This window comes from Streptomyces sp. NPDC046860 (assembly GCF_040645115.1).
Lineage (GTDB): Bacteria > Actinomycetota > Actinomycetes > Streptomycetales > Streptomycetaceae > Streptomyces.
This window is the reverse complement of the sequence record NZ_JBEYXQ010000001.1, coordinates 569678-773786: the sequence shown is the minus strand read 5'-3', so window position 1 is coordinate 773786 and position 204109 is coordinate 569678. Positions and strand designations below refer to the sequence as shown.

Annotated in this window: 177 protein-coding genes, 5 tRNA genes, 2 pseudogenes and 1 riboswitch; of the genes and pseudogenes, 52 read left to right on the top strand and 132 right to left on the bottom strand. The window is 72.1% G+C overall.

The annotated features are described in order from the left end of the window. Positions 1–136 precede the first annotated feature (136 nt). The 9 genes from ABZ898_RS03435 to rimP all read right to left on the bottom strand — a co-directional run bounded on the left by ABZ898_RS03435 (position 137) and on the right by rimP (position 11936). Positions 137–1084, bottom strand: a complete 948-nt coding sequence (locus tag ABZ898_RS03435) for a bifunctional riboflavin kinase/FAD synthetase (RefSeq protein WP_361652235.1) — start codon at positions 1082–1084, stop codon at positions 137–139. 124 nt (positions 1085–1208) lie between these two features. Continuing rightward, complete coding sequence (locus ABZ898_RS03430; RefSeq protein WP_361652233.1) at positions 1209–4616, bottom strand: serine protease; 3408 nt, start codon at positions 4614–4616, stop codon at positions 1209–1211. A 246-nt stretch (positions 4617–4862) separates the two neighbouring features. Continuing rightward, entirely contained in the window at positions 4863–5768 is a 906-nt protein-coding gene (gene truB / locus ABZ898_RS03425; RefSeq protein ID WP_361652231.1) for a tRNA pseudouridine(55) synthase TruB, read from the bottom strand. Next, complete coding sequence (gene rbfA, locus ABZ898_RS03420) at positions 5765–6217, bottom strand: 30S ribosome-binding factor RbfA (protein ID WP_361652229.1); 453 nt, start codon at positions 6215–6217, stop codon at positions 5765–5767. The genes truB and rbfA overlap by 4 nt, the downstream gene beginning before the upstream one ends. A 52-nt stretch (positions 6218–6269) precedes the next feature. Then, positions 6270–6563, bottom strand: a complete 294-nt coding sequence (locus ABZ898_RS03415; RefSeq protein WP_030817206.1) for a DUF503 domain-containing protein — start codon at positions 6561–6563, stop codon at positions 6270–6272. A 263-nt stretch (positions 6564–6826) separates the two neighbouring features. Next, positions 6827–9889 carry a translation initiation factor IF-2 gene (infB, locus tag ABZ898_RS03410; protein ID WP_361652227.1) on the bottom strand — a complete coding sequence of 1021 codons (3063 nt, stop codon included), beginning with the start codon at positions 9887–9889 and terminating at the stop codon, positions 6827–6829. 145 nt (positions 9890–10034) lie between these two features. Beyond that, on the bottom strand, positions 10035–10313 hold the full coding sequence (locus tag ABZ898_RS03405; protein WP_361652225.1) for a YlxR family protein: 279 nt from the start codon (positions 10311–10313) through the stop codon (positions 10035–10037). Positions 10314–10437: 124 nt separating this feature from the next. Further along, complete coding sequence (gene nusA, locus ABZ898_RS03400) at positions 10438–11424, bottom strand: transcription termination factor NusA (RefSeq protein ID WP_361652223.1); 987 nt, start codon at positions 11422–11424, stop codon at positions 10438–10440. Between the two features lie 2 nt (positions 11425–11426). After that, positions 11427–11936: a ribosome maturation factor RimP gene (gene rimP / locus ABZ898_RS03395; RefSeq protein ID WP_361652221.1), complete on the bottom strand. Its 510-nt coding sequence runs from the start codon at positions 11934–11936 to the stop codon at positions 11427–11429. A gap of 275 nt (positions 11937–12211) precedes the next feature. On the opposite strand from rimP, the gene ABZ898_RS03390 reads away from it, so the two are divergent. From ABZ898_RS03390 to ABZ898_RS03380, 3 genes are all read left to right on the top strand, one after another. Further along, positions 12212–12718, top strand: coding sequence for a hypothetical protein (locus ABZ898_RS03390; RefSeq protein ID WP_361652219.1), 507 nt, complete (start codon positions 12212–12214; stop codon positions 12716–12718). Then, positions 12715–13209: a ferritin-like domain-containing protein gene (locus ABZ898_RS03385; RefSeq protein WP_361652217.1), complete on the top strand. Its 495-nt coding sequence runs from the start codon at positions 12715–12717 to the stop codon at positions 13207–13209. The genes ABZ898_RS03390 and ABZ898_RS03385 overlap by 4 nt, the downstream gene beginning before the upstream one ends. Positions 13210–13308: 99 nt before the next feature. Beyond that, the gene (locus tag ABZ898_RS03380; protein WP_361652215.1) at positions 13309–14226 is read left to right on the top strand and encodes an aminoglycoside phosphotransferase family protein; all 918 of its coding nucleotides are present in this window, start codon (positions 13309–13311) and stop codon (positions 14224–14226) included. Between the two features lie 53 nt (positions 14227–14279). Here the strand turns inward: ABZ898_RS03380 and ABZ898_RS03375 are convergent, their stop codons facing one another. From ABZ898_RS03375 to dxr, 6 genes are all read right to left on the bottom strand, one after another. Further along, on the bottom strand, positions 14280–15983 hold the full coding sequence (locus ABZ898_RS03375) for a proline--tRNA ligase (RefSeq protein ID WP_361652213.1): 1704 nt from the start codon (positions 15981–15983) through the stop codon (positions 14280–14282). A 75-nt stretch (positions 15984–16058) separates the two neighbouring features. After that, a complete protein-coding gene (locus tag ABZ898_RS03370) occupies positions 16059–16589 on the bottom strand; it encodes a GNAT family N-acetyltransferase (protein ID WP_361652211.1) in 531 nt (176 codons plus the stop codon). 35 nt (positions 16590–16624) lie between these two features. Next, complete coding sequence (locus ABZ898_RS03365) at positions 16625–17473, bottom strand: GNAT family N-acetyltransferase (protein WP_361652209.1); 849 nt, start codon at positions 17471–17473, stop codon at positions 16625–16627. A gap of 223 nt (positions 17474–17696) precedes the next feature. Beyond that, positions 17697–18854, bottom strand: coding sequence for a flavodoxin-dependent (E)-4-hydroxy-3-methylbut-2-enyl-diphosphate synthase (gene ispG, locus ABZ898_RS03360; protein ID WP_361652207.1), 1158 nt, complete (start codon positions 18852–18854; stop codon positions 17697–17699). 169 nt (positions 18855–19023) lie between these two features. Continuing rightward, positions 19024–20328 (bottom strand): site-2 protease family protein, encoded by a 1305-nt coding sequence (locus ABZ898_RS03355; RefSeq protein ID WP_361652205.1) that lies wholly within the window; start codon positions 20326–20328, stop codon positions 19024–19026. Next, a complete protein-coding gene (gene dxr, locus ABZ898_RS03350) occupies positions 20325–21593 on the bottom strand; it encodes a 1-deoxy-D-xylulose-5-phosphate reductoisomerase (protein ID WP_361652203.1) in 1269 nt (422 codons plus the stop codon). Before dxr ends, ABZ898_RS03355 begins: the two co-directional genes overlap by 4 nt. A gap of 200 nt (positions 21594–21793) precedes the next feature. Here dxr and ABZ898_RS03345 point away from each other — a divergent pair, with 200 nt between their 5' ends. Further along, the gene (locus ABZ898_RS03345) at positions 21794–22252 is read left to right on the top strand and encodes a lamin tail domain-containing protein (RefSeq protein WP_361652201.1); all 459 of its coding nucleotides are present in this window, start codon (positions 21794–21796) and stop codon (positions 22250–22252) included. On the opposite strand, the gene ABZ898_RS03340 is transcribed toward ABZ898_RS03345, so the two are convergent. The 5 genes from ABZ898_RS03340 to ABZ898_RS03320 all read right to left on the bottom strand — a co-directional run bounded on the left by ABZ898_RS03340 (position 22249) and on the right by ABZ898_RS03320 (position 30842). Further along, positions 22249–24186 (bottom strand): acyl-CoA dehydrogenase family protein, encoded by a 1938-nt coding sequence (locus ABZ898_RS03340; RefSeq protein WP_361652199.1) that lies wholly within the window; start codon positions 24184–24186, stop codon positions 22249–22251. The two genes, ABZ898_RS03345 and ABZ898_RS03340, sit on opposite strands and share 4 nt — an antisense overlap. A gap of 149 nt (positions 24187–24335) precedes the next feature. Next, positions 24336–25199: a formate/nitrite transporter family protein gene (locus ABZ898_RS03335; protein ID WP_361652197.1), complete on the bottom strand. Its 864-nt coding sequence runs from the start codon at positions 25197–25199 to the stop codon at positions 24336–24338. Between the two features lie 241 nt (positions 25200–25440). Next, the gene (locus tag ABZ898_RS03330) at positions 25441–26886 is read right to left on the bottom strand and encodes an aldehyde dehydrogenase family protein (RefSeq protein ID WP_361652195.1); all 1446 of its coding nucleotides are present in this window, start codon (positions 26884–26886) and stop codon (positions 25441–25443) included. A 128-nt stretch (positions 26887–27014) separates the two neighbouring features. Beyond that, a complete protein-coding gene (locus tag ABZ898_RS03325; RefSeq protein ID WP_361652193.1) occupies positions 27015–28589 on the bottom strand; it encodes a PucR family transcriptional regulator in 1575 nt (524 codons plus the stop codon). A 120-nt stretch (positions 28590–28709) separates the two neighbouring features. After that, a complete protein-coding gene (locus tag ABZ898_RS03320; RefSeq protein ID WP_361652191.1) occupies positions 28710–30842 on the bottom strand; it encodes an ATP-binding protein in 2133 nt (710 codons plus the stop codon). Between the two features lie 237 nt (positions 30843–31079). Between ABZ898_RS03320 and gabT the strand changes: the two genes are divergently transcribed. Beyond that, positions 31080–32414, top strand: a complete 1335-nt coding sequence (gene gabT, locus ABZ898_RS03315; protein WP_361652189.1) for a 4-aminobutyrate--2-oxoglutarate transaminase — start codon at positions 31080–31082, stop codon at positions 32412–32414. Between the two features lie 84 nt (positions 32415–32498). After that, a pseudogene (locus ABZ898_RS03310) lies at positions 32499–33368 on the top strand (phosphatase PAP2 family protein); the annotation flags it as partial. Positions 33369–33423: 55 nt separating this feature from the next. On the opposite strand, the gene ABZ898_RS03305 reads toward ABZ898_RS03310, so the two are convergent. The 8 genes from ABZ898_RS03305 to ABZ898_RS03270 form a co-directional block, all read right to left on the bottom strand. Next, entirely contained in the window at positions 33424–35184 is a 1761-nt protein-coding gene (locus ABZ898_RS03305) for a glycoside hydrolase family 18 protein (protein WP_361652187.1), read from the bottom strand. A gap of 116 nt (positions 35185–35300) precedes the next feature. Further along, positions 35301–35762 (bottom strand): hypothetical protein, encoded by a 462-nt coding sequence (locus ABZ898_RS03300; RefSeq protein WP_361652185.1) that lies wholly within the window; start codon positions 35760–35762, stop codon positions 35301–35303. Between the two features lie 134 nt (positions 35763–35896). Continuing rightward, positions 35897–37327, bottom strand: a complete 1431-nt coding sequence (locus ABZ898_RS03295; protein ID WP_361652183.1) for an FAD-dependent oxidoreductase — start codon at positions 37325–37327, stop codon at positions 35897–35899. Positions 37328–37349: 22 nt separating this feature from the next. Continuing rightward, positions 37350–38150 carry an ABC transporter permease gene (locus ABZ898_RS03290; protein WP_361652181.1) on the bottom strand — a complete coding sequence of 267 codons (801 nt, stop codon included), beginning with the start codon at positions 38148–38150 and terminating at the stop codon, positions 37350–37352. Position 38151: 1 nt separating this feature from the next. After that, positions 38152–39078, bottom strand: coding sequence for an ABC transporter permease (locus tag ABZ898_RS03285; RefSeq protein ID WP_361652179.1), 927 nt, complete (start codon positions 39076–39078; stop codon positions 38152–38154). Beyond that, the gene (locus tag ABZ898_RS03280) at positions 39078–40238 is read right to left on the bottom strand and encodes an ABC transporter ATP-binding protein (protein ID WP_361652177.1); all 1161 of its coding nucleotides are present in this window, start codon (positions 40236–40238) and stop codon (positions 39078–39080) included. The genes ABZ898_RS03285 and ABZ898_RS03280 overlap by 1 nt, the downstream gene beginning before the upstream one ends. After that, positions 40235–41482 (bottom strand): spermidine/putrescine ABC transporter substrate-binding protein, encoded by a 1248-nt coding sequence (locus tag ABZ898_RS03275; RefSeq protein ID WP_361652175.1) that lies wholly within the window; start codon positions 41480–41482, stop codon positions 40235–40237. Before ABZ898_RS03275 ends, ABZ898_RS03280 begins: the two co-directional genes overlap by 4 nt. 74 nt (positions 41483–41556) lie before the next feature. Next, a complete protein-coding gene (locus tag ABZ898_RS03270) occupies positions 41557–43095 on the bottom strand; it encodes a gamma-aminobutyraldehyde dehydrogenase (protein WP_361652173.1) in 1539 nt (512 codons plus the stop codon). Positions 43096–43302: 207 nt separating this feature from the next. Between ABZ898_RS03270 and ABZ898_RS03265 the strand changes: the two genes are divergently transcribed. Then, positions 43303–43866: an NADAR family protein gene (locus ABZ898_RS03265; RefSeq protein ID WP_361652171.1), complete on the top strand. Its 564-nt coding sequence runs from the start codon at positions 43303–43305 to the stop codon at positions 43864–43866. On the opposite strand, the gene ABZ898_RS03260 is transcribed toward ABZ898_RS03265, so the two are convergent. Beyond that, positions 43852–44586, bottom strand: a complete 735-nt coding sequence (locus tag ABZ898_RS03260; RefSeq protein ID WP_361652169.1) for a DUF4190 domain-containing protein — start codon at positions 44584–44586, stop codon at positions 43852–43854. The genes ABZ898_RS03265 and ABZ898_RS03260 overlap by 15 nt on opposite strands. A gap of 296 nt (positions 44587–44882) precedes the next feature. On the opposite strand from ABZ898_RS03260, the pseudogene ABZ898_RS03255 reads away from it, so the two are divergent. Continuing rightward, positions 44883–45991 (top strand): annotated as a pseudogene (locus ABZ898_RS03255) (adenosine deaminase). A 36-nt stretch (positions 45992–46027) separates the two neighbouring features. Further along, entirely contained in the window at positions 46028–46717 is a 690-nt protein-coding gene (locus tag ABZ898_RS03250; RefSeq protein ID WP_361652167.1) for a glycerophosphodiester phosphodiesterase, read from the top strand. A 134-nt stretch (positions 46718–46851) separates the two neighbouring features. Here the strand turns inward: ABZ898_RS03250 and ABZ898_RS03245 are convergent, their stop codons facing one another. Then, positions 46852–48354 (bottom strand): hypothetical protein, encoded by a 1503-nt coding sequence (locus ABZ898_RS03245; RefSeq protein WP_361652165.1) that lies wholly within the window; start codon positions 48352–48354, stop codon positions 46852–46854. Between the two features lie 228 nt (positions 48355–48582). On the opposite strand from ABZ898_RS03245, the gene ABZ898_RS03240 reads away from it, so the two are divergent. Beyond that, positions 48583–49167, top strand: a complete 585-nt coding sequence (locus tag ABZ898_RS03240) for a DUF305 domain-containing protein (RefSeq protein ID WP_361652290.1) — start codon at positions 48583–48585, stop codon at positions 49165–49167. A gap of 37 nt (positions 49168–49204) precedes the next feature. Here ABZ898_RS03240 and ABZ898_RS03235 read toward each other — a convergent pair whose 3' ends face one another. The 5 genes from ABZ898_RS03235 to ABZ898_RS03215 all read right to left on the bottom strand — a co-directional run bounded on the left by ABZ898_RS03235 (position 49205) and on the right by ABZ898_RS03215 (position 55253). Then, positions 49205–51583, bottom strand: coding sequence for an excinuclease ABC subunit UvrA (locus ABZ898_RS03235; RefSeq protein WP_361652163.1), 2379 nt, complete (start codon positions 51581–51583; stop codon positions 49205–49207). A 48-nt stretch (positions 51584–51631) separates the two neighbouring features. Continuing rightward, on the bottom strand, positions 51632–52042 hold the full coding sequence (locus tag ABZ898_RS03230) for a VOC family protein (protein WP_361652161.1): 411 nt from the start codon (positions 52040–52042) through the stop codon (positions 51632–51634). Positions 52043–52052: 10 nt separating this feature from the next. After that, the gene (locus tag ABZ898_RS03225; protein WP_361652159.1) at positions 52053–52496 is read right to left on the bottom strand and encodes a helix-turn-helix transcriptional regulator; all 444 of its coding nucleotides are present in this window, start codon (positions 52494–52496) and stop codon (positions 52053–52055) included. Between the two features lie 68 nt (positions 52497–52564). After that, positions 52565–53758 carry an extracellular solute-binding protein gene (locus ABZ898_RS03220; protein WP_361652157.1) on the bottom strand — a complete coding sequence of 398 codons (1194 nt, stop codon included), beginning with the start codon at positions 53756–53758 and terminating at the stop codon, positions 52565–52567. 46 nt (positions 53759–53804) lie between these two features. After that, positions 53805–55253 carry a gamma-aminobutyraldehyde dehydrogenase gene (locus ABZ898_RS03215; RefSeq protein WP_361652155.1) on the bottom strand — a complete coding sequence of 483 codons (1449 nt, stop codon included), beginning with the start codon at positions 55251–55253 and terminating at the stop codon, positions 53805–53807. A 208-nt stretch (positions 55254–55461) separates the two neighbouring features. Between ABZ898_RS03215 and ABZ898_RS03210 the strand changes: the two genes are divergently transcribed. From ABZ898_RS03210 to ABZ898_RS03175, 8 genes are all read left to right on the top strand, one after another. After that, complete coding sequence (locus ABZ898_RS03210) at positions 55462–55980, top strand: Lrp/AsnC family transcriptional regulator (RefSeq protein WP_361652153.1); 519 nt, start codon at positions 55462–55464, stop codon at positions 55978–55980. A 2-nt stretch (positions 55981–55982) separates the two neighbouring features. Then, entirely contained in the window at positions 55983–57347 is a 1365-nt protein-coding gene (locus ABZ898_RS03205) for an aspartate aminotransferase family protein (RefSeq protein WP_361652151.1), read from the top strand. A 194-nt stretch (positions 57348–57541) separates the two neighbouring features. Beyond that, the gene (locus tag ABZ898_RS03200) at positions 57542–58282 is read left to right on the top strand and encodes an ATP-binding cassette domain-containing protein (RefSeq protein WP_361652149.1); all 741 of its coding nucleotides are present in this window, start codon (positions 57542–57544) and stop codon (positions 58280–58282) included. Then, entirely contained in the window at positions 58264–59526 is a 1263-nt protein-coding gene (locus tag ABZ898_RS03195) for a hypothetical protein (RefSeq protein ID WP_361652147.1), read from the top strand. The genes ABZ898_RS03200 and ABZ898_RS03195 overlap by 19 nt, the downstream gene beginning before the upstream one ends. A 113-nt stretch (positions 59527–59639) precedes the next feature. Further along, positions 59640–60047, top strand: coding sequence for a VOC family protein (locus ABZ898_RS03190; RefSeq protein WP_361652145.1), 408 nt, complete (start codon positions 59640–59642; stop codon positions 60045–60047). 10 nt (positions 60048–60057) lie between these two features. After that, positions 60058–60618 carry an AAA family ATPase gene (locus ABZ898_RS03185; RefSeq protein ID WP_361652143.1) on the top strand — a complete coding sequence of 187 codons (561 nt, stop codon included), beginning with the start codon at positions 60058–60060 and terminating at the stop codon, positions 60616–60618. A 22-nt stretch (positions 60619–60640) separates the two neighbouring features. Continuing rightward, complete coding sequence (locus ABZ898_RS03180) at positions 60641–61762, top strand: Rossmann fold nucleotide-binding protein (RefSeq protein ID WP_361652141.1); 1122 nt, start codon at positions 60641–60643, stop codon at positions 61760–61762. A 161-nt stretch (positions 61763–61923) separates the two neighbouring features. Beyond that, complete coding sequence (locus ABZ898_RS03175; protein WP_361652139.1) at positions 61924–62631, top strand: LAETG motif-containing sortase-dependent surface protein; 708 nt, start codon at positions 61924–61926, stop codon at positions 62629–62631. 76 nt (positions 62632–62707) lie between these two features. On the opposite strand, the gene ABZ898_RS03170 is transcribed toward ABZ898_RS03175, so the two are convergent. The 10 genes from ABZ898_RS03170 to rpsB all read right to left on the bottom strand — a co-directional run bounded on the left by ABZ898_RS03170 (position 62708) and on the right by rpsB (position 72764). After that, positions 62708–63730 (bottom strand): ABC transporter ATP-binding protein, encoded by a 1023-nt coding sequence (locus tag ABZ898_RS03170; RefSeq protein ID WP_361652137.1) that lies wholly within the window; start codon positions 63728–63730, stop codon positions 62708–62710. After that, positions 63730–65331: an iron ABC transporter permease gene (locus ABZ898_RS03165; protein ID WP_361652135.1), complete on the bottom strand. Its 1602-nt coding sequence runs from the start codon at positions 65329–65331 to the stop codon at positions 63730–63732. The genes ABZ898_RS03170 and ABZ898_RS03165 overlap by 1 nt, the downstream gene beginning before the upstream one ends. 50 nt (positions 65332–65381) lie before the next feature. Beyond that, positions 65382–66455 (bottom strand): thiamine ABC transporter substrate-binding protein, encoded by a 1074-nt coding sequence (locus ABZ898_RS03160; RefSeq protein WP_361652133.1) that lies wholly within the window; start codon positions 66453–66455, stop codon positions 65382–65384. Positions 66456–66535: 80 nt separating this feature from the next. Next, positions 66536–66643, bottom strand: a riboswitch (TPP riboswitch). 41 nt (positions 66644–66684) lie between these two features. Beyond that, entirely contained in the window at positions 66685–67791 is a 1107-nt protein-coding gene (gene rlmN, locus ABZ898_RS03155) for a 23S rRNA (adenine(2503)-C(2))-methyltransferase RlmN (protein ID WP_361652131.1), read from the bottom strand. Between the two features lie 102 nt (positions 67792–67893). Beyond that, complete coding sequence (locus ABZ898_RS03150; protein WP_361652129.1) at positions 67894–68046, bottom strand: hypothetical protein; 153 nt, start codon at positions 68044–68046, stop codon at positions 67894–67896. Between the two features lie 101 nt (positions 68047–68147). Then, positions 68148–69188 carry a phosphatidate cytidylyltransferase gene (locus ABZ898_RS03145; protein WP_361652127.1) on the bottom strand — a complete coding sequence of 347 codons (1041 nt, stop codon included), beginning with the start codon at positions 69186–69188 and terminating at the stop codon, positions 68148–68150. Then, a complete protein-coding gene (gene frr, locus ABZ898_RS03140; RefSeq protein ID WP_026248385.1) occupies positions 69188–69745 on the bottom strand; it encodes a ribosome recycling factor in 558 nt (185 codons plus the stop codon). Before frr ends, ABZ898_RS03145 begins: the two co-directional genes overlap by 1 nt. Positions 69746–69924: 179 nt before the next feature. Further along, complete coding sequence (gene pyrH, locus ABZ898_RS03135; protein ID WP_361652124.1) at positions 69925–70683, bottom strand: UMP kinase; 759 nt, start codon at positions 70681–70683, stop codon at positions 69925–69927. 191 nt (positions 70684–70874) lie between these two features. Beyond that, on the bottom strand, positions 70875–71711 hold the full coding sequence (gene tsf / locus ABZ898_RS03130) for a translation elongation factor Ts (protein WP_361652122.1): 837 nt from the start codon (positions 71709–71711) through the stop codon (positions 70875–70877). A 147-nt stretch (positions 71712–71858) separates the two neighbouring features. Next, positions 71859–72764, bottom strand: a complete 906-nt coding sequence (gene rpsB, locus ABZ898_RS03125) for a 30S ribosomal protein S2 (protein WP_361652120.1) — start codon at positions 72762–72764, stop codon at positions 71859–71861. A gap of 334 nt (positions 72765–73098) precedes the next feature. On the opposite strand from rpsB, the gene ABZ898_RS03120 reads away from it, so the two are divergent. After that, positions 73099–73614 carry a M23 family metallopeptidase gene (locus ABZ898_RS03120; RefSeq protein WP_361652288.1) on the top strand — a complete coding sequence of 172 codons (516 nt, stop codon included), beginning with the start codon at positions 73099–73101 and terminating at the stop codon, positions 73612–73614. A gap of 6 nt (positions 73615–73620) precedes the next feature. Here the strand turns inward: ABZ898_RS03120 and ABZ898_RS03115 are convergent, their stop codons facing one another. The 17 genes from ABZ898_RS03115 to ABZ898_RS03035 all read right to left on the bottom strand — a co-directional run bounded on the left by ABZ898_RS03115 (position 73621) and on the right by ABZ898_RS03035 (position 86739). Then, positions 73621–74178 carry a helix-turn-helix domain-containing protein gene (locus ABZ898_RS03115; RefSeq protein WP_361652286.1) on the bottom strand — a complete coding sequence of 186 codons (558 nt, stop codon included), beginning with the start codon at positions 74176–74178 and terminating at the stop codon, positions 73621–73623. Between the two features lie 64 nt (positions 74179–74242). Then, on the bottom strand, positions 74243–75085 hold the full coding sequence (whiG, locus tag ABZ898_RS03110; protein WP_361652118.1) for an RNA polymerase sigma factor WhiG: 843 nt from the start codon (positions 75083–75085) through the stop codon (positions 74243–74245). 334 nt (positions 75086–75419) lie between these two features. Further along, complete coding sequence (gene dprA / locus ABZ898_RS03105; protein WP_361652116.1) at positions 75420–76589, bottom strand: DNA-processing protein DprA; 1170 nt, start codon at positions 76587–76589, stop codon at positions 75420–75422. Continuing rightward, entirely contained in the window at positions 76586–78211 is a 1626-nt protein-coding gene (locus tag ABZ898_RS03100) for a YifB family Mg chelatase-like AAA ATPase (RefSeq protein ID WP_361652114.1), read from the bottom strand. The genes dprA and ABZ898_RS03100 overlap by 4 nt, the downstream gene beginning before the upstream one ends. Next, on the bottom strand, positions 78212–78577 hold the full coding sequence (locus ABZ898_RS03095; protein ID WP_361652112.1) for a YraN family protein: 366 nt from the start codon (positions 78575–78577) through the stop codon (positions 78212–78214). Positions 78578–78701: 124 nt separating this feature from the next. Then, positions 78702–79010: a DUF2469 domain-containing protein gene (locus tag ABZ898_RS03090; RefSeq protein ID WP_014675276.1), complete on the bottom strand. Its 309-nt coding sequence runs from the start codon at positions 79008–79010 to the stop codon at positions 78702–78704. A gap of 56 nt (positions 79011–79066) precedes the next feature. Next, the gene (locus ABZ898_RS03085; RefSeq protein WP_361652110.1) at positions 79067–79579 is read right to left on the bottom strand and encodes an NUDIX hydrolase; all 513 of its coding nucleotides are present in this window, start codon (positions 79577–79579) and stop codon (positions 79067–79069) included. Next, positions 79569–80312 carry a signal peptidase I gene (gene lepB, locus ABZ898_RS03080; RefSeq protein WP_361652108.1) on the bottom strand — a complete coding sequence of 248 codons (744 nt, stop codon included), beginning with the start codon at positions 80310–80312 and terminating at the stop codon, positions 79569–79571. The genes ABZ898_RS03085 and lepB (ABZ898_RS03080) overlap by 11 nt, the downstream gene beginning before the upstream one ends. A gap of 153 nt (positions 80313–80465) precedes the next feature. Continuing rightward, positions 80466–81371 carry a signal peptidase I gene (gene lepB, locus ABZ898_RS03075; protein ID WP_361652106.1) on the bottom strand — a complete coding sequence of 302 codons (906 nt, stop codon included), beginning with the start codon at positions 81369–81371 and terminating at the stop codon, positions 80466–80468. Beyond that, complete coding sequence (gene lepB, locus ABZ898_RS03070) at positions 81337–82446, bottom strand: signal peptidase I (RefSeq protein ID WP_361652104.1); 1110 nt, start codon at positions 82444–82446, stop codon at positions 81337–81339. The genes lepB (ABZ898_RS03075) and lepB (ABZ898_RS03070) overlap by 35 nt, the downstream gene beginning before the upstream one ends. Next, positions 82439–83134, bottom strand: a complete 696-nt coding sequence (gene lepB, locus ABZ898_RS03065; RefSeq protein ID WP_361652102.1) for a signal peptidase I — start codon at positions 83132–83134, stop codon at positions 82439–82441. Before lepB (ABZ898_RS03065) ends, lepB (ABZ898_RS03070) begins: the two co-directional genes overlap by 8 nt. Before the next feature lie 45 nt (positions 83135–83179). Beyond that, a complete protein-coding gene (gene rplS / locus ABZ898_RS03060; RefSeq protein ID WP_007493339.1) occupies positions 83180–83530 on the bottom strand; it encodes a 50S ribosomal protein L19 in 351 nt (116 codons plus the stop codon). A 135-nt stretch (positions 83531–83665) separates the two neighbouring features. Beyond that, positions 83666–84499, bottom strand: a complete 834-nt coding sequence (trmD, locus tag ABZ898_RS03055; protein ID WP_244336935.1) for a tRNA (guanosine(37)-N1)-methyltransferase TrmD — start codon at positions 84497–84499, stop codon at positions 83666–83668. Continuing rightward, a complete protein-coding gene (gene rimM / locus ABZ898_RS03050) occupies positions 84496–85092 on the bottom strand; it encodes a ribosome maturation factor RimM (protein ID WP_361652099.1) in 597 nt (198 codons plus the stop codon). The genes trmD and rimM overlap by 4 nt, the downstream gene beginning before the upstream one ends. An 82-nt stretch (positions 85093–85174) precedes the next feature. Beyond that, positions 85175–85414 carry an RNA-binding protein gene (locus ABZ898_RS03045; protein WP_005479813.1) on the bottom strand — a complete coding sequence of 80 codons (240 nt, stop codon included), beginning with the start codon at positions 85412–85414 and terminating at the stop codon, positions 85175–85177. A gap of 5 nt (positions 85415–85419) precedes the next feature. After that, positions 85420–85842: a 30S ribosomal protein S16 gene (gene rpsP, locus ABZ898_RS03040; protein WP_361652097.1), complete on the bottom strand. Its 423-nt coding sequence runs from the start codon at positions 85840–85842 to the stop codon at positions 85420–85422. A 297-nt stretch (positions 85843–86139) separates the two neighbouring features. Next, entirely contained in the window at positions 86140–86739 is a 600-nt protein-coding gene (locus ABZ898_RS03035; RefSeq protein ID WP_361652095.1) for a hypothetical protein, read from the bottom strand. 435 nt (positions 86740–87174) lie between these two features. Here ABZ898_RS03035 and ABZ898_RS03030 point away from each other — a divergent pair, with 435 nt between their 5' ends. Beyond that, positions 87175–88017, top strand: a complete 843-nt coding sequence (locus tag ABZ898_RS03030) for a class I SAM-dependent methyltransferase (protein ID WP_361652093.1) — start codon at positions 87175–87177, stop codon at positions 88015–88017. Positions 88018–88085: 68 nt separating this feature from the next. Here the strand turns inward: ABZ898_RS03030 and ffh are convergent, their stop codons facing one another. The 5 genes from ffh to ABZ898_RS03005 form a co-directional block, all read right to left on the bottom strand. After that, the gene (gene ffh, locus ABZ898_RS03025; protein WP_361652091.1) at positions 88086–89636 is read right to left on the bottom strand and encodes a signal recognition particle protein; all 1551 of its coding nucleotides are present in this window, start codon (positions 89634–89636) and stop codon (positions 88086–88088) included. A 111-nt stretch (positions 89637–89747) separates the two neighbouring features. Beyond that, entirely contained in the window at positions 89748–92222 is a 2475-nt protein-coding gene (locus ABZ898_RS03020) for a [protein-PII] uridylyltransferase (protein ID WP_361652089.1), read from the bottom strand. Positions 92223–92248: 26 nt separating this feature from the next. Continuing rightward, entirely contained in the window at positions 92249–92587 is a 339-nt protein-coding gene (locus ABZ898_RS03015; RefSeq protein ID WP_130332690.1) for a P-II family nitrogen regulator, read from the bottom strand. Next, the gene (locus tag ABZ898_RS03010; protein ID WP_361652086.1) at positions 92584–93921 is read right to left on the bottom strand and encodes an ammonium transporter; all 1338 of its coding nucleotides are present in this window, start codon (positions 93919–93921) and stop codon (positions 92584–92586) included. Before ABZ898_RS03010 ends, ABZ898_RS03015 begins: the two co-directional genes overlap by 4 nt. A gap of 356 nt (positions 93922–94277) precedes the next feature. Continuing rightward, a complete protein-coding gene (locus ABZ898_RS03005) occupies positions 94278–95756 on the bottom strand; it encodes a hypothetical protein (RefSeq protein ID WP_361652084.1) in 1479 nt (492 codons plus the stop codon). 455 nt (positions 95757–96211) lie between these two features. Between ABZ898_RS03005 and ABZ898_RS03000 the strand changes: the two genes are divergently transcribed. Beyond that, the gene (locus ABZ898_RS03000; protein ID WP_361652082.1) at positions 96212–96874 is read left to right on the top strand and encodes a bifunctional DNA primase/polymerase; all 663 of its coding nucleotides are present in this window, start codon (positions 96212–96214) and stop codon (positions 96872–96874) included. A 95-nt stretch (positions 96875–96969) separates the two neighbouring features. Here ABZ898_RS03000 and ftsY read toward each other — a convergent pair whose 3' ends face one another. Continuing rightward, positions 96970–98175: a signal recognition particle-docking protein FtsY gene (gene ftsY / locus ABZ898_RS02995; protein WP_361652080.1), complete on the bottom strand. Its 1206-nt coding sequence runs from the start codon at positions 98173–98175 to the stop codon at positions 96970–96972. 179 nt (positions 98176–98354) lie between these two features. On the opposite strand from ftsY, the gene ABZ898_RS02990 reads away from it, so the two are divergent. Both ABZ898_RS02990 and ABZ898_RS02985 read left to right on the top strand, forming a co-directional pair. Beyond that, positions 98355–99812 (top strand): cytosine permease, encoded by a 1458-nt coding sequence (locus ABZ898_RS02990; protein ID WP_361652078.1) that lies wholly within the window; start codon positions 98355–98357, stop codon positions 99810–99812. 177 nt (positions 99813–99989) lie between these two features. After that, on the top strand, positions 99990–100142 hold the full coding sequence (locus ABZ898_RS02985; protein ID WP_361652076.1) for a DUF6183 family protein: 153 nt from the start codon (positions 99990–99992) through the stop codon (positions 100140–100142). A 125-nt stretch (positions 100143–100267) separates the two neighbouring features. Here the strand turns inward: ABZ898_RS02985 and ABZ898_RS02980 are convergent, their stop codons facing one another. The 4 genes from ABZ898_RS02980 to ABZ898_RS02965 form a co-directional block, all read right to left on the bottom strand. Continuing rightward, on the bottom strand, positions 100268–101686 hold the full coding sequence (locus ABZ898_RS02980; RefSeq protein ID WP_361652074.1) for a sugar porter family MFS transporter: 1419 nt from the start codon (positions 101684–101686) through the stop codon (positions 100268–100270). Between the two features lie 226 nt (positions 101687–101912). Then, positions 101913–105467 carry a chromosome segregation protein SMC gene (gene smc, locus ABZ898_RS02975; RefSeq protein WP_361652072.1) on the bottom strand — a complete coding sequence of 1185 codons (3555 nt, stop codon included), beginning with the start codon at positions 105465–105467 and terminating at the stop codon, positions 101913–101915. A 260-nt stretch (positions 105468–105727) separates the two neighbouring features. Next, a complete protein-coding gene (locus ABZ898_RS02970) occupies positions 105728–105931 on the bottom strand; it encodes a hypothetical protein (RefSeq protein ID WP_030808525.1) in 204 nt (67 codons plus the stop codon). Between the two features lie 392 nt (positions 105932–106323). Continuing rightward, positions 106324–106605, bottom strand: a complete 282-nt coding sequence (locus ABZ898_RS02965; protein ID WP_361652069.1) for an acylphosphatase — start codon at positions 106603–106605, stop codon at positions 106324–106326. A gap of 179 nt (positions 106606–106784) precedes the next feature. Between ABZ898_RS02965 and ABZ898_RS02960 the strand changes: the two genes are divergently transcribed. Beyond that, complete coding sequence (locus ABZ898_RS02960; RefSeq protein WP_361652067.1) at positions 106785–107816, top strand: CAP domain-containing protein; 1032 nt, start codon at positions 106785–106787, stop codon at positions 107814–107816. Between the two features lie 82 nt (positions 107817–107898). Next, positions 107899–108300, top strand: a complete 402-nt coding sequence (locus ABZ898_RS02955) for a helix-turn-helix domain-containing protein (protein WP_361652065.1) — start codon at positions 107899–107901, stop codon at positions 108298–108300. On the opposite strand, the gene mutM is transcribed toward ABZ898_RS02955, so the two are convergent. From mutM to recG, 8 genes are all read right to left on the bottom strand, one after another. Further along, positions 108273–109133, bottom strand: coding sequence for a bifunctional DNA-formamidopyrimidine glycosylase/DNA-(apurinic or apyrimidinic site) lyase (gene mutM, locus ABZ898_RS02950; RefSeq protein WP_361652063.1), 861 nt, complete (start codon positions 109131–109133; stop codon positions 108273–108275). The genes ABZ898_RS02955 and mutM overlap by 28 nt on opposite strands. An 88-nt stretch (positions 109134–109221) precedes the next feature. Next, positions 109222–110073: a ribonuclease III gene (gene rnc / locus ABZ898_RS02945; RefSeq protein WP_361652061.1), complete on the bottom strand. Its 852-nt coding sequence runs from the start codon at positions 110071–110073 to the stop codon at positions 109222–109224. A gap of 8 nt (positions 110074–110081) precedes the next feature. Continuing rightward, positions 110082–110255: a 50S ribosomal protein L32 gene (gene rpmF / locus ABZ898_RS02940; protein ID WP_003951102.1), complete on the bottom strand. Its 174-nt coding sequence runs from the start codon at positions 110253–110255 to the stop codon at positions 110082–110084. A gap of 2 nt (positions 110256–110257) precedes the next feature. Beyond that, complete coding sequence (locus ABZ898_RS02935) at positions 110258–110911, bottom strand: DUF177 domain-containing protein (RefSeq protein WP_361652059.1); 654 nt, start codon at positions 110909–110911, stop codon at positions 110258–110260. Positions 110912–111047: 136 nt separating this feature from the next. Continuing rightward, complete coding sequence (locus tag ABZ898_RS02930) at positions 111048–112154, bottom strand: ATP synthase F0 subunit B (protein ID WP_361652057.1); 1107 nt, start codon at positions 112152–112154, stop codon at positions 111048–111050. Between the two features lie 128 nt (positions 112155–112282). Next, positions 112283–112762, bottom strand: a complete 480-nt coding sequence (gene coaD / locus ABZ898_RS02925) for a pantetheine-phosphate adenylyltransferase (RefSeq protein ID WP_361652055.1) — start codon at positions 112760–112762, stop codon at positions 112283–112285. A 26-nt stretch (positions 112763–112788) separates the two neighbouring features. Further along, the gene (gene rsmD, locus ABZ898_RS02920) at positions 112789–113514 is read right to left on the bottom strand and encodes a 16S rRNA (guanine(966)-N(2))-methyltransferase RsmD (RefSeq protein ID WP_361652284.1); all 726 of its coding nucleotides are present in this window, start codon (positions 113512–113514) and stop codon (positions 112789–112791) included. Then, the gene (recG, locus tag ABZ898_RS02915; RefSeq protein ID WP_361652053.1) at positions 113511–115712 is read right to left on the bottom strand and encodes an ATP-dependent DNA helicase RecG; all 2202 of its coding nucleotides are present in this window, start codon (positions 115710–115712) and stop codon (positions 113511–113513) included. The genes rsmD and recG overlap by 4 nt, the downstream gene beginning before the upstream one ends. 193 nt (positions 115713–115905) lie before the next feature. On the opposite strand from recG, the gene ABZ898_RS02910 reads away from it, so the two are divergent. Continuing rightward, the gene (locus ABZ898_RS02910) at positions 115906–117747 is read left to right on the top strand and encodes an HSP90 family protein (RefSeq protein ID WP_361652051.1); all 1842 of its coding nucleotides are present in this window, start codon (positions 115906–115908) and stop codon (positions 117745–117747) included. After that, a complete protein-coding gene (locus ABZ898_RS02905; protein ID WP_361652049.1) occupies positions 117744–120596 on the top strand; it encodes a tetratricopeptide repeat protein in 2853 nt (950 codons plus the stop codon). The genes ABZ898_RS02910 and ABZ898_RS02905 overlap by 4 nt, the downstream gene beginning before the upstream one ends. Before the next feature lie 37 nt (positions 120597–120633). Here the strand turns inward: ABZ898_RS02905 and ABZ898_RS02900 are convergent, their stop codons facing one another. Beyond that, positions 120634–122325 (bottom strand): DAK2 domain-containing protein, encoded by a 1692-nt coding sequence (locus ABZ898_RS02900; RefSeq protein WP_361652047.1) that lies wholly within the window; start codon positions 122323–122325, stop codon positions 120634–120636. A gap of 258 nt (positions 122326–122583) precedes the next feature. Between ABZ898_RS02900 and rpmB the strand changes: the two genes are divergently transcribed. Next, positions 122584–122769 carry a 50S ribosomal protein L28 gene (rpmB, locus tag ABZ898_RS02895; protein WP_003993230.1) on the top strand — a complete coding sequence of 62 codons (186 nt, stop codon included), beginning with the start codon at positions 122584–122586 and terminating at the stop codon, positions 122767–122769. A 79-nt stretch (positions 122770–122848) separates the two neighbouring features. Here the strand turns inward: rpmB and thiD are convergent, their stop codons facing one another. Both thiD and ABZ898_RS02885 read right to left on the bottom strand, forming a co-directional pair. Then, positions 122849–123646, bottom strand: a complete 798-nt coding sequence (thiD, locus tag ABZ898_RS02890; protein ID WP_361652045.1) for a bifunctional hydroxymethylpyrimidine kinase/phosphomethylpyrimidine kinase — start codon at positions 123644–123646, stop codon at positions 122849–122851. Beyond that, a complete protein-coding gene (locus tag ABZ898_RS02885; protein WP_361652043.1) occupies positions 123643–124605 on the bottom strand; it encodes a thiamine-phosphate kinase in 963 nt (320 codons plus the stop codon). The genes thiD and ABZ898_RS02885 overlap by 4 nt, the downstream gene beginning before the upstream one ends. Positions 124606–124811: 206 nt before the next feature. On the opposite strand from ABZ898_RS02885, the gene ABZ898_RS02880 reads away from it, so the two are divergent. Beyond that, positions 124812–125045 carry an Lrp/AsnC ligand binding domain-containing protein gene (locus ABZ898_RS02880; RefSeq protein ID WP_361652041.1) on the top strand — a complete coding sequence of 78 codons (234 nt, stop codon included), beginning with the start codon at positions 124812–124814 and terminating at the stop codon, positions 125043–125045. Positions 125046–125065: 20 nt separating this feature from the next. Next, the gene (locus ABZ898_RS02875) at positions 125066–125584 is read left to right on the top strand and encodes a DUF3515 domain-containing protein (protein ID WP_361652039.1); all 519 of its coding nucleotides are present in this window, start codon (positions 125066–125068) and stop codon (positions 125582–125584) included. Positions 125585–125599: 15 nt separating this feature from the next. On the opposite strand, the gene ABZ898_RS02870 is transcribed toward ABZ898_RS02875, so the two are convergent. The 3 genes from ABZ898_RS02870 to ABZ898_RS02860 are packed head-to-tail and all read right to left on the bottom strand — an operon-like array spanning position 125600 to position 128639. Then, on the bottom strand, positions 125600–126757 hold the full coding sequence (locus ABZ898_RS02870) for a D-alanine--D-alanine ligase family protein (protein ID WP_361652037.1): 1158 nt from the start codon (positions 126755–126757) through the stop codon (positions 125600–125602). Positions 126758–126816: 59 nt separating this feature from the next. Continuing rightward, the gene (locus tag ABZ898_RS02865) at positions 126817–127827 is read right to left on the bottom strand and encodes an NAD(P)H-dependent glycerol-3-phosphate dehydrogenase (RefSeq protein ID WP_361652035.1); all 1011 of its coding nucleotides are present in this window, start codon (positions 127825–127827) and stop codon (positions 126817–126819) included. Continuing rightward, positions 127824–128639, bottom strand: coding sequence for a lysophospholipid acyltransferase family protein (locus ABZ898_RS02860; RefSeq protein ID WP_361652033.1), 816 nt, complete (start codon positions 128637–128639; stop codon positions 127824–127826). Before ABZ898_RS02860 ends, ABZ898_RS02865 begins: the two co-directional genes overlap by 4 nt. A 222-nt stretch (positions 128640–128861) precedes the next feature. Between ABZ898_RS02860 and cofC the strand changes: the two genes are divergently transcribed. Beyond that, a complete protein-coding gene (cofC, locus tag ABZ898_RS02855; RefSeq protein WP_361652031.1) occupies positions 128862–129512 on the top strand; it encodes a 2-phospho-L-lactate guanylyltransferase in 651 nt (216 codons plus the stop codon). Positions 129513–129521: 9 nt separating this feature from the next. Then, positions 129522–129725: a hypothetical protein gene (locus ABZ898_RS02850; protein WP_361652029.1), complete on the top strand. Its 204-nt coding sequence runs from the start codon at positions 129522–129524 to the stop codon at positions 129723–129725. Positions 129726–129833: 108 nt separating this feature from the next. On the opposite strand, the gene ABZ898_RS02845 is transcribed toward ABZ898_RS02850, so the two are convergent. The 4 genes from ABZ898_RS02845 to leuC form a co-directional block, all read right to left on the bottom strand. Beyond that, positions 129834–130457 (bottom strand): HU family DNA-binding protein, encoded by a 624-nt coding sequence (locus ABZ898_RS02845; protein WP_361652027.1) that lies wholly within the window; start codon positions 130455–130457, stop codon positions 129834–129836. Between the two features lie 135 nt (positions 130458–130592). Beyond that, positions 130593–130823 (bottom strand): hypothetical protein, encoded by a 231-nt coding sequence (locus ABZ898_RS02840; RefSeq protein ID WP_361652025.1) that lies wholly within the window; start codon positions 130821–130823, stop codon positions 130593–130595. Positions 130824–131086: 263 nt separating this feature from the next. Further along, on the bottom strand, positions 131087–131680 hold the full coding sequence (gene leuD, locus ABZ898_RS02835) for a 3-isopropylmalate dehydratase small subunit (protein WP_361652023.1): 594 nt from the start codon (positions 131678–131680) through the stop codon (positions 131087–131089). A 2-nt stretch (positions 131681–131682) separates the two neighbouring features. Continuing rightward, positions 131683–133110 (bottom strand): 3-isopropylmalate dehydratase large subunit, encoded by a 1428-nt coding sequence (gene leuC, locus ABZ898_RS02830; RefSeq protein ID WP_361652021.1) that lies wholly within the window; start codon positions 133108–133110, stop codon positions 131683–131685. Positions 133111–133307: 197 nt separating this feature from the next. On the opposite strand from leuC, the gene ndgR reads away from it, so the two are divergent. Then, positions 133308–134024, top strand: coding sequence for an IclR family transcriptional regulator NdgR (gene ndgR / locus ABZ898_RS02825; RefSeq protein WP_018544714.1), 717 nt, complete (start codon positions 133308–133310; stop codon positions 134022–134024). A gap of 193 nt (positions 134025–134217) precedes the next feature. Here ndgR and ABZ898_RS02820 read toward each other — a convergent pair. The 9 genes from ABZ898_RS02820 to ABZ898_RS02780 all read right to left on the bottom strand — a co-directional run bounded on the left by ABZ898_RS02820 (position 134218) and on the right by ABZ898_RS02780 (position 138473). Further along, positions 134218–134290, bottom strand: a tRNA-Glu gene (locus ABZ898_RS02820). A gap of 28 nt (positions 134291–134318) precedes the next feature. Next, positions 134319–134390, bottom strand: a tRNA-Gln gene (locus tag ABZ898_RS02815). 21 nt (positions 134391–134411) lie between these two features. Beyond that, positions 134412–134484 (bottom strand) — tRNA-Glu (locus ABZ898_RS02810). Positions 134485–134512: 28 nt separating this feature from the next. After that, a tRNA-Glu gene (locus ABZ898_RS02805) sits at positions 134513–134585 on the bottom strand. Between the two features lie 39 nt (positions 134586–134624). Beyond that, a tRNA-Gln gene (locus ABZ898_RS02800) sits at positions 134625–134696 on the bottom strand. A gap of 90 nt (positions 134697–134786) precedes the next feature. Beyond that, positions 134787–135515, bottom strand: a complete 729-nt coding sequence (locus ABZ898_RS02795) for an HAD family hydrolase (RefSeq protein WP_361652018.1) — start codon at positions 135513–135515, stop codon at positions 134787–134789. A gap of 99 nt (positions 135516–135614) precedes the next feature. Continuing rightward, positions 135615–137099 carry a glutamate--tRNA ligase gene (gltX, locus tag ABZ898_RS02790; RefSeq protein WP_361652016.1) on the bottom strand — a complete coding sequence of 495 codons (1485 nt, stop codon included), beginning with the start codon at positions 137097–137099 and terminating at the stop codon, positions 135615–135617. Beyond that, the gene (locus ABZ898_RS02785; RefSeq protein ID WP_361652014.1) at positions 137092–137877 is read right to left on the bottom strand and encodes a fumarylacetoacetate hydrolase family protein; all 786 of its coding nucleotides are present in this window, start codon (positions 137875–137877) and stop codon (positions 137092–137094) included. Before ABZ898_RS02785 ends, gltX begins: the two co-directional genes overlap by 8 nt. Positions 137878–138278: 401 nt before the next feature. Continuing rightward, on the bottom strand, positions 138279–138473 hold the full coding sequence (locus tag ABZ898_RS02780; protein ID WP_361652012.1) for a hypothetical protein: 195 nt from the start codon (positions 138471–138473) through the stop codon (positions 138279–138281). Between the two features lie 585 nt (positions 138474–139058). Between ABZ898_RS02780 and ABZ898_RS02775 the strand changes: the two genes are divergently transcribed. The 9 genes from ABZ898_RS02775 to ABZ898_RS02735 all read left to right on the top strand — a co-directional run bounded on the left by ABZ898_RS02775 (position 139059) and on the right by ABZ898_RS02735 (position 152847). Further along, complete coding sequence (locus ABZ898_RS02775; protein ID WP_361652010.1) at positions 139059–142832, top strand: nitrate- and nitrite sensing domain-containing protein; 3774 nt, start codon at positions 139059–139061, stop codon at positions 142830–142832. A 9-nt stretch (positions 142833–142841) separates the two neighbouring features. Then, a complete protein-coding gene (locus ABZ898_RS02770; protein ID WP_020128762.1) occupies positions 142842–143255 on the top strand; it encodes a roadblock/LC7 domain-containing protein in 414 nt (137 codons plus the stop codon). A 111-nt stretch (positions 143256–143366) separates the two neighbouring features. Beyond that, the gene (locus ABZ898_RS02765) at positions 143367–143765 is read left to right on the top strand and encodes a DUF742 domain-containing protein (protein WP_161148836.1); all 399 of its coding nucleotides are present in this window, start codon (positions 143367–143369) and stop codon (positions 143763–143765) included. Then, the gene (locus ABZ898_RS02760; RefSeq protein WP_361652007.1) at positions 143746–144321 is read left to right on the top strand and encodes an ATP/GTP-binding protein; all 576 of its coding nucleotides are present in this window, start codon (positions 143746–143748) and stop codon (positions 144319–144321) included. The genes ABZ898_RS02765 and ABZ898_RS02760 overlap by 20 nt, the downstream gene beginning before the upstream one ends. Positions 144322–144688: 367 nt before the next feature. Next, complete coding sequence (locus ABZ898_RS02755) at positions 144689–148063, top strand: nitrate- and nitrite sensing domain-containing protein (RefSeq protein ID WP_361652005.1); 3375 nt, start codon at positions 144689–144691, stop codon at positions 148061–148063. 10 nt (positions 148064–148073) lie between these two features. Then, positions 148074–148487 (top strand): roadblock/LC7 domain-containing protein, encoded by a 414-nt coding sequence (locus tag ABZ898_RS02750; RefSeq protein ID WP_005479603.1) that lies wholly within the window; start codon positions 148074–148076, stop codon positions 148485–148487. 94 nt (positions 148488–148581) lie between these two features. Further along, positions 148582–149154, top strand: coding sequence for a DUF742 domain-containing protein (locus tag ABZ898_RS02745; RefSeq protein WP_361652002.1), 573 nt, complete (start codon positions 148582–148584; stop codon positions 149152–149154). Next, positions 149135–149716, top strand: coding sequence for an ATP/GTP-binding protein (locus ABZ898_RS02740; RefSeq protein ID WP_030793786.1), 582 nt, complete (start codon positions 149135–149137; stop codon positions 149714–149716). The genes ABZ898_RS02745 and ABZ898_RS02740 overlap by 20 nt, the downstream gene beginning before the upstream one ends. Before the next feature lie 104 nt (positions 149717–149820). Beyond that, on the top strand, positions 149821–152847 hold the full coding sequence (locus tag ABZ898_RS02735; protein WP_361652000.1) for an NACHT domain-containing protein: 3027 nt from the start codon (positions 149821–149823) through the stop codon (positions 152845–152847). A gap of 57 nt (positions 152848–152904) precedes the next feature. Here the strand turns inward: ABZ898_RS02735 and ABZ898_RS02730 are convergent, their stop codons facing one another. From ABZ898_RS02730 to ABZ898_RS02720, 3 genes are all read right to left on the bottom strand, one after another. Continuing rightward, a complete protein-coding gene (locus ABZ898_RS02730; protein ID WP_361652282.1) occupies positions 152905–153096 on the bottom strand; it encodes an acyl-CoA carboxylase subunit epsilon in 192 nt (63 codons plus the stop codon). Positions 153097–153119: 23 nt separating this feature from the next. Next, entirely contained in the window at positions 153120–154703 is a 1584-nt protein-coding gene (locus ABZ898_RS02725) for an acyl-CoA carboxylase subunit beta (protein WP_361651998.1), read from the bottom strand. A gap of 278 nt (positions 154704–154981) precedes the next feature. Beyond that, a complete protein-coding gene (locus ABZ898_RS02720; RefSeq protein WP_361651996.1) occupies positions 154982–155479 on the bottom strand; it encodes a hypothetical protein in 498 nt (165 codons plus the stop codon). 224 nt (positions 155480–155703) lie between these two features. Between ABZ898_RS02720 and ABZ898_RS02715 the strand changes: the two genes are divergently transcribed. Beyond that, positions 155704–156318 (top strand): YceI family protein, encoded by a 615-nt coding sequence (locus tag ABZ898_RS02715; RefSeq protein WP_361651994.1) that lies wholly within the window; start codon positions 155704–155706, stop codon positions 156316–156318. A gap of 95 nt (positions 156319–156413) precedes the next feature. Here ABZ898_RS02715 and ABZ898_RS02710 read toward each other — a convergent pair whose 3' ends face one another. Both ABZ898_RS02710 and ABZ898_RS02705 read right to left on the bottom strand, forming a co-directional pair. After that, a complete protein-coding gene (locus tag ABZ898_RS02710; RefSeq protein ID WP_361651992.1) occupies positions 156414–157790 on the bottom strand; it encodes a hypothetical protein in 1377 nt (458 codons plus the stop codon). A gap of 59 nt (positions 157791–157849) precedes the next feature. Then, a complete protein-coding gene (locus tag ABZ898_RS02705) occupies positions 157850–160864 on the bottom strand; it encodes a glycoside hydrolase family 3 N-terminal domain-containing protein (protein WP_361651990.1) in 3015 nt (1004 codons plus the stop codon). Positions 160865–161129: 265 nt separating this feature from the next. Between ABZ898_RS02705 and ABZ898_RS02700 the strand changes: the two genes are divergently transcribed. Both ABZ898_RS02700 and ABZ898_RS02695 read left to right on the top strand, forming a co-directional pair. Continuing rightward, complete coding sequence (locus ABZ898_RS02700; protein ID WP_361651988.1) at positions 161130–162998, top strand: ricin-type beta-trefoil lectin domain protein; 1869 nt, start codon at positions 161130–161132, stop codon at positions 162996–162998. Between the two features lie 70 nt (positions 162999–163068). Beyond that, complete coding sequence (locus tag ABZ898_RS02695; protein WP_361651986.1) at positions 163069–163692, top strand: GPP34 family phosphoprotein; 624 nt, start codon at positions 163069–163071, stop codon at positions 163690–163692. Positions 163693–163710: 18 nt separating this feature from the next. Here the strand turns inward: ABZ898_RS02695 and cimA are convergent, their stop codons facing one another. From cimA to ABZ898_RS02660, 7 genes are all read right to left on the bottom strand, one after another. Further along, positions 163711–165315 carry a citramalate synthase gene (gene cimA, locus ABZ898_RS02690; RefSeq protein WP_361651984.1) on the bottom strand — a complete coding sequence of 535 codons (1605 nt, stop codon included), beginning with the start codon at positions 165313–165315 and terminating at the stop codon, positions 163711–163713. 364 nt (positions 165316–165679) lie between these two features. Further along, positions 165680–166768, bottom strand: coding sequence for a branched-chain amino acid aminotransferase (locus tag ABZ898_RS02685; RefSeq protein WP_361651982.1), 1089 nt, complete (start codon positions 166766–166768; stop codon positions 165680–165682). A 286-nt stretch (positions 166769–167054) separates the two neighbouring features. Continuing rightward, positions 167055–168098 carry a 3-isopropylmalate dehydrogenase gene (locus ABZ898_RS02680; RefSeq protein ID WP_361651980.1) on the bottom strand — a complete coding sequence of 348 codons (1044 nt, stop codon included), beginning with the start codon at positions 168096–168098 and terminating at the stop codon, positions 167055–167057. 85 nt (positions 168099–168183) lie between these two features. Then, on the bottom strand, positions 168184–168315 hold the full coding sequence (locus ABZ898_RS02675; protein WP_279614272.1) for a hypothetical protein: 132 nt from the start codon (positions 168313–168315) through the stop codon (positions 168184–168186). A 261-nt stretch (positions 168316–168576) separates the two neighbouring features. Further along, a complete protein-coding gene (locus ABZ898_RS02670; RefSeq protein ID WP_361651978.1) occupies positions 168577–169260 on the bottom strand; it encodes a maleylpyruvate isomerase N-terminal domain-containing protein in 684 nt (227 codons plus the stop codon). A gap of 103 nt (positions 169261–169363) precedes the next feature. Then, positions 169364–170995 (bottom strand): L-glutamate gamma-semialdehyde dehydrogenase, encoded by a 1632-nt coding sequence (gene pruA / locus ABZ898_RS02665; protein WP_361651976.1) that lies wholly within the window; start codon positions 170993–170995, stop codon positions 169364–169366. Between the two features lie 39 nt (positions 170996–171034). Continuing rightward, entirely contained in the window at positions 171035–171961 is a 927-nt protein-coding gene (locus tag ABZ898_RS02660; protein WP_361651974.1) for a proline dehydrogenase family protein, read from the bottom strand. A gap of 165 nt (positions 171962–172126) precedes the next feature. On the opposite strand from ABZ898_RS02660, the gene ABZ898_RS02655 reads away from it, so the two are divergent. Then, positions 172127–173320, top strand: coding sequence for a helix-turn-helix domain-containing protein (locus ABZ898_RS02655; RefSeq protein WP_361651972.1), 1194 nt, complete (start codon positions 172127–172129; stop codon positions 173318–173320). Positions 173321–173323: 3 nt separating this feature from the next. Here the strand turns inward: ABZ898_RS02655 and ABZ898_RS02650 are convergent, their stop codons facing one another. After that, the gene (locus tag ABZ898_RS02650) at positions 173324–173908 is read right to left on the bottom strand and encodes a TetR/AcrR family transcriptional regulator (protein ID WP_361651970.1); all 585 of its coding nucleotides are present in this window, start codon (positions 173906–173908) and stop codon (positions 173324–173326) included. A gap of 96 nt (positions 173909–174004) precedes the next feature. Between ABZ898_RS02650 and ABZ898_RS02645 the strand changes: the two genes are divergently transcribed. Continuing rightward, the gene (locus tag ABZ898_RS02645; RefSeq protein WP_361651968.1) at positions 174005–175534 is read left to right on the top strand and encodes an MFS transporter; all 1530 of its coding nucleotides are present in this window, start codon (positions 174005–174007) and stop codon (positions 175532–175534) included. A 74-nt stretch (positions 175535–175608) separates the two neighbouring features. Here ABZ898_RS02645 and serA read toward each other — a convergent pair whose 3' ends face one another. The 6 genes from serA to ABZ898_RS02615 all read right to left on the bottom strand — a co-directional run bounded on the left by serA (position 175609) and on the right by ABZ898_RS02615 (position 185575). After that, positions 175609–177210, bottom strand: a complete 1602-nt coding sequence (gene serA, locus ABZ898_RS02640; protein WP_361651966.1) for a phosphoglycerate dehydrogenase — start codon at positions 177208–177210, stop codon at positions 175609–175611. A 266-nt stretch (positions 177211–177476) separates the two neighbouring features. Beyond that, on the bottom strand, positions 177477–178475 hold the full coding sequence (gene ilvC, locus ABZ898_RS02635) for a ketol-acid reductoisomerase (protein ID WP_361651964.1): 999 nt from the start codon (positions 178473–178475) through the stop codon (positions 177477–177479). A 110-nt stretch (positions 178476–178585) separates the two neighbouring features. Beyond that, a complete protein-coding gene (gene ilvN, locus ABZ898_RS02630; RefSeq protein WP_361651962.1) occupies positions 178586–179110 on the bottom strand; it encodes an acetolactate synthase small subunit in 525 nt (174 codons plus the stop codon). A gap of 41 nt (positions 179111–179151) precedes the next feature. Then, positions 179152–181002 (bottom strand): acetolactate synthase large subunit, encoded by a 1851-nt coding sequence (locus tag ABZ898_RS02625; RefSeq protein ID WP_361651960.1) that lies wholly within the window; start codon positions 181000–181002, stop codon positions 179152–179154. A gap of 252 nt (positions 181003–181254) precedes the next feature. Next, positions 181255–184257: an EAL domain-containing protein gene (locus ABZ898_RS02620; RefSeq protein WP_361651958.1), complete on the bottom strand. Its 3003-nt coding sequence runs from the start codon at positions 184255–184257 to the stop codon at positions 181255–181257. Positions 184258–184630: 373 nt separating this feature from the next. Further along, positions 184631–185575, bottom strand: a complete 945-nt coding sequence (locus tag ABZ898_RS02615; RefSeq protein WP_361651956.1) for a 2-hydroxyacid dehydrogenase — start codon at positions 185573–185575, stop codon at positions 184631–184633. 75 nt (positions 185576–185650) lie between these two features. On the opposite strand from ABZ898_RS02615, the gene ABZ898_RS02610 reads away from it, so the two are divergent. Next, on the top strand, positions 185651–186664 hold the full coding sequence (locus tag ABZ898_RS02610; protein WP_361651954.1) for an aldo/keto reductase: 1014 nt from the start codon (positions 185651–185653) through the stop codon (positions 186662–186664). Between the two features lie 66 nt (positions 186665–186730). Then, positions 186731–187882, top strand: coding sequence for a PQQ-dependent sugar dehydrogenase (locus tag ABZ898_RS02605; RefSeq protein ID WP_361651952.1), 1152 nt, complete (start codon positions 186731–186733; stop codon positions 187880–187882). Between the two features lie 48 nt (positions 187883–187930). Here the strand turns inward: ABZ898_RS02605 and ABZ898_RS02600 are convergent, their stop codons facing one another. The 9 genes from ABZ898_RS02600 to ABZ898_RS02560 form a co-directional block, all read right to left on the bottom strand. Next, positions 187931–188473 (bottom strand): hypothetical protein, encoded by a 543-nt coding sequence (locus ABZ898_RS02600; RefSeq protein ID WP_361651950.1) that lies wholly within the window; start codon positions 188471–188473, stop codon positions 187931–187933. Between the two features lie 35 nt (positions 188474–188508). Continuing rightward, positions 188509–189108 carry a GNAT family protein gene (locus ABZ898_RS02595; protein WP_361651948.1) on the bottom strand — a complete coding sequence of 200 codons (600 nt, stop codon included), beginning with the start codon at positions 189106–189108 and terminating at the stop codon, positions 188509–188511. Positions 189109–189154: 46 nt separating this feature from the next. Beyond that, complete coding sequence (locus tag ABZ898_RS02590; RefSeq protein WP_361651946.1) at positions 189155–189535, bottom strand: hypothetical protein; 381 nt, start codon at positions 189533–189535, stop codon at positions 189155–189157. A gap of 104 nt (positions 189536–189639) precedes the next feature. Further along, complete coding sequence (gene gatB, locus ABZ898_RS02585) at positions 189640–191154, bottom strand: Asp-tRNA(Asn)/Glu-tRNA(Gln) amidotransferase subunit GatB (RefSeq protein WP_361651944.1); 1515 nt, start codon at positions 191152–191154, stop codon at positions 189640–189642. A 16-nt stretch (positions 191155–191170) separates the two neighbouring features. After that, positions 191171–191410: a hypothetical protein gene (locus tag ABZ898_RS02580; RefSeq protein ID WP_031181741.1), complete on the bottom strand. Its 240-nt coding sequence runs from the start codon at positions 191408–191410 to the stop codon at positions 191171–191173. Continuing rightward, a complete protein-coding gene (gatA, locus tag ABZ898_RS02575; protein ID WP_361651942.1) occupies positions 191407–192900 on the bottom strand; it encodes an Asp-tRNA(Asn)/Glu-tRNA(Gln) amidotransferase subunit GatA in 1494 nt (497 codons plus the stop codon). The genes ABZ898_RS02580 and gatA overlap by 4 nt, the downstream gene beginning before the upstream one ends. Before the next feature lie 6 nt (positions 192901–192906). Continuing rightward, on the bottom strand, positions 192907–193203 hold the full coding sequence (gatC, locus tag ABZ898_RS02570; protein WP_018544665.1) for an Asp-tRNA(Asn)/Glu-tRNA(Gln) amidotransferase subunit GatC: 297 nt from the start codon (positions 193201–193203) through the stop codon (positions 192907–192909). 276 nt (positions 193204–193479) lie between these two features. After that, positions 193480–193932 (bottom strand): hypothetical protein, encoded by a 453-nt coding sequence (locus ABZ898_RS02565; protein WP_361651940.1) that lies wholly within the window; start codon positions 193930–193932, stop codon positions 193480–193482. A 1-nt stretch (position 193933) separates the two neighbouring features. Then, on the bottom strand, positions 193934–194623 hold the full coding sequence (locus ABZ898_RS02560) for a DJ-1/PfpI family protein (protein ID WP_361651938.1): 690 nt from the start codon (positions 194621–194623) through the stop codon (positions 193934–193936). A 209-nt stretch (positions 194624–194832) separates the two neighbouring features. Here ABZ898_RS02560 and ABZ898_RS02555 point away from each other — a divergent pair, with 209 nt between their 5' ends. Then, entirely contained in the window at positions 194833–195771 is a 939-nt protein-coding gene (locus ABZ898_RS02555; protein ID WP_361651936.1) for a helix-turn-helix domain-containing protein, read from the top strand. 64 nt (positions 195772–195835) lie between these two features. Here ABZ898_RS02555 and ABZ898_RS02550 read toward each other — a convergent pair whose 3' ends face one another. The 5 genes from ABZ898_RS02550 to ABZ898_RS02530 all read right to left on the bottom strand — a co-directional run bounded on the left by ABZ898_RS02550 (position 195836) and on the right by ABZ898_RS02530 (position 202826). Then, positions 195836–198055: a bifunctional diguanylate cyclase/phosphodiesterase gene (locus ABZ898_RS02550; protein ID WP_361651934.1), complete on the bottom strand. Its 2220-nt coding sequence runs from the start codon at positions 198053–198055 to the stop codon at positions 195836–195838. A gap of 260 nt (positions 198056–198315) precedes the next feature. After that, a complete protein-coding gene (gene ligA / locus ABZ898_RS02545) occupies positions 198316–200511 on the bottom strand; it encodes an NAD-dependent DNA ligase LigA (RefSeq protein ID WP_361651932.1) in 2196 nt (731 codons plus the stop codon). A 16-nt stretch (positions 200512–200527) separates the two neighbouring features. Continuing rightward, the gene (locus ABZ898_RS02540) at positions 200528–201535 is read right to left on the bottom strand and encodes a methionine synthase (protein ID WP_361651930.1); all 1008 of its coding nucleotides are present in this window, start codon (positions 201533–201535) and stop codon (positions 200528–200530) included. A 45-nt stretch (positions 201536–201580) separates the two neighbouring features. After that, positions 201581–202270 (bottom strand): SDR family oxidoreductase, encoded by a 690-nt coding sequence (locus ABZ898_RS02535; RefSeq protein WP_361651929.1) that lies wholly within the window; start codon positions 202268–202270, stop codon positions 201581–201583. A 16-nt stretch (positions 202271–202286) separates the two neighbouring features. Continuing rightward, positions 202287–202826 (bottom strand): TIGR00730 family Rossman fold protein, encoded by a 540-nt coding sequence (locus ABZ898_RS02530; protein WP_361651928.1) that lies wholly within the window; start codon positions 202824–202826, stop codon positions 202287–202289. Positions 202827–202885: 59 nt separating this feature from the next. On the opposite strand from ABZ898_RS02530, the gene ABZ898_RS02525 reads away from it, so the two are divergent. After that, positions 202886–203209 carry a DUF427 domain-containing protein gene (locus tag ABZ898_RS02525; RefSeq protein WP_361651927.1) on the top strand — a complete coding sequence of 108 codons (324 nt, stop codon included), beginning with the start codon at positions 202886–202888 and terminating at the stop codon, positions 203207–203209. 61 nt (positions 203210–203270) lie between these two features. Continuing rightward, the gene (locus tag ABZ898_RS02520) at positions 203271–204053 is read left to right on the top strand and encodes an alpha/beta hydrolase (protein WP_361652280.1); all 783 of its coding nucleotides are present in this window, start codon (positions 203271–203273) and stop codon (positions 204051–204053) included. Positions 204054–204109 lie beyond the last annotated feature (56 nt).

The following is a 204109-nucleotide window of genomic DNA, read 5'->3' as shown; positions in this document are numbered from 1 at the left end:
GTCCCGCGTCTGCACCCGCCCACCGGGGGGCCCCCGCTGGCGCCCCCCCCGAAGCACCCCCCGCAGCCCTCCCGGTAGTGGCCGTCGGGCGCCCGGTGCTCCACGCACCGGCCGCCCTTCGCATGTCCGGAGGGGACTACGCGTCCGCGGCCACGATCTCCCGGCACCGCTCCACGTCCGCGGCCATCTGCTCCAGCAGGCCCTCCAGCGAGTCGAACTTCGCCTGGCCGCGCACGTAGGCGAGGAACTCGACGGCGACGTGCAGCCCGTACAGGTCGAGGCCGACGCGGTCGATGGCGTACGCCTCCACCGTGCGCTCGGTGCCGTCGAACTGCGGGTTGGTGCCGACCGAGATCGCGGCGGGCATCGTCTCACCCTGCGCGTACAGGTACCCGGCGTAGACGCCGTCGGCGGGGATCGCGGTGTGCGGCAGGGTCTCCACGTTGGCCGTGGGGAAGCCGAGTTCGCGGCCGCGCTGGGCGCCCCGGACGACCACGCCCTCCACCCGGTGCGGGCGCCCGAGGATCTCGCGGGCGCCGGCGACGTCGCCCTCGGCGATCAGGGTGCGGGTCAGCGTGGAGGAGAACGGCTTGCCGCCGCCCGCCTCGCCGGTGACGTACAGGTCGACGATCTCCACCTCGAAGTCGTAGACCCGGCCCTGCTCGGCGAGGAAGTCCACGGTGCCGGCCGCGCGGTGCCCGAAGCGGAAGTTCGGGCCCTCCACGACCGCCTTGGCGTGCAGCTTGTCGACCAGGACCTTGACGACGAACTCGGCCGGGGAGAGCTGCGAGAACTCGGGGGTGAACGGCAGGACGAGCACCGCGTCGACGCCGAGGTCCGCCATCAGTTCGCAGCGGCGCGGGTGCGCGGCGAGCAGCGGGGGATGGCTGCCGGGCCGTACCACCTCGCTGGGGTGCGGGTCGAAGGTGACCACGACGGCCGGGACGCCCAGCTTCCGGGCGCGGTCGACGGCGTGCTCGATGATCAACTGGTGGCCGCGGTGGACACCGTCGTAGGACCCGATGGTGACGACACTGCGCCCCCAGTCCTGAGGGATGTCCTCCAAGCCACGCCAGCGCTGCACTGTGACCGCTCCTCGAACCCGTGTCCGTGTCTGACTCCTGTGCAGGTCTAAGGGTGCCATGCCCGGTCACAGGGGCTCGCATCGGTACGGCTCCTGTGACCGGGCGCACGCCCGAAACCCCTGCTCACGCGGGTACGGGCGTCCCGGCGAGGTTCTCGATGGCGCTCCGGGTGCCGGGGCCCGCGACCTCCGCCCAGTCCTCCTGGGCCTCGGTGAGCCAGCGGGTGAGCCGCGCGGCGAAGCCGGGCAGCTCCCGGACGAGACCGGCCAGGACGCGGTCGCCGCCCTGGGGGGTGCGGCCGAGGAGGCGGGCGGTGCGGTGGACGAGCCCGCGGGCCTCCCCCGCCGCCGGGCCCGCGCCGTCGCCGGGCAGGGCGGCCGCCGCGCGCAGCACCGCGGTCAGGACGGCCGGGTCCCGTTCATGGGCGAGCAGCAGGTCGAGCAGTTCGCGGCGCAGCGGGGTCGTGGCCTCGGTGCCGGGGGCGACGAGGACGGCTGCCAGGGCGGCGCGCACCGCTTCGAAGCCCTTGCCGAGCAGCCCGGTGAGCAGGGGCAGCAGGTCGGTGCGGGCGGTGGGGCCGTGGGCGAGGCGGCGGTCGACGTACGCGGCGACGCCGGGCGCGTTCTCCGGGCGGGGCGCGGCCGTCTCCCGGACGAGGACGGCGATACGGCGGGCGTGTGCCGGGTCGCTGACGTGGGCGAGCGCGCGCAGGGCGGCGGCGGTGTCGGGTCCGCCGCGCAGCCGGGCACGGAAGGCGTCCAGGACGGTGTCGGGGTGGGTGGCCAGGGCCGGCAGCAGGGCGGCGGGCGGCAGCCCCCGGTCACCGGCCCTGAAGTGGCGCAGGGCCCGCGCGAGGTGCTGGTCGCGGCTGACCGGGTCGACGGCGAGCAGGGCCAGGGCGCCGCCGTGCAGGGCGCGGTCGGCGGGGCGGGCCAGCAGGGCCTGGGCGGCGCGGCGCAGCAGGGCGCGGTCGGCGGGGGTGCCCGTGTGCGGGGCGGTGCGCCGGGCGAGGACCAGGGCGGTGGCCCGGTGGTCGGGGTCGTCGTCGCGGGCCCAGCGGTCGACGGCGCGGCAGGCGGCGGAGGGTTCGTCCTCGGCGAGCACGGCGAGCAGTTCGACGGCTTTGCGGCCGCCGCTGTCGATCAGGGCCTCGGTGAGGTCGTCGAGGGCGCCGTGCCGGTGGGTGTGCAGCAGGGCCTGGGCGGCGGTGGCCACGGTGGCGTGCGGGGTGGCGGGCAGCGGGCGCTCGTCGTCGAACCAGCGGGTGAGGTGCGGCTGGCCCGCGGCCGGGTCGGCGGCCAGGAGCCGGGCGGCGGCGTCGAGGTACCGCTCCCCCGCGCCCGCGGGTGCGGCCGGGTCGGCGAGCACCAGCTGTCGCAGCAGGCCGAACCGCTCGGCGTCGGGCAGGGCGAGCGCGGTCCAGAAGCCGGGACCGAGATCGTCGGGCACGGCCCGGCCCGCGCGCCGCCAGGCCACGACGCGGTCGGCCAGCAGGCGCAGCTCCTCGCGGTACGGCTGGGCGTCGGGCACGCTCAGCAGGGTCCGGCGCAGCAGCCGGGCGGCCCACCAGGACGCCGGGTCGAGATCGAGGGCGTCGGCCAGTTCCCGCAGCCGGAAGGCGAGCCGGCGGGGTGCACGGCGGCCGAGGAGCAGCAGCGCCTGTACGACGGGGCCGATCCGGTGGTGCGGCACGGGCGGTGTGCCGGGCGGCGGCTCGGCGCGGGGGTGGTGGACCAGGACCCGCAGTGCCTCGTCCAGGTCGAGATGGGTGCCCTGGAGCCAGTCGGCGAACTCCTCGTGGGCGAAGCGGTAGCCGCTCCCGGAGCGGACCAGCAGCCCTTCGGCGAGCACGGCGGAGGCCCATCCGGTGCCGTGGGCGAGCCTCGCCGGGGCGGGTCCCTGCGGGAAGAGGGCCTCGAAGGTCTCCCGGTCCAGCACGCCGTGTCCGTGCCCCAGGGCGCGCCGGGCGGCCTCGTGGACCTGCCCGGCGACCCTGGTGGCGAGGCGGCGTACGGCCCTGTCGCCGAGGCCGTCGGCGGCGGCGAGGCGCTCGGCGACGCGCAGGCACGTCAGGTCGAGGCGGGCGGCGAGGACGTCGTGCCGGTCCAGCGGGCGCAGGGGGGCGTCGGCGGGGAGCGCTGCCCTGACCTCGGCCAGCAGGCGCAGGGCGAGCGGGTGCCGGGCGTCGGCGCCGGTGAGGGCTCCGTCGGGGATGCCGTGCCGGGCGCGGGCGGCGCGGGCCTCCTGGCGGGTGAGGCCGGTCAGGCGGAGGCGTGCGGGGAACGACTCGGCGGCGCTCTCCCAGAACTCGTCCCGGCAGGCCAGCACCAGCCGGGCGCCGGTGGCGCGCAGCCAGTCGGTGCTCGCCCCGGCCCACTCGGGCAGGAGGGCGGGCGGCATCTCCTCGGGGGCGTCGAGGCAGAGCAGCAGCGGACGGCCCAGGCGCGCGGCGAGGGCGGCGAGCCGGTCGGGGTCGAGGTCGGCGAGGTCGGCGGGGCGCCCCGGTCCGGAGGCGGCGGCGACGGGCGCGGCGCGCTCCAGTGCGCGGCGGACGGCGTCGGCCACGGAGTCGTCGGTGCCCTTCAGGTCGGCGCCGCGCAGCCACAGCGTGGGGGCCGGGGTGTCGCCGCGGCGGCGCCGGGCGGCGAGCGCCGCCAGCTCGGTCGTACGGCCGCTGCCGGGGTCACCGGTGAGCGCGAGCACGGGGTGCGGCCCCTCGGCGAAGTCGGCCAACTCACCTGCGATCGCTTCCCGTTCGATGACGGAGTCGAGCCCGGTGAGGGTTCCGGGCGGGCCGTCCCGGCTGACGGAGGCGGCGCAGAGCTGGAGGACTCCGGCGAGGTTGAGGTCGGTGCCGTAGGCCGGGACGGTGGACTCGTTGCGGGCGAGCAGGGCGGCGAGCGCGGCGTCCGGCGCACAGGGGCGGACGGGGACGGCGAAGCCGGAGTCCCGGTCGGGGGAGCGCAGGGTGGCGCCGAGGACGCCGAGGACGGCGCCGGTGCGGGCGTCGAGCACCGGGCCGCCGGTCGTGCCGCCGCCGGGCCGCAGGGCGTCGCGGGCGGCGGTGCCGAGCGCGAGTTCCAGCGCGTCGTCAAGGACGCGGCCGCTGCCGTCGGCGGGGTAGGCCGCGCGGGCGGCGGTGAGCACCCTCGCCTCGCGCCAGCCTCCTGCGGCAAGGCGTACGTAGGTGCCCGCCTCGATGCGGTCGCGGACGGTCAGCGGCAGCGGGGCGACGCCCAGGCTCCCGGCGTGCACGAGCGCGAGTCCGTGCCGGGGCAGGGGGACGACGGCGTCGGCGTCGACCACGCGCGTGCGGTCGCCGGCGGCGCACAGCACCAGCCGGGACAGGCCCTCGACGGCGTCGTGGCTGGTGAGCAGGGTGCCCTGGTGGTCGGTGAGGAAGCCGATGCCGCGCAGGCGCCCGAAGAGGTCGCGGATGCGCACCAGGGCGTCCGGGCGGTCCCCGGGGCGGCCGGGTGCCGGGGCGGCCGTCCCGTCACCGCTGCCCGCTCGCGGCACTGCTCCCGCCATCGTCCCGCCCTCCCCAGCCGTGCACCCGCTTCCACCTCGACGGTAGGCACGTGATGATCACCGGAACAGGGCGCGGGGAGAAAGCGCCCCCTTCCGCTCCCCCGGTTCACTCCGAGCGCCCGTCCGGACGGGTGAATAGGCCGTGCGGAGTGGATAGACGTCTTGGGTGGGGGAACCGAGGGGGGACCGTGGAGCGGCGGGTGTGACACGTACCCCGTGACCGCCGCTCCACGGGCAGGGTCCCGCTCAGCCGAAGACGGCGAGGCTCTTGGCCTTGCCCTTCTGCTCCTCGACGAGCGCGAGGAACCGGCCCTCGGGGTCGAACACCGCGATGGGACCGGCGCCCGCGTACACCTCGGGCATCTCCAGCCGGACGCCGTTGAGCAGCAGCTTCCCGCGCCGCGTATCCACGTCCCAGCGGGGGAACGCGGCGGAGGCGGCCTCGGCGACCGGCATCACGGTCAGCTCCTCCTGGAGCTGGTCCAGGGTGCGGGCCGAGTCCAGCTTGTACGGGCCGACCCGCGTCCGGCGCAGCGCCGTGAGGTGGCCGCCGACGCCCAGGTCGGCGCCCAGGTCGCGGGCGAGGGCGCGGATGTAGGTGCCGGAGGAGCACACCACCGAGACGACCAGGTCGAGCACGGGGGTGCCGTCCTCGGCGACGGCGTCGCGGACGTCGTACACCGCGAAGGAGGAGACGGTCACGGGGCGGGCCGGGATCTCGAAGTCCTCGCCCTCACGGGCGCGCTTGTAGGAGCGCACGCCGTCGATCTTGATGGCGCTGACCTTGGACGGCACCTGCATGATGTCGCCGCTGAGCTTCGCCACACCGGCGTCGATGGCCTCGCGGGGCACCCGGGAGGCGTCGGTGGAGGAGCTGATCTCCCCCTCGGCGTCGTCGGTGAGGGTGTTCTGGCCGAGCCGGATGGTGCCCAGGTACTCCTTCTCGGTCAGGGCGAGGTGCCCGAGGAGCTTGGTGGCGCGCTCCAGACCGAGGACGAGGACACCGGTGGCCATGGGGTCGAGGGTGCCGGCGTGGCCGACGCGGCGGGTCCGGGCGATCCCGCGCATCTTGGCGACCACGTCGTGCGACGTGAAGCCCGACGGCTTGTCGACGATGACAAGGCCGTCGGGCGGGGTGGGCTTGGCTGTCATTCGGTGCTGTCGTCCGTCTCGTCGTCGGACTCCGGCTTGCGGTACGGGTCCGCGCCACCGGCGTACGCGGCGCCCGAGGACGCCTCGCGCACCTGGGCGTCGGACTGCCGGGCCCGGTCGAGGAGGTCCTCGATGTTGCGGGCCGTGTCCGGCAGGGCGTCCGCGACGAAGGTCAGCGTCGGCGTGAACTTCACCCCGGCCGCGCGGCCGACCTCGGAGCGCAGGATGCCCTTGGCGCTCTCCAGGCCCGCGGCGACGGCCGCCCGCTCCTCGTCGTCGCCGTAGACCGTGTAGAAGACGGTCGCCTCCCGCAGGTCACCCGTGACACGCGTGTCCGTGATGGTGACGTGCGAGCCGAGCCGCGGGTCCTTGATCCCCCGCTGCAGCTTCTGGGCCACCACCTCGCGGATGAGGTCCGCCAGCCTTTTCGCCCGAGCGTTGTCGGCCACTGGTCCGTCTCCCGTTCTTTCTTCTGCTTCGCGTTTCTTCGCGCTTCTTCGGTCAGTCGTCGTCGCCGTGGAAGCGCCGTCGTACGGACAGCAGCTCCACTTCGGGGCGGGCGGCGACCAGCCGTTCGCACTGGTCGAGTACGTCGGTGAGGTGCGCCGCGTCGCCGGACACCGTGGCGAGGCCGATGAGCGCTCGCCGGTGCAGGTCCATGTGATCCACCTCGGCCGCGCTCACGGAGTACTTCCGCTGGAGTTCGGCGACGATCGGGCGGACGACGGAGCGCTTCTCCTTCAGCGAGTGGACGTCGCCGAGGAGGAGGTCGAAGGACAGAGTCCCCACGTACATGTGAAACCGGTTAACCCGCCGGCCCGGGATCGGTGGTCTAAGCACCGTACCCCGTACGAGCTGCGTGCTCGACAGGGTTTCCGCCGCAACCTGGGGGCTCCGCCCCCCAGACCCCCGTTTGCCACCCACCCGTCTCGGTCGGCTCAATAGCCAACAGTTTCGGGTGGTGGGTGGGCATAGGCCGGGGGTCTGGGGGCGGAGCCCCCAGGGACGGCACGTCGGCCGACAGGTACAGGACCCATCGGCCGACGCACAGCGCAGCGTTACGCGCGCGGCTTCTCGCGCATCTCGTACGTCGCGATGACGTCGTCGACCTTGATGTCGTTGAAGTTTCCGAGGTTGATACCACCCTCGAAGCCTTCGCGGATCTCGGTGACGTCGTCCTTGAAGCGACGCAGTCCGGAGATGTTGAGGTTCTCGGCGATGACCTTGCCGTCGCGGAGGAGGCGCGCCTTGGTGTTGCGCTTGACCTCGCCCGAGCGGACCAGGACACCGGCGATGTTGCCCAGCTTGGACGACTTGAAGACCTCGCGGATCTCCGCCGTGCCGAGCTCGACCTCCTCGTACTCCGGCTTGAGCATGCCCTTGAGGGCCGCCTCGATCTCCTCGATGGCCTGGTAGATCACCGAGTAGTACCGGACGTCGACGCCCTCGCGCTCCGCCATCTGCGCCGCGCGGCCCGCTGCGCGGACGTTGAAGCCGATGACGATGGCGTCGGAGCCGGTCGCCAGGTTGATGTCGGACTCGGTGACCGCACCCACACCGCGGTGCAGGACGCGGATGTCGACCTCTTCGCCGACGTCGAGCTGGAGCAGCGAGGACTCGAGAGCCTCCACCGAACCGGACGCGTCGCCCTTGATGATGAGGTTGAGTTCCTGCACCAGACCGGCCTTGAGGGCCTCGTCCAGGTTCTCCAGCGAGAACCGGACGCCGCGACGGGCGAAGTTGGCGTTGCGCTCGCGCGCCGCCCGCTTCTCCGCGATCTGACGGGCCGTACGGTCCTCGTCGACGACCAGGAAGTTGTCGCCGGCGCCCGGGACGTTGGTGAGACCGAGGACGAGGACCGGGGTCGAGGGACCCGCCTCTTCCACGTTCTCGCCCTTGTCGTCGAGCATCGCGCGGACACGGCCGTACGCGTCGCCGACCACCATGGTGTCGCCGACCCGCAGGGTGCCTCGCTGGACCAGGACGGTCGCGACGGCACCGCGGCCGCGGTCGAGGTGGGACTCGATCGCGATGCCCTGCGCGTCCTGCTCCGGGTTGGCCCGCAGGTCGAGCGAGGCGTCCGCGGTCAGGACCACGGCCTCCAGCAGGCTCTCGATGTTGAGGCCCTGCTTGGCGGAGATGTCGACGAACATGGTGTCGCCGCCGTACTCCTCGGCCACCAGACCGTACTCGGTGAGCTGACCGCGCACCTTGGTCGGGTCGGCACCCTCGACGTCGATCTTGTTGACCGCGACCACGATCGGGACCTCGGCGGCCTTGGCGTGGTTGAGCGCCTCGACCGTCTGCGGCATGACACCGTCGTTGGCCGCGACGACCAGGATCGCGATGTCGGTCGACTTCGCACCACGGGCACGCATGGCGGTGAACGCCTCGTGACCCGGGGTGTCGATGAAGGTGATCTTGCGCTCTTCGTCGTTGACCTCGGTCGTGACCTGGTACGCACCGATGTGCTGCGTGATACCGCCGGCCTCGCCCGCGACGACGTTCGTCTTGCGGATGGTGTCGAGCAGTCGGGTCTTACCGTGGTCGACGTGACCCATGACGGTCACGACCGGCGGACGCGGCATGAGGTATTCCTCGCCGCCCTCGTCCTCGCCGAACTCGATGTCGAAGGACTCGAGCAGCTCGCGGTCCTCCTCCTCCGGGCTGACGATCTCGATGATGTAGTTCATCTCGCCGGCCAGGAGCTGCAGCGTCTCGTCGGAGACGGACTGCGTGGCGGTGACCATCTCGCCGAGGTTCATCATCACGGCGACGAGCGACGCCGGGTTGGCGTTGATCTTCTCCGCGAAGTCGGTGAGGGACGCACCGCGCGACAGGCGGACGGTCTGTCCGTTGCCGCGAGGCAGCATCACGCCGCCGACCGACGGGGCCTGCATGGCCTCGTACTCCTGGCGCCTCTGCCGCTTCGACTTGCGACCGCGACGCGCGGGACCGCCGGGACGGCCGAAGGCGCCCTGCGTGCCACCACGGCCACCCGGACCACCGGGACGACCACCGAAGCCGGGACGGCCACCGCCGCCACCGCCGGGACGGCCGGCGAAGCCGCCGCCACCGCCACCGGGACCACCGGGACGGCCGGCGAAGCCACCGCCGCCACCGCCACCCGGACGACCGGCGAAGCCGCCGCCGCCCGGACGACCGCCGCCGCCACCGGGACGACCGCCGGCACCGGGACCGCGGCCACCGGGGCCACCGCCGCCGGGACGCGGGCCCGCGGCGGGACGCTGCGGCATCATGCCGGGGTTGGGACGCGGACCGGCCGGGCCGGGACGCGGGCCGCCCTGCGGGCGGGGCATGCCGGCGGGCGACGGACCGGGACGGCCCGGAGCCTGCGGACGCGGACCGCCGCCCTGAGCGCCCGGACCCTGCGGACGGGGACCGGCGCCGGGGGCACCGGGACCGCCGGCCGGACGGGGGCCGCCCTGCGGACGGGGCGCCTGCGGGCGCGCCATGCCGGTGGAGCCACCGGACGTGAAGGGGTTGTTGCCCGGACGGGGACCGGCCGGACGGGCGCCGGGACGCTGGCCCTGGCCACCGGGGCGCGGGGCGCCCTGGCCGGGACGGCCCGACTGGCCCTGGCCACCCTGGCCGGGAGCGGCCGGACGGGCGCCACCGGGCTTGGGGGCACCGGGACGGGCACCACCGGGACGCGGGGCCTGCGTGGCGGGACCCTGCTGCGCGGCGGGGGCCTGCGGAGCCTGGGCGGCCGGCGGAGCGGTGAACTCCGGGGCGGCCGGGGCCGGGCGCGGCGCGGGCTTGGGACCCGGCACCGGACGCGGGCCGGAGGCGGCCGGCGCGGGAGCCGAGGGAGCCGCCGGGGCAGCGGGCTGCTGCGCGGCGGGCTTGGGGGCGCCCGGCTTCGGGGCAGCCGGACGGGCCGACTGCGCCGGGGAGGGCGCGCCGGGCTTGGGGGTCGCCTTGCGCGGGGCGGGCTTGCCGCCGCCCTGGAAGGCATCGGTCAGCTTGCGTACGACAGGCGCTTCGATCGTCGAAGACGCCGAACGGACGAATTCACCGAGTTCCTGGAGCTTGGCCATGACGACCTTGCTCTCTACACCGAACTCCTTGGCGAGTTCGTATACCCGGACCTTAGCCACTTCGCTCCTTTGAGGTCCGGGTGAAGCCGGACCGTCGCTAGTTCATGGGCGTACTCATCGCGTACTCATCGAGTGCTCATCGCAATCTCGACCTGCTTTCGACTCGCGAGGTACCAGGCCGCCACGGTGTTCCGGGCGGCACTTCTTACGGTGTTGCCTGCTCGACGTATCGGCGCAACGCGTTTGTGTCGAGCGCTTGCGGGGCGCGCAGTGCCCGCGCGAACGCCCGGCGGCGAACCGCCTGGTCCAGACAGACCGGTGCCGGGTGTACATAAGCACCCCGGCCGGGCAGCGTACCGCGAGGATCGGGGACGCAGGCGTCCTCGATCATCACGATCCGCAGTAGATCGTTCTTGGCCGCTCGCTTCCGACACCCCACACAGGTGCGTTCAGGGCATGCGCGGGTTGGCGTCCGGCCAGACACGATTAAGTCTACCTCCCCGTACCGACCTCACCCCTTTGGGGCAGAGGTCGAACAGTTGCAGTGTGGTGAACGGTCACGATCCGGTCGGGATCTGTCTCGATCCCGACCGTGATCACGACGGGATCTAGTCGGTGACCTGCTCGGTGTCCGGCCGGATGTCGATGCGCCAGCCGGTGAGGCGGGCGGCCAGGCGGGCGTTCTGCCCCTCCTTGCCGATCGCCAGCGACAGCTGGTAGTCCGGCACGGTGACCCGGGCGGAGCGGGCGGCGAGGTCGACGACCTCGACCTTGCTCACCCGGGCGGGTGACAGGGCGTTCGCCACCATCTCGGCCGGGTCGTCCGACCAGTCGACGATGTCGATCTTCTCGCCGTTGAGTTCGCCCATCACGTTGCGCACCCGGCCGCCCATCGGGCCGATGCAGGCACCCTTGGCGTTCAGGCCCGAACGGGTGGACCGCACGGCGATCTTGGTGCGGTGACCGGCCTCGCGGGCGATGGCGGCGATCTCCACCGAGCCGTCCGCGATCTCCGGCACCTCCAGGGCGAAGAGCTTCTTCACCAGGCTGGGGTGGGTGCGGGAGAGCGTGACCGAGGGACCGCGCACACCCTTGGCGACGCGGACCACGTAGGAACGCAGCCGCATGCCGTGCTGGTAGGTCTCGCCGGGCACCTGCTCCTGCACCGGCAGGATGGCCTCCAGCTTGCCGATGTCGACCAGCACGTTCTTCGGGTCGCGGCCCTGCTGGACCACGCCGGTGACGATGTCGCCCTCGCGCCCGGCGTACTCGCCGAGCGTGGCGTCGTCCTCCGCGTCCCGCAGCCGCTGCAGGATGACCTGCTTGGCGGTGGTGGCGGCGATCCGGCCGAACCCGGAGGGGGTGTCGTCGAACTCGCGGCGCTCCTGCCCCTCCTCCAGGTCCTCGGGGTCCTCCTTCGCCCACACGGTCACGTGACCGGTCTGCCGGTTCAGCTCCACGCGGGCGTGGCGACGGCTTCCCTCGGTGCGGTGGTACGCGATGAGGAGGGCCGACTCGATCGCCTCGACCAGCAGGTCGAAGGAGATCTCCTTCTCCCTGACCAAGCCCCGCAGGGCGCTCATGTCGATGTCCACGGCTACGCCTCCTCCTCTTCCTTCATGTCCTTCTTGTCCTTGCGGTTGAACTCGACCTGCACCCGCGCCTTGGCGATCTCCGGGAAGGCGAGCCGGCGGCTGGTGGCCTTGCGGCCCTTCACGCCGGGAACCTCCAGGTCCACACCCTCGTCGTCCACGCCCACGATGCGCGCGGTCACGTCCCCGCCGTCGGCGAGCTGGAACCTGGCCAGCCGGTCCAGGGCACGCCGGTAGTGGCGGGGTTCGGTGAGCAGGCGCTCGGCGCCGGGGGTGCCGACCTCCAGGTCGTAGGCCTGGTCTCCCATCGCGTCGGTCTCGTCGAGCTTCGCCGAGAGCGCGCGGCTCACATCGGCGATCCGGTCCAGGTCCGCTCCGGTGTCGGAGTCGACGACCACGCGCAGCACCCGCTTGCGTCCTACGGAGTCGAGGGCGATCTCCTCGAGATCCAGCCCCTGGGAGGTGACGAGCGGTTCGAGCAGCTCTCGCAGCCTCTCGCTCTGGGTGGTGCTCATCCGGGTGACTCCTCGGCCGCGTGTGCTGTTGTGGGATGGGTCGCGTGTCTGATCAAAGGGTATCCGGTCGCGATGGGTGTTGCCGTCCACCCGGCGCCGGGCGCCACCGCCCGGGGCGTCCGTCCGGTGGCCGTCGGGGCGTGGGGCGGTGCCGGTGAGTGGTGCGGGCACGGGGCGCGGGTACGGTGATCACGGGCGTGCCGCCCGTTCGCCGGGCCCCGCCTTCCGGTGCCCTCCCCGCGTCTTGCCGTACGAGCCCCCCGAGGACGTCTGCCGTGCCGTACTCCCCACCGCCGCGCGCCCGTTCGGGGCCGCGCAGAAGAACCCTGCTCGCCGCCCTCACCGGTGCCGGCGCCCTGCTGACGGGCTGCGCGTCCGGCCCGAGCCCCGCCGAACGCGCGGTGTCGGCGGCCACCCGCGCACGCGCGCGTGCGGCGCGCGACAGCGCCGATCTGCTGACGCGCTACGACGCGGTGCTCGACGCGCACCCGGCGCTCGCGGACCGGCTGGCCCCGCTGCGGGCGGCGGTGGCCGCGCACCGGGACGCCTTCGGCGGCAAGGACGAGTCCGGCACGCGCACGAAGAAACCGACCGCCCCGGCCCCCACGGCGCCCGCCGACCGGAAGGACGCGCTGGCCTCGCTGGCGTCCGCCGAGCGGACCGTGGCGGACCGGCGGGCGGGTGCGCTCCTGGAGGTGCCGGGCGATCTGGCACGGCTGCTGGCGTCGGTGTCGGCGGCCGGGGCCGCGCACGCGTATCTGCTGACGGAGGCGGCCAAGTGAGCGAGCAGGACAAGAAGGCCGAACTGGCGGCTCTGCAGACGGCGTTGGCGGCGGAGCACGCGGCGGTGTACGGCTACGGCGTGGTCGGCGGCCGGATCGGCGCGCCCCGGCAGGGCGAGGCGCGGTCCGCGTACGACGCCCACCGGGCGGCCCGCGACACCCTGGCCCGCTCGGTCCGCGACCTGGGCGGCGAGCCGGTGGCGGCGAGTCCCGCGTACGCGCTGCCCTTCTCGGTGGCCGACTCCCCCGCCGCGCTGCGCCTCGCCGCCGAGCTGGAGGAACGTCTCTCCGGGGTCTACGCCGACCTGGTCCGCGCCTCCACCGGCTCCCGGCGTACGGCGGCCACCGCCGCACTGCGCGAGGCGGCGGTGCGCGCGACCCGCTGGAGCGGGAAGGCCCCGGCGTTCCCGGGCCTGGCGGAGCGCGCCGACGACACGACGGGCCGCGCGGGAGCAGCGGACTCCGCCCCCTCGGCGACGCCCACCGCCTGAGCGGGACGCGGCGGGCGGTGAGCGGGAGGGCGTAGCCTTCCTGGGGCCTCTCGTCGTGGAGGGGCCCCGTGGACGCAGGAGAAGGGGAACGACTCGCGCATGGCTTTCGAACCGCCTCGGCGACTGGTCCGGGCGAGCCGGGAGACCGCTCCGCCCGGTGACGACTGGCTCACGAAGCTGCCCGAGGCGGCTGAACGGGCAGTCGCGCAGCGCGAGTTGACCGTGGACCGGGTGCAGGTGCCGGGCGGCCGCAGCAGCCTGGTGCTGCTGGTGCGGCGCGCGGACGGCAGCCCCGCCGTGCTGAAGCTGGCGCCCGCGCGGGCCCGGCCGGAGAGCGAGCGGGCGGCCCTGGCGCACTGGGCCGGGCTGGGTGCCGTACAGGTGCTGGACGGCGGGTCCGGGGACGTCGCGGAGGGCGCGCTGCTGCTGGAGCGGCTGCACCCGGACGTCTCGGTGCGCTCGCTGCCGGAGGCGAAGGCGCTGCTGGAGGCGGCCGGGACGCTGCGCCGCCTGTGGGTGGAGCCGCCGGCCGGGGAGGGCGCGCACCGGTTCGAGACGGTGGCGGAGCGCACCGGCAGGCAGGCCGAGGCGATGGCCGCGAGCGCCCTGACGGACCCCGAGGCCGCACCCCTGGTGGACGCGGCGCTCGCGGTGCGCGAGGAGCTGCTGGCCGGGGCGCCGGACCACCGGCTGCTGCACGGCACGTTCCGGCAGAGCAAGGTGCTCGGCGGGGAGCGGCTGCCATGGCTCGCGGTGGGCCCGGACCCGGTGGTCGGTGAGTGCGCGTTCGACCTGGCGCGGCTGGTGCGCGACCGGGTCGAGGACCTGATCGCGGTGCCGTCGGGCGCCTCGGTGACCCGGCGCCGGATCAAGCGGCTCGCGGAGTCGCTGGAGGTGGACCAGGAGCGGCTGCGCGGCTGGACGCTGTTCAGGGCCGTGGAGTCCGGGGTGCGCGCCCGCCGGGTGGGCCGGGAGCAGGACGCCGACCTGCTGCTGGAGTTCGCCACCTGGCTGTGAGGACGCGGGAAGGCCCGGCCGCGTGACGCGGCCGGGCCTTCTCATGTGTCCGCTCAGGCGGTGAGGCGGGCGATGGCCTCCTCGACCGTCAGCTCCTCGCGCTCACCGGTCTTGCGGTCCTTCAGCTCCAGCACGCCGTCGGCGCTGCGGCGTCCGGCGACCAGGATCTGCGGCACGCCGATCAGCTCGGCGTCGGTGAACTTCACGCCCGGCGAGACCCCGGCCCGGTCGTCGACCAGGACGCGGACGCCCGCGGCGGCGAGCTTGTCGGCGACGTCGAGGGCCAGCTCGGTCTGGAGCGCCTTGCCCGCGGCGACCACGTGCACGTCGGCCGGGGCGACCTCCTTGGGCCAGCACAGGCCGTGCTCGTCGGCGGTCTGCTCGGCGAGGGCGGCGACGGCGCGGGAGACGCCGATGCCGTAGGAGCCCATGGTGACGCGGACGGGCTTGCCGTTCTGGCCGAGCACGTCGAGCTTGAGGGCGTCGGCGTACTTGCGGCCGAGCTGGAAGATGTGGCCGATCTCGATGGCCCGGTCCAGCTTCAGCCCGGCGCCGCACTCGGGGCAGGGGTCGCCCTCCTGGACCACCACGACGTCGACGTACGCGTCGACCTCGAAGTCACGGCCCGCGACGACGTTCTTGGCGTGCGTGTGCTCCTTGTTGGCGCCGGTGATCCAGCCGGTGCCGGGGGCGACGCGGGGGTCGGCGATGTACTTCACCTTCTCGCCCAGGCCCTGCGGGCCGACGTAGCCGCGCACCAGGTCGGGGCGGCCGACGAAGTCCTCGGCGGTGACCAGCTCGACGGCGGCCGGGGCGAAGTGCTCCTCGACCTTGCCCATGTCGACCTCGCGGTCCCCGGGCACGCCCACGGCGACGATCTCGCCGTCCACCTTGACCAGCAGGTTCTTCAGGGTGGCGGAGGCGGGGACGCCGAGGGAGGCGGCGAGGGTCTCGATGGTCGGGGTGTCCGGGGTGGGGATCTCCTCCAGCGCGGGCACGGCCGAGCCGTCGACCGGGGCCGGCTCGTAGCGCACGGCCTCGGTGTTGGCGGCGAAGTCGCAGCTGGGGCAGTCGGCGAAGGTGTCCTCGCCGGCCTCGGCGGGGGCGAGGAACTCCTCGGACTGCGAGCCGCCCATGGCGCCGGCGGTGGCGGCGACGATGCGGTAGTCGAGGCCGAGGCGCTCGTAGATCCGCTGGTAGGCGGCGCGGTGCAGGGCGTAGGAGGAGGCCAGGCCCTCGTCCTCGGTGTCGAAGGAGTACGAGTCCTTCATCAGGAACTCGCGGCCGCGCAGGATGCCCGCGCGGGGGCGCGCCTCGTCCCGGAACTTGGACTGGATCTGGTACAGGATGACCGGCAGGTCCTTGTAGGAGGACGTCTGGTCCTTCACCAGCAGGGTGAAGATCTCCTCGTGGGTGGGGCCGAGGAGGTAGTCGCCGCCCTTGCGGTCCTGGAGGCGGAACAGCTCGGCGCCGTACTCGTCCCAGCGGCCGGTGGCCTCGTAGGGTTCGCGCGGCAGCAGGACGGGGAGGACGACCTCCTGGGCGCCGATGGCGTCCATCTCCTCGCGCACGATCCGCTCGACGTTGGCGAGGACCTTGGTGCCCAGCGGCAGCCAGGACCAGATGCCGGCAGCGGTGCGGCGGACGTAACCGGCGCGGACGAGGAGCTTGTGGCTGAGGACCTCGGCGTCCGCCGGGTCGTCGCGCAGCGTCTTCGCCAACAACTTGGACATGCGCTGGACCGGTACGTTCGCCATTTTTCTCGTACTCCTGCCGGAAATGTAGGTGATGGCTAGGAGGTTAGCCGGGCCGCCCGCGCGGGTGGAAATCGGTTACGGGCGGCGCAGCGGGAGGGGGGCGCCCATCACGGCGTACGGCTTGGGGGCGCTCGGGAAGTGGACCTGGCGGGCCAGGTCGGTGTAGCCGAGGGCGTGGTAGAGGCCGCGGGCGGGGCTGTCGGTGTCGATCGCGGAGAGGATGGAGCGGGGCTGGGCGGCGCTGTCGGTGATGCGGGTGATCAGGCGGCGGCCGATGCCCCGGTTCTGGTGGCCGGGGTGGACGTGCAGCTCGGTGATGACGAAGGAGTCGTCGAGCCAGCCGTCGTTGCCCAGGGCGCGCAGGTAGGGCTCCACGACGGTGGACCACCAGTGGGCGCGGGAGTTGGGCATGCCGTAGACGAACCCGATCAGCGCGCCCCGGCTGGTGGCGCCGAGGGCGCGGGCGCCGGGCATGAGCATGTGGCGCTGGACGATCTGCCGGCGTACGGCGATCTCGTCGGGGCCGAGACCGAAGGCGAGGGCCTGGACGGCGAGGGCCTCGTCGACGTGGGCTGCGAGGTCCAGGGTGCCGATCACGAGGTCCATGCCGGGAGCGTACAGGGGCGCCCGGCGGGGCCGGATCAGAAGAGGATGCTCATGAGGGCGCCGACCTCCTGGAAACCGGCCCTCTGGTAGGTCCGGCGGGCGGCGGTGTTGAAGTCGTTGACGTAGAGGCTGGCCACGGGGGCGACGTCGGCGAGGGCGTAGCGCAGCACGGCGGCCATGCCGGGGGCGGCGAGGCCCTTGCCGCGGTACTCGGGGGCGACCCACACGCCCTGGATCTGGCAGGCGTGCGAGGTGGCGGCGCCGATCTCGGCCTTGAAGACGACGTTGCCGTCCTGGTCGAGGCGGGCGAAGGAGCGGCCGGCGCCGACGAGTTCGGCGACCCGGGCCTGGTAGAGGAGTCCGCCGTCGCCGGCCATCGGGGAGACGCCGACCTCCTCGGTGAACATGGCCACGCACGCGGGCATGATCGTGTCCATCTCGTCCTTGCGGATGCGCCGGACGTAGGGGTCGGGGGTGATGTCGGCGGGCACGCGGTCGGTGACCATGAGGGGCTGGCGGGCGCGGACCTCGCGGGCGGGGCCCCAGTGGGGTTCCAGCAGGCGCCACAGCTCGGCGGTGGCCTCGACGGGGCCGACGATCGAGGAGCAGCGGCGGCCGGCCCGGCGGGCGCGGTCGGCGAAGGCGCGGACGGCACGGGGGGTGGCGCAGACGGGGACGAGGTTGGCGCCCGCGTAGCACAGGGACGTGAGCATGCCGTCCTCGTACCAGCCCCACATCTCGCCGCCCAGGCGCCAGGGGTCGAGGCCGGCGACCTGGACACGGGCGGACACGAAGGCGTTGGCGACGGGCTCGCGGTCGAGGATGGCGAGCGCTGCGTCGAGGTCGCTCGGTTCGAGCACCCGTGAGGTGGTCTGGGTCAACACGTGCGGGGCCTCACCCTGGGGGTTCTGCTTCGGTCCCCGCACTATAGCCGCGCTGCTTCGGGGGTGCGCCTTTGAGCTGGGGTGCCTGGTGTTCGTTCGGCGGGTGCGGGTGCGGGGTGGCTTGTCGCGCAGTTCCCCGCGCCTGGGGGCGGCCTGCGGCCTGCCCCCAGCCCCGCGCTGGAGGGGCGGGCCTGCGGCCTGCCCCTCCACTTCTCGGACCGCGTCAGCCGGCTACGGCCACCGTGGGCTCGCCGGAGGCGATGCCTTCGGCCTCCATCTTCTCTGCGAGCTTCATGGCTTCCTCGATGAGGGTCTCCACGATCTTCGACTCGGGGACGGTCTTGATGACCTCGCCCTTCACGAAGATCTGGCCCTTGCCGTTGCCGGAGGCGACACCCAGGTCGGCCTCACGGGCCTCACCGGGACCGTTCACCACACAGCCCATGACCGCGACGCGGAGGGGGACCTCCATGCCGGTCAGGCCCGCGGTGACCTCCTCGGCCAGCTTGTACACATCCACCTGCGCGCGCCCGCACGACGGGCAGGACACGATCTCCAGACCCCGCTGCTTCAGGTTCAGCGACTCCAGGATCTGGTTGCCGACCTTGACCTCTTCCACCGGCGGAGCCGACAGCGAGACCCGGATGGTGTCACCGATGCCCTCGGAGAGCAGCGCACCGAACGCCACCGCGGACTTGATCGTGCCCTGGAACGCCGGACCCGCCTCCGTCACACCCAGGTGCAGCGGGTAGTCGCACTGCGCGGCGAGCTGCCGGTACGCCTCGATCATCACGACCGGGTCGTTGTGCTTCACCGAGATCTTGATGTCCCGGAAATCATGCTCCTCGAACAGCGACGCCTCCCACAGCGCCGACTCCACCAGCGCCTCCGGCGTCGCCTTGCCGTACTTCTGCAGCAGACGACGGTCCAGCGAACCCGCGTTCACGCCGATCCGGATCGGGGTGCCGTGCTCCTTGGCCGCCTTCGCGATCTCGCGGACCTTGTCGTCGAACTGCTTGATGTTGCCCGGGTTCACCCGCACCGCCGCACAGCCCGCCTCGATCGCCGCGAACACGTACTTCGGCTGGAAGTGGATGTCCGCGATCACCGGGATCTGCGACTTCCGCGCGATCGTGGCCAGCGCGTCCGCGTCGTCCTGCGTCGGACACGCCACCCGCACGATCTGACACCCCGACGCCGTCAGCTCCGCGATCTGCTGCAACGTCGACCCGATGTCCGAGGTGCGCGTGGTCGTCATCGACTGCACCGAGACGGGGGCGTCGCCGCCGACCGCGACGGTGCCGACCTGGATCTGCCGGCTCCTGCGCCGCTCGGCGATCTTGGTCGGTACGGACGGCATGCCGAGAGAAATCGCAGTCATCTGCTGTGCAACCCCAAGTCGTGGATCAAGATCCGGTCCCGTGAACGGCGGGCTCCAGGCTTCGAGATTACGACACGGCACGGACCGCCAGCACATCCCACCCGGCAAACCCACCCAATGGATGGCGGCCCGGAACAGGGTGTTCCGGGCCGCCGTGCTGGTCGTGCGGTCAGGAGATCCGCACCGGGTTGACCACGTCCGCGATCAGCACGAGCACCGTGAAGCAGACGAAGATCCCGGCCACCACGTAGGCCACCGGCATGAGCTTGGCCACGTCGAACGGGCCGGGGTCGGGACGCCGCAGCAGACGGGCCACCTGGCGCCGCAGCGACTCCCACAGCGCGCCCGCGATGTGCCCGCCGTCGAGCGGGAGCAGCGGGAGCATGTTGAACAGGAACAGCGAGAGGTTGAACCCGGCGACCACGAAGACGGCCATGGCGACCTGCTGAGAGGCCGGGATGTCCAGCGTGGCGATCTCGCCGGTGACGCGGGCGGCGCCGACGATGCCCATCGGGGAGTCCGGCTCACGCGGCCCGTCGCCGAAGGCGGCGTTCCACAGGGCCGGGACCTTGCCTGGCAGGTCGACGAGGGACGCCACCGCGTTGCCGACCTGGTCGCCCATCCAGACCACGGAGTCGCCGAAGTCGAGCTTGACGACGCCGCGTGCCGGGCTGAAGCCGAGGAATCCGGCGGTGACGTACTCGCCCTGGACGTAGTTGCCGCTGGAGTCCTTCTTCGCCACCTGGTTGGTGGCGATGGTGGCATGGAGGGTCAGCTCCTTGCCGTCCCGCTCGACCACGATCGGGACGTCGCGGCCGGCGCTGTTCCGGATGAGGTCGGACAGCGTGTTCCACTTCTCGGTCGGCCGGCCGTCGAAGGAGACGATCTTGTCGCCGCCCCTGATCCCGGCGGCGGCCGCCGGGGAGGCCGGGTCGGACTTGCGGCAGTCGTCGCGGTGCTGGTTCTGCGCGATGACGCACGCCGAGACCGAGGAGACGGTGTTGGTCTCCTGCTGGATGCCGAAGCCCATCAGCACCGAGAGGAAGAGCCCGACCGCCAGGATCAGGTTCATGAAGGGGCCGGCGAACATGACGATGACGCGCTTCCACGGCTTGCGCGTGTAGAACATGCGCGTCTCGTCTCCGGGCTTCAGCTCCTCGTACGCCGCCGAACGGGCGTCCTCGATCATGCCGCGCCACGGTGAGGTGGAGCGGGCGGAGATCCGGCCGGCGTCGTCCGGCGGGAACATGCCGATCATGCGGATGTAGCCGCCGAGGGGAACGGCCTTGATGCCGTACTCGGTCTCGCCCTTGTGCCGCGACCAGATGGTCGGGCCGAATCCGACCATGTACTGCGGGACGCGGATGCCGAAGAGCTTGGCCGTCGACAGGTGCCCCAGCTCGTGCCAGGCGATCGAGACGAGCAGGCCGACCGCGAAGACCACTATGCCGAGGATGAACATCAAGGTCGTCATGCACGCGCCTCCGCGGTAGCCGTCCGGTTGGTCAGTTCGCGGGCCCGGGCCCTGGCCCAGGTCTCCGCTTCGAGGACGTCCGACACCGTGAGTGAAGTTCCCGTGACCGGGGTGCCGTGCTCCTCGACCACCCGGATGACGGTCTCCATGATCCCGTTGAAGGGCAGAGCGCCGCCCAGGAAGGCTTCGACGCACTCCTCGTTTGCCGCATTGAACACCGCCGGGGCGGTGCCCGCGAGCCGGCCCACGTGCCGGGCGAGGTTCACCGAGGGGAAAGCCTCGTCGTCCAGCGGGAAGAACTCCCACGTGGACGCCTTGCTCCAGTCGAAGGCCGGGGCGGCGTCCGGGACGCGCTCGGGCCAGCCCAGTCCGATGGCGATCGGCCCCCGCATGTCGGGGGGCGTCGCCTGGGCGATCGTGGAACCGTCGTTGAACTCGACCATCGAGTGGACATACGACTGGGGATGCACGACCACCTCAATGCGGTCGAAGGGAATGTCGTAGAGCAGGTGCGCCTCGATGACCTCCAGCCCCTTGTTGACCAGGGTGGCGGAGTTGATCGTGATCACCGGGCCCATCGCCCAGGTGGGGTGCGCGAGGGCGTCGGAGACGGTGACGTGCGCCAGCTCGGCCTTGGTGCGGCCGCGGAAGGGGCCGCCCGAGGCGGTGACGACCAGCTTGCGGACGTCGGCGCGGGTCCCGGCGGCCAGGGACTGGAAGAGGGCCGCGTGCTCGGAGTCCACCGGGATGATCTGGCCGGGCTTGGCCAGCTCCTTCACCAGGGGGCCGCCCACGATCAGCGACTCCTTGTTGGCGAGCGCGAGGGTGCGGCCCGCCTCCAGGGCGGCCAGGGTCGGCGCGAGGCCGATGGAGCCGGTGATGCCGTTCAGGACGGTGTGGCAGTCGGAGGCGGCGACCTGGGCGGCGGCGTCGGGTCCGGCGAGGATCTCCGGGAGCGGCTCGCCGCCGTACCGCCCGGCCAGGGCCTCGCGCAGCGCCGGTACGGCGTCCTCGCGGGCGACCGCGACGGTGGCCACCCGCAGCTCGCGCGCCTGCTCGGCCAGGAGGTCCACCCGGCCGCCGTTCGCGGAGAGGGCGGTGACCCGGAAACGGTCGGGGTTGCGCAGCACCAGGTCGATGGCCTGGGTGCCGATGGACCCGGTGGAGCCGAGGATCACCACGTCCTTCGGCCCGTCGCCCGCGACGGGGTCGTACACGAGGTGCGGGTCGGCGAGCGGGGCGGGGCTGGCGAGGCTGTCGGTCATCCCTCCATTGTGGCCGCACCCGCGGGCCCTCCGGACCGCGTGTCCCCCGCCCGGGTGGCGGGGCCGGGAGCCCGGCGCCCGGCACATCTCCCGCCTTTGTGAATCATGGGTGAAGATCCTGTGATAACAATTCGGTTGAACGGGTGAACTTATCGCCCGCGCACCGCCTTTGTGAACGACATCCTTGGGGGGATCTCTTCGTGCGTACCGTGCGCCTTCGCGCCGCCCTGCCCGCCCTCGCCGGCGCGGCCCTGCTGACCGGCACCCTGCTGAGCACCCCGGCCCAGGCGGCCGGGGGTGTCCAGATCCACCGGGTGTACTTCGACAGCCCCGGCACGGACACCCGGTCCAACTCCAGCCTCAACGGCGAGTGGGTCCAGCTCAAGAACACCGGCCGCTCGGCGGTCTCGCTGAAGGGGTGGGTCCTCAAGGACGCCTCGAACCACAAGTACTCCTTCCCGAACGTCACGCTCGGCGCCGGGAAGTACGTGAAGGTGCACACCGGCAGCGGCCGCGACACCACCTCGGACAAGTACCAGGGCCGCCGCGCCTACGTCTGGAACAACACCAGCGACACGGCGACCCTGACCAAGTCGAACGGCTCCAAGGTCGACACCTGCTCGTGGACGACCCGGAACGGCAGCGACACGTACTGCTAGGCGCCGTACGGGCGGCGGGCGTTGGCGCGCTCGCTCGCTCCCGGGGTGGCGTCCGCGATCCACGCGCCCTCCCCCGAGGGGTCGAGGACGCCCTCCTCCAGCCACTCGTAGGCCCCGCCGAGGACGCCCTTGACCACCTTGCGGTCGACGCCGTCGGTGTTGTGCCACAGACGGGCGAACAGCTCGTCCACGCGGACGCGGGCCTGGCGGCAGAAGGCGTCGGCGAGCTGGTACGCCTCGCGGCCGTGCTCGCCCTCGCGGCGCAGCCGCTCGGCCCGCACACAGGCCGCGCTCATGGCGAACAGCTCCGCGCCGATGTCCACGATCCGGCCGAGGAAGCCCTGCTTGGTCTCCATCCGGCCCTGCCAGCGGGACATGCCGTAGAAGGTGGCACGGGCCAGCTTGCGGGCGTGCCGCTCGACGAACCGCAGATGCCCGGACAGGTCGATGCCGTGCTTGAACTCGGCGTACGAGGAAGGCAGTTGTCCGGGACCGGCGACCAGCTTCGGCAGCCACTTGGCGTAGAAGACGCCCGCGCCCGCACCCGCCTTCGCCTTGTCCTGGAGGGACTTGTCGGGGTCGATGAGGTCACCGGCGACCGAGAGGTGGGCGTCGACGGCCTCGCGCGCGATCAGCAGGTGCATGATCTCGGTGGAGCCCTCGAAGATGCGGTTGATGCGCAGGTCGCGCAGCATCTGCTCGGCCGGTACGGCACGCTCGCCGCGGGCCGCGAGGGACTCGGCGGTCTCGTAGCCGCGGCCGCCGCGGATCTGGACCAGCTCGTCGGCCATCAGCCAGGACATCTCCGAGCCGTACAGCTTGGCGAGGGCGGCCTCGATGCGGATGTCGTTGCGGTCCTCGTCGGCCATCTGGGAGGCGAGGTCGACGACCGCCTCCAGGGCGAACGTGGTCGCCGCGATGAAGCTGATCTTGGAGCCCACGGCCTCGTGCAGCGCGACCGGCTTGCCCCACTGCTCGCGCTCGGCGGCCCACTGGCGGGCGATCTTCAGGCACCACTTGCCCGCGCCGGCGCACATCGCGGGCAGCGACAGCCGACCGGTGTTGAGCGTGGTGAGCGCGATCTTCAGGCCCGCGCCCTCGGGGCCGATCCGGTTGGCGGCGGGCACCCGCACCCGGTGGAAGCGGGTGACGCCGTTCTCGATGCCGCGCAGGCCCATGAAGGCGTTGCGGTTCTCCACCGTGATGCCCTCGGCGTCGGCCTCCACCACGAACGCGGTGATGCCGCCGGGGTGCCCCTCGGACTTCGGTACCCGGGCCATGACCACGAGGAGGTCGGCGACGACCCCGTTGGTGGTCCACAGCTTCACGCCGTCCAGGACGTAGTCGTCGCCTTCCGGGACCGCCGAGGTGGCCAGGCGCGCCGGGTCCGAGCCGACGTCCGGCTCGGTGAGCAGGAAGGCGGAGATGGCGGTGGTGGCGCAGCGGGGCAGGAAGGCGTCCTTCTGCTCCTGGGTGCCGAAGATCTTCAGCGGCTGCGGCACGCCGATCGACTGGTGGGCGGAGAGCAGCGCGCCGACGGCGGGGCTGACCGAGCCGACCAGGGCGAGGGCCTTGTTGTAGTAGAGCTGGGAGAGGCCGAGGCCGCCGTACTTGGTGTCGATCTTCATCCCGAGGGCGCCGAGCCGCTTCAGGCCGGCCACGACCTCGTCGGGGATGCGGGCCTCGCGCTCGATGCGGGCCGCGTCGATCTCCGTCTCGCAGAAGGCGCGCAGCTCGGCGAGGAATGCCTCGCCGCGCCGGACGCTCTCGGCGTCGGGGAGCGGATGGGGGTGGATGAGGTCCAGCCGGAAGCGCCCGAGGAAGAGCTCCTTGGCGAAACTGGGCTTGCGCCAGTTCTGCTCCCGGGCGGCCTCCGCCACCTGCCGGGCCTCGCGCTCGGAGACGTTGGTGCGTTGAGTGGTGGGGGCGGACATGAGGCTCACCTCGCCGCGAAGAGGGATGGTGGCGGACCGTGGGTAACCGACCCGTTGCTACTGGATCGTTGGTACCTGAATCGGGCGCGCCCCACCACCCCTTGCGCGTCCGTTCGGGTGAACGGACGCGGCGGGGGGCGGGCTCTCGCTCAGGCGGTCTGGAGCGCCTGAGCCAGCGGCTCGTGCTCCTCGGCGGGGCCGTCCTCGGTGGCGGCCGGGGTGCCGCGGCGGCCGGTGAAGGCGTAGGCGGCGCCGACCAGCAGTCCGCCGCCGACGAGGTTGCCGAGGCCGACCAGGAGGAGGTTGTGGCCGAAGGCGGCGAGCGTGTCGCCGGGGACGTGCTCGAAGAGGCCGAGCGAGAAGGTCGTCATGTTGGCGACGACGTGCTCGAAGCCGGAGGCGACGAAGGCGAGGATGCCCGCGAAGATCAGCATGATCTTGGCCGCGTCGGAGCGGGTGCGCATGCCCATCCACACGGTCAGGCAGACCAGGAAGTTGCAGAGCACGCCGCGGAAGAACATCGCCTCGCCGCTCTCGGCCATCTTGGCGGTGAGCATGCCCGTCAGACCGGCCAGGCCGGGGGCGGACGCTCCGGGAGCGGGGACGACGTCCAGCACCCCGGCGGCGTGGACCAGCCAGGCGAGGGCGACCGAGCCGGCCAGGTTGCCGACGAAGGAGCCGACGATCACGGCGAGCGCGTTGACGGGCGAGATGGCCCGGCGTACCGCGCCCTGGACCATCGTCATCATGTTGCTGGTGGCCAGCTCGCCGCCGGCGAAGATCACCAGGGTCAGCGCGACCCCGAAGACCAGTCCCTGGACCAGCTTGACCCAGGGCGAGTGCGCGGCGCTGAGCGGGCCGGACACGCTGACCATCAGGACGACGCCCATGCCGATGAAGGCTCCGGCGAGCGCCGAGAGGACCAGGTAGCGACCGGGGGAACGGAGCAGCTTCGCCTTGCTCCGGGCGGTGGCGACCTGCGCGTCCAGGGCGTCTTCCATGGGTATCGGCACGATGCCCTCTCACTTTCCGCGAATGACCGCTCCGATTGCGGCTCGATGCGGAGGGAAGTGTGCGCCCGCGCGTACGAAAAAGTCAAAAGTGCAATCAATGGCTCGATAGGCGCCGTTTATCGGACTTAAGAGGCGAAACCGATCAAACGATCGGCACTACTTATCACCGTAGGCAAAAGGGAACGGCCGGAGCCCCCGCACAGCGGGCTCCGGCCGTTCCGTGTGACCTGTCCGTGGCAGGTCAGAGTGCGAGGCCCGTGAGGACCAGGACGCGCTCGTAGGTGTAGTCGTCCATCGCGGAGCGGACACCCTCGCGGCCCACACCGGACTGCTTGGCGCCGCCGTACGGCATCTGGTCCGCGCGGTAGGAGGGGACGTCGCCGATGACGACACCGCCGACCTCCAGGGCGCGGTGGGCCCGGAAGGCGGCCTGGATGTCGTGGGTGAACACCCCTGCCTGCAGGCCGTACTTGGAGTCGTTGACCGCGGCGAACGCCTCGGCCTCGCCGTCGACCTTCGTGACGGTGAGGACCGGTCCGAAGACCTCCTCGGTGGCGAGGGTGGCGCCGGCGGGCAGGTCGGTGAGGACGGTCGGCGCGTAGGTGGCGCCGTCGCGCCCGCCGCCGGTGAGGAGGGTCGCGCCCAGCTCGACGGCCTCGTTCACCCAGGACTCGACGCGCACGGCCGCGGCCTCGCTGACCAGCGGGCCGACCTCGGTCTTGTCGTCCGACGGGTCACCGGTGACCTGGGCCTCGACGGCGGCCACGATGCGCGGCAGCAGCCGGTCGTACACCGCGGCGTCGGCGATGACGCGCTGCACCGAGATGCAGGACTGGCCGCCCTGGTAGTTGGAGAAGGTGGCGATACGGCCCGCCGCCCAGTCCAGGTCGGCGTCGCTCGCCCAGTCGCCGAGGACGACGGCCGCGCCGTTGCCGCCCAGCTCCAGCGTGCAGTGCTTGCGCGGCACCGAGTCCATGATCGCGTAACCGACCTGCTCGGAGCCGGTGAAGGAGATCACCGGGAGCCGCTCGTCCTGGACCAGCGCGGGCATCTTGTCGTTGGCGACCGGCAGGACGCTCCACGAACCGGCGGGCAGGTCGGTCTCGGCCAGCAGCTCGCCGATGACCAGGCCGGACAGCGGGGTGGCCGGGGCGGGCTTCAGGATGATCGGCACACCGGCGGCGATGGCCGGGGCGACCTTGTGCGCGCACAGGTTCAGCGGGAAGTTGAACGGCGCGATGCCGAGGACGACGCCCTTGGGGAAGCGGCGGATCAGCGCCATGCGGCCCTGGCCGCCCGCGTCGGTGTCCAGCCGCTGGGCCTCGCCGCCGTTGAACCGGCGGGCCTCCTCGGCCGCGAGCCGGAACACGGAGACGGCACGGGCGACCTCGCCGCGCGCCCACTTGATGGGCTTGCCGTTCTCACCGGAGATGAGCTGGGCTATCTCCTCGGTGCGCTCGGCCAGCCGCCCCGCGACGTGGTCCAGGGCGGCGGCGCGGACGTGCGCGGGGACGGCGGCGAACTCGTCGCGCACCGCGTACGCGGCGGCCACGGCCTCTTCGACCTGGGCGTCGGTGGGCACGCTCGCCCGGCCGACGACACGGCCGTCCCACGGGGAGGAGACGTCGAAGCTGTCCTCGCCGGTGGCCTGGCGGCCGGCCAGCCAGAAGGCGTGGGTGGAGGTCATGTGCGGGTCCGGCCCTTCCGCGTCGGGGGGTGTGCTTGCGTGATCCACGGTAGGGCGGGCACGACCGGCGGTCGCTTGTCCGAGTCGTACGGAAAGGGGCGGGGGATGCTCCGGTTCGGCGTGGTCGGCTACTCGGCCGAGGTGGCCTTCAGCGCGAGCCACAGCTCCATGCGCACGTCCGGGTCGTCCAGGGAGCGGCCGAGGATCTCCTCGACCCGGCGCATCCGGTAGCGCAGGGTGTGCCGGTGCACGCCCAGGTCGGCGGCGGCCGCGTCCCACTGGCCGTGCCGGGACAGCCAGGCCCGCAGCGAGGCGACCAGGTCGCCGCGTCCGGTCGCGTCGTGGTCGCGCAGCGCCCGCAGCAGGCCGTCGGCGAAGGCCCGTACCGCGTCGTCGGCCAGCAGCGGGAGCACCGAGCCGGACGCGACGTGCTCGTGCTCGACCAGGACCCGGCCCCGCCGCCGGGCGACGGAGAGCGCCTGCTCGGCCTGGCGGTAGGCGGAGGCGGCCGCGATGGGACCCGCGGGGGCGGAGAGGCCGACGACGAGTCCGCCGTCGTCGCCGTTCGAGGAATCCGGTACGAGCCGTGCCGCCTCCAGCGAGTCGGCGTACGCCGTGCAGGCGGCGACCGCCGTGCCGCCGTCGGTGGCCAGCACCACCAGGCGCTCGCGTTCGGGCACCACCAGGACGGCTTCGCCGGAGCGGGCGGCGGCGGACTCGGCCGTCTCCGCGAGCGCGTCGAGCGGGTCGCCCTCCGTTCCCTGCCGCTCGGCGACCAGCATCCGGAACGGCGCGTCCAGCAGCCCGCCGTACAGGTCGCCGGCGACCGCGCGGGCGTGGTCGGGCTCCCCGGCCAGCAGCATACGCAGCACGGCCGCGCCGACCCGCTGTTCGGCGGCGTGCAGGGAGCGGGAGCGCTCGGTGGTGAGGGTGAGCAGGGCGATCGCGGAGTGCACCGCGTAGCGCTCGGCGGTGCCGGGGGCGGCGGCGGTGCCGACGGCGAGCGCGGCGCGGGGGCGGCGGCCGGTGCCCAGCGAGTGCAGTTCGATCCGGTCCTCGGTGTCGGGGGCGGCGACCACCGAGGAGGCCGGGGCGGGCCGTTCGCGCAGCCGCTCGACCTCGGCGGTGAGCCGGGCGGCCCTGCGGCCCGCCCATTCGGGCGCCGCGGCGACGACGGCGCCGGACGCGTCGTACAGCGCGGCCCAGCCGTCGACCTGGGCGGCGAGCGCGGCGAGCAGGCCCTCGGGGCCGGTGGTGAGCGCCTGCCGGGTCAGTTCGCGCTGGGCGGCGAAGCCGGCGGTGACGGCCCGGTACTGGTCGGCGGCGATGGCGGCGGACACGGCCTTGCTGATGGCGAGGAACGGGGTGCGCCGGGGCACCTCCAGCAGGGGCAGCCCCTCCTGCCGGGCGGCCCCGACCAGCGCCTCGGGGATGTCGTCGTAGTTGACCCCGACCGCGAAGCCGAGCCCGACGACGCCCGCGCCGGCCAGCCGCTTCACGTACCGCCGCATCGCCTCGGGGTCCTCCGCGTCCAGCTTGAGCGCGGTGATGAGCAGCAGCTCCCCGCCCTCCATGTACGGCACGGGGTCGGCCAGCTCGCTGACATGCGCCCAGCGCACGGGTACGTCGAGCCGGTCCTCCCCCGCGCGGACCGTCAGCTTCAGCGCGGAGTGGTGGACGAGCGAGGCGAGCGTCGGCGGCATGGGACCTTCAGGTCGGGACGGCCGGCGCGTCGTCGCGCCGCCCGGGACGGTGATCTCTTGGCCGCCACGTATGAACGGCCCGCCCCGATTCTGCCTCACCGTACGGTGGCGGGCTCCCGCTCAGTTCCGGAGGTCCACCAGCAGGGGCGGGGCGTGTTCTCCCCGGACGGTGGTCAGGGAGAGGACCGCGTGGCCCGGCGGGACCGCGTGGGCCAGTTCGGAGGCGGACCAGCGTTCCCGTTCGACCTGGCGGACGGTGACCGCGCGGGCGGTGGGCGCCTGGCCGGTGATGACCCGGCGGAGCATGTGCACGGCCTTGCCGGCCGGGGTCTCGGCGATGATCTGCCGGTCGGTGACGTCGCGGGCCTCGATCCACTCCTTGCCCCACACCTCGGCGAAGTCCTGCCCGTCCCAGGGGGTGAGCCCGGAGAACGCCATCCGGCAGCCGGTGGCGCCGAGCAGCGGGCCGCGCAGCGGGCGGGGCACGTCGTCCAGGGTGCGCAGGGTGAGGACGACTCCGGCGCCCGCGGAGCGCAGCCGCTGGATGCCGCGCACGGACTCGGGGGTGACGACCCCGGCCGCCTCGTCGAGCAGCAGGCAGGCGAAGAGGGACCGGTCCTCGCGGGCGGTGACGGCGGCGGTGAACTGGGCCAGCACCAGCCGGGCCAGGATGCGGGAGGCGTCGGCGTGGCCGCGCTGGGGCAGGTCGATGCGGACGCGGACCGGATGGTCGAGGGCCTTGAGGGTGAAGGGCCGGGAGGCGCCGGAGGTGTCGAAGAAGGCGGCGAAGGCGGGCCGGTCGAGCAGCGCGACCCGGTCGGCGAGCACGGGGGCCACGTCGCCGGGGTGGGCCTGCTGCCGTTCCCGCGCGTCCAGCTCGCGCAGCAGGGACGCGTGCCCGGTCTCGGTCAGCGCCTTGCGCAGCGCGGCGAGCGGGCCGGGGGAACCGTCGAGGAGCTGGCGCAGCTCGGGGACGGAGGGGAAGCGGTCGTGGACGGCGCGGAAGGGGCCGAGGAGCTGGGCGAGGACGGTGGTGGACCGGCGGCTGTCGGAGCCGGGGTGCGCGTCGGCGAGGTCGCCGACGAGGGCCTCGGCGAGTATGGCGGCGGCCTCGTCGGGGTCGGTGGTGCCGCCGTAGAGGTCGAGGTCGTAGGCGGAGTCGGGGTGGCCGACCCGGACGACCACGTCGTACGCCTCGGCGGGGCCGAGTCCGGCGCCGGCCGCGCCGACGCTGACCACGGCGGCGCGTCCGGCGAGGGCGTGCAGGCACAGCGACTCCGCGAGCGGCCGGACCAGGCTGCCGGTCTTGCCCGAGCCGGCCGGGCCGACGGCCACCAGGGAGGTGCCGAGCAGGTCGGTGCCGAGGGCGAGTCCGGCGCCCCGGTACTGGTAGGGGTTGCGCGGGTCGTCGGCGGCGGCGCCCAGGCGCACCTGGCCGGTGAGCAGGTCGTGCCGGGCCTGGCGGGCGGGCAGGTCGCGTTCGCCGGACGGGTGCGGGCAGGCGGCGGAGCCGTCGCGCAGGACGGCCCCGGTGAACGCGGACAGCGGGTAGGCGCCGGAGCGCACGCCCTGCCAGGCGCGGCCGATCCTGGCGTGGTCGACGTCCCGCATGAGTCCGGTGCGGGCCTCGGCGGCGAGCCGCTCGGCGGCCTCGTGCGCGCCGTGGGCGCGCAGCTCGGGCCAGTCGGCGGGGTCCTCGCCGGGCGCGGGCGGCGGGGGTTCGGCGGGGGCGCCGGAGCGCAGCCAGGCCGGGGGTCCGAAGCGGCGCCAGACCTCGCCCCAGCGGCCGATGCGGGCGACGACGAGCAGGATCACGAGGGCGATGAGGGTGTAGTACGTGTACCAGAGGACCGCGTTGCCGACGCGATCGTTGCCCTCGCGCCAGGAGTCCGGGGTGAACAGCTCCAGCGGGAGCACCCACCAGCCGCCCAGGTAGCCGTTCCACAGCAGGGACCACACCAGCCAGCCGACCAGGAAGGCGATCACGGCGCCGCTGAGCATCTGGCGGGCCGGGGTCCGCTCGGGCTCGGTCTCGGGGCGGGGCCGGTGCCCGAGGCGCCAGACGCCGGGCGCGGCGGCGGGCCGGGAGGCGCGCAGCCAGGCGAGGAAGGCGGAGCCGTCCGGGCGGGGCGGCGCTCCGGGTGGCATCGTGGGCATGGGCGGCGGCGCGGCGGCCCCTTCCGGCGGCCGTGTCGGGCGCGGTACCGCACCGGTGTGGCCGGTGCGCGTGTCCCGCGTACCTTCGCTGTCCATCGCCCTGCCCCCTTGACCAGCCGCTCCGTCGTCGTCAGCGAGTCAATCTAACGCCCCCGCAAGGGGAGTTCACCGTTTACGCGGCCGACGGCCGTCACCACGTCACGGACCGCTATGTCCACCACGGACAACGGGCCGCGCCGACAACGCCCACATGGAGCATGCCCACCCCACGGCACCCGTCTTAGCCTGCGGGAAAACAAGGCAAGCGTCCGTAATACCCCCCAGGAGCCCCGCATGACCGCACTTCCGCAGGAGCGCCGCGTCGTCACCGCCATTCCCGGCCCGAAGTCGCAGGAGCTTCAGGCCCGCCGCACCGCGGTGGTCGCCCAGGGCGTGGGCTCCACGCTGCCCGTCTTCGTCACGCGCGCGGGCGGCGGTGTCATCGAGGACGTGGACGGCAACAGCCTGATCGACTTCGGCTCCGGCATCGCCGTGACCTCGGTGGGCGCCTCGGCCGAGGCCGTGGTGCGCCGCGCGAGCGCCCAGCTCGCCGACTTCACCCACACCTGTTTCATGGTCACCCCCTACGAGGGCTACGTGGAGGTCGCCGAGGCCCTCGCGGAGCTGACCCCGGGTGACCACGCGAAGAAGTCGGCGCTGTTCAACTCGGGCGCCGAGGCGGTCGAGAACGCGGTGAAGATCGCCCGCGCCCACACCAAGCGCCAGGCCGTCGTCGTCTTCGACCACGGCTACCACGGCCGCACCAACCTCACGATGGCGCTGACGGCGAAGAACATGCCGTACAAGAACGGCTTCGGCCCGTTCGCCCCCGAGGTGTACCGCGTGCCGGTGGCCTACGGCTACCGCTGGCCGACCGGTCCGGAGAACGCCGGTCCGGAGGCCGCCAAGCAGGCCATCGACCAGATCACCAAGCAGGTCGGCGCGGACAACGTGGCCGCGATCATCATCGAGCCGGTGCTCGGTGAGGGCGGCTTCATCGAGCCGGCCAAGGGCTTCCTCCCGGAGATCGTGAAGTTCGCCAACGACAACGGCATCGTCTTCGTGGCGGACGAGATCCAGTCCGGCTTCTGCCGCACCGGCCAGTGGTTCGCGTGCGAGGACGAGGGCATCGTCCCGGACCTGATCACCACCGCCAAGGGCATCGCGGGCGGTCTGCCGCTCGCCGCCGTGACGGGCCGCGCCGAGATCATGGACGCCGCGCACGCGGGCGGTCTGGGCGGCACCTACGGCGGCAACCCGGTGGCCTGCGCCGCCGCGCTCGGCGCGATCGAGACGATGAAGGAGCAGGACCTCAACGGCAAGGCCAAGCGCATCGAGGAGGTCATGAAGGGCCGCCTCGCCACGATGGCCGAGAAGTTCGACATCATCGGTGACATCCGGGGCCGCGGCGCGATGATCGCCATCGAGCTGGTCAAGGACCGTGACACCAAGGAGCCGAACGCCGAGGCGGCCGCCGCGCTGGCCAAGGCGTGCCACCAGGAGGGCCTGCTGGTCCTGACCTGTGGCACCTACGGCAACGTGCTGCGTTTCCTGCCCCCGCTGGTCATCGGCGAGGACCTGCTGAACGAGGGCCTGGACATCATCGAGCAGGCGTTCTCGCGCATCTGAGCGAGCGGACCGCTCGTCCGTCGAGTGGTCCGTACCTCTGGCGGACGACTGCGGCAGGCCGTGTGAAGAACGTGTGCGAGGTGGATGACAGGACGCGATTGCGTCTGTCCGACCGCCTCGGCCTGCCGTAGGTTCTGTCCCGATGAGAGATACACCCCGCTCGCAGGGGACTGCGGGCGGCTTCAGGCCGGGGCCTCCCCAGCTTCGACCTGGTCGTGCCCTCGCGCACACAGCCGGGGCCTGAGGGCTCCGGGATCTCCACACCGATCGGACGGTCGCCGCCCCAAACCCCCCGGGGCGTGCGACATCCCGGTCCGGTCGGCCGCCTCGGAACCACCCCCCCTGTTCCGGGGCGGCCGACCTCCTTCACGCCGCCCGCGCCCGTGCGAAGCTGGCCCGGTGCCGAACACCGCCCGCCGCCTCGCCCTCGCCGCCCTCCTGACCGGCTTCCCGGCGCTGCTGTTCGCGCTGATCACCTGGCAGGTCCTGGTCCGGGGACCGCTGCTCACGCTGGACGCCCGGCTCAGCCGCGGCCTGGTCCACCCGGACCGCTTCTCCGAACTCCTCTCCGACCTCGGCAACATCGAGGTGGCCGTACCGGTGCTCGTCGTCGCCCTGGCACACGCGGCCTGGCGGGGCAGGTCCGCCGGGACGCCCCGCTGGTGGCTGCCGCCCGCCGCGGCCGCGCTGCTGATGGCGCTGCTCCCGGCGCTCGTCGTCCCGCTGAAGCTGTGGACCGCGCGGCCGGGGACCCCCGTGGTGCCCCCGGCCACCGGCTACTTCCCCTCCGGTCACACCGCGACGGCGGTCGTGGCGTACGGCGCCTCGGCGCTGCTGCTCCTGCCCTGGTGCCGCACCCTCGCCGCACGCCTCGCGGCGGTCGGTGTCCCGGCCGCGCTGGTGCTCGCGGTGTCGTACGGGCTGGTGCGGCGGGGCTGGCACTGGCCGCTGGACGTGCTGGCGTCCTGGTGCCTGGGCGCGGTGCTGCTGGCCTTCCTGGCGCTGCTGCTCAGCCGAAGTAGGAGTCGAAGGTCCGCTGGAACTCCCAGCCCGCGAACCGGTCCCAGTTCACCGACCAGGTCATCAGCCCCCGCAGCGCGGGCCACGTCCCGTGGGTCGGGTACGAGCCGCAGTTCGTCTTCTTAGTGAGGCAGTCCAGGGTCTTGGTGACCTCGGCCGGGGCGACGTAGCCGTTGCCGGCGTTGACCGAGGCGGGCATGCCGATGGCGACCTGGTCGGGGCGCAGCGGCGGGAAGACGTTGCCGGCGTCGCCCGCGACCGGGAAGCCGGTGAGCAGCATGTCGGTCATGGCGATGTGGAAGTCGGCGCCGCCCATCGAGTGGTACTGGTTGTCCAGGCCCATGATGGGGCCGGAGTTGTAGTCCTGGACGTGCAGCAGGGTGAGGTCGTCGCGCAGGGCGTGGATGACCGGGAGGTAGGCACCGCAGCGCGGGTCCTGCCCGCCCCACTTGCCGCTGCCGTAGAACTGGTAGCCGTTCTGCACGAAGAAGGTCTCCGGGGCCATGGTGAGCACGAACTCGGTGCCGTACTTGGCCTTGAGGGTCTTCAGCGCGGAGATCAGGTTGACGATCACCGGGGTGGTCGGGTTCTTGAAGTCGGTGTCGCCGGTGTTCAGCGAGAGCGAGTGGCCCTCGAAGTCGATGTCGAGGCCGTCGAGTCCGTAGGTGTCGATGATCTTCGAGACGGACGAGACGAAGGCGTCACGGGCGGCGGTGGTGGTGAGCTGGACCTGGCCGTTCTGGCCGCCGATGGAGATCAGCACCTTCTTGCCCGCGGCTTGTTTGGCCTTGATGGCGGCCTTGAAGTCGGCGTCGCTCTCGACGTTCGGGCATTCGGACACCGGGCAGCGGTTGAACCGGATGTCCCCGGAGGTGACCGAGGTGGGCTCGCCGAAGGCCAGGTCGATGACGTCCCAGCTGTCGGGCACGTCGGCCATGCGGGTGTAGCCGGAGCCGTTGGCGAAGCTGGCGTGGAGGTAGCCGACCAGGGCGTGGGCGGGCAGTTCGGCGGAGCCTCCGCCGTCGCTGCGGGCCGGGGTGATGGCGGTGACCGTGGCGGAGCGGGCGGACTCCCCCGCGTCGTTGGTGGCGGTGACCTGGAAGGCGTAGGCGGTCGAGGGGTTCAGGCCGCTCACCGTGGCCGAGGTGCCGCTCACGCTCTGGACCTTGGTGCCGTCGCGGTAGACCGCGTAGCCGGTCGCGCCGCTCACCAGCGTCCAGGAGAGGGCCACGGACGTGGCGGTGACGGTCCCGGTGCGCAGTCCCGTCGGCACGGAGGGCGGCTGGGTGGTGCCGCCGCCGGGGCCGGTGAGGGAGATGTCGTCGGCGTAGTAGGCGCCGGTGCCGTACCAGCCGTGGGTGTAGATCGTGACCTTGGTGGTGTTGGCACCGGTGGTGAAGGTGGTGGCGAGCTTCTGCCAGTCGGTGGCGGACTGGGTCCAGGTGGAGACGTCGGTGGTGCCGGTGCCGCTCGCGCCGAGGTAGACGTAGGAGCCGCGCACCCAGCCGGCCAGCGTGTACTGGGAGTTGGGCCTGACGGACACCGTCTGGGAGCACTGGGCGTTGTCGCTGCCCTCCGGGGTCGCTCTCAGCGCGGAGGAACCGCTGTGCACCGGTGAGGTGACGGTCGTGCCCGCGGTGCAGGTCCAGGGCGACAGGCCGGACTCGAAGCCGCCGTTGACGGCGGCGTCCGCGTCGGCCGCACGGGCGGCCGACGAGAGCGCGGCACTGCCGGGCACGGCGAGAGCCATGACCGTGAGGAGTGCGACCAGAGGTCGGGGTCTTTCCACAAATGCCTCCAGGCATGGGGGAGTTGGAGGTCGAGGGTGCACCCAACTTGGTCCAGACCAATTCCGTTGTCAAGGAGTCAGGGGCGGCGCCCGCCCTCCTCGACGGCCAGCGCGGCCGCCGCCTCGTGCATCGCCAGCTCCAGCAGCGCCGGGTCGGTCAGCGTGCCCGACCCGTCCGGCGGCACCAGCCAGCGCAGCCCCCGGGCCGCCCGCCCGGGGTGCGGCACCACGATCCAGGTGCCGGAGCCGGCCGTGCGGATGCCGGTGCCCAGCCAGCGGGCGGCGGTGCCGGGCGGCACGAAGAAGCCCACCCTGCTGTCCCCGAAGTCGACCAGCACCGGGCCCGGCTGGTCGAGGACCCGGGTGAGCACGTCCAGCGTCGGATACCCCAGCTCCCCCGGCAGGATGAGCACGTCCCACGCCTTGCCCGCGGGCAGCAGGGCGACCCCCAGGGGGCTGCGCTCCCATTCCCAGCGGCAGGCTTCCGGGTCCGGCGCCACCGACGCCAGCCACTCCACCGCGGTCTTCGCCCCTGTCATGAAATGACCTCCCTCTCGTTCGCGGACACACACACGCGCCGTCTGCGAAGGAGAGGGAGGCGGACCCGCCGGCATTACGCGGGTTCGGCGGGCTCTTTCGGGTGACCTGGCTCACACCCGCCGGGAGGCGCCGGTCAGCTGTCGAAGCCGAGGCCCAGCCGGTCCATGGCCCGCAGCCACAGATTGCGTCTGCCGCCGTGCGCGTCGGCCCGCGCCAGCGACCACCGGGTCAGCGCGATCCCCGTCCAGGCGAACGGCTCGGGCGGGAACGGCAGCGGCTTCCTGCGGACCATCTCCAGCCGGGTGCGCTCGGTGTCCGCGCCGTCCAGCAGGTCCAGCATCACGTCGGCCCCGAAGCGGGTCGCGCCCACACCGAGTCCGGTGTACCCCGCCGCGTAGGCGACCCGGCCCCGGTGGGCGGTGCCGAAGAACGCCGAGAAGCGGGAGCAGGTGTCGATGGCGCCGCCCCAGGCGTGGGTGAAGCGGACGCCCTCCAACTGCGGGAAGCAGGCGAAGAAGTGCCCGGCCAGCTTGGCGTAGGTCTCCGGCCGGTCGTCGTACTCCGCGCGGACCCGGCCGCCGTAGGGGTAGATCGCGTCGTAGCCGCCCCAGAGAATCCGGTTGTCCGGGGTCAGCCGGAAGTAGTGGAACTGGTTGGCCGCGTCGCCCAGGCCCTGGCGGTTCTTCCAGCCGAGCGAGTCGAGCTGCCCGGCGTCCAGCGGCTCGGTCGTCAGCGCGTAGTCGTAGACCGGCACCGTGTAGGAGCGGACCCGGCGCAGCAGGCTCGGGAAGACGTTGGTGCCGAGGGCGACCTTGCGGGCCCGGACCGTGCCGTAGGGGGTGCCCGCCTCCATGCCCGCGCCGTACTGCTTGAGGGTCAGGGCCGGGGTGTGCTCGTACACCCGGACCCCCAGGGCGACGCAGGCCCGCTTCAGGCCCCAGGCCAGCTTGGCCGGGTGCACCAGGGCGACACCGCGGCGGTCCCACAGCCCGGCCTCGAAGGTGGGCGAGTCGATCTGGGAGCGCAGGGCGTCGCGGTCCAGGAACTCCATGCCGTCCGCGAGGCCCTTCTCGCGCAGCTCCCGGTGCCAGTCGCGCAGTTCCCACGCCTGGTACGCCTCGGTGGCGACGTCGATCTCGCCGGTGCGCTCGAAGTCGCAGTCGACGCCGTGCCGGGCGAGCGCCGCCTCGATCTCGTCGAGGTTGCGCGTGCCCAGTTCCTGGAGGGTGCCGATCTCGTCCGGCCAGCGGGCCAGGCCGTTGGCGAGACCGTGGGTGAGGGAGGCGGCGCAGAATCCTCCGTTGCGGCCCGAGGCGGCCCAGCCCACCTCGCGCCCTTCCAGCAGCACCACGTCCCGGCCGGGATCGCGTTCCTTGGCGTTCAGCGCGCTCCACAGTCCGCTGTACCCGCCGCCGACCACGAGCAGGTCGCAGGTGTCGGTGCCGGTGAGGGCGGGCTCGGGACGGGGCTTGCCCGGGTCCTCCAGCCAGTAGGGGACCGGCTGGGCTTCGGAGAGGGAAGCGATCCAGTTGTCTTTTCCACGGCTCATGGCGCTAGGGGCCATGATTCCAACTCCCTACGGGGTGTTATGCCTGCCGCCGGCCGCGCCGTCGGGTGACGAGCATCGGGACCAGCACGAACAGTACGGCGACCAGGAACATCGCCGTACCGATGACATTGATCTGAACGGGCGTTCCGCGCTGCGCCGAGCCCCAGACGAACATGGGGAAGGTGACGGTCGAGCCCGCGTTGAAATTGGTGATGATGAAATCGTCGAAGGAGAGCGCGAAGGACAGCAGCGCGCCCGCGGCGATTCCGGGTGCCGCGATGGGCAGGGTGACCCGCCAGAAGGTCTGCACCGGTCCCGCGTACAGATCGCGGGCGGCCTCCTCCAGGCGCGGGTCCATCGACATCACGCGCGCCTTGACGGCGGTGACGACGAAGCTCAGGCAGAACATGATGTGGGCGATCAGGATGGTCCAGAAGCCGAGCTGGGCGCCCATGTTGAGGAACAGGGTGAGCAGCGAGGCGGCCATGACGACCTCGGGCATCGCCATCGGCAGGAAGATCAGCGAGTTGACCGCGCCGCGCGCCCGGAACCGGTAGCGGACCAGCGCGAAGGCGATCATCGTGCCGAGCGCGGTGGCGCCCACGGTGGCCCACAGGGCGATCTGGAGGCTGAGCGAGAGCGAGCCGCACAGGTCGGCGACCCCGCACGGGTCCTTCCAGGCGTCGGCGGAGAAACGCTGCCACTCGTAGTTGAAGCGGCCCTTGGGATTGTTGAAGGAGAACACCGTCACGACGATGTTCGGCAGCAGCAGGTAGGCGAGCGTCAGCAGTCCCGCGACGACGACGAGACGGCGCTTGAGCCAGGTGAGGGCGGCCATGTCAGACGAGGTCCTCCGTCCCGGCCCGGCGGATGTAGAACGTGACCATGGCCAGGATCGCGGCCATGAGGATGAAGGAGAGCGCGGCGGCCGTCGGGTAGTCGAGCACGCGCAGGAACTGGGTCTGGATGACGTTGCCGATCATGCGGGTGTCGGTGGAGCCGAGCAGTTCGGCGTTGACGTAGTCGCCGGCCGCCGGGATGAAGGTGAGCAGCGTGCCGGAGACCACGCCGGGCATGGACAGCGGGAAGGTCACCTTGCGGAAGGTGGTCCAGGGCCGGGCGTAGAGGTCGCCCGCCGCCTCGTGCAGCCGTACGTCGATCCGCTCCAGCGAGGTGTACAGCGGCAGGATCATGAACGGCAGGAAGTTGTACGTCAGTCCGCACACCACCGCCAGCGGGGTGGCCAGCACCCGGTCACCGGCGGTCCAGCCGAGCCAGCCGGTCACGTCCAGCACGTGCAGGGTGTTGAGCGCGTGCACCACGGGCCCGTTGTCGGCGAGGATCGTCTTCCAGGCCAGGGTGCGGATCAGGAAGCTGGTGAAGAACGGCGCGATCACGAGGATCATGATCAGGTTCCGCCAGCGCCCGGCGCGGAACGCGATCAGGTACGCCAGCGGATAGCCCAGCAGCAGGCACAGCACGGTCGCGGCGGCGGCGTAGAGCACCGAACGGACGAACTGCGGCCAGTACTCGGCGAGCGCGTGCCAGTAGGTGGCGAAGTGCCAGGTGACCTTGTAGCCCTGCTCCAGCGACCCGGTCTGCACCGAGGTCGACGCCTGGTAGACCATCGGCAGCGCGAAGAACACGATCAGCCACAGGATGCCGGGCAGCAGCAGCCAGTACGGGGTGAACCGGCCGCGCTTACGGGGCGGCTTCGCGGGTTCCGGCGGGGCGAGCGGCGGGGGCGCCTCGGTGAGCGTCGGCATCAGGCGGCCGCCTCTTCCTCGGTGCCCGCGTCGATGTCCTGGGCGGCGTCGAGCGCGAAGGTGTGCGCCGGGTTCCAGTGCAGGACGACCTCGGCGCCGGGGACGAGACGGGCGTCCCGCTCGACGTTCTGCGCGTACACCGCGAGCGCGCCCGCGACCGGGCTGTCGATCACGTACTGGGTGGAGACGCCGATGAAGCTGGCGTCCGCGACGGTGCCGGTGAGGCGGTTGCGGCCCTCGGGGACCGAGCCCGCGTCGTCGGCGTGGGTGAGCGCGATCTTCTCGGGGCGGACGCCGACGAGCACCTTGCCGCCCGCGGGCGCCGGGGCGGAACACCGCGCCTCGGGCAGCAGCAGCTTGCCGTCCCCGGCGCGCAGCACGATGTCGCCGCCGCTGCGGGAGTCGACCTCGGCCTCGATCAGGTTGGAGGTGCCGAGGAAGTTGGCGACGAAGGTGGTGCCCGGGTTCTCGTACAGCTCGGCGGGCGAGCCGAGCTGCTCGACGCGGCCCGCGTTCATCACGGCGACCGTGTCGGCCATGGTCATGGCCTCCTCCTGGTCGTGCGTGACGTGGACGAAGGTGATGCCGACCTCGGTCTGGATGCGCTTGAGCTCCAGCTGCATCTGGCGGCGCAGCTTGAGGTCGAGGGCGCCGAGGGGTTCGTCCAGCAGGAGCACCTTGGGGTGGTTGATCAGGGCGCGGGCGACCGCGACGCGCTGCTGCTGGCCGCCGGAGAGCTGGTGCGGCTTCTTGCGGGCCTGCTCGCCGAGCTGGACGAGGTCCAGCATCTCCTCGACCTGCTTCTTCACGCTCTTGACGCCGCGCCGGCGCAGGCCGAACGCGATGTTCTCGAAGATGTCGAGGTGCGGGAAGAGGGCGTAGGACTGGAAGACCGTGTTGACCGGCCGCTTGTACGGGGGCAGCCCGGTGACGTCCAGGTCGCCGAGGTGCACGGTCCCGGAGGTCGGCTCCTCCAGCCCGGCGATCATGCGCAGGGTGGTGGTCTTGCCGCAGCCGGAGGCGCCGAGCAGCGCGAAGAAGGAGCCCTGGGGCACGGTCAGGTCCAGCGGGTGCACGGCGGTGAACGAGCCGTACGTCTTGCCGATCCCGGTGAGGCGGACGTCGCCGCTGCCGTCTGTCGTCGTCTTCATCCTCGTCACGCCCCTGTGAGCTTTGCGAACTTCTCTTCGTAGGCCGTCTCTTCCTTCTGGCTCAGGGAGCGGAAGGCGTGGGACTTCGCCTGCATGGCCTTGTCGGGGACGATCAGCGGATTGTCCGCCGCGTCCCGGTCGATCTTCGCAAGCCAGGGCTTCACGCCGTCGACCGGAGTGACGTAGTTGATGTAGGCGGCGAGCGCGGCGGCCTGCTCGGGTTCGTAGAAGAAGTCGATCAGCCGCTCGGCGTTCGTCTTGTGACGAGCCTTGTTGGGGATCAGCATATTGTCCGTCGAGGTGACATAGCCGCTGTCCGGAATGATGAAGTCCACATCGGGGCTGTCCGCCTTGAGCTGGACCACGTCCCCGGCCCAGGCGACACAGGCCGCGAAATCGCCCTTGGCGAGGTCGGCGGTGTAGTCGTTGCCGGTGAAGCGGCGTATCTGGCCCTTGTCGACACCCTTCTGCAGCCGGGCTATCGCCGCGTCGTAGTCGTCGTCGGTGAAGTCGGCCGGGTCCTTGCCCATGTCGAGCAGGGTCATCCCGACGCTGTCCCGCATCTCCGAGAGGAAGCCGACCCGGCCCTTCAGCTTCGGGTTGTCCAGCAGGTCGGAGACGGATCTCACCTCGACGCCGTCCAGCGCCTTCTTGTTGTAGGCGATGACCGTGGAGATGCCCTGCCAGGGGTAGGAGTAGGCCCGGCCGGGGTCCCAGTCGGGCTCGCGGAACTGGGGCGAGAGGTGGGCGAAGCCGTTCGGCAGGTGCGCGGGGTCCAGCTTCTGCACCCAGCCGAGCCGGATCAGCCGGGCGGCCAGCCAGTCGGTCAGGACGATCAGGTCACGGCCGGTGTCCTGGCCGGCGGCGAGCTGCGGCTTGATCTTGCCGAAGAACTCGTTGTTGTCGTTGATGTCCTCGGTGTAGCGGACCGTGATCCCGGTCTTCCGCCGGAACGCGGCGAGCGTCGGGTGCCGCTTGCCGCTGTCGTCGACGTCGATGTACTCGGTCCAGTTGGAGAAGTTGACCGTCTTCTCGCGGGCCGAGCGGTCGTCGGCCGACGTGCCGCCGGGCGTCCGTCCGGCCGCCGGGATGCCGCAGGCGCTCAGCGTCCCCAGCCCGCCGGCCGCGAGCGCCCCCATGGTGGACGCCCGCAGCAGCGAACGGCGGGTCAGCGCCGCCCGCCCGCCGCGCATGCTGCGCCGCACGGCGGCCCACTGGGCCGGGGTGAGGCGGTCGGGCTCGTACTGATCCATACGCGTGGTGCCCTTTCGGAAAGCGGGAGGGGGTCCGGCAGAGGCGACGGGGGGCCTGGCAGGAGCGGCACCCCCTAGGGGCGGTCCCCGAAGACCGTGCGGTGCCAGTCCTTGCGGACGGCCGCGGTGTTGTCGTACATGACGTGCTTGATCTGCGTGTACTCCTCGAACGAGTACGCCGACATGTCCTTGCCGTAGCCGGACGCCCGGTGTCCGCCGTGCGGCATCTCGCTGATGATCGGGATGTGGTCGTTGATCCACACACAGCCCGCCCGCAGCTCGCGGGTGGCACGGCCGGCCCGGTAGACGTTGCCGGTCCACGCGGAGGCGGCCAGCCCGTACGGGGTGTCGTTGGCGAGGCGCAGGCCCTCGTCGTCGGTGTCGAAGGGGAGCACCACCAGCACGGGGCCGAAGATCTCCGACTGGACGATCTCGCTGTCCTGGGCGGCGCCGGTGACGAGGGTGGGCCGGTAGTAGGCGCCGCGTGCCAGGTCGCCGCCCGGCGCCTCGCCGCCGGTGACCACCCGGGCGTAGGCGCGCGCCCGGTCCACGAAGCCGGCGACGCGGTCGCGGTGGGCGTGCGAGACCAGCGGGCCGAGGTCGGTGCCGGGCGCGAAGGGGTCGCCGAGCCGCACGGTCTCCATCAGCGCCGCGGTCCGCTCGACGAACGCCTCGTACAGCGGGCGCTGCACGTAGGCCCGGGTGGCCGCCGTGCAGTCCTGGCCGGTGTTGATGAGCGCGCCCGCGACCGCGCCGTTGGCAGCGGCCTCCAGGTCGGCGTCGTCGAAGACGACGAAGGGCGCCTTGCCGCCCAGCTCCAGGTGGAGCCGCTTGACGGTGGCCGTGGCGATCTCGGCGACCCTGCGGCCCACCGCGGTGGACCCGGTGAACGAGGTCATCGCCACGTCCGGATGTCCGACCAGCCGCTCCCCCGCCTCGGGCCCGGTCCCGCAGACGACGTTGATCACGCCGTCCGGGATGCCCGCGTCGACGGCCGCCCGCGCGAAGAGCAGCGAAGTGAGCGGGGTCAGCTCGGCGGGCTTGAGCACGATGGTGTTGCCCGCGGCGACGGCCGGGAGGATCTTCCAGGCGGCCATCTGCAGCGGGTAGTTCCAGGGCGCGATCGACCCGACCACACCGATGGGCTCACGCCGGACGTACGAGGTGTGGTCGCCGGAGTACTCCCCCGCCGACTGCCCCTGGAGATGCCGGGCGGCGCCCGCGAAGAAGGCGGTGTTGTCGATGGTGCCCGGCACGTCGAACTCGCGGGTGAGCTTCAGCGGCTTGCCGCACTGGAGCGACTCGGCACAGGCGAACTCCTCGGCCCGGTCGGCGAGGACGGCGGCGAAGCGGTGCAGGGCGTCGGAGCGCTCGCCGGGCGTCGTGGCGGCCCAGCCGGGGAAGGCGGCACGGGCGGCGGCCACGGCCGCGTCCACGTCCCGCTCCCCGGCGAGTTCGTAGCGGTGGACCTCCTCCCCGGTCGCGGGGTCGGTCACCGCGTGGAAGCGGCCCGAGGTGCCCGGCACGGGGCGGCCGGCGATGAACTGCGCTCCCTCGGCGAACCGGTCGCGCGGGGTGAATCGTTCCGGGGTGGCGGTGCCCGGCTTGTGCATGTCGCTCTCCTCCGCCGGACACCCCTTCGGGGGCCGGGTGGCGTGGCTCCAGCTCGATTTGAGTGCCGATCCTGGCAGAGGGGCCGTACTGCAACAAGGGATTCCGTTGTTGCCTTTTGGTTACGCGACGGAATCTGTCGACCGGCTGTCGAGTCGGCACCTAAAAGAACTGACGGGTTGTCGGTGGCGGCTGCCACACTCGCCCGTATGGGGAAGATCGACTCGGTGGAAGCGCTGACCGGCGCGGTCCGGGCGGGCACGCCCGTCACGTACCTGCACTTCTGGGGGCACCGCCCGCAGCGGGACGGCCGGGTGGGCCCGGGGTGCCTGAGCCAGTGGTGGCCGGCGCCGTTCACGGTGGACGGGGTCGTCTACGCGACGGCCGAGCACTGGATGATGGCGGCCAAAGCGCGGCTCTTCGCCGACCCGGAGGCCGAGCGGCTGGTCCTGGCCGCGGGACATCCGGCCGAGGCGAAGAAGGCGGGGCTGCTGGTGAAGGGCTTCGACGAGGAGACCTGGCGCCGGGAGCGGTTCCGGATCGTCGTCGAGGGCAGCGTGCACAAGTTCGCCGCCCACCCCGACCTCCGGGAGTTCCTGCTCGGCACGGGCGAGCGGGTGCTGGTGGAGGCGAGCCCGGTGGACCGGGTGTGGGGCATCGGGCTCGCTGCGCGGGACGAGGCCGCGTCCGACCCGGCCCGCTGGAAGGGGCCGAACCTCCTGGGCTTCGCGCTGATGGAGGCCCGGGAGCGGCTGCGGTCAGACGCGGGGTGAGGCGAGGGCGGGGGCGACGGGGGCGTAGGGCGCGGAGTTGTAGGAGGAGTCGCCGGGGTCGCTGTCCCAGTCGTCGTCCGGCCTGTCCGCGCCGGCCACGAGGAAGTACATCACGATCATGAAGGCCAGCGTGGCCAGGCCCACGACGGTGCCGATGGCGCCGAGCACGATGCCCGCCTGGGCCTGCGACCGGTTGGTGGCCTCACCCCGGTCGGCACGGTTACGGCCCTTGAAGCCGAGGACCACGGCGATGACGCCGAGGGCGATGGAGAAGACGCCGTAGAGGCAGAACAGCACGACCGAGAGGATGCCGAGCACCATGGCGGCGGTGCCGGCGCTGTTCTGCGGAACGGGTCCCATGGGGCCGCCGGGCCAGCCGTAGGCGGAGGGCTGGGGGTAGCCGTGGGGGGCCGGGTAGCCCTGGGGGGTCGGGAAACCTTGGGGGTTCGGGAAGCCCTGGTTCGGGAAGCCCTGCGGGTTCGGGTGACCGGGGTGGCCCGGGTAGCCGTAGCCGACGGGGGGTACGGGGGTGCCGGTGGGGGCGTAGGGCGGGAGACCGGGACCGTTCGGGGCGATCGGCGGGGGCGGGAGGGCTGGGCCACCCGAGGACATCGGCGGGGGCGGGACACCGGGGCCCGTGGGCTGCGGCGGGACCCCATGCTGCGGCGGGACAGCGGGGCCCTGGTGCGGGCCGAAGCCGACGGCGGGCATCGCGGCCATGGTGGCCTGGTCGTGGACCGAGGGCTGCTCAGGGACGCCCGGCGTGGGGTCCTTCCGGAGCGACGGCCCCTTCGGCGGCGGCCACGAGGGATCGGGAGCCGGTCCCTGACCGTTCGCCCCCCGTCCACCGTCGGGCTGCGTCTGCTCCGTCATGTCCTCATCCCCCCGCTCGGATCGTCAGATCATCTCAGATCCGCCCCAGGAGCCGTGCGCCCCGCACGTCCTGCACCGACCGTAGCGCCTCGGCCACCCCACGGGCCCCGCTCTAGGATGTCTGCGCACCACCCGATCAGCCGATCACCCGCGCCCGGACCCCACCCACAGGTCCGCGAGCGCCTTTCCCGGGGAGGACCCCTTGACCGAGCGCAGCGCCGCCCGCGACCCGCACAGCTTCATCGCCGGACTGCCGAAGGCCGAACTGCACGTCCACCACGTCGGCTCCGCCTCCCCCCGCATCGTCTCGGAACTGGCCGCCCGGCACCGCGACTCCAAGGTCCCGACCGACCCGGAAGCGCTGGCGGAGTACTTCACGTTCACCGACTTCGCCCACTTCATCCAGGTGTACCTGTCGGTCGTGGACCTGGTCCGCACCCCGGAGGACGTCCGGCTGCTGACGTACGAGATCGCGCGGGACATGTCCCGGCAGCAGGTGCGGTACGCCGAGCTGACCGTGACCCCGTTCTCCTCGACCCGGCGCGGGATAGAGGACCGGGCGTTCATGGACGCGATCGAGGACGCCCGCAAGTCCGCCGAGGCCGACTTCGGCACGGTGCTGCGCTGGTGCTTCGACATCCCGGGCGAAGCCGGTCTGGTGTCGGCGGAGGAGACGGCGCGGATGGCGACCGACGACCGCGTCCGCCCGGAGGGCCTGGTGTCCTTCGGCCTCGGCGGCCCGGAGATCGGCGTACCGCGCCCGCAGTTCAAGCCGTACTTCGACCGCGCGATCGCCGCCGGACTGCACTCGGTGCCGCACGCCGGTGAGACGACCGGACCCGAGACGGTGTGGGACGCGCTCACCACGCTCGGCGCGGAGCGGATCGGCCACGGCACCAGCTCCGCCCAGGACCCCGCGCTCCTCGCCCACCTGGCCGAGCACCGCATCGCCCTGGAGGTCTGCCCGACCTCCAACATCGCCACGCGCGCGGTGCGCACGCTGGAGGAGCACCCGCTGAAGCAGTTCGTGGACGCGGGCGTGCTGGTCACGATCAACTCGGACGACCCTCCGATGTTCGGCACCGACCTGAACAAGGAGTACGCGATCGCGGCCCGTCTGCTGGACCTGGACGAGCGGGGTATCGCGGGCCTGGCGAAGAACGCGGTGGAGGCGTCCTTCCTGGACACGGCGGGCAAGGAGCGGATCGCGTCGGAGATCGACGCGTACACGGAGGCGTGGCTCGCGGGCTGACCTCCTGGCACCCACACGGCTGCCAGAATGACGCCCATGCAGACCTGGACCGCCGTCGCACACCGGGGCGACCCCTACCGCTTCCGCGAGAACACCCTCGCCTCGCTGCGCTCCGCGCTCGAACAGGGCGCGGACGCGGTCGAGATCGACGTACGCCTCACCCGGGACGGCGTCCCCGTCCTGCTGCACGACGCCTCCCTGAAGCGGCTGTGGGAGATCGAACGCCCACTCTCCGCGCTCACGGCGGCGCAGGTGACCGAGCTGACGGCGGGCGGCATCCCGACCCTGGCGGAGGCCCTGTCCGCCACGGAGGGCACCCGGGTCATGGCGGACCTGTGCGGCGGCGTGACCCCGCGGATGGCGGACCGCGTCCTGGACGTGGTCCGCGAGTCAGGGGCGGAGGACCGCGTCTACTACTCGGCGGGCGCGGAGTCCCTCCTGACCCTCCGCGCGGCCGCGCCCTCCGCCGAACTCGCCCTCACCTGGACCACCACGGCCCGCCCCCGCCCCGCCCTCCTCACCGCCCTGCGCCCCCGCTACCTCAACTACCGCTTCCCCCTCGTCGACCACGACCTGGCCCAGCGGGTCCACAAGGAGGGCTACCTCCTGTCGGCCTGGACCCCGGACACGGGCCGCTCGATGCGGAGACTGCTGGCACTGGGGGTGGACTCGATCACGACCAACCGGATCGAGACGCTGGTGGGGTTGCGGACGAGGGTGCGATAGAAGCACCGCTCTCCTAAAGCGGTTCTCCATCACGCCCGTTCGTACGCAGGTGCGTTCGCTCGCACGCTCCGGGACACAGAGACCGGCGGCCTCCCCCTGGAAGGGGAAGGCCGCCGATGCCCGACAGGCTTCGCTCAGTCGAAGTAGTCCGGCTGGGTCTGCACGTTCAGCTCGGGCAGGTGCACCCGGCGGGCCGAGTCCGTACGACGATCACTCAGCTTCAGGACGTCGAAGCCCTTGATGATGTCGTTGGAGTAGATGTGGCCGTTGTAGTAGTACGCCGACCACGAGCCGCCGACCTGGAGGGTGTCCGTGGAGAGCGGGCCCCGCTCGAAGTAGGCGATCTCCTTCGGGCTGCGGGAGTCGGTGAAGTCCCAGACGGAGACGCCGCCCTGGTACCACGCCTGGACCATGAGGTCGCGGCCCTTGACCGGGATCAGGGAGCCGTTGTGGGCGACGCAGTTCTCGGTGTCGGCCTGGTGGCGGGGGATCTTGTAGTAGCTGCGGAAGACCAGCTTGCGGTGATCGCCGCGGCCCGTGATGTCGTAGATGCCGTCGGCGCCGCGGTTCGGGCCGATGGCCGCGTTGCAGGTGGCCGCGCCGCCGCCGCCCAGCTCGTCGGTGAAGACGACCTTGTCCGCGCGCTGGTTGAACGTCGCGGAGTGCCAGAACGCGAAGTTGACGTTGTCCTGGACCCGGTCGATGACCTTCGGGTGCTCGGGGTCCTTGATGGAGAACAGGATGCCGTCGCCCATGCAGGCGCCCGCGGCGAGGTCCTTGGAGGGCAGCACGGTCAGGTCGTGGCAGCCGGTGGTCTTGGAGACGCCGGGGTTGGTCGGCGCGCCGGGGTTGCCGCCGCCGTCGGGGCCTTCACCGGGGAAGAGGACGGGGAAGCCGACCACGGCCGCCTTCTCGGGCGCCTTGCGCGGCACCTTGATGACCGAGATGCCGTCGTGCGGCGGCTGGCAGTCGGGGAAGGTGGCGCTCGGGGAGTAGGAGGAGACGTAGACGTAGACGTCTCTGCGCTCGGGCACCAGCGTGTGGGTGTGGGAGCCGCAGGCGGTCTCCACGGCGGCGACGTACTTCGGGTTCGCCTTGTCGCTGATGTCGAAGATCTTCATGCCCTCCCACGACGACTTCTCCGTCGCGGGCTGTGTGGTGCTGGCGCAGGAGTTGTCGCTGCGCGAGGAGTCGGTGGAGAGGAAGAGCAGGTCGCCGCTGACGGAGACGTCGTTCTGCGAGCCGGGGCACAGCACCTGCGAGACCGTCTTCGGCGCCTTCGGGTTGCTGATGTCGAAGATGCGGAAGCCGTCGTAGTTGCCGGCGAAGGCGTACCGGCCCTGGAAGGCGAGGTCGGTGTTGAAGCCGGGGAGGGCGTCCTTCGGGATGTTGGTGAGGTGCTCGATGTTGGCGGAGTGGACGGTCTCGTCCTGGCCCGGTATCTCACCGTCCGCCACGGCGCCCCGTACCTCGGCCGCGTCGCTCTTGGAGAGACGCTGCCCGGCGGCGGGGCTGTCGCCGGGATCGGGGGTCGCGGAGGCCGGTGCGGTGGTGAGCAGCGCGGCCAGGAGTCCCGCCGCGGCGGCGACGACTCCCAGCCCTCTGCGACGGGTTCGGGAATGCTGGAACGGGGTCACTGCTTCCTCCCTGGTGCCGGACGTGGGGGCGCGGCTCACATTCCCCCGCAGTATCGTCCGTGCCATGGACAGGTCAACAGTGCGCAATGAGTCGGGTCCGAAGGTTCTCGGTCATTCGCGGGCGGAAGAGTGCTAGGACGGTCAGTGCTCGCACCGCCACGAAGACTGGAGATCCCCGTGCCTCACCGTCGCGCCTCCCTCACGACGGCCCTCCTGGCGGGCACGGCCCTGCTCGCGGCCGGCGGCTGCTCCGCTTCCGGCACCGAGTCCGCGCACACCGAGCCCTCCGTCATAGCCCCCGGCAAGCCCGGCGAGGCGAACCGGACACTGTCCGCCGAGGACGCCGCCGATCAGCGCGCGGACGACAACTCGCCCAACACGGCGGACCGTTCCTACGTCGTCATGATGATCAGCCACCACTCCCAGGCCCTGGAGATGACCGGACTCGTGCCCGAGCGGGCCCAGTCGGCCCAGGTGAAGGGCATCGCGGAGCGGATCTCCGCCGCGCAGGGACCCGAGATCGCGGCGATGAAGGGCTGGTTGGCCACCAACGGCAAGGGCGGCGAGGCTCACCACCACCATGGCGCGATGCCCGGCATGGCCACCGACGCCCAGCTCACCGAACTGCGCGCCGCCGAGGGCAAGGCGTTCGACCGGCTCTTCCTGAAGCTGATGATCGCCCACCACCAAGGCGCCGTCTCCATGGCCACCGACGTGAAGGCGCAGGGCAACAACATCCAGATCGAGGAGATGGCCGACGACGTCATCGCCCAGCAGACCAGCGAGATCGTCCGGATGCGCGGCATGCTCTGACCGGGGCGACGAGCCGGAAGCCCCGGTCAGCGATGCCTCACTCCCGCGCCTGCTTCCCCACGTACTCCGCCAAGTGCCGCCCCGTCAGCGTCGACCCGTCCGCCACCAGCTCGGCCGGCGTCCCCTCGAAGACGATCTGTCCGCCGTCGTGACCCGCGCCCGGCCCCAGGTCGATGATCCAGTCCGCGTGGGCCATCACCGCCTGGTGGTGCTCCACGACGATGACCGACTTCCCGGAGTCCACCAACCGGTCCAGCAGGCCGAGGAGTTGCTCCACATCGGCGAGGTGCAGGCCGGCAGTCGGCTCGTCGAGTACGTACACACCGCCCTTCTCCGCCATGTGCGTGGCGAGCTTGAGCCGCTGGCGTTCGCCGCCGGAGAGGGTGGTCAGCGGCTGGCCGAGGGTGAGGTAGCCGAGGCCCACGTCGGACAGCCGGGTCAGGATGCGGTGCGCGGCCGGGATGCGGGCCTCGCCCTCCGCGAAGAAGGCTTCCGCCTCACTGACCGGCATGGCCAGCACCTCGCTGATGTCGCGGCCGCCGAGCCGGTACCCCAGCACCGCCGACTGGAAGCGCCGCCCCTCGCACTCCTCGCAGGTCGTGGCGACGCCCGCCATCATGGCGAGGTCGGTGTAGACGACGCCGACGCCGTTGCACGTCGGGCAGGCGCCCTCGGAGTTGGCGCTGAACAGCGCGGGCTTGACCCCGTTGGCCTTGGCGAACGCCTTGCGGATCGGGTCCAACAGCCCGGTGTAGGTGGCCGGGTTGCTCCGCCGCGACCCCCGGATCGCGCCCTGGTCGACGGAGATGACCCCCTCCCCCGCGGGCACCGATCCGTGCACCAGCGAGCTCTTGCCGGACCCGGCGACCCCGGTGACGGCGACCAGCACCCCGAGCGGGATGTCCACGTCGACCCCGCGCAGGTTGTTGGCGTCCGCGCCCCGGATCTCCAGCGCGCCGGTGGCCTCGCGGACACTCTCCTTCAGCGCGGCCCGGTCGTCGAGATGGCGCCCGGTGACGGTGTCCGAGGCCCGCAGCCCTTCCACCGTGCCCTCGAAGCAGACGGCGCCGCCGCCCGTACCGGCGCCGGGACCGAGGTCGACCACGTGGTCGGCGATGGCGATGGTCTCCGGCTTGTGCTCCACGACCAGCACGGTGTTGCCCTTGTCGCGCAGCCGCAGCAGCAGGCCGTTCATCCGCTGGATGTCGTGCGGGTGCAGGCCGGTGGTGGGCTCGTCGAAGACGTACGTGACGTCGGTGAGCGAGGAACCGAGGTGCCGGATCATCTTCACCCGCTGCGCCTCGCCGCCGGACAGCGTGCCCGAGGGGCGGTCGAGGGAGAGGTAGCCGAGGCCGATCTCCACGAACGAGTCGAGGCTGTGGCCCAGCGCGGTCAGCAGCGGGGCCACGGAGGGGTCGTCGAGACCGCGTACCCACGCGGCGAGGTCGGTGATCTGCATCGCGCAGGCGTCCGCGATGCTCACGCCGCCGATGGTCGACGTACGGGCGCCCTCGTTCAGCCGGGTGCCCTCACAGTCGGGGCAGACGGTGAAGGTGACGGCCCGCTCCACGAAGGCGCGCACATGCGACTGGAGCGCGTCGACGTCCTTGGCGAGGAACGACTTCTGGATCTTCGGGATCAGGCCCTCGTAGGTGAGGTTGATGCCCTCGACCTTGATCTTGGTGGGCTCCTTGTGGAGCAGGTCGTGCAGCTCGCGCTTGGTGAACCTGGCGATCGGCTTGTCCGGGTCGAAGAAGCCGCAGCCGGTGTAGATACGGCCGTACCAGCCGTCCACGCTGTAACCGGGGATGGTCAGCGCGCCCTCGCGCAGCGACTTGGTGTCGTCGTAGAGCTGGGTGAGGTCGATGTCGGTGACCGCGCCCCGGCCCTCGCAGCGCGGACACATGCCGCCGGTGCGGCTGAAGGTCACCTTCTCCGCCTTGCGCGCCCCCTTGTCCACCTTGATCGCGCCGCTGGCCTGCACGGAGGCGACGTTGAAGGCGTACGCGCTGGGCGGGCCGATGTGCGGGGCGGCGAGGCGGCTGAACAGGATGCGCAGCATGGCGTTGGTGTCGGTGACGGTGCCGACGGTGGAGCGGGGGTCGGCGCCCAGCCGCTGCTGATCCACGATGATCGCGGTGGTCAGCCCGTCGAGGATGTCCACCTCGGGCCGGGCGAGCGTCGGCATGAAGCCCTGCACGAACGCGCTGTACGTCTCGTTGATCAGCCGCTGCGACTCGGCGGCGATGGTGCCGAACACCAGCGAACTCTTGCCGGAGCCGGAGACACCCGTGAACACCGTCAGCCGGCGCTTGGGGATCTCGACGCTGACGTCCTTGAGGTTGTTCACCCGCGCGCCGTGGACGCGGATCATCTCGTGGCTGTCGGCGGCGTGCGCGTCCGTGCCCTTGGTCATACCGTCTCCATCTTCACGTACTGGCTTCTTGTCGTACGCCGGGTCGGCTCAGCGGTGTTCCTGGATGCGGAGCATGTTGCCCGCGGGGTCCCGCACGGCACAGTCCCGGATGCCGTACGGCTGGTCGGCCGGCTCCTGCACGATGTCGGCGTCGGCGGCCACCAGCCGGTCGAAGGTGCCGTCCAGGTCGGGGGTGGCGAGCACGATGCTGGCGTACGTGCCCTTGGCCATCATCTCGGCGACGACGCGGCGCTCGTCGTCGGTGATGCCGGGGTCCAGGGCGGGCGGGCTCAGCACGATGTTCGTGTCCGGCTGGCCCTTCGGGCCGACGGTGAGCCAGCGCATCTTGTCGTGGCCCACGTCGTTGCGCAGCTCGAAGCCGAGGGTGTCGCGGTAGAAGGCGAGGGCGGCCTCGGGGTCGTCCTGCGGGAGGAAGCTGGCGTGAATGCTGATGTCCATGGCCGTCACGCTAGCCGTGGCCCGGAAACCGCGCTTCTCGATTCCTGACCGGTCTGGTGACCACCTTGACCACGCAGGTCGGCAGCCCTTCCGTCGCCCGCGCGGCCTCGGTCCGGTACACGCTCGGCGGCATCCCGACCAGCTCGCTGAACCGCGTGCTGAACGTCCCCAGCGACGAGCACCCCACCTCGAAGCACACCTCGGTCACGCTCAGGTCCCCGCGCCGCAGCAACGCCATCGCCCGCTCGATGCGCCGCGTCATGAGATAGCTGTACGGCGACTCCCCGTACGCCGCCCGGAACTGCCGGCTCAGATGCCCCGCCGACATGCTCACCCCCCGGGCCAGCGCCTCCACGTCCAGCGGCAGCGCGTACTCCCGGTCGATCCGGTCCCGCACCCGCCGCAACAACCTCAGCTCCCGCAGACGCGGCGCCTCACCGGACAAGTCCCTCATCCTGAGATCGTGCCACGGGACCCGCAGCGGAAAGGGGGCTTTGCCCCTGCCCCTCCGGTGCCACGCCCCTACAACCCCACGATCGCGTTCCACCGCCGCGAGAACTCCGCCCGTTCCGTCGGCCTCATGTCGCGGGCTATCGCCAGGCGGCGGCGCATCGTGGGGGTGGGGAAGATCAGGGGGTTGGCGGCCAGGGCGGCGGTGTCCTCGTCGGTGCTGTCGGCCAGGATGTGCTGGGCGGCCGGGACCGGGCAGACGTAGTTGACCCAGGTGGCGAGTTCCGCGGCGACCGACGGGGTGTAGTAGTAGTCGATCAGGCGCTCGGCGTTGGCCTTGTGGGTGGCCAGGTCGGGGATCATCAGGGAGTCCGACCAGAGTTCGGCGCCCTCCTCGGGGACGACGAAGCGGATGTGCGGGTTGTCGGCCTGGAGCTGGATGACGTCGCCGGAGTACGCCTGGCAGGCGAGGACGTCGCCGCTGACCAGGTCCTTGGTGTAGTCGTTGCCGGTGAAGCGGCGGATCTGGCCGCGGCGGACCTGGCGTTCCACCTCGTCGCACATGGTGTGGAAGTCGTCCGGCGTCCAGCGGGTGATGTCCACGCCGTTGCCCTGCATGAGCAGCGCGTACGCCTCGTCCATCCCGGACAGCAGCGTCACCCGGCCCTTGAGGTCGCCTGCCCAGAGGTCCCGCACGTTCCGGATCTCACGGCCGAGGCGGCGGCGGTCGTAGGCGATGCCGGTGATGCCGGACTGCCAGGGGACGGTGAACATGCGGCCCGGGTCGAAGGCGGGGCGGCGCAGCAGCGGGTCCAGGTACTTCGCGACGTTCGGCTGCCCGGCGCGGTCCATCCGCTGGACCCAGCCGAGGCGGACGTACCGCGCGCACATCCAGTCGCTGATGACGATGAGGTCCCGGCCCGTGGGCCGGTGGTTCATCAGGGCCGGGCTGATCTTGCCGAAGAACTCGTCGTTGTCGTTGATCTCCTCGGCATAGGAGACGGAGATCCCGGTGCGCTTCTCGAAGGCGTCCAGTGTCGGCCGCCGGTTCGGGTCGTCGTCATCGGTGTCGATGTACAGCGGCCAGTTCGACCAGGCCAGGCGGTGGTCGGTGGCGGACCGGTCGGGGGTGGACCGGTCGCCGGGGCGTACGTACGCCGAGGGCACCCCGCACCCGGCGAGCGCGCCGAGCGCGGCGGTGCCCCCGAGGGCCCGCAGGACGGTCCGGCGGGAGGGGGCGGAGCCACGAACAGAGGTGTGAAGCACTCCGAAAGTGTGCCGCCCCGCCCGCCGGACGGACAATCGGGGCTGGTCAGGAGTCCAGCGAGGTCATCACGTGCTTGATCCGCGTGTAGTCGTCGAACCCGTACGCCGACAGGTCCTTGCCGTAGCCGGACTTCTTGAAGCCGCCGTGCGGCATCTCCGCGACCAGCGGGATGTGGGTGTTGATCCACACGCAGCCGAAGTCCAGCTTCTTGGACATCCGCATCGCGCGACCGTGGTCCTTGGTCCACACCGAGGAGGCGAGCGCGTAGTCGACGCCGTTGGCCCACTCGACGGCCTGGTCCTCGTCGGTGAAGGACTGGACGGTGATGACCGGTCCGAACACCTCGTTCTGGACGATCTCGTCGTCCTGCTTGAGGCCGGAGACGACGGTCGGGGCGTAGAAGTAGCCCTTGTCGCCGACCTGGTGGCCGCCCGACTCGACCTTGGCGTGCGCGGGGAGCCGCTCGATGAAGCCGGCGACCTGCTTGAGCTGGCTGGGGTTGTTCAGCGGGCCGTAGAGCACGTCCTCGTCGTCCGGCTGCCCGGTCTTCGTCTCGGAGGCGGCCTTGGCGAGCGCGGCGACGAACTCGTCGTGGATGGACTCCTGGACGAGGACGCGCGTGGCGGCGGTGCAGTCCTGGCCGGCGTTGAAGAAGCCCGCGACCGAGATGTCCTCGACGGCCTTGGGGATGTCGGTGTCCTCGAAGACGACGACCGGCGCCTTGCCGCCCAGCTCCAGGTGGACCCGCTTGAGGTCCTTGGACGCCGACTCGGCGACCGACATGCCCGCGCGCACCGAGCCGGTGATGGAGGCCATGGCGGGGGTGGGGTGCTCGACCATCATGCGGCCGGTGTCGCGGTCGCCGCAGATGACGTTGAAGACGCCCTCGGGCAGGACCGAGCCGATGATGTCGGCGATGAGGACCGTGGAGGCGGGCGTGGTGTCCGAGGGCTTGAGGACGACCGTGTTGCCCGCGGCCAGCGCCGGGGCGAACTTCCACACGGCCATCATCATCGGGTAGTTCCACGGCGCGACCTGCGCGCAGACGCCGATCGGCTCGCGGCGGATGATCGAGGTCAGGCCGTCCATGTACTCGCCGGCCGAGCGGCCTTCGAGCATCCGGGCCGCGCCCGCGAAGAAGCGGATCTGGTCGACCATCGGCGGGATCTCCTCGGAGCGGGTGAGCCCGACGGGCTTGCCCGTGTTCTCCACCTCGGCCGCGATGAGTTCCTCGGCCCGCTCCTCGAACGCGTCGGCGATCTTCAGCAGGGCCTTCTGCCGCTCGGCGGGGGTGGTGTCGCGCCAGGCGGGGAACGCCTTGGCGGCCGCGTCCATGGCGGCGTCCACGTCCGCCTGCCCGGACAGCGGCGCGGTCGCGTACACCTCACCGGTGGCGGGGTTGACCACCTCGGTGGTGCGTCCGTCGGCGGCGTCCCGGAACTCACCGGCGACATAGTTCCGGAGTTTGCGCAGCCCACGCGGCTCGGTGCTCACTGCCGGCCTCCTGATCTGGTTCGAGGGTTCGAGCTGTCCCGGCCTCCGGGAGACAGCGCGGCTGTCCGGAGGCTGAGACAAGCCAACCCTAGTCGGGACACCCGCGTTTTCAACACCCCCACCACCATCGGTCCTGCGAAATCCGCACACTGCGGGCTCGTAAACAACGAATTTCATCGATCGAGCCTTGCGAAACTGTCGAGGTGTCGTGCACAGTGAGGACGTGGCCAGCCGAAGCACAGAACACAGGGACTCCGCCCGCGAGTCCAGGAGCGGAACCCCCCAGTTGGACGCCGTCTCCCTCGCCATCATCGAGCAGCTCCAGGAGGACGGCCGCAGGCCCTACGCCGCGATCGGCAAGGCCGTCGGCCTCTCCGAGGCGGCCGTGCGCCAGCGCGTGCAGAAGCTGCTCGACCAGGGCGTGATGCAGATCGTCGCCGTCACGGACCCGCTCACCGTGGGCTTCCGCCGGCAGGCGATGGTCGGAGTCCATGTCGAGGGCGACGTGGAGACGGTCGCGGACGCGCTGAGCGCCATGTCGGAAGTGGAGTACGTGGTCATGACCGCGGGCTCCTTCGACGTCCTCGCCGAGATCGTCTGCGAGGACGACGACCACCTGCTGGACGTGATCAACCGGCGCATCCGGGCCCTGCCCGGCGTCCGCTCCACCGAGAGCTTCGTCTATCTCAAGCTCAAGAAGCAGACCTACATGTGGGGAACCCGATAACCGTGACGCAGAAGGACCTCAGCCGCACCGCGTACGACCACCTGTGGATGCACTTCACCCGCATGGCCTCGTACGAGAACTCGCCCGTGCCGACCATCGTCCGGGGCGAGGGCACCCACGTCTTCGACGACAAGGGCAAGCGCTACCTCGACGGCCTCGCGGGCCTGTTCGTCGTCCAGGCCGGGCACGGCCGGGTGGAACTGGCGGAGACCGCCCTGAAGCAGGCCCAGGAGCTGGCCTTCTTCCCGGTGTGGTCCTACGCCCACCCCAAGGCGATCGAGCTGGCCGAGCGGCTGGCCGGCTACGCTCCCGGCGACCTCAACAAGGTCTTCTTCACCACCGGCGGCGGCGAGGCCGTGGAGACCGCGTGGAAGCTGGCCAAGCAGTACTTCAAGCTGGTCGGCAAGCCCACCAAGCACAAGGTCATATCCCGCTCGCTGGCCTACCACGGCACCCCGCAGGGCGCGCTGTCCATCACCGGCCTGCCCGCGCTGAAGGCCCCCTTCGAGCCGCTCGTGCCGGGCGCGCACAAGGTGGCGAACACCAACATCTACCGCGCCCCGGTCCACGGCGACGACCCGGAGGCGTTCGGCCGCTGGGCCGCCGACCAGATCGAGCAGCAGATCCTCTTCGAGGGCCCGGACACGGTCGCCGCGGTCTTCGTCGAGCCGGTGCAGAACGCCGGCGGCTGCTTCCCGCCCCCGCCCGGCTACTTCCAGCGGGTGCGCGAGATCTGCGACCAGTACGACGTGCTGCTCGTCTCCGACGAGGTCATCTGCGCCTTCGGCCGCCTCGGCACGATGTTCGCCTGCGACAAGTTCGGCTACGTCCCGGACATCATCACCTGCGCCAAGGGCATGACCTCGGGCTACTCCCCGATCGGCGCGACCATCGTCTCCGACCGGATCGCCGAGCCCTTCTACCGCGGCGACAACGTCTTCCTGCACGGCTACACCTTCGGCGGCCACCCGGTCTCCGCCGCGGTCGGCCTCGCCAACCTCGACCTGTTCGAGCGCGAGGGCCTGAACCAGCACGTCCTGGACAACGAGGGCGCCTTCCTGCGCACCCTCCAGAAGCTGCACGACCTGCCGATCGTCGGCGACGTCCGCGGCAACGGCTTCTTCTACGGCATCGAGCTGGTCAAGGACAAGAACACCAAGGAGTCCTTCGACGCCGACGAGATCGAGCGCGTCCTGTACGGCTTCCTCTCCAAGGCCCTGTTCGACAACGGCCTGTACTGCCGCGCGGACGACCGGGGCGACCCGGTGGTCCAGCTCGCCCCGCCGCTGATCGCCAACCAGGAGACGTTCGACGAGATCGAGCAGATCCTGCGCGCGACCCTGACGGAGGCGTGGCAGAAGCTCTGAGCACACCCCGGGGCGAGCCCCGGACCGGCCCCGGCGCCGCCCGTTCGAGTGAGAACGGCGGCCCGGGGCCGCGTGCTGTCCCGCCCTCCCGCCGACCGCTGCCTAGCGTGCCAGTGACCGATCGGCCCGGTCTTCGTTCCCCCGAACAGGGGACACGGACACGGGAAAAACGGATCAGAACCGAGGTGTACGCCATGGAGGCTCCGCCGGACAACGACGTGCTCTGGGCACGCTCCCTGCACTACAGGTATCCCGACGGCTCCCCCGGCGTCGCCGGCGTCTCGCTCGGCGTGCGGGAGAGCGAGATCCTCGCGGTCGGCGGCCCGCGCGGCAGCGGCAAGACCACCCTGCTGCGCTGCCTGTCCGGGCAGGTCAGGGTGGACGAGGGCGAGGTGTGGTTCAACAGCTCCCCGGTGCACACCCTGGGCCCGATGGCCCGCGAGAGGCTGCGCCGCGACCGGTTCGGCTGGATCGACCCGGCCCCGGCGCTCGTCCCGGAGCTGAACGTCTGGGAGAACGCCGCGCTCCCGCTGATGCTGCGCGGCACCGGCCGCCGCCGCGCCAAGGTGGCCGCGATGGAGTGGCTGGAGCGGCTGGACGTCGGCGACAAGTCCAGGAAGCGCCCGCACGAACTGCTCCAGGCCGAGCGCCAGCGCGTCGCCATCGCCCGCGCGCTGGCCCCGGGGCCCACGGTGCTGTTCGCCGACGAGCCGACCGCGCCGCTGCACCGCGCCGACCGCGGGCACGTGCTGCGCACGCTCACCACAGCGGCCCGCTCGCACGGCATCACGGTCGTCCTCGCCACCCACGACCCGGAGACCACGGCCCTGGCCGACCGCACGGTCTCGCTGCTGGACGGGCGGCGCGTGAAGACCGTGCACCTGCCCGACAGCCCGGACACGGAAGGCCGGGCGGCGTGCTCGCTCTCCGTCTGACCCGCGCGGCCCGGCCCGCCGTCCAGTTGCGCCGCCTGCTGGTCGCGGCCGCCTCGGCGGGCACCGGGTTCCTGCTGCTCGGCTCCCTCGGCTACGCGCTGGACCACCCCGGCACCCCGGGCGCGGCGGCGCTGCGCCTGGCCTGGTGCGTGGTGCCGCTCGCCGCGACGGTGTACCTGGCGCGGGCGGTGGCCCGTACCGACCCGGGCACCCGGCCCCGGCCGGGGCTGTCGGCGGTGGGGCTCGGGCCCGGCCGTCTGATGGCGGTCTCCGCGCTGACCACCCTGCTCTCCTGCACACTTGGCTCGCTGGTCGCGCTGCTGTTCTTCCTGCATCTGCGGGGCGACCTGACGGGCATGCCGTTCGACGGGAAGGGCGCGCAGTTCCTCGCCGCGGACCGGCGTCTCCCGGTCGCGGCCGCGCTGACCCTGCTGGCGCTGCTGCCGGCCGTCGCGTCCGCGGCGGTCGCGCTGGGCCTGCGTCCCAGGGACCCGCGCCGGCCGGCCGCGAAGCGCCGTTCCCCGATGTCCTTCGGCGCCCGCCGGCACACCGTCACCCGCGCGGCCGAGACCCCGGAGGAGGCGCCCGCGGAGGTCGCCGCCGAGGAGGCGGGCTGGTCGGACGTGCTGACCGTCGCGCCGCCGCCCCGCGAGGCCCCGGCGGGCTTCCCGTGGGGGGTCGCCGCCCTGGCGGCCGGTCTCGCCGTGCAGGCGTACGCGAACCGGGCGGCCCCGGCGTCCGTGCTCGCGCTGCCCGTGGAGGGCGCCGCGGTGCTGGGCGGCTGGCTGCTCACCGCGCTCGGGCTGGTGCTGGCAGCGCCCGGCCTGACCCACCTGTGCGGGCGGGTGCTGCAGTCGGCGCAGCCGGGCGCGCTGCGGCTGCTGGCGGGGCGGGTGCTGATGTCCGAGGCCACCCGCATCGGACGCCCGCTCGGCGTGGTCTGCGCGGTGACGTCGGCCGCGCTCGCGACGACCGCGATGTACGACCGGCCGGCCGCCGCCTTCGGGCCGCTGTCCACGGTGGCCACGGCGGTGGTGGGCGGTTGCACGCTGGCGACGCTGCTGACGGCCGCCGTGGAGGCCCGCCAGTCCCGCGCCGGCACCACGGCCGCGCTGCTCCGGCTCGGCGCCCCGGCCACGATGCTGCGCGGGTCGGCGGCGCTGCGGGCCGGTGCCCTGATCGCCCTGTTCGTGCCGCTCACCCTGCTGATCGCCTACCTGTCGGTGCTGCCGCCGGCGAAGTGAGCGGAAGGTTTTCGCGGGCCGCCGATGAGTTTTCCGGCGGCCCGCCGTCTGTACCGGTGAACGCGGCTCGCACACTTCGGCGCGGCTCGCGCACTTATCGCAGGGGAGAACCCATGTACCAGCAGATGATCTTCGTGAACCTGGTCACCGCCGACGTGCCCGCCACCCGGAAGTTCTACAGCGACCTGGGGTACGGCATCAACGAGCAGTTCAGCGCGGACGAATGCGTCAGCGTGGTGATCAGCGACACGATCGTGGCGATGTTCCTCACGCCCGAGCACTACGGCCGCTTCACGGGGAAGAAGATCGTGGACTCCCGCACCTCCAGCGAGACCCTGCTCTGCCTGAGCGCCGAGAGCCGCGAGAAGGTGGACGAGCTGGTGGAGAAGGCCGTCGCGGCGGGTGGCACCTCGCACGGCGAGACGCAGGACCACGGCTCCATGTACGGCCGCGCCTTCGACGACCTCGACGGCCACACCTGGGAGGTCATGTGGATGGACCCCGCCGCTATCCAGGGGTGATCCTTCCGGTATGACACCGGGCCGGATCATCTTCCTCAACGGCACGTCGAGTTCCGGGAAGTCGAGCATCGCGCGCGAGCTGCTCGACATCCTGGACGACGGCGTCTTCTTCCACCTGTCCGTGGACGACTTCAACTCGATGCGCACGCGGCGGGAGCTGGCCCCGCGGGAGTTCGACGCCGCGCTGCGCCGGACCCGTCTCGGCTTCCACCGCTCGGTCGCGGCGATGGCCGAGGTGGGCAACGACCTGGTGGTGGACCACGTGCTCAGCGAGCCGTGGCGGCTCGCGGACTGCCTGACCGTGCTGCGGCCCGAGGACGTCCTCTTCGTCGGCGTCCACTGCCCGCGGGCCGAGCTGGAGCGGCGCGAGCGGGCGCGCGGCGACCGCGAACCGGGCCTCGCCGCCCAGCAGTACGACCTGGTGCACCGCCACGGCGACTACGACCTGGAGTGCGACACCGGTACGGCGAGCCCGCACGAGTGCGCCGAGCGGATCAAGGCGTTCCTCCCCCACCGGCCGTCCCCGACCGCCTTCAGCCGCCTGCGGGTCCGGTACTCCGCCGAAGGGTGAAGACACCCCCTAGCATGTGCGGATGTCTCCGATACCCAGGCCGCACGAGGTCGCCCCGGACCACGAGATCGAGTCGCTGGCGGAGTTCGACGCCGTCGTCACCGCGCACGGGACGCTCGCCCGGTTCCGGGTGCAGGCCGTCGACCTGACCGGCCGTACGGACGACCTGCTCACGCTGGACACCGCGGGCGCCGTCTTCCTGGGGTGCCCGATGGACCCCGGCGCGGCCGCGCACGTCACCGCCGCCGGCGCCCTGGTGTTCCCGCCGGTGCCGGGTCTGCCCTTCGATCCGTACCGCGGACTCACCTACACCCCGGACGAGTTGTTCGCCTCGCTGGCGGACGGGTACGAGGCGACGCCGGACGCGCGGGCGTACGAGTGGTTCCGGCGGACCAGGTCCGACGGCGACATCCTCGCCTCCATGCTGCGCGCGGTGCACGACGACTCCGTCTCCGACGCCCTGGACGAACTCCTGGACGGCGCCCGGGTGGTGGGCGTGATGGGCGGCCACGCGATGGAGCGCGGCACCGAGGCGTACGCGGGCGCGGCCCGGCTCGGGCGCGAACTGGCCCGCTCCGGGCACATGGTGGCGACCGGGGGCGGTCCCGGCGCGATGGAGGCGGCGAACCTCGGCGCGTACGCGGCGCCGTTCGAGGACGGGATGCTGGGCGAGGCGCTCGGCATCCTGGCCAAGGCGCCCTCGTTCACCCCGTCCGTGACGGACTGGGCGAGTGCCGCCTTCGAGGTGCGCGAACGCTGGCCGGACGGCGGGGAGTCGGTGGGCATCCCGACCTGGTTCTACGGCCACGAGCCGCCCAACGCGTTCGCCTCGCACGTGGGCAAGTACTTCGCCAACGCGACGCGGGAGGACGGCCTGCTGGCCCGCTCCAACGCCGGGGTGGTCTTCCTGCCGGGCGCGGCCGGGACCGTGCAGGAGATCTTCGACAACGCCACCCCCAACTACTACGGCTCGCGCGGGAATCCGACGCCCATGGTGCTGGTGGACGAGGAGCACTGGACGGAGAAGCTCCCCACCTGGCCGCTGCTGCGGGCGTTGGCACGGGAACGGCCGATGGAGTCCCGTATCGCCCTGGTTGGCCGGATCGAGATGGCTTCTGACGCGCTGAAACGTCTCAGCAAGTAATAAGAAGGCAAAGTCAATACCTGTTGACGGCCTACGCATTGACATGCTTATGACGCGCTTATAAACCTGTGTGTCTCGTGGGAGTGCTGGGGCCGGCTTCCCTCCGCCGCTCCAACTCCTCATCAGCCCCCCGCAGTTCTGCACTCAGCAAAGGACATGACTTGTCCATATCCCGCCGTAACGCGCGCCGCTCCGTGCGCATCCTGGGTCTCGCCTCCGCGTCGGCCGCTCTGGTCCTGGGTGTCTCCGGCCAGGCTCTCGCGTGCAACATCAGCGAGTTCTCGGCCGAGGCCACGTGCACGGGCGACAAGGGCCAGATCGTCGTCAAGGACGTCGACCCCTCCGGCCAGAAGGCCACCGTCACGGTCTTCCTGGAGAACAACGGCGCCGACGAGAAGAAGATCGGCGAGCAGGTGGTCACCGGCTCCCGTGAGGGCGCCACGATCACCTTCGACGAGGACTGGAAGCCCGGCGCGGTCTACCGCGTCAGCGTCAACGTCCCCCGCTTCATCAACAACAAGGACATCACGCCCAACCTGACCACCCCGGCCACCGCGTGCAAGAAGGAGGCGCCCACCACCCCGAGCACGCCCGCCTCCGAGTCCGCCAAGCCGTCCCCGTCGGTGACCGAGCCGGCCGGGGAGAGCGCCGCCCCGTCCGCCTCGGCGTCCGAGAGCAGCGCCGCCGCGCCCGCCTCCGAGGCCCCGAGCAACGCGCCCTCCGCGGCGATCGGTGACTCCAACCTCGCCGAGACCGGTGCCAACTCCAACACCGGCCTGATCGCCGGTGTCGCCGGTGCCCTCGTCGTCGTCGGCGGCGGCGCGGTGTACTTCGGCATGCGCCGCCGTGGCGCGAAGAGCGGCAGCTGACGCCCCCGCCCACCGGCACGACAGCGGCCCGTCCCCGTCTCGCACGGGGGCGGGCCGCCGTCGTACGCGCGCGGTGTCAGCCGAGGACGACGATCTCCGCGGCGTCGAACTCCACCCCCACCTCGGCGCCGGCCTCCGGCGCCTCGCGCAGCGGGCAGGCCGCCTCCAGATGCGGGCCGCCGTCGCGGGGCCGGAGCCGGAGCGCCACATGGGTGCCCCGGAAGGTGCGCGCGCCCACCGTGCACGGCAGGCCCTCACCGGCGGCCACGAGCCGCACCCCGGTGGGCCGGACCAGCAGTTCCCCGGTGCCCTGCGGCGAGCCCTCGGGCACCGGCAGCTTGCCCCAGGGGGTGTCCGCCGCCGTCCCGGTCACGCCCGCCGGGACCACGTTCTCGAAGCCCAGGAAGCGCGCCACGAACGCGTCGGCCGGCCTGCTCCACACCTGAACCGGGGTGCCCGACTGGGCGATCCGGCCGTCCCGCATCACCACGACCCGGTCGGCCAGCGCGAACGCCTCGCCCTGGTCGTGGGTGACGGCGAGCACCGTGGTGCCCAACCGGCCGAACAGCTCCCGGAGTTCGACCACCAGCCGCTCCCGCAGCGAGCGGTCGAGCTGTCCCAGCGGCTCGTCCAGCATCAGCAGCCTCGGCCTGGGCGCGAGCGCCCGCGCGAGGGCCACCCGCTGCTGCTCGCCGCCCGAAAGGCCGGCCACCGCCCGCCGGGCCGAGCCGGGCAGGCCGACCAGCTCCAGCAACTCCGCTACCTCCGCGTCCCGTTGCCGCTTGGGCATGCCGTGCATGCGGGGTCCGAAGGCGACGTTCTCGCCGACGTCCCGCTGCGGGAAGAGCTGATGGTCCTGGAACATCAGCCCGACCCCGCGCCGGTGCGCGGCCACGCCCCGCTGGTCGCGGCCGTCGAGCGACACCCGGCCCGAGTCCAGCGGCTGCAGCCCGGCCACGCCGCGCAGCAGGGTCGACTTGCCGCTCCCGCTCGGCCCGAGCACGCACACCACCTCGTGCTCGGCGACATCGAGGTCGACCGCGTCCAGCACGGGCCGCCCGCCGAGACGGACCGTCGCCTCCGTAAGGCGCAGCAGCATCAGAACTCCCCCGTCCGGTCGGTGCGCAGCCGCTCCAGCAGGAGCAGCGCGGCCGCGCAGACCACCATCAGAATCGTGGAAAGGGCCATCGCCTGGCCGTAGTTCAGCTCTCCCGGCCGGCTCAGCAGCCGGGCCACCGCCACCGGGAGCGTCGGGTCGTCGGGGCGGGCGATGAACACGGTGGCCCCGAACTCGCCGAGCGACACGGCGAACGCGAACCCGGCGGCGACCAGCAACGCCCGCCGCACCAACGGAAGATCGACCTCCCGCCACACCCGCCAGGGCGAGGCCCCGAGCACGGCGGCCGCCTCCCTGAGCCGGGTGTCCACCGCCCGCAGCACCGGCAGCATGGTCCGGACGACGAAGGGTGCGCCGACCAGCGCCTGGGCGAGCGGGACCAGCAGCCAGGACTGGCGCAGGTCCAGCGGCGGTTCGTCCAGCGCGATCAGGAACCCGAAGCCGACGGTCACGGCGGAGACGCCGAGCGGCAGCATCAGGAGCGCGTCGAACCCGCGCACCAGCCGTCCCGCGTCCCGGCGGGCCAGCGCGGCGGCGGCGAGCCCGCCGACGGCCAGCGCGATGCCGGTGGCGGCGGCCGCGTACTCCAGCGAGGTCCACACCGCGTGCAGCGGCGCCACCAGGAACGTACCGCCGTCGGCGTCGGTGAGCGCCCGGTAGTAGCCGAGGTCCGGGGCGTCCAGCGAGCGGCGCACCAGCACGGCGAGCGGCAGCACCAGCAGCACCGCGACGGTGGCGAGCACCCCGCCGAGCAGCGCCCGCTGTCCGGCGCCGCGCGGACGGCGCGCGGTGACCGAGGCGTCGACCAGGCGCAGCGCGGTCTCGCGCCGGCGCACGGTCCAGGCGTGCACGGCGAGGATCGCGCCGACCGCGGCGAACTGCACCAGGGTGAGGACGGCGGCCGTGGTGAGGTCGAAGACCTCGGAGGTCTGGCGGTAGATCTCCACCTCCAGGGTGGAGAAGGTGGGTCCGCCGAGGATCTGGACCACGCCGAAGGAGGTGAAGGTGAACAGGAACACCATCAGCGCGGCGGCGGCCACGGCGGGCGCCAGCGCGGGCAGGGTGACCTGCCGCCAGGCGCGCAGCGGGGACGCGCCGAGCATCCGGGCGGCCTCCTCCTGCCGGGGGTCGAGCTGCCCCCAGAGCCCGCCGACGGTACGGACGACGACGGCGTAGTTGAAGAAGACGTGCGCCAGCAGGATCGCCCACACCGTGGTGTCCAGGCGCAGGCCCCACAGCTCGTCCAGCAGTCCGCCGTGGCCGACCAGGGCGAGGAACGCGGTGCCGACGACCACCGTGGGCAGGACGAACGGCACGGTGACCACGGCCCGCAGCACCTGTTTGCCGGGGAACTCCAGCCGGGCGAAGACGTAGGCGGCGGGCAGCGCGATCAGCAGGGTGAGCGCGGTGGAGGCGACCGCCTGCCAGGTGGTGAACCACAGCACGTGCCGGATGTCGGAGCGGCCCAGCACCTCGGCGAACCGCCCGAGGTGCCAGGTGCCGTCCGTCTTGAGCCCGCGCGCCGTGATCGCGGCGACGGGCCAGGCGAAGAACAGGGCGAAGAACGCGGCGGGCAGGGCCATGAGCCCCAGCCGCGCCGCGCTCCGGCGGCCACGCCGTCCGGCCGCCCCGGCTACTTCAGTACGAGCGACGTCCACGAGCTGACCCACTGGTCGCGGTTGGCGGCGATCCTGCCGGGCGCCATGACGGCCGGGTCCTCGGCGGCGGGCCCGTACTCGGTGAACTCGGCGGGGACCTCGGCGTCCTTGATCACCGGGTACACGAACATGTTCATCGGCATGTCCTGCTGGAACTCCCTGGTGAGCAGGAAGTCGATGAACGCCTTGCCGCCCTCGGCGTTCTTCGCGTTCTTCAGCAGCCCGGCGAACTCGACCTGCCGGAAGCAGGTGCCCTGGGCGACGCCGGTGGGGGCGGTCGCCGGCTTCTTCTTGGCGTAGATCACCTCGGCGGGCGGCGAGGAGGCGTACGAGACGACCAGCGGCCGGTCACCGCCCGCCTTCCTGCCCTCGGAGGAGCCGGAGAACTCCTGGTAGTACGCCTGCTCCCAGCCGTCGACGACCTTGACGCCGTTGGCCTTGAGCCTCTTCCAGTACGCCTCCCAGCCCTTGTCGCCGTACCGCGCGGCACTGCCGAGCAGGAAGCCCAGGCCGGGCGAGGAGGTGGCGGCGTTCTCGGTGACCAGGAGGTTCCTGTACTTCGGGTCGGCGAGGTCGGCGAAGGTGTGCGGCGGCTTCAGCTTGTGCTCGGTGAAGTACGCCTTGTCGTAGTTGACGCAGACGTCGCCGTGGTCGACCGGCGTGACCCGGTGCTTGGCGCGGTCGAGCTGGAAGGCGGGGTCGGCCTGGTCGAGGCCCTTGGCCGCGTACGGCTGGAAGAGGCCGTTGTCGAGGGCGCGGGAGAGCAGGGTGTTGTCGACGCCGAAGAAGACGTCTCCCTGCGGGTTGTCCTTGGTGAGGACCGCCTTGTTGACGGCCTGGCCGGCGTCGCCGTCCTTCAGGACGCGCACCTTGTAGCCGGAACGCTTCTCGAAGTCCGCGATCACGTTCTTGGACGCGGCCCACGAGTCGTGGCTGACGAGGGTCACGGTCTTGGTGTCCGCGGCCCCCTCGGTGCCGGTCGACCCGCACGCGGAGAGCGTGAGCAGGCCGAGGCCCGCCGCCGCGGCCACGAAGGTCTTGGTGTGCACTGATGGTCCTCCTGGGGTGGGCCAGGAAGAGACGCGGCCCTGCCCGGTCTCCGCGCGGGAGGCCGGGCAGGGCACAACAGCTTGAGTGATGACCGAACTTCCTACCCAGAATGACCTGGGCGAGGTTCAGAGGGTCTGCGGCCTGGTTGCCGCACTCTCAGCGCTGTGGCGCTCCCCTGTCGGAATATGCAGATGTATGACCGTATGAAGTTGTGCTGACCGGCCCAGGTTACCGCTCGGTGGCCGCGAGCTGACCACACGCCCCGTCGATCTCCTGACCGCGGGTGTCGCGGACGGTCACCGGCACGCCGTGCGAGGCGATGGCCTCCACGAACGCCTTCTCGTCCTCGGGACGGGAGGCGGTCCACTTGGAGCCGGGGGTGGGGTTGAGCGGGATGAGGTTGACGTGCACCGGCCGGCCCTTGAGCATCCGGCCGAGCCGGTCGCCGCGCCAGGCCTGGTCGTTGATGTCCCGGATCAGCGCGTACTCGATGGACAGCCGGCGCCCGGACTTCTCCGCGTACTCGAACCCGGCGTCCAGCACCTCGCGCACCTTCCACCGCGTGTTCACGGGGACGAGGGTGTCGCGCAGTTCGTCGTCGGGGGCGTGCAGGGAGATCGCCAGACGGCACTTGAAGCCCTCGTCGGCGAAACGGTGGATCGCGGGCACGAGACCGACCGTCGAGACGGTGATGCCGCGCTGGGACAGCCCGAGGCCGTCCGGGGCGGGGTCGGTGAGCGCCCGGATGGCCCCCACGACCCGCTTGTAGTTGGCGAGCGGCTCGCCCATGCCCATGAAGACGATGTTGGAGAGCCGCGCGGGCCCGCCGGGCACCTCGCCGTCCCTCAGCGCCCGCATGCCGTCCACGATCTGGTGCACGATCTCGGCGGTGGACAGGTTCCGGTCCAGCCCCGCCTGCCCGGTCGCGCAGAACGGGCAGTTCATCCCGCACCCGGCCTGGCTGCTGATGCACATGGTGACCCGGTCCGGGTACCGCATCAGCACCGACTCGACCAGCGTGCCGTCGAACAGCCGCCACAGCGTCTTACGGGTGGTGCCCTGGTCCGTGGCCAGATGCCGGACCACCGACATCAGCTCCGGGAACAGCGCCTCCCGCAGCTTCTCCCGCGAGCCGGCCGGGATGTCCGTCCACTGCTCGGGGTCGTGCGCGTACCGCGCGAAGTAGTGCTGCGAGAGCTGCTTGGCACGAAACGGCTTCTCCCCCGCCTCGGCGACGGCGTCCTTCCGCTCGGCAGGCGAAAGATCAGCGAGATGCCGCGGCGGCTTCTTGGCTCCGCGGGGGGCGACGAAAGTGAGTTCTCCGGGCTTGGGCATGGTGGTACCAGTGTCGCAGATCGACTTGGGTGGCCTGGTCCGCGCGCTCGTGCCCCAGAGGCGCCGCATCACCGAGGGCGTCGACCACCTGGCAGCACCCGGTCACGGGACGTCGATCTGCCAGGCGATGACACCCGTGGAGCCTTCAGCCGCATCGGCGTCGATGCGTACCCGCCCGGACGCCGTGATCCGCTGCCGCACGATCGTCCGATCGCAGGGCACCTCGGTGTTGGCACCGGGGCTCGCGGGGGTCACCGTGACTCGGGCGCCGCCTCAGATACGAGGCGCCGCCTCAGATACGAACGGACCCCGCCCTCCATGACGGAGAGCGGGGCCCGAGGACCGTGCGGCGGGGTTCAGGACCCCACGAACGCCACCAGCAGCAGCCACACCACCGGGGCCGTCGGCAGGAGGGAGTCCAGGCGGTCCATGATTCCTCCGTGGCCGGGGAGGAGGGTGCCCATGTCCTTGATGCCCAGGTCGCGCTTGATCATGGACTCGCCGAGGTCGCCCAGCGTGGCGCTGACCGCCACCGCGAAGCCCAGGATCAGGCCCTGCCACCAGGCGCCGTCGTCGATGAGGAACTGCATGCACAGCGCGCCCGCGACCATGGCGAACGCCACCGCGCCCATGAGGCCCTCGCGGGTCTTGCCGGGGCTGATGCGCGGAGCGAGCTTGTGCTTGCCGAAACGCCAGCCGACCGCGTAGGCGCCGGTGTCGCTGACCACGGTGAGGAGCAGGAACGTCAGCACCCGCCAGGCGCCGTCGTCGGCGGTGAGCATCATCGCCACGAACGTCGCCAGGAACGGGACGTAGAACGCGGCGAAGACCCCCGCCGTGACGTCCTTCAGATAGCCGTCCGGCGGCTGGGTCATCCGCCAGACCAGGACCGCGAGCGCGGTGAGCGCCATGGCGACCCAGGCGCCCTCGGCGCCGCGCGCGTACCCCGCGACCACCATCGCCGCACCGCCGACCGCGAGCGGCACCAGGGGTGCCCTGATCCCCTTGCGCTCCTGCAGCCGGCTGGTCAGCTCCCACAGACCGACGACCACCGCGACGGCGACCACACCGACGAAGACGGCCTTGACGACGAAGAGCGAGGCGATGATCACCACGCCGAGTCCCACGCCGACGCCTATGGCCGCGCTCAGGTCGCGGCCCGCGGTCTTCTTCGGCGCGGGGGCCGGCTGCGGGGAGTCGGGCATCGGGTCGTCGTCCTGGTCTCCGCCATACGCGGGTACGTCGGGCACGCTGGGCATGGGGCGAGTCTGCTGCGCCTCGGGCGCATCGTATGCGGGACCCGCCGTGGCAGCCCCCTGGACAGGCCCACCCGCGGTGGGCCCCCAGTACCCGGCCTGCCCCGCCTGCGGCGGCGCCCCCCAGGAAGAGTCGCTCATCAGACTTCGAGCAGCTCCGCTTCCTTGTGCTTGAGAAGCTCGTCCACCTGCGCCACGTACTTGGCGGTCAGGTCGTCGAGCTCCTTCTCGGCGCGCCGGCCCTCGTCCTCGCCGACCTCGCCGTCCTTGATCAGCTTGTCGATGGCGTCCTTGGCCTTGCGGCGCACGGAACGGATCGAGACCTTGGCGTCCTCGGCCTTGTGCTTGGCGACCTTGATGTAGTCGCGGCGGCGCTCCTCGGTCAGCTCGGGGAACACCACACGGATGATGTTGCCGTCGTTGCTGGGGTTGACGCCCAGGTCCGAGTCACGGATCGCCTGCTCGATGTTGCGCAGCGCGCTCTTGTCGAACGGGGTGACCACGGCCATGCGCGGCTCCGGAACGGAGAACGAGGCCAGCTGGTTGATCGGCGTCGGGGCACCGTAGTAGTCGGCCACGATCTTGTTGAACATCGCCGGGTGCGCACGGCCGGTGCGGATCGCGGCGAAGTCCTCCTTGGCGACCACGACGGCCTTCTCCATCTTCTCCTCGGCTTCGAGGAGGGTCTCTTCGATCACCACTTGCTCCTGCGTGTCTTGAGTAAGGCCCGGCTGCGGTCCCCGATCGGGCGGCGGCCGGCTGCGTCGCGTCTGCTTCCTGCACGGTTCCCGACCGGCAGGACATTGTCCATCCCCCGGCCGGGGCGCGTCCCGTCCGTGCCCCGGACGGGGTCGCGCCCGTAAGGCGGGGTCGCCGGTCAGTCCCGGCTGCCCTGGTCACCCACGAGTGTGCCGATCTTCTCACCCTTGACGGCCCGAGCGATATTGCCCTCCGCCAGCAGCTCGAAGACGAGGATCGGCAGGCTATTGTCGCGGCACAGGGTGACGGCGGTGGCGTCGGCGACCTTGAGGTCGCGGGTGATGACCTCGCCGTAGCCGAGCGCGTCGAACTTGACGGCGTCCGGGTGGGTCTTGGGGTCGGCGTCGTAGACACCGTCCACGCCGTTCTTGCCCATGAGCAGAGCCTCGGCGTCGATCTCCAGGGCGCGCTGGGCGGCGGTGGTGTCGGTGGAGAAGTACGGCATGCCCATTCCGGCGCCGAAGATGACCACGCGGCCCTTCTCCAGGTGGCGCACGGCACGCAGCGGGATGTACGGCTCGGCGACCTGGCCCATGGTGATGGCGGTCTGCACGCGGCTGTCGATGCCTTCCTTCTCCAGGAAGTCCTGGAGGGCGAGGCAGTTCATCACGGTGCCGAGCATGCCCATGTAGTCGGAGCGGGCGCGGTCCATGCCGCGCTGCTGCAGCTCCGCGCCGCGGAAGAAGTTGCCGCCGCCGATCACGACCGCGATCTCGGCGCCGTCGCGCACCACGGCGGCGATCTCGCGGGCGATCTTGTGCACCACGTCGGGGTCGACGCCGAGGCCCCCGCCGCCGGAGAAGGCCTCTCCGGACAGCTTCAGCAGAAACCGGCCGCGCACTTTGCCGTCGTCGCTCTTCTGGGCCTTGGTGGTCATGGAGATCCCGCCTCTTTCACGTGTTGCACATACGAAGAAGGCCATTGCCGATGGGGTCGCTTCAAGCTCCCATGCGCGGCAATGGCCTCCTCGTCAGATCTGCTGCCGTCCGCCACTGGCTCACGGATGGCGGTCTGCGCGGACGACTGCTGTCGACCCTATCGGGGTCGCGCGTCGATCGCGGTACGGACTCAGATGCCGACCTTGATGCGCGAGAAGCGCTTCAGGGTGACACCGGCCTCGTCCAGCACCTTCTGGACCGACTTCTTGTTGTCCAGGGCGTACGGCTGACCGAGCACCGTGGCGTCCTTGAAGAAGCCGTTGAGGCGACCCTCGACGATCTTGGCGATCGCGGCCTCGGGCTTGCCCTCGGCGCGGGTGGTCTCCTCGGCGATGCGACGCTCGGACTCGACGACCTCGGCCGGCACGTCCTCCTTGGCGAGGTACTTCGGCGCGAAGGCGGCGATGTGCTGGGCGATGCCCTTGGCGACGTCGGCGTTCGGCTTGTCCAGCTCGACGAGGACACCGATCTGCGGGGGCAGGTCGGGCATCGTGCGGTGCATGTACGCGCTGACGTAGCCGTCGGTGAACTGCGCGAAGCGGTCCAGGACGATCTTCTCGCCGAGGTTGGCGTTGGCCTCGTCCACGAACGCCTGGACGGTCTTGCCGGGCTCGATCTCGGAGGCGAGGAGCGCCTCGATGTCGGCCGGGGCGGTCTTGACGACGTGCTCGGCGATGGCGTTGGCCACGGCCTGGAACTTGTCACCCTTGGCGACGAAGTCCGTCTCGCACTTCAGCTCGACCAGGACACCGGCGGAGTTGTCCTCGGCGATGATGGAGACCACGGCGCCGTTCTCGGCGGAGCGGCCCTCACGCTTGGCGACGCCCTTCTGGCCCTTGATGCGCAGCGCCTCGACGGCCTTGTCGACGTTGCCCTCGGCCTCGTCCAGCGCCTTCTTGCAGTCCATCATGCCGGCGCCGGTGAGCTCACGGAGCTTCTTGACGTCGGCGGCGGTGTAGTTCGCCATGAGTCTGTGAGTCTTTCTGGAAGTCTTGGGAGATCGGAGATCCGCACGGGCCCGCGACCGGCGGTCGGCCGGGTCGCGGGCTTCGTGTCGGGCTACGGATGACGGACGGGGGCGGGGTTCATGCCGCCCCCACCGTCAGCTCCGGTGTCAGGCCTGCTCGGCCTTGGGGGCCTCGGCCTCGACCTCGGCGGCAGCCTCTTCGACGGCCTCGGAGACCGGGGCGTCGGGGGCCGGGGACTCGGCGGCGATCTCGACGGCCTCGGCGGCCTCGTCGGCCTTCTTCTCGCCCTCGAGCAGGTCGCGCTCCCACTCGGCCAGCGGCTCGGCCGCGGCCTTCTCGCCCTTGTCACCGGTGGCGACGCGCGAGCGGGAGATGAGGCCCTCGGCGACGGCGTCGGCGATCACGCGGGTGAGCAGGGTGACGGAGCGGATCGCGTCGTCGTTGCCCGGGATCTTGTAGTCGACCTCGTCGGGGTCACAGTTGGTGTCGAGGATGGCGACGACCGGGATGTTGAGCTTCCGGGCCTCGCCGACCGCGATGTGCTCCTTCTTGGTGTCCACGATCCAGACGGCGCTGGGCACCTTCTGCATCTCGCGGATACCACCGAGGGTCTTCTCGAGCTTGGCCTTCTCGCGGGAGAGGACCAGCAGCTCCTTCTTGGTCAGACCGGAGGCGGCGACGTCCTCGAAGTCGATCTGCTCGAGCTCCTTGAGGCGCTGCAGACGCTTGTAGACGGTCGAGAAGTTGGTGAGCATGCCGCCCAGCCAGCGCTGGTTGACGTAGGGCATGCCGACGCGGGTGGCCTGCTCCGCGATGGCCTCCTGCGCCTGCTTCTTCGTGCCGACGAACATGACCGTGCCGCCGTGGGCGACGGTCTCCTTGACGAACTCGTAGGCGCGGTCGATGTACGACAGCGACTGGAGCAGGTCGATGATGTAGATGCCGTTGCGCTCGGTGAAGATGAAGCGCTTCATCTTCGGGTTCCAGCGACGGGTCTGGTGACCGAAGTGGACGCCGCTCTCCAGCAGCTCCCGCATCGTGACGACGGCCATGGCCATCTCCTTGAGTTTCTCGGTTGTGCCGCGTCCGCCGGACGGCGGTCGCGCCTGACGCCCGCGGTGCGCCGTGCCGCGAAGGACCGAGGGGCGCTTGTACGGACCCTGTGACGGGCCTCGTACCGGGGCGTGCGAAGTCGACCCGGTGACCCGGATCGCCAGAAGAAGTGTACGGGACGGCCGGGGTACCGGGTGACGCCCCTGTCCACAACCGGCCGGTTGTCCACAGGCCCGCCCGCGATCCGCCGAGGAACGGCAGGGTTCCGGCATGCGAGAACTGGTGTGCCGTGCCACGAACTGGGCTGTCCTGCCCCTGCTGTTGACCTTGACGATGCTGACGCCCCTGGCCCGGGCCGGCCCTCCCCGCGAGGAGGGGGCGCCTGCCGGGCGGGTGCCCGCCGTGGCCCGGTTCTGGCCGGTGGGGACGCGTCCGGCGGTGCTGCGCGGCTGGGAACCGCCGGCCACGGCGTACGCCGCCGGGCACCGGGGCGTGGACCTGGCGGCCACGCCGGGCGCCCCGGTGCGGGCGGTGGCGGCGGGCCGGGTGTCCCACGCGGGGCGGGTGGCGGGGCGGGGTGTGGTGTCGGTGCGGCTGGCGGGGACACCGCTGCGCACGACGTACGAACCCGTGCGCGCGGCGGTGGCGGAGGGCGCGGAGGTACGGGCCGGGGAGGTGGTGGGGACGCTGGAGGGCGGCGGGGCGCACTGCCCCGGCACCTGCGTGCACTGGGGGCTGCGGGACGGCGGGACCTACCTCGATCCGCTGTCGCTGCTGCCGCCGTGGCTGCTCGGCCGGGGTCCGTCCCGGCTGCTGCCGGTGCTCGGCGTCCCGGTGCCGCCCGGCTGAGCGGTGTCAGCCCCGGACGCCGCGCAGGGCCATGGCGACCGCCGCCTCGGTGATCGCCTCGGGATGCTCGGCCGCACCGAGTTCGATACGGCGCACGGCCGCGTCGACGACGCCCTGGAGCAGCATCGCGGCCAGCCGGGGCTGCTCGTGCCCGAGTCCGGCCAGCGCCTCGACGATCATCGCGACGAGCCCGCCGTGCGCGGCGCGGATCTTCTCCCGCGCCCCGGCGTCCAGCTCGCTCGCGGAGATCGCCACGACGGCCCGGTGCCGCCGGTCACCGACCAGGGCCAGCTGCCGGCGCACATACGCCTCGACCTTTCCCTCGGCCGAGGGCTCCGCCGCCATCGCGGCCTCGACCTCCGCCGCCCAGACGGGGAAGTCGACCTCGCACAGCTCCTCGACCACGGCGCCCCGCGACCGGAAGTACTCGTACACCGACGACCGGGCCAGGCCCGTGCGCTCCGCCAGCGCGGGGAAGGTCAGCGCCTCCGTCCCGCCCTCGGACAGCAGGGTGCGGGCCGCGTCCAGCAGGGCGGCTCTCTGCATCGACCGGTGCTCGGCCACGGAGGCCGCTCGAATCCTTGGCACGGTCCCACTCTACGGACCGGCCGCCGGACGCGGCACGAGGTCAGCGTCCGAAGCTCGCCAGCTTGGCCCTGAGCTGGAGCACCGACTTGGTGTGGATCTGGCTGACCCGGCTCTCGGTGACACCGAGGACGTTGCCGATCTCGGCGAGGGTGAGGCCCTCGTAGTAGTACAGCGTGACCACGGTCTTCTCCCGGTCGGGCAGGGTGTTGATGGCCCGCGCCAGGAAGCGGCGCAGCTCGCGGTCCTCGGCCACCTCGACGGGGTTGTCGGCGGCGGTGTCCTCCAGGGTGTCCATGAGGCTGAGCCGGCCGCCGCCCTCGCCGCCGACGTGCAGCAGCTCCTCCAGCGCGACGACGTTGGCCAGGGACAGCTGGCTGAAGACGGAGTGCAGCTCCTCGACCTCGACCCCCAGTTCGGCGGCGACCTCCTGCTCGCTCGGGGTGCGGTGCAGCTTCGCCTCGAGCGCGGCGCAGGCCCGTTCGTAGTTGCGCGCCTTCTGCCGGACGGAGCGGGGAATCCAGTCCAGCGCCCGCAGCTCGTCGATCATGGCGCCGCGGATGCGGGTGATCGCGTACGTCTCGAACTTGATCTCGCGGTCGATGTCGAACTTCTCGATCGCGTCGATCAGCCCGAACACGCCGGAAGAGACGAAGTCCGCCTGCTCCACGTTGGGCGGCAGGCCGACGCTCACCCGGCCCGCGACGTATTTGACGAGCGGCGAGTAGTGCAGGATCAACTGCTCCCGGAGGCGCTCGTCCCCCGTCGCCTTGTACGACCGCCACAGCTCGTCGAGCGTCGAGGGAGCGGGCGGCCGCACGCTGCCGCCGTCGCGGGCGGCTGGGGGGACCGCCGCCCGGTCGGAGCCGGAGGTGTGCTGGGGCATTCGTCGCCTAGTGCCGTTCTGCCGTGAAGTGCCGTGAACTGCCGTGCCGTGGGTGGGGGATGCGGAGGAGGTGGCTGGACGCCGGGTCGTCGGTGGGGCGCGGGCCGCGGTGGGGCGGTGCGGGTCGCCGGCCCTTCCGTGCCCGAGCTTTCGTGAGCGTAGCGTGACTGAGGAGTCGCGGTGTGCGAACAATCGGGCGCCACCCGTGCGCGACTCCTCCGCGGGGCGGCTCCCCCGGCTCACCCCGGTTCGCTCAGCGTGACTGGCCGAGGGAGTCAACTCCGGTAAACGCCAAGGGCGTAGGCGATTCGCCCGGACGGCCGAACACCCTCGGTCAGGGCGGGTGCGGGCCGGTCAGGACCGGGAGCACCCCCTGGCGTGTCAACTTCCAGCCGTCGTCGTGTCGTTCGACATAGCCAAGCGCTCGAAGCTCGTACAGCCGGGCGACCGCGTCCTCGCGCGAGGTGCGCGCCTCGCGGGCGATCTCGCCGGGTCCGGCCGGGCGCCCCGCGGGCAGTGCGGCGAGGACGGCCGCCGTCCCGGGGGCGAGCAGATCGCGTGGGAGCACCGGGCCGCGCCGGGGCGGGGCCAGTTCGCCGATCTCCCCGACGAGTTCCACGACATCGGCCGCGTCGGTGACCAGCACCGCCTCCCCGCGCAGCAGCTCGTGCACTCCGGCGGAGAGCGCGCTGCTGACGGGGCCGGGCACGCCCATGGTGAATCTGCCGAGCCGCTGGGCGGCGCGCGCCGTGACCAGGGACCCGCTGCGGCAGGCCGCCTCGACGACGACGGTGCCCCGGGTGAGGGCGGCGATCACCCGGTTCCGGACGACGAAGCGGTTCGGTGTCGGTTGGTCCCCCGGAGGCAGCTCGCCGATGACCAGGCCCTGCTGGGCGATCCGGTCGATCAGCGCGGTGTGTCCGCGGGGATAGGGCCGGTCCACGCCGCAGGCCAGCACGGCGACCGTGGCGCCGTCCGCGGCGAGCGCGCCCCGGTGGGCGGCGCCGTCGACCCCGTAGGCCCCGCCGGAGACGACCACCCACCCGCGTTCGGCCAGCCCGGCGGCAAGGGTCGCGGCGGCGTGGGCGCCGTACTCGGTGCAGGCGCGGGCCCCTACGACGGCCACGGACCGCAGCGCCCACATCCGCAGTCCGGGGTGTCCGCGCACCCACAGCCCCACCGGCCGCTCGTCCCCGAGGTCGTCGAGCTGGGCGGGCCATTCGGTGTCCCCCGGGCACACGAAGCGCGTCCCGGCCTCCCGGGCGGCCGCCAGGTCGGCGCCGGGATCGGCGCGCGCGGCCCGCGCCAGCAGGCCCTGCCAGCGGGTGCCGCTCACCCCGGGCGGGGGTTCGCCGCCCTCCCGGAGCCGGCGCACCGTCTCGCGCACCCCGAACTGCCGCAGCCACCGGCCTCCGACGGGGTCGCCGGGTTCGAGGACGCGGGTGAGGAAGACCCGGCCCGTCCGCTCGGCCTCTCCCGCCTCCTCGGCCTCCCCCGCCCTCATGCCGGAGCCCCGATGGCCATGGGGACGCCCCGGGGGACGCCGGTGCGCAGTTGCAGGGCGAGGGCCACGTCACCGGCGTCCGGACGGTCGTTCCCGGCGAGGTCGGCGACGGTCCACGCCACCCGCAGCACCCTGTCGATGCCGCGCGCGGTGAGCACACCCCGCTCCAGGCTGCGCTCGGCCTCGTCCATGGCGCCCGCGACGGCGTGGAAACGGCTGCGCAGCTCGCGGCCGGGCACCTCGCTGTTGGTGGCCCACGGGGTCCCCGCCAGCCGTGCCGCGGCCCGCTGCCGGGCCTCGCGCACCCGGTCCGCCACGGTCGCGGTGGACTCCCCGCGCGCGCCGGGGTCGGCGAGCTGGGCCCGGGTGACGGGGTCGACCTCCACCCGCAGGTCGACCCGGTCCAGCAGTGGTCCGGAGAGCCGGGACTGGTAGCGCCGGATCGCCGAGGGCGGGCAGTCGCACAGGGAGTCGCGCTGCGAGAAACGCCCGCACGGGCAGGGGTTGGCCGCGAGCACCATCAGGAACCGCGCCGGGAACCGCACCACCCCCGCGCTCCGGGCGATCACCACGTGCCCGGACTCCAGCGGCTGCCGCAGCGCGTCCAGGGTCTGACTGTGGAACTCGGGCGCCTCGTCCAGAAAAAGGATGCCTCTGTGCGCCAGGGAGACCGCGCCGGGGCGGGCGATGCCGGGGCCGCCGCCTACGAGCGACTGCATGGTGGCCGAGTGGTGCGGAGCGCAGTAGGGCGCCACGTCGATGAGCGGCTTGCCCGGTGGCAGCAGTCCGGCCACCGAGTGCACGGCCGTGACCTCCAGGGAGTCCTGCCGGGTCAGCCGGGGCAGTACGGCGGGCAGCCGTTCGGCGAGCATCGTCTTGCCCGCACCGGGCGGCCCTTCGAGGAAGAGGTGGTGGCCGCCGGCCGCGGCCACCTCCACCGCGGTGCGGGCCGAGGTCTGGCCCACCACGTCGGCCAGGTCGTGTCCCTGGTCGTGCTGGGCGGCACCGGCACTGTGGATGCCGGTGGCCGGGCCGGTACCGGGCATCCGGAGGCCGGCGAGGAGCGGATCGGGGCGCCCAGGAGTGTCCGGCTCCTCCTCCGGCACCGGTTCATCGGCGAGGACGGCGATCAGCTGCCGCAGGCTGCGCACCCCGAGCACCGACACTCCGGGCACGAGCGACGCCTCGGCCGCGGCGCACTCGGGCACCACGACCTGGGTGTACCCGGCGTCGGCGGCGGCGAGCACCGCCGGCAGGATGCCCCGGACCGGGCGGACCCGGCCGTCCAGCCCGAGTTCGCCGATCATGACGATGTCGGCCAGCACCCGGGGGTCGATGCGCTCGGCGGCACCGAGCACAGCACTGGCGACGGCGAGATCGAAACCGGAGCCGGCCTTGGGCACCGAGGCGGGGCTGAGCCCCACGGTGAGCTTCTTCTGCGGCCATTCCCCACCGGAGTTGACCACCGCGGCCCGGACCCGGTCCCGGCTCTCCGTCAGGCTCTTGTCCGGGAGTCCGACCAGGGTGAAGGCGGCCACTCCGGGCTCCAGGTCGGCCTGGACCTCGACGAGGACCCCCTCGACACCGACCAGGGCCACCGAGCAGGTGCGGGCGAATCCCATTCAGGCCACCCCCCGCGCATGCTCCACGGCGGGCGCCCCGCGCCGGGGCACCAGCACCCCGACCAGGTCGATGCGGACCCCGCCGGGTGGCGCGCCCCCGTGTGTGTGGACCCATCGCTCGGCCAGGTCCAGCAGCCGGCGTGCCTTCTCCGGTGTGACGGCGGCCATCGGGTGCTGGAAACCGCCGCCGCGCCGGGTCTTCACCTCGCAGACGACCAGCGTGCCGCCGTCCCGCGCCACGATGTCGATCTCTCCGGAGCGTCCGCAGCGCCAGTTGCGCTCCAGGATGCTCATCCCGGCCTCGGTCAGCCGCCGCGCGGCCAGATCCTCGCCGTACCTGCCCAGTCCACCGCGTGCCTTGCTCATGTCGGCACCACCTCCGGCACCCACCGTGACGGGGGGCGCCGAAAGAAGTGGATCTTGGTGGATGGAGCAGCCGTTGTGGATATCTCCGCCACCCGTGCGGGTGAAGCTCCTCAGCGGCGGGGCATCACCCGCCGGGCAGCTCCAGGTCGCTCTTGTTCAGCTCCTCGATGTTCACGTCCTTGAACGTCAGCACCCGGACCTGCTTGACGAACCGGGCCGGGCGGTACATGTCCCACACCCAGGCGTCCGCCATCGTCACCTCGAAGAACACTTCTCCCTGGACCGAGTGCACCTGCATCTCGTAGTCATTGGTGAGGTAGAAGCGCCGTTCCGTCTCGATCACGTATTTGAACAGACCGACGACATCTCGGTACTCCCGGTAGAGCTTCAGCTCCATCTCGGTCTCGTACTTCTCGAGGTCCTCGGCGCTCATGGCATGTTCCCCTTCAGCCGTGCGATCTCCCCATTGTGCGCCAGTCCGGCGAACCCTCAGACGATTTCCGTGTCGAGGGTCACGGGCGTGGCCGGGGGACCCTCGTCGAGCAGCGTGCGCAGCAGCCCGGCGAGCCTGGTCGGATACACCGTCTCATGCGCCCGCTCGAGTTCCCGGCACGTCCACCAGCGCGCTCCCGACACACTGCGCCGCTCCAGCTCGGTCAGCCCGTCCGCCACGGTGTCCGTCTGCGCCGTACGCGCCAGGAAGTACCACTCGTCCTGGTCCCAGCGGCGGCCGGCGAACGGGAAGGAGCAGCGGCGGCGCCACAGCACCGGGCCGAGTTCGACCTCGGTGATCCCGGTCTCCTCGGTCAGCTCCCGCAGCGCGGCCTGCTCGCGCGTCTCTTCGCCCTCCAGACCGCCGCCCGGCGTGAACCACCAGTCGTCGGCCCGGTCGTCGGGCTCGTGGCCGTGCAGCAGCAGGATGCGGTCCGCGGGGTCCAGCAGCACCACACGGGCGACCCTGCGCAGCCCGCCCGTACAGGCGTCCGGGGCCTCAGCCGACACGGACGGGCTCCGGCTCCGTACGGGCGCGGGAACGGCCCACGAGGCCGGCGACCGGGCCGTAGGCGGCGCCGCCCAGCACCAGCACGGCACCGGCGACGATCATCAGCTCGATGAGCGGCAGCGGCCCCGGCTCGGACAGCGCGCCCAGTGCCTGGAAGCCGGTGGGCCGGGCGAGCATGCCCTTCATCGGCCAGATCACCGAGTCCACGCGGGCGGCCACCGCACCGCGGCTCACCGTGCCCTCGGCGGCGTCGGTGATGTGGGCGGTGGAGTCCAGCGAGCCCTGGCGCTCGTCACCGAGCAGGAAGAGCCGGCCCTCGGGGACCGTCACCGTCGGGAAGCCCTTGATCTCGGCCGGGGAGCCCTCGGGCAGATACGGCTCGTCGACCGGCTTGCCGTTCACGGTGAGCTTGCCGTCGGTGCAGCAGGCGACCGTGTCCCCGCCGACCGCGACGACCCGCTTGACCACGTCGGCACCGGTGACCCAGGTCCTGTCGCTGAACACGACCACGTCACCCCGGCGCACGTCGGCGCCGTCGACCCGCTGGGCCAGCACCCGGTCCCCGGCGTCGATGGTCGGGGCCATGGAACTGGTCGGCACGGTGTAGGGCCGGTAGGACACCGCCGCCCAGCCGAAACCGGCCAGGAAGAGCAGCAGGCCCACGGCCACCGCCACGCCCGACAGCTTTGCGCCGAGGCTCCCCTTGGTACCCGCGCCCGCGGCACTTCCCATGTCGTCTCCCGGTCCCCTCCGCCGGGATCGCCCGGCCTGCCACGATCCGCTCTTGGTAGCACACCGGGCCGGGCAGCCGCGAGGGCGGTGTCCCCCGGTGACCGGTTCTTCACCGGGTCTCCGGGAAACACCGCCCTCGGCGATGCCCGTGCGTCACACCTCGCGCGCGGCCCCGGCGGCGGGGCGGGCGCCCTTGCGGCGGCGCCACACGGCCACCGGCAGCACTCCGGCGACGGCGGCCGCGCCCGGCGCGTACGGCAGCGAGGCGGCGGCGGAGCTCTGCTTGTCCAGTCCGGGCTGGTCGAAGGTGTCGGGGATCGGCAGGGTGCCCCAGCGGTTGATGGGCCACGCCTTCACGATCGCGCGTCCGACGACGTCGTCGACCGGCACCATGCCGTGGTTCTCGTCGGTCTGGTTGTACCGCGAGTCACGCGAGTTCTGGCGGTGGTCGCCCATCACCCAGATGTGGCCCGCGGGCACCTTGACCTTGAACTGGCCGCCCTGGTCGTCCACGCTGCACGGCGTGTTGCCCGGGTAGACGTACGGCTCGTCCAGCGCCTTGCCGTTGACCGTCAGCGGGCCGCTGCCCTTGCACTCGACCGTGTCGCCGCCGACCCCGATCACGCGCTTGATGAGGTCCTTCTCCTCGGCGGACGGCATCAGGCCGATCCAGCTCAGCCCCTTCTGCACCGCGTTCTGCTCCGGCGTCGGCTCGCCCGCCAGCCACTGGGCGGGGTCGTGGAAGACGACGACCTCGCCGCGCTCGGGCTTGGAGCCGAACCAGGGGGTGAGCTTGTCGACCAGGACGCGGTCGCCCTGCTGGAGGGTGTTCTGCATCGAGTCGGAGGGGATCGAGAACGCCTGCACCAGGAACGTCTTGATCAGCAGGGCCAGCACCAGCGCGATGCCGACCAGGATCGGCAGTTCCTTCCAGAAGGAGCGCTGCTTCTCCGGCCGGCGGGCCGCGCCGCCGCCGCTGCCGCCGCCCTCCTCGGTCCGCGGGGGGCGGCCGGGCGGGGTGCCGTCACCGGCCGCCGCGAAGCCGTTCCCGGAGTTCACGGCGCCGTCCGGGGCCGAGGCGTCGGAGCCCACGGGGTGCCCGCGGTGCTCCTCGCCGTCGTGCCCCGACCGTGCGCCAACCGCCACATCCCCCACGCCAACTCCTTACTCTGTGCCGCCGCCTGCCCCATACACGGTGCAGGCCCACCACTCCCATAACGAGCGGGAGTTCCGCAGGGGTCGGGAGCTGGGTCAGTCTGTTCGGATCGTCGGGGGCAACCCTATGCGACAGGGCGGTTCCCGCACTCGCCCCGGCCGCCGCGTCGGTGACGCTTGCGAAGGTTTTAGGTTCCTCCAGGCGCGTCCAGTGCGCGAAGGGCCAGCCGATGAACATGGCCCGGCCGACGACCGACTCCTCGGCGACCGTCCCGCCGTACGACGTGTTCTGGTGGAAACGGGAGTCGGCGGAGTTGCCGCGGTGGTCGCCCATCACCCACAGGCGGCCCTTGGGCACCGTGACGTCGAAGGAGGTCGCCGAGGGCGCGTTCCCGGGATAGACGTAGGCGCCCTCGGTCAGCGGGACGCCGTTGACCGTGACGCGGCCCTCGGCGTCGCAGCACTTCACATGGTCGCCGCCGACCCCGATGACCCGCTTGATCAGGTCCTTCTCGTTGTCGGAGGGCAGCAGGCCGATGAAGGTCAGGCCCTCCTTGAACTGCTTGACCACGACGGGGTCGCTCTTCTTCGGCGTCTCCTCGCCGCTCAGCCAGCCGCCCGGGTCGTGGAAGACCACGACGTCGCCGCGGGCCGGCCTGGAGCCGAACCACGGCGTGAACTTGTCGACCAGCACCCGGTCCCCGATCCGGATGGTCTGCTCCATCGAACCGGACGGGATCACGAACGCCTGGACCAGGAAGGTCTTCAGCACCAGCGCGATCAGCACGGCGACGCCGAGCAGCAGCGGGATCTCCCGCACCGCGGAGCGTCTGCGCTTGCGCTTGACCTTGCGCTGGAGCTTGCGCCGCTCCGCCCGCGAACGGCCGGGGCCGGGCCGGGCGGTCCGGCGGGCGCCGGTAGGCAGCAGATTCTCGGCGGCCGTGCCGGACACCCCGCGCGGCCTTGCCCGGTTACCCATGCGCGGCCTCCGCGGCGGTGACGTGCGCGTAGGCGCCGGGGCGCTCGATGCGCGTCCAGTGGCCGTACGGCCAGACGATCCAGTCGGCGCGGCCCACGACGTTCCCCACCGGGATCATGCCGCCGCCGGGTGAGCCGAGGTGGTCGCGTGAGTCGCTGGAGCGGGCCCGGTGGTCACCGAGCAGGAAGAGGCGGCCGTCGGGCACCACCACGTCGAAGGGCGCCGCGGACGCGCTGTCCCCTGGATACAGGAACGCCGTCTCGTCGACCGGGCGGCCGTTCACCTCGATCCTCCCCTCCCTGTCGCAGCAGACCACATGGTCGCCTGCCACCCCTACAACGCGCTTGACGTAGTCGGCGTGCCCGAAGTAGCCGGTCCCGTCGAAGACGACCACGTCACCGCGGTCCGGCCGGGCACCGAAACGGTACGCGAACTTGTTTACGAGCACGCGGTCCCCGACCCTCAATCCGGGCTCCATCGATCCGCTCGGGATCTCGAAGGGCCGCACCACGAAGGCGCTCAGGAGATACAGGAAGGCCAGGCAGGCGAAGAGGGCAAGGGTGAGCCGGCCACCCGGCACCCGCTCGGCGAGCCGGGCCGGAAACGCGAAACGCGACCGGCCCCGCGCACCCGGTGTACCGGGCGGGCAGGAGCGGTCGCGTTGCGTCGGCTGTGCTTCGGTGTCCATCGGGGCCAGATGTTATCCGGCCCCGCCATGACTCCGGGCAGGCAGTCAGTTGTCGCGCTTCTCCTTGATCTTCGCGGCCTTGCCGCGGAGCTCACGGAGGTAGTACAGCTTGGCGCGACGCACGTCACCACGGGTGACGAGCTCGATCTTCTCGACGATCGGGGTGTGCACGGGGAAGGTGCGCTCGACGCCCACGGAGAAGGAGACCTTGCGGACCGTGAAGGTCTCGCGGACGCCCGCACCCTGGCGGCGGATGACTACACCCTTGAACTGCTGCACACGCGAGCGGTTGCCCTCGATGACGCGGACGTGCACGTTGACGGTGTCACCCGGGCGGAAGGCCGGGACGTCGGTGCGCAGCGACGCGGAGTCGACGGTGTCGAGCAGGTGAGACATTTCGTCTGCTTTCTTCGCTGATGCCACAGGTCATCAACGGAACTAGATGTTCGAAGAGGTCGGCCGTGCGGGTCGGAACGGGCGTCGTGTCCCCCTGTGGCAGGGGCGCACGCCGGACGGACGCACAACAGCGGCCTATTGTTCCACGCCGTCGGTCCTGCGCCAAAATCGCCCGAACGGGTGTCCCTCCGGGTCCGGGGCCCAGCCCAGGATGGAGAGCATCTCCCGGTCCTTCTTGTCGAGCGTCGCGGGGTCGCAGCGCTCGATCAGGTCGGGCCGGTTGGCGGTGGTGCGGCGCATCGCCTCGTCCCGCCGCCAGCGCGCGATCTTCCCGTGGTGGCCGCTGAGCAGCACCTCCGGGATGTCCCGGCCGCGCCACTCGGGCGGCTTGGTGTAGACGGGCCCCTCCAGGAGGTTGGCCATCGCGCCGGGGGCGAAGGAGTCGTCCCGGTGGGACTCGGCGTTGCCCAGCACGCCGGGCAGCAGCCGCGCCACGGCCTCGGTGACGACCAGGACGGCCGCCTCGCCGCCCGCGAGGACGTAGTCCCCGATGGACACCTCGTAGACCGGCATCCGGGTCGCGTACTCGTCCGTGACCCGGCGGTCGATGCCCTCGTAGCGGGCCGGGGTGAAGATCAGCCAGGGGCGGGCCGACAGTTCGACGGCGAGTTCCTGGGTGAAGGGGCGGCCGCTCGGGGTCGGCACGATCAGGGCGGGGCTGTGCGCACCCGACTCGTAGCCGTCGGCCAGGACGGTGTCCAGGGCGTCGCCCCAGGGCTCGGTCTTCATGACCATGCCGGGGCCGCCGCCGTAGGGGGTGTCGTCGACCGTGTTGTGGCGGTCGTAGGTCCAGGAGCGCAGGTCGTGGACGTTCACGTCGAGCCGGCCGCGCGCGCGGGCCTTGCCGACGAGGGAGACGTTCAGCGGTTCCAGGTACTCCGGGAAGATCGTGACGACGTCGAGCCTCATGCGTCCTCGTCCTCGTCCCGCGCCGGGGACTCGTCCCGCGCCGAAGCCTCGTCGGCCTCGTCCCGCGCCGACGCGATCTCGGCGCGGTCGTCGATCAGGCCGGGCGGCGGCGTGATGACGGCCTTCTGCTCGTCGAGGTCGATCTCGCTGACGATCTCCTCGACGAACGGGATCAGCACCTCGCTGCCGTCGGGGCGCTCCACGATGAAGAGGTCCTGGGAGGGCAGGTGGGAGATCTCGGTGATCCGGCCGACCTCGGTGCCGTCCTCGGTGACCACGTCGAGGTCGATGAGCTGATGGTCGTAGTACTCGTCCTCGTCCTCCGGCATCTCCTCCGGATCGACGTCGGCGATCAGCAGCGTGTTGCGCAGCGCCTCGGCGGCGTTGCGGTCGCCGACGCCCTCGAAGCGCAGGAGGAGACGGCCGCTGTGGACGCGGCCGGAGGCGATGGTGAGCGGCCCGGCGGAGGCCGGGTCGGTGGTCAGGACGGCGCCGGGTCCGAGCCGCGACTCCGGCTCGTCGGTGCGCACCTCGACGGTGACCTCGCCCTTGATGCCATGAGCACGGCCGATCCGCGCGACTACCAACTGCACGAGAACAGATCTCCTGTCATACGACTGCGGGCCGGGGACGGCCCAGTGGCCCTCCCCGGCCCGAGCCGGTTGCTATGAAGCGTCAGCGGACGTGGTCCACGTCGACGAGGTCGACCCGGACACCGCGGCCGCCGATGGCGCCCACGACGGTACGCAGAGCGCGCGCGGTGCGGCCGTTGCGGCCGATCACCTTGCCGAGGTCGTCGGGGTGGACCCGGACCTCCAGCACGCGCCCGCGGCGCAGGTCGCGCGAGGCGACCTGCACATCGTCGGGGTTGTCGACGATGCCCTTCACGAGGTGCTCAAGCGCCTCTTCGAGCATGCTGCTCAGGCCTCGGTCGACTCGGCGGACTCAGCGGCCGCCTCGTCCTTCTTCTCAGCCTTCTTCTTCTGGGTGATGGCCTCACCCTTGTTGTCGTCGTCGGAGCCGAGGCCCTCGAACGACGGACGCTCGGCCTTCGGCGCGGCCACGAGGAGCGGCGCGGGGGCCGGCTCGCCCTTGAACTTCTGCCAGTCGCCGGTCTTCTTCAGAATGGCGAGCACGGGCTCGGTCGGCTGCGCACCGACACTCAGCCAGTAGGCGACGCGGTCGGCGTCCACCTCCATGACCGAGGGGTTGTACGTCGGGTGGTACTTGCCGATCTCCTCGATGGCCCGGCCGTCACGGCGGGTACGGGAGTCGGCGACGACGATGCGGTAGTGAGGCGAACGGATCTTGCCCAGACGCTTCAGCTTGATCTTGACTGCCACTGGAGTGACTTCTCCTGGTTTTGACGTGTTGGGCACGGCGGGATCTGCCGCGTGGGGTTGCGGTACCCGAGTGCCCGATGGACGCGTCAGCCGGAGGAGAGAGGGGTCCTGTGCGACTGTCGAGTACAGCTAGCCATTGTGCCACACCCGTAGGGGCCCTTCGGCCGGGGGCCCGAGGGCGTCCGGGCACGCCGACGGCGCACCCGGCGCCGGGACATGGCGCGTCGGGTGCGGACCGCACCGCGGGGCGTCGAGGCCGTGCGCGCGGTGGTACGGCTGCCACGAGCAGCCGTACCACTAGCTCGCCGCGGCCACCGCTTCCGGGATGCGGAACGGCTTGCCGCAGCCGCCGCACATGATCGGCGCCTGCGCCAGGACCGAGGGGACCACCCGGACGTTGCGGCCGCAGTCGCAGACGGCCTTGACGCGGACGCCGCCCCCGGAGGAGCCGTGCCGCGCCGCCGGACCCCGGAAGGTGCGCGAGGTGTCGGAGGAGGTGGCCACCGTGTGGGCCTTCAGCGCGCGCTGGAGGCGGTCGATGGTCGGACGGTAGCGCCGCTTGGCCTCGGGGTTGAGCGTGACCAGCGAGAAGCCGCTGCTGGGATGCGGCTCCTCGGGGTGGTCCAGGCCCAGTTCCTCGGCGACGGCCAGGAAGCGGCGGTTGTGGTAGCGGCCCGCCCGGGAGGTGTCGCGCACCCCTCGGGACGCGGCGATGCCGTGCACCGCTTCGTGCAGCAGCCGCTCGAAGGAGAGTTCATGTCCGCACGCGGACGACGACTCCCCGATCAGGGATTCCGGCGCGGCGAGGTCCGGCAGCTCGGGGTGGTACCGCTGAATGTCGGCCCACGCCTGCGCCAGCTCCGCGGCGAGGACAGGTGGTGTCTGTGTCGTGCTCACGTAATGACAACGAGCGGGGGTGCCGCTGTGTTCCTATTCCGGGGCATCTCAAATAATTTGCACCTACCCGTCAGTTGCCGCCGATGCGTCCTGACGAGGGCGGGTCCGCCGTTTCACGGAGAAGCCTCACAGCTCCCCCCAAGCCGGTGCGTAGCCGACCGTACGGTTCCCGGCGGGCGCACGCCCACCACGGCCGCCGGTCCCGCACGTTACCGGGTGCCCCGCGGCGCTCCCGCACCCGGTGGTGCTCCCCGGGTTGCGGGGGCGTGAATTCGAGCCACACGCGCCATCCGGTGGCAAGCCGGGCCCCACGACCACTGGACGACTCGCCGAGCCGGGAGTTACCTGGCATACGTGGAAAGTGCGCACGCACAGGCACACGGGGGCCACACACCGTGCACAGAGACGGACAGCCGGCGGATGGGGGCACCACCTATGACACCAACGCTCGTGCGGGAGCACCTGGCCCACGCGGGTTCCGCACCACCCCGCGTGAACCCCCGCAAACGCGCGCGCGACTGGTCGGAGATCCAGGAGCGGATGCTCGTCCCGCTCCACGAGACCGTCCACGAGCGCCTCGAAGTGGGACCGGGCACCCGCCTGCTGGGCCTCGGCTGCGGCTCCGGGCTCGCCCTGCTGCTGGCGGCCGCCAAGGGCGCGGCCGTCACCGGCGTCGACTCCCGGGCCGCACACCTCGCCCTGGCCCGCGACCGCCTGCGGCCGGACGGCCCCCACGACGCCCGCCTCGTCCAGGCGGACTCCCCCGCCGACGCGGCCGGGGCCGACGATCCCCCGTACAACCTGGTGACCGCCTACGAGACGATCGGCGGTCTCGGCGACCACGACGGACTCGACGACACCCTCGCCGCCGCGCTGCCGATGGCCGCGCGCGGGGCCGCCGTGGTGCTGGCCGGCTGGGGGCCGCCCGAACGGTGCGCCACCTCCACCGTGCTGCGCGTGGCCGCCAAGCTGGCCGAACCGCTGCGCGGCGCCCGCACCTGGCGCCCGGCCCGGCGGGACGACCTGGAGGAGGTCGCCCGGCGCGCCGGCCTGAAGCCGGACGGCTCCGGCCGGGTGGCCTGCCCGTTCGGGTACGCCGACGCCGACAGCGCGGTACGCGGACTGGTGTCGACCGGGCTGTTCGACACGGCGATCGCGGCGACCGACCGCAAGCAGGTCGGCAAGGAGCTGACCGAGTCCCTGCACCCCTACCGCCGCCCGGACGGGACGGTGTGGATGCCGAACGTCTTCCGCTACCTGATAGCCCGCGTGCCCTAGGGGCATCCCGTACGTGCCGAGGGCGCCCCCTCACGAAGAAGGGGCGCCCTCGGCACGTACGGGCCTGTTCAGCCCATGAACTTCTTGAACTCGTCCGGCAGCTCGAAGTCCTTGCCGCCCTGCTGGGGCAGACCGAGCGCGTTGCCGCCCTGGGCCGCGGCCTCGCGGCGCTGGGCCTCCTCCAGCTCCTGCTGCTGGCGCTTCATCGGGTTGCCCGAACGCTGCTTGCCCTTGGCCTTCTTGGGCTGCTTCTTGGTGCGGCCGGGGCCGCCGCCCATGCCCGGCATCCCCGGCATGCCCGGCATCCCGCCGCCCTGGGCCATGCGGGACATCATCTTGCGCGCCTCGAAGAACCGCTCCACCAGGCCCTTGACCGCGCTGACCTCGACGCCGGAACCCTTGGCGATACGGGCGCGGCGGGAGCCGTTGATGATGTTCGGGTCGGTGCGCTCGGCCGGGGTCATCGACTTGATGATGGCGGCCGTGCGGTCCACGTCCCGCTCGTCGATGTTGTTGATCTGGTCCTTGATCTGGCCCATGCCCGGGAGCATGCCGAGCAGCTTGCTGATGCTGCCCATCTTCCTGACCTGCTCCATCTGGGACAGGAAGTCGTCCAGGGTGAAGTCCTGGCCCTTCTTCGACGCCAGCTTCGAGGCCATCTTCTCGGCCTCTTCCTGACTGAACGTCTTCTCCGCCTGCTCGATCAGGGTGAGCAGGTCACCCATGTCGAGGATGCGGGAGGCCATCCGGTCGGGGTGGAACGCGTCGAACTCGTCCAGCTTCTCGCCGTTGGAGGCGAACATGATCGGCTTGCCGGTGATCTGCCGGATCGACAGGGCGGCACCACCGCGGGCGTCGCCGTCGAGCTTGGAGAGCACCACGCCGTCGAAGCCGACGCCGTCGCGGAACGCCTCGGCGGTGTTGACCGCGTCCTGGCCGATCATGGCGTCGACGACGAAGAGGATCTCGTCCGGGGAGACGGCGTCGCGGATGTCCGCGGCCTGCCGCATCATCTCCTGGTCGATGCCCAGGCGGCCGGCGGTGTCCACGATCACGATGTCGTGGACCTTGGACTTGGCGAACTCGATGGAGTCCTTGGCGACCTTGACCGGGTCGCCGACGCCGTTGCCCGGCTCGGGGGCGTAGACCGCGACGCCGGCGCGCTCGGCGACCACGCTGAGCTGGTTGACGGCGTTGGGGCGCTGGAGGTCGCAGGCGACGAGCAGCGGGGAGTGGCCCTGCTCCTTCAGCCAGCGGCCGAGCTTGCCCGCGAGCGTGGTCTTACCGGCACCCTGGAGACCGGCCAGCATGATCACGGTCGGCGGCTGCTTGGCGAAGCGGAGGCGGCGGGTCTCGCCGCCCAGGATCGTCACCAGCTCTTCGTTGACGACCTTGAGGACCTGCTGGGCGGGGTTCAGCGCCCGGGAGACCTCGGCGCCGAGGGCGCGCTCCTTGACGTTCTTGATGAACGACCGGACGACAGGCAGGGCCACGTCCGCTTCGAGGAGCGCGATGCGGATCTCGCGTGCCGTGGCGTCGACGTCCGCCTCGGTCAGCAGACCCTTGCCCCGGAGAGACTTGAAAGTCGCTGACAGGCGGTCGGAGAGAGTATCGAACACGGCGGCGTCGGTCCTCGGGGTCGGAGTCGTTTTGGGCTGCCCTCCAGGGTATCCGGCCCCGCAAGCGATTCGTTCCCGCCCGTCGCACTCGGCGGGCGGGGAATCGCCGCGTCAGGCGCGCAGTGCCTCCTCCAGCGCGCGTGCCGTGGCCGCCGCGTCCGGCGCGGGCAGGGGTGCGCCGGTACCGCTCGTGACGTAGAAGGCGTCCACCGCGTTCGCGCCCAGCGTGCTGACGTGCATGCTCCTCACCCGTACCGCCGCCTTCTCCAGGGCCGTGCCGATGCGGAAGAGGAGGCCCGGGGCGTCCTGGGCGCGGACTTCGATGACCGTGGCGTGGCGGGAGGCGGCCGGGGCGACCGTGACGCGCGGGGGCGGGGCCGCGCGGCCCCGGCGACGGGGGTAGGCGGCGTCGCGCTCGGCGAGGCGGGAGGTGATGTCCAGGGAGCCTTCGAGGGCGCGGACGAGGTCGGCGCGGAGCCTGGCGGCCTGCGGGAGTGAGCCGTACTCGGCGGCGACGCGCCAGTCCAGCAGCAGGACGCAGCCGTCGTCGTCCACGTCGTCGGGCAGTCGCAGCGTGCGCAGTCCGCCCGTGCGGACGGTGAGCCGGTGCAGGGCGAGGACGCCGGCGAGGGCGGGCAGGACGCCGGGCTGGTCGGGTACGGCGATGAGCAGCTCGACGCCGAGCGGTTCGCCCGTATCGGCGGGGTCGTCCGTCTCGGCGGAGTCGTCCGGCGGGGCGGGTTCGGGCTGGGCGCGCAGGGCGAGGACGGGGCCGCCGGTGCGGTGGGCCTCGACGGCGAGGCGTTCCTGTTCGGCGGTGGGGGCGGCGGTCTCGGGTTCGGTGCCCGGGTGTTCGCCCGCGAGGAGCGCGGAGACGCGGCGGACGAGGTCGGCGACGAGGGAGCCGCGCCAGGCGGACCAGGCGGCGGGGCCGGTGGCGAGGGCGTCGGCCTCGGTGAGGGCGTGCAGGAGTTCCAGGGTGGACTGGCTGCCGACGGCGTCGGCGACGGCGCGGACGGTGGCGGGGTCGTCGAGGTCGCGGCGGGTGGCGGTCTCGACGAGGAGCAGGTGGTGCCGGACGAGGGCGGCGAGCACGGCGACGTCGGCGCGGTCGAAGCCGAGCCGGGCGGCGACGTCCTTGGCGATGATCTCCCCGGCCACGGAGTGGTCGCCCGGCCAGCCCTTGCCGATGTCGTGCAGGAGGGCGGCGACGAGGAGGAGGTCGGGGCGGCTGACGCCGCGGGTGAGGGCGGAGGCGCGGACGGCGGTCTCGATGAGGTGCCGGTCGACGGTCCACAGGTGCACGGCGTTGCGCTGCGGGCGGCAGCGGACGCGTTCCCAGTCAGGCAGCAGCCGGGTGATCAGGCCCTCTGCCTCCAGCGCCTCCCATACGTCGACGGTGGGTCGGCCGGAGCCGAGCAGGGTGATGAGCTGTTCGCGGGCCTCGGCGGGCCAGGGGGTGGGCAGCGGGCGGGCGGTGGCGGCCATGCGCCGCACGGCGTGCGGGGAGAGCGGCAGGGCGGCCTGGGCGGCGGCGGCCGCGGCGCGCAGGGGCAGCACGGGGTCGCGTTCGGGGCGGGCGGTGCGGGCGAGGACGGCCTCGCCGTCCTGTTCCACGACGCCTTCGGCGAGGGGGGTGCGTTCGGCGACCGGCTTGCCGCCGCCGAGCATGGCGCGCAGGCGGGGCCGTACGGCGCGGGCGCGCAGCACGCGGCCGACCTCGCGCCAGGTGACGTCGCCGGCGTACGAGATCACGCGGGCGGCCTCGTAGACCTGGCGGAGCAGGGTGTCGGCGTCGAGGAGGCCGAGTCCGGCGGCGACCTGGTCCTGTTCCTGGAGGGCGAGGCGGTCGGTGGCGCGGCCGGTGACGAGGTGGAGGGCGTCGCGGGCGTCGAGGAGGCGGCGCCGGGCGTCGGCGAGGCCCTCGCGGGGGGCGTCGGCGAGCCAGGAGGCGGCGACGGCGCGCAGTGCGGTGGCGTCGCGCAGTCCGCCCCGGGCCTCTTTCAGGTCGGGTTCGAGGAGGAAGCGGAGTTCGCCGTGGCGTTCGGCGCGCTCGGCGCAGAGTTCCCGGAGTTCGGGCAGGCGTTTGGGCGCCTGGTTGCGCCAGTCGGCGAGGATCGCCGTGCGCAGTCCGGCGGTGAGGCCGAGGTCGCCGGTGAGGTGGCGGGCGTCGAGGAGACCGAGCTGCACCTTCAGGTCCTCGCCCGCGGTCGCGCGGGCCTCGGCGGGGGTGCGTACGGAGTGGTCGAGGCTGATGCCGAGGTCCCAGACGGGGTACCAGAGCCGGTCGGCGAGGGCGGCGACGGCGGCGGGGTCGCTGCCGTCGTGCAGGAGCAGCAGGTCGAGGTCGCTGCGCGGGGAGAGTTCGCCGCGGCCGTAGCCGCCGACGGCGACCAGGGAGATGCCCTTGGCGGCGGGTGCGGCGGCGTCGAAGAGGCCGGTGAGCCAGTCGTCGGTGAGTCCGGCGAGGGCCGCACGGCGCGGCGGCCCGGACCGCGCCTCCTCACCGAGGAGGCGCAGCCGGGCCGCCGCGTAGCCGCTGGGTCCCGTGTCTTCGTTCTGTTTCCGGTCATCCGTACGGCTCACCCAGCGACTCCTGTCTTTCCTTCGTGTCAGAGCGCGTCCGGGCCGCGCTCGCCGGTGCGGACGCGGACGGCGGTCTCGACGGGCAGGGACCAGACCTTTCCGTCCCCGATCTTCCCGGTGCGGGCGGCCTTGACGACGACGTCGATCAGCTGCTCGGCGTCCTCGTCCTCGGCGAGCACCTCGATGCGGATCTTGGGGACGAGGTCGACGGTGTACTCGGCGCCCCGGTAGACCTCGGTGTGCCCGCGCTGGCGGCCGTAGCCGCTGGCCTCGGTGACGGTGAGGCCGTGGACGCCGAACGCCTGGAGGGCTTCCTTGATCTCGTCGAGCCGGTGCGGCTTGACGACCGCCGTGATGAGCCTCATGCGTCCACCTTCTTGTTCTTCGCGGCGGCGAGCGCCTGGGCCGTGCCGCCGACGACCCCGCCGCCGGTGCCACTGAAGTCGTAGGCGGTCTCGGCGTGCTGGGACTGGTCGATGCCGGAGATCTCCTCGTCCTCGGGGACCCGCATGCCGATGGTCTTGTCGAGGAGGAAGGCGAGGACGGCGGAGGCCAGCAGGGAGTAGGCGAGGACGGCGAAGACGCCGGCGCACTGCTTCCAGAGCTGGTCGAAGGTGTGGTCGCCGTAGAAGACGCCGGCCGCGTCGGACTGGCCCTTGCCGGTGGCGAAGAAGCCGATGAGCAGGGAGCCGACGATGCCGCCGACCATGTGGACGCCGACGACGTCGAGGGAGTCGTCGTAGCCGAACTTGAACTTCAGGCCGACGGCCGCGGCGCAGGCGACACCGGCGATGACGCCGACGGCGATCGCGCCGAGCGGGGAGACGGCGCCGCCGGACGGGGTGATGGCGACGAGTCCGGCGACGGCGCCGGAGGCGGCACCGAGGGTGGTGCAGGCGCCGTGGCGGATCTTCTCGTAGGCGAGCCAGGCCAGCATGGCGGCGGCGGTGGCGACCTGGGTGTTGACGAACATCAGGGCGCCCACGCCGTCGTCGTTGCCCAGCCAGGAACCGGCGTTGAAGCCGAACCAGCCGAACCAGAGCAGTCCGGCGCCGAGCATGACCAGCGGCAGGCTGTGCGGGCGCATCGGGTCCTTCTTGAAGCCGACGCGCTTGCCGATGACCAGGATGACGCCGAGGGCGGCGGCACCGGCGTTGATGTGGACGGCGGTGCCGCCCGCGAAGTCGATCACGCCGAGTTTGAAGGCCCAGCCGTCGGAGGCCCAGACCCAGTGGGCGACCGGGATGTAGACGACCGTGGCCCACAGGGCGACGAACAGGGCCCAGGCCGAGAACTTCACCCGGTCGGCGAGGGCTCCGCTGATGAGTGCGGGGGTGATGATGGCGAACATCATCTGGAAGACCATGAAGACGAACACCGGGATGGTGTAGTCCGGCCAGAGTTCCGTCAGCCCGATGTCGCTCAGTCCGAGCCAGTCGGCGTTCCATCCGATGAAGCTGGAGCCCGACCCGAAGGCCAGGGAGAACCCGTAGAGCACCCAGAGGAGGGTGACGATGCCGATGCTGATGAAGCTCATCATCAGCATGTTGAGGGTGCTCTTGACGCGGACCATGCCTCCGTAGAAGAAGGCCAGACCCGGCGTCATGAGCAGCACCAGGGCGGAACAGATCAGCATGAAGCCTGTGTTCGCGGAGGACAGTTTCGGTGCCTCCGCGGCAAGCGTGATGGCTGCTGCCATCGGCGTCTCCTCATCGGTTGTACGGCCCCGTGCGGGCGGTGCCTGGGCGGTCCGGTCAAGTGAGGGGTGGGCCGGTTATGCGCCATGAGACTGACGCAGCGCCGTTTCGACCGGAGCCCCTGGCTGTTTCGCGGGGGTGACGAAGGCACCTGGCGTGTTACGCGTCCATGAACTGCCCGCTGGCGGGCACGACGATCGTTATCGTGGCGCAACCGGCGCCGGAGCCGCCGTAGCGACAGGCGGGCGGGGGCGTACGGAAACCGGCCGCGGCGGCCTCTCGATGACCTGGCATGGGGGAGCCGAGTCGGGCAGTTCGGGAGGACCGGCCGCGGCCGGGGCAGGTGGAGCCGGGCGGGTCAGCCCGCCTCGGCGCTCTCCGGGAGGTCGACGGCGAGCTGTTCGGTGAGGTCGATGACGGCGGCGAGGTCCCCGAAGTCCCGCGCGGCCGTGCCGACCGTCTTGCGGATACGGGTGTTGACCCGCTCCGAGCGGACCTTGCGGGCGGTCTCCATGGCGCGTGAGGCGTAGTCGCTGCCGCGCTCGGGTTCGCGCTGGAGGAGATGGACGGTGGCCATGCCGATCAGGTTGAGCGCGTAGGACCGCTGGTGTTCGCCGTCCTTGGCGAACAGCTCCACGGCGCGCTCCATCAGCGGCTCGGCGAGCGAGGCGTAGGTGGGGCTGCGGCCGGCCACGTAGGCGAGGTCGCGGAAGGAGTGGGAGTTCTCGCCGTGCAGCTCGGCCTCGGAGAAGAAGCGGATCCAGTCGGGGTCCGGATCGTCCCAGTCGTCGGCGTCGGCGAAGGTGTCCTCGGCCATGCGGACGGCGCGCTTGCACTTGCCGGGCTGGCCCATGTTGGCGTAGGCGCGGGCCTCCATCGCATACAGCATGGACTGGGTGCGCGGACTGGCGCAGTCCCGGCTGCCGTACTGCGCGAGGTGGATCAGTTCGAGGGCGTCGTCGGGGCGGCCGAGGTGGATCATCTGGCGGCTCATGCTGGAGAGCACGTAGGAGCCGAGCGGTTTGTCCCCGGCTTCCTTGGCGGCGTGCAGGGCAAGGACGAAGTACTTCTGCGCGGTGGGCTGCAGGCCCACGTCGTACGACATCCAGCCGGCCAGTTCGGCGAGTTCGGCGGCGACCTTGAAGAGTTTGCGGGTGGTGGCCTCGGGCTGCGGTTCCTGGAGGAGGTCGGTGACCTCGTGGAGCTGGCCGACGACGGCTTTCCGGCGCAGTCCCCCGCCGCACTGGGCGTCCCACTGGCGGAACATCTTGGTGGTGGACTCCAGCAGCTCCAGCTCGGGGCGGGAGAGGCGGCCGGGCCTGCGGGGTTCGTGGACCGGCTCGGGCTCGGGCGGGACCGGGCCGGCGGGGGCGGGGACCAGCCAGCGCTGCATGGGCTCGATCAGCGCGGGGCCCGCCGAGAGGCCGAGGGAGGTGCCGAGGAAGCCGCGCCGGGCGAGCATCAGGTCGCTGCGCGAGAACTCGCTGAGCAGCGCGACGGTCTGCGGGCCGGTCCAGGGCAGGTCGACGCCGGACGCGGAGGGTGACTGGCGGGCGACGCGCAGGCCGAGGTCCTCGATGGAGACGACGCAGCCGAACCGCTCGGAGAACAGCTCGGAGAGGATGCGCGGGATGGGCTCGCGCGGGTTCTCCCCGTCCAGCCAGCGGCGGACCCGGGAGGTGTCGGTGGAGATGTGGTTGGCGCCGAGCTGGCGGGCCCGGCGGTTCACCTGGCGGGCCAGCTCCCCCTTGGACCAGCCGCTGCGCACGAACCACGAGCCGAGCAGGTCGTTGGGGCGCTTGTCAGCGTTCGTACCGCCACCGCCGTTGCCGCCCACTGGAACGCCCCCATTCCGAAACACCTGTCGCCGATGCGCCAAGCCCTATCAGAATGCCGGTGGACCGGGCCGCCCGTCCGACGGTTCTCACCCTTCGAACGAGCTGACGGCTTGCCTCCGGCATACCCATGAGTGCATGTGCCCCCGGGACTCGCACACTCACAGTAATCCCACGATCACCCTTCCAGCCACGGCGATCCTTGAAACGCCACCATTCGCCACCCCTTCGAATGAACTCACGATGACCGCCGCGCGATTCACTTGACACCGGGCGATCGGCAGTGGGCGGCAGGAAGCGCGTGGGGGCGCGTGGAGCCCCGTACACCACCTTTCGTGCCGCGATGCGCCGCCTTGTCCCGACCGGGACGTGGGAAAGCGGGAGTCGGGGAGTCACTTTCCGCATTCCTCCCGCTCCGTTTCGTAACCACCGGCGCGCTGGACCCGTTGGAGGGGGCATGGGTTTCACGATCGGCGGCATCCGGGAGATCCGCTCCGGCACTCGTCGGCGCGGCCGCGCACGGGAGTGCACCACGGCCGCCGAGTTCACCGGGCTGTGGGGCTGGGACGTGGTGCCGGGGGCACGCGCCACGGGCGGCGTCTGCTCGTGCGGGCACGCCGGGTGCCCGGAGCCGGGCGCGCATCCGCTGGACTTCGCCCCCGCGGTGCCCGCCGGCTCCACGCTGCACGAGGCGAGCCGGGCGTGGGCCGAGGTGCCGGGCGCGTCCGTGATGCTGCCGGTGGGCCGGGCCTTCGACGTGATCGAGGTGGCGGAGGCGGCCGGACGGCGGGCGCTGGCGCGGCTGGAGCGGATGGGGCTTCCCCTCGGCCCGGTCACCGCGACCCCGGAGGGCCGCGCGCACTTCCTGGTCGCCCCCGGCACCGCCGCCGAGCTGCCCCGCCTGCTGTACCGCATGGGCTGGGACGACCCCTCCGCGCTGGATCTGCGCGGCCTCGGCCCGGGTACGCACATCACCGCCCCGCCCTCGGACCGGGGCGGCCTCGGCCCGGTGCGCTGGCTGCGCCCGCCGGTGCTGGACGGGGCGGCGCGTCCGCCCGCGGCCCGGCTGCTGCTGGGGACGCTGGCCTACGTGGCCCACCGCTCCGCCGCCCCGGCGTAGCGCGCACGGCCGCCCGCTCTCACGGCGAAGCGCCCGTCCCCCGGTGTCTCGCGGGGGCGGGCGCTTCGGTGTGCTCGCGGTCGGGGTGACGGGGGTCAGTCACCGAGGAGCGCGTCGACGAACGCCTCCGGGTCGAACGGCGCGAGGTCGTCGGGGCCCTCACCGAGGCCGATGAGCTTGACCGGGACGCCCAGCTCGTTCTGCACGGCGATGACGATGCCGCCCTTGGCGGTGCCGTCGAGCTTGGTGAGCACGATGCCGGTGATGTCCACGACCTCGGAGAAGACGCGGGCCTGCACCAGGCCGTTCTGGCCGGTGGTGGCGTCGAGCACGAGGAGGACCTCGTCCAGCGGGGCGTGCTTCTCCACGACGCGCTTGACCTTGCCCAGCTCGTCCATGAGGCCGGTCTTGGTGTGCAGGCGGCCGGCGGTGTCGATGAGCACCACGTCGACGCCCATCTCCTTGCCCTCCTTCACCGAGTCGAAGGCGACGGAGGCGGGGTCGCCGGCCTCCGGGCCGCGCACGGTGTGGGCGCCGACGCGCTCGCCCCAGGTCTGGAGCTGGTCGGCGGCGGCGGCGCGGAAGGTGTCGGCGGCGCCGAGCACGACGGTGCGGCCGTCGGCGACCAGGACACGGGCGAGCTTGCCGGTGGTGGTGGTCTTGCCGGTGCCGTTGACGCCGACGACCATCACGATGCCGGGCTTGCGGCTCTCGGGCTCGGTCCTGACCTCGCGGTCCATGTCGGTGCCGACGAGCTTCAGCAGCTCCTCGCGGAGCAGGCCGCGCAGTTCCTCGGGGGTGCGGGTGCCGAGCACCTTGACGCGCTCGCGCAGCCGCTCGACCAGTTCCTGGGTGGGCTGGACGCCGACGTCGGCGGTGAGGAGGGTGTCCTCGATCTCCTCCCAGGTGTCCTCGTCCAGGTGCTCGCGCGACAGCAGCGTGAGCAGGCCCTTGCCGAGGGCGTTCTGCGAGCGGGAGAGGCGGGCGCGCAGCCGGATCAGCCGTCCGGCGCTGGGCTCCGGGATCTCGATCTCGGGAGCCGCTTCGGCGGCGGGGGGCTCCTCGACGGTGGTGGGGGCGCCGCCGCCCGGCAGGTCCACCTCCTCGATGGTCCGGCGTTCTTCGTCGCGCGGGGTCTCGGCCTCGTCTCCGACGTGGGGTTCGGCCGGAGGCGCGGTCAGGTCGGGCGTCGACGGCGGGGGCGGCGGCAGCGGCTTCTTGCGCCTGCCGGCGATGAGGAGCCCGCCGAGCGCGCCGAGCACGACCACGGCGATGACTACAGCAAGGATGATGGTTTCCATAACCCGTCCAGTATCAGCCATGGGGTATCCGACGAAAGGGCTTCCGCGCGCCTGGCATTTCCTCCAAGAGACAAATGCCACAGGGGCCGTGCAGTCGGCTTAAACTACGATGACTCTTGGCTCCGCTCCGCGCGTAGAGCCGTCGTCCTCGTCCCCCACCGCTAGGACACTCCCCTTTCATGAGCAAGACGGCCGCGCGCGAGGGCGCGCTGGAAACCCGTGGCATCGAGCCGGTCCCCGATCACGAGCGCACCGCGCGGACCCGCGGGCTCTTCCCCACCTGGGTGGGGGCCAACATCAGTGTCCTGCTGCTCACGATGGGCGCGAGCCTGGTCGTGGCGTACCACCTGAACTTCTGGCAGGCCCTCGTCGTGGCGGCCGTCGCGCCCCTCGTCTCCTACGGCCTGGTCGGTCTGATCGGCATCGCGGGCAAGCGGGGCGCCGCGCCCGGCATGGCGCTGTCGCGCGCGGTGTTCGGCCAGCGCGGCAACCTGCTGCCCGGTTCGCTGATCTGGGTCGCGCGCTGGGGCTGGGAGACGATCAACGCCGTGACCGGCGCGTACGCGCTGCTCACCATCCTCGACCTCGGTCTGGGCATCAAGGCGAACGGCGTGCTGGACATGGTCACGCTGCTGCTCTTCGTGATCGCCACGTTCGCGATCTCCGGGCTCGGCATCAACGCCGTGCAGAAGTGCAGCAAGTACGCGGCCTACCTCTTCGGTGTCTTCTCGGTCCTGGTGCTGGGGTACCTGGCCGTGCACACCGAGTGGTCGCGCGTGCTGCACGGGGGCGCCGGGTCGACGGCCTCGCTCATCACCGCGGTCGGCATGATCGCCGCGGGCGGCGTGAGCTGGATTCCGTCCGCGCCGGACTTCACGCGCTACCTGCCGCGTACGGCCTCCTCCAGGGCGGTCGTCGGGCACACCGTCGGCGGGGCGGGCATCGTCGTTCTGCCGCTGGTGCTGATGGGCGCGGTGATGGCGGTGGGCACCCCGGACCTGGCCTCGGCCTCCGACCCGGTCTCCTTCCTCGGCAAGATCCTGCCGCTGTGGATCACCGTGCCGTATCTGCTGATCGCGGTGATCGGCATGCTGCTGATCAACTCGATGTCGATGTACTCGGCCGGGTTCACCGCGCAGACGCTCGGCTTCCGCATCCCGCGCCACTGGGCCGTCTCCGTCAACGCCGTGATCTCGCTGGCGCTGGGCGGTGTGCTGATGCTGGTGGCGTCCAGCTTCATGGGCTCCTTCATCGCCTTCCTGTCGATGCTCGCGGTGGCCTTCTCCGCCTGGACGGGCGTCTTCGGCGCGGACATGCTGCGCCGCAAGGAGTACGACGCCCGCGCCCTGGCCGACACCACCCGCACCAGCGCCTACTGGTACCGCGCCGGCTTCTCCCCCGCGGCCGTCACCGCCTGGGCCGTCGGCCTGGTCTCCGGGCTCCTCTTCACCACCTCGGACTGGTTCACCGGCCCGCTGGCGGCCAACAACGTCATCGGCCGGTACGGCCTGGGCTGGATCGCGGCGATCGTCATCTCCGCCGCCCTGTACCTGGCCCTCCCCAAGCCTCCGGTAACCCGCCCGGCCACCACCCCGACCCAGACCCCGGCCGAGGAGCAGACCCCGGCCACGGTCTGACCCCCGCCACGCTCTGAAGGCCCCCTCCACGGAGGGGGCCTTCGGCATGCCACCGGGTGCGTACGCTTCGGCAACGCGGCCTCGCTGCTGGCCTCCTGTCACGAGGCGGCGAATCTGACCTCGGCGTTCACCGGCCGGGCCGTCGGAGAGCCGCGTACCGACGGGCTCCGCCGGTGCGTGTGTTCCGTCGGCGGAGGAGACGACGACACGGGCCCTGGCGAACTGGAGCGAGGCACGACGTGGTTCTACCTGGCCTGGGACATCGGGGTGGCCGCTCTCGCGCCGGGGCGCCGGCACTTGGCCGTGCCGGCCGCGACCGACACTGACTGAGCCCCGGCTCCACGCCCCCGCAAAACCACACCGCCCCCGCTCCAGGCAGTGGCCGGAGCGGGGGCGGTGGAGGTGCGAGGAGAGGGGCAGCGGGGACTTGGCCCTTCTCCTCGGGCTTGTGGGGGCTAGCCCATCTCCTCCAGCGTCTTGCCCTTCGTCTCCTTGACGAACTTCAGGACGAACGGGATGGAGAGCGCGGCGAAGATCGTGTAGATCACGTAGGTGCCGGAGAGGTTCCACTCGGCCAGCGACGGGAAGCTCGCGGTGATGGCCCAGTTGGCGATCCACTGCGCGGAGGCGGCGACGCCGAGGGCGGCGGCGCGGATGCGGTTCGGGAACATCTCGCCGAGGAAGACCCAGACCACCACGCCCCAGGAGAGGGCGAAGAAGAGGACGAAGACGTGGGCGGCGACGAGGGCGACCCAGCCCTGCGTGGCGGGGAGCTTGCCGTCGACGAGGTGGTACGAGAACGCCCAGGCCTCCAGCGCGAGACCGACGACCATGCCGACCGAGCCGATGAGGGCCAGCGGCTTACGGCCGATCCGGTCCACGAAGATCATGGCGATCACGGTGCCGATGATGTTGATGATCGACGTCGTGAAGGAGTACAGGAAGGAGTCCGTCGGGTCGACACCGACCGACTGCCACAGCGTCGAGGAGTAGTAGAACGCGACGTTGATGCCGACGAACTGCTGGAAGACCGAGAGGCCGATACCGACCCAGACGATCGGCTTGAAGAAGAAGCTGCCGCCGAGCAGGTCCTTGAACGAGGACTTGTGCTCGCTCTTCATGGCGTGCTCGATCTCGTTCACACGGGCGTCGAGGTCGACGTCCTTGCCCTCGACCTCGGCCAGGATCTCGCGGGCGCGCTCGCGGCGGCCGACGGAGAGCAGGAAGCGCGGGGACTCGGGGATGGCGAAGGAGAGCAGGCCGTAGAGGACGGCCGGGATCACCATGACGCCCAGCATGACCTGCCAGACCTCGAGGCCCATCAGCTTGCCGCGCTGGTCGCCGCCGGCGGCGTTGAGCAGGCCCCAGTTGACCAGCTGCGAGACGGCGATGCCGATGACGATCGCGGCCTGCTGGAAGGAGCCGAGCCTGCCGCGGTACGCGGGCGGGGACACCTCGGCGATGTAGGCCGGGCCGATGACCGAGGCCATGCCGATGGCGAAACCGCCGATGATGCGCCAGAAGGCGAGGTCCCACAGCGCGAAGGGCAGCGCGGAACCGACGGCGCTGATGGTGAACAGCACGGCGGCGATCTGCATGCAGCGGATACGGCCGATCCGGTCGGCTATGCGGCCGGCGGTGGCGGCACCGATGGCGCAGCCGATCAGCGCGATGGCGATGACCTGGGCGAGGACGGCGGACCCCACGTCGTAACGGTCACGGATGGCCTCGACGGCGCCGTTGATCACGGAGCTGTCGTAGCCGAACAGGAAGCCGCCCATCGCGGCAGCGGCCGCGATGAAGATGACGTGCCCGAGATGTTCGGGATGAGCCGTCCCGGCTCCTGGCTGGGGTGCCTGCGCTGTGCTGGTCACGTGTAACTCCTCGGGCCACGGCAACGCTGCCGGGTGGGGGCGAGCCCTTCCAGGTTCCAGTGGCGCACAACTTGGCGCCACTTACACCTGAAGGTAAAAGCAACGTTGCAGAGACTATGCCTTCAAGTTTCGAAGTCAATACCTAGATGACTGTGACTTAAGAGATACGCCCACGCTCAAGTTGTTCAAGAAGTAAACGCAGTCGTATTTGATCTTGAAAGGCCGGCTAGCGAAGCCGCTGCGAGATGACCTTCGACACACCGTCACCCTGCATCGAGACGCCGTACAATGCGTCGGCCACCTCCATGGTGCGCTTCTGGTGGGTGATCACGACGAGCTGCGAACTCTCCTGCAGCTCACGCATGATGCCGATCAGCCGCTGGAGATTGGTGTCGTCCAGAGCCGCCTCCACCTCGTCCATGACATAGAAGGGGCTGGGGCGGGCCTTGAAGATCGACACCAGCATGGCCACGGCCGTCAGCGACCGCTCGCCACCGGACAGCAGGCTCAGCCGCTTCACCTTCTTCCCGGGCGGCCGCGCCTCCACGTCCACCCCGGTGGCCAGCATGTCGTCCGGGTCGGTCAGCACCAGCCGGCCCTCGCCGCCGGGGAAGAGCCGGGCGAAGACGCCCTCGAACTCCCGGGCGGTGTCCCGGAACGCCTCGGCGAAGACCTGCTGGACACGGTCGTCGACCTCCTTCACCACCCTGAGCAGATCGGCCCGGGTCTTCTTCAGGTCCTCCAGCTGCTCGCTGAGGAACTTGTGCCGCTCTTCGAGCGCCGCAAACTCCTCCAGCGCCAGCGGATTCACCTTGCCGAGCTGCTGGTAGGCCCGCTCGGCCGCCCTGAGCCGCTTCTCCTGCTCCGCGCGGACGAAAGGACGCGGCAGGTCACGGGGGTCTTCGGCGCCCTCGGGCGGCACCTCGCCGTCGGCCGGGGGCGAGGGCGGCACCGGCTGGAGCGGACCGTACTCGGCCACCAGCCCCTCGGGTTCCACCCCGAACTCCTCCAGCGCCCTGGCCTCCAGCTGCTCGATCCGCAGCCGCTTCTCCGCGCCCAGCACCTCGCCGCGGTGCACCGAGTCCGTCAGCTTGTCCAGTTCCGCCTTGAGGTCGCGCCCCGCGCCACGGGCCTCGGCCAGCTCCCGTTCGCGGACCGCCTTGGCCGCCTCGGCGGCGTCGCGCTCCCGCTGGGAGCGGCCGAGGGACACCTCGATGTGCGCCAGCAGCTGCCGGGCGCCGTCGGCGACGGCCGAAGCGACGGCCGCCTCGTGGCGCAGCCGGGCCCGCCGCCGCTCCGCACGCGCGCGTGCCTCGCGCTCGGCGCGGGCGGCCCGGTCCAGCGAGTCGGCCCGCCCGGCGAGCCCCTTGACCCGCTCCTCGTGGGTACGGACCTGGAGCCGGGCCTCCATCTCGGTCTGCCGCGCGTTGGCGCCGTCGGCGGAGAGCCGGTCGCGTACGGCGGTGTCGGGTTCCTCCTCGGCCGGCATCTCCTCGGCGGTGGCCAGCCGCGCGGCCAGCTCCTCCGCCTCGGCGACGGCCCGCTCCAGCGCCTCCTGGGCGCGGGCGGCGGCCGCGGCCGAGCGCTCCGCCTCCCCGGCGGCGCCCCGCGCCTGCCCGGCGAGCCGGCCGAGCCGCTGGGCGACGGCCGACTTCTCCCGGTCGGCCGCCCGGCGCCGCTCCCCCGCCTCCTCCACCAGCGCGGCGGCCTCGGCCCGTACCGCGGACGCCTCCTGCCGGGCCAGCGCCAGTTCCTCGCACCGCACGGCCAGTTCCGCGAGCCCGGCGGCGGCCTCGTCCACGGAGGCCCGTACCTCCAGCAGGCTGGGCGCCCCGGCCGAGCCGCCCTCCGCGAAGTGCGCCCCGAGCAGATCCCCCTGAGCGGTCACCGCGATCAGGTCGGGCCGCGCGTAGACGAGCGTCTCGGCCTCCTCCAGCGTGCCCACGACGACGATCCCCCGCAGCAGCCGCCGCACGGCGGGCATCAGCTCCTCGGGGCCGCGGACGAGATCGGCGGCGAAGGGGTGCCCGTGCGCCGCCGCGACCCGGCTCTCCGCGTCCTGCCCGCCCGCGATCATGAGCGCGGCCCGCCCCGCCTCCTCCTTGCGGAGATGACGGATGGCCTCGGCCGCGGCGGCGGGGGTCGAGGCGGCGAGGGCGTCGGCCGCCGTGCCGAAGGCGGTGGCGAGGGCGGTCTCGTGGCCGGGGGTGACGGTCAGGAGATCGGCGGCGGGGCCGAGGACGCCGGTGAGACGGTGGCGGGCGTCGAGCAGGGTGCCGGTGCCGTCCTTGCGGCGCAGGCCCAGGGCGAGGGCGTCGTGGCGGGCGCCGAGGGCGGCGCGTTCGCGTTCGGCGCCGGTGAGCGCGTCGCGGGCGGCACCGGACGCGGCCTCGGCGTCGGCGAGCCGGCGCCTGGCCCTCTCGTGCCGCTCGGCGAGCTCGGCGTCGTCCGCGTCGAGCCCGTCGACCTCGGCCTGGAGTGCCTCGTACTCCTCCTGCGCCCGTACCGCCCGCTCCTGGGCCTCGTCCCGGCCGGTGGCCAGCCGGTCGATCTCGGCCTGGGCGGAGGCGGCGCGGGAGCGGGCGGCGCCCACCTTGCCCGACAGCCGGGCCAGCCCCTCGCGGCGGTCGGCGATGGCCCGCGCGACGTCCTTCAGGCGCCGCTCCTCCGCGGTGAGCGCGCGTTCGAGTTCGGTGCGGTGGGTGACCGTGTCGTCGAGGGCGTAGCGGGCGGCGTCCAGGGCGGCTTCGAGCTCCGCCTCCTGCTCCCGGACCCGGGCCGCCTCGCGCTCCAGGTCTTCGGGGTCGCGGCCGTGGCGTTCCTCGGGGGGCCCGGTGGTGGCGCTGCGGACCCGGGCCTCGGCCAGCGAGACGGTGCCGCGCACCCGTTCGGCCAGTTGCGACAGGTCGTAGAAGGTCTGCTGGGCGCGGCCGAGGCGTGGGGAGAGCCCGCGGACCTCTTCCTCCAGGCGGGTCTCGCGCCGCAGGGCCTCGCGCAGTTCCCGGTCGGCGGTGTCCTTGCGTTCCTTCAGGGCGGCCTCGTCGGCGATCTCGGCGCCGAGCGCTTCCCGGAGCCGTACGAGGTCGTCGGCGAGCAGGCGCAGGCGGGCGTCGCGCAGGTCGGCCTGGATCACGGCGGCGCGGCGGGCGACGGCGGCCTGGCGGCCGAGCGGCTTGAGCTGGCGGCGCAGTTCGTCGGTGAGGTCCTGCACGCGCGCGAGGTTGGCCTGCATCGCGTCGAGCTTCCGCAGCGCCTTCTCCTTGCGCTTGCGGTGCTTGAGGACGCCCGCGGCCTCCTCGATGAAGGCGCGGCGGCCCATGGGGTCGGCGTGCAGTACGGAGTCCAGCCGGCCCTGACCGACGATGACGTGCATCTCGCGGCCGATGCCGGAGTCGGACAGCAGTTCCTGGATGTCGAGCAGGCGGCAGACGTCGCCGTTGATCCGGTACTCGCTGCCGCCGTTGCGGAACATGGTCCGCGTGATGGTGACCTCGGCGTACTCGATGGGCAGCGCGCGGTCGGAGTTGTCGATGGTGAGGGACACCTCGGCCCGGCCCAGCGGCGGACGGCCGGTGGTGCCGGCGAAGATGACGTCCTCCATCTTGCCGCCGCGCAGCGACTTGGCGCCCTGTTCGCCCATGACCCAGCTCAGCGCGTCCACGACGTTGGACTTGCCGGAGCCGTTCGGGCCGACGACACAGGTGATGCCCGGCTCGAAGCGGAGTGTGGTCGCCGAGGCGAACGACTTGAAGCCGCGGAGGGTCAGGGCCTTGAGGTGCACGCGGCCGGACTTTACCGGGCAGGTGGTATCTCACTCCACGAACACTCGCAACCCCACGGTTTCGCCCATGTACCCGAAGGGCACATCATTTGTTGAAGAGGCTGAAAGGATGCGCGGGGGAAGAACTGAGGGACGCCAAAGGCGTCCCTGGGACTCGGACGGACGGGCTCCGCCGTCCGGGTCGGCTCGTAGCGATTGCGTCAGAAGCGGTTGTCTCGGGCGGGCCCGACCGCTGCCGCTGTGGTGGAGCGGCGCAGCGATCAGGTGAGCGCAGGCTCCGCCTGGTGTGCGTCGATGCTCTCCATGATCCTGTCCTGAGAGGCGGCAGCCGTCAGCGCGTCGTTCTCCGACTGGATCCGAGTGAGCTCGGACTCCAGGTCCTGTACACGCTGCTGCAGCCGTCGCATCTCGGCGAGGAGTCGCGGGTCGGAGCCGCCGACGTAACCGAGAAGCGCCTTTGCCATGATGGATGGTCCTCCACACTGAGTGACCGACCGATGCGGTTGGGTCGTGAGGGATTCGCACCCGGCATTGCCTGGCACACGCTGGTGTTGCACTGCCGTTCGTCATGCCAAACAGCCAAGATGCGCGGGGCTTTCAGCGTCTCACCAAAAAGTTTGACGGTCAACACGATCACACCCCGTATTGGGGGGCGAACCCGTGGCGCGCGGCCGGTAGCCGGCGGCGCTGCTGCTTGTACGGGGCCCTCGGGGCGTGACGATCAGCTATATCTCGGGAGCCTGCCACGCCGAGCCGTTCTTGGCAACCACCAGCCTGTTTTCCCCCGGGCCGCCCCCGCGCGGCGCTCTCGCGCGGGGGTCCGAGGGGGTCCGGGACGGCACTCTGCGGATCGGGATCAGCGGATGGCGAAGCCGTCGTAACCGCCGCGGGGTGTGTCCCAGATCTCGGTGACACCGTCGACGCGTCCGGGCGTGTCGACGCCCTCCAGCCAGTGGAGCAGTCCTTCACAGCCCTCGCGGGGCCCCTCGGCGACCACTTGGACCCGTCCGTCGGCCAGATTGAGAGCAAAACCACTCAGCCCGCCGATCTCCAGCGCCCGGGCACGCGTGAACCAGCGGAAACCCACTCCCTGGACCCGCCCGCGCACCCAGGCGACCAGCCGTACTTCCTCACTCATGGCTGCAACCTAACCGCCTGATGTCCCGCGAGGCACACCCTGTCCCAGTGGTATGCGGTACCGTCCCCACCCAATGACTCTCATCTAAAACTCACTCGATCGAGTGAGTTGGATCGGCCGGGGGGTATCCGCCGCAATCCGGCGTCGGCCGATCGTGAGTACGAGGAATGGGGCAGGGCATGGGACGCCATCGACGATCCGGTTCGGGAAGCACGGGACCGGAGTCGTACGAACCCAGGGGCGCGGCTTCGCACCAGCGGCCCCAGGCGCACACCGGGACCACTGCCCGCGGCTCCGACTACCTCTACGCCACCGACGACGAGCGCCGGGCCCTGGAAGCCGACTTCGCGGCGCGGATCGGCACGCCGCAGCGCGGCCACCGGCGTGCCCGGAAGGCGGCCACCCCCGTGCGCACCGGTCTGCTGGGCGTCTCCGCCGCCGTGGCCCTCGGCACGGCGGCCGTGGCCGCGGGCGCGGTGCCCGGTCTGCAGAACTACCGCATCGGCGGCACCAGCAGCGGCCCCGCCGACCGGGTGCAGGCAGTGGGCGCCCCCGGCAACGCGGCCAGCGAGCAGGGCGGTTCCTCCGGCAGCGCCGAGATCCCGAGCGCGCCCGGCTCCCCCTCGGCGGGCCGGCAGACCACCACCCCGGCCTCGCCCGCCCCCTCTGCCCCGGCGTCGGCCCCGACCTCACAGGCCCCGCAGCCGAAGCCGGCGCCGTCGAAGCCCGCCGCCGATCCCGCGCCGGACACCGAGCCCAGCGAGTCGCGGACCAAGACCCCGAAGCCCGAGCCCAAGAAGCCCGAGACCTCCGCGCCGGCCGCGGTGTCGGCCCAGGCCGTCGCCGAGGCCGAGGTGCTCAGGCTGGTCAACGTGGAGCGGGCGAAGGTCGGTTGCACCCCGGTGGCGGCGAACTCGGCGCTGGCGGACCTGGCCGCGGCCTTCAGCGGTGACATGGCGGCGCGCAGCTTCTTCGACCACACCGACCCCGACGGCGCCACCCCCTGGGACCGCGCCTCGAAGGCCGGCGTCACGGGCCTCGGCGGCGAGAACATAGCCCGCGGCCAGGCCGACGCGGCGGCGGTCATGGATGCCTGGATGAAGAGCCCCGGCCACCGCGCCAACATCCTCAACTGCGACTTCAAGACCCTGGGCGTCGGCGTCCACATGGCCCCCGGCGGCCCTTGGTGGACGCAGGACTTCGGCTACTGAACCACCCCTCCCACCCCACCCCCCACTAACCCCCAGTGAGCGCAATCTGGTGGTTAGCCCCCTGCTCGCCTACGCTGGGAGCATGAGCGGGAGTATTCAGGAGCAGGCGGTCGAGGGGTTCGACTTCGACGTGTTCGCCAGGGCCTGTCCCTCGCGCGGGACGCTGGAGCATGTCACCGGGCGCTGGGGCGGCCTGGCGCTGAGCGCGCTGTACGAGGGGTCGCTGCGGTTCAACGAGCTGCGCCGCCGGGTGGACGGGGTGAGCGAGAAGATGCTCTCCCAGACGCTCCAGGCGCTGGAGCGGGACGGCCTGGTGCACCGCGAGGCGCAGCCGGTCAACCCGCCCCGCGTGGACTACGAACTCACCGACCTCGGCCGCCGGGTCGCCGGGCGGCTGCTCGCGCTCATCCACTGCGTGGAGGGCGCCATGGGCGAGGTCCTCGCCGCCCGCGAGCGCTACGACGAGGCGCGCGGCACCCGCTGACACTTCGGGCAGAAGTAGCTGGAGCGGTTCATCCACGGGCGCCGCAGCATGGCCGTACCGCAGCGACGGCAGGGCAGGCCCTCGCGGCCGTAGGCGTCCAGCGAGCGGTCGAAGTAGCCGGACTCGCCGTTGACGTTGACGTAGAGACTGTCGAAGCTGGTCCCGCCGACGTCGAGCGCCGCGTTCATCACGTCCCGTACGTGGCCGAGGAGTTCGGCGGTGAGCGGGCGGGTGAAGGTGGCCGTGGGGCGCTCGTAGTGGAGGCGGGAGCGCCACAGCGCCTCGTCGGCGTAGATGTTGCCGACCCCGCTGATCAGCGACTGGTCGAGCAGGGCGCGCTTGATCGTGGTGCGCTTGCGGCGCAGCGCCTGGTGGAAGCCCTCGTCGTCGAAGAGCGGGTCCAGCGGGTCGCGGGCGATGTGCGCGATCACGTCGGGCAGGCCCTCGGCGGTGTTGTCGTGCAGCGAGAGCCCGCCGAAGGTGCGCTGGTCCACGAAGCGCAGTTCGGTACCGAGGTCGTCTGCGAACCGGACCCTGACCCGCAGGTGCTTCTCGTCCGGCGCCGCGTGCGGCTGCACGAGGAGCTGGCCGCTCATACCGAGGTGGGCGAGGACGGACTGCCCGGTGTCGGCGAGCGGCAGCCACAGGTACTTGCCGCGCCGGCTGGGCGTGCCGAACCGGTGCCCCTTGAGCCGGTGCGCGAAGTCGTCGGCCCCCGCCAGGTGCCGCCGCACGGCACGCGGATGCAGCACCTCGGCCTCGGCGACCACGCGCCCGCCGACCCAGCGCTCCAGTCCCCGCCGGACGACCTCGACCTCGGGCAACTCGGGCATCGACAACCCCCTGTGGGAGAACCGTGTGGAAAGTGCCGAGCGCCCGCCCCCGTCGGACGGGGGCGGGCGCTCGGTCGGTACTGCTCGGTCAGGCGGTGGCGGACGACGTCTCGCCGTCCTTGACGGCCTCGGCCTCGGCGGCCGTGGAAGCCGTCTCGGCACGCTCGTCCGCGGCGGCCTTGATGGCCCGCCAGGCGGACTCGGCTGCCTGCTGCTCCGCCTCCTTCTTGCTGCGGCCGGTGCCGGTGCCGTACGAGACGCCCCCGACGCGGGCGGCAGCAGTGAAGGTCTTCTCGTGGTCGGGGCCGGTCTCCGTGACCAGGTACTCGGGCACGCCGAGCCCCTCGATCGCGGTGAGCTCCTGGAGACTGGTCTTCCAGTCCAGGCCGGCTCCGAGGTTGGAGGACTTCTCGATCAGCGGGTCGAAGAGCCGGTGTACCAGCTCGGACGCCGCGTCGAGGCCCTGGTCGAGATAGACCGCGCCGATCACCGCTTCAAGGGTGTCGGCGAGGATGGATGCCTTGTCCCGGCCGCCCGTGCCCTCTTCACCACGGCCGAGCCGGATGAAGGAACCCAGTTCCAGGCCACGGCCGACCTCCGCCAGCGCACGCGAGTTGACCACCGCGGCCCGCAGCTTGGCCAGCTGGCCTTCGGGCAGGTCGGGGTGGATGCGGTACAGCGTGTCCGTGACGACGAGACCGAGCACGGAGTCCCCGAGGAACTCCAGCCGCTCGTTCGTCGGCAGGCCGCCGTTCTCGTACGCGTAGGAACGGTGGGTCAGCGCACGCACCAGAAGGGCGGACTCGACGTGATAGCCGAGCCGCCCTTCCAGAAGCGTGTGGGACGAGGCCATATTGTCCGCCGGTGCGCTCGCGCGTCGGCGAGTGCTGTTCACTCCGGCGTTCTCCGCCTTCTTGGCAGTGGACACAGTGCCTCTCACCAGCCCGCTCAGACTTCGAGGACCTGGCGCTTGTTGTAGGTGCCGCAAGACGGGCACGCGATGTGCTGCTGCTTGGGCTCGTGGCAGCGCTCGCACGCAACCAGGGTGGGGACCGCAGCCTTCCACTGCGACCGGCGGTGGCGCGTGTTGCTGCGCGACATCTTCCGCTTCGGAACAGCCACGGCTACTTCTCCTGCTTCTCGTCGGCACGTGCTGATCGAGGCACGTCGCCGCTCATCTCGTCCTTCTCGCCGTCCGACATGGTGTCGGCGAGTCCCTGCAATGCCGCCCATCGGATGTCGACGGCGTCATGGTGGTGGTCCGGGTCGTCCGTGAGCCGCGCTCCGCACTGGGAGCACAGACCCTGACAGTCGTCCTGGCACACCGGCTGCATCGGCAGTGCGAGCACCACCGCATCCCGCAGCAGAGGTTCGAGGTCGATCAGACCGTCCTCGAGATACTGCCTGTCCTCGTCGTCCTCGGCGTCGTCGCCCGGTTCCGCGATCACGCGGCCACGGTCGTCGGCGTCAGGGTACGAGAACATTTCCTGGAAGTCCGCTTCGAGCTCCAGCCCGACCGGCTCCAGACACCTTACGCACTCCCCCTTGGCGGATGCACGGGCGGTGCCTGTGACAAGCACCCCGTCCATGACCGACTCAAGACGGAGCTCCAGCTCCAGCGGGGTGCCTTCCGGCACTCCGACGACTCCTTCGATACCGAGGTTCGAAGGGGCGTCGACCTCGCGGGTCAGGCGCTGCATCGCACCAGGCCGCCGGCCCAGCTCGTGCGTGTCGATCACGAGAGGGTTGCGGTGGTCGAGACGTGCGTTGGAGGCCATTCCTGCTTTCGGTCTTCGAGCTAGGAGGGACGCCGCCCGACGGTGTTCCGGGCAGCGCTGATCGCGGGGATACACGCGACCGAACAGCCAGGATACTGGACCTTTCGCTCAGGGCCCAATCGGGCCCCGAGCCCGGCTACAGCCCCCGGCCCTGCTCGTACGCGCGCAGCTGCTCCGCGCTGATCATGCTGGTGTCGAAGAGGCTGGTCTCGTCCAGGGAGTAGTCCTGCTGAGCCTGCCCCTGCGGCTGCTGCTGGTTCGGATCGTACGGCGCCTGCTGGGCGTCGTAGCCGTGGAAGGCGCCGTCGGCCTGCGGGGCGTAGCCGTGCGGAGCGGCGTACGGGTCCTGCTGGTACCCGTACGCCTCCTGCGGGGCGTAGCCGGGCTGCGGGGGGTAGGCCGGCGGGTAGGCGTCGGGCTGCTGGTAGCCGTAGGTCTCCTGCGGCTCGTACGCCGGTTCCTGGGCCGCGGGGGCCAGGGGCGCCGCCGGGGCCGGGGTGCGCTGTGCCGCGGCGGGCGGGGTGTCCGCGAGGGCGGCGAGGTCGGCCAGGTAGTCGGCGTCGCTGGAGTGCTGGAAGGTCGTGGTGTCGTCGGCGAGGGCCCCGAGGTCGTCGGTGGCGATCCGGCCGTGCAGCTTCTGCCGGCCGCGGTGGACGGCCTCCAGGGTCTTGGCGAGCACCGCCTCGAAGGCGCCGAGCTTGACGTCGACGTAGGCGTCCGCGTCGTGCCGCAGGGTCTCGGGGTCCTGGCTGCGCTCGGGGGCGTCCTCGTCCTCGTAGCCGTGCTCGTCCAGGCCGGGGCCGGTGCCGAGCAGCTTCTCCCGGCCGCGGCCGACCGAGCCGAGGGTCTTGGTGAGGACGACCTCGAAGTTGGCCAGCTTGGAGTCGACGTAGTCGTCGGCCTCGGCACGGACCTGCTCGGCCTCGGCGCGGGCCTCGGCCAGGATGCGGTCGGCCTCGGCCTGCGAGTGGCGGGCGACCTCGGTCCCGGCGATCAGGCTGCCGCGTTCGGCGCGGGCGGTCTCGATGATCCGCTCGGCCTCGTGGCGGGCCTGCTGGACCATCTGATCGCGGTCCCCGATCAGCTCCTGCGCCTGTTCGAGGGAGCCGGGCAGCGCCTGGCGGACCTCTTCGAGCAGCGCGAGCAGTTCGGCCCGGTTGACCACGCAGGAGGCCGACATGGGCATGGACCGGGCACCGGAGACCGCGGAGACGATCTCGTCGAGCTTGTTCTGGACGTCCACCTGGCTCGCCCCTCCCAAAAGCTGTGTCGGAGACGGACGGGGACGACTGTACGGCCATGGCGCGACCGCCCGACACCGGGTGACGTGTTGTCACCTTCCCGCCGGGTCAGTCCTTCCGGAGCGCCGGGTCAGTCCTTCCGGAGCCGCTCGCCGAGGGCGGCGAGCACCTGCGGCGGCACCAGGTGGGACACGTCGCCGCCCCAGGCCGCGACCTCCTTGACCAGCGAGGAGGAGAGGAAGCTGTAGGTGGGGTTGGTCGGCACGAACAGCGTCTCGACCCCGGTGAGGCCGTTGTTCATCTGGGCCATCTGGAGTTCGTAGTCGAAGTCGCTCACCGCGCGCAGGCCCTTGACGATGGCGGGGATGTCGCGCTGCTTGCAGAAGTCGACGAGGAGGCCGTGGTGGGCCTCCACCCGGACGTTGGCGTACTCGGCGGTGACCTCGCGGATCAGGCCGATCCGTTCGTCGACGTCGAACAGGCCCTTCTTGGAGGTGTTGATCATCACCGCGACGAACACCTCGTCGTACAGACGGGAGGCGCGGGCGATGATGTCGAGATGTCCGTTGGTGATCGGGTCGAACGATCCGGGACAGACGGCGCGGCGCACTGGAGATCCCTCGCTCTCGGGTCCGGTCATCGTGCGTCTTCGCACGTTGAGGCGGCGCGACCGTACCAAAACGTTCCCTCGCCGTAGCGACGGGACCGGATCGGCTCGAACCCCTCCGGCCAGTGGAATTCGCCGCCTCTGGTGCTGCGCTCCACGGTGACGAGGGCTTCGGCGGTCAGCCAGCCCCCGGTACGGAGTGTGAGGAGGATCTCGCGGAGATCGTCGTCGGAGACGGCGTACGGGGGGTCGAGGAAGACCAGGTCGTACGGCTCGGCGGGCGGCGCGGTGCGGACGACTTGTTCCGCTTTGCCCGCCCTCACCTCGGCGCCGGGCAGGCCCAGTTCGCGGACGTTGTCGCGGACCGTGCGCGCCGCGCGGGCGTCGGCCTCCACGAGCAGCGCGTGGCCCGCGCCCCGGGAGAGGGCCTCCAGACCGACCGCGCCCGAACCGGCGTACAGGTCGAGGACGCGCTCGCCGTCCAGCGGGGCGCCGAGGAGGGACTGCCAGGTGGAGAAGAGGGCTTCGCGTGCGCGGTCGGAGGTGGGACGGGTGCCGGTCCCTGGCGGGACGGCCAGGCGGCGTCCGCCTGCGGTGCCGGCGATCACGCGGGTCATATGAGGGTCCTTCTTCTGCGGATGCGTTCTTTTATTTTCGCAGGTGGTGGGGGGCGTCTGCTGGTGCGTTGGCGGGTGCGGGGCCGTGGTGGCTGATCGCGCGGTTCCCCGCGCCCCTCGGGGGGAAGGACACTTCAGCCCTTTTCCAGGTACTGCTCTCTTTCCTCGTCCAGGAGGGCCTCCAACGCCGTGCGCAGGCCGGGGAGGTGCTCCAGCTCCGGGTCCGCCTCGACCACCGCCGCCGCCTCCTGCCGCGCCTCCGCGATGATCTCCTCGTCCTCGATGACCTCCAGGACGCGCAGGCTGGTGCGGGCGCCGGACTGGGCCTGGCCGAGGACGTCGCCCTCGCGGCGCTGTTCGAGGTCGATGCGGGAGAGTTCGAAGCCGTCGAGGGTGGCGGCGACCGCGCCCAGTCGCTGGCGGGCCGGGCTCGCCTCGGGCATCTCGCTGACCAGCAGGCACAGCCCGGGGGCCGAGCCGCGGCCGACGCGGCCGCGCAGCTGGTGGAGCTGGGAGACGCCGAAGCGGTCGGCGTCCATGATGACCATGGCGGTGGCGTTGGGGACGTTGACGCCGACCTCGATGACCGTGGTGGCGACCAGGACGTCCGTCTCACCGGCGGCGAAGCGGCGCATCACGGCGTCCTTGTCGTCGGGGTGCATCCTGCCGTGCAGCACCTCCACCGTGAGCCCCTGGAGCGGGCCCCGGGCGAGCTGGTCGGCGACGTCGAGCACGGCGAGCGGGGGCCGCTTGTCGCCCTCGGCGGCCTTCTTCTCGGCCGCGCTCTCGTCCTCGTCACCGATGCGGGGGCAGACGACGTACGCCTGGTGCCCGCCCTCCACCTCCTCGCGGACGCGCTCCCAGGCGCGGGTGAGGAAGTGGGGCTTGTCGGCGGCCGGGACGACATGGGTGGCGATCGGGGAGCGCCCGGCCGGGAGCTGGTCGAGGACCGAGGTCTCCAGGTCGCCGAAGACCGTCATCGCCACCGTGCGCGGGATCGGGGTGGCCGTCATGACGAGCAGGTGCGGGGGCTGCTTGCCCTTGCCGCGCAGGGCGTCGCGCTGCTCGACGCCGAAGCGGTGCTGTTCGTCCACGACGACCAGGCCGAGGTCGTGGAACTGGACCTTGTCCTCGATGAGCGCGTGGGTGCCGATGACGATCCCCGCCTCACCGGTGACGATGTCCAGCAGCGCCTGCCTGCGCGCGGCCGCCCCCATCGACCCGGTCAGCAGCACCACCTTGGTGCCGTGCTCGGAACCGCCCAGCATGCCCCCCTCGGCCAGCTCCCCCATCATCTCGGTGACGGAGCGGTGATGCTGCTGGGCGAGCACCTCGGTGGGCGCGAGCATGGCCGCCTGACCCCCCGCGTCGACCACGGCGAGCATGGCGCGCAGGGCGACCATCGTCTTCCCGCTGCCCACCTCTCCCTGGAGCAGCCGGTGCATCGGGTGCGGGGTGGCGAGGTCGGTGAAGATCTCGGCGGAGACGCGCTGCTGGCCGTCGGTGAGGGTGAAGGGGAGGCGGGCGTCGAAGGCGGTGAGGAGGCCGTCGTCCAGGGGGCGGCGGGGGACGGCGGGGAGCTGGGTGTCGGCGTGGCGCCGGCGGGCCAGCGCGACCTGGAGGACGAACGCCTCGTCCCACTTGAGGCGGGCGCGGGCGTCGGCGACGTCGGCCTTGGTGGCGGGGCGGTGGATCTTGACGAGGGCCTCGGGCAGCTCGACCAGGCCGCGGCCCTCGCGGAGCGGGCCGGGCAGCGGGTCGACGGCCTCCTGGACGCTGGGCAGCACGGTCTGGACCGCCTTGCCGATCTTCCAGGACTCCAGCTTGGCGGTGGCGGGGTAGATCGGGATGAGGGAGCCCGCCCAGTTCTCCACGGCCTCGTCGCCGTCCTCGGCGTCCTTGTCCAGCAACGCGTAAGCGGGGTGGGCGAGTTGCAGGCGGCGGTTGAAGACGGAGACCTTGCCGGAGAACATCGCGCGGGTGCCGGGCAGCAGTTCCTTGTGCGGCTTGTGCACGCCGTTGCCGAAGAAGACCAGTTGGAGGCGGCCGCTGCCGTCGGTGATGGTGACCTCCAGCCGCTGGCCCTTGCCGCGCGGGGCGCGCGAGGAGGCGAAGGTGTGCAGCCGGGCGTCGGCGACCTGGGCGACCACGGTGACGTGCTCGTCCATGGGGAGGTCGGCGAGGTGGGTGAGCTGGCCGCGCTCCTCGTATCTGCGGGGGTAGTGGTGCAGGAGGTCGCCGACGGTGTGCAGGCCGAGGTTCTCGGCCATCACCTTCGCGGTGGCGGGACCGAGCACCTTCTTCAGTGGTTCTCGCAGTGCGGGCACGAGATCCATTGCACACCACACCACCGACATCGCCGCACAGGTGCCCCGCGCGATCCGGGACACCCGCCCGGCATCCCTGGTCAGGTCCGCCCCCCGGCCCTAGGATGACGCGCTACGGCCATCCCCCGCGGTCACCGCCCCCACGGCACCGGAACCGCCCGACCCCGCGCCGCGCGAAGCTCCCCCCACCGGCGCCGTGACGATGGACTTCCACACCCCCCAGTCATCCCCGGCTTCCGAGCCGCCCCCGCCGCCCCACACCTTCCAGGTCGACCTGCGCGGCCTGGTGGACCTGCTCTCGCGGCATCTGTACTCCAGCCCCAAGGTCTATCTGCGCGAGCTGCTGCAGAACGCCGTGGACGCCGTCACCGCCCGGCGGGCCGAGGAGCCCGGCGCCCCGGACCGGGTGCGGCTGTACCCGGACGGCCGGGGCGGCCTCAGGGTGGAGGACAGCGGCATCGGGCTCACCGAGTCGGACGTGCACAGTCTGCTGGCGACCATCGGCGGCAGCTCCAAGCGGGCGGAGGGACTGGAGGAGACCCGCGCGGGCTTCCTCGGCCGGTTCGGCATCGGCCTGCTGGCCTGCTTCGTGGTCGCCGAGCGCATCCGCGTGGTCAGCCGCAGCGCCCGTACGCCCGCCGCGCCGCCGGTGGAGTGGACGGCGGCCGACGACGGTTCGTACACCGTGCGCGCCCTGCCGGACGCGGCGCGGCCGGAGCCGGGGACGACGGTGCACCTGGTGGCGCGGGCGGGTGCGGGCGAGTGGCTGACGCCGGCGCGGGTGCGCTCCCTGGCGCGGGACTTCGGCGCGCTGCTGCCGTACGACGTGCGGGTGGACGACGAGCCGGTCACGGAGGTCCCGGCGCCCTGGGACCGCGTCTGGCCGGACCCGGGCGCGCGGCGGGCGGCGCTGGAGGCGCACTGCCGGGAGCTGTTCGGCTTCACCCCGCTGGACTCGGTGACGCTGGACCTGCCGGTGGCCGGGGTGCGCGGGGTGGCGTACGTGCTGCCCGCGGCGGTGAGCCCGGCGCAGCGGGCCGCGCACCGGGTGCACCTGAAGGGCATGCTGCTCACCGAACGGGCCGAACAGCTCCTGCCGGACTGGGCGTTCTTCGTGCGCTGTGTGCTGGACACGGACTCACTGCGGCCCACGGCGTCGCGCGAGGCGCTGTACGAGGACGAGACGCTGGCCGCGGTGCGCGAGGCGCTGGGCGAGCGGGTGCGGGACTGGCTGACGGGGCTGGCGGCCGGCGCCCCGGAGCGGCTGGCGGCGTTCCTGGACGTGCACCATCTGGGGGTGCGGGCGCTGGCCCGGCACGACCGGGAGGTACTGCGGGTGATGCTGCCGTGGCTGCCGTTCGAGACCAGTGACGGGCGGCTGTCGCTGGAGGAGTTCGCGCGGCGGCACCCGGTGGTGCACTTCACGCGGAGTGTGGAGGAGTTCCGGCAGGTCGCGCCGATCGCGGCCGCGCAGGGCGTCGGGGTGGTCAACGGGGGTTACACCTACGACGCCGAGCTGGTGGAGGCGCTGCCGTCGGTGCGGCCGGGCGCGGTGGTCGCGGAGCTGGACGCGGACACGGTGACCGCGCACCTGGACGCGGTGGACCCGGCGGAGGAGCTGGCGCTGTCCGGTTTCCTCGCGGCCGCGCGGGCCAGGCTCGATCCGCTGGGCTGTGACGTGGTGCTGCGGGCGTTCCACCCGGTGACGGTGCCCGCGCTGCATCTGGACGACCGCTCGGCGCGGCACGAGCGGGCGCGGTCGGACGCGGAGGAGCGGGCGGACGAGCTGTGGGCGGGCATCCTGGGCTCGCTGCGCGGCAGCGCGCCGCGCGCGAGGCTGGTACTGAACCATCTCAACCCGCTGGTGCGGCGGCTGGGTTCGCTGAGCGACCCGGAGCTGACCGGCACGGCGGCCGAGGCGCTGTACGGGCAGGCGCTGCTGCTGGCCCGGCGGTCGCTGCGGCCGGCCGACTCGGCGCTGGTGCACCGGGCGTTCGCGGGGCTGCTTCAGTGGGCGACGTTCGGGGAGGGCGGGGCGCGATGAGACGGATCACGGACTTCGAGGCGCTGCGGGAGGCGCTGGCGGAGAACGCCGAGCTGCCGGAGGGCGCGGCGCGCAACGCGCGTGCGGAGGAACTCCTGGCGGAGGCCGAGAAGCTGGACATCCCGCTCGCGGTGATCGAGGCGCTCGGCCATCAGGTGCGGGTGTACACGTACAGCTCGGAGAGGGACCGGGCGTTCGTGCCGTTCGCGCGGCTGCTGCGGATGTGGGACGAGCGGCCGGAGGACTTCGACGCCGAGGAGGCGCACGCGCTGCACTGGGCGTTCAAGTGGATGACGGCGGGCATGCTGGGCCGGCCGCACGTGCCGCTCGCGTCGGTGGAGACGTGGCTCGGCGAGATGGAACGCCGCTACCGGGTCGCGGGGTATTCCGAACGGGCTGTGCGGGGTGCCGAGTTCGCCGTCGCCTCGCATGTCGGGGACCGGGCGCGGGCCGGGCGGGCGTACGCGGCGTGGCTGGCCGCCGACCGGGACGACATGGCCGACTGCCACGCCTGTGAGCTGGCGGCGCAGGGCGGCTGGCAGGTGGAGTCGGGCCGGGACGCGGAAGCGCTGGAGCTGTGGCGGCCGGTGCTGGAGGGCGAGTTCGCGTGTGCGCACGAGCCGCACGGGGTGCTGGCCCGGTCGCTGGTGCCGCTGCTGCGGCTGGGCCGGGTGGAGGAGGCGCGCGCCCATCATCTGCGGGGCGTCCGGCTGGTGCGGCCGATGGAGAGCATGCGGAGCGCGCACGCGGCGCACGTGGAGTTCTGCGCGCTGACCGGGAACGAGGCGCGTGCTCTGGAGCTGCTCGCGGAGCGGCCCGCCTGTTTCACGGACACCGGGGACCCGCGCGGTCTGCTGGAGTTCCTGGCCGTGGTGGTGCTGCTGATGGACCGGCTCACCTCGCTGGGCCAGGGTGCCCGGCAGGTGCCGGGTCCGGCCGGGCGGGCGTGGACGGCGCGGGAGCTGGCCGGGTACGCGCGTACGGAGGCGCTGGAGCTGGCCGCGCTGTTCGACGAGCGCAACGGCACCTCGCACATCGGTGATCTGACCCGCGCGACGATGGCGGCCCGGCCGTCGGCCGAGCGTCTGCCGCTGGGCGTGAGGACGGCTCCCGTCCCGGCGGCGCCCGTGGCGGAGGAGGACCCGGCGGAGCGGCCGGAGGTGTCCGAGCTGCTGGCGCGGGCCCGGCGGCTCTCGAAGACGCTGCGGCCGGACGCCCCGCAGGCGTGGGCGGCCCTCGCGCGGGCGGCGGACGGCGCCGAACTCGACGCACGCGCGCGTGCCGAGCTGGCCGACAACGAGGCGATGTCCCTCGGCGCGGACGGCGTCCAGGTCTTCGAGCGGGCCGCCGCCCTTTACGCGGAGGCGGGCGATGCGGCCGAGGCGCTGGCGGCACGCGCGCGCGGTGCGTACGTACACGCCTTGGCCGGCGGGACCCGGGAGGCGCGGAAGACGGTCGACGGCCTGTACGACGAGGCGCTCGCGCTGTACGCGGAGGGGGCGAGCGGTCCCGGGCAGACGGCGGCGGTGCTGATCAGCCGGGCCCGTGTGCTGATGCGGTGCGCGCACGAGGGCTCCCCGGCCGGGGAGGCGGAGCGGGCCGCGCGTGAGGTGCTGGCGTTCGTCGGCGGCCGTACCGGGGACGACGTGCGGCTGGTGGCGCGCGGGGCCGAGGCGCGGGCCATGCTGGCGGAGCTGGCCGAGCTGGGCGGGGACCCGGCCCGCGCGGCCGGCCTGTTCCGGCGGGCCGCCGCGGAGTACACGGGGGCGGGGCTGCCCTGGTTCGCCGTGGAGTACGAGGCGCGTGCGGGGGCGCTGGCCCAGCAGCTCGGGGAGCCGGCCGAGGCCGAGCGGGCGCTCCTGGCCGCGCTGGAGCTCGGCGGGGCGTATCTGGAGCCGACCGGGCGGGCCCAGCTGCACCTCCAGCTCGCCGAGCTGATCGGTGCGCGGGACGGCACCGAGGAGGCGGCCGGGCACGCGCTGCTGGCCGCGCGCTGGGCGGACGAGGCGGGCGAGAGCGGCACCTTCGGCGCCTGGGCCCGGCATCTGCTGGGCGGGCTGCTGCTGCGCCAGGGGCGCTGGACGGAGGCCGCCGAGGTGCTGGAGTCGGCGCTGTCCGAGCTGTCGGCGGAGATCCACGGGGACGGCGCGCTGGTGCAGACCCGCTGGTGGCTCGGGGACTGTCTGAGCGAGCTGGGCGAGCACCGTCAGGCGGCCGAGCACCGGCTGCTGGCGGCGGGCATCGCCGAGCACTGGCCGGAGCAGCAGGACCACGCGACGCTGGCGCACCTGGCCGGTGAGTCCCTGGGCGAGGCGGATCTCCCGGCGGAGGCGGACCGCGCCTATGTCCGGGCGGGCGAGCTGTGGGAGGCGCTGGGCAACCCGTACTTCACCGTACGGGCGCTGCGGGCGCGGGCGTGGCTGGCGCCCCGGCTGGAGGCGGGGGTGCCGGGGGCGCGGGCGCTGATGGAGCGGGCGGTGCGGGTGTGCGAGGAGGCGCTCGCGGAGGCGGAGGACCCGCTGGAGCGGGCCCGGCTCACCACCGAGCTGGCGCACACCCACCGCCAGTCCGGCGAGTTCCTGGCCACGGTCGTGGAGGGAGCGGGCGAGGAGGCGGTGGCGGAGCTGGAGCGGTCGGCGGCGCTGTACGCCACGCTCGGCGCGGACGGTCTGCACGGCCGGACGGGTGCCGAGCTGGCCGCGGCGGCGCTGGAGGGCGGCCTCGGCAGGACGGCCGGGGCGAGGGCACGCGCGCGTGCGGTGCTCGCCGTCTACGAGGGCGCCGACGAGGCGGACGACACCGTCCGTCTGCGGCGGGAGACGGCGGCCCGTCTGCTGGACGGGGAGTGAACCCGGCGGCCCGCCCCGCCCGCCCGGCCCGCTGGGCTCACTCGACGCCGATGAGCAGCAGCGATCCCTGGCGGCCGCCCCGGTAGACCACGGTGTCGACGGCGAGGTAGGACTCGCGGACGCGGGCTTCGAGGCGGTCGGCGACCGTCTCGGGGGCGTCGTCGCCGACGACGAGGGTGACCAGTTCGCCGCCGGCCTGGAGCATGCGGTCGAGCACGGTCTCGGCGGTGCCGGTGAGGTCGGGGCCGATCACGGCCACGTCGCCGTCGATGAGCCCCAGCACGTCCCCGGCCTGGCAGATCCCGGCCGTCGTCCAGGACTGGCGTTCGGCGACGAGGACCTCGGCGTACCGGGTGGCGCCCGCGGCGGAGGTCATCTGGACGACGTCCTCGTCGAAGCGGCGCTCCGGCTCGTGGACGGCGAGCGCGGCGATGCCCTGGACGGCCGAGCGGGTCGGGATCAGGGCGACCCGGACGCCTTCGGCGCGGGCCTGCTCGGCGGCGGCGGCCGCCGTGTGGCGCAGTTCGGCGTCGTTGGGCAGCAGGACGACCTCGCGCGCGTGCGCGCGCCGCAGGGCCTGGGCCAGTTCGCCGCTGGCGGGCGGTTCTCCGGGGCGGGCGAGGACGGTGGTGGCGCCCGCCTCGGCGTACAGCCCGGCCAGTCCCTCGCCGGGCACCACGGCGACGACGGCCCGCTGCGCCCGTTCCCTCGGCGGCCGCCGCCCTCCGGTGTGGACGTCGTCGGCGGCGAAGTGGGTGATCCTGATCCGGTACGGGCGCCCGGCCTCGACGCCCGCCTCCACGGCGGCGCCCGCGTCGTCGACGTGCACGTGGACGTTCCACAGCCCGTCGCCGCCGACCACGACCAGGGAGTCCCCGAGGGCGTCGAGCCGTTCGCGGAGCCGGGTCACGGCCGCGTCGCCGGCCTCCAGGAGGTAGATCACCTCGTAGGCGGGGCCGTCCTCCCCGGTGTGCTCCCCGTTGTGTTCCGGGGTGCGCTCCGGGGTGCGCTCCGGGTCGTCGGCGCAGGCGAGGGGCGTGGCCGGCGCGGTGCGGGCCTCCTCCGGGACCGCGTCCCCGGTGAGCGCCTCCACCAGGGCCGCGAGCACGGTGACCAGGCCGCGTCCGCCCGCGTCCACGACCCCGGCGCGGCCGAGCACGGCCAGTTGCCCCGGGGTGGCGGCCAGCGCGGCGCGAGCGCCCTCGTAGGCGGCCAGCGCGACCGTCCCGCAGTCGCCCTCGGCCGCGTCGGCGGCGTCGGCGGCGGCCGAGGCGACGGTGAGGACGGTGCCCTCGACCGGGTGGGCGACCGCCTCGCGGGCGGCGTCGGCGGCCCTGCGCAGGGCCAGGCGCAGTCCGGCGCCGTCGGTGTGAGGGGCGTCACCCGCACCGGGGGCGGTGAGTGCCTGGGCCATGCCGCGCAGCAGTTGGGCGAGGATCGTGCCGGAGTTGCCCCGGGCGCCGATCAGGGCGCCGTGGGCCATCGCGCCCAGGACGTCCGCGAGACAGGGGCCGCCGCCGGGCGGCTCGTGGCCGGTGAAGACCGCCTCGACGGCCGTGGCGGCCGATTCCACGGTCAGGTAGAGGTTGGTGCCGGTGTCCCCGTCGGCGACGGGGTAGACGTTGATCGCGTCGATCTCCTCGCGGGCGCTCCCCAGCGCCCGCAGCGCCAGACCGCACCAGGTGCGCACCGCGAGAGCATCGAGGAATGTCTGCGGCACCTGCGCCACCTGCGCCTCCCTGTGGCTGGACGTGGGACGCAGCGTAGACCGTGGGGCGGGCTCCGCCGCAGGAGGGCCGGGCACGGGGTACCGGGGCGCCATGGTAGTTTCGTTGTACGGAAGCAGTCGTTGTATGCTGCTCCGGTTGCCCGATCCCGGTCGGGCCATTCCCCCTGGCAGCGCCACCGAAAGATCTCAGGTCTCCTGATCTCGATCCCGGCATGCCGGGATCAACCGTAAGTGCATCTGAAGTCTTTGGAGTGACCCGTGGCTGCCAACTGCGACGTCTGCGGCAAGGGGCCGGGCTTCGGCAACAACATCTCGCACTCGCACCGCCGTACGTCCCGTCGCTGGAACCCGAACATCCAGCGCGTCCGTACCGTGGTCGGCGGGACGCCGAAGCGCGTGAACGCTTGCACCTCGTGCATCAAGGCCGGCAAGGTCTCGCGCTGACGCACAGCTAAGCGCGCGGCCACTGTCGGTTGCTGCGTCGAGCCGGTCCACCCTCGGGTGGGCCGGCTCTTCGCGTTGCCTAGAAACGCCAGCCGTGGTCGACGGGGCCGATCCCGGCGCCCAGGGCGAACCCGTGGGCGATGGCCCCGGTGACGTACTCCTTGGCCGCCGTGACCGCTTCGGGGACGGTCAGTCCCTTCGCCAGCCCTGAGGCGACGGCGGAGGCGAGCGTGCAACCGGTGCCGTGGGTGTGCCGGTTGTCGTGGCGCGGTGCGCGCAGCCGGAACTCCCGGTCGCCGTCGGTGAGCAGGTCGACGGCCTCGCCGGTGAGATGCCCGCCCTTGATCAGCACCCACCGGGGTCCGTAGGCCAGTACGGCTTCCGCCGCAGGGCGCAGATCGGCCTCCGAAGTGACCTCGAATCCTGTGAGTTGGGCCACTTCGTCCAGGTTCGGGGTGGCCACGGTCGCCACCGGGAGGAGCCGGGTGCGCACCGAGTCCAGGGCGGAGGCGGCCAGCAGCGGGTCGCCGTGCTTGGAGACCCCGACCGGGTCCACCACGACGGGCGCGTCCGTGCCGGAGATCAACTCGGCGACCGCCTCGACCAGTTCCGCCGAGGCCAGCATGCCGGTCTTCACGGCCTGTACGCCGATGTCGTCCACCACGCTGCGGTACTGCGCCCGCACGGCCTCCACGGGCAGTTCCCAGGCACCCTGGACGCCCAGGGAGTTCTGGGCGGTCACGGCGGTGATCACGCTCATCCCGTGCACGCCGAGCGCCAGCATCGTCTTCAGGTCCGCCTGGATGCCCGCTCCGCCGCCGGAGTCCGAGCCGGCCACCGTGAGGACGCGCGGCGGCGCCTGCCCCGCGGGCCTCACTCCGGGTCCCCGAAGTGGTCCCAGCCGCCCGTGGCGGTCCAGGGGGCGCCGTCCACGGTCACCTGGGGCAGCGCCGAGGGGTTGAGCACCTCGCCGATGACCTTCCAGCGGGCCGGGAGCTTGGTGTCGGGCGGGAAGGTGGCCACGATCGCGTGGTCCTCTCCCCCGGTGAGCACCCACTGGAGCGGGTCCACGCCGACCGCCTGGCCGATGTCGTTCATCTGGGTGGGGATGTCGATCGCGCCGGAGCGGATGTCGATCCGGACCTTGCTGGCCTCCGCGATGTGACCGAGGTCGGCGATCAGCCCGTCGCTCACGTCGCACATGGCGGTGGCGCCGAGCGCGGCGGCGGCCGGGCCCGCGTGGTACGGCGGCTCGGGGCGGCGGTGGGCCTCCACGAAGGCGCGCGGGGAGCGGAAGCCGCGGGAGAGGACCGCGAAACCGGCCGCGGACCAGCCCAGCCAGCCCGTGACGGCCACCAGGTCGCCGGGCTGGGCGCCCCCGCGGGTCACCGGCTCCTGGTTGCGCAGATCGCCGAGCGCGGTGATCGACACCATGATCGTGTCGCCGCGTACGACGTCGCCGCCGACCACGGAGGCGCCCGCGACCTGGCACTCGTCGCGCAGGCCGTCCATCAGCTCGGTCGGCCAGGTGACCGGGAGTTCGGCCGGGACGACCAGGCCGAGCAGCAGCGCGGTGGGCACGGCGCCCATCGCGGCGATGTCGGCGAGGTTCTGGGCCGCCGCCTTGCGGCCCACGTCGTACGCCGTGGACCAGTCGCGGCGGAAGTGCCGGCCCTCCAGCAGGATGTCGGTGCTCGCCACCACCCGGCGGTCCGGGGCGGCGACCACGGCGGCGTCGTCACCGGGGCCGATCCGGACCGCCGGGGTGGTGGTGAGACGGGAGGTCAGCTCCCGGATGAGCCCGAACTCACCAAGCTCACCCACTGTGCCCTTCATGGCCTCAAGCCCCTTCTGTGCCTGTCCCGTGCCCGGTCGCGCGTCATCAGTGTCCCCGATACGGTCGAGGTGGCCGTCAACTTCCGTCGTGCCCGCACCCCGGCGCGCGTGCCCCGTCTCCCCAGGGTCTCCCCCTGGGGAGCGGCGACGCGATACCGTGGCGTTCCTCTTCCCCACATGATCCTCGTGGCCGCCCTGGAGGTTCCGTGGTACAGGCGTACATCCTGATCCAGACCGAGGTCGGCAAGGCGTCGACCGTCGCCGAGACGATCGGCCGCATCCCTGGTGTGATCCAGGCCGAGGACGTGACGGGGCCCTATGACGTCATCGTCCGCGCCCAGGCCGACACCGTCGACGAACTGGGTCGCATGGTGGTCGCCAAGGTCCAGCAGGTGGACGGCATCACACGCACCCTGACCTGCCCGGTCGTGCATCTGTAGCCCCCGTCTACGCTTGGCCGGTGAACTTCTTCCGTCACCGGCCCCTCGGCCTGCTCGCACCCGCGCTGCTGATCGCGGTCGCGGGCTGTTCCACGGCGGACGACGGCACCTCCGTCGCGGCTCCCCGCCCCGACGCGCGGACCGCCCCTCTGTGCCGGAGTCTGGACGAGGCGCTGCCCGAGAAGGTGGACGGCCTGCGCCGTGACGATCCCCGGCCCGCCTCCCGCTACACGGCGGGCTGGTCGGGCCCGGCGATCATACTGCGCTGCGGGGTGGTCCGGCCGCCGAAGATGATCGACCCCGACGTGGCCCAGGGCCACGACCCGGACGCGCTCGCCGGCGGGGTGGACGGCGTGGACTGGCTGATGGAGAAGCGGGACGACGGCTCCCTGCTCTTCACCACCTCCGGCCGCCGCGCCTACGTCCAGGTGACGCTGCCCGCGGAACTCTCCGGCCCCGACGACTCGACGGCCGTACTGGTCGGACTGGCCCCGGCCGTGAAGAAGGCGATCCCCGAGGGGATCGCCTCCATGCGGTGATGACGTGTTGAGGCCCTAGCGCAGACCGGTCGGGCGGCGCAGCGCCGCCTGGATCAGGCGGTCCACCAGCTCCGCGTAGCCGACGCCGGACGCCTCCCACATCTTGGGGTACATCGAGATGGGGGTGAAGCCGGGCAGGGTGTTGATCTCGTTGATGACGAACTCGCCGTCGTCGGTGAGGAAGAAGTCGGCGCGGACCAGGCCCTCGCAGGAGGCCGCCTCGAACGCCTCGACCGCGAGCCGCTGGATCTCGGCGGTCTGCTCGCCGGTGAGCGGCGCCGGGACGACACCGGGGGTGGAGTCGATGTACTTGGCGTCGAAGTCGTAGTACGCGTGGGCGCTGGGCGGCGGGATCTCCGCCGGGACCGAGGCGCGCGGGCCGTCCTCGAACTCCAGGACGCCGCACTCGATCTCGCGGCCGGACAGCGCGGCCTCCACGATGATCTTCGGGTCGTGGCTCTGGGCCTCGGCGATGGCCTCGTCCAGCCCGGCCAGGTCGTCGACCTTGGTGATGCCGATGGAGGAGCCGGCGCGCGCGGGCTTCACGAACAGCGGCCAGCCGTGCTCGGCGGCGAAGTCCACGATCCGCTTGCGGGCGGCGGACTCGTCCTGCTGCCACTCGCGGGGGCGGATCACCACGTACGGGCCGACCTTGAGCCCGAAGGAGGTGAACACCCGCTTCATGTAGTCCTTGTCCTGGCCGACGGCCGAGGCGAGCACGCCCGAGCCGACGTAGGGAACACCGGACAGTTCCAGCAGACCCTGAAGGGTGCCGTCCTCGCCGAAGGGGCCGTGCAGCACCGGGAAGACCACGTCGACCTCACCGAGCGCCTTGGGCACCGCGCCGGGCTCGCTGTAGACGACCTCGCGGTTGGCGGGGTCGACGGGGAGCACCACGCCGCCCTCGGTGGACTCCGCGACGTCCAGCACCTCCGGGGTGCGGCGGTCGGCGATGGCCATCCGCGCCGGCTCGTCGGCCGTCAGCACCCAGCGGCCGTCACGGGTGATGCCGATCGGCAGGACGTCGTACTTGGTCCGGTCGATGGCGCCCAGGACGGCACCCGCGGTGACCGTGGAGATCCCGTGTTCGGAGGAGCGGCCGCCGAACACGACGGCGACCCGCGGCTTGCGGGGCTGCGCTGCAGGGCTCTGGGGGAGGTTCTCGGTGCTCATATCGCGTTGAGAGTACCCGTTGGTAGGGCCCGGAGACAGCGTCGACCCGGCGCTTTCGCTCAGCGTCGCTCGGGCTTCGCGCTGCGCGACATCAGCTCCTTCAGAGCGACCACCGGCGGCTTGGCGTCGTGGACGATACCGACGACCGTCTCGGTGATCGGCATGTCGACGCCGTGCCTGCGGGCCAGATCCAGCACGGATTCGCTGGACTTGACGCCCTCGGCGGTCTGCTTGGTGACCGCGATGGTCTCCTCGAGCGTCATCCCCTTGCCGAGGTTGGTGCCGAAGGTGTGGTTGCGCGACAGCGGCGAGGAGCAGGTCGCCACCAGGTCGCCGAGTCCGGCGAGACCGGAGAAGGTCAGCGGGTCGGCGCCCAGCGCCATGCCGAGCCGGGTGGTCTCGGCGAGGCCGCGTGTGATGAGCGAGCCCTTGGCGTTGTCGCCCAGGCCCATGCCGTCCGCGATGCCGACGGCGAGACCGATGACGTTCTTGACCGCGCCGCCGAGTTCGCAGCCGATGACGTCGGTGTTGGTGTACGGCCGGAAGTACGGGGTGTGGCAGGCGGCCTGGAGCCGCTGGGCGACCGCCTCGTCGGTGCAGGCGACCACGGCGGCGGCGGGCATCCGGGCGGCGATCTCACGGGCCAGGTTGGGCCCGGTGACCACGGCGATCCGGTCGGGGCCGACCTTGGCGACGTCCTCGATGACCTCGCTCATCCGCATGGCGGAGCCGAGTTCGACGCCCTTCATCAGGGAGACGAGCACGGTGTGCGGGGCGAGCAGCGGGGACCAGTCGGCGAGGTTGGCGCGCAGCGTCTGGGAGGGGATCGCCAGGACGGTGAAGTCGGCGTCCCGCAGCGCCTCGGCGGCGTCCGAGGTGGCGCGCACGCCCGCCGGGAGTTCGACGCCGGGCAGGTAGCCGGGGTTGGTGCGCGTGGAGTTGACCGTGTCGGCCACGTCGGCGCGGCGGGCCCAGAGGGTCACCTCGCAGCCCGCGTCGGCGAGGACCACGGCGAACGCGGTGCCCCAGGAGCCGGTGCCCATGACGGCGACCCGGACAGGCGTGCTCACTTGCCGCTTCCCCCTTCGGTGGCGGTGGGCGTGGCCTCGCCGGCGGGCGCGGGCACCGTGTCCTGGCCCTGGCCGGACTGGGCGCGGGTGCGGCGGCGCTGCTCGATCCGCTCGCGGCGCGGGTCGTAGGGCACGGCCGGTGCCTTCTCGCCGCGGATCTCCTCCAGCTGGCGGGTGACGGCCGCCATGATCACCTCGGTGGCCTCCCTGAGGACTTCGGCGGTCATCTCCTGGCCGTAGAACCGGGAGAGGTCCACCGGCGGGCCGGCGAGCACGTGGTGGGTCTTGCGCGGGAGGAGGCGGGGCTTCTTCGCGTAGGGAGGCAGGAGTTCGTTGACGCCCCACTGGGCGACCGGCACGACGGGGCACTTGGTCTGCAGGGCCACGCGGGCGGCGCCGGTCTTGGCCGTCATGGGCCAGCCGTCGGGGTCGCGGGTCAGGGTGCCCTCGGGGTAGAAGGCGACGCACTCGCCCTGCTCCACCGCCTCGATCGCGGCGCGGAACGCGCTGAGCGCGTCGGTGCTCTCGCGGTAGACGGGGATCTGGCCGGTACCGCGCATCACGGCGCCGACGAATCCCTTCTTGAAAAGGCCGCTCTTCGCGAGGAATCGCGGAACCCGTCCGGTGTTGTACTGATAGTGCGCGTACGCGAAGGGGTCCACGTGGGAATTGTGGTTCACCGCGGTGATAAATCCGCCGTCGGCCGGAATGTGCTCCATTCCTCGCCAGTCCCGCTTGATCAGAACCGCCAGCGGCGGTTTGCAGATCACCGCGGCGAAGCGGTACCAGAAGCCGATTCTGCGGCGGGACACGCGGACACCTTCCTCCATGGCCTCTGAGGGCCTTCACCTCGGCCGGGGGCCGCACAAGTGTGACTCCGGGCCGCCGGTCTGTCGAGAACACCGTACGCCCGCATGTCCACGGCGACCGCCCCCGGACGGCCCTTCACAGCATTCCCCCACACCCCGGGGCGGCTCGGGAGACCTGGTGGGAGCGGGTGACAATGAGCGCGAGCAGAGAGGGAGGGTACGCCGGTGCAGTGGAGCTTGGTCATCCCCCTGAAGCCCTTGGCGCGGGCGAAAAGCAGGCTCGCGGACGCCGTCGCCGAGGGGGCGCGGCCGGGGCTGGTGCTGGCGTTCGCGCAGGACACGGTCGCCGCCGCGCTGGAGTGTCCCGGGGTCGCGGATGTGGCGGTCGTCACGGACGACCCGGTGGCCGGGCGGGCGCTGGCCGCGCTGGGCGCGCTGATCGTGCCGGACGAGCCGGGCGGCGGGCTGAACGCCGCGCTCACGCACGGGGCCTCGGTGGTGCGCGCGGGCCGGCCGGAGGCGGCCGTCGCCGCGCTCAACGCGGATCTGCCCGCGCTGCGTCCGGCGGAACTGGCGGATGTCCTTTCCGCGGCCGCCGAATTCCCGCGCGCATTCCTCGCGGACGCGGCGGCATTCGGCACGACCCTGCTCGCCGCCGTTTCCGGCCGGGAACTCGCCCCGGCTTTCGGGGGCGCCTCACGTGCCCGGCACCGCGCCTCGGGCGCGGCGGAACTGGCTCCGGGGAGCGTGGAATCGGTGCGGCAGGACGTGGACACGGGCGACGATCTGCGGGCGGCGCTGGCTCTGGGCGTGGGCCCGCGCACGGCGGCGGCGTGCGCGCGGTGGGCGGCTCCGGTGCCCTTGTCCGGGCAGTAGGCTGCGGACATGCAGGCCACCGCTTACACCTACGACCCCGAGACCCGCAGCGGGCAGGTGCTGCTCGACGACGGCACTCCGGTGCCCTTCGACGCGGCCGCCTTCGACGCGGGCGGCCTGCGGCTGCTGCGTCCCGGTCAGCGGGTGCGGATCGAGACCGACGGCCGGGGTGCGGGTCTGCGCATCACCCTGGTGACCCTCCAGACCTTCTGAACGGGCCCTGAACGGCTTTTCGACGCACCGCGGGCCGGACTCCCCGGGGGAGTCCGGCCCGGCGCGTGTGTGCCCTGGTGGACCGATGTGCCGTGGAAGGCCGTGCCGCTAGCGGGCGCTGGTCTTCTTGGCGGTGGTCTTGCGTGCCGTGGACTTCTTGGCGGGCGCCTTCTTGGCGGTGACCTTCTTCGCGGGCGCCTTCTTGGCCGTGGTCTTCTTCGCGGCCGCGGTCTTGGACGCCGTCGTGGTCTTCTTCGCCGGAGCCTTCTTCGCCGTGGTCTTCTTGGCGGCGGCGGTGGTCTTCTTCGCCGGAGCCGCCTTCTTGGCGGTGGTCTTCTTCGCGGCGGCCTTGGTGGCCTTCTTGGCCGCGGCCTTCTTCACGGTCGCGGAGGCGCCACCGGTCAGGCTGCCCTTGGGCGCCTTCTTCACGGAGACCTCGCCACCACGGGGAAGCTTCTTCGAACCGCTCACCAGGTCCTTGAAGCCCTGTCCGGCGCGGAAACGCGGGACCGACGTCTTCTTGACCCGAACCCGCTCGCCCGTCTGGGGGTTACGGGCGTAGCGGGCGGGGCGGTCCACCTTCTCGAAGGACCCGAAGCCGGTGACCGAGACCCGGTCGCCCGCGACGACGGCGCGGACGATGGCGTCCAGGACCGCGTCGACAGCATCGGCGGCCTGCTGGCGGCCGCCCACCTTGTCGGCAATCGCTTCTACGAGCTGCGCCTTGTTCACGTCTTCCCCTTCGGAGACATCGCCAGAACGAAAGTGTTCAAGCTTTTTCGCACGTTAGGCAGATATATACCGCAAATCAAACACGAAACGGGCTTCTCACCCTTGTGCCGCATCGGTTTCGACGGCTCGGACTGTTCAGCGGTCCTCTTCGGGCATCCGGCCCGCTTCGAGGTCCGCGGTGAATCGTTCGAGACGCGTTGCCGCACCGGCGAGATCGTGTTTGGCCACGGCCGTAATGACCAGCAGCTTCCGGGTCAGCGCCATCCGTACGCCCTCCGGGACTTGCAGTGCGCGCACGGTCGCGTGCGCTTCCTTGAGCTGGTCCGCGACCGCCGCATAGAGCTGGAGTTGGCCGTCGTGTTCCATGCACAGATTGTGCCATCTGGGGCGAGTTGTCGCCTGCGCAGGGGGCAACTGCCGCCTCCGCGCGCCGTTTCGGGGCGTCCCGCGGGGACTTCCGGACGGACCCCGGTGACCTGCAACTTCGTTGCTGTGAACGGGAGTTGGGGTGCGCATGCGAGGCGCTCCGGACCGTCCGGGTCCGGACATGCGCGTACCCCCAATCGTGGCGATCGGGGGTACGCGGCGGCCGTCGAGGTGGCCGAAACCTTATGGGTGCGAGCGGTTGCTCAGATTGTCAGCGTCCGGGGCTTGTGGGCCGGGCGGGCGCTCTCGTAGGCGGCGATGGAGTCTTCGTCGCGCAGGGTGATGGAGATGTCGTCCAGGCCGTTCAGCAGCCGCCAGCGGGAGTTCTCGTCCAGCTCGAAGGGGGCGGTGACGCCCTCGGCGCGGACCTCGCGGGCCTCCAGGTCGACCGTGATCTCGGCCGCGGGGTCGCGCTCGGTCAGCTCCCACAGCGCGTTGACGGTCTTCTGCTCCAGCACCACCGTGAGCAGGCCGTTCTTCAGCGAGTTGCCCCGGAAGATGTCGGCGAAGCGGGCGGAGATCACGGCCTTGAAACCGTAGTTCTGCAGCGCCCAGACGGCGTGCTCGCGGGATGAGCCGGTGCCGAAGTCGGGTCCGGCGACCAGGACCGTGGCGCCCTGCCGCTCGGGCCGGTTGAGGACGAAGGTCTCGTCCCCCCGCCACGCCTCGAAGAGCCCGTCCTCGAAGCCGTCGCGGGTGACCTTCTTGAGCCAGTGGGCGGGGATGATCTGGTCGGTGTCGACGTTGCTGCGGCGCAGCGGCACGGCCCGGCCGGTGTGGGTGGTGAAGGCTTCCATCGTTATCGCACTCCAGCGGGCACGTGGGTGTCGGACAGGTCGGCGGGCGAGCCGAGGTGGCCGAGGACGGCGGTGGCGGCGGCGACCTGCGGCGACACCAGGTGGGTGCGGCCGCCCTTGCCCTGCCTGCCCTCGAAGTTGCGGTTGGAGGTGGAGGCGGAACGCTCCCCCGGCGCGAGCTGGTCGGGGTTCATGCCCAGACACATCGAGCAGCCCGCGTACCGCCATTCGGCGCCGGCCTCCTTGAAGACCACGTCCAGGCCCTCGGAGACGGCCTGGAGACCGACCCGCGCGGAGCCGGGGACGACCAGCATCCGTACGCCGTCGGCGACTTTGCGGCTCTTCAGGATCTCGGCGACGGAGCGCAGGTCCTCGATGCGGCCGTTGGTGCAGGAGCCTACGAAGACGGTGTCGACCCGGATGTCGCGCAGCGGCTGCCCGGCCTCCAACCCCATGTACTCCAGGGCCTTTTCGGCGGCGAACCGCTCCGATGCGTCTTCGTACGAAGCCGGGTCGGGGACGTGCGACGAAAGCGGCGCGCCCTGGCCGGGGTTGGTGCCCCAGGTGACGAACGGGGACAGCTCGGCGGCGTCGATGACGACCTCGGCGTCGAAGACGGCGTCGTCGTCGGAGCGCAGGGTCTTCCAGTACGCGACCGCCTCGTCCCACTCCGCGCCCTCGGGGGCGTGCGGGCGGTCCTTCAGGTAGGCGAAGGTGGTCTCGTCCGGGGCGATCATGCCCGCGCGGGCGCCGGCCTCGATGGACATGTTGCAGATGGTCATCCGCGCCTCCATCGAGAGCTTCTCGACGGCCGGGCCGCGGTACTCCAGGACATAGCCCTGGCCGCCGCCGGTGCCGATCCGGGCGATGATCGCCAGGATCAGGTCCTTGGCGCTGACCCCCTCGGGCAGTTCGCCCTCGACGGTGATGGCCATGGTCTTCGGGCGGGTCATCGGCAGCGTCTGGGTGGCGAGCACGTGCTCGACCTGGGAGGTCCCGATACCGAAGGCGAGCGCGCCGAACGCGCCGTGCGTGGAGGTGTGGGAGTCGCCGCAGACCACGGTGGTGCCGGGCTGGGTCAGTCCGAGCTGCGGGCCCACCACGTGGACCACGCCCTGCTCGACGTCGCCCAGCGGGTGCAGCCGCACCCCGAACTCCGCGCAGTTCGCCCGCAGCGTCTCCAGCTGCGCGCGGGAGACCGGGTCGGCGATGGGCTTGTCGATGTCGAGGGTCGGGGTGTTGTGATCCTCGGTCGCGATGGTGAGGTCGAGGCGGCGGACCGCGCGGCCGCTCTTGCGGAGGCCGTCGAACGCCTGCGGGCTGGTCACCTCGTGCAGCAGGTGCAGATCGATGTAGAGGAGGTCGGGCTCGCCCTCGGCGCGCCGGACGACATGGTCGTCCCAGACCTTCTCCGCGAGTGTCCTACCCATCGCTTTCCCTCCGGCCGGCCACGCTCTCGCCGGCGCATCTAGAGATCTTGAGGAAGTGGCGCCCCCGCCGTGATACCGGGGCGGGCGGGCGTCCGACACCGGACCCGCCGTGCGCGGGCCTCCGTGTGCTTCAAGAGTGGCGCGTTCCGGAGAAAATTGAACTTGCGTTTCACAGAGTGAGACGGGAGTATCGTTGCATGGACAACAGTAGCGGCGTCGGCGTTCTGGACAAGGCGGCCCTTGTCCTCAGCGCTCTGGAGTCCGGTCCGGCCACCCTCGCGGGTCTGGTCGGGGCCACCGGACTGGCACGACCCACGGCCCACCGGCTGGCCGTGGCCCTGGAACACCACCGGCTGGTGGCGCGCGACATGCAGGGCAGGTTCATCCTGGGCCCGCGCCTGTCGGAGCTGGCCGCGGCGGCCGGCGAGGACCGCCTGCTGGCGACGGCCGGCCCGGTGCTCACACACCTGCGGGACGTGACGGGCGAGAGCGCGCAGCTCTACCGGCGCCAGGGCGACATGCGGATCTGTGTGGCGGCCGCCGAGCGGCTGTCCGGACTGCGGGACACGGTGCCGGTGGGCTCGACCCTCACGATGAAGGCCGGCTCCTCGGCGCAGATCCTCATGGCCTGGGAGGAGCCCGAGCGGCTGCACCGGGGTCTTCAGGGGGCGCGCTTCACGGCGACGGCGCTGTCCGGGGTGCGCCGCCGGGGCTGGGCCCAGTCCATCGGCGAGCGGGAGCCGGGCGTGGCCTCGGTCTCGGCGCCGGTGCGCGGGCCGTCCAACCGTGTGGTGGCCGCCGTCTCGGTCTCCGGGCCGATCGAGCGGCTCACCCGGCACCCGGGCCGGATGCACGCCCAGGCGGTGATCGACGCGGCGGCCCGGCTCTCGGAGGCGCTGCGCCGCTCCGGCTGAGCCGGTCCGGATCTTCTCCTTCGCTCCACGCTCACACCGGGCGGGGGCGGGCCTCAACGCCGCGGCCCGTCCCCGCCCGACTGTTGTGCACGCACCTCAACGGCGGCCCGCCGCAAGGGCCTTGGGCCGACGGGGTCTTCGGCACCCGGAAAACAGCGAAGGCCCCTCGCTTGCGCGAGGAGCCTTCTTTCTGTACCCCCGACCGGATTCGAACCGGCGCTACCGCCTTGAGAGGGCGGCGTGCTAGGCCGCTACACAACGGGGGCCTGGACACTGCGTTTCCGCAGGTCCGAGCTGGTCTACCTGGACTCGAACCAAGACTAACTGAACCAGAATCAGTCGTGCTGCCAATTACACCATAGACCAATGATGGTTTAGACCAGTCAGTACCCCCGACCGGATTCGAACCGGCGCTACCGCCTTGAGAGGGCGGCGTGCTAGGCCGCTACACAACGGGGGCCCTAGCGATTCCGAGTGATCGGAACCAGTACCCCCGACCGGATTCGAACCGGCGCTACTGCCTTGAGAGGGCAGCGTGCTAGGCCGCTACACAACGGGGGCTCGCGGACATGATCCGCGGGTGCAGATGAGCTCTGCGAGCTGGCCTACCTGGACTCGAACCAAGACTAACTGAACCAGAATCAGTCGTGCTGCCAATTACACCATAGGCCACTGGAACGCAAGCCCCTGAAGGGGATCTTGTTCTAGCAGATGCGCCTGGGTCCCGGCCTTTCGGCCCGTTCCCTCGGCGCAGGAAGAACATTACCCGAAGGTGGACGGGGCTCCAAAACGGCTATCGGCACGCACCAGCGCCGGGAGTTCGGCGAGGCTGGTGATCCGGTGCGCCGGGCCCGTCCGGGCAGCCCGCGCGTGCGGACCGCCGCGGTCGATCCACACCGACATCATCCCGGCCTCCGCCGCGCCCCGCCCGTCGATCTCCGGGTGGTCCCCGACGTACGCCACCTCGTGCGGCGGCAGCCCCAGCCCCTCGCAGGCGGCCAGGAAGGCACCGGCGGCCGGCTTGGAGACGCCCAGCTCGACGGCGCACAGGACGCTCTCGAAGCGGTCGCGCAGCCCCAGGGTGCGCAGCTTGTGCTCCTGGACGGTCAGGCTGGAGTTGGAGAGCACGGCGTGCCGGTGCCCGGGAAGGGCGTCCAGGGCGGGCACCACGTCCGGGAAGACGCTCCAGGCCTCCTGGTAGTGCCCGACGTACCGCAGAAACCATTCCTCAGCTTCGCCGTCGCTCAGCTCGGCCCCCAGGAAGGCCCGCACGCGGTCGAGGCGCTGCCCCTGAAAAGAGGTCTCCCCGGACGCGTGGCGCGCCCAGTGCGTCTCGGTCACCGACCGCCACAGCGCGAGCGCCTGCTCCGGCGTGGAGAAGCGCGCGAGCAGCCCCTCCGCCAGGAGATGCGCCCGCATGCCCTCACGGTCGGCGGTGGTGTAGTCGAAAAGGGTGTCGTCCACGTCCCAGACCACGGCTCGGATGCTCATGAGCCGACGGTAACGGGAAGCGGCCCGCGAGGCAGGGGGCGCGAACGCCGAGGGGCGGCATCCGGTGGCCGGATGCCGCCCCTGGCGGTGTGGCTTTCGTTACGCCGCGAGCCTCGCGAGGGCCGCGTCGATGCGGGCGAGGGTCTTCTCCTGGCCGAGCACCTCAAGGGACTCGAACAGGGGCAGGCCCACCGTGCGGCCGGTGACCGCCACGCGGACCGGGGCCTGGGCCTTGCCGAGCTTGAGGCCGTGGGCCTCGCCGGCGGCCAGGACGGCGTCCTTGAGGGATTCGGCCGAGCTCCAGTCGGCGGCCGCGAGCTTCTCGCGGGCGGTGCGCAGGAGCGCGTCCGAGCCTTCCTTCATCGCCTTGGTCCAGCTCGCCTCGTCGAAGACCGGCTCCGGCAGGAACAGGAAGTCGACGTTGTCGGTGATCTCGGAGAGCACCTTGAGGCGGGTCTGGGCGTGCGGGGCGATCGCCTGCCACTTCGCCTCGTCGAAGTCCCCGGGCGCCCAGGGGGCGACGGGGGCCTTCAGCCAGGGCTCGCAGCGCTCGGTGAAGTCCTTCACGTCGAGCAGGCGGATGTGGTCGGCGTTGATCGCCTCGCACTTCTTCAGGTCGAAGCGCGCCGGGTTGGGGTTCACGTCCGAGATCTCGAAGGCCGCGACCATCTCCTCGATCGAGAAGATGTCCTGGTCCGCCGAGAACGACCAGCCCAGCAGGGACAGGTAGTTGAGCAGACCCTCGGGCAGGAAGCCGCGCTCGCGGTAGAGGTTGAGGGACGACTCGGGGTCGCGCTTGGAGAGCTTCTTGTTGCCCTCGCCCATCACGTACGGCAGGTGACCGAAGGCCGGGATGCGCTGGGCGATGCCCAGCTCCATCAGCGCCTTGTACAGGGCGATCTGGCGCGGGGTGGAGGAGAGCAGGTCCTCGCCGCGCAGGACGTGGGTGATGTCCATCAGCGCGTCGTCGACCGGGTTGACCAGGGTGTACAGCGGGGCGCCGTTGGCGCGCACGATGCCGTAGTCCGGGACGTTCTCGGGAAGGTAGGTGATCTCGCCGCGCACCAGGTCGTCGAAGGTGATCGCCTCGTCCGGCATCCGGAAGCGGACGATCGGCTCGCGGCCCTGCGCCTTGTACTCCTCGGCCTGCGCCTCGCTCAGGTCGCGGCAGTGGCCGTCGTAGCCGGAGGGCTTGCCGGCGGCGCGGGCGGCCTCGCGGCGGGTGTCCAGCTCGTCCTGGGAGCAGTAGCAGCGGTAGGCGTGCCCGGCGTCCAGGAGCTTGCTCGCGACGTCCTTGTAGATGTCCATCCGCTGCGACTGGCGGTACGGCGCGTGCGGGCCGCCGACCTCGGGGCCCTCGTCCCAGTCGAAGCCGAGCCAGCGCATGGAGTCCAGCAACTGGTCGTACGACTCCTCGGAGTCGCGGGCCGCGTCGGTGTCCTCGATGCGGAAGACCAGGGTGCCCTGGTTGTGCCGGGCGAACGCCCAGTTGAACAGGGCGGTGCGCACCAGGCCCACATGGGGGTTGCCGGTGGGCGACGGGCAGAAACGGACACGGACTGCTGAGGAGGGTGCGCTAGCCACGCTTGACAACCTTGTTGGTGAGAGTGCCGATGCCTTCGATGGTGACGGCGACCTCGTCGCCGACGCTCATGGAGCCGACACCCGCGGGAGTGCCGGTGAGGATGACGTCGCCGGGGAGCAGCGTCATCGCCTCGGAGATGTTGACGATCAGGTCCTCGATGGGGTGGACCATCTCGCTGGTGCGCCCGAGCTGGCGCTGTTCGCCGTTCAGGGTGAGCTGGACGGTCAGGTCGTTCGCGCGGGCGAGGTCGATGTCCGTCTCCACCCACGGGCCGAGCGGGCAGGAGGTGTCGAAGCCCTTGGCGCGGGCCCACTGCTTCTCGGTGCGCTGCACGTCGCGGGCGGTGACGTCGTTGGCGCAGGTGTAGCCGAAGATGACGTCCTTGACGCGCTCGCGCGGGACCTCGCGGCACATGCGGCCGATGACGACGGCCAGCTCGGCCTCGAAGTGCAGTTCCTTGGTGAAGGACGGGTACTGGATCTCGTCGCCGGGGCCGATCACCGAGGTGGAGGGCTTGAAGAAGGCGAACGGGACGTCGGGCACCTCGCTGCCCAGTTCCCTGGCGTGCTCGGCGTAGTTGCGGCCGAAGGCCACGACCTTGTTGGGGAGCACCGGCGGGAGCAGCCTGACCTTGCTGAGGGGCACCTTGGTGCCGGACAGCTCGTGGTCGGCGAAGGGGATGCCCTTGATGATGTCGAGGACGAGCTCGTCCTGCTTGTCGCCCTCGACCGCGCCGAAGGCTACGTTCCCGTCGATGGAGAACCTGGCGATGCGCACGGGATTCTGGCGCCTCTCACTGAGAACCGGCGTACTGACGTCCCAGGTTAACCGGTCCGCGCGCCCCGTGTTCGGCCGGTGGTTATCCGGCGCGGGATAGCGGACGCCATTAATTACGGGTTTCCGGGGCCCCGGGCGGCCGCCCGGCGGGCTGTGGGGCCTTGCCCTGGCGGGCCGGGCGGCCGGTGGCGGGCGGGCCCGCGCATTCACGGCTATTGCCGGAGGCCGGTGCGGGGAAATCCGCCGGGCGGCGTGGTGGGCGCGGGCCGGTATTCAGGAGGGGCGGGATATCGCTCGGCCGCCGCATATATCGGGTGCGGGCGGGGGAAAAGCGAGCGCGGCCCGGTGGGCCGTCACGGGTGGACGGTCCGCCGGGCCGCGCTCGCGCGGGCCTGGTGCGCTCAGACGCCGGCCTCGACCACGGCGGAGGCCGGGAGCTCCATGAGGATGGTGCGCCGGGGGTTGGCGGTGCGGTCGGGGAGGTCGGCGGGGTGCTCGGGCAGCTCGGCGATCCGCAGTTCGCCGACGTCCTTGAGGTGTGCCAGCGTCGTGCGCCGCGGGTTCGCCGTCGTCTGGAACATCATCGTCGTCTTCACCGTTGTCGTCCTGTGGCCTCGTCGATCGGGTGGGAATGGGCAGAGCCGCCCATCCTGTAAAGCGTCAGGCTAAACATGCGAATCCCCGTCACAGACGTGAACCACCCATGATCGCTGTGTGAGTTTGCTCACTGTTCGCCACGCAAAAGGGTCAATCCCGACCCTCGACTCCCCGTAATGAAACGGACATTGGGGATCTGAACCCATCATTCCGCTCCTGATCATGGCGACTGGGACACCGCCCGAACGGCCCGCACAGGCGATCGACTCGCCGGAATTGCCCGCCTATACGGGTGATCCACCTCGACCCGTCGTGACTCCGGCGTCACTCGCCGTCACGTAGGTCACAGCTCGGGGTCCGTCCCTTGTTGGAGATCCGGCACTGTGCTGGAATGCCGAGGACCGCCGCAGGATCGAGCCGGCGCAGGGGGCGCGACGCCGCGCCGAGTGGCGGTGAGACAGGGGGGAATCCAGCGCCGGTCACTCAAGACCACACGGGGGGCGTATTCAGGGCGCCCTTCAGACGCCGACACCGTGTCCCGCCGTTCATCCGGAGGGGCGCCTGGTCCAGAGGTTGCGACGCTAGTGCAGGGACGTTTCAAGAGGGATGGCAGCGCTTCGGCCGAGCCGGAGCCGCACGGCGGGACTGCCCCCAAGGCCGGCGGCTCCTCGCACCAGCACGCCCCGGGCGCGGGCAAGGCACCGGCCGGTGACGGCGGCGAGCGCGCAGGACGCCCCGGCACGTCCGCTCCGGCGGGCCCGACCGGTTCCGTGACCGCGACGCCGGGCGCGAAGTCCGCGAAGAGCACGCCCAGCACCGGCTCCCGGATGGCGCTGCGCAACTGGCGCATCTCCACCCGCCTGGTGTCGCTGCTCGCGCTTCCGGTCGTCGCGGCCACCACGCTCGGTGGCCTGCGCATCGGCGACTCGATGGACGACATCAAGCAGCTCGACAACATGAAGCTGCTGACCGAGATGACCCAGCGCGCGACCGAGCTGGCCGCCGCCCTCCAGGAGGAGCGCGACCAGTCCGCCGGTCCCCTGGCGCACGGTCTCAAGTCGTCCGACTACACGGTCAAGGGCTACCGCGACAAGACGGACAACGCGAAGAAGACCTTCGAGGACTCCGCCGAGCAGATCGACGCGGCGAGCAAGGACGGCAACCTCCAGGGCGTCCGCGACACCCTGGTCGGCCTCGTCTCCCAGCTCGACGCCCTCGGCAAGATCCGCCGGGACGCGTACGGCTCCGAGGGCAACTCGACGCAGACCGTCGAGGCGTACCACCGGCTGATCACCCAGCTGATCGACCTCTCCCAGGACATGGCCGAGGCGTCCAGCAACCCCGAGATGATCCAGCGCACCCGCGCCCTGGCCGCGTTCTCCACGGCCAAGGAGTACGCGTCGGTGCAGCGAGCCGTCATCGCGGCCGCCCTGCCCGCGAGCAACGCCACCAAGGGCGACCTGTCGACCAACGACCGCCTCTACGGTGAGGCCGCGTACGACAGCGAGGGCTCCGAGCTCAACATCTTCCGCAAGGTCTACGCGAACCAGGGCGCCGAGGAGATCCTCAAGCCCATCGACGAGAACAACCCGACGATCCAGGCGGCCGACCTCTACGCCAAGCGGGTCTTCGAGTCCCGTGACGGTCTGGCGGGACAGCAGGCGCGTTCGTACCTGGACTGGGTGGACGACAGCTCCACCAAGATCCAGCAGATGAAGAAGATCGAGCACGAGCTGCTCGACAGCATGGAGCAGAAGGCCCGCGAGCTGAAGGCGACCTCCGAGCAGGAGGCGATCATCTCGGGTGTGCTGATCCTGCTCGTGCTCGGCGTCTCGCTGGTCGGCGCCTTCGTCGTGGCCCGGTCCATGATCCGCTCGCTGCGCCGGCTCCAGGACACCGCCACCAAGGTCGCCCAGGACCGTCTGCCCGAGCTGGTCAAGCAGCTCTCCGAGTCCGACCCGCAGGACGTCGACACCTCCGTGGAGTCGGTCGGTGTGCACTCGCGGGACGAGATCGGCCAGGTGGCCGCGGCCTTCGACGAGGTGCACCACGAGGCGGTCCGTCTGGCCGCCGAGCAGGCGCTGCTGCGAGGCAACGTCAACGCGATGTTCACCAACCTCTCGCGCCGCTCCCAGGGCCTGATCCAGCGTCAGCTCTCGCTCATCTCCGAACTGGAGTCCCGCGAGGCCGACCCGGACCAGCTCTCCTCGCTGTTCAAGCTCGACCACCTCGCCACCCGCATGCGCCGTAACGGCGAGAACCTCCTCGTCCTCGCCGGTGAGGAGCCGGGCCGCCGCTGGACCCGCCCGGTCCCGCTGGTCGACGTGCTCCGCGCCGCCGCCTCCGAGGTGGAGCAGTACGAGCGCATCGAGCTGGCGTCCGTGCCCACCACCGAGGTCGCCGGCCGCGTCGTCAACGACCTCGTGCACCTGCTCGCCGAGCTGCTGGAGAACGCCACCTCGTTCTCCTCCCCGCAGACCAAGGTCAAGGTCACCGGTCACGCGCTGCCCGACGGCCGCGTGCTGATCGAGATCCACGACACCGGTATCGGCCTCTCCCCCGAGGACCTCGCCGCGATCAACGAGCGCCTCGCCGCGCCGCCCACCGTGGACGTGTCGGTCTCGCGCCGCATGGGTCTGTTCGTGGTCGGCCGTCTGTCGCAGCGTCACGGCATCCGCATCCAGCTCCGCCCGTCCGACTCCGGTGGTACGACCGCGCTGGTCATGCTGCCCGTCGATGTCGCCCAGGGCGGCAAGAAGCCCGCTCCGGGCAAGGGCAACGGCCCCGGCGCCGGTGGCGGTCCCGCCGCCGCGCAGGCCGCGGCCGGTGCCGCGGCGGCTCGCCGGAACAACGGCGGCGGTGGCGGTGGCGGTGCCCTCGGCGGTGCCCCGGCCGGTGGCGGACGCCTGACCGGCGGCCCCGGCCAGCGCGGCCAGGTCGGCTCCGGCCAGGGTCCGCGTGCCGCGCTTCCCGGCACCGGGCAGAACGGCGGCCGCCCCGGCGGCCCCGGTGGCGCCCGCGGCCCGCAGGGTCCCGGTGCCTTCCAGCAGAACCAGCAGCAGAACCGCACCGCCCCCATGGGCGCCGGCCAGGGCGGCCCGGCCGGCCAGGCTCCGGGTGCCCCGCAGGGCATGCACACCGCGAGCCCCGGCGGCCAGCAGCAGGACGCCTTCGGCGGCCGCGGGCCCGCGCAGCAGCAGCGCGGCGGTGCCGGCGGCGAGCAGGGGCGGCAGCCGCAGCTCCCGCCGCGCGGCGGCCCGCGTGCCGAACTGCCCGGCGGCAACCCGCAGTCGCGTGCCTCGCTGGACGTGCCGCGCGGTCACGACGAGCAGGACCTCTCGCAGACCTCGCGCATGCCGCGCATCGACGACCGGCACGGCATGGGCGGCACCGCCGAGATGCCCCGCGTCGACGCGCACGACCCGTCCGCCACGGGCGGCTTCCCCCGCCAGGACCTTTACGGCGGCGAACAGCAGCAGGGCGGTCAGTTCGCCCGGCCGGGTGCGGGCGGTGCCCAGAACACGGGCCAGTTCCAGCGTCCCGGCGCGAACGACCAGCAGAACATGGGCCAGTACCAGCAGCCCGGCGCCCAGCAGAGCGGTTACGGCCGCCAGCAGCAGGGCGGCGACGAGTACACCCGCCCCGACCTGTTCGGCGGACCGCAGGGCCAGCAGGCTCAGCAGAACACCGGCCGCTTCCCGGTCCAGCAGGGCTACGACGCGTACCAGGGCGGCAACACCGGCCAGCACGCGCTGCCCGCCAGTCCGGCGCAGCAGCACAACGGCGGCCGGCCCGCTCAGGACCCGGCCCACACCGGCCAGTTCGAGCAGCAGCGTCCCGCCGCCCCGCAGCGGCAGGCCCGTCAGCCCCAGGGCGACAACTGGGCCCTGCCGCCGGCTCCGGCCGGCACGCCGGGCGACGGCCGCACCCCGCTGTACGACACGCTGGAGACCAACTGGTTCCAGCAGGAGCAGCAGCAGGCGGAGCAGACCCAGGCCCAGGCCCCTCAGCAGCCGCAGGCGCAGGCCCCCACGCCCGCCCCGCAGCAGTCCTCGTCCACCACCGGCACGTGGCGCACCTCCCCGAACGACGAACTCGTCCGGCAGGCGGAGCGCGTACGACAGCCCGCGGCGGGCGGAGTCACCACCTCCGGTCTGCCGCGCCGTGTGCCCAAGGCGAACCTCGTCCCGGGCACGGCACAGCAGCAACAGCACCACAGCGGTCCGCAGGTCTCCCGTGCGCCTGACGACGTACGCGGCCGGCTGACCAATCTCCGTCGGGGTATCGCTCAGGGCCGTCAGGCCGGGGGCGGCCAGACCGGCAGCTTCCCGAGCCCCACTCACCAGCAGGAGCGTTAGTTGAGTCCGATGAGCCAGGCGGCACAGAACCTGAACTGGTTGATCACCAACTTCGTGGACAACACCCCAGGGGTGTCGCACACGGTGGTGGTCTCCGCCGACGGCCTTCTGCTGGCGATGTCCGAAGGCTTCCCGCGCGACCGCGCCGACCAGCTCGCGGCGGTCGCCTCCGGGCTGACCTCTCTCACGGCCGGGGCATCCCGGATCTTCGAGGGCGGCAGCGTGGCGCAGACCGTCGTCGAGATGGAACGGGGCTTCTTGTTCCTCATGTCCGTCTCGGACGGCTCTTCCCTCGCGGTCCTCGCGCACCCCGAGTGCGACATCGGCCTCGTCGGCTACGAGATGACCCTGCTCGTCGACCGCGCGGGCGCGGTCCTCACGCCGGACCTGCGCGCCGAACTACAAGGCAGTCTGCTCCACTGACCCGTCCCCGCACCACCCACCACACGAAACAACCGTCCGGCCGCCACAATCCCCCCACCGGCCCTGTCAGACGGCACGACTGACCAACTTGCTGTCCCGCCCGGAGGATTCATGACCCCGCCCACCGCCTCTCATGATCCGTACGCGGAACCGTACGGCGATGAGGGCGACCAGCCACTGGTACGTCCGTACGCGATGACCGGTGGCCGGACCCGGCCGCGCTACCAGCTCGCCATCGAGGCGCTGATCAGCACCACGGCCGACCCGGCAGCGCTGATGGGAATGCTCCCGGAGCACCAGCGCATCTGCCACCTCTGCCGGGAGGTCAAGTCGGTCGCGGAGGTTTCCGCGCTCCTGGCCATGCCGCTCGGCGTGGCCCGCATTCTGGTGGCCGACCTCGCCGAGGCCGGCATGGTCGCCGTTCACCAGCCGGGCGGCGACGAGAACAACGGCGGCGCTCCCGATGTGACGCTGCTCGAAAGGGTGCTCAGTGGACTTCGCAAGCTCTGACTCGGGGCGGGCCACGACCTCCGCCAAGATCGTGGTGGCGGGCGGCTTCGGCGTGGGCAAGACCACGTTCGTGGGCGCCGTCTCGGAGATCAACCCCCTGCGCACCGAGGCCGTCATGACGTCCGCGTCCGCGGGCATCGACGACCTCACCCACACCGGGGACAAGACGACGACGACCGTCGCCATGGACTTCGGCCGCATCACCCTGGACCAGGACCTGATCCTGTACCTCTTCGGTACGCCGGGTCAGGACCGCTTCTGGTTCATGTGGGACGACCTGGTCCGCGGTGCCATCGGCGCGGTGGTGCTCGTGGACACGCGCCGGCTCGCCGACTGCTTCCCGGCCGTGGACTACTTCGAGAACTCGGGCCTTCCGTTCGTCGTCGCGCTCAACGGCTTCGACGGCAACCAGCCCTACAACCCCGACGAGGTCCGCGAGGCGCTCCAGATCGGACCGGACGCGCCGATCATCACCACGGACGCCCGGCACCGGTCGGACGCCAAGAGCGCGCTCATCACCCTGGTCGAGCACGCACTGATGGCACGCCTGCGGTAGGACCCCAAGTGCGATCTGCCGTAAGGCAGTTGTCGTAGCTCACCCGGAGCCGGCTGTGGCCTTAGACACGGTCGGCTCCGGTGTTCATAACAGTTCGGCAGAGGAAATCCCGCGCTTCGCCACGCGACGCGGTCGGCCGGTGCCGCTGCGCTCACAAAGTCCTTGCCATTTGCGGGGCTCGCTCGGTAATGACCCGTTTTATCTACGGCTTACAACGACACCGCCCCCGTTTGTTACTGCCCAGGTCGGCGTGCTGGAATGCCTGAACTGCCCAGGGGTCAAAGACGTACTGAGTGGTCGAAGAGGAACCGGGCTCTGAGAGACTGCGGCACGACAGGTGCCGACCCGCCGAGAGGTTGTTGGTCGAGTGAGGCGAAGCAAGAACGGTCCCGAGCCGTCGGCGCGGGGCAACTTCACCCCGCCGCCGCGCGCTGCGGCGCCCACCCCAGTGGTGGCCGGACCGGAGCCGGAGGCCGCTCCCGCGTCCAGCGGGGGCCGCTTCTCACCGCGCAACTGGCGCGTGCCGACCAGGCTGAACGCGATCCTGCTCATACCTGTGCTGGTCGCGCTCATCATGGGCGGCTTCCAGGTGAAGAACTCGATCGACACCTGGCAGGACGCCGAGGACGCGAAGGACACCGCGCGTCTGGTGCAGGCGTCCCTTTCCTACGCCGACGCGCTGTACAACGAGCGTGACATCAGCGCCGCCCCCCTGCTCAAGGGCAAGGCGGCCACGGCTCAGGACAAGGCCATGGTCGACGCCGCCCGCAAGGGCACCGACCAGGCCGCCGCGGCCTTCAGCCGCGCCGCGCAGAACATGCCGGCCAAGCCCGGCCTGGAGCGCCGGCTGAAGCTGTTCCGCGAGTCCGAGCCCTACCTGCAGGAACTGCGCGCGGGCGCCTACGGCCCGAAGTTCACCGGTGCGGGAACCGAAGAGGGTTACGTCAAGGTCGCCCACCCGCTCATGGAGTTCGCGAACGAACTCGGTCTGGGCACGGGGAACATCACGTCCTACGGCCGTACCGTGTACGCCATCTCGCTGACGAAGTCGGCGCTGTCGCTGGAGCGCGCGATCGGCATGCACATGCTGGTCAAGCCCGGTCCGGACGCGCCGAACCTGGCGAGCCAGCGGGTGGCCCTCTCCTCCTACGCCTACCTGGAGGGCATCGCCGCAGGCGAGTACCTCGGCGGTGGCACCCAGGCCGACGCGGACCGGCTGGAGCAGGAGAAGCGCGACATCCAGAACCAGGGTGCCGCGATGGTCGCCGAGGCCAAGTCGAAGGACCCCTCCTACAAGGCGCCGCCGGAAGACCCGCAGAAGATGGTCGCCGCGGTCGTCCAGCTCAACTCGACGGACCCGCTGGAGCGGCAGCAGCTCGCCGTTCAGGGCATCACTCCCGCAAACTGGTGGGCGGTCACCACGCTGAAGTTCAAGGCGTACCGCTCCATCGAGTCGGACATGATCGGCACGGCCGTGAGTGACGCCTCCGACATCGCCGACGACGCCCGCAACTCCGCGATCATCACCGGTGTCGCCGTCGTCCTGGTCCTGCTGCTGGCCTTCATCCTGGCCGGTACGGTCGCCCGTCAGATGAGCCGGTCGATGCGCCAGCTCCGCAACGCCGCGTTCGGCATCGCCGAGCAGCGTCTGCCGATGCTGGTCGACCAGCTCTCCCGTACCGACCCCGGCCGGGTCGACACCCGGGTCGCCCCGATCCCGATCCACACCAAGGACGAGATCGGCGAGGTCGCCCGCGCCTTCGACCAGGTCCACCGCGAAGCGGTCCGGCTCGCCTCCGAGCAGGCGCTGCTGCGGGGCAACATCAACGCGATCTTCACCAACCTGTCGCGCCGCAACCAGTCGCTGATCGAGGGCCAGTTGACCCTCATCACCGACCTGGAGAACAACGAGGCCGACCCGGACCAGCTGGAGAACCTCTTCAAGCTGGACCACCTGGCCACCCGTATGCGCCGCAACGGTGAGAACCTGCTGGTCCTCGCCGGTGAGGAGCCGGGCCGCCGCTGGGACCAGCCGGTCCCGCTGGTCGACGTCCTGCGCGCCGCCTCCTCCGAGGTGGAGCAGTACGAGCGCATCGAGCTGTCGGGTGTGCCGGAGGCCGAGATCCACGGCCGCGCGGTCACCGACCTCGTGCACCTGCTCGCCGAGCTGCTGGAGAACGCCACCACGTTCTCCTCCCCGCAGACCAAGGTCCGCGTCACCGCGACCCGTCTCCCCGACGGCCGCGTCATGATCGAGATCCACGACAAGGGCATCGGCCTCACCGCCGAGGACTTCGCGGACATCAACCACAAGCTGGCGAACCCGCCGACCGTGGACGCCGCGATCTCGCAGCGCATGGGTCTGTTCGTGGTCGGCCGGCTGTCCGACCGGCACGGCGTCCGTGTCCAGCTCCGCCCCTCGGGCGAGCAGGCCGGTACGACCTCCCTGGTCATGCTGCCCGACGCGATCACCCACGGTGGTGGCGGCGAGACGCAGATCGACCGCGAGGAATTCACGGTCTCGCAGATCATCCCGGAGCAGCAGTTCGCCGGTGAGTCGTTCAGCCCCCAGCCGCAGGCCGAGCCGATGCGCACGGCGGCGGAGCTGGGCTTCGACGACAGCCGCTACAACGAGGTGCCGGACGACATCCGCGGTCTGGACCCGGTCGGCCGCTCTCTGGTCCGCGAGGAGCGCCGGGCGGCCCTGGAGGCCCAGACCCACGGTCCGCAGGACGGTGTCGAGGGCGGACAGCCCGGCTACCAGGACGGCTTCGACCAGGCGCCCGGCGGCTACCCGGAGGGCGGCTCCGGCTTCCCCCAGCAGCGACAGCCGCAGGCGGACGCCTTCCAGGAGCAGCAGGCGTACCAGGAGCAGCAGCGGCCCGCCTACGACGAGCAGTACTTCGGGCAGGACGCCGCAGCGCCGCAGAACGACGGTTTCGCCGCGAACAACGGCTACCAGCAGGCCGGTTACCCCGCGCAGGGGCAGAACGGCCAGGCGGGCGACGCCTTCGGCGGCTCGTACGAGGGACAGTCCTTCCAGGACGACTGGCCCCAGCAGAACGGTTACCAGAACGGCTACCCGGCGCAGTACGCTGCGGAGTCGGAGCCGGCGCAGCAGGCGGGCCCCGGTGACCTCGGTCCCGGCGGCCAGGGCGGCTTCGAGCGTCCGGCCCCGGCCGGTCCCGCCGCCGGTCCCGCGTCCGGCGGAGTCACCAACTCGGGTCTCCCCCGACGCGGCGGCTCGAACGGCGCGGCTCCCATGGGCGGTTCCTCCACCGGACTGAACGTGAACGGTTCGGGCGGGCTGGGTTCCAGCGGTCTCACCTCGAACCAGATGAACGGTTCGGGCGGGCTGAACGGCTCCGCCGGCGCGAACGGCGCCCCGCACGGCCGCCAGGAGGCCTCGGCCCCGGCGACGACGGGCGGCACCGACGACTGGCGTTCGGCGAACGACGAGCGCTGGCAGCAGGCTTCGCAGCTGCGCAAGCCCAAGGCGGGCGGGGTCACGTCCTCCGGCCTGCCGCGGCGGGTACCCAAGGCCAACCTGGTCGAGGGCACCGCCGAGAGCACCCCTCAGGGGGGCCCACAGGTCTCCCGAGCCCCGGAGGATGTCCGGGGCAGGCTGAGCAACCTGCGTCGAGGCGTCCAGCGCGGACGCAGCGCAGGCAGTGAAACGAACGGCCAGGCCACCAACCATCAGCACGGTGGGCCTGACAGCACCTACGACCAGGAGCGTTAGTGTGAGCCCGATGAGCCAGGCGGCACAGAACCTTAACTGGTTGATCACCAACTTCGTGGACAACACTCCGGGTGTGTCCCACACCGTGGTGGTCTCCGCCGACGGACTCCTTCTGGCGATGTCCGAAGGCTTCCCGCGCGACCGCGCCGACCAGCTCGCGGCCGTCGCATCCGGTCTGACGTCTCTGACGGCAGGCGCCTCCCGCATCTTCGAGGGGGGCAGCGTGAATCAGACGGTTGTGGAGATGGAGCGGGGATTCCTCTTCATCATGTCCGTATCCGACGGTTCCTCGCTGGCGGTTCTGGCACACCCGGAGGCGGACATCGGCCTCATCGGGTACGAGATGGCCCTTCTGGTGGACCGCGCGGGCACGGTCCTGACCCCGGATCTCCGGGCGGAACTCCAGGGCAGCCTTCTCAACTAATCAGCGGACGGTGCGCGTTCGCGTCCCGGGGCCGTAAGGTTTCGGGACGCGGCTCCACAGCGATGGGTGCCCGGCACAGTCGGAGGAGGAGAAAGTGGCAACACCCCCAGGCGGTCCGTCTTCGGGCAACTGGTCGTACGGTCCCGCACAGGGACAGAACGACGGCTCGGCGAACGGGTACGACTTTCCCTCCGGACCGGACCACCGCCAGCCGTACGCACCGCAGGGCCCCGGCCCCGGCGCGTACGACCAGCCCTCGGCCCCGCGCATCCAGCCGGTCCAGCCGCCGCGGCGCCCCGAGCCCTCGGCGGCCCCGTCCGGCTCCAGCAACCCCTTGGTGCGTCCGTACGCCATGACCGGCGGCCGGACCCGCCCGCGCTACCAGCTCGCCATCGAGGCGCTGGTGCACACCACCGCATCTCCGCACCAGATGCAGGGCCAGTTGCCCGAGCATCAGCGGATCTGCAACCTGTGCCGGGAGATCAAGTCGGTGGCCGAGATCTCGGCCCTGCTGACGATCCCCCTCGGCGTGGCCAGGATTCTCGTCGCCGACTTGGCGGAGGCGGGCCTGGTCGCCATCCATCAGCCCGGCGGCGACGAGAACGCCGGCGGCCAGCCAGACGTGACACTGCTCGAAAGGGTGCTCAGTGGACTTCGCAAGCTCTAGCGGCGGTCCTTCCCGCTCCACCACCTCCGCGAAGATCGTGGTGGCGGGCGGCTTCGGCGTGGGCAAGACCACGTTCGTGGGGGCCGTCTCGGAGATCAACCCGCTGCGTACCGAGGCCGTCATGACGTCCGCGTCGGCGGGAATCGACGACCTCACCCACACCGGGGACAAGACCACCACCACGGTGGCCATGGACTTCGGCCGTATCACCCTGGACCAGGACCTGATCCTGTACCTCTTCGGTACGCCGGGTCAGGACCGCTTCTGGTTCATGTGGGACGACCTGGTGCGCGGCGCCATCGGCGCCATCGTGCTGGTCGACACCCGGCGCCTGGCCGACTGCTTCCCCGCGGTCGACTACTTCGAGAACTCGGGCCTCCCGTTCGTCATCGCCCTCAACGGCTTCGACGGCAACCAGCCCTACAACCCCGACGAGGTCCGCGAGGCCCTCCAGATCGGGCCCGACGCCCCCATCATCACCACGGACGCCCGCCACCGCGCGGACGCCAAGAGCGCGCTGATCACCCTGGTCGAGCACGCCCTGATGGCCCGGCTGCGGTAACACTCCGCTTCGGCACGTCGAAGGGGCCCCTTCCCCACCGGAAGGGGCCCCTTTGTCGTACCCCGCTGCCACACTGGTCCTTCCGTGGCACGGAGGGGGATGCGATGGTGGGCGAGACAGCGGCGCTGCGGCTGGGTTCGACCGTGGCGAAGGCGGCCGCCCAGATGTGGCTCGGGGGCAAGCGCCGCGAGCAGGAGCGCCGGATGGACATGGCGGAACTGATCCGGGTGCGCGTGTCCGGGCTGCGCTTCCAGCGGGGTGTGGAGCGGCAGTTCGACGAGATGGCCGACGCGGTCTACGACCGGCTGGCCCCGTTCCTGGAGCGCGAGTTCCCCGGCCTGGAGGAGAACAGCCGCCAGGCCGTGATCGACGCGGTGTGCGACACCTTCGCGGCGGCGGACCTCTCCGACGAGGCGATCCTGGCGGCGGACGCGAGGCCCGCGGAGATCGTGCGGCGGCTCACGGGGGCGGCACGTCCGCCGGTCGGCCTCGGCGAGGCGGAGACCCGGCTGTACGAGGTGCTGTTCGCGGAGTGCGTCGAGTACTACGTACGAATCGTGCGGGGGCTGCCCGTCTTCGAGGAGCGGGCGCTGAGCGAACTGCTGGCGCGTACGACGTCGTTGGGCGCGGAGATCGCGCGGGTACTGCAACGGCTGCCCGACCGGTCGCTGTTCGCCCCTGAGGGCACGGACCGGGACGGCGAGTTCCGGCGCCGGTATCTGGAACTGCTCAGCACGACCCTGGACGAGGTGGAGCTGTTCCGGCGCACCTCGGACCGGGCAGGGGCGCAGGTGCGGCTCTCGGTGGCGTACGTCAGCCTGCGGGCGACGGGGGACGAGGTCCGTGCCCGGCGCGAGGGTGGGCGGCGTGCGCTGCCCCTGCTGCGGCCCGACATGAGCGACTGGGAGAACTCCGGCGGCGAAGGGCCCGGGATGCGGGTGGAGGCCGCGCTGGGCGGGCCTTCGCGGGTGCTGCTCCGGGGCGAGGCCGGGTCCGGGAAGACCACGCTGCTGCGGTGGCTGGCGGTCACGGCGGCGCGGGGCGCGTTCACCGGGGAGCTGGCCGACTGGAACGGGCTGACGCCGGTCTTCGTGAAGTTGCGGGAGTACAGCGGGCGGGCGCTGCCGGCGCCGGAGGCGATGCTGGACTCGGTGGCCGGGCAGATCACCGGGGTGATGCCGAAGGCGTGGGTGGAACGCCAGCTGGCCGACGGGCGGGCGCTGCTGCTGATCGACGGGGTGGACGAACTCCTGGACGCCGAGCGGCGGGGCGTACGGGAGTGGCTGCGCAAGCTGCTGGCCGCGTATCCCGGTGTGCGGATGGTGGTGACCTCGCGTCCGGCGGCGGCCGGTGCGGACTGGCTGCGCCGGGAGAAGTTCACCGCGCTGCACCTGGACCGGATGACCCCGCCCGACCTGGCGGCGTTCGTCCGGCAGTGGCATCAGGCGGTGCGCGAGCTGGGCGAGGAGCTGCCGTGCCCGGTGGAGGAACTCCCGCGCTACGAGCAGTCGCTGCTGAACAGCCTGAAGGACCGGCCGCATCTCCAGTCCCTGGCGGGAACTCCGCTGCTGGCGGCCATGCTGTGCGCGATGCACCTGAACCGGGGCAGCCAGCTCCCCCGCGACCGGATGGAGCTGTACCGCGACGCCCTCCACACCCTGGTCCACGAGCGGGACGCGGACCGGAACGTGCCTAGCGCGGTGGACAGCGGGCTGAGCCTGGGCGACAAGGTGGTCCTGCTGCGGGACCTGGCGTGGCGCCTCTCGGACAACAACCGCAGCGAGATCTCCCTGGAGCAGGCCGCGGTCCACGTCGGCCGCAAGCTGGCGGGCATGCGGCACCTGGACTCCCTCCAGGACGGCACAGCGGTCCTGGAGAGCCTCCGCGACCGCTCCGGCATCCTCCGCTCCCCGACCATCGGCCGTCTGGACTTCGTCCACCGCACCTTCCAGGAGTACCTGGCGGCGGAGGAGGCGGCGGAGGAGGACCGCATCGGCAACCTGGTCGAGCGGGCCCACCTGGACCTGTGGCGCGAGACGATCATCATGGCGGCGGGCCACGCGAACCGGCCGCAACGGGAGGAGCTGCTCGGCGGCATCCTGGACCGCGCCGCCACGGAACCCCGGCACGCCCGGAAGCTGCGCCTGCTGGCGGCGTCCTGTCAGGAGACGGTGCTGGAGCTTTCCGAGCCACTGGCCGAGCGGCTGGACACGGCGGTCGACGCGTTGCTGCCGCCCCGGCGGGGAACGGACCCGGCCGGCCTGGCCGCGGTGGGTACGAGTCTGCTGCGCAAGCTGCCGCCATCACTGACCGGGCTGACGGTGAACTCCGCGGTCCAGACCGTTCGAACGGCCGCGCTGATCGGTGGCCGTGAGGCGCTCGACCTGGTGACGGGATATACGACGGACATTCGTGATCCCGTGGTCGATGCGCTGGCCCAGAGCTGGCGCTACTTCGATGCGGACGTCTATGCCGACCGGGTACTGGCGCGCCTTCCGCTGGGCCGCACCGTCATCACCATCAGTCATGCGGGGCAGTGGCGGCCGTTGAGTCAGCTTCGCTCCATGAACGGTCTTGTCGTCGAATCCCCCATGGCCTCACTGGAAGTTCTCGACGAGCTCCCGCCAGTCTCGTACCTCAACGTGAACTCGGTCAGCGGCGAGGCCGACCTCAGGCACCTCCAGGCGCACTCCGGCCTTCGGTTCCTGGGCTTGGGGCCGACTCGATCGGTGAGTCACCTGGGCGCGCTGGCCGGCCTGTCGAAACTGGAATACCTCGTGCTCAGCCTGCAGAACATCTCGAGCATCGACGACCTCCGCCTGGGCCGCCGCGCCAAGTACCTCGCCCTGACGTCGGTGACGTCGGAGCACGACCTGACGCCCATCGCCCGTCTGGGCGGGCTGCCGGAGCTGTACATCTACGGAGTCGAGGGCAGCCTGCCCGCGGGCCTGACCGCGCTCTCCGGCCTCCAGGACACCCACCTCTATCTCAGCAGAGTCGATGTCGCCGCATGGACCCGCACACCGGGCTTCGTCCCTCCACGGGTGAAACACCTGACGCTGCGCGGATGCCGGCTCCCTGACGATCCGGGAGCACTCCAGTTCCCCGGAGTGGCGGTGACCACCACCTGATGGACATGCCGCGGCCCCGCCCTCCCGAAGGGAGTGACGGGGCCGTCGGAACGAGGCTCAGTGCCAGCTGTGCGGGGCTCGGAAGCCGCCCTCGCGCTCCAGGCGGCGCCAGCCCGCGCGGGGGCGGGGGCGGTGGGTCGGGGTGGCCTCGGGGCGGGCGGCGGCGCGGGCGAGGAGGACCGCGGTGATGGCGGCGACCTCTTCGGGGTCGGCGTGGCCCTTCTCGACGCGGATGTCGGCACTGTTCATGGCGGTGGTCTCCGGAGTCTCGGTCACTGCGGGGGGTTGCCGTGCTTGCGGGAGGGCAGGTCGGCGTGCTTGGACTGCAGCATCGCCAGCGACTTGATCAGCACCTCGCGGGTCTCGGCGGGGTCGATCACGTCGTCGACCAGGCCGCGCTCCGCCGCGTAGTACGGGTGCATCAGCTCGGCCTTGTACTCCTTGACCATCTTCTGCCGCATCGCCTCGGGGTCCTCGGCGTCGGCGATCTGGCGGCGGAAGATGACGTTGGCCGCGCCCTCGGCGCCCATCACGGCGATCTCGTTGGTGGGCCAGGCGTAGGTGAGGTCGGCGCCGATGGACTGGCTGTCCATGACGATGTAGGCGCCGCCGTACGCCTTGCGCAGGATGAGCGAGATCCGCGGCACGGTCGCGTTGCAGTAGGCGTACAGCAGCTTCGCGCCGTGGCGGATGATCCCGCCGTGCTCCTGGTCGACGCCGGGCAGGAAGCCCGGCACGTCGAGCAGCGTGATGATCGGGATGTTGAAGGCGTCGCACATCTGCACGAAGCGCGCGGCCTTTTCGCTCGCCTCGATGTCCAGCACACCGGCCAGCACCTGGGGCTGGTTGGCGATGATGCCGACCACCTGGCCGTCGAGGCGGCCCAGGGCGCAGAGGATGTTGCGGGCCCAGCGCTCGTGGACCTCGAGGTAGTCGCCGTCGTCGACGAGCTCCTCGATGACCTTGGTCATGTCGTAGGGCCGGTTGCCGTCGGCCGGGACCAGGTCGAGCAGGACGTCGCCGCGGCGGTCGGCGGGGTCGGAGGACTCCACGCGCGGGGGGTTCTCGCGGTTGTTCTGCGGGAGCATCGACAGGAGGTAGCGCACCTCCGCGATGCAGGTCTCCTCGTCGTCGTAGGCGAAGTGGGAGACACCGGAGGTCTCGGCGTGCACGTCGGCGCCGCCCAGGCCGTTCTGCGTGATCTCCTCGCCGGTGACCGCCTTGACGACGTCGGGACCGGTGATGAACATCTGCGAGGTCTCGCGGACCATGAAGACGAAGTCGGTGAGGGCGGGGCTGTAGGCCGCGCCGCCCGCGCACGGGCCGAGCATCACGGAGATCTGCGGGATGACTCCGGACGCCTTGGTGTTGCGCTGGAAGATGCCGCCGTAGCCGGCGAGCGCGGAGACGCCCTCCTGGATACGGGCGCCGGCGCCGTCGTTCAGGGAGACCAGCGGGGCACCGGCCGCGATGGCCATGTCCATGATCTTGTGGATCTTGGTGGCGTGGGCCTCGCCCAGCGCGCCGCCGAAGATGCGGAAGTCGTGGGCGTAGACGAAGACCGTGCGGCCCTCCACCGTGCCCCAGCCGGTGATGACACCGTCGGTGTACGGCTTCTTGGCCTCCAGGCCGAAGCCGGTCGCGCGGTGGCGGCGAAGCTGCTCGACCTCCTGGAAGGAGTCCGGGTCGAGAAGCAGCTCGATGCGCTCCCGGGCCGTCAGCTTGCCCTTGGCGTGCTGCGCCTCGGTCGCCTTCTCGCTCGGGCCCGCCAGGGCCTGCGCACGGATCTCGTGCAGCTCGGCGACCCGCCCGCGCGCGTCCGTCGGCTCACCCGTCGTCTCTTCCAAAACGGTCATGTAGTGACCATACGAAGGACCTCCAGGAAACCGGGCCGTCGACTCCGTACAGTCTCCGGAGCGTTTTCCTGGTACGACCGAACAGAACCGGGGCGGGATGCAGGCGTTCCGACTGCTCAGAGGGCGTCGCCTTTGTAGGGCTGCCACAAAGTGAGCAGTGTCACCGCCCCTCGGATTCCTGGGTGGGACATGCCATCCCCGGAGTGACACGGGGGCACCCGGACGGCGGAACGCGGGTGCTCGGCAACCCTACCCTCCGCCGTCCGGCGCGGTCCGGCTCAGCAGCCGCCGCAGTTGTAGTACAGGACGTCCCAGTGGTTGCCCTCGTCGGCGTAGATGTTGCCCGACCCGGACTGGTACTGCGGCGCGCCGTCGCCGCGCAGCCCGATGTAGCTGAAGTTGTTCTTGATGTACGAGGTCATGCAGGAGACCTTGCCGAAGTCCAGCTTGTAGCCGTTGTAGTGCGAGTACGTGCCGGAGGCGTGGCCGACCTCGGTGCCGCCGGTGATGTTGAGCGCGCAGCCGCTGGCCCGCTTCAGGGTCTGGGCGCCCTGGGCGGTGGAGAGGTTGAGCTGGTCGAACGACGTACAGGTGGAGTTCTGGCGGTTGGAGCAGTTACCGGAGGACGACCAGGTCAGGCCGACGTCGCGGAACATCTGGGTGGCGGTGGCGTGGCTGATCTTCGTGACGGCGAAGGCGTCGGAGGCGGTGCCGACCACGGCGACGCCCGGGGCGACGACGAGGGCGAGCGCGGTCAGGACGGAGCGGACCTTCATGAAGTGACCCTTCCTGCGGTTGGCCGTGCTGCTGTGGGGCGGCTGTGCAGGTGGTGCAGACAGATGGTGCCCGAGTTCTACGCGCGTCCGCCAGAGGGCGTGCGCGGTAACCGTGCGTCACGAGAGAACTGCGCGCCGGATTAAGTTGAAACTCGAACCGAATGGGTCTACCGTCGGGGTGTCGAGTTCGTTGAACGTTAAACCGAATCCGCGAGGAGCACCCCATGGGCATCTTCAGCCGCAAGGACAGCACCCCCCAGGCCGCCGCCGCGACCGCGACCGTGACCGCCGGAACCGGCCTGGCCGCGCTCACCGGTGACTACACCATCGACCCCGCGCACACCTCGATCGGTTTCACCGCGCGCCACGCCATGGTCACCAACGTCAAGGGCGGCTTCACGGAGTTCACCGGGTCGCTGCACCTGGACGGCGACGACCCGGCCGGGTCCACCGCGACGCTCGACGTCGTGATGGACAGCATCGACACCGGCAACGCCGACCGGGACACCCACCTGAAGTCCGCCGACTTCTTCAAGACGGACGAGTTCCCCACGATGACCTTCCGCTCCACCAAGGCGGAGTCCCTCGGCGGCGAGGACTACCGGATCACCGGTGACCTCTCCCTCCTCGGCGTGACCCGGCAGATCACCATCGACCTGGAGTTCAACGGCGCGGCCACGGACCCGTTCGGCAACGAGCGCGTCGGCTTCGAGGGCAAGGCGGAGCTGCTGCGCTCGGAGTGGGGCCTGACCTGGAACGCGGCCCTGGAGACCGGCGGTGTGCTGATCTCCGACAAGATCAAGCTCAGCTTCGACGTCTCGGCCGTCAAGAACGCGTGAGCTCACGGCGGTCCGGCCGCACCACGCGTGAGCGCCCCGTCCCTCACCGGGAGGAACGGGGCGCTCACGCGTGTACGGAGGCGCCGGGCGGGCCCTCAGAAGCCGCCGCCCCCGAAGTCCCCGCCTCCGCCGAAGTCTCCGCCGCCGAAGTCACCTCCGCCGCCGAAGCCGTCGCTGAACCCGCTGGGATCGAAGTCGGTGCCGGACAGGTCGCCGCCCTCGAAGCCGCCCTGGGCCCCGAAGTCGCCGTATCCGCCGCCGTAGTCGGCCGCGTAGGACGGGGTGGCCATCATGCCGCCGAGCAGGGTGCCGACGAGCAGGCCGGGCAGCAGGCCGCCGCCGAAGTAGCCGCCCGCCCAGGGGCCGTAGGCGGGACCGGCGTCCCAGTAGGGGCGGCGGCCGTGCTCGGTCTCCACCTCGCGCGCCGCCGGTTCGCGGCCGTCGGCGAGCCGGGCGGCGTCGGCCGCGCACACCGGCACCTCGCGGGTGCTGCCGCCGGACGGGGTCCAGGCGGCGTCGCCGACGGAGGGGCCGTGCCGGGGGTCGAAGAAGCAGGGCGGGCGCCGCTCGGGCAGCGGCCGCTTCTCCCGGCGGGCGGCGAGCACGGCGAGGGAGAACCGGCCGTCGGCCAGCGCCTCGGTGACCCCGCGCACGTCCTCCGGCCTGCGGGCCTCGCCCATCCGGCGCTTGGCGGTGTCGTAGGCGTCCAGCGCGCTCTCGTACTCGGTGCGCATCGCGTCGTCGGCCCCGGGCTCGCCGGGACGGAAGTCGAGGCGGTCGAGTTCCTCGCCGAAGGCGGTGATGTCCTCGTCCACGACCACCCGCAGCCGCTCCAGGGAAGCCTGCTGCTCCTCCTCCCGGCGGCGGCGGTTGCGGCGGCTGAGGGTGTAGACCCCGGCGCCGCCGGCGACCACGACCGCCCCGGCGACGATCAGCGCCGTGGTGGAGACCCCGCCGCTCTCCTGGGCCGAATCCCAGGAGGAGGGGGCGCGGCCGCGCACGGTGTCGAGCGCGCGGTCGGTGAAGTCGGTGAGCTGGGCCTTGGCGCCCTCGCCCTGAACGCTGGAGACCAGGTTCTGGCGGGCGGTGGCGGAGATGACCGAGGGGTCGGAGCCGGCGGCGAAGCGGTCGCCGACGCGGATGCCGTACAGGCCGGTGATGCCGGTGGCCGACCGGACGTCGCGCAGGACGGTCCTGGTGGGGTGGCCGGCGGGCAGGACCACGACGAACACCGGCTTGCCGGCGTCCTCGATCTTCTTGGCGAGCGCGTCGGCGTCGGCGCGGGAGAGCTGCCCGGAGGCGGCGGGGTCGACATAGACCGGGCTCTCGCGCAGGGCCTGGCCGATGGTGGAGGCGCTGGTGTAGGCGCTGGCGGCCGGTGCGAGAGCGAAGAGCGGCACCAGGGCCATGGCCAGCGCCGCGAGTATCAGTGCGGGGAGGCTTCGGGCACGGGTCGAGAGCACGGCCTTCATGCTTCGACGCTACCTGAAGCCTCCCCCGTTCGGTCAGATGTGCGGATCTGATCTGCTGGTCAGCGTGCCGCGCGGTACGCCTGGAGCAGCTTCGCCAGTGCCTGTCCGTACCGGCCGGTGAGCGAGGCGTGGTCGGCCTCGGCGAAGGGCTTCGCCACCGCCGCCGTGATCCGCTGGCCCGTCTTCTGCTGGACGATCAGCCGGGCCCGGTCGACCAGTTCGCGACCGCGTCGGTCGTCGTGCCGGCGCTCGGCGGTCGCGGCCGCCGAGGCGAGGGTGCTCAGCGCACCGCTCCTGTCCGCCGCCCGTGTGGTCAGACCCCACCCGTAGGGGTACTGCGGGTCGTACGCGCTGTCGCCGACGTTGATCGGCAACTGGGCCTCGCCGCGCGGCCAGGTGACGGGGAGCTGTCCGGTGAAGGGCCGCCTGCCGTAGAGCACGTCGGCCACGCCGCCGCCCTCGGTGCCGGGCAGCCAGGACGCCACCAGGGCGTCGATCTTGCCGAGCCGGTCGCCGATCAGCAGCGGACGGCCGGAGACGGTGAGCACCACGCACTTCATCGCGTCGCACACCTTGTCCACGGCGGCCCGGTCGGCGGCGGACAGGGTCAGTTCGTGGCCGTTGCCCACGTCCCCGACGCCTTCGGCGTAGGGGGTCTCCCCCACGACGACCACGCCCACGTCGTGACCGGCGGTCGGCGCGGAGGCGTCCTTGGACCAGGTGACGTTCCCGCCCGCCTCGCGGATGCCGGCCAGGACGGTCGTGCCCTGGGTGATGTTCCCGGAGGAGCCCTGCCAGGTGATGGTCCAGCCGCCGGTCTGGTTGCCGATGTCGTCGGCGTTGGACCCGGCCACGTACACCTTCTGGCTCTTGCGCAGCGGCAGCAGGCCGCCGTCGTTCTTCAGCAGCACCTGGGACTTGGCGACGGCCTCGCGGGCGACGGCGCGGTGGGCCGGGGAGCCGATGGCGGCGGCGCCCGAGGAGTCGGCGTAGGGGTGCTCGAAGAGGCCGAGGCGGAACTTCTGGGTGAGGACGCGGGAGACGGCGTCGTCGATCCGCCGCTCACTGATCCGGCCGGCCTTCACCTCGGCGGTCAGCGCCGCGGTGAACTCCTTGTAGGTGTAGGGGACCATCATCATGTCCAGGCCGGCGTTGACGGAGGCGCGGACCTGGGCGGCATAGTCGCCGGGGAGCTGGTCGATGGCGTTCCAGTCGCTGATGACGAAGCCGTCGAAGCCCAGGCGGCCCTTGAGCACGCCGTTGATCATGTCGCCGCGGGCGTGCATCTTGACCGGGCCGCGTCCGTCGCCGATGACGTCGAGCGAGGAGTACGAGGGCATCACGGTGCCGACACCCCGGTCCACCGCGTCCTGGTACGGCGCGAGGTGGACGGCCTCCAACTGCTGCCGGGTGAGGGTGGAGACGCCCTGGTCGACGGTGTAGGTGCCGGTGGTGGAGGAGCCGTACGCGGTGCCGCCGTCGGCGACGAAGTGCTTGGCGGTGGCGAGCACCTTGTCGGAGCGGATGAGGTCGCGGCCGTCGGCGCGGCCCTGGAGGCCCTGGATCACGGTCTCCATGGACTCCACCAGTGCCGGGTCCTCGCCGAAGGACTCGTAGGAGCGGCCCCAGCGTTCGTCACGGCTGACGCACAGGCAGGGCGCGAAGTCCCAGGGGATGCCGGTGGCACGGACCTCGGCGGCGGTCACCGCCCCAATGCGCCGGGCGAGTTCGGGGTCGCGGGTGGCGCCGATGCCGATGTTGTGCGGCAGGACGGTGGCACCGGCGAGGTTGTTGTGGCCGTGGACGGCGTCGACGCCGTAGATCAGCGGGATCTGGAACCGGGTGGCCCGGGCGCGCAGTTGGAAGCCGTCGATCATCTTGGCCCACGCGGCCGGGGTGTTCGGGGTGGGCGTGGAGCCGCCGCCGGAGAGCAGGGAGCCGAGGGCGTAGGCGGCGATGTCGTTCTGGTCGGAGACGGCACCGCGCTCGGCCTGGGTCATCTGCCCGGCCTTCTCCGCGAGCGACATCCGCCCGAGCAGGTCGGCGACGCGCTTGCGCACCGGCAACCCGCTGTCCAGGTACGGCAGTCCGTGGGCGTCGATGACGACCTGGGGGTTCTCCGCCGGGGGCTTGGCGCCGGTGACGGTGAGCTTCAGCGGGACGGTCTCGGCGGACTCGGCGGTGCGGTCCTTCAGGGTGGTGACCCGCACGGTCCGGGAGGTCCCGGAGGGGGTGCCGGCCGGGAAGGTGAGGGTGCCGGAGGCGGGGGTGTAGTCCTTGCCGGGGCGGGCGCTGCCCTCGCCGGTGGCGTAGGCGACGGTCACCGGGGAGGTGACCGGCTGCGCGTCGGTGGTGGCGAGGGTGACGCGGACGCTCGCCGTGCCACCCTCCTTCACCGGGCGGACGGCGGTGTCGGTGGTGACGGAGGCGCGCAGCGCCGGGTCGGCGGCGCCGTACAGTTCGACGCCGTCCATGGCGAAACGGCCCTTGACGCCGGCCGGCAGGGTGACCGCGTAGCCCCACATCCGGGTGAGGCCGAGGACGTGGTCGATGCCGCCGACCGGCTGGTAGTCCGTGCGATAGGTGAACGCGGAGAACGGCAGCTCGATCCGCTTCCAGCCGGTGAAGTCGTCGGCGAAGGAGGTCGTCCACAGCTCGGACGCCTCGCCGTGCGCGCCGCCGTCCTTGATCTCGAACGTGATCTTCTTGCCGCTGCCCTGTCCCTCCCACCACAGCCGGACGCCCCGGTGGGCGGACCAGTCGTGGGCGGGGGCGTCGGCGGCGTAGTCGTGGGTGAAGCCGCCGTAGCCGCTGATGTCGTAGCTTCCGGTGAGCACCTTGGCGCCCTCGGGGGCGTCGGCGCGGGCGGTCAGCTCCAGGGCGGGCGGGTCGTCGCTGTCGCCGCCCCAGGTGAAGATGCCCTCGGCCGGCTGGGCGGCGAAGGGCACCTCGCCCTCGAAGCGGTCGACCGGCACGGGGGCCGGGTCGGCGCCGGAGGCGGTGGCGACGCCTCCGGCCAGCGGGAGCAGCGCGGTCAGCAGAGCGGTGGAGACGAGCAGGGCGGTTCTTCGCATGGACCTTCCCTCGGCTCTTGGTGCACTCAGGACATAGCGTTCACTCATGACTTAGCTCACGGCTTGAGTGAACTGGGCCCCCCTCGGCCCCGTCAACCCTTCGCACCTGACATGACACTGCGTCAACTCAACGTCGGGGCAAGCGTGTCGAGCGTTCGCCTTGTGAATGCGAGACCCCTTGACGCGACCCCGGAGCCGTCATTTACTCACGGCTCGCACGCCGCTGTTCCCTCATCCCCCCCACCTCTTCGAAGGGCGGCGCCCCATGAGACGACCCCTGCGTCCCGCTCGGCTGCTGCTGGCCGCGCTGCTGACGACGGCCGGGATCACCACGCTCGCCACCCCGGCCGCGCACGCGGCGGGCGAGCCGGTCACGGCCTGGCTGACCACCACCGACGACTCCGCCGGGCGGCATGTCGTACGCGGCCTGGAGCCGCAGACGCCGTTCGCCTTCTCGGCCGGGACCGGAGGCGGCGGCGAGAACATCACGGTGGACGAGAACACCCGCTACCAGACCTTCACCGGCGGCGGGGCCTCCTTCACCGACACCGCCGCCTGGCTGATGAACAGCAGCGGCGCCCTGTCCCAGGCGACCCGCGACGCCACCATGCGCAAGCTGTTCTCCCCCACGGACGGCATCGGCCTGTCCTTCCTGCGCAACCCGATGGGCGCCTCCGACCTGGCCCGCACCGGCTACACCTACGACGACGTGCCGGCCGGACAGACCGACCCCTCACTGGCGAAGTTCTCCCTGGCCCGCGACCTCGCGGACGTCCTCCCGCTCACCAGGCAGGCCCGCCAGCTGAACCCGAACCTCACGGTGATGGCGTCCCCGTGGACGGCCCCGGCGTGGATGAAGGACAGCGGGTCCCTCAACGGCGGCTGGCTGAAGGCGGAGGACTACGGCGCCTACGCCTCGTACTTCGTCAAGTACCTCCAGGGGTGGCGCGACCAGGGCGTGCCCGTCTCGTACGTCACCGCACAGAACGAGCCGACCTGCTGCTCGGGCTACCCGTCGATGAGCTGGAACGCGAGCGGTCTGGCCTACTTCACCAAGAGCGAGCTGCTGCCCAGACTCCAGCAGGCGGGGCTGTCGACCAAGGTCCTGGCGCACGACTGGAACTGGGACACCTACGACGCCTACGCCGCGCAGACCGTCGGCGACGCGGCCGTGCGCAGCCACCCCAACTTCGGCGGCATCGCCTGGCACGGCTACGGCGGCGACGTCGGCAAGCAGACGTCCGTGCACAACCAGTACCCGGCACTGGACGCCTTCGCCACGGAGCACTCCGGGGGCACCTGGATCGGCGACCAGCAGCGCGAGGACATGTCCGACATCATCAACTACACCCGCAACTGGGCGAAGTCGGTGACCAAGTGGTCCCTCGCGGTGGACCAGAACATGGGCCCGCACAACGGCGGCTGCGGCACCTGCACCGGCCTGGTCACCGTGCACAACGGGGACGGCCGCAGCGGGAGCGTGGACTACACCGTCGAGTACTACGACATGGGGCACCTGACGAAGTTCGTCCGCCCCGGCGCCCAGCGCATCGCCTCCACGGCCTCGGGCACGGTGCCCAACGTGGCCTGGCGCAACCCCGACGGCAGCAAGGCGCTGATCGCGTACAACGGGGGCTCCTCGGCCCGGCAGCTGACCGTCAACTGGGGCTCGCAGCACGCCACGTACACGCTGCCCGCCCGCACCTCGGCCACCTTCACCTGGTCCGGCACCCAGTCGGGCGACAGCTCCCGCACCGGCGCCTTCACCGGGCTCGCGGGCAAGTGCCTGGACGTGGCGGGCGGTTCGAGCGCCAACGGGACCGCGGTGCAGCTCTACGGCTGCAACGGCAGCACCGCCCAGCAGTGGACGGTCGCGGCGGACGGCTCGGTCAGGGCGCTCGGCAAGTGCCTCGACGTGGTCTCCGCGTCGACGGCGGACGGCGCCAGGGTCCAGCTCTACGACTGCAACGGCACCGGCGCCCAGCGGTGGTCGTACAACGCCTCCACCGGGGACGTGGTGAACACCGCGGCGGACAAGTGCCTCGACGTCACGGACAACTCCGCGGCCGACGGGGCGCGGGCCCAGATCTGGTCGTGCACGGGGGCGGCGAACCAGAAGTGGACGCTGCGGTAGCCGGCCCCGGGTTTCCGGCGCGGGCGATGGTGGTACCCGCGCCGTACCGACCGTGACCGGGGAGCCCGAGATGACCACACCGCAGGATCTGCTGTTCGTCGCGCTGGACGTGCCCGCCGACCGGCCCGTCGAGCAGGGCGATCTGTCGCTGGCGCTGGCCGCGGCGGAACTGCTCGACCTGCTCGGCGCCGGGGTGGTCACCCTGCGGGACGACCGGATCGTCCCCGTCTCCGGGCATCTCACCGGTGACCCGATGCTGGACAGGGCGGCGGGGGCGGTGGTGCGCGCCGAGCCCTACGAGAGCGCCGAGGACTGGCTGTGGCGGCGGGGGGACGGACTCTCCGCCGCCTACCGGGACGTGCTGGAGCACGCGGAGCCGCCGGGTTCCGGCCTGCGGCAGCTCTTCCGGCGCGCGGACCGCTCGGTGGACCGGATCGACTCCGAGGCCCGGCGGCACGCGGCCGGGCGGTGGGCCCGGCACGAGCCGGTCCTCGTGGGCCTCGCCGCCGCCCTCGGCATCGAGGACCCGGAGCACCGGGGCCCGGAGCACGGCGGCCCCGTCGAGGGCGCCGAGGACGACCGGGTGGCGGTCGCCCTCGCCGCGCTCGGCGAGGCGCTGACCGAGCTGGAGGGGGTACGGCAGCGGCGGCGGATCGAGGAGGACGCCTTCGACAACGTCTGGCGCGCCCCCTGACCCGCCCCGCCCCGCCCGCTACTCGGCGGGTTCGACGCCCGCCCGCAGCAGCCCGTAGGTGCAGGCGTCCTCCAGGGCCTGCCAGGAGGCGGCGATGACGTTCTCCGCGACGCCGACCGTGGACCACTCCCCCGTGCCGTCGCTGGTGGAGATCAGCACGCGGGTGGTGGAGCGGGTGCCGGAGGCGCCTTCCAGGATGCGGACCTTGTAGTCCACCAGTTCCAGCTTGGCGAGCTGCGGGTAGATCTTCTCCAGTGCCACCCTGAGCGCCTGGTCGAGGGCGTTGACCGGGCCGTTGCCCTCTGCGGTGGCGACGATCCGCTCCCCCTTGGCCCACAGCTTCACCGTGGCCTCGTTGGCGTGGCTGCCGTCGGGGCGGTCCTCCACGATGGCCCGCCAGGACTCCACCTCGAAGTACTTCAGCGGCGCCCCCTGCGCCTCGGCGCGCAGCAGCAGCTCGAAGGAGGCGTCGGCGGCCTCGTAGGTGTAGCCCTTCAGCTCGCGTTCCTTGACGCGCTCGACGACCCGGCCGATCAGGGCGCGGTCGCCGCCGAGGTCGACGCCCAGCTCCCGGCCCTTCAGCTCGATGGAGGCGCGGCCCGCCATGTCGGAGACGAGCATCCGCATGGTGTTGCCGACCCGCTCGGGGTCGATGTGCTGGTACAGGTCCGGGTCGACCTTGATCGCGGAGGCGTGCAGGCCGGCCTTGTGGGCGAAGGCGGAGACACCCACGTAGGGCTGGTGGGTGGAGGGCGTGAGGTTGACGACCTCGGCGATGGCGTGCGAGATCCGGGTGGTCTCGCGGAGGTGTCCGTCGGGGAGGACCTTCCTGCCGTACTTCAGCTCCAGCGCGGCGACCACCGGGAAGAGGTTGGCGTTGCCGACGCGCTCGCCGTAGCCGTTGGCCGTGCACTGCACGTGGGTGGCGCCCGCGTCGACGGCGGCCAGGGTGTTGGCGACGGCGCAGCCGGTGTCGTCCTGGGCGTGGATGCCGAGCCGGGCGCCGGTGTCGGCGAGGACGGTGCCGACGACGGCGCTGATCTGCGCCGGGAGCATGCCGCCGTTGGTGTCGCACAGGACGACTACGTCGGCGCCGGCCTCGGCGGCGGCGCGCACGACGGCCTTGGCGTAGGCGGGGTTGGCGCGGTAGCCGTCGAAGAAGTGCTCGCAGTCGACGAAGACGCGGCGGCCCTCGGCACGCAGGTGGGCGACGGTGTCCCGGATCATCTCCAGGTTCTCGTCGAGCGTGGTGCGCAGCGCCAGTTCCACGTGCCGGTCGTGGGCCTTGGCGACGAGGGTGATGACGGGGGCGCCGGACTCCAGCAGCGCTCTGACCTGCGGGTCGTCGGCGGCTTTGGCGCCGGGGCGGCGGGTGGCGCCGAAGGCGACGAGCGAGGCGTGCTTCAGCTTCAGCTCCTCGCGGGCGCGGGCGAAGAACTCGGTGTCGCGCGGGTTGGCGCCGGGCCAGCCGCCCTCGATGAAGCCGACGCCGAAGTCGTCCAGGTGACGTGCGATGGCCAGCTTGTCCGCGACGGTGAGGTTGATGCCCTCGCGCTGCGCGCCGTCGCGCAGCGTGGTGTCGAAGACGTGGAACGAATCGTCGAGCTCGCTGGTTGCGGTCATGGTCTGAAGGCTCCTGTTGTGAATGTCGGTCTTACCGGAAATGACCGGCTCCACCGTTCCCCCCATGGTCCCTCGCGCTCCGCCTCCGGCTGCGGTTGGGCCGGAAAACGAAAAAACCCCTCGCGGGTGCGAGAGGTCTGCGCGCGGGTCGAGGACGACGGTGCCACCCGCATCTGGTCGTGCGAGGTGGTCACTGCGGACCGGCGCGCCTGCTGCCCATAATCATGGTGAGCGAGAGCACGGGGGCAGTCTGGCACAGATCGCCCACCGTCCCACGGGGTGTCTCACGATGCGGGCCGCGCTGTCCGTCGACGGCCTGGGGGACCGCCCCGGAGCCTCCGGGGCGGTCCCACGAGGGGGGTGACTAGCCGATGCGGTGCATCCAGCCGTGCTGGTCCCCGGTCGTGCCGCGCTGGATGTCCAGCAGGGCCTGGCGCAGACGGAGGGTGACCTCGCCGGGCTCGCCGCCGCTCTGCTTCCACTCGGCGCCGGCCCGCTTGACGGTGCCGACCGGGGTGATCACGGCGGCGGTGCCGCAGGCGAAGACCTCGGTGAGGGTGCCGTTCTCGGTGTCGCGCTGCCACTGGTCGACCGAGATCCGGCCCTCCTCGGCCTCGTAGCCGAGGTCGCGGGCGACGGCCAGCAGGGAGTCACGGGTGACGCCCTCCAGGATGGAGCCGGTGAGGGTGGGGGTGACGATCTTGTTCCCGTAGACGAAGCACAGGTTCATGCCGCCCAGTTCCTCGACCCACCGGTGCTCGACGGCGTCGAGGTAGCAGACCTGGTCGCAGCCCTTGGTGGCGGCCTCGGCCTGGGCGAGCAGGGAGGCCGCGTAGTTGCCGCCGGTCTTGGCGTCGCCCATGCCGCCGGGGACGGCGCGGACGCGGTCCTCGGAGACCCAGATCGAGACCGGCTTCACGCCGCCCTGGAAGTAGGCGCCGGCCGGGGAGGCGATGACGAGGAAGAGGTACTCGTTGGAGGGCTTGACGCCCAGGCCGACCTCGGTGCCGATCATGAAGGGGCGCAGGTAGAGGGAGTCCTCGCCGCCGTGCGCGGGAACCCAGTCGATGTCCTGGGCGATCAGCGCGTCGCACGCCTCGATGAAGGTCTCGACCGGCAGCTCGGGCATGCCCAGGCGGTGCGCGGAGCGCTGGAAGCGCAGGGCGTTCTGCTCGGGCCGGAAGGTGGCGACCGTGCCGTCGGGCTGGCGGTACGCCTTCAGGCCCTCGAAGATCTCCTGCGCGTAGTGCAGGACGTTGGTGGCCGGGTCGAGCGGGATCGGCGCGTACGGGACGAGCTGGCCGTCGTGCCAGCCGCGGCCCTCGGTCCACTTGATCGTCACCATGTGGTCGGTGAAGCGGCGGCCGAAGCCGGGGCTGGTCAGGATCGCCTCGCGCTCCGCGGCGGCGAGCGGGTGGGCGGAGGGCTTGAGCTCGATCGTGGGCGTCGTCATGGGCGGCAGTCCTTCTCTTCCTGGCGTGGGACGGGCGGCACCGGCGTGTACGGCCGGCACCTCAGGTCACCCCCGGCACAGCGCGGCTCCGGTGGTGGCGGGCCGCGCTCACGCCGTCCGGGCATTCCCTCATTTCGCGGCTCCGCGTTCGATTATCGCGCGGCGGGTGCGCCGGAAGGAATCGGGGTGAATACGACCCAGGGGTTGATGGTGGCACCCGGCGCGGGCACAGCAAAGGGCCGCCGGGCGCCTGAGGCGACCCGGCGGCCCCTGGGGGCCTTACGGGTCAGCCGGTGACCCGGCCTACGAGCGCGTCGCCGATCTCGGCGGTGGTGCGCGGCGCTAGCCCGCCGCGCACGGTGAGGTCGGCGACGACGGCCGCGTCCACGCGGTCGGCCTCCGCCTCGTAACCGAGGTGGCGCAGCAGCAGGGCGACGGAGAGGACCGTGGCGGTGGGGTCGGCCTTGCCCTGTCCGGCGATGTCCGGGGCGGAGCCGTGGACCGGCTCGAACATCGAGGGGTACGCGCGCGTCGGGTTGATGTTGCCCGAGGCGGCGACGCCGATGCCGCCGGAGACGGCCGCGGCGAGGTCGGTGATGATGTCGCCGAAGAGGTTGTCGGTGACGATGACGTCGAAGCGCCCGGGGTCGGTCACCAGGTAGATGGTGGCCGCGTCGACGTGGATGTACTCGGTGGTGACCTCGGGGTACTCCTCGGCCACCTTGTTGAAGATGTTGGTCCACAGGTGCCCGGCGAAGGTGAGCACGTTGTTCTTGTGGACCAGGGTGATCTTCTTGCGCGGGCGGGCCTGGGCGCGGGCGAAGGCGTCCCGGACGACACGCTCGACGCCGAAGGCGGTGTTCACCGAGACCTCGGTGGCGACCTCGTGCTCGGTGCCGGTGCGGATGGTGCCGCCGTTGCCCGTGTAGGGGCCCTCGGTGCCCTCGCGGACCACGACGAAGTCGATCTCCGGCTGGCCGGCGAGCGGGGTGGCCACACCGGGGAGCAGCTTGGAGGGGCGCAGGTTCACATGGTGGTCGAAGGCGAAGCGGAGCTTGAGCAGGAAGCCGCGCTCCAGGACGCCGGAGGGTACCGACGGGTCGCCGATGGCGCCGAGCAGGATGGCGTCGTGGGCCCCCAGGGCTTCGAGGTCGGCGTCGGTGAGGGTGTCACCGGTGGCGTGGTAGCGCCGGGCGCCGAAGTCGTACTCCCTGGTCTCCAGCTTCACGTCCTGGGGCAGGACGGCGGAGAGGACCTTGAGCCCCTCGGCCACGACCTCCTGGCCGATGCCGTCACCGGGGATCACTGCGAGATCGATGCTGCGAGACATGTCCGGCACCCTACTCCGCGTCCCACGGGATGACACGGACCGTCCGCGATGCGGACAACGGACGGTCCCGGGCGGGCGACGCGGCTCAGTGCCCGGTCTCGCCGCCGTTGTCCCGGCGGTCGAGGGCGCGCTGGAGCGCGGCCGCCGCCTTGGCGCGGTCGGTCTCGTCGGAGCGGGAGGTGTGGCGGACGCGGCGGCGGACGGTCGTCTCGGCCATGGGAAATCGACTCCTTCGACAGAGTGGTTGCACGGCAGCGATGAGCTGTGAGACGCCGGAAGGGGCGGAGAGCGCACGCCGCAGGGGTTGCCTGCGCGGGGCGCGGCTCACGACCGCCATTCGCTGGATGGAGCGATTCGTTCGGCTCATCCCAAGCTAAGGGAACGGGCCGCGCCTGTCTGCACGATTACTCGGACTTCCTACTATCTGAGACGGCGAGTCGCCTCACCTGCGGTTTTCCGGCCGGGGCGCCGCCGGTGCTCAGCCGAAGACGAACGGCAGGCGGGCGGCCAGGGCGCCGAGGGCGCTCCGCTCCCCGGGGGTCGGGAGGCGGCGGCCGGTGGCGAGGAGCAGGACGTCCGTGTCGGACAGGGCGGCGGGGAAGGGCTCGCCGGTGCCGCGCTCCAGGAGGGCGCGGGCCTCGGCCAGCGGTTCCGGGGGCGGGGGCGGGGCGTCCGGCAGGTGGGCGATCAGGTCCAGGTGGTGGAGGGTCCACTCCAGGACGTACGCGGAGAGGTAGTCCCCGGCGGTGAGGACCTCGCCCTGGGTGCCGACCCGCGCGGCCGGGTCCGCGAGGCGCGCCGCGCGTCCGGCGGCGGCGCCCACGTCGTCCAGGTGGAACCGCAGCAGGGCGGGGTCCTCGTAGGCCGCAGCCAGCCGGACGGTCAGGGCGTCCAGGGGGTCCTCGCCGGTGGGCGGGGTGTGGGTGACGGTCCAGTACGTCGCCGCGTCGCGGGTCGGTGCGGTGGCGGCCGGGGTGGCGAGGGTGATCAGGACGTCCTGGGCGTCGATGACGAGGTGGCACACCAGGTCCCGTACGAGCCAGCCGGCGCATCCGGAGGGCCGTGCGAAGTCCTCGTCGGCGAGGCCCGCCACCGCCGCCCGCAGGGCCGACCAGGAGAGGGAGAAGCCGTCGGTGCCGCCCATGCCGTCCGCGCCGTCCATGGGCGCACGCTAGCAGCGGCCCGGACGCACGGCGGCCCGGCGAGCCTGTTCAGGGCAGGTTCGCCGGGCCGGATCATGGGGGCCGTCACGGCCCGTCGGGGGGTCAGCCCATGTGCGGGTAGCCGTACTCGGTCGGCGGGACCAGCGTCTCCTTGATGGCGCGGGTCAGGGTCCAGCGCATCAGGTTCTGCGGGGCGCCGGCCTTGTCGTCGGTGCCGGAGGCGCGGCCGCCGCCGAAGGGCTGCTGGCCGACGACGGCGCCGGTGGACTTGTCGTTGATGTAGAAGTTGCCCGCCGCGTAGCGGAGCTTCTCCATCGTGTACGCGGCCGCCGCGCGGTCGCCCGAGATGACCGAGCCGGTGAGCGCGTAGTCCGAGACCGACTCCATCTGGGTCAGCATCTCGTCGTAACGGTCGTCCTCGTAGACGTGCACGGCGAGGATCGGGCCGAAGTACTCGGTGCGGAAGACCTCGTTGTCGGGGTCGGAGCACTCGATGACGGTCGGGCGGACGAAGTAGCCCACCGAGTCGTCGTAGGAGCCGCCCGCGACGATGGTGCAGGTGGGGTCCTCGGCGGCGCGGTCGATCGCGGCCTTGTTCTTGGCGAAGGAGCGCTCGTCGATGACCGCGCCGATGAAGTTCGACAGGTCGGTGACGTCACCCATGGTGATGCCGTCGATCTCGGCCGCGAACTCCTCCTTGAAACCGGAGTTCCAGATGGAGGCCGGGACGTAGGCGCGCGAGGTGGCCGAGCACTTCTGGCCCTGGTACTCGAAGGAGCCGCGGGTCAGCGCGGTCTTGAGCACGGCGCGGTCGGCGGAGGGGTGCGCGACCACGAAGTCCTTGCCGCCGGTCTCGCCGACCAGGCGCGGGTAGGCGCGGTACTTCTCGATGTTGTTGCCGACCGTCTTCCACAGGTACTGGAAGGTCTTGGTCGAGCCGGTGAAGTGGATGCCCGCGAGGTCGCGGTGCTCCAGGGCGACCTCGGATACGGCGATGCCGTCGCCGGTGACCAGGTTGATGACGCCCTTGGGCAGCCCGGCCTCCTCCAGCAGCTTCATCAGCAGCACGGCGGCGTGGGTCTGGGTCGGGGACGGCTTCCAGACCACCACGTTGCCCATGAGGGCGGGCGCGGTGGGCAGGTTGGCGGCGATGGCCGAGAAGTTGAACGGCGTGATCGCGTAGACGAAGCCCTCCAGCGGGCGGTGGTCCATGCGGTTCCACACGCCCGGGGAGTTGGCCGGGGGCTGCTCGGCCAGGATCTGGCGGGCGTAGTGCACGTTGAAGCGCCAGAAGTCGACGAGCTCGCAGGGGCTGTCGATCTCGGCCTGCTGGGCGGTCTTGGACTGGCCCAGCATGGTGGAGGCGGCGATGGTCTCGCGCCAGGGGCCGGAGAGCAGCTCGGCGGCGCGCAGGATGATCGCGGCGCGGTCGTCGAACGACATCGCGCGCCAGGCCGGGGCGGCGGCCAGGGCTGCGTCGATGGCCTCCTGGGCGTCCTCGCGGGTGGCGTTGCGCAGGGTGCCGAGCACGGCCTTGTGATTGTGCGGCTGGACCACCTGGAAGGTCTCGCCGCCGCCCATCCGCTTCTCGCCGCCGATGGTCATCGGCAGGTCGACCGGGTTCTCGGCCAGCTCCTTGAGCTTGGCCTCCAGCCGGGCGCGCTCGGGGGTGCCGGGGGCGTAGCCGTGCACCGGCTCGTTGACGGGGGTGGGGACCTGGGTCACAGCGTCCATGAGAACCGTAACTCCTTTACGTTGAGCGGGTGTTCGGGCTCAGCCCTTGGTGATCATGCTGCGGACGAAGAACTGGAGGTTCGCCGGCTTCTCGGCGAGGCGGCGCATGAAGTAGCCGTACCAGTCGGTGCCGTAGGCGGTGTAGACGCGCATGCGGTGGCCCTCGGCGGCCAGCCGGAGGTGCTCCTCGCCCCGGATGCCGTAGAGCATCTGGAACTCGTACTCGTCGAGCTTACGGCCGGCGCGGTGGGCGAGTTCCTGGGCGATGGAGATGAGGCGGGGGTCGTGGGACCCGACCATCGGGTACCCCTCGCCCTCCATCAGCGTCTTCAGGACGCGCACGTACGCCTTGTCGATCTCGTGCTTCTGCTGGTAGGCGACCTCGGCGGGCTCCTTGTAGGCGCCCTTGACCAGGCGGACGCGGCTGCCGGAGTCGGCCAGGCGTCGGGCGTCGGCCTCGGTGCGGAAGAGGTACGCCTGGATGACACAGCCGGTCTGCGGGAAGTCCTTCCGCAGCTCCTCGTGGATGGCGAACATCGAGTCGAGGGTGGTGTGGTCCTCGGCGTCCAGCGTGACCGTGGTGCCGATGGCGGCGGCGGCCTCGACGACCGGGCGGACGTTGGCGAGGGCCAGCTCGTGGCCGCCCTCCAGCGCCTGGCCGAACATGGAGAGCTTCACCGACATCTCGACCCGCTCGCCCAGGTCGAGGTCCTTGAGGTGGCTGATGAGCGCGAGGTAGGCGTCGCGGGCGGCGTAGGACTGCTCCGGGGTGGTGATGTCCTCGCCGACGACGTCCATCGTCAGCTCCAGGCCCTTGGCGGTCAGCTCCGCGATGATCGGGACGACGTCGTCCACGTTCTCACCGGGGATGAACCGGTCGACGACCTGCTTGGTCACCGGGGCGGCCGAGATCAGACGACGCATCCGGTCGCTGCGCGAGGCGGCGAGAATCACGGGACCCAGCACGGGGCACCTCCACAACAAAAGCACCGAAACGGCCGGGACCCGACGATTCGGGGACGGCACGGAGAACCACCGTGAAACCTAGGGATCTCTTCGATGGTGAGCCATCGACAGACGTCACGCATCCGATCACCGGTTCTCAGACAGATGTATGAAGACGGCTCGGAAATGCGGCAGAATGCCCGGGTGGCGGCCGATTACAGAGATGACTACCAGGAGCTGGTGGACGAGATCTCGGAGCTGCTGGGCGCACCCGCGACCCTGGAGAACCGGGACTTCGAGCTGATCGCGTTCGGCGCGTACGACAGCGAGGGCGAGCTCGATCCGACCGCGCTGGACCCGGTGCGCGCCCGCTCGATCCTGACCCGGCGCTCGACGGCGGCGGTGCGGGCGTGGTTCGAGGGCTTCGGCATCACCCGCGCCACCGAGCCGGTCCGCATCCCGCCGACCCCCGAGGCGGGCGTCTACCGGGGCCGGATCTGCCTGCCGGTACGCCATCGGGGTGTCGTCCTCGGCTACGTCTGGCTGCTGGACGACGATCCCGGACCGAGCGACGCCCAGCTGGCGGCCGCCATGCCGGTGACGGGACGGATCGGCGCACTGCTCGCCGACGAGGCGCGGGCCGGGGCGGGGCTCGGCCGGGAGCTGCGGGCGGTGCTCACGGCGGAGGACGGCTGGCAGCGGGACATGGCCGTCACCGACCTGCGCACCGCGCTGGGGCCGCGCGCGGACGGCCCGCACACCGTGGTCTGCGTCGCCCCCTGGTTCTCCGCCGACCCCGACGACGCCCCCTCGGTGCGCACCGTCCCGCACGCCACCGCGCTGTGCACGGTGCCGTGGGGCGCGACGGCGCAGAGCCTCGCGGTGCTGGTGCGGCTGCGCAGTACGGAGGTGACCGCCCCGGCGCTGGTGACGGCGGCCCGGCTGGTGAAGGAGGCGGAGGGGGCCGTCGTCGGGGTGGGGGTCGGCGAACCCCGGGCGGGGCTGGCCGAGTTGGGCACGGTGTGGCAGGAGGCGTCGGCGGCGGCACGGGCCGCGCTGGCCGAGCCGAGGTTCGCGCCGGTGGCCGAGTGGCGGGGCATCGGACCGTACCGGCTGCTGTCCGCGCTGCCGCCGAGGGCGGTCCAGGACCCGGTGGCGGCACCCCTGCTCTCCCCCGCCCACCAGGAGCTGGCCCGCACCGCCGAGGTCTACCTCGACTGCGCGGGCCAGGCCGGCCGCGCGGCGGCCGAACTGGGCATCCACCGCCAGACGCTCTACTACCGCCTGGGCCGCGTGGAACGCCTGACCGGCCTGGACCTGGACGACGGCGAGGACCGCCTGCTGCTGCACATGGCCCTGAAGCGGGCGCGGCTGGGCTGAGGGTCAGCCCTTCGGGACCGCCGCGATGATCCGGCGGAGCCCCTCGGCGAGGGTTTCGCCGGTGGGGGCCGACTTGGGGTCGAAGGACCACTGGGCGATGAGGCCGGTCATGAGGGTGACGTAGAACGCGCCGAGGGTGTCCGCCGTCTCGTCGGTGACGTCCTCCTCGCGGCCGCCCATGAGCAGCGGGACGAGGCCGCGACCCGCCTCCCGCTGGGCCGCGGCCAGGTGGTCGCGGACCTCGGGCATCCGGTCGCCCATGGTCAGGACCTCCATGCTGAGCCGCCAGACCGAGCCGGGCTCGCGCATGGTGTCGACGATGTTCGACCACACCTCCTCGAACCGCTCGACCGAGCCCGGCGGGGTCGCCCAGATGCCGGCCGCGTCCCCCTCGAACGCGTCCCCCATCCCCTCCACCAGCGCCACGTACGCCTGCGCGAGCAGGGCGTCCTTGGAGCCGTAGTGGTAGCCGATGGAGGCCAGGTTGGTGCCGGACTCCTTCACGATGTCGCGCGCGGTGGTCCGGGCGAACCCCTTGGCCAGCAGGCAGCGCTTGGCGCCCTCGAGCAGATCCTCACGGTGTCCCATGCGGGTCAGCGTACCCCGTTCCATACAAGCGTCCTAGACGCATGACTTATACAGTCGTTCTAGACAGGCGTTTAATACGTGCGTACATTCCTCGGCATGGTGAATCCGACGAGCACCACCCCAACCCCGTTGCAGGAAAAGCCCGTTCGTGCCGGACGGCGCGAGTGGACCGCGCTCGGCGTGCTGATGCTGCCGCTGCTGCTGGTCTCGATGGACGTGTCCGTGCTGTACTTCGCCACCCCGGCGATCAGCGCGGACCTCCGCCCGACCGGCACCCAGCAGCTCTGGATCTTCGATGTCTACGGCTTCGTCCTCGCCGGACTGCTGATGACGATGGGCGCCCTCGGCGACCGCTTCGGCAGCCGGCGGCTCCTGCTGGCGGGGGCCGCCGCCTTCGGCGCCGCCTCCCTGCTCGCCGCCTACGCCGACAGCGCCACCACCCTGATCGCGGCCCGCGCGGTCCTCGGCGTCGGCGGCGCCACCTTGATGCCGTCCACCATGGCGCTGCTGCGCACGATGTTCACCGACCCCGCCCAGCGGGCGAAGGCGATCGGACTGTGGTCCGGGGTGATGACCGGAGGCATCGCACTGGGCTCGGTGATGAGCGGGGTGCTGGTGGAGCACTTCTGGTGGGGCTCGGTCTTCCTGGTCAACCTGCCCGCGATGCTCCTGCTGCTCCTTCTCGGCCCGTTCCTGCTCCCCGAGTCACGCCGCCCCTCCCCCGGCCGCTTCGACTGGCCGAGCGTCCCGCTGTCCCTGGCCGCCGTGCTCCCGGTGATCTACGGCCTGAAGGAGATCCCCGCCGAGGGCTGGCACGTGCGGTACGTGATGTCGGTGACGGCCGGCCTGCTCTTCGCCGCGCTCTTCGTCCACCGCCAGCGCACCGCCGCCTCCCCGCTGGTCGCGCCCGCGCTGCTGCGGCACCGGGGCTTCACCCCGGCCGTGGTGCTGACCCTGGTGTGCGCCTTCGGCATGATGGGCTCGGCGATCTTCACCACGCAGTACCTCCAGTCCGTGCTGGGCAAGAGCCCGCTCGCGGCCGCGCTGTGGAGCCTGCTGCCCTCGGTGCTGATCGGGGTCGCCGGACCGGTGACCGCCGCGCTGGTCGCCCGGGGCGCGGACCGGGGCCGGGTGGTCGCCGCCGGGTTCGCGGTCTCCGCGGCCGGGTACGGCCTGCTCACCCTCACCGGCACCGGCTCGCTGTGGCTGACGCTGGCCGCGGCCGGGGTGCTGGCCTGCGGCGCGGTGATGGTGTTGTCCCAGCTCACCGACCTGGCGATGGGCAGTACGCCGGTGGAGCGGGCGGGCACCGCCTCGTCCCTGCTGGAGACGGCCACCGAGTTCGGCGGGGCGCTGGGCATGGCCCTCCTCGGCTCGGTGGGCACCGCCGTCTACCGCCACCGGATGCCGTCCGGGGCGCCGGCCGAGGCCCGCGAGACCCTGGGCGGCGCGCTGGTCACCGCGGCCCGGCTGCCCGGCCGGTCCGGGGAGGCGCTGCTGGTCTCGGCGCGGGAGGCGTTCACCGGCGGGATGCACGCGGCGGCGCTCACCGGGGCGCTCGTGCTGGCGCTCGCCGCGGCCGGCGCCGCGCTGACCCTGGGCCGACGGGACGCCGAGCGGCCGTGAGGGCCGTGGAAACGCCGGAGCGCCGGGCGGCCCGGAAGGGGGCCGCCCGGCGCTCCGGTGCGTGCGGGGCCGGCTCAGACCAGGTTGACCGAGCGGGCCGCGGTCGCGCCGATCTCCTGGGCCAGCTCGGCCAGGGCGGCCGGCGACACCGTGTCGTCCACGGTGAGCACGGCCAGCGCCTCGCCGCCGGCGGTGGACCGGGCCACCTGCATGCCGGCGATGTTGATACCCGCCTCGCCGAGGACCCGGCCGACGGTGCCGACGACACCGGGACGGTCCTCGTAGCGCAGGACGACCATGTGCTCGGCGAGCCCCAGGTCCACGTCGTAGTCACCGACCGCGACGATCTTCTGGACGTGCTTGGGGCCGGCGAGCGTGCCGGAGACCGACACCTCCTCGCCGCCCGCCAGGGTGCCGCGCACGGTGACCACGTTGCGGTGGTCGGCCGACTCGGAGCTGGTGGTCAGGCGGACCTCGACACCGCGCTCCTGCGCGAACAGCGGGGCGTTGACATAGGAGACGGTCTCGTCCACCACGTCCTCGAACACGCCCTTGAGCGCGGAGAGTTCGAGCACCTTGACGTCGTGCTGGGTGATCTCGCCGTACACCTCGACGTCGAGGCGGGCCGCGACCTCGCCCGCGAGGGCGGTGAAGATGCGGCCCAGACGCTCGGCGAGCGGCAGACCGGGCTTGACGTCCTCGGCGATGACACCGCCCTGGACGTTGACCGCGTCCGGCACCAGCTCACCGGCGAGGGCGAGGCGCACGGAGCGGGCCACCGCGATGCCCGCCTTCTCCTGGGCCTCGTCGGTGGAGGCGCCCAGGTGCGGGGTGCAGACCACCTGGTCCAGCTCGAAGAGCGGGGAGTCGGTGCACGGCTCCTTGGCGTACACGTCGAGACCGGCGCCCGCGACCCGGCCCTCCTTCAGCGCCGCGTACAGCGCGGCCTCGTCGACGATGCCGCCGCGCGCGGCGTTGACGATGCGCACGGTCGGCTTGACCTTGCGCAGCGCCTCGTCGCCGATCAGGCCGAGGGTCTCGGGGGTCTTGGGCAGGTGGACGGTGATGAAGTCGGAGACCTCCAGCAGCTCGTCCAGGGAGAGCACCTTGACGCCCATCTGCGCGGCCCGCGCGGGCTGCACGTAGGGGTCGTAGGCGACGACCTTCATGCCGAAGGCGGACATCCGCTGGGCGACCAGGGCGCCGATGCGGCCGAGGCCGACCACGCCGAGGGTCTTCTCGGCCAGCTCGACGCCGGTGTACTTGCTGCGCTTCCACTCGCCGTTCTTCAGGGCGGTGTTGGCCTGCGGGATGTTGCGCGCGCTGGCCACGAGCAGACCGCAGGCCAGCTCGGCGGCGGTGACGATGTTGGAGGTGGGGGCGTTGACGACCATCACGCCGGCCTTGGTGGCGGCGGAGACGTCGACGTTGTCCAGGCCGACGCCGGCTCGTGCGACGACCTTCAGGTTCTTCGCCGCGGCGATCGCCTCGGCGTCGACCTTGGTGGCGGAGCGGACGAGGATCGCGTCCACGTCGGCGATGGCCGGAAGCAGTTCGGCGCGGTCGGCTCCGTTGCAGTGCCGGATCTCGAAGTCCGGGCCGAGTGCGTCCACGGTCGCGGGCGACAGCTCTTCTGCGATGAGTACCGTGGCTTTTCGACTGGGGTACGAGCTCACGTGAGTCCTCACAAGTCCATTGCGGACGGCCGTCCCGACGGCCGCTGGCGGTGGAGGGTGCTAGCCGCGTGGAAGACGCACGACACTGTGGGCCTGACGCGTTTGTTGTGCAGCAGTGTAGTGGCGCGCGGGCCCGGGGCCTGCGCCGCTACGGAAGGATCACCCGGACGGGAGGCTCCGTTTCGTACGGGTCCGCCGCCCGGTCGGCGTGCCACGCCGCGGCGGCGCCCCCTGAAGAGAGGGGCGCCGCCGCGGCGCGGACCGGATCACGCCTCTTCGTCGACCCAGGACATCAGCTTGCGCAGCTTCTTGCCGGTCGTCTCCAGCAGGTGCTCGGAGTCCTGCTTCTTGTACTCGTCGTACTTCTTCAGGCCGCCGTGGTACTCGTCCATCCAGTTCTTGGCGAAGGAGCCGTCCTGGATCTCGGCGAGGACCTTCTTCATCTCGGCCTTGGTGGCGTCGGTGATGATGCGCGGGCCGGTGACGTAGTCGCCCCACTCGGCGGTCTCGGAGATGGACCAGCGCATCTTCTCCAGGCCGCCCTCGTACATGAGGTCCACGATCAGCTTCAGCTCGTGCAGGCACTCGAAGTAGGCGATCTCGGGCTGGTACCCGGCCTCGGTCAGCGTCTCGAAGCCCGCCTTGACCAGGGCCGCGGTGCCGCCGCAGAGCACGGCCTGCTCACCGAACAGGTCGGTCTCGGTCTCCTCGGTGAAGGTGGTCTTGATGACGCCGGCGCGGGTGCCGCCGATGGCCTTGGCGTACGACAGGGCCAGCGGGAAGCCGTTGCCGGAGGCGTCCTGCTCGACCGCGACGATGCAGGGCACGCCGCGCCCCTCCTCGTACTGGCGGCGGACCAGGTGGCCCGGGCCCTTGGGGGCGACCATGCAGACGTCGACCTCGGCCGGGGGCTTGATGAAGCCGAAGCGGATGTTGAAGCCGTGGCCGAAGAACAGCGCGTCGCCGTCCTTCAGGTGGGGCGCGATGGACTCCTCGTAGACCTGGGCCTGCAGCGGGTCCGGGACCAGGATCATGATGACGTCGGCCTCGGCGGAGGCCTCGGCCGGGGTGACCACGCGCAGGCCCTGCTCCTCGGCCTTGGCGCGGGACTTGGAGGTCTCGGGCAGGCCGACGCGGACGTCGACGCCCGAGTCCCGCAGCGACAGGGCGTGGGCGTGGCCCTGGCTGCCGTAGCCGATGACCGCGACCTTGCGGCCCTGGATGATGGACAGGTCGGCGTCGGCGTCGTAGAACAGCTCGGCCACTGGTTCTCTCCTTGAGGTGCGGTTCGTGCGTCCCACCGTATTGCGGCGGGGGGATGGAAGGTCTCGGGGTCTCGGCATCCGGTCGCCCAGGGGGGCGGCCGGGCCGGGGCTCACGCCGTGCGGTCGAGGGCGCGCAGGGAGCGGTCGGTGATGGAGCGGGCGCCGCGTCCGATGGCGATGGTGCCGGACTGCACCAGCTCCTTGATGCCGAAGGGCTCCAGCATCCGGAGCATCGCGGAGAGCTTGTCGCCCGATCCGGTGGCCTCGATGGTGACGGCCTCCGGGGAGACGTCGACGGTCTTGGCGCGGAACAGCTGGACGATCTCCGTGATCTGGGACCGGGTCTCGTTGTCCGCGCGGACCTTCACCAGAACGAGTTCACGCTGGACGGCCTGTCCGGGCTCCAGCTCGACGATCTTCAGCACGTTGACGAGCTTGTTGAGCTGCTTGGTCACCTGCTCCAGCGGCAGGTCCTCGACGTTCACCACGATGGTGATGCGGGAGATGTCGGCGTGCTCGGTGACACCCACCGCGAGCGAGTCGATGTTGAAGCCGCGCCGGGAGAAGAGGGCGGCGATGCGGGCGAGGATGCCCGGTGTGTTCTCCACCAGGACGGAGAGCGTGTGCTTGGACATGATCGTGGTCTCTCTCGGTCTCTCTCGCTCGAATCCTCTGGTCAGTCCTGGTCGGCGTCGCCGAAGTCGGGGCGCACGCCCCGCGCGGCCATGACCTCGTCGTTGGAGGTCCCGGCGGCGACCATCGGCCACACCATCGCGTCCTCGTGGACGATGAAGTCGACGACGACCGGACGGTCGTTGATCGCGTTCGCCTCCTCGATGACCTTGTCCAGGTCCTCGGGGCGCTCGCAGCGGATGGCGTGGCAGCCCATCGCCTCGGACAGCTTGACGAAGTCGGGGACGCGGGTGCCGGCGCTGGGGCCCGTGGGGCCGTCGGGGCCGGAGTGCAGGACGGTGTTGGAGTAGCGCTGGTTGTAGAACAGCGTCTGCCACTGGCGGACCATGCCGAGGGCGCCGTTGTTGATGATGGCGACCTTGATCGGGATGTTGTTCAGGGCGCAGGTGGTGAGTTCCTGATTGGTCATCTGGAAGCAGCCGTCACCGTCGATCGCCCAGACCGTGCGGCTGGGCTGTCCGGCCTTGGCCCCCATCGCCGCGGGGACCGCGTAGCCCATGGTCCCGGCGCCGCCGGAGTTGAGCCAGGTCGAGGGCCGCTCGTACTCGATGAAGTGGGCGGCCCACATCTGGTGCTGGCCGACGCCCGCCGCGAAGATCGTGTCGTCGGGGGCGAGCTGACCGATGCGCTCGATGACCGCCTGCGGGGAGAGCGAGCCGTCCTCGGGCTTCTCGTAGCCGAGCGGGTAGGTGTCCCGCCAGCGGTTCAGGTCGCTCCACCAGGCGGTGTGGTCGCCCCGGTGGCCCTCCTCGTGCTCCTTCTGCACGGCCTGGATCAGGTCGGCCAGCACCTCGCGGGCGTCGCCGACGATCGGCACGTCGGCCTCGCGGTTCTTGCCGATCTCGGCCGGGTCGATGTCCGCGTGCACGATCTTGGCGTACGGCGCGAAGCTGTCCAGTCTTCCGGTGACGCGGTCGTCGAAGCGGGCCCCGAGGGCGACGATCAGGTCGGCCTTCTGCAGCGCGGTGACGGCGGTGACCGAGCCGTGCATGCCGGGCATGCCCACGTGCTGCGGGTGGCTGTCGGGGAAGGCGCCGAGTGCCATGAGGGTGGTGGTCACGGGGGCGCCGGTCAGCTCGGCGAGGACCTTCAGCTCGGCGGTGGCGCCGGCCTTGAGCACGCCGCCGCCGACGTAGAGGACGGGGCGGCGGGCGGTGGTGATGAGCTTGGCCGCCTCGCGGATCTGCTTGGCGTGCGGCTTGGTGACCGGGCGGTAGCCGGGCAGGTCCAGCACGGGCGGCCAGGAGAAGGTGGTCTTGGCCTGGAGGGCGTCCTTGGCGATGTCGACCAGGACCGGGCCGGGGCGGCCGGTGGAGGCGATGTGGAACGCCTGCGCGATGACGCGCGGGATGTCCTCGGCCTTGGTGACCAGGAAGTTGTGCTTGGTGATCGGCATGGAGATGCCGACGATGTCCGCCTCCTGGAAGGCGTCGGTGCCGATCGCCTTGGACGCGACCTGCCCGGTGATCGCCACCAGCGGCACCGAGTCCATGTGCGCGTCGGCGATGGGGGTGACCAGGTTGGTGGCGCCGGGCCCCGAGGTGGCCATGCAGACGCCGACCTTGCCGGTGGCCTGCGCGTAGCCGGTGGCCGCGTGCCCCGCGCCCTGCTCGTGGCGGACCAGCACATGGCGGACCCGGGTGGAGTCCATCAGGGGGTCGTACGCCGGGAGGATCGCGCCGCCGGGGATGCCGAACACCGTGTCCGCGCCGACCTCTTCGAGGGAACGGATGAGGGACTGCGCACCCGTCACGTGCTCGACGGTGGCGGAGTGCTGTCCTCCGGAACGGGGCCGCGGCTGCGGATGGTGGGCCCCGGTGGCCTGCTCGGTCATCGGCTTCTCTTCTCGAGCTTGAGGGTCTGTGCGAGGTGTGAGCGGTACGGGTGCGGAGCGGGGGGCCGCACGAGGGTCACTCGTGCAACAAAAAACCCCTCGTGCCGCAAGGCAAGCGAGGGGAGCGCGTCGGTGAGGGTGCCGGGTTTTCCGGACGGTGTCCGGTCGAGTCCCAGCTCAGCCGACGCGCTTTCCAAGTACGAGAATTCGGGTGCGCATGGCACTGACCCTCCCCCCGGCGCGCACCATGTGTCAAGTGGGTGGGACGGCCGTCTCATCATGTGAGCGGAGTGCGGTGGTACCGAAGACGGTCGACATGGTTCCGGGGTACAGTCCCGCGCCCTTCCCCGCGAAGACCGGTTCGGCGGGGGCGTGCGGCACCGGGAAGCGGCCGGAGGCGAGCGCCCGGCGCAGCCGGTACTCGTCCACGGGCCCGGCGAACGCCATGCCCTGGCCGTGGGTGCAGCCCATGGCGCGCAGCGCGACGACCTGCTCGGGCAGGTCCACGCCCTCGGCGACGGACTGGAGCCCGAGATCGCCCGCGATGCGCAGCAGCCCGCTGGTGATCTTGTGCAGCCGGGCGGACTCCACGACGCCCTCGATCAGCCCCCGGTCGAGCTTGAGGATGTCCACGGGGAGCCTGCGCAGCGCGGTGATGGCCGCGTGTCCGCTGCCGAAGCCGTCGAGCGCGATCCGCACCCCGAGGCGGCTGAGCGCGGTCAGGCGCCGCTCCAGCTCGTCCAGGGAGATCCGCGGGTCGGTACCGGACAGTTCGATGACCAGCGCGCCGGGCGGCAGCCCGTGCCGGGTCAGCAGCGCCTCGATGGAGCCCAGCGGCATCGAGCGGTCCAGCAGCCGCCGGGCGCTCATCCGCACGGAGACCGGGACGACGAGACCGCCGGCGGCCCGTTCGGCGGCCTGCTCGACCGCTTCCTTGAGTATCCAGCGCTCCAGCTCGGCCGTGCGGTCGCCGTCCTCGGCCACCCGCAGGAACTCGGCCGGGGTGAACAGGACCCCCTGGGCCGAGCGCCACCGCGCGTGGGTGGCCACGGAGGCGATCCGGCCGCCGGTGAGACACACCACGGGCTGGTGCAGCAGCGCGAACTCGCCCTCGTGCAGTGCGGCCCGCAGCCGTCCGGCCAGCTCCGCCTTGCGGACGACGTCCTGCTGCATCTGCGGTTTGTACAGCTCCACCCGGCCCTTGCCGCCCGCCTTGGCGCGGTACATCGCCAGGTCCGCGTTGCGCAGCAGCTCGCCCGCGCCGAGGCCGGGTTCGGCGAAGGCGACGCCGATGGAGGCGTTGACCCGGACATCGTTGCCGTCGATGGCGTACGGCTGGGAGAGGGTCATCCTCAGCCGGTCGGCCAGCTCCACGATGTGCCGCTCGCGGGCGCTGCGGTCGCGGGTGCCGTCGCCGGTGATGAGGGCCGCGAACTCGTCCCCGCCGAGCCGGGAGGCGGTGTCCCCCTGGCGGACGGAGTCCTGGAGTCTGCGGGCGGCCTGGATCAGCAGTTCGTCCCCGGCCTGGTGGCCGATGGTGTCGTTGACGGCCTTGAAGCCGTCGAGGTCGATGAAGAGCACGGCGGTGCCGCGCAGGGCGGCGCCCCGGTCGGTGGCCCGGCGCCCGGACAGGGCCTGCTGGACGCGCCGGGTGAACAGGGCGCGGTTGGGCAGGTCGGTGAGCGGGTCGTGCTCGGCGTTGTGCTGGAGCTGGGCCTGGAGCCGGACCCGCTCGGTCACGTCCCGGCTGTTGAAGATCAGGCCGCCGTGGTGGCGGTTGACCGTGGACTCGACGTTGAGCCAGCCGCCCCGGCCGGAGCGGAAGCGGCACTCGATGCGGGTGGTGGGTTCGTCCAGCGGGTCGGCGGCGAGGAAGCGGCGCACCTCGTAGACCACGCAGTCCAGGTCCTCGGGGTGGATGAGGGCCGCCAGTTCCATGCCGATCAGGGCCTCGGCGCTGCTGCCGTAGACCCCGGCGGCGGCCGGGGAGACGTAGCGCAGGACGCCGTTGGGCGCGGCGATCATGATGACGTCGCTGGACCCCTGCACCAGGGAGCGGAAGTGGTTCTCCTTCTGCGCCAGTTCCTGGGTGAGGGTGATGTTGTCCAGCAGCATGATGCCCTGGCGGATCACGAGGGCCAGCACCACGGCGCCCGCGGTGATCAGCACCACGTGGTCGGGCCGGCGCCCGTTGAGCACGTTGTACAGGATGCCCAGCGTGCAGACGGCGGCGGCGAGGTACGGGGTGAGGGCGGCGAGGGAGCCGGTGAGCGGTGCCCCGGCCGGATAGCGGTGGCCCTCGGTGCCCGGCGGATGGGTCTGGGCGGTGACCGGGCCGCGCTGGCCCGGTACGTGTTCGTGGACGACGCGGGTGTGCCCGTCGGGCGTGCTCCGGTCGCCCTCGCGCCCCCGGGGGGCGGCCCAGGGGGCGTAGGCGAGCAGCAGGGAGCCCGCGAACCAGCCCGCGTCCAGCAGTTGCCCGGAGCGGTAGTTGCTGTGCAGCAGCGGGGAGGTGAACAGCGCGTCGCACATCACGGTGAGGGCGAGGGCGCCGATCGCGGTGTTGACGGCGGTGCGGTTGCCCGGGCTGCGCCGGAAGTGCAGCGCCAGCACCATGCTGACCAGGACGATGTCGAGCAGCGGGTAGGCGAGCGAGAGGGCCGTGTGTTCGACGCTCGGTCCGTCGATCCGGGCGGTCTGGGCGAGCGCCAGACTCCAGGAGAGGGTGAGCAGCGAGCCGCCGATGAGCCAGGCGTCCAGCGTGAGGCAGATCCAGCCGGCCCGGCTCACCGGGCGCTTGGCGAGGACCAGCAGGCCCACGATCGCGGGCGGGGCGAAGCAGAGGAAGAACAGGTCGGCGTAGCTGGGGCTGGGCACCGTGCGCCCGAGGACGACCTCGTACCACCCCCAGACCGCGTTGCCGAGGGCGGCCATGGCGGAGGAGAGGGCGAAGAGCAGCCAGGCGGGGCGGAAGCGGACGCGGCGGCTGCGGGCGTAGAGGAAGCAGGAGACGGCGGCGGTGCCGGCCGCCGCGCTGAGCCCGAAGTCCCCCATGAACAGCGCGAGCTGGGGTGAGCCCCAGTCGAAGGCCGAGCCGACGCCGTAGGCCGCGCAGATCACGGCGAGGGCGAGCTGCTGGGTCAGACGCGATCCGTCGCGCGGTGCCGGCGGGCGGGCCGGGGGCGTGCGGACGGTCTGCTGCGGCGCGCGGGGCGCCCCGTCGAGCGCGGTCGTGGTCACGGGGGGCGCGCTCACCGCGCCCTCCCGGTCCGGGTCGCGCCGGGGTCCCGCGACGGCCGGTGCGGGTGCCTGCGGCGGGCGCCCGGCCTGGGGTGGAGACTGTGCCGGCTCATGTGCCGCTCGCGCCTGCGCGCGGTCGTGCGCCAGGGTCGCCGTCGGCGGCTCCGCCGCGTCGGATCGTTCGTCCATAGGCCGTGCATCGCCCGTCGCCCCCCTCACAGAGCTGAAATGTCCATCCCCGGCGCCGATCGGTCGGCGGCGCTCCCCTGTCGGGACGATACACCAGGATCGTCACTCAGGGACATAGCTTCTCTACTCTCCGTGACGACCAGCGACTATGCGGGCACGCACCGCGCCCGGAGGGTCGCGGAGGGTGCCCGCAAACGCTTCACGCCCCGGTGGTGAGGACCACGTTGCGCAATGGCTCATGGTTCACGAACCGGGTCAGCTGGTCCACCAGGAGCCGCTCGGCGCGCGGCCGGAACGCCGAACTCGGGCCGCCCACATGCGGGGTGATCAGTACGCCCGGGGCCCGCCACAACGGGTGCCCCGGCGGCAGCGGTTCGGGGTCGGTGACGTCGAGCGCGGCGGTGAGGCGTCCGCTCTCCACCTCCCTGAGCAGGGCCTCGGTGTCCACGACGGGCCCGCGCGCGACGTTGACGAGCAGGGCGCCGTCCCTCATCCGCGCGAGGAAGCCCGCGTCCACGAGGCCCCGGGTCTCCTCGGTGAGGGGCGTGGAGAGGATCACCACGTCGGCTTCCGGGAGCAGTCGGGGAAGTTCGGTGAGCGGATGCACGACCCCGCGCGCGGTGGTGCGCCCGGAGCGCGCCACCCGGGTCACGCGCTCCACTTCGAAGGGCACGAGCCGGTCCTCGACGGCCGCGCCGATGGCGCCGTAGCCGACGATGAGCACGTTACGGTCGGCCAGAGCGGGCCGGAACTCCCCTTGCCAGCGCCCGTCGTCCTGGGCCCGCACGAACCCCGGGATTCCGCGCAGCGAGGCCAGGGTGAGGGTGAGGGCCAGCTCGGCGGTGCTGGTCTCGTGCACCCCGCGGGCGTTGCAGAGCCGGACGCCGGGGGCGACCAGGGAGAGGTCGGCGGTGATGTCGTCCACGCCCGCGGTGAGCGTCTGGATCACGCTCAGCCCGGTCATCCGCTTCAGCGGGCGGGTGCGCGCCGGCAGCGGCTTCATGTACGGCACCACGTACACCGCGCAGTCGGCGGGATCACCGGGGAACTCCGGCCGCTCGCCGTCCCAGAACAGGTAGTTCGGTCCTTCGGGCAGTCCGCGGATCTCCTCGGGCGGGAGGGGCAGCCAGACGTCTTCGGTCATGGTCAGGAGGCTAGTTCAGGACGGGCGCGCCCATTGGTTAGGTTGGGGACCTCGAAGAGGGAGGTTCGCGGGCAGGTGGAGCGCAGGACGATCGGCGCGGGGGCGCTCTCGGCGGGGGCCGTGGGGCTCGGGTGCATGCCGATGAGCTGGGCGTACAGCGGGTCGCGGCAGCGGGGCGAGGAGTCGCTGAGGGCCGTGCACCGGGCGCTGGACCTGGGCTCGGACCTGCTGGACACCGCCGACATGTACGGGCCGTTCACCAATGAGCTGCTGCTCGGCCGGGTGCTGCGGGAGCGGCGCGCGGACGCCTTCGTGTCGACCAAGGCCGGGCTGCTGGTGGGCGATCAGCACATCGTGGCCAACGGGCGCCCCGGCTATGTGAAGCGGGCCTGCGACGCCTCGCTCCGGCGCCTGCAGACCGACGTGATCGACCTGTACCAGCTGCACCGCGCCGATCCGGAGGTCCCGGTCGAGGAGACCTGGGGCGCGATGGCGGACCTGGTGCGGGCCGGGAAGGTGCGGGCGCTGGGGCTGTGCGCGGTCGGCGCGCGTGGCGGGCACCGGTCGGGTGGTCGCCGCCCGGGTGGGCGGCTGCACGACACCACGCTGCGCCAACTGCGCCGGGTGCAGCAGGTGTTCCCGGTGAGCGCGGTGCAGGCGGAGCTGTCGGTGTGGTCGCCGGAGGCGCTGGACGCCCTGCTGCCGTGGTGCGCGGAGCGGGGTGTCGGCTTCCTCGCGGCGATGCCTCTGGGGAACGGTTTCCTCACCGGGACGCTGACCCCGGGCGAGGGCTTCGAACCGGACGATCTGCGCGCCCGCCACCCCCGCTTCACGGCCGAGATGATGGCGGCCAACCAGCCCGTCGTGGCCGGACTCCGCCGTATCGCGCGGCGGCACGGCGAGGACGTCACCCCGGCGCAGGTGGCGCTGGCGTGGGTGCTGGCGCAGGGACCGCAGGTCATCGCCCTGCCCGGCACGAAACGGGAGCGCTGGGCGCGGGAGAACGCGGCGGCGGCCGCGCTGCGGCTGACCCCGCGGGATCTGGCCGAGGTGGCCGCGCTGCCCGCCGCGCTGGGATCGTGGGACTGAACCGGGGACGCGCACGGTGCGCGTCTGGTGGGGTAGCAGTGTCGGTGCGACCCCTTCGAAGGGACCTTGACCGTGCGAAGCCGAACCGTACCCGCCGTTCTCGCCGCGACCGCGCTGCTGCTGGCCGCGGGCTGCTCCTCGGACGGGGGTGACGGCCGGGGATCGCCCTCCGGGGGCACGGTGACCTCCGGCGCCGCGTCCCCCTCCGGGACCACCCCGCCCGCGAAAGGCTCGGTGAAGGTGTTGCGCACAGTGGCCGAGGGACTGAAGAGTCCGTGGGGGCTGGCCCCGCTGCCCGACGGGAACCTGCTCGTCTCCTCCCGCGACGACGCCACCCTCACCCGGATCGACGCCAGGACCGGCGAGAAGACGGTGGCGGGCCGCATCTCCGGGGTCGAGCCCGCCGGTGAGGGCGGCCTGCTCGGCATCGCCCTCTCCCCCGGCTTCGCCTCGGACCACATGGTCTACGCCTACTTCACCTCCGCCTCCGACAACCGCGTCGTCCGCGTGCGGTACGACGAGAAGCGGAACCCCGGTGATCAACTGGGCGCACCGGACACGGTGTTCAAGGGCATCCCGAAGGGCCACATCCACAACGGCGGGCGGATCGCCTTCGGCCCCGACGGCATGCTGTACGCGGGCACCGGCGAGAGCGGCAGCAGCGGGCTGGCCTCCGACCGGAAGTCCCTGGGCGGCAAGATCCTGCGGATCACCCCGGAGGGTGAGCCGGCGCCGGGCAACCCCTTCGGGCGCTCCCCGGTGTACTCCTACGGCCACCGCAATGTGCAGGGCCTGGCCTGGGACGGTCAACAGCGGCTGTTCGCCTCGGAGTTCGGGCAGGACACCTGGGACGAGCTGAACGCGATCAAGCCCGGCGGCGACTACGGCTGGCCCGGCACCGAGGGCAGGGGCACCGACGGGCGCTTCCTGAATCCGCTGGCCCAGTGGCACACCGACGAGGCGTCCCCGAGCGGCATCGCGCAGGTGGACGGCGTGATCTGGATGGCCGGGCTCCGGGGCGAGCGCCTGTGGCGCGTCCCGCTGCGCTCCACCTCGGCGGCCGCCCCGCCGCAGGCGTTCCTGAAGGGCGAGTACGGCCGGCTGCGCACGGTGGCCCCGGCCGGGGGCGACCGGCTGTGGGTGCTGACGAGCAACACCGACGGCCGCAACACCCCCGGCAAGGGCGACGACCGTCTGCTGGAACTGCGGGTCCGCTGACCGGGGGCGGTGCGGAACACCGCCCCCGTGCACACCGGCCCCGCGCGCTCAGCCCACCGAGGGCAGGCCGAGCAGGACGTCGGAGTACTTCAGCGCGGCCAGCAGCAGGCCGACGGCACCGAGCGCGACACCGCCCCACGCCACCGACTTGATCCAGGGGGCCTGCGGGCGTCCCGGCGCGCCGAACGCCGGACGGGCGAGCACGACGGCGCCGACGACCAGCGCGGCGACCGCGAAGAGGCCGGCCCACAGGGCGGTGGCGTGCCAGGCGTCGCCGTAGACCGCCTTGACCTGCTGGGCGACGTTCGCCTGGGACGAGGTCTTGAGCTGGCCCATGAGCTGGGCGCGGGCCGAGGCGACGGTGCCGACCCAGCCGCCGCTGAGCGAGACCAGGCCGAGCGCGGCGGACACCACGGCACCGGCGCCCTGGCCGACCCCGGACGCTTCGCGCGGTTCGGCGGCGGCCGTCTCCTCGCCGCTCTCCCGCTGCTCGGGGGCCTGGGCTTCCTCGGTCACGGCGGTCTCCGTCGCCGTCTCGTCGTGCTGCGCGCCGGTCTCGGTCGCGGCGCCTTCCGCTGTCTTCGTAGCCATGCCCGGCACCGTACGGACGGAGTCTGAGAGGCGTCTTAACGCCCGCCGTGCTCCGCGTCTTCACGCCCGCCGTGCTCCGCGCCCTCGCGGGCCGCGCGCCACTCGGGGGCCAGGATCGCCCAGACCTCGGTGTCGGTGCGCACGCCCCGGTGCGGGTGGTTCTCGCGGAGCACGCCCTCGCGGCTCATGCCCAGGCGCCGGGCCACGTTGACGCTGGGCCGGTTGGCGGGAGAGGCGTGCCACTCCACCCGGTGCATGCCGCGCTCGCCGAAGGCCCAGTCCAGCAGGAGCCGCATGCCCCGGGTGACCAGGCCGCGCCCGCCCGCGCCGGGGACGAGCCAGCAGCCGGCCTCGGCGACCTGAGTCTCGTTGTCCCACAGCCGGAACATCAGGCCGCCGACCAGGGTGCCGTCCAGCCAGATGCCGTGCAGGCTCCCGGTGTCGGTGGCGCGCTTGTCGGCGTACCGCTTGAGGAAGGCGCGGGCGCCGTCCAGGTCGGGCACCACGTCCGGCAGGCCGACATGACGGCCGATGAACTCGCGCTCGCCGTCGATGTTGGCGAAGAACTCCGGCGCGTGCCAGACCTCCATCGGGCGCAGTTCAGCGCCGTCGACGCCCAGTGGTGTCGCGTACATCGTGTCGTGGTCCCTTCCGCGGTGACCGGCCGAGCCTTTCACGGGCTCAGTCGAACTGGTCACCGAGGGCCATGATCATGGTTCCGGCTATCAGGAGCCAGAGGGCCCGGCGGGTGCGGCCGCGGGCGCCGAGGCCGGCGGCGGCCGTGCAGACGGCGGCGCCGGTGGCGTACGCGGCGGGGACGAGGGCGGGGGCGGGGCCGGCGAGCCGGAGCAGGGCGGCGGCGACCCCGGCCAGGGCGAGGAGGGCGCCGGTGCCGGTGGCGACCCAGCGGGCGCGGCGGGCCTCGTCGTAGAACTCGGCGTCGTCCTCGGCGCCGTCCTCGGCGTCCTCTTCGTGCCGGACGCCGGGCTCCGCCCGTTCCGTCTCCTCGGCCTCGGCCTCGGCCTCGGCGGGACCGGCAACGGAATCGGTACGTCCACTCATGGCGGGCGAGCGTAGCGCCTCGGTACGCGGGCCCCGGCCGCGCCCCCGGAAAACGGGACGTGGCCCCGGAGGACGAACCTCCGGGGCCACGTCGGACGCGGGACTCAGCCCTCGCTGACGCCCAGCCGGTCCAGGATCAGCTCCTTGACGCGGGCGGCGTCGGCCTGGCCACGGGTGGCCTTCATGACCGCGCCGACCAGCGCGCCGGCCGCGGCCACCTTGCCGCCGCGGATCTTGTCCGCGATGGCCGGGTTGCCGGCGATGGCCTCGTCGACGGCGGTGGTCAGCGCACCCTCGTCGGAGACGACCTTCAGGCCGCGCTTGTCGACGACCTCGTCCGGCGTGCCCTCGCCGGCGAGGACGCCCTCGATGACCTGGCGGGCCAGCTTGTCGTTGAGGTCACCCTTCACGACCAGCTCGGTGACGCGGGCGACCTGGGCCGGGGTGATGGCCAGCTCGTCCAGCGCCTTGCCCGACTCGTTGGCGCTGCGCGCCAGCTCGCCCATCCACCACTTGCGGGCGGAGGCCGCGTCGGCACCGGCGTCGATGGTGGCGACGATCAGGTCCAGCGCACCGGCGTTGGTGATCGACTGCATGTCGGTGGCCGAGATGCCCCACTCCGCCAGCAGGCGGGTACGGCGGGCCAGCGGCAGCTCGGGCAGCGCGGCGCGGATCTCCTCGACCCACTCGCGCGAGGGCGCCACCGGGACGAGGTCGGGCTCCGGGAAGTACCGGTAGTCCTCGGCCTCCTCCTTCACGCGGCCCGAGGTCGTCGACCCGGTGTCCTCGTGGAAGTGGCGGGTCTCCTGGATGATCGTGCCGCCGCCGTCGAGCACGGCCGCGTGGCGCATGATCTCGAAGCGGGCGGCGCGCTCGACCGAGCGCAGCGAGTTGACGTTCTTCGTCTCGGAGCGCGTGCCGAACTTCTCCCGGCCGTGCGGGCGCAGCGACAGGTTGACGTCGCAGCGCATCTGGCCCATCTCCATGCGGGCCTCGGAGACACCGAGGGCCCGGATGACCTCACGCAGCTCGCGGACGTAGGCGCGCGCGACCTCGGGGGCCCGCTCGCCCGCGCCCTCGATGGGCTTGGTGACGATCTCGATGAGCGGGATGCCGGCGCGGTTGTAGTCCAGCAGGGAGTGGGACGCGCCGTGGATACGGCCGGTGGCACCGCCGACGTGCGTCGACTTGCCGGTGTCCTCCTCCATGTGGGCGCGCTCGATCTCCACGCGGAAGGTCTCGCCGTCCTCCAGCTGCACGTCGAGGTAACCGTCGAAGGCGATCGGCTCGTCGTACTGGGAGGTCTGGAAGTTCTTCGGCATGTCCGGATAGAAGTAGTTCTTCCGGGCGAAGCGGCACCACTCGGCGATCGAGCAGTTCAGCGCGAGGCCGATCTTGACGGCGGACTCGACGCCGGTCGCGTTGACGACCGGGAGCGCGCCGGGCATGCCGAGGCACACCGGGCACGTCTGCGAGTTGGGCTCGGCGCCCAGCTCGGTCGAGCAGCCGCAGAACATCTTGGTGTGGGTGCCGAGTTCGACATGGACCTCAAGGCCCATGACGGGGTCGTACGACGACAGCGCGTCCTCGTACGACACCAGGTCGGTCGTGGTGGTCACGGTGAAAACTTCCCTCTCAGCCCAGCAGGACGTCGTCGTCGCCCAGCCGCTTCAGCTCGCGGTAGAGGATGGCGAGGCCGGTGACGATGGCGACGGCGGACACGGCGGCGTCGACCAGGCGCAGGGTGTCCTGCTCGGAGCGCGCCTTCTTGATCTGCTTGGCCACGCCGACCGCGCTGAACGCGGTGCCGGCCATGGACAGGTACGTGCCGGACCTCGACTGCTTGAAGCCCTTGGCCTTGTTCAGTGCGCTCACAGCGACGGTGCCTCCTCGATCAGCGGGTGCCCCCACTTTTCCACGAAGGCGGCCTCGACGGCGGCGCCGACCTTGTACAGCCGGTCGTCCCGCATCGCCGGGGCGATGATCTGCAGGCCGACGGGGAGGTTGTCCTCCGGGGCGAGACCGCAGGGCAGCGACATGGCCGCGTTGCCCGCGAGGTTCGTCGGGATGGTGCACAGGTCCGCGAGGTACATCGCCATCGGGTCGTCGGCGCGCTCGCCGATCGCGAAGGCGGTGGTCGGGGTCGTCGGGGAGACGATCACGTCGACCTGCTCGAACGCCTTCTCGAAGTCCCTCGTGATGAGGGTGCGGACCTTCTGCGCCGAGCCGTAGTAGGCGTCGTAGTAGCCGCTGGAGAGGGCGTACGTGCCGAGCATGATGCGGCGCTTGACCTCGTCGCCGAAGCCGGCCTCACGGGTGAGCGAGGTGACCTCCTCGGCGGAGTGGGTGCCGTCGTCGCCGGTGCGGCGGCCGTAGCGCAGGCCGTCGAAGCGGGCGAGGTTGGAGGAGCACTCGGACGGCGCGATCAGGTAGTACGCCGACAGGGCGAGGTCGAAGGACGGGCAGTCCAGCTCGACGATCTCCGCGCCCAGCTCCTTGAGCAGCTCGACGGACTCGTCGAAGCGCTGCAGGACGCCGGCCTGGTAGCCCTCGCCGCGGAACTGCTTGACGACGCCGACGCGCATGCCGGCGACCGAGCCGTTGCGCGCGGCCTCGACGACCGGCGGGACCGGCGCGTCGATGGAGGTGGAGTCCATCGGGTCGTGGCCCGCGATGACCTCGTGCAGCAGGGCCGCGTCCAGCACCGTGCGGGCGCAGGGGCCGCCCTGGTCCAGGGAGGAGGAGAAGGCCACCATGCCGTAGCGGGAGACCGAGCCGTAGGTCGGCTTGACGCCGACGGTGCCGGTGACGGCGGCCGGCTGGCGGATGGAGCCGCCGGTGTCGGTGCCGATGGCGAGCGGGGCCTCGTAGGAGGCGAGCGCGGCGGAGGAGCCGCCGCCGGAGCCGCCGGGGATCTTGGTGAGGTCCCAGGGGTTGCCGGTCGGGCCGTAGGCGCTGTTCTCGGTGGAGGACCCCATGGCGAACTCGTCCATGTTGGTCTTGCCGAGGATGACGACGTCGGCGTCCTTGAGGCGCTTGGTGAGCGTCGCGTCGTAGGGGGGAATCCAGCCCTCGAGGATCTTCGAGCCGACCGTGGTCGGGATGCCCTCGGTGGTGAAGATGTCCTTGAGCGCGAGCGGGACGCCGGCCAGCGGGCCGAGCTTCTCGCCCTTGGCGCGCTTGGCGTCCACGGCGCGGGCCTGGGCGAGGGCGCCCTCACGGTCGACGTGCAGGAAGGCGTGCACCTTCTCGTCGACCGCGTCGATGCGCGCGAGGTGGGCCTCGGTGACCTCGACGGCCGTCAGCTCGCCGGAGGCGATCTTTCCGGCGATCTCGGCGGCCGTGAGCTTGATGATGTCGGTCATGACTTCTTAGTCCTCCCCCAGGATCTGCGGCACCTTGAAACGCTGCTGCTCCTGGGCGGGGGCGCCGGAGAGCGCCTGCGCGGGGGTGAGCGAGGGACGGACCTCGTCCGCCCGCATGACGTTCGTCAGCGGGAGCGGGTGCGAGGTCGGCGGTACGTCTTGGTCGGCGACCTCGCTGACGCGGGCGACCGCGCCGATGATGTCGTCGAGCTGGCCCGCGAAGTGGTCGAGCTCTTCGGGCTTCAGCTCCAGACGCGCCAGCCGGGCGAGGTGGGCGACCTCCTCGCGCGTGATGCCAGGCATGCAGCGATCCTCTGGGGTGAGTGAGTGTGGTTTGGCCGGGGGCTAGTCGTTCCCTTTCCGTCGTCCGCCCGGAGGGCGGGTCGCGCGGTGTCCGGTGCGTGCGATCGCAAGGCGCCGGAGCGCCCTCGTGGCGGAGCCACGTGGGCGATTCGGCAACGCCGCGAGCGTGCGTGCCGGGCGCCGCGCGACAGACGGAAAGGGGACGACTAGCCCCAATCCTATGGGGCATGGAGGGCTGCCCGGTAAACGGTTTCCCCCCAGACCCCCTGAGGCGGCTCAGGCTCCTGTCGTGGAGCCGGGGCGGACGATCATCAGGACGGTGACGGTCGCCCACAGCAGGTTGAAGACGCCGGTGAGCATGGCGAGGCGGGCGGCGGAGTCCGCGGTGTCCGGGGCGGCCTCCAGCGCGGCCTCCTGGGCGGGCAGGATCAGCAGGCCGAGCACGGCGGCGGCCGCGGCGGTCAGCACGATCGAGGTGATCAGCCATCCGCTGCCGAGCACACCGAGGTTCCGCGCGGTGGCGAGCCCGAAGACGGGCACCGTGACGCCGACGACCGCGTAGATGCGGCAGACGCGGTGCAGCAGCCCGAGGCCGGCGAGCGCCCCCTGGTCGTCCGGGGCGTCGTGCGCCTGGCGCAGGCTCCTCGGGAACATGCTGGCGGCGACGGCGACGGGACCGATGGCCAGGAGGGCGGCCAGGACGTGGACGGAGAGCAGGAGCTTCGTCATGTCACACGCCCACGGGGGCCGGGCCCTGAGCGCGCCAGACGGTGCCCCGGCGCTCGTGGGCGAACAGTTCCTCGACGGCGTGGGCGACACGGGGACCCGTCTCGCGTTCGAGCAGGTGCAGGGCTAGATCGAGGCCGGAGGTGACGCCGGCGCCGGTGACGAGGTCGCCGTCGTCGACGACCCGGGCGCGCACCGCGTGGACGCCCGCCGCTTCGAGCAGGTCCAGGCCCAGGTGGTGGGTGGTGGCGTGGCGGCCCTCGATCAGCCCTGCCATGGACAGCACGAGGGTGCCGCCGCACACCGCGGCCACCGTCACGCGCGGGTCCGCCATGGCCTCGGCCAGCAGCGCGGGCAGCCCGGTGGTCAGCGTCCGGCCCAGCAGGACGGGGATCGGCTCGTCCAGCGGCTTCTCCCCCGCGCCCGCGTCCCGGGCAAAACCCTCGCCGGACTCGCCGACCAGGCCCGAGGCGCCCGGCACGAGGACCAGCCCCGGCCGCGCGGGATCGAGCGCGGCCGTGGCCCGCAGGGCGAGGCCGCCGGTGCCGCTGACCACCTCGCGCGGTCCCTCGGCGGAGACCAGTTCGACGCTCACCCCGCCGCCGCAGGCGAGGCCGCCGGCGTACAGCACCTCGTAGGGGGCGATCACGTCGAGCGGATCGAAGCCGTCGAAGAGGACGATCTGGGCGTGCATGGAGGGGTCCTTCGGCTGGGCGGGGCCCGGTAGGCGCCGGGTTCACCGAGAAGCCAACCAGCCGTCCGCGATCCGCCCCAGTGGCATGAGTGACGCCTTCCGACGGGATATCGCCAGACTGCCGGAACCGGGCTTTTCCACAGCTCCGGACCCTGATCAGGTGCCGGAGCGGGTCCGCCGGACCGTGTGCGGACGAGTATGTTCGGGCCATGCACACCGTCGCCGTGCTCGCCCTGGACCAGGTGATCCCGTTCGACCTGTCCACGCCGATCGAGGTCTTCACCCGCACCCGGCTGCCGGACGGCCGCGCCGGCTACCGCATCCGGGTGTGCGCGCAGAGCCCGGAGACCGACGCGGGCGCCTTCGCCCTGCGCGCGCCCTGGGGTCTGGAGGGGCTCCGGGGCGCGGACACCATCGTCGTGCCCGGAACCGCCGTACCCACCGCCCCGCTGTCTCCCGCCGTCCGTGACGCGCTGCGGTCGGCCGCCGGGGAGGGCGTGCGTATCGCCTCCATCTGCTCGGGCACCTTCGTCCTGGCCGCCGCCGGACTGCTGGACGGTCTGCGGGCCACCACCCACTGGGCGGCGGCCGCCCTGCTGGCCCGGACGTATCCGGAGATCGAGGTGGACCCGGACGTGCTGTACGTCGACAACGGCCGCATCCTGACCTCGGCCGGGGCCGCCGCGGGCCTGGACCTGTGTCTGCACATGATCCGCCGGGACTACGGCTCGGCCGTGGCCGCGGATGCCGCCCGGCTCTCCGTCATGCCGCTGGAACGCGAGGGCGGCCAGGCGCAGTTCATCGTCCACGACCACACGCCCACGCCGCACGGTTCCGCCTTCGAGCCGCTGCTCGACTGGCTGCGGGACAACCTGGGCGCCGACCTCACCCTCGCCGACATCGCCGCCGAGGCCGGGACCAGCACGCGGACCCTGATCCGGCGCTTCCGCGAGCAGACCGGCAGCACGCCGCTGCAATGGCTGCACCGCGCCCGTGTCCGCCAGGCCCAGCACCTGCTGGAGACCACCGGGCAGTCCGTGGAACGCATCGGCGAGTCGGTCGGGTTCGGCTCCCCCACGGCCTTCCGCGACCGCTTCAAGCGCACCACCGGGGTCAGCCCGCACGCCTACCGGCGCTCGTTCACCTGACCCGTGTACGGGGCGCGTCCCGGGGGCGCGAAGGGTGAAACGTTCCCGCTGCGGTGGCTGGTGTTCACTCCCCCGCCGGAAGCGCCGCACGCGGGCGCTGCCAGCCTCTCGGGCCGCGGGCCTTCAGCCAGGCGGTGGTCTCCTCGGGGGGCATGGCCGCGGCCACCAGCCAGCCCTGGACGGCGTCGCAGTGCAGGTCGCGCAGATGCTCCCAGGTCTCGTCGTCCTCGACCCCCTCGGCGACGACCACCAGGCCGAGCGAATGGGCGAGGTCGACCGTGCAGCGCACGATCGCCGCGTCCTCGGCGTCCACCGCGAGCCGGGCCACGAAGGAGCGGTCGATCTTCAGCTCGCTGACCGGGAGCCGCCGCAGGTGGACCAAGGAGGAGTAGCCGGTGCCGAAGTCGTCCAGGGACATCTTCACGCCGTGCCCGGCCAGCGCGGCCAGGGTGTCGGCGGCCCGCTGCGGGTCCTCCAGCAGCACGTGCTCGGTGATCTCCAACTGGAGTGCCCCCGCCGGGACTCCGTGCCGGGCCAGCCGGGCGGCGACGGAACCGGCGAAGCCGGGGGTGTGCACGTCGCGCGGGGAGACGTTCACCGCGACCGGCACCCTGAGTCCCTGTTCGCGCCAGCGGGCGACCTGCGCGAGGGCCGTCTCCAGGACGTACTCGGTGAGGTGCGGCATCAGCCCGGAGGTCTCGGCGATCGCTATGAACTCGTCCGGCGGCACCTTCCCCCGCTCGGGATGCACCCACCGCACCAGCGCCTCCAGCCCCGCGACCTGGCCGTCGAAGCGGACCTTGGGCTGGTAGTGCAGCTGGACCTCGTGGGCGTCGAGCGCGCGGCGCAGGTCGCCCAGCAGGGCGAGGCGGTCCGGGGTGTTGGAGTCCCGCTTGGACTCGTACGCCTCCACGCCGGTCCGGTCCCGCTTGGCCTGGTACATCGCCACGTCGGCGCGCCGCAGCATGCCCTCGGCGTCCAGCGCGTGGTCGGGGAAGACGGCCACGCCCGCGCTGGCCTCCAGCACGAGCGTGAGTCCGTCGAGGTCGAGCGGGGAGCCGAGCGCGGTGACCAGAGCGCGCGCGACCCGGGTGGCCGAGGTCGTGGAGTCGGCCACGGGCAGTAAGACCGCGAACTCGTCCCCGCCCAGCCGCGCGGCCTCCGCTCCGCGCGGCAGGGCGTTCTGGAGCCGGTCGGCGATCTGCAACAGCAGCCGGTCACCGGCGAGATGCCCGAGGGTGTCGTTGACCGACCGGAAGCGGTCGAGGTCGATCAGCATCAACGCCGAGCGGGCGCCGACGCGTTCGGCCTCGTCCAGCGCGGTCCAGATCCGCTCCAGCAGCCACTGCCGGTTGGGCAGTCCGGTCAGCGGATCGCGCAACTGCTCCTCGGCGCGGGCCCGCGCCATCCACAGCGTGGAGTCCAGCGCGATCAGCGGGACGGCGAACAGCGGCAGCAGCACCGGCCGGGCGTCGGCGACCACGCACACCAGCGGGGCGATGCCGAGCAGGGCGACAGCGACCAGCCCCTGGCGTATCAGGGCGGAACGGGCGACGGTGGGCACCCCGCCCCCGCGCGGGGCGTGCAGGTACCACAACAGCCCCCGGCTGACGAGGAGATAGGCCCCCGCCGCGAGCACCACCTCGGGGACGGTGCCCAGGTCCCAGCTTCCCGGACCCCAGGGCTCCTCCACGCTGCCCACCCGGCCGAAGGCGGCGAGCACCAGGGCCCCGGCGCCGATGCCGAGGATGTCCACCGCGCCGTGGGTGAGGCCCTGCCGCCAGCAGTTGCGCCGGGCGACGCCGACCAGGACGACGACGGTGAGGCTGACCAGTCCGGCCGGGACCCAGCCGTACAGCAGCAGGGTGGCGAGGGTGAGCGCGGCGCCGGAGGCGGTGCCGCCTCCCCAGCGGGCCCGGCCCAGCATCACGAGATGGCCGACGACGAGGCCGGTGAGCAGCGCCAGCGCCCAGCCGGCCGTGCCGGCGGGGAAGAGCGCGTGGTCGCCGCTGAAGGCGCCGTAGAGCCCGGCACCGAGGGCGAGTGCGGCGGCGCCGGCGAGCGCGGCGGGCAACGTGGGTGCCTGCGTGCGCTGTCGGGCGTCGTCGTCCGGGGCGAGGTCGGCGGCGAGGACCAGCGCGGCGTGCGGATCGACGCCGTCGGCGCGGGAGTCCGGCCCCGCGCGGTCCTTGCTGCGTCCGGTCCACCGGCTCCCCCGCCACGCGCCGACGCGGCGGCGCAGGCGCTGCCGTGAGCCGGGGGCGGCGTTCTCGGTCGGTTCCATACCCGTCCCTCTCACAGCCGGCGGTGCCCACGCCACGCGGCCCTAGCCCCGAGGACCATCAGCGGCTCGGCGGTGGAAAGCCCTTCCCCGCGCCGGCTGCCCGGCACGGGGATGCACCGGCCGCGGCTGGGCACGGCGGGCGCACCCCTCAACAGTAGGCCGCGGAAGGCTTCCTCGGGCAGCGGTCGTGGACGGTCGCCCGAATGCGTCCGGGCCACCCGTATGCATCTGATATGCGCCGTACGGGTGGCCTTCAACCGCTACTCCCCGGTCGGAAGCGCGACTTCGGCCGCGGCCTCGGGCCCGCGCTCCAGCAGGACGGCGAATCCGTCCTCGTCCAGGACCGGCACCTTGAGCTGCATCGCCTTGTCGTACTTGGAGCCGGGGTTGTCGCCGACGACCACGAACGAGGTCTTCTTGGAGACGGAACCGGTCACCTTCGCGCCCCGGTTCTGCAGGGCGTCCTTCGCGCCGTCGCGGGTGAAGTTCTCCAGCGTTCCGGTCACGACGACGGTCATGCCCTCCAGCGGGCGCGGGCCCTCGTCCTCGCCGGTGGCCTCCTCCTCCAGCGGGACTCCGGCCGCCTTCCACTTGCGCACGATCTCGCGGTGCCAGTCCTCGGCGAACCACTCCTTGAGGGCGGCGGCGATGATCGGGCCCACCCCGTCGGTCGCGGCGAGCTCCTCCTCGGTGGCCGCCTCGATGCGGTCGACGGACCGGAACTCGCGGGCGAGCGCCTGGGCGGCGACGGGGCCGACATGACGGATCGACAGGCCGTTGATGAACCGGGCGAGCGGGCGCCGCTTGGCCGCCTCGATGTGCTCCAGCAGGGAGAGGGTGTTCTTCTTCGGCTCGCCCTTCTGGTTGGCGAAGACGGTGACGACCTTCTCCTCGCCGGTCTTCGGGTCGCGCTTGGGCAGTCCGCTGTCGGGGTCGAGGACGTGCGCCTTGATGGGCAGCAGCTTCTCCACCGTGAGGTCGAACAGGTCGCCCTCGTCGACCAGGGGCGGGTCGGCGGGCTCCAGCGGCCGGGTGAGCGCGGCGGCGGCGACCCCGCCGAAGTGCTCGATGTCCAGGCACTCGCGCCCGGCGAGGTAGGCCACGCGCTCGCGCAACTGGGCCGGGCAGGTGCGGGCGTTGGGGCAGCGGAGGTCGATGTCGCCCTCCTTCATCGGGCGCAGCGCGGTGCCGCACTCGGGGCAGTGCGTCGGCATCACGAACTCGCGCTCGCCGCCGTCCCTGAGGTCGGCGACGGGCCCGAGGATCTCCGGGATGACGTCACCGGCCTTGCGCAGCACCACGGTGTCCCCGATGAGCACGCCCTTGGCCTTGACGACCTCCTGGTTGTGCAGGGTGGCGAACTCGACCTCGCTGCCCGCGACCGTGACCGGCTCGACCTGGGCGTACGGGGTGACGCGGCCGGTGCGGCCGACGCCGACCTTGATGTCGATGAGCTTGGTGTTGACCTCCTCCGGCGCGTACTTGTACGCGATGGCCCAGCGGGGGGCGCGGGCGGTGGAGCCGAGGCGGCCCTGGAGGCGGATCTCGTCGAGCTTGATGACCGCGCCGTCGATCTCGTGGTCCACGGAGTGGCGGTGCTCGCCGTAGTGGGCGATGAACTCCCTTACGCCGTCCAGGCCGTCGACCACCCGGTTGTGCGGGGAGGTGGGCAGGCCCCAGGTCTTCAGCAGGCCGTACGCCTCGGACAGGCGGGTCAGGCCGCTGAAGCCCTCGTGGGCGCCGATGCCGTGGACGACCATGTGCAGCGGGCGGCTCGCGGTGACGCGCGGGTCCTTCTGTCGCAGTGAACCGGCGGCCGCGTTGCGGGGGTTGGCGAAGGGCTTCTCCCCGGCGGCGACCAGGCGTTCGTTCAGCTCCAGGAACTTGTCCATCGGGAAGTAGACCTCGCCGCGGATCTCCACGAGGTCGGGCAGGTCCTCGCCCTGGAGGCGCTCGGGGATGTCGCCGATGGTGCGGACGTTGGGGGTGATGTCCTCGCCGGTGCGGCCGTCGCCCCTCGTCGCGGCGCGGGTGAGGCGGCCGTGCTCGTAGGTGAGGTTGACGGCGAGTCCGTCGACCTTCAGCTCGCACAGGAAGTGGTAGGTCTGCTCGCCCAGTTCGCGGGCGATGCGGTCGGCCCAGGCGGCCAGTTCCTCGTCGTTGAAGGTGTTGTCCAGGGACAGCATGCGCTCGCGGTGCGCGACCGCGGTGAACTCGGTCTCGTAGGAGCCGGCGACCTTCTGGGTGGGCGAGTCCGGGGTGCGCAGCTCCGGGAACTCCTCCTCCAGGGCCTCCAGGGTCTTCAGGAGCTTGTCGAACTCCGCGTCGCTGACGACGGGAGCGTCCTTCACGTAGTACCGGAAGCGGTGTTCCTCGACCTGCTCCGCGAGCCGCCCGTGCCTCTCGCGGGCCTCGGCGGGCACCGCTGTCGTCGCCGCTTGCTTGTCGCCGGCCACCGTGTCGTCCTCCCAGTTACTCAGGGTTGTCCGCGAGGGATCTCGCCGCCCGGACGCAGTGGGCGAGTGCCTGGCGGGCGTAGGCGGGGGAAGCACCCGCGAGACCGCACGTGGGGGTGACCGTGACCGCTTCCGCGAGCAGCCCCGGCCGCAGCCCCAGCCTGCGCCACAGCGTCCTGACACCCATGACGCTACCGGCAGGGTCTGACAATGCGGCATCCGTGCCGGGGACGACACCGGCGAAGAGCCGGGTGCCCGCCTCGACGGCCTCGCCGATCGCGTCGTCGTCACGCTCGGTGAGGAGGGCGAAGTCGAAGGAGACGGCGTCGGTGCCCGCGCGGCGCAGCAGCGCGAACGGCACATCGGGGGCGCAGGAGTGGACGACGGTGGGGCCGGGGCCGCTCGCGGCGAGCACCTCGCGCAGGCCGGACTCCACGACCTGCCGGTCCACGGCGCGGTAGGTGCGGTAGCCGCTGGCGGTCCTGACCTGTCCGCGCAGGACGGCGGTGAGGGAGGGTTCGTCGAGCTGGAGCACCACCCGGGCGCCGGGGACGCGGCGGCGCACACCGTCCAGGTGCAGGCGCAGGCCCTCGGCGAGCGAGGCGGTGAGGTCGCGGCAGGCTCCGGGGTCGGACAGCACCGCCTCGCCGCCCCGGAGTTCCAGTGCGGCGGCCAGCGTCCAGGGGCCGACCGCCTGCACCTTGAGGTCTCCCTCGTAGCCCTGGGTGAACTCCTCCAGGGCGTCGAGGTCCTGGCGCAGCCAGGCGTGCGCGCGCCGGGTGTCGCGGCCGGGCCGGTCGGACAGCCGCCAGCCGCTGGGCTCCACGCGCGCGTACAGCTCGACGAGCATCCCGGCGGTGCGGCCGATCATGTCGGCGCCGGGGCCGCGCGCGGGCTGCTCGGCGAGGTACGGGAAGTCCTCCAGGCTGCCGGTGACGGTCTTGGCGGCCTCGATCGCGTCCTCGCCGGGCATCGAACCGACGCCGGTGGCCGCGGGGAAGGTGACCTGGGTGTTCTCACTCACCCCGGCAGGGTATGCCGTGCGGCGCGCGGCCGTGTCGGCGGCGTGTCAGTGACCGGGGCGCACGGTCAGGTCGTTGATCTCCGCGTCCCTGGGCAGGTCGAGGGCGAGCAGGACGGTGTCGGCGACCGACTCGGGGTCGATGAACCGCGCGGGGTCGTACTCCTTGCCCTCCTGCTGGTGCACCTTGGCCTGCATCGGGCTGGCGGTGCGGCCGGGGTAGACCGAGGTGACGCGTACCCCGTTGCCGTGCTCCTCGTGGCGCAGCGAGTCCGCGAGGGCCTTCAGCCCGTGCTTGGAGGCGGCGTACGCGGACCAGCCGGCGTGGGCGTTGAGTCCGGCGCCGGAGTTGACGAAGAGGACCTGGCCGCGGGCGGCGCGGAGCTGGGGCAGGAAGTGGCGGGTCAGCTCGGCGGGGGCGATCAGGTTGACGTTGAGCTGGTGGCGCCAGGACTTGGGGGTGAGGTCACCGACGTCGCCGAGGTCGACGACCCCGGCGATGTGCAGCAGGGAGTCGACGCGGTCCGGCAGCGACTGGTGGGAGAAGGCCCAGGACAGCTTGTCGGGGTCGGCGAGGTCGCCCACCAGGGTGCGGGCGCCGGGGAACTCGGCCGCCAGCTCCTTGGCGCGGGCCGCGTCACGCGCGTGGAGGACGAGGTCGTCCCCGCGCGCGTGCAGACGGCGGGCGACGGCGGCGCCGATGCCGGAACCGGCGCCGGTGATCACATGAGTAGCCATGCCCGCCATGGTCCCATCAGCCCGCGGCGAGGGACTCCTCCAGGTGGGCGAGGGCGCCGGCCGGCTCCTCGGCGAAGAAGACCAGCTCGGACAGCGGGCGCGGCAGGAAGCCCTCGGCCTCCATGCGGCGGAACTGCCGCTCCAGGCCGTCGTAGAAGCCGGCGGTGTTGAGCAGCACGACGGGCTTGGCGGTGCGGCCGTGCTTCTTCAGCTCCAGGATCTCGGTGGCCTCGTCCAGGGTGCCGGTGCCGCCGACCATGATGACCACGGCGTCGGCCTTCTCCAGCAGGAGCCGCTTGCGCTCGGCGAGGTCGGCCGCGACGACCATCTCGTCGGCGCCGGGGCGGGCGACCGCCGACAGGAACTCCACGGAGACACCCACGAGCCTGCCCCCGGCGTCCTCCACGCCGTCGGCGACGACCTTCATCAGACCGGAGTCGGAGCCGCCCCAGACGAGCGTGTGCCCGCCCTTGCCCAGCAGCTCGCCGAACTCCCGCGCGGGGCGTGTGTAGCGTTCGTCGAGGTCGGCGGCGGAGAGGAAGACGCAGATGTTCATGCCGACCACGGTACGCGGGCGCGCGGGAACAACGACGGCTCCGCCAGTGCTCTTCCGGTATGGCACACGGACACACGATCACCATCGAACAGGGCGAGCAGCATGTGCGTGTCGCACACGACGGCCAGGTGCTCGCGGAGACCGACCGCCCTCTCGTACTGCACGAGACGGGCTGTCCGCCCCGGTACTACATCCCCGCCGAGGACGTCCGGCTCGATCTGCTGACCCCGTCGGGGACGCACACCGACTGCCCCTTCAAGGGCACGGCGTCCTACTGGTCGCTGCCGGACGCCCCCGACCTGGTGTGGGCGTACCCGGACCCGAAGCCGGAGGTGGCCCGGATCAAGGACCACTACTGCTTCTACGCCCCCGAAGTGGCCTGACCTCGCGGCGCGCCGTGTCGTGACCGGTGAGTTCGGCACCCGTACGGCAGTCTCCACGGGCATGGACAAGAAGACGACTTCCCCCGACGGCACCTCTCTGGCCTACCGCGTGACCGGCGAGGGGCCGGCGGTGATCCTGGTGAGCGGCGCGCTGTCCACCGGTCTCACGCTCGCCCCGCTGGCGGCCGCGCTCGCGGACCGCTGCCGGGCCGTCGTCTACGACCGGCGGGGCCGGGGAGCCAGCGGGGACAGCGCGCCGTACTCGGTGGAGCGCGAGGTGGAGGACCTGGCGGCGCTGCTGGAGGCGGTGGGCGGCGAGGCGGCGCTGTTCGGGCTGTCCTCGGGCGGCGCGCTGGTGCTCCTGGCGGCCGCGAGCGGCCTCCCCGTGACCCGGGCGGCGGTGTACGAGGTGCCGTTCGACGACTTCCTGCCCGGTGGCCCGGAGCAGCAGGTGGCCTACGCGGCGGCCCTGGACCTGGCGCTGGCGGAGGGCGACCGGGGCGGGGCGGTGGAATTGTTCCTGCGGCTGACCGGGCTGGCCGAGGAGATGATCCAGCGGGCCCGCCAGTCCCCCATGTGGCCGGGCCTGGAACAGCTCGCCCCGAGCCTCGCCCACGACGCCGCCCTGATGGGCGACGGCCTGCTGCCGGCGGACGTGCTCGCCCGCATCCCGGTGCCGGTGCTGTCGGTGGCGGGCAGCCTGAGCCCCGAGTGGCTGCGCGCGGGCGCGCGGGCGGTCGCGGAGGCGGTACCGGACGGGGCGTACGCGGTGCTGGAGGGGCAGACGCACGCGGTGGAGCCGGCGTTCCTCGCGCCGGTGCTGGCCGACTTCGTCACCGGCTGAGCCCGGCCGGAGGGTCCCCGCCGGACGCGGGGCCGGAGGGTTTCCGGCCGGGCGCG

Bases quoted from the DNA above. Each gene is read 5' to 3' on its own strand.
- ABZ898_RS03235 (WP_361652163.1), bottom strand. From the start codon at position 51,583: ATGACCAAGGGCACGGACGCGCACGCCGCCGACAGCCACGAGATGATC.
- ABZ898_RS03120 (WP_361652288.1), top strand. From the start codon at position 73,099: ATGCTGACGCCCCTGGCCCGGGCCGGCCCTCCCCGCGAGGAGGGGGCG.
- ABZ898_RS03225 (WP_361652159.1), bottom strand. From the start codon at position 52,496: ATGAGGGACTTGTCCGGTGAGGCGCCGCGTCTGCGGGAGCTGAGGTTG.
- whiG (WP_361652118.1), bottom strand. From the start codon at position 75,085: ATGCCCCAGCACACCTCCGGCTCCGACCGGGCGGCGGTCCCCCCAGCC.
- ABZ898_RS02965 (WP_361652069.1), bottom strand. From the start codon at position 106,605: ATGAGTGAGGAAGTACGGCTGGTCGCCTGGGTGCGCGGGCGGGTCCAG.
- ABZ898_RS03415 (WP_030817206.1), bottom strand. From the start codon at position 6,563: ATGTACGTGGGGACTCTGTCCTTCGACCTCCTCCTCGGCGACGTCCAC.
- ABZ898_RS02675 (WP_279614272.1), bottom strand. From the start codon at position 168,315: ATGGCCGAGACGACCGTCCGCCGCCGCGTCCGCCACACCTCCCGCTCC.
- ABZ898_RS02885 (WP_361652043.1), bottom strand. From the start codon at position 124,605: ATGAAGGGCACAGTGGGTGAGCTTGGTGAGTTCGGGCTCATCCGGGAG.
- ABZ898_RS02695 (WP_361651986.1), top strand. From the start codon at position 163,069: ATGACCACACCGCAGGATCTGCTGTTCGTCGCGCTGGACGTGCCCGCC.
- ABZ898_RS03430 (WP_361652233.1), bottom strand. From the start codon at position 4,616: ATGGCGGGAGCAGTGCCGCGAGCGGGCAGCGGTGACGGGACGGCCGCC.
- ABZ898_RS03145 (WP_361652127.1), bottom strand. From the start codon at position 69,188: ATGAGCGACTCTTCCTGGGGGGCGCCGCCGCAGGCGGGGCAGGCCGGG.
- ABZ898_RS02645 (WP_361651968.1), top strand. From the start codon at position 174,005: ATGGTGAATCCGACGAGCACCACCCCAACCCCGTTGCAGGAAAAGCCC.
- rimP (WP_361652221.1), bottom strand. From the start codon at position 11,936: ATGAGCACCACCCAGAGCGAGAGGCTGCGAGAGCTGCTCGAACCGCTC.
- ABZ898_RS02715 (WP_361651994.1), top strand. From the start codon at position 155,704: ATGGGCATCTTCAGCCGCAAGGACAGCACCCCCCAGGCCGCCGCCGCG.
- rpsB (WP_361652120.1), bottom strand. From the start codon at position 72,764: ATGGCCGTCGTCACGATGCGGGAGCTGCTGGAGAGCGGCGTCCACTTC.
- trmD (WP_244336935.1), bottom strand. From the start codon at position 84,499: ATGAGGCTCGACGTCGTCACGATCTTCCCGGAGTACCTGGAACCGCTG.
- ABZ898_RS03095 (WP_361652112.1), bottom strand. From the start codon at position 78,577: ATGAGCAAGGCACGCGGTGGACTGGGCAGGTACGGCGAGGATCTGGCC.
- ABZ898_RS02565 (WP_361651940.1), bottom strand. From the start codon at position 193,932: ATGACGAAGCTCCTGCTCTCCGTCCACGTCCTGGCCGCCCTCCTGGCC.
- rlmN (WP_361652131.1), bottom strand. From the start codon at position 67,791: ATGCCCAAGCCCGGAGAACTCACTTTCGTCGCCCCCCGCGGAGCCAAG.
- ABZ898_RS02955 (WP_361652065.1), top strand. From the start codon at position 107,899: ATGAGCGGGAGTATTCAGGAGCAGGCGGTCGAGGGGTTCGACTTCGAC.
- ABZ898_RS03090 (WP_014675276.1), bottom strand. From the start codon at position 79,010: ATGAGCGCCGAGGACCTCGAGAAGTACGAGACCGAGATGGAGCTGAAG.
- ABZ898_RS02520 (WP_361652280.1), top strand. From the start codon at position 203,271: ATGGACAAGAAGACGACTTCCCCCGACGGCACCTCTCTGGCCTACCGC.
- ABZ898_RS02935 (WP_361652059.1), bottom strand. From the start codon at position 110,911: ATGGCCTCCAACGCACGTCTCGACCACCGCAACCCTCTCGTGATCGAC.
- ABZ898_RS03265 (WP_361652171.1), top strand. From the start codon at position 43,303: ATGGGGAAGATCGACTCGGTGGAAGCGCTGACCGGCGCGGTCCGGGCG.
- ABZ898_RS02595 (WP_361651948.1), bottom strand. From the start codon at position 189,108: ATGTACGCGACACCACTGGGCGTCGACGGCGCTGAACTGCGCCCGATG.
- ABZ898_RS03010 (WP_361652086.1), bottom strand. From the start codon at position 93,921: ATGGCAGCAGCCATCACGCTTGCCGCGGAGGCACCGAAACTGTCCTCC.
- ABZ898_RS02625 (WP_361651960.1), bottom strand. From the start codon at position 181,002: ATGACCGAGCAGGCCACCGGGGCCCACCATCCGCAGCCGCGGCCCCGT.
- ABZ898_RS02680 (WP_361651980.1), bottom strand. From the start codon at position 168,098: ATGTCTCGCAGCATCGATCTCGCAGTGATCCCCGGTGACGGCATCGGC.
- ABZ898_RS02655 (WP_361651972.1), top strand. From the start codon at position 172,127: ATGCGGCAGAATGCCCGGGTGGCGGCCGATTACAGAGATGACTACCAG.
- leuC (WP_361652021.1), bottom strand. From the start codon at position 133,110: ATGGGTAGGACACTCGCGGAGAAGGTCTGGGACGACCATGTCGTCCGG.
- ABZ898_RS02535 (WP_361651929.1), bottom strand. From the start codon at position 202,270: ATGGCTACTCATGTGATCACCGGCGCCGGTTCCGGCATCGGCGCCGCC.
- ABZ898_RS03030 (WP_361652093.1), top strand. From the start codon at position 87,175: ATGACACCAACGCTCGTGCGGGAGCACCTGGCCCACGCGGGTTCCGCA.
- ABZ898_RS03000 (WP_361652082.1), top strand. From the start codon at position 96,212: ATGGGTTTCACGATCGGCGGCATCCGGGAGATCCGCTCCGGCACTCGT.
- ABZ898_RS03295 (WP_361652183.1), bottom strand. From the start codon at position 37,327: ATGGCCCCTAGCGCCATGAGCCGTGGAAAAGACAACTGGATCGCTTCC.
- pyrH (WP_361652124.1), bottom strand. From the start codon at position 70,683: ATGACCACCAAGGCCCAGAAGAGCGACGACGGCAAAGTGCGCGGCCGG.
- ABZ898_RS02735 (WP_361652000.1), top strand. From the start codon at position 149,821: ATGGTGGGCGAGACAGCGGCGCTGCGGCTGGGTTCGACCGTGGCGAAG.
- ABZ898_RS02590 (WP_361651946.1), bottom strand. From the start codon at position 189,535: ATGAGTGGACGTACCGATTCCGTTGCCGGTCCCGCCGAGGCCGAGGCC.
- ABZ898_RS03200 (WP_361652149.1), top strand. From the start codon at position 57,542: ATGGAGGCTCCGCCGGACAACGACGTGCTCTGGGCACGCTCCCTGCAC.
- ABZ898_RS03300 (WP_361652185.1), bottom strand. From the start codon at position 35,762: ATGACAGGGGCGAAGACCGCGGTGGAGTGGCTGGCGTCGGTGGCGCCG.
- ABZ898_RS02970 (WP_030808525.1), bottom strand. From the start codon at position 105,931: ATGGCAAAGGCGCTTCTCGGTTACGTCGGCGGCTCCGACCCGCGACTC.
- ABZ898_RS03355 (WP_361652205.1), bottom strand. From the start codon at position 20,328: ATGACGACCTTGATGTTCATCCTCGGCATAGTGGTCTTCGCGGTCGGC.
- recG (WP_361652053.1), bottom strand. From the start codon at position 115,712: ATGGATCTCGTGCCCGCACTGCGAGAACCACTGAAGAAGGTGCTCGGT.
- cimA (WP_361651984.1), bottom strand. From the start codon at position 165,315: ATGACCGCAACCAGCGAGCTCGACGATTCGTTCCACGTCTTCGACACC.
- ABZ898_RS02990 (WP_361652078.1), top strand. From the start codon at position 98,355: ATGAGCAAGACGGCCGCGCGCGAGGGCGCGCTGGAAACCCGTGGCATC.
- ABZ898_RS02750 (WP_005479603.1), top strand. From the start codon at position 148,074: ATGAGCCAGGCGGCACAGAACCTTAACTGGTTGATCACCAACTTCGTG.
- ABZ898_RS02730 (WP_361652282.1), bottom strand. From the start codon at position 153,096: ATGAACAGTGCCGACATCCGCGTCGAGAAGGGCCACGCCGACCCCGAA.
- ABZ898_RS02650 (WP_361651970.1), bottom strand. From the start codon at position 173,908: ATGGGACACCGTGAGGATCTGCTCGAGGGCGCCAAGCGCTGCCTGCTG.
- ABZ898_RS02615 (WP_361651956.1), bottom strand. From the start codon at position 185,575: ATGACCGAAGACGTCTGGCTGCCCCTCCCGCCCGAGGAGATCCGCGGA.
- ABZ898_RS02550 (WP_361651934.1), bottom strand. From the start codon at position 198,055: ATGGAACCGACCGAGAACGCCGCCCCCGGCTCACGGCAGCGCCTGCGC.
- lepB (WP_361652104.1), bottom strand. From the start codon at position 82,446: ATGGGTAACCGGGCAAGGCCGCGCGGGGTGTCCGGCACGGCCGCCGAG.
- ABZ898_RS02765 (WP_161148836.1), top strand. From the start codon at position 143,367: ATGACCCCGCCCACCGCCTCTCATGATCCGTACGCGGAACCGTACGGC.
- ABZ898_RS02525 (WP_361651927.1), top strand. From the start codon at position 202,886: ATGGCACACGGACACACGATCACCATCGAACAGGGCGAGCAGCATGTG.
- ABZ898_RS03325 (WP_361652193.1), bottom strand. From the start codon at position 28,589: ATGCCGCCGACGCTCGCCTCGCTCGTCCACCACTCCGCGCTGAAGCTG.
- ftsY (WP_361652080.1), bottom strand. From the start codon at position 98,175: ATGGAAACCATCATCCTTGCTGTAGTCATCGCCGTGGTCGTGCTCGGC.
- lepB (WP_361652108.1), bottom strand. From the start codon at position 80,312: ATGGGAAGTGCCGCGGGCGCGGGTACCAAGGGGAGCCTCGGCGCAAAG.
- ABZ898_RS03100 (WP_361652114.1), bottom strand. From the start codon at position 78,211: ATGGGATTCGCCCGCACCTGCTCGGTGGCCCTGGTCGGTGTCGAGGGG.
- ABZ898_RS02725 (WP_361651998.1), bottom strand. From the start codon at position 154,703: ATGACCGTTTTGGAAGAGACGACGGGTGAGCCGACGGACGCGCGCGGG.
- ABZ898_RS03170 (WP_361652137.1), bottom strand. From the start codon at position 63,730: ATGCTGCTGCGCCTTACGGAGGCGACGGTCCGTCTCGGCGGGCGGCCC.
- ABZ898_RS03165 (WP_361652135.1), bottom strand. From the start codon at position 65,331: ATGGCCCTGCCCGCCGCGTTCTTCGCCCTGTTCTTCGCCTGGCCCGTC.
- ABZ898_RS03275 (WP_361652175.1), bottom strand. From the start codon at position 41,482: ATGGATCAGTACGAGCCCGACCGCCTCACCCCGGCCCAGTGGGCCGCC.
- ilvN (WP_361651962.1), bottom strand. From the start codon at position 179,110: ATGTCCAAGCACACGCTCTCCGTCCTGGTGGAGAACACACCGGGCATC.
- ABZ898_RS02685 (WP_361651982.1), bottom strand. From the start codon at position 166,768: ATGACGACGCCCACGATCGAGCTCAAGCCCTCCGCCCACCCGCTCGCC.
- ABZ898_RS03380 (WP_361652215.1), top strand. From the start codon at position 13,309: ATGGCTTTCGAACCGCCTCGGCGACTGGTCCGGGCGAGCCGGGAGACC.
- ABZ898_RS02555 (WP_361651936.1), top strand. From the start codon at position 194,833: ATGCACACCGTCGCCGTGCTCGCCCTGGACCAGGTGATCCCGTTCGAC.
- ABZ898_RS02560 (WP_361651938.1), bottom strand. From the start codon at position 194,623: ATGCACGCCCAGATCGTCCTCTTCGACGGCTTCGATCCGCTCGACGTG.
- tsf (WP_361652122.1), bottom strand. From the start codon at position 71,711: ATGGCGAACTACACCGCCGCCGACGTCAAGAAGCTCCGTGAGCTCACC.
- ABZ898_RS02910 (WP_361652051.1), top strand. From the start codon at position 115,906: ATGGACTTCCACACCCCCCAGTCATCCCCGGCTTCCGAGCCGCCCCCG.
- ABZ898_RS02850 (WP_361652029.1), top strand. From the start codon at position 129,522: ATGCAGGCCACCGCTTACACCTACGACCCCGAGACCCGCAGCGGGCAG.
- ABZ898_RS02600 (WP_361651950.1), bottom strand. From the start codon at position 188,473: ATGGCTACGAAGACAGCGGAAGGCGCCGCGACCGAGACCGGCGCGCAG.
- ABZ898_RS03190 (WP_361652145.1), top strand. From the start codon at position 59,640: ATGTACCAGCAGATGATCTTCGTGAACCTGGTCACCGCCGACGTGCCC.
- ABZ898_RS02720 (WP_361651996.1), bottom strand. From the start codon at position 155,479: ATGAAGGTCCGCTCCGTCCTGACCGCGCTCGCCCTCGTCGTCGCCCCG.
- ABZ898_RS02795 (WP_361652018.1), bottom strand. From the start codon at position 135,515: ATGAGCATCCGAGCCGTGGTCTGGGACGTGGACGACACCCTTTTCGAC.
- mutM (WP_361652063.1), bottom strand. From the start codon at position 109,133: ATGCCCGAGTTGCCCGAGGTCGAGGTCGTCCGGCGGGGACTGGAGCGC.
- lepB (WP_361652102.1), bottom strand. From the start codon at position 83,134: ATGGACACCGAAGCACAGCCGACGCAACGCGACCGCTCCTGCCCGCCC.
- rplS (WP_007493339.1), bottom strand. From the start codon at position 83,530: ATGTCTCACCTGCTCGACACCGTCGACTCCGCGTCGCTGCGCACCGAC.
- ABZ898_RS03320 (WP_361652191.1), bottom strand. From the start codon at position 30,842: ATGGACAGCGAAGGTACGCGGGACACGCGCACCGGCCACACCGGTGCG.
- gabT (WP_361652189.1), top strand. From the start codon at position 31,080: ATGACCGCACTTCCGCAGGAGCGCCGCGTCGTCACCGCCATTCCCGGC.
- ABZ898_RS03285 (WP_361652179.1), bottom strand. From the start codon at position 39,078: ATGCCGACGCTCACCGAGGCGCCCCCGCCGCTCGCCCCGCCGGAACCC.
- ABZ898_RS02710 (WP_361651992.1), bottom strand. From the start codon at position 157,790: ATGAAGGCCGTGCTCTCGACCCGTGCCCGAAGCCTCCCCGCACTGATA.
- ispG (WP_361652207.1), bottom strand. From the start codon at position 18,854: ATGACTGCGATTTCTCTCGGCATGCCGTCCGTACCGACCAAGATCGCC.
- ABZ898_RS02530 (WP_361651928.1), bottom strand. From the start codon at position 202,826: ATGAACATCTGCGTCTTCCTCTCCGCCGCCGACCTCGACGAACGCTAC.
- ABZ898_RS03370 (WP_361652211.1), bottom strand. From the start codon at position 16,589: ATGGACCTCGTGATCGGCACCCTGGACCTCGCAGCCCACGTCGACGAG.
- pruA (WP_361651976.1), bottom strand. From the start codon at position 170,995: ATGGACGCTGTGACCCAGGTCCCCACCCCCGTCAACGAGCCGGTGCAC.
- ABZ898_RS03015 (WP_130332690.1), bottom strand. From the start codon at position 92,587: ATGAGGCTCATCACGGCGGTCGTCAAGCCGCACCGGCTCGACGAGATC.
- ABZ898_RS02905 (WP_361652049.1), top strand. From the start codon at position 117,744: ATGAGACGGATCACGGACTTCGAGGCGCTGCGGGAGGCGCTGGCGGAG.
- ABZ898_RS02700 (WP_361651988.1), top strand. From the start codon at position 161,130: ATGAGACGACCCCTGCGTCCCGCTCGGCTGCTGCTGGCCGCGCTGCTG.
- dxr (WP_361652203.1), bottom strand. From the start codon at position 21,593: ATGACCGACAGCCTCGCCAGCCCCGCCCCGCTCGCCGACCCGCACCTC.
- ABZ898_RS02770 (WP_020128762.1), top strand. From the start codon at position 142,842: ATGAGCCAGGCGGCACAGAACCTGAACTGGTTGATCACCAACTTCGTG.
- ABZ898_RS03305 (WP_361652187.1), bottom strand. From the start codon at position 35,184: ATGGCTCTCGCCGTGCCCGGCAGTGCCGCGCTCTCGTCGGCCGCCCGT.
- ABZ898_RS02870 (WP_361652037.1), bottom strand. From the start codon at position 126,757: ATGAGCACCGAGAACCTCCCCCAGAGCCCTGCAGCGCAGCCCCGCAAG.
- ABZ898_RS03290 (WP_361652181.1), bottom strand. From the start codon at position 38,150: ATGGCCGCCCTCACCTGGCTCAAGCGCCGTCTCGTCGTCGTCGCGGGA.
- ABZ898_RS03250 (WP_361652167.1), top strand. From the start codon at position 46,028: ATGCAGACCTGGACCGCCGTCGCACACCGGGGCGACCCCTACCGCTTC.
- ABZ898_RS02960 (WP_361652067.1), top strand. From the start codon at position 106,785: ATGGGACGCCATCGACGATCCGGTTCGGGAAGCACGGGACCGGAGTCG.
- truB (WP_361652231.1), bottom strand. From the start codon at position 5,768: ATGACAGCCAAGCCCACCCCGCCCGACGGCCTTGTCATCGTCGACAAG.
- ABZ898_RS03180 (WP_361652141.1), top strand. From the start codon at position 60,641: ATGTCTCCGATACCCAGGCCGCACGAGGTCGCCCCGGACCACGAGATC.
- ABZ898_RS03375 (WP_361652213.1), bottom strand. From the start codon at position 15,983: ATGGCGAACGTACCGGTCCAGCGCATGTCCAAGTTGTTGGCGAAGACG.
- ABZ898_RS03330 (WP_361652195.1), bottom strand. From the start codon at position 26,886: ATGACCTCCACCCACGCCTTCTGGCTGGCCGGCCGCCAGGCCACCGGC.
- dprA (WP_361652116.1), bottom strand. From the start codon at position 76,589: ATGAGGGCGGGGGAGGCCGAGGAGGCGGGAGAGGCCGAGCGGACGGGC.
- ABZ898_RS03260 (WP_361652169.1), bottom strand. From the start codon at position 44,586: ATGGCCGCGATGCCCGCCGTCGGCTTCGGCCCGCACCAGGGCCCCGCT.
- ndgR (WP_018544714.1), top strand. From the start codon at position 133,308: ATGGACAACAGTAGCGGCGTCGGCGTTCTGGACAAGGCGGCCCTTGTC.
- ABZ898_RS02670 (WP_361651978.1), bottom strand. From the start codon at position 169,260: ATGGACGGCGCGGACGGCATGGGCGGCACCGACGGCTTCTCCCTCTCC.
- gatA (WP_361651942.1), bottom strand. From the start codon at position 192,900: ATGACCGACATCATCAAGCTCACGGCCGCCGAGATCGCCGGAAAGATC.
- ABZ898_RS03340 (WP_361652199.1), bottom strand. From the start codon at position 24,186: ATGTCCGCCCCCACCACTCAACGCACCAACGTCTCCGAGCGCGAGGCC.
- ABZ898_RS02840 (WP_361652025.1), bottom strand. From the start codon at position 130,823: ATGGAACACGACGGCCAACTCCAGCTCTATGCGGCGGTCGCGGACCAG.
- ABZ898_RS02705 (WP_361651990.1), bottom strand. From the start codon at position 160,864: ATGCGAAGAACCGCCCTGCTCGTCTCCACCGCTCTGCTGACCGCGCTG.
- ABZ898_RS03230 (WP_361652161.1), bottom strand. From the start codon at position 52,042: ATGGACATCAGCATTCACGCCAGCTTCCTCCCGCAGGACGACCCCGAG.
- ABZ898_RS03045 (WP_005479813.1), bottom strand. From the start codon at position 85,414: ATGCTCGAAGAGGCGCTTGAGCACCTCGTGAAGGGCATCGTCGACAAC.
- leuD (WP_361652023.1), bottom strand. From the start codon at position 131,680: ATGGAAGCCTTCACCACCCACACCGGCCGGGCCGTGCCGCTGCGCCGC.
- ABZ898_RS03270 (WP_361652173.1), bottom strand. From the start codon at position 43,095: ATGCACAAGCCGGGCACCGCCACCCCGGAACGATTCACCCCGCGCGAC.
- ABZ898_RS03185 (WP_361652143.1), top strand. From the start codon at position 60,058: ATGACACCGGGCCGGATCATCTTCCTCAACGGCACGTCGAGTTCCGGG.
- gatC (WP_018544665.1), bottom strand. From the start codon at position 193,203: ATGCCTGGCATCACGCGCGAGGAGGTCGCCCACCTCGCCCGGCTGGCG.